At 61.0% G+C, this 230686-nt stretch carries 193 protein-coding genes and 1 pseudogene; 87 read left to right on the top strand and 107 right to left on the bottom strand.

Annotated elements, in window-relative coordinates; all coding sequences use genetic code 11:
• Nucleotides 1–181: 181 nt before the first annotated feature.
• The 11 genes from J5M72_RS15250 to J5M72_RS15195 all read right to left on the bottom strand — a co-directional run bounded on the left by J5M72_RS15250 (nucleotide 182) and on the right by J5M72_RS15195 (nucleotide 14934).
• Nucleotides 182–574, bottom strand: coding sequence for an Imm50 family immunity protein (locus tag J5M72_RS15250; RefSeq protein ID WP_102686526.1), 393 nt, complete (start codon nucleotides 572–574; stop codon nucleotides 182–184).
• A complete protein-coding gene (locus J5M72_RS28955; protein ID WP_243433339.1) occupies nucleotides 571–1167 on the bottom strand; it encodes an HNH/endonuclease VII fold putative polymorphic toxin in 597 nt (198 codons plus the stop codon). Before J5M72_RS28955 ends, J5M72_RS15250 begins: the two co-directional genes overlap by 4 nt.
• Entirely contained in the window at nucleotides 1124–1528 is a 405-nt protein-coding gene (locus J5M72_RS15240) for a hypothetical protein (protein ID WP_169429779.1), read from the bottom strand. The genes J5M72_RS28955 and J5M72_RS15240 overlap by 44 nt, the downstream gene beginning before the upstream one ends.
• 338 nt (nucleotides 1529–1866) lie before the next feature.
• Nucleotides 1867–2487, bottom strand: coding sequence for a hypothetical protein (locus tag J5M72_RS15230; RefSeq protein WP_169429780.1), 621 nt, complete (start codon nucleotides 2485–2487; stop codon nucleotides 1867–1869).
• The gene (locus J5M72_RS15225) at nucleotides 2484–7304 is read right to left on the bottom strand and encodes an RHS repeat-associated core domain-containing protein (RefSeq protein WP_243433338.1); all 4821 of its coding nucleotides are present in this window, start codon (nucleotides 7302–7304) and stop codon (nucleotides 2484–2486) included. Before J5M72_RS15225 ends, J5M72_RS15230 begins: the two co-directional genes overlap by 4 nt.
• On the bottom strand, nucleotides 7301–8044 hold the full coding sequence (locus tag J5M72_RS15220) for a DUF4123 domain-containing protein (RefSeq protein ID WP_169432619.1): 744 nt from the start codon (nucleotides 8042–8044) through the stop codon (nucleotides 7301–7303). Before J5M72_RS15220 ends, J5M72_RS15225 begins: the two co-directional genes overlap by 4 nt.
• Nucleotides 8034–10076 (bottom strand): type VI secretion system tip protein TssI/VgrG, encoded by a 2043-nt coding sequence (gene tssI, locus J5M72_RS15215; protein WP_207866208.1) that lies wholly within the window; start codon nucleotides 10074–10076, stop codon nucleotides 8034–8036. Before tssI ends, J5M72_RS15220 begins: the two co-directional genes overlap by 11 nt.
• A 130-nt stretch (nucleotides 10077–10206) precedes the next feature.
• A complete protein-coding gene (locus tag J5M72_RS15210) occupies nucleotides 10207–10722 on the bottom strand; it encodes an Hcp family type VI secretion system effector (protein WP_003226246.1) in 516 nt (171 codons plus the stop codon).
• Nucleotides 10723–11042: 320 nt separating this feature from the next.
• Nucleotides 11043–12413 (bottom strand): VOC family protein, encoded by a 1371-nt coding sequence (locus tag J5M72_RS15205; protein ID WP_207866206.1) that lies wholly within the window; start codon nucleotides 12411–12413, stop codon nucleotides 11043–11045.
• Between the two features lie 111 nt (nucleotides 12414–12524).
• Entirely contained in the window at nucleotides 12525–13463 is a 939-nt protein-coding gene (locus tag J5M72_RS15200; protein ID WP_207866204.1) for an alpha/beta fold hydrolase, read from the bottom strand.
• 16 nt (nucleotides 13464–13479) lie between these two features.
• Nucleotides 13480–14934, bottom strand: a complete 1455-nt coding sequence (locus tag J5M72_RS15195; protein WP_207866202.1) for an NAD(P)/FAD-dependent oxidoreductase — start codon at nucleotides 14932–14934, stop codon at nucleotides 13480–13482.
• A gap of 190 nt (nucleotides 14935–15124) precedes the next feature.
• Here J5M72_RS15195 and J5M72_RS15190 point away from each other — a divergent pair, with 190 nt between their 5' ends.
• Nucleotides 15125–16198 carry a diguanylate cyclase gene (locus J5M72_RS15190; protein ID WP_169429785.1) on the top strand — a complete coding sequence of 358 codons (1074 nt, stop codon included), beginning with the start codon at nucleotides 15125–15127 and terminating at the stop codon, nucleotides 16196–16198.
• A gap of 84 nt (nucleotides 16199–16282) precedes the next feature.
• Nucleotides 16283–17518 (top strand): M20/M25/M40 family metallo-hydrolase, encoded by a 1236-nt coding sequence (locus tag J5M72_RS15185; RefSeq protein WP_169429786.1) that lies wholly within the window; start codon nucleotides 16283–16285, stop codon nucleotides 17516–17518.
• Nucleotides 17519–17606: 88 nt separating this feature from the next.
• Here J5M72_RS15185 and J5M72_RS15180 read toward each other — a convergent pair whose 3' ends face one another.
• From J5M72_RS15180 to J5M72_RS15145, 8 genes are all read right to left on the bottom strand, one after another.
• Nucleotides 17607–18476 (bottom strand): oxaloacetate decarboxylase, encoded by an 870-nt coding sequence (locus tag J5M72_RS15180; RefSeq protein ID WP_007956238.1) that lies wholly within the window; start codon nucleotides 18474–18476, stop codon nucleotides 17607–17609.
• Nucleotides 18477–18636: 160 nt separating this feature from the next.
• Nucleotides 18637–19671 carry an arginine N-succinyltransferase gene (gene astA / locus J5M72_RS15175; protein ID WP_169429787.1) on the bottom strand — a complete coding sequence of 345 codons (1035 nt, stop codon included), beginning with the start codon at nucleotides 19669–19671 and terminating at the stop codon, nucleotides 18637–18639.
• A 55-nt stretch (nucleotides 19672–19726) separates the two neighbouring features.
• Nucleotides 19727–20743 carry an arginine N-succinyltransferase gene (locus J5M72_RS15170; RefSeq protein ID WP_207866200.1) on the bottom strand — a complete coding sequence of 339 codons (1017 nt, stop codon included), beginning with the start codon at nucleotides 20741–20743 and terminating at the stop codon, nucleotides 19727–19729.
• 118 nt (nucleotides 20744–20861) lie between these two features.
• On the bottom strand, nucleotides 20862–22211 hold the full coding sequence (locus J5M72_RS15165) for an APC family permease (RefSeq protein ID WP_207866198.1): 1350 nt from the start codon (nucleotides 22209–22211) through the stop codon (nucleotides 20862–20864).
• A gap of 87 nt (nucleotides 22212–22298) precedes the next feature.
• Entirely contained in the window at nucleotides 22299–23051 is a 753-nt protein-coding gene (locus tag J5M72_RS15160) for an N-formylglutamate amidohydrolase (protein ID WP_207866196.1), read from the bottom strand.
• Nucleotides 23035–24366, bottom strand: coding sequence for a glutamine synthetase family protein (locus J5M72_RS15155; RefSeq protein ID WP_207866194.1), 1332 nt, complete (start codon nucleotides 24364–24366; stop codon nucleotides 23035–23037). The genes J5M72_RS15160 and J5M72_RS15155 overlap by 17 nt, the downstream gene beginning before the upstream one ends.
• A complete protein-coding gene (locus J5M72_RS15150; RefSeq protein ID WP_207866193.1) occupies nucleotides 24363–25007 on the bottom strand; it encodes an isochorismatase family cysteine hydrolase in 645 nt (214 codons plus the stop codon). Before J5M72_RS15150 ends, J5M72_RS15155 begins: the two co-directional genes overlap by 4 nt.
• A 2-nt stretch (nucleotides 25008–25009) precedes the next feature.
• Nucleotides 25010–25864, bottom strand: a complete 855-nt coding sequence (locus tag J5M72_RS15145) for a MurR/RpiR family transcriptional regulator (RefSeq protein ID WP_207866191.1) — start codon at nucleotides 25862–25864, stop codon at nucleotides 25010–25012.
• A gap of 317 nt (nucleotides 25865–26181) precedes the next feature.
• Here J5M72_RS15145 and J5M72_RS15140 point away from each other — a divergent pair, with 317 nt between their 5' ends.
• Nucleotides 26182–26754, top strand: coding sequence for a histidine phosphatase family protein (locus tag J5M72_RS15140; RefSeq protein WP_207866189.1), 573 nt, complete (start codon nucleotides 26182–26184; stop codon nucleotides 26752–26754).
• Nucleotides 26751–27506, top strand: a complete 756-nt coding sequence (gene cobF, locus J5M72_RS15135; protein ID WP_207866187.1) for a precorrin-6A synthase (deacetylating) — start codon at nucleotides 26751–26753, stop codon at nucleotides 27504–27506. The genes J5M72_RS15140 and cobF overlap by 4 nt, the downstream gene beginning before the upstream one ends.
• Here the strand turns inward: cobF and ftrA are convergent.
• Nucleotides 27475–28464: a transcriptional regulator FtrA gene (gene ftrA / locus J5M72_RS15130; protein WP_207866185.1), complete on the bottom strand. Its 990-nt coding sequence runs from the start codon at nucleotides 28462–28464 to the stop codon at nucleotides 27475–27477. The two genes, cobF and ftrA, sit on opposite strands and share 32 nt — an antisense overlap.
• A 102-nt stretch (nucleotides 28465–28566) precedes the next feature.
• Here ftrA and J5M72_RS15125 point away from each other — a divergent pair, with 102 nt between their 5' ends.
• The 4 genes from J5M72_RS15125 (at nucleotide 28567) to J5M72_RS15110 (ending at nucleotide 32056) form a co-directional block, all read left to right on the top strand.
• Nucleotides 28567–29001, top strand: coding sequence for a rhodanese-like domain-containing protein (locus J5M72_RS15125; protein WP_207866182.1), 435 nt, complete (start codon nucleotides 28567–28569; stop codon nucleotides 28999–29001).
• A gap of 253 nt (nucleotides 29002–29254) precedes the next feature.
• Nucleotides 29255–30034, top strand: coding sequence for an ABC transporter substrate-binding protein (locus J5M72_RS15120; protein WP_039767817.1), 780 nt, complete (start codon nucleotides 29255–29257; stop codon nucleotides 30032–30034).
• Nucleotides 30035–30160: 126 nt separating this feature from the next.
• A complete protein-coding gene (locus tag J5M72_RS15115) occupies nucleotides 30161–31273 on the top strand; it encodes a succinylglutamate desuccinylase/aspartoacylase family protein (RefSeq protein WP_207866180.1) in 1113 nt (370 codons plus the stop codon).
• 66 nt (nucleotides 31274–31339) lie between these two features.
• Complete coding sequence (locus tag J5M72_RS15110) at nucleotides 31340–32056, top strand: dienelactone hydrolase family protein (protein WP_207866178.1); 717 nt, start codon at nucleotides 31340–31342, stop codon at nucleotides 32054–32056.
• Nucleotides 32057–32059: 3 nt separating this feature from the next.
• On the opposite strand, the gene J5M72_RS15105 is transcribed toward J5M72_RS15110, so the two are convergent.
• Together J5M72_RS15105 and J5M72_RS15100 are read right to left on the bottom strand one after the other, a co-directional pair.
• Nucleotides 32060–32626, bottom strand: coding sequence for a hypothetical protein (locus J5M72_RS15105; RefSeq protein ID WP_207866176.1), 567 nt, complete (start codon nucleotides 32624–32626; stop codon nucleotides 32060–32062).
• Between the two features lie 86 nt (nucleotides 32627–32712).
• On the bottom strand, nucleotides 32713–33486 hold the full coding sequence (locus tag J5M72_RS15100; RefSeq protein WP_207866174.1) for a hypothetical protein: 774 nt from the start codon (nucleotides 33484–33486) through the stop codon (nucleotides 32713–32715).
• A gap of 147 nt (nucleotides 33487–33633) precedes the next feature.
• Here J5M72_RS15100 and J5M72_RS15095 point away from each other — a divergent pair, with 147 nt between their 5' ends.
• A complete protein-coding gene (locus tag J5M72_RS15095; protein ID WP_169429802.1) occupies nucleotides 33634–34173 on the top strand; it encodes a chalcone isomerase family protein in 540 nt (179 codons plus the stop codon).
• 76 nt (nucleotides 34174–34249) lie between these two features.
• Nucleotides 34250–35569 carry an Nramp family divalent metal transporter gene (locus J5M72_RS15090; protein ID WP_207866172.1) on the top strand — a complete coding sequence of 440 codons (1320 nt, stop codon included), beginning with the start codon at nucleotides 34250–34252 and terminating at the stop codon, nucleotides 35567–35569.
• On the opposite strand, the gene J5M72_RS15085 is transcribed toward J5M72_RS15090, so the two are convergent.
• Nucleotides 35566–36459 (bottom strand): LysR family transcriptional regulator, encoded by an 894-nt coding sequence (locus J5M72_RS15085; RefSeq protein WP_207866216.1) that lies wholly within the window; start codon nucleotides 36457–36459, stop codon nucleotides 35566–35568. The genes J5M72_RS15090 and J5M72_RS15085 overlap by 4 nt on opposite strands.
• Nucleotides 36460–36477: 18 nt before the next feature.
• Here J5M72_RS15085 and J5M72_RS15080 point away from each other — a divergent pair, with 18 nt between their 5' ends.
• Nucleotides 36478–37176, top strand: coding sequence for an NADPH-dependent F420 reductase (locus J5M72_RS15080; RefSeq protein ID WP_207866169.1), 699 nt, complete (start codon nucleotides 36478–36480; stop codon nucleotides 37174–37176).
• 105 nt (nucleotides 37177–37281) lie between these two features.
• On the opposite strand, the gene J5M72_RS15075 is transcribed toward J5M72_RS15080, so the two are convergent.
• From J5M72_RS15075 to J5M72_RS15065, 3 genes are read right to left on the bottom strand one after another with little or no spacing between them, the layout of a single operon-like run.
• Entirely contained in the window at nucleotides 37282–38463 is a 1182-nt protein-coding gene (locus tag J5M72_RS15075) for an acetyl-CoA C-acetyltransferase (protein WP_169429805.1), read from the bottom strand.
• An 11-nt stretch (nucleotides 38464–38474) separates the two neighbouring features.
• Nucleotides 38475–39140: a CoA transferase subunit B gene (locus J5M72_RS15070; RefSeq protein ID WP_207866167.1), complete on the bottom strand. Its 666-nt coding sequence runs from the start codon at nucleotides 39138–39140 to the stop codon at nucleotides 38475–38477.
• A gap of 24 nt (nucleotides 39141–39164) precedes the next feature.
• The gene (locus tag J5M72_RS15065) at nucleotides 39165–39863 is read right to left on the bottom strand and encodes a CoA transferase subunit A (RefSeq protein WP_085698663.1); all 699 of its coding nucleotides are present in this window, start codon (nucleotides 39861–39863) and stop codon (nucleotides 39165–39167) included.
• A 169-nt stretch (nucleotides 39864–40032) separates the two neighbouring features.
• Here J5M72_RS15065 and J5M72_RS15060 point away from each other — a divergent pair, with 169 nt between their 5' ends.
• Nucleotides 40033–40911: a LysR family transcriptional regulator gene (locus J5M72_RS15060; protein ID WP_169429808.1), complete on the top strand. Its 879-nt coding sequence runs from the start codon at nucleotides 40033–40035 to the stop codon at nucleotides 40909–40911.
• Nucleotides 40912–40924: 13 nt separating this feature from the next.
• Here the strand turns inward: J5M72_RS15060 and J5M72_RS15055 are convergent, their stop codons facing one another.
• Both J5M72_RS15055 and J5M72_RS15050 read right to left on the bottom strand, forming a co-directional pair.
• A complete protein-coding gene (locus tag J5M72_RS15055; RefSeq protein ID WP_169429809.1) occupies nucleotides 40925–41764 on the bottom strand; it encodes an NAD-dependent protein deacetylase in 840 nt (279 codons plus the stop codon).
• An 81-nt stretch (nucleotides 41765–41845) separates the two neighbouring features.
• A complete protein-coding gene (locus J5M72_RS15050) occupies nucleotides 41846–42892 on the bottom strand; it encodes a class I SAM-dependent methyltransferase (protein WP_169429810.1) in 1047 nt (348 codons plus the stop codon).
• 448 nt (nucleotides 42893–43340) lie between these two features.
• Between J5M72_RS15050 and J5M72_RS15045 the strand changes: the two genes are divergently transcribed.
• From J5M72_RS15045 to J5M72_RS15035, 3 genes are all read left to right on the top strand, one after another.
• A complete protein-coding gene (locus J5M72_RS15045; protein ID WP_207866165.1) occupies nucleotides 43341–43874 on the top strand; it encodes a hypothetical protein in 534 nt (177 codons plus the stop codon).
• Nucleotides 43875–44233: 359 nt separating this feature from the next.
• Nucleotides 44234–45073 carry a DUF692 domain-containing protein gene (locus J5M72_RS15040; RefSeq protein WP_207866163.1) on the top strand — a complete coding sequence of 280 codons (840 nt, stop codon included), beginning with the start codon at nucleotides 44234–44236 and terminating at the stop codon, nucleotides 45071–45073.
• On the top strand, nucleotides 45066–45815 hold the full coding sequence (locus tag J5M72_RS15035; RefSeq protein WP_207866161.1) for a putative DNA-binding domain-containing protein: 750 nt from the start codon (nucleotides 45066–45068) through the stop codon (nucleotides 45813–45815). Before J5M72_RS15040 ends, J5M72_RS15035 begins: the two co-directional genes overlap by 8 nt.
• 65 nt (nucleotides 45816–45880) lie before the next feature.
• On the opposite strand, the gene J5M72_RS15030 is transcribed toward J5M72_RS15035, so the two are convergent.
• Together J5M72_RS15030 and J5M72_RS15025 are read right to left on the bottom strand one after the other, a co-directional pair.
• Complete coding sequence (locus tag J5M72_RS15030) at nucleotides 45881–47188, bottom strand: HAMP domain-containing sensor histidine kinase (protein WP_207866159.1); 1308 nt, start codon at nucleotides 47186–47188, stop codon at nucleotides 45881–45883.
• The gene (locus J5M72_RS15025; RefSeq protein ID WP_085708690.1) at nucleotides 47185–47925 is read right to left on the bottom strand and encodes a response regulator; all 741 of its coding nucleotides are present in this window, start codon (nucleotides 47923–47925) and stop codon (nucleotides 47185–47187) included. The genes J5M72_RS15030 and J5M72_RS15025 overlap by 4 nt, the downstream gene beginning before the upstream one ends.
• Before the next feature lie 307 nt (nucleotides 47926–48232).
• Here J5M72_RS15025 and J5M72_RS15020 point away from each other — a divergent pair, with 307 nt between their 5' ends.
• From J5M72_RS15020 to J5M72_RS15010, 3 genes are all read left to right on the top strand, one after another.
• Complete coding sequence (locus J5M72_RS15020; protein WP_169429814.1) at nucleotides 48233–48493, top strand: DUF2790 domain-containing protein; 261 nt, start codon at nucleotides 48233–48235, stop codon at nucleotides 48491–48493.
• A gap of 28 nt (nucleotides 48494–48521) precedes the next feature.
• Nucleotides 48522–48818 (top strand): hypothetical protein, encoded by a 297-nt coding sequence (locus tag J5M72_RS15015; RefSeq protein WP_169429815.1) that lies wholly within the window; start codon nucleotides 48522–48524, stop codon nucleotides 48816–48818.
• 77 nt (nucleotides 48819–48895) lie between these two features.
• Nucleotides 48896–50110 carry a cytochrome c biogenesis protein DipZ gene (locus J5M72_RS15010; protein WP_207866157.1) on the top strand — a complete coding sequence of 405 codons (1215 nt, stop codon included), beginning with the start codon at nucleotides 48896–48898 and terminating at the stop codon, nucleotides 50108–50110.
• A gap of 18 nt (nucleotides 50111–50128) precedes the next feature.
• On the opposite strand, the gene J5M72_RS15005 is transcribed toward J5M72_RS15010, so the two are convergent.
• Complete coding sequence (locus tag J5M72_RS15005) at nucleotides 50129–50590, bottom strand: GNAT family N-acetyltransferase (protein ID WP_207866155.1); 462 nt, start codon at nucleotides 50588–50590, stop codon at nucleotides 50129–50131.
• Nucleotides 50591–50820: 230 nt separating this feature from the next.
• Here J5M72_RS15005 and J5M72_RS15000 point away from each other — a divergent pair, with 230 nt between their 5' ends.
• Together J5M72_RS15000 and J5M72_RS14995 are read left to right on the top strand one after the other, a co-directional pair.
• Nucleotides 50821–51093 (top strand): DUF4242 domain-containing protein, encoded by a 273-nt coding sequence (locus J5M72_RS15000; protein WP_169429818.1) that lies wholly within the window; start codon nucleotides 50821–50823, stop codon nucleotides 51091–51093.
• 33 nt (nucleotides 51094–51126) lie between these two features.
• Entirely contained in the window at nucleotides 51127–51939 is an 813-nt protein-coding gene (locus J5M72_RS14995) for a class I SAM-dependent methyltransferase (protein ID WP_207866153.1), read from the top strand.
• A 52-nt stretch (nucleotides 51940–51991) separates the two neighbouring features.
• On the opposite strand, the gene pcsA is transcribed toward J5M72_RS14995, so the two are convergent.
• On the bottom strand, nucleotides 51992–52714 hold the full coding sequence (gene pcsA, locus J5M72_RS14990) for a phosphatidylcholine synthase (RefSeq protein ID WP_169429820.1): 723 nt from the start codon (nucleotides 52712–52714) through the stop codon (nucleotides 51992–51994).
• Nucleotides 52715–52971: 257 nt separating this feature from the next.
• Here pcsA and J5M72_RS14985 point away from each other — a divergent pair, with 257 nt between their 5' ends.
• From J5M72_RS14985 to ligD, 4 genes are all read left to right on the top strand, one after another.
• Entirely contained in the window at nucleotides 52972–53694 is a 723-nt protein-coding gene (locus J5M72_RS14985; protein WP_207866151.1) for a tellurite resistance TerB family protein, read from the top strand.
• A 167-nt stretch (nucleotides 53695–53861) separates the two neighbouring features.
• A complete protein-coding gene (locus J5M72_RS14980) occupies nucleotides 53862–55238 on the top strand; it encodes an iron-containing redox enzyme family protein (protein WP_207866149.1) in 1377 nt (458 codons plus the stop codon).
• A gap of 11 nt (nucleotides 55239–55249) precedes the next feature.
• Complete coding sequence (locus J5M72_RS14975) at nucleotides 55250–56203, top strand: class I SAM-dependent methyltransferase (RefSeq protein ID WP_207866147.1); 954 nt, start codon at nucleotides 55250–55252, stop codon at nucleotides 56201–56203.
• A gap of 17 nt (nucleotides 56204–56220) precedes the next feature.
• Nucleotides 56221–58785, top strand: coding sequence for a DNA ligase D (gene ligD / locus J5M72_RS14970; RefSeq protein ID WP_207866145.1), 2565 nt, complete (start codon nucleotides 56221–56223; stop codon nucleotides 58783–58785).
• Here ligD and J5M72_RS14965 read toward each other — a convergent pair whose 3' ends face one another.
• A complete protein-coding gene (locus J5M72_RS14965; RefSeq protein WP_207866143.1) occupies nucleotides 58786–59187 on the bottom strand; it encodes a hypothetical protein in 402 nt (133 codons plus the stop codon). It abuts the gene before it with no gap.
• 114 nt (nucleotides 59188–59301) lie between these two features.
• Nucleotides 59302–59616 carry a DUF2388 domain-containing protein gene (locus J5M72_RS14960; protein WP_207866141.1) on the bottom strand — a complete coding sequence of 105 codons (315 nt, stop codon included), beginning with the start codon at nucleotides 59614–59616 and terminating at the stop codon, nucleotides 59302–59304.
• A gap of 247 nt (nucleotides 59617–59863) precedes the next feature.
• Here J5M72_RS14960 and J5M72_RS14955 point away from each other — a divergent pair, with 247 nt between their 5' ends.
• Both J5M72_RS14955 and mqo read left to right on the top strand, forming a co-directional pair.
• Nucleotides 59864–61477 carry a methyl-accepting chemotaxis protein gene (locus tag J5M72_RS14955; RefSeq protein ID WP_207866139.1) on the top strand — a complete coding sequence of 538 codons (1614 nt, stop codon included), beginning with the start codon at nucleotides 59864–59866 and terminating at the stop codon, nucleotides 61475–61477.
• A 471-nt stretch (nucleotides 61478–61948) separates the two neighbouring features.
• The gene (mqo, locus tag J5M72_RS14950; protein WP_169429828.1) at nucleotides 61949–63598 is read left to right on the top strand and encodes a malate dehydrogenase (quinone); all 1650 of its coding nucleotides are present in this window, start codon (nucleotides 61949–61951) and stop codon (nucleotides 63596–63598) included.
• 66 nt (nucleotides 63599–63664) lie between these two features.
• On the opposite strand, the gene J5M72_RS14945 is transcribed toward mqo, so the two are convergent.
• From J5M72_RS14945 to J5M72_RS14935, 3 genes are all read right to left on the bottom strand, one after another.
• A complete protein-coding gene (locus J5M72_RS14945) occupies nucleotides 63665–64093 on the bottom strand; it encodes a nuclear transport factor 2 family protein (protein ID WP_207866137.1) in 429 nt (142 codons plus the stop codon).
• Nucleotides 64094–64615: 522 nt separating this feature from the next.
• Nucleotides 64616–65482, bottom strand: a complete 867-nt coding sequence (locus J5M72_RS14940; RefSeq protein WP_207866135.1) for a CAP domain-containing protein — start codon at nucleotides 65480–65482, stop codon at nucleotides 64616–64618.
• A gap of 139 nt (nucleotides 65483–65621) precedes the next feature.
• The gene (locus J5M72_RS14935; RefSeq protein WP_207866132.1) at nucleotides 65622–66392 is read right to left on the bottom strand and encodes an alpha/beta fold hydrolase; all 771 of its coding nucleotides are present in this window, start codon (nucleotides 66390–66392) and stop codon (nucleotides 65622–65624) included.
• A gap of 112 nt (nucleotides 66393–66504) precedes the next feature.
• Between J5M72_RS14935 and J5M72_RS14930 the strand changes: the two genes are divergently transcribed.
• On the top strand, nucleotides 66505–67449 hold the full coding sequence (locus J5M72_RS14930) for an aldo/keto reductase (protein WP_207866130.1): 945 nt from the start codon (nucleotides 66505–66507) through the stop codon (nucleotides 67447–67449).
• A gap of 56 nt (nucleotides 67450–67505) precedes the next feature.
• Here the strand turns inward: J5M72_RS14930 and paoC are convergent, their stop codons facing one another.
• Genes paoC through paoA form a run of 3 tightly spaced genes read right to left on the bottom strand, consistent with a single transcriptional unit; the run spans nucleotide 67506 to nucleotide 71295 of the window.
• Complete coding sequence (paoC, locus tag J5M72_RS14925; RefSeq protein WP_207866128.1) at nucleotides 67506–69704, bottom strand: aldehyde oxidoreductase molybdenum-binding subunit PaoC; 2199 nt, start codon at nucleotides 69702–69704, stop codon at nucleotides 67506–67508.
• Nucleotides 69701–70657 (bottom strand): xanthine dehydrogenase family protein subunit M, encoded by a 957-nt coding sequence (locus tag J5M72_RS14920; RefSeq protein ID WP_207866126.1) that lies wholly within the window; start codon nucleotides 70655–70657, stop codon nucleotides 69701–69703. Before J5M72_RS14920 ends, paoC begins: the two co-directional genes overlap by 4 nt.
• On the bottom strand, nucleotides 70654–71295 hold the full coding sequence (paoA, locus tag J5M72_RS14915) for an aldehyde dehydrogenase iron-sulfur subunit PaoA (protein WP_169429835.1): 642 nt from the start codon (nucleotides 71293–71295) through the stop codon (nucleotides 70654–70656). The genes J5M72_RS14920 and paoA overlap by 4 nt, the downstream gene beginning before the upstream one ends.
• A gap of 302 nt (nucleotides 71296–71597) precedes the next feature.
• Between paoA and J5M72_RS14910 the strand changes: the two genes are divergently transcribed.
• Nucleotides 71598–71807: a hypothetical protein gene (locus J5M72_RS14910; RefSeq protein WP_169429836.1), complete on the top strand. Its 210-nt coding sequence runs from the start codon at nucleotides 71598–71600 to the stop codon at nucleotides 71805–71807.
• Nucleotides 71808–71849: 42 nt separating this feature from the next.
• Here the strand turns inward: J5M72_RS14910 and J5M72_RS14905 are convergent, their stop codons facing one another.
• Entirely contained in the window at nucleotides 71850–72122 is a 273-nt protein-coding gene (locus J5M72_RS14905) for a hypothetical protein (protein WP_207866124.1), read from the bottom strand.
• A gap of 230 nt (nucleotides 72123–72352) precedes the next feature.
• Between J5M72_RS14905 and J5M72_RS14900 the strand changes: the two genes are divergently transcribed.
• Both J5M72_RS14900 and J5M72_RS14895 read left to right on the top strand, forming a co-directional pair.
• On the top strand, nucleotides 72353–73432 hold the full coding sequence (locus J5M72_RS14900) for a hypothetical protein (RefSeq protein WP_207866122.1): 1080 nt from the start codon (nucleotides 72353–72355) through the stop codon (nucleotides 73430–73432).
• A 2-nt stretch (nucleotides 73433–73434) separates the two neighbouring features.
• On the top strand, nucleotides 73435–73788 hold the full coding sequence (locus J5M72_RS14895) for a DUF1428 domain-containing protein (RefSeq protein WP_207866120.1): 354 nt from the start codon (nucleotides 73435–73437) through the stop codon (nucleotides 73786–73788).
• Between the two features lie 15 nt (nucleotides 73789–73803).
• On the opposite strand, the gene J5M72_RS14890 is transcribed toward J5M72_RS14895, so the two are convergent.
• Nucleotides 73804–73998, bottom strand: a complete 195-nt coding sequence (locus tag J5M72_RS14890) for a hypothetical protein (RefSeq protein ID WP_007957125.1) — start codon at nucleotides 73996–73998, stop codon at nucleotides 73804–73806.
• A 107-nt stretch (nucleotides 73999–74105) separates the two neighbouring features.
• Between J5M72_RS14890 and thpR the strand changes: the two genes are divergently transcribed.
• Entirely contained in the window at nucleotides 74106–74645 is a 540-nt protein-coding gene (gene thpR / locus J5M72_RS14885) for an RNA 2',3'-cyclic phosphodiesterase (RefSeq protein ID WP_207866118.1), read from the top strand.
• 123 nt (nucleotides 74646–74768) lie between these two features.
• On the opposite strand, the gene J5M72_RS14880 is transcribed toward thpR, so the two are convergent.
• From J5M72_RS14880 to J5M72_RS14860, 5 genes are all read right to left on the bottom strand, one after another.
• The gene (locus J5M72_RS14880; RefSeq protein ID WP_207866115.1) at nucleotides 74769–75866 is read right to left on the bottom strand and encodes a polyamine ABC transporter substrate-binding protein; all 1098 of its coding nucleotides are present in this window, start codon (nucleotides 75864–75866) and stop codon (nucleotides 74769–74771) included.
• A 69-nt stretch (nucleotides 75867–75935) separates the two neighbouring features.
• Complete coding sequence (locus J5M72_RS14875) at nucleotides 75936–76814, bottom strand: ABC transporter permease subunit (protein WP_207866113.1); 879 nt, start codon at nucleotides 76812–76814, stop codon at nucleotides 75936–75938.
• Nucleotides 76811–77725: an ABC transporter permease subunit gene (locus J5M72_RS14870; RefSeq protein WP_085686385.1), complete on the bottom strand. Its 915-nt coding sequence runs from the start codon at nucleotides 77723–77725 to the stop codon at nucleotides 76811–76813. Before J5M72_RS14870 ends, J5M72_RS14875 begins: the two co-directional genes overlap by 4 nt.
• Complete coding sequence (potA, locus tag J5M72_RS14865; protein ID WP_207866111.1) at nucleotides 77722–78864, bottom strand: polyamine ABC transporter ATP-binding protein; 1143 nt, start codon at nucleotides 78862–78864, stop codon at nucleotides 77722–77724. The genes J5M72_RS14870 and potA overlap by 4 nt, the downstream gene beginning before the upstream one ends.
• 371 nt (nucleotides 78865–79235) lie before the next feature.
• On the bottom strand, nucleotides 79236–79997 hold the full coding sequence (locus tag J5M72_RS14860; protein WP_207866106.1) for a gamma-glutamyl-gamma-aminobutyrate hydrolase family protein: 762 nt from the start codon (nucleotides 79995–79997) through the stop codon (nucleotides 79236–79238).
• A 282-nt stretch (nucleotides 79998–80279) separates the two neighbouring features.
• On the opposite strand from J5M72_RS14860, the gene J5M72_RS14855 reads away from it, so the two are divergent.
• From J5M72_RS14855 to J5M72_RS14840, 4 genes are all read left to right on the top strand, one after another.
• Nucleotides 80280–81656: a glutamine synthetase family protein gene (locus J5M72_RS14855; protein ID WP_169429845.1), complete on the top strand. Its 1377-nt coding sequence runs from the start codon at nucleotides 80280–80282 to the stop codon at nucleotides 81654–81656.
• Nucleotides 81657–81922: 266 nt separating this feature from the next.
• Nucleotides 81923–83413 (top strand): aldehyde dehydrogenase, encoded by a 1491-nt coding sequence (locus J5M72_RS14850; protein WP_207866105.1) that lies wholly within the window; start codon nucleotides 81923–81925, stop codon nucleotides 83411–83413.
• A gap of 53 nt (nucleotides 83414–83466) precedes the next feature.
• Complete coding sequence (locus J5M72_RS14845) at nucleotides 83467–84750, top strand: FAD-binding oxidoreductase (RefSeq protein WP_085613024.1); 1284 nt, start codon at nucleotides 83467–83469, stop codon at nucleotides 84748–84750.
• A 347-nt stretch (nucleotides 84751–85097) separates the two neighbouring features.
• On the top strand, nucleotides 85098–85646 hold the full coding sequence (locus J5M72_RS14840; RefSeq protein WP_011333561.1) for a cupin domain-containing protein: 549 nt from the start codon (nucleotides 85098–85100) through the stop codon (nucleotides 85644–85646).
• Between the two features lie 156 nt (nucleotides 85647–85802).
• Here J5M72_RS14840 and J5M72_RS14835 read toward each other — a convergent pair whose 3' ends face one another.
• Both J5M72_RS14835 and J5M72_RS28950 read right to left on the bottom strand, forming a co-directional pair.
• Nucleotides 85803–86708: a hypothetical protein gene (locus J5M72_RS14835; RefSeq protein WP_207866103.1), complete on the bottom strand. Its 906-nt coding sequence runs from the start codon at nucleotides 86706–86708 to the stop codon at nucleotides 85803–85805.
• Between the two features lie 495 nt (nucleotides 86709–87203).
• Complete coding sequence (locus tag J5M72_RS28950) at nucleotides 87204–87476, bottom strand: fructose-bisphosphate aldolase (RefSeq protein WP_243433335.1); 273 nt, start codon at nucleotides 87474–87476, stop codon at nucleotides 87204–87206.
• Between the two features lie 600 nt (nucleotides 87477–88076).
• Here J5M72_RS28950 and J5M72_RS14825 point away from each other — a divergent pair.
• The 5 genes from J5M72_RS14825 (at nucleotide 88077) to J5M72_RS14805 (ending at nucleotide 91060) form a co-directional block, all read left to right on the top strand.
• Nucleotides 88077–88496 (top strand): hypothetical protein, encoded by a 420-nt coding sequence (locus J5M72_RS14825; RefSeq protein ID WP_207866099.1) that lies wholly within the window; start codon nucleotides 88077–88079, stop codon nucleotides 88494–88496.
• Nucleotides 88497–88558: 62 nt separating this feature from the next.
• On the top strand, nucleotides 88559–88972 hold the full coding sequence (locus J5M72_RS14820) for a hypothetical protein (protein WP_207866097.1): 414 nt from the start codon (nucleotides 88559–88561) through the stop codon (nucleotides 88970–88972).
• A 201-nt stretch (nucleotides 88973–89173) separates the two neighbouring features.
• Nucleotides 89174–89563: a hypothetical protein gene (locus J5M72_RS14815; protein WP_207866096.1), complete on the top strand. Its 390-nt coding sequence runs from the start codon at nucleotides 89174–89176 to the stop codon at nucleotides 89561–89563.
• Nucleotides 89564–89578: 15 nt separating this feature from the next.
• A complete protein-coding gene (locus tag J5M72_RS14810; RefSeq protein ID WP_169429854.1) occupies nucleotides 89579–90001 on the top strand; it encodes an HD domain-containing protein in 423 nt (140 codons plus the stop codon).
• A gap of 39 nt (nucleotides 90002–90040) precedes the next feature.
• Nucleotides 90041–91060, top strand: a complete 1020-nt coding sequence (locus tag J5M72_RS14805) for an AbrB family transcriptional regulator (RefSeq protein WP_207866094.1) — start codon at nucleotides 90041–90043, stop codon at nucleotides 91058–91060.
• 30 nt (nucleotides 91061–91090) lie between these two features.
• Here the strand turns inward: J5M72_RS14805 and J5M72_RS14800 are convergent, their stop codons facing one another.
• Nucleotides 91091–91690: a hypothetical protein gene (locus tag J5M72_RS14800; RefSeq protein WP_243433334.1), complete on the bottom strand. Its 600-nt coding sequence runs from the start codon at nucleotides 91688–91690 to the stop codon at nucleotides 91091–91093.
• 158 nt (nucleotides 91691–91848) lie between these two features.
• On the opposite strand from J5M72_RS14800, the gene J5M72_RS14795 reads away from it, so the two are divergent.
• Entirely contained in the window at nucleotides 91849–92289 is a 441-nt protein-coding gene (locus J5M72_RS14795) for a YMGG-like glycine zipper-containing protein (RefSeq protein WP_207866092.1), read from the top strand.
• Here the strand turns inward: J5M72_RS14795 and J5M72_RS14790 are convergent.
• From J5M72_RS14790 to J5M72_RS14780, 3 genes are read right to left on the bottom strand one after another with little or no spacing between them, the layout of a single operon-like run.
• On the bottom strand, nucleotides 92274–93299 hold the full coding sequence (locus J5M72_RS14790; RefSeq protein ID WP_207866090.1) for a DUF2955 domain-containing protein: 1026 nt from the start codon (nucleotides 93297–93299) through the stop codon (nucleotides 92274–92276). The genes J5M72_RS14795 and J5M72_RS14790 overlap by 16 nt on opposite strands.
• Nucleotides 93289–94386, bottom strand: coding sequence for an HlyD family secretion protein (locus J5M72_RS14785; RefSeq protein WP_169429857.1), 1098 nt, complete (start codon nucleotides 94384–94386; stop codon nucleotides 93289–93291). The genes J5M72_RS14790 and J5M72_RS14785 overlap by 11 nt, the downstream gene beginning before the upstream one ends.
• Nucleotides 94379–95932 (bottom strand): TolC family protein, encoded by a 1554-nt coding sequence (locus tag J5M72_RS14780; RefSeq protein WP_207866088.1) that lies wholly within the window; start codon nucleotides 95930–95932, stop codon nucleotides 94379–94381. The genes J5M72_RS14785 and J5M72_RS14780 overlap by 8 nt, the downstream gene beginning before the upstream one ends.
• Nucleotides 95933–96063: 131 nt before the next feature.
• Here J5M72_RS14780 and J5M72_RS14775 point away from each other — a divergent pair, with 131 nt between their 5' ends.
• Complete coding sequence (locus J5M72_RS14775) at nucleotides 96064–96579, top strand: transporter suffix domain-containing protein (RefSeq protein WP_207866086.1); 516 nt, start codon at nucleotides 96064–96066, stop codon at nucleotides 96577–96579.
• Between the two features lie 41 nt (nucleotides 96580–96620).
• Here J5M72_RS14775 and J5M72_RS14770 read toward each other — a convergent pair whose 3' ends face one another.
• Nucleotides 96621–97397, bottom strand: coding sequence for an NAD(P)H-dependent oxidoreductase (locus J5M72_RS14770; RefSeq protein WP_169429860.1), 777 nt, complete (start codon nucleotides 97395–97397; stop codon nucleotides 96621–96623).
• 84 nt (nucleotides 97398–97481) lie between these two features.
• Between J5M72_RS14770 and J5M72_RS14765 the strand changes: the two genes are divergently transcribed.
• The 3 genes from J5M72_RS14765 to J5M72_RS14755 are packed head-to-tail and all read left to right on the top strand — an operon-like array spanning nucleotide 97482 to nucleotide 99405.
• Complete coding sequence (locus J5M72_RS14765; RefSeq protein ID WP_207866084.1) at nucleotides 97482–98375, top strand: LysR family transcriptional regulator; 894 nt, start codon at nucleotides 97482–97484, stop codon at nucleotides 98373–98375.
• Nucleotides 98376–98394: 19 nt separating this feature from the next.
• The gene (locus J5M72_RS14760) at nucleotides 98395–98577 is read left to right on the top strand and encodes a hypothetical protein (protein WP_207866082.1); all 183 of its coding nucleotides are present in this window, start codon (nucleotides 98395–98397) and stop codon (nucleotides 98575–98577) included.
• Between the two features lie 42 nt (nucleotides 98578–98619).
• Nucleotides 98620–99405: a DeoR/GlpR family DNA-binding transcription regulator gene (locus tag J5M72_RS14755; protein WP_169429863.1), complete on the top strand. Its 786-nt coding sequence runs from the start codon at nucleotides 98620–98622 to the stop codon at nucleotides 99403–99405.
• 162 nt (nucleotides 99406–99567) lie between these two features.
• On the opposite strand, the gene J5M72_RS14750 is transcribed toward J5M72_RS14755, so the two are convergent.
• The 8 genes from J5M72_RS14750 to J5M72_RS14715 form a co-directional block, all read right to left on the bottom strand.
• Nucleotides 99568–100851 (bottom strand): FAD-binding oxidoreductase, encoded by a 1284-nt coding sequence (locus tag J5M72_RS14750; RefSeq protein WP_207866080.1) that lies wholly within the window; start codon nucleotides 100849–100851, stop codon nucleotides 99568–99570.
• A gap of 144 nt (nucleotides 100852–100995) precedes the next feature.
• Nucleotides 100996–102360: a glutamine synthetase family protein gene (locus J5M72_RS14745; protein WP_207866078.1), complete on the bottom strand. Its 1365-nt coding sequence runs from the start codon at nucleotides 102358–102360 to the stop codon at nucleotides 100996–100998.
• Between the two features lie 422 nt (nucleotides 102361–102782).
• A complete protein-coding gene (chrA, locus tag J5M72_RS14740; protein ID WP_207866076.1) occupies nucleotides 102783–104129 on the bottom strand; it encodes a chromate efflux transporter in 1347 nt (448 codons plus the stop codon).
• Between the two features lie 284 nt (nucleotides 104130–104413).
• Nucleotides 104414–104875 carry a molybdopterin synthase catalytic subunit MoaE gene (gene moaE, locus J5M72_RS14735; RefSeq protein WP_207866074.1) on the bottom strand — a complete coding sequence of 154 codons (462 nt, stop codon included), beginning with the start codon at nucleotides 104873–104875 and terminating at the stop codon, nucleotides 104414–104416.
• Between the two features lie 3 nt (nucleotides 104876–104878).
• Nucleotides 104879–105130, bottom strand: a complete 252-nt coding sequence (locus tag J5M72_RS14730) for a MoaD/ThiS family protein (protein ID WP_207866072.1) — start codon at nucleotides 105128–105130, stop codon at nucleotides 104879–104881.
• Nucleotides 105127–105612, bottom strand: a complete 486-nt coding sequence (gene moaC, locus J5M72_RS14725; protein ID WP_169429869.1) for a cyclic pyranopterin monophosphate synthase MoaC — start codon at nucleotides 105610–105612, stop codon at nucleotides 105127–105129. The genes J5M72_RS14730 and moaC overlap by 4 nt, the downstream gene beginning before the upstream one ends.
• Nucleotides 105609–106451: a formate dehydrogenase accessory sulfurtransferase FdhD gene (gene fdhD, locus J5M72_RS14720; protein WP_207866070.1), complete on the bottom strand. Its 843-nt coding sequence runs from the start codon at nucleotides 106449–106451 to the stop codon at nucleotides 105609–105611. The genes moaC and fdhD overlap by 4 nt, the downstream gene beginning before the upstream one ends.
• A gap of 161 nt (nucleotides 106452–106612) precedes the next feature.
• On the bottom strand, nucleotides 106613–107512 hold the full coding sequence (locus J5M72_RS14715) for a LysR family transcriptional regulator (protein WP_169429871.1): 900 nt from the start codon (nucleotides 107510–107512) through the stop codon (nucleotides 106613–106615).
• A 298-nt stretch (nucleotides 107513–107810) separates the two neighbouring features.
• Here J5M72_RS14715 and moaB point away from each other — a divergent pair, with 298 nt between their 5' ends.
• Nucleotides 107811–108350 carry a molybdenum cofactor biosynthesis protein B gene (gene moaB, locus J5M72_RS14710; RefSeq protein WP_169429872.1) on the top strand — a complete coding sequence of 180 codons (540 nt, stop codon included), beginning with the start codon at nucleotides 107811–107813 and terminating at the stop codon, nucleotides 108348–108350.
• Nucleotides 108347–109552, top strand: a complete 1206-nt coding sequence (glp, locus tag J5M72_RS14705; protein WP_169429873.1) for a gephyrin-like molybdotransferase Glp — start codon at nucleotides 108347–108349, stop codon at nucleotides 109550–109552. Before moaB ends, glp begins: the two co-directional genes overlap by 4 nt.
• 57 nt (nucleotides 109553–109609) lie before the next feature.
• On the opposite strand, the gene J5M72_RS14700 is transcribed toward glp, so the two are convergent.
• Nucleotides 109610–110098 (bottom strand): GFA family protein, encoded by a 489-nt coding sequence (locus J5M72_RS14700; protein WP_207866068.1) that lies wholly within the window; start codon nucleotides 110096–110098, stop codon nucleotides 109610–109612.
• Nucleotides 110099–110305: 207 nt separating this feature from the next.
• Here J5M72_RS14700 and J5M72_RS14695 point away from each other — a divergent pair, with 207 nt between their 5' ends.
• The 3 genes from J5M72_RS14695 to J5M72_RS14685 all read left to right on the top strand — a co-directional run bounded on the left by J5M72_RS14695 (nucleotide 110306) and on the right by J5M72_RS14685 (nucleotide 113505).
• Entirely contained in the window at nucleotides 110306–111190 is an 885-nt protein-coding gene (locus tag J5M72_RS14695; protein WP_169429875.1) for a LysR substrate-binding domain-containing protein, read from the top strand.
• Nucleotides 111191–111289: 99 nt separating this feature from the next.
• Nucleotides 111290–112405 carry an agmatine deiminase gene (gene aguA, locus J5M72_RS14690; RefSeq protein ID WP_207866066.1) on the top strand — a complete coding sequence of 372 codons (1116 nt, stop codon included), beginning with the start codon at nucleotides 111290–111292 and terminating at the stop codon, nucleotides 112403–112405.
• A gap of 2 nt (nucleotides 112406–112407) precedes the next feature.
• Nucleotides 112408–113505 carry an extracellular solute-binding protein gene (locus J5M72_RS14685; protein ID WP_207866064.1) on the top strand — a complete coding sequence of 366 codons (1098 nt, stop codon included), beginning with the start codon at nucleotides 112408–112410 and terminating at the stop codon, nucleotides 113503–113505.
• Between the two features lie 220 nt (nucleotides 113506–113725).
• On the opposite strand, the gene J5M72_RS14680 is transcribed toward J5M72_RS14685, so the two are convergent.
• On the bottom strand, nucleotides 113726–114352 hold the full coding sequence (locus J5M72_RS14680; protein ID WP_207866212.1) for a DNA-3-methyladenine glycosylase: 627 nt from the start codon (nucleotides 114350–114352) through the stop codon (nucleotides 113726–113728).
• A 66-nt stretch (nucleotides 114353–114418) separates the two neighbouring features.
• Nucleotides 114419–115501, bottom strand: coding sequence for a methylated-DNA--[protein]-cysteine S-methyltransferase (locus tag J5M72_RS14675; RefSeq protein ID WP_207866062.1), 1083 nt, complete (start codon nucleotides 115499–115501; stop codon nucleotides 114419–114421).
• A gap of 109 nt (nucleotides 115502–115610) precedes the next feature.
• Between J5M72_RS14675 and J5M72_RS14670 the strand changes: the two genes are divergently transcribed.
• Nucleotides 115611–116024 carry a VOC family protein gene (locus J5M72_RS14670; RefSeq protein WP_207866060.1) on the top strand — a complete coding sequence of 138 codons (414 nt, stop codon included), beginning with the start codon at nucleotides 115611–115613 and terminating at the stop codon, nucleotides 116022–116024.
• On the opposite strand, the gene J5M72_RS14665 is transcribed toward J5M72_RS14670, so the two are convergent.
• Nucleotides 116021–116641 (bottom strand): LysE family translocator, encoded by a 621-nt coding sequence (locus J5M72_RS14665; protein WP_207866058.1) that lies wholly within the window; start codon nucleotides 116639–116641, stop codon nucleotides 116021–116023. The two genes, J5M72_RS14670 and J5M72_RS14665, sit on opposite strands and share 4 nt — an antisense overlap.
• 272 nt (nucleotides 116642–116913) lie before the next feature.
• Between J5M72_RS14665 and J5M72_RS14660 the strand changes: the two genes are divergently transcribed.
• Nucleotides 116914–117519, top strand: coding sequence for a biliverdin-producing heme oxygenase (locus J5M72_RS14660; protein ID WP_207866056.1), 606 nt, complete (start codon nucleotides 116914–116916; stop codon nucleotides 117517–117519).
• Nucleotides 117516–119753 carry an ATP-binding protein gene (locus J5M72_RS14655; RefSeq protein WP_207866054.1) on the top strand — a complete coding sequence of 746 codons (2238 nt, stop codon included), beginning with the start codon at nucleotides 117516–117518 and terminating at the stop codon, nucleotides 119751–119753. The genes J5M72_RS14660 and J5M72_RS14655 overlap by 4 nt, the downstream gene beginning before the upstream one ends.
• On the opposite strand, the gene J5M72_RS14650 is transcribed toward J5M72_RS14655, so the two are convergent.
• On the bottom strand, nucleotides 119731–120516 hold the full coding sequence (locus J5M72_RS14650) for a type 1 glutamine amidotransferase domain-containing protein (protein ID WP_207866052.1): 786 nt from the start codon (nucleotides 120514–120516) through the stop codon (nucleotides 119731–119733). The two genes, J5M72_RS14655 and J5M72_RS14650, sit on opposite strands and share 23 nt — an antisense overlap.
• Nucleotides 120517–120660: 144 nt before the next feature.
• Here J5M72_RS14650 and J5M72_RS14645 point away from each other — a divergent pair, with 144 nt between their 5' ends.
• A complete protein-coding gene (locus J5M72_RS14645; protein WP_169429885.1) occupies nucleotides 120661–121248 on the top strand; it encodes a LysE family translocator in 588 nt (195 codons plus the stop codon).
• A gap of 56 nt (nucleotides 121249–121304) precedes the next feature.
• On the opposite strand, the gene J5M72_RS14640 is transcribed toward J5M72_RS14645, so the two are convergent.
• From J5M72_RS14640 to J5M72_RS14625, 4 genes are all read right to left on the bottom strand, one after another.
• Nucleotides 121305–124970, bottom strand: coding sequence for a hypothetical protein (locus J5M72_RS14640; RefSeq protein ID WP_207866050.1), 3666 nt, complete (start codon nucleotides 124968–124970; stop codon nucleotides 121305–121307).
• Between the two features lie 561 nt (nucleotides 124971–125531).
• Nucleotides 125532–126365: an AraC family transcriptional regulator gene (locus J5M72_RS14635; RefSeq protein ID WP_207866048.1), complete on the bottom strand. Its 834-nt coding sequence runs from the start codon at nucleotides 126363–126365 to the stop codon at nucleotides 125532–125534.
• A gap of 64 nt (nucleotides 126366–126429) precedes the next feature.
• Nucleotides 126430–126852: a hypothetical protein gene (locus J5M72_RS14630; RefSeq protein WP_207866046.1), complete on the bottom strand. Its 423-nt coding sequence runs from the start codon at nucleotides 126850–126852 to the stop codon at nucleotides 126430–126432.
• A 117-nt stretch (nucleotides 126853–126969) separates the two neighbouring features.
• Nucleotides 126970–127473: a VOC family protein gene (locus J5M72_RS14625; protein WP_169429889.1), complete on the bottom strand. Its 504-nt coding sequence runs from the start codon at nucleotides 127471–127473 to the stop codon at nucleotides 126970–126972.
• A gap of 263 nt (nucleotides 127474–127736) precedes the next feature.
• On the opposite strand from J5M72_RS14625, the gene J5M72_RS14620 reads away from it, so the two are divergent.
• Nucleotides 127737–127985 (top strand): transmembrane sensor/regulator PpyR, encoded by a 249-nt coding sequence (locus tag J5M72_RS14620; protein ID WP_207866044.1) that lies wholly within the window; start codon nucleotides 127737–127739, stop codon nucleotides 127983–127985.
• Nucleotide 127986: 1 nt separating this feature from the next.
• Nucleotides 127987–129141, top strand: a complete 1155-nt coding sequence (locus J5M72_RS14615) for an NnrS family protein (protein WP_207866042.1) — start codon at nucleotides 127987–127989, stop codon at nucleotides 129139–129141.
• A 4-nt stretch (nucleotides 129142–129145) separates the two neighbouring features.
• On the opposite strand, the gene J5M72_RS14610 is transcribed toward J5M72_RS14615, so the two are convergent.
• The 3 genes from J5M72_RS14610 to J5M72_RS14600 all read right to left on the bottom strand — a co-directional run bounded on the left by J5M72_RS14610 (nucleotide 129146) and on the right by J5M72_RS14600 (nucleotide 132090).
• A complete protein-coding gene (locus J5M72_RS14610) occupies nucleotides 129146–129817 on the bottom strand; it encodes a class I SAM-dependent methyltransferase (protein ID WP_207866040.1) in 672 nt (223 codons plus the stop codon).
• A 37-nt stretch (nucleotides 129818–129854) separates the two neighbouring features.
• Entirely contained in the window at nucleotides 129855–131003 is a 1149-nt protein-coding gene (locus tag J5M72_RS14605; protein ID WP_207866038.1) for a GGDEF domain-containing protein, read from the bottom strand.
• A gap of 256 nt (nucleotides 131004–131259) precedes the next feature.
• Nucleotides 131260–132090 carry an alpha/beta hydrolase gene (locus tag J5M72_RS14600; RefSeq protein WP_085708611.1) on the bottom strand — a complete coding sequence of 277 codons (831 nt, stop codon included), beginning with the start codon at nucleotides 132088–132090 and terminating at the stop codon, nucleotides 131260–131262.
• 240 nt (nucleotides 132091–132330) lie between these two features.
• Between J5M72_RS14600 and J5M72_RS14595 the strand changes: the two genes are divergently transcribed.
• The 4 genes and pseudogenes from J5M72_RS14595 to J5M72_RS28945 all read left to right on the top strand — a co-directional run.
• Nucleotides 132331–132786, top strand: a complete 456-nt coding sequence (locus J5M72_RS14595; RefSeq protein WP_007956954.1) for a (2Fe-2S)-binding protein — start codon at nucleotides 132331–132333, stop codon at nucleotides 132784–132786.
• 17 nt (nucleotides 132787–132803) lie between these two features.
• On the top strand, nucleotides 132804–134966 hold the full coding sequence (locus J5M72_RS14590) for a xanthine dehydrogenase family protein molybdopterin-binding subunit (RefSeq protein ID WP_207866036.1): 2163 nt from the start codon (nucleotides 132804–132806) through the stop codon (nucleotides 134964–134966).
• 1 nt (nucleotide 134967) lies between these two features.
• Nucleotides 134968–135546, top strand: a complete 579-nt coding sequence (locus J5M72_RS14585; RefSeq protein ID WP_207866034.1) for a hypothetical protein — start codon at nucleotides 134968–134970, stop codon at nucleotides 135544–135546.
• A 59-nt stretch (nucleotides 135547–135605) separates the two neighbouring features.
• Nucleotides 135606–135775 (top strand): annotated as a pseudogene (locus J5M72_RS28945) (GGDEF domain-containing protein); the annotation flags it as partial.
• Nucleotides 135776–135781: 6 nt separating this feature from the next.
• Here J5M72_RS28945 and J5M72_RS14580 read toward each other — a convergent pair.
• Complete coding sequence (locus J5M72_RS14580; RefSeq protein ID WP_207866032.1) at nucleotides 135782–136207, bottom strand: VOC family protein; 426 nt, start codon at nucleotides 136205–136207, stop codon at nucleotides 135782–135784.
• Between the two features lie 113 nt (nucleotides 136208–136320).
• Between J5M72_RS14580 and J5M72_RS14575 the strand changes: the two genes are divergently transcribed.
• Nucleotides 136321–137184: a LysR family transcriptional regulator gene (locus J5M72_RS14575; protein ID WP_207866030.1), complete on the top strand. Its 864-nt coding sequence runs from the start codon at nucleotides 136321–136323 to the stop codon at nucleotides 137182–137184.
• 43 nt (nucleotides 137185–137227) lie between these two features.
• Here J5M72_RS14575 and fabI read toward each other — a convergent pair whose 3' ends face one another.
• From fabI to gloB, 8 genes are all read right to left on the bottom strand, one after another.
• Nucleotides 137228–138022: an enoyl-ACP reductase FabI gene (fabI, locus tag J5M72_RS14570; protein ID WP_003202751.1), complete on the bottom strand. Its 795-nt coding sequence runs from the start codon at nucleotides 138020–138022 to the stop codon at nucleotides 137228–137230.
• Nucleotides 138023–138041: 19 nt separating this feature from the next.
• The gene (locus tag J5M72_RS14565; protein WP_169429898.1) at nucleotides 138042–139652 is read right to left on the bottom strand and encodes an ABC transporter ATP-binding protein; all 1611 of its coding nucleotides are present in this window, start codon (nucleotides 139650–139652) and stop codon (nucleotides 138042–138044) included.
• Between the two features lies 1 nt (nucleotide 139653).
• Nucleotides 139654–140673: an ABC transporter permease gene (locus J5M72_RS14560; protein WP_085698849.1), complete on the bottom strand. Its 1020-nt coding sequence runs from the start codon at nucleotides 140671–140673 to the stop codon at nucleotides 139654–139656.
• A 1-nt stretch (nucleotide 140674) separates the two neighbouring features.
• Complete coding sequence (locus J5M72_RS14555; RefSeq protein WP_007956943.1) at nucleotides 140675–141748, bottom strand: microcin C ABC transporter permease YejB; 1074 nt, start codon at nucleotides 141746–141748, stop codon at nucleotides 140675–140677.
• A 4-nt stretch (nucleotides 141749–141752) separates the two neighbouring features.
• The gene (locus tag J5M72_RS14550) at nucleotides 141753–143594 is read right to left on the bottom strand and encodes an extracellular solute-binding protein (RefSeq protein WP_207866028.1); all 1842 of its coding nucleotides are present in this window, start codon (nucleotides 143592–143594) and stop codon (nucleotides 141753–141755) included.
• Complete coding sequence (locus J5M72_RS14545) at nucleotides 143591–145423, bottom strand: extracellular solute-binding protein (RefSeq protein WP_207866026.1); 1833 nt, start codon at nucleotides 145421–145423, stop codon at nucleotides 143591–143593. Before J5M72_RS14545 ends, J5M72_RS14550 begins: the two co-directional genes overlap by 4 nt.
• Before the next feature lie 165 nt (nucleotides 145424–145588).
• A complete protein-coding gene (locus J5M72_RS14540) occupies nucleotides 145589–147067 on the bottom strand; it encodes a transglycosylase SLT domain-containing protein (protein WP_207866024.1) in 1479 nt (492 codons plus the stop codon).
• A gap of 99 nt (nucleotides 147068–147166) precedes the next feature.
• Nucleotides 147167–147934 carry a hydroxyacylglutathione hydrolase gene (gene gloB / locus J5M72_RS14535; protein WP_207866022.1) on the bottom strand — a complete coding sequence of 256 codons (768 nt, stop codon included), beginning with the start codon at nucleotides 147932–147934 and terminating at the stop codon, nucleotides 147167–147169.
• Nucleotides 147935–147999: 65 nt separating this feature from the next.
• On the opposite strand from gloB, the gene J5M72_RS14530 reads away from it, so the two are divergent.
• The 5 genes from J5M72_RS14530 to J5M72_RS14510 all read left to right on the top strand — a co-directional run bounded on the left by J5M72_RS14530 (nucleotide 148000) and on the right by J5M72_RS14510 (nucleotide 153189).
• Nucleotides 148000–148758 carry a methyltransferase domain-containing protein gene (locus J5M72_RS14530; RefSeq protein ID WP_085708596.1) on the top strand — a complete coding sequence of 253 codons (759 nt, stop codon included), beginning with the start codon at nucleotides 148000–148002 and terminating at the stop codon, nucleotides 148756–148758.
• A gap of 90 nt (nucleotides 148759–148848) precedes the next feature.
• Complete coding sequence (rnhA, locus tag J5M72_RS14525) at nucleotides 148849–149310, top strand: ribonuclease HI (protein ID WP_003224162.1); 462 nt, start codon at nucleotides 148849–148851, stop codon at nucleotides 149308–149310.
• A gap of 82 nt (nucleotides 149311–149392) precedes the next feature.
• The gene (gene dnaQ, locus J5M72_RS14520) at nucleotides 149393–150151 is read left to right on the top strand and encodes a DNA polymerase III subunit epsilon (RefSeq protein ID WP_169429903.1); all 759 of its coding nucleotides are present in this window, start codon (nucleotides 149393–149395) and stop codon (nucleotides 150149–150151) included.
• Between the two features lie 153 nt (nucleotides 150152–150304).
• A complete protein-coding gene (locus J5M72_RS14515) occupies nucleotides 150305–152560 on the top strand; it encodes an Orn/Lys/Arg decarboxylase N-terminal domain-containing protein (protein ID WP_207866020.1) in 2256 nt (751 codons plus the stop codon).
• Between the two features lie 14 nt (nucleotides 152561–152574).
• Nucleotides 152575–153189 (top strand): GNAT family N-acetyltransferase, encoded by a 615-nt coding sequence (locus J5M72_RS14510; RefSeq protein ID WP_207866019.1) that lies wholly within the window; start codon nucleotides 152575–152577, stop codon nucleotides 153187–153189.
• Here the strand turns inward: J5M72_RS14510 and J5M72_RS14505 are convergent.
• Nucleotides 153155–154048, bottom strand: coding sequence for a LysR family transcriptional regulator (locus J5M72_RS14505; protein WP_207866017.1), 894 nt, complete (start codon nucleotides 154046–154048; stop codon nucleotides 153155–153157). The genes J5M72_RS14510 and J5M72_RS14505 overlap by 35 nt on opposite strands.
• 85 nt (nucleotides 154049–154133) lie before the next feature.
• On the bottom strand, nucleotides 154134–154370 hold the full coding sequence (locus tag J5M72_RS14500; protein ID WP_169429907.1) for a hypothetical protein: 237 nt from the start codon (nucleotides 154368–154370) through the stop codon (nucleotides 154134–154136).
• Between the two features lie 186 nt (nucleotides 154371–154556).
• Here J5M72_RS14500 and J5M72_RS14495 point away from each other — a divergent pair, with 186 nt between their 5' ends.
• Both J5M72_RS14495 and J5M72_RS14490 read left to right on the top strand, forming a co-directional pair.
• Nucleotides 154557–155114 carry an NADPH-dependent FMN reductase gene (locus tag J5M72_RS14495; RefSeq protein WP_114882292.1) on the top strand — a complete coding sequence of 186 codons (558 nt, stop codon included), beginning with the start codon at nucleotides 154557–154559 and terminating at the stop codon, nucleotides 155112–155114.
• Nucleotides 155115–155213: 99 nt separating this feature from the next.
• On the top strand, nucleotides 155214–156497 hold the full coding sequence (locus J5M72_RS14490; protein ID WP_207866015.1) for an arsenic transporter: 1284 nt from the start codon (nucleotides 155214–155216) through the stop codon (nucleotides 156495–156497).
• Here the strand turns inward: J5M72_RS14490 and J5M72_RS14485 are convergent.
• Nucleotides 156494–157444 carry a DUF1853 family protein gene (locus tag J5M72_RS14485; protein ID WP_207866013.1) on the bottom strand — a complete coding sequence of 317 codons (951 nt, stop codon included), beginning with the start codon at nucleotides 157442–157444 and terminating at the stop codon, nucleotides 156494–156496. The two genes, J5M72_RS14490 and J5M72_RS14485, sit on opposite strands and share 4 nt — an antisense overlap.
• A 114-nt stretch (nucleotides 157445–157558) precedes the next feature.
• Here J5M72_RS14485 and J5M72_RS14480 point away from each other — a divergent pair, with 114 nt between their 5' ends.
• From J5M72_RS14480 to pepN, 6 genes are read left to right on the top strand one after another with little or no spacing between them, the layout of a single operon-like run.
• On the top strand, nucleotides 157559–158449 hold the full coding sequence (locus J5M72_RS14480) for an NAD(+) kinase (RefSeq protein ID WP_011333623.1): 891 nt from the start codon (nucleotides 157559–157561) through the stop codon (nucleotides 158447–158449).
• The gene (locus tag J5M72_RS14475) at nucleotides 158446–159420 is read left to right on the top strand and encodes a metallophosphoesterase (protein ID WP_169432621.1); all 975 of its coding nucleotides are present in this window, start codon (nucleotides 158446–158448) and stop codon (nucleotides 159418–159420) included. Before J5M72_RS14480 ends, J5M72_RS14475 begins: the two co-directional genes overlap by 4 nt.
• Nucleotides 159417–160286 carry a rhomboid family intramembrane serine protease gene (locus J5M72_RS14470; protein ID WP_169429910.1) on the top strand — a complete coding sequence of 290 codons (870 nt, stop codon included), beginning with the start codon at nucleotides 159417–159419 and terminating at the stop codon, nucleotides 160284–160286. Before J5M72_RS14475 ends, J5M72_RS14470 begins: the two co-directional genes overlap by 4 nt.
• Before the next feature lie 29 nt (nucleotides 160287–160315).
• A complete protein-coding gene (locus J5M72_RS14465; protein WP_085686493.1) occupies nucleotides 160316–160576 on the top strand; it encodes a DUF1315 family protein in 261 nt (86 codons plus the stop codon).
• On the top strand, nucleotides 160573–161403 hold the full coding sequence (locus tag J5M72_RS14460) for a DUF2797 domain-containing protein (protein WP_207866011.1): 831 nt from the start codon (nucleotides 160573–160575) through the stop codon (nucleotides 161401–161403). Before J5M72_RS14465 ends, J5M72_RS14460 begins: the two co-directional genes overlap by 4 nt.
• A gap of 10 nt (nucleotides 161404–161413) precedes the next feature.
• Nucleotides 161414–164071, top strand: coding sequence for an aminopeptidase N (gene pepN, locus J5M72_RS14455; protein WP_207866009.1), 2658 nt, complete (start codon nucleotides 161414–161416; stop codon nucleotides 164069–164071).
• 69 nt (nucleotides 164072–164140) lie between these two features.
• Here pepN and katG read toward each other — a convergent pair whose 3' ends face one another.
• Complete coding sequence (gene katG / locus J5M72_RS14450; RefSeq protein WP_207866007.1) at nucleotides 164141–166408, bottom strand: catalase/peroxidase HPI; 2268 nt, start codon at nucleotides 166406–166408, stop codon at nucleotides 164141–164143.
• A gap of 360 nt (nucleotides 166409–166768) precedes the next feature.
• Between katG and J5M72_RS14445 the strand changes: the two genes are divergently transcribed.
• On the top strand, nucleotides 166769–168799 hold the full coding sequence (locus tag J5M72_RS14445) for a TonB-dependent receptor (protein ID WP_207866005.1): 2031 nt from the start codon (nucleotides 166769–166771) through the stop codon (nucleotides 168797–168799).
• Nucleotides 168800–168856: 57 nt separating this feature from the next.
• Here the strand turns inward: J5M72_RS14445 and J5M72_RS14440 are convergent, their stop codons facing one another.
• Nucleotides 168857–171067 carry an LTA synthase family protein gene (locus J5M72_RS14440; protein ID WP_207866003.1) on the bottom strand — a complete coding sequence of 737 codons (2211 nt, stop codon included), beginning with the start codon at nucleotides 171065–171067 and terminating at the stop codon, nucleotides 168857–168859.
• 485 nt (nucleotides 171068–171552) lie between these two features.
• On the opposite strand from J5M72_RS14440, the gene J5M72_RS14435 reads away from it, so the two are divergent.
• The gene (locus J5M72_RS14435; RefSeq protein WP_169429916.1) at nucleotides 171553–172104 is read left to right on the top strand and encodes a hypothetical protein; all 552 of its coding nucleotides are present in this window, start codon (nucleotides 171553–171555) and stop codon (nucleotides 172102–172104) included.
• 115 nt (nucleotides 172105–172219) lie between these two features.
• Here J5M72_RS14435 and J5M72_RS14430 read toward each other — a convergent pair whose 3' ends face one another.
• The 5 genes from J5M72_RS14430 to J5M72_RS14410 all read right to left on the bottom strand — a co-directional run bounded on the left by J5M72_RS14430 (nucleotide 172220) and on the right by J5M72_RS14410 (nucleotide 176229).
• Nucleotides 172220–172699 carry a copper chaperone PCu(A)C gene (locus tag J5M72_RS14430; protein ID WP_169429917.1) on the bottom strand — a complete coding sequence of 160 codons (480 nt, stop codon included), beginning with the start codon at nucleotides 172697–172699 and terminating at the stop codon, nucleotides 172220–172222.
• Nucleotides 172699–173304, bottom strand: a complete 606-nt coding sequence (locus tag J5M72_RS14425; RefSeq protein ID WP_169429918.1) for an SCO family protein — start codon at nucleotides 173302–173304, stop codon at nucleotides 172699–172701. Before J5M72_RS14425 ends, J5M72_RS14430 begins: the two co-directional genes overlap by 1 nt.
• A gap of 182 nt (nucleotides 173305–173486) precedes the next feature.
• Nucleotides 173487–173807: a hypothetical protein gene (locus J5M72_RS14420; RefSeq protein ID WP_207866001.1), complete on the bottom strand. Its 321-nt coding sequence runs from the start codon at nucleotides 173805–173807 to the stop codon at nucleotides 173487–173489.
• A gap of 150 nt (nucleotides 173808–173957) precedes the next feature.
• On the bottom strand, nucleotides 173958–175373 hold the full coding sequence (locus tag J5M72_RS14415) for an efflux transporter outer membrane subunit (RefSeq protein WP_207866000.1): 1416 nt from the start codon (nucleotides 175371–175373) through the stop codon (nucleotides 173958–173960).
• 61 nt (nucleotides 175374–175434) lie between these two features.
• Complete coding sequence (locus J5M72_RS14410) at nucleotides 175435–176229, bottom strand: helix-turn-helix transcriptional regulator (RefSeq protein WP_207865998.1); 795 nt, start codon at nucleotides 176227–176229, stop codon at nucleotides 175435–175437.
• Nucleotides 176230–176720: 491 nt separating this feature from the next.
• Between J5M72_RS14410 and J5M72_RS14405 the strand changes: the two genes are divergently transcribed.
• From J5M72_RS14405 to J5M72_RS14385, 5 genes are all read left to right on the top strand, one after another.
• Nucleotides 176721–183131 (top strand): non-ribosomal peptide synthetase, encoded by a 6411-nt coding sequence (locus tag J5M72_RS14405; protein ID WP_207865996.1) that lies wholly within the window; start codon nucleotides 176721–176723, stop codon nucleotides 183129–183131.
• Nucleotides 183132–183316: 185 nt separating this feature from the next.
• Nucleotides 183317–196315, top strand: coding sequence for a non-ribosomal peptide synthetase (locus J5M72_RS14400; RefSeq protein ID WP_207865994.1), 12999 nt, complete (start codon nucleotides 183317–183319; stop codon nucleotides 196313–196315).
• Entirely contained in the window at nucleotides 196312–204612 is an 8301-nt protein-coding gene (locus J5M72_RS14395; RefSeq protein WP_207865992.1) for a non-ribosomal peptide synthetase, read from the top strand. The genes J5M72_RS14400 and J5M72_RS14395 overlap by 4 nt, the downstream gene beginning before the upstream one ends.
• Before the next feature lie 66 nt (nucleotides 204613–204678).
• Nucleotides 204679–205827 carry a macrolide transporter subunit MacA gene (macA, locus tag J5M72_RS14390; RefSeq protein WP_207865990.1) on the top strand — a complete coding sequence of 383 codons (1149 nt, stop codon included), beginning with the start codon at nucleotides 204679–204681 and terminating at the stop codon, nucleotides 205825–205827.
• A 2-nt stretch (nucleotides 205828–205829) separates the two neighbouring features.
• Nucleotides 205830–207785 (top strand): MacB family efflux pump subunit, encoded by a 1956-nt coding sequence (locus J5M72_RS14385; RefSeq protein ID WP_169429925.1) that lies wholly within the window; start codon nucleotides 205830–205832, stop codon nucleotides 207783–207785.
• Nucleotides 207786–207848: 63 nt separating this feature from the next.
• Here J5M72_RS14385 and J5M72_RS14380 read toward each other — a convergent pair whose 3' ends face one another.
• The 10 genes from J5M72_RS14380 to J5M72_RS14335 all read right to left on the bottom strand — a co-directional run bounded on the left by J5M72_RS14380 (nucleotide 207849) and on the right by J5M72_RS14335 (nucleotide 220013).
• Nucleotides 207849–208622, bottom strand: coding sequence for a LuxR C-terminal-related transcriptional regulator (locus J5M72_RS14380; protein WP_207865988.1), 774 nt, complete (start codon nucleotides 208620–208622; stop codon nucleotides 207849–207851).
• A 913-nt stretch (nucleotides 208623–209535) separates the two neighbouring features.
• Nucleotides 209536–210768 carry a glycolate oxidase subunit GlcF gene (glcF, locus tag J5M72_RS14375; RefSeq protein WP_207865986.1) on the bottom strand — a complete coding sequence of 411 codons (1233 nt, stop codon included), beginning with the start codon at nucleotides 210766–210768 and terminating at the stop codon, nucleotides 209536–209538.
• 3 nt (nucleotides 210769–210771) lie between these two features.
• Nucleotides 210772–211836: a glycolate oxidase subunit GlcE gene (gene glcE / locus J5M72_RS14370; protein WP_207865984.1), complete on the bottom strand. Its 1065-nt coding sequence runs from the start codon at nucleotides 211834–211836 to the stop codon at nucleotides 210772–210774.
• Nucleotides 211836–213335 carry a glycolate oxidase subunit GlcD gene (gene glcD, locus J5M72_RS14365; protein ID WP_207865982.1) on the bottom strand — a complete coding sequence of 500 codons (1500 nt, stop codon included), beginning with the start codon at nucleotides 213333–213335 and terminating at the stop codon, nucleotides 211836–211838. Before glcD ends, glcE begins: the two co-directional genes overlap by 1 nt.
• A gap of 38 nt (nucleotides 213336–213373) precedes the next feature.
• Entirely contained in the window at nucleotides 213374–214213 is an 840-nt protein-coding gene (yghU, locus tag J5M72_RS14360) for a glutathione-dependent disulfide-bond oxidoreductase (protein ID WP_207865980.1), read from the bottom strand.
• Nucleotides 214214–214341: 128 nt separating this feature from the next.
• Entirely contained in the window at nucleotides 214342–215841 is a 1500-nt protein-coding gene (gene proP / locus J5M72_RS14355; protein ID WP_207865978.1) for a glycine betaine/L-proline transporter ProP, read from the bottom strand.
• Nucleotides 215842–216021: 180 nt separating this feature from the next.
• Nucleotides 216022–217404: an LLM class flavin-dependent oxidoreductase gene (locus tag J5M72_RS14350; RefSeq protein ID WP_207865976.1), complete on the bottom strand. Its 1383-nt coding sequence runs from the start codon at nucleotides 217402–217404 to the stop codon at nucleotides 216022–216024.
• 35 nt (nucleotides 217405–217439) lie between these two features.
• Nucleotides 217440–218285, bottom strand: a complete 846-nt coding sequence (locus J5M72_RS14345) for an amino acid ABC transporter permease (protein ID WP_169429933.1) — start codon at nucleotides 218283–218285, stop codon at nucleotides 217440–217442.
• Entirely contained in the window at nucleotides 218282–219103 is an 822-nt protein-coding gene (locus J5M72_RS14340) for an ABC transporter substrate-binding protein (protein WP_169429934.1), read from the bottom strand. Before J5M72_RS14340 ends, J5M72_RS14345 begins: the two co-directional genes overlap by 4 nt.
• A 109-nt stretch (nucleotides 219104–219212) precedes the next feature.
• Nucleotides 219213–220013, bottom strand: a complete 801-nt coding sequence (locus J5M72_RS14335; protein WP_169429935.1) for an AraC family transcriptional regulator — start codon at nucleotides 220011–220013, stop codon at nucleotides 219213–219215.
• Nucleotides 220014–220109: 96 nt separating this feature from the next.
• Between J5M72_RS14335 and J5M72_RS14330 the strand changes: the two genes are divergently transcribed.
• The 3 genes from J5M72_RS14330 to J5M72_RS14320 all read left to right on the top strand — a co-directional run bounded on the left by J5M72_RS14330 (nucleotide 220110) and on the right by J5M72_RS14320 (nucleotide 224444).
• Nucleotides 220110–221066, top strand: coding sequence for a threonine dehydratase (locus tag J5M72_RS14330; RefSeq protein WP_207865974.1), 957 nt, complete (start codon nucleotides 220110–220112; stop codon nucleotides 221064–221066).
• Nucleotides 221067–221169: 103 nt separating this feature from the next.
• Nucleotides 221170–222714 (top strand): class I SAM-dependent methyltransferase, encoded by a 1545-nt coding sequence (locus J5M72_RS14325; RefSeq protein WP_207865973.1) that lies wholly within the window; start codon nucleotides 221170–221172, stop codon nucleotides 222712–222714.
• 194 nt (nucleotides 222715–222908) lie between these two features.
• Nucleotides 222909–224444 carry a GGDEF domain-containing protein gene (locus J5M72_RS14320; RefSeq protein ID WP_207865971.1) on the top strand — a complete coding sequence of 512 codons (1536 nt, stop codon included), beginning with the start codon at nucleotides 222909–222911 and terminating at the stop codon, nucleotides 224442–224444.
• 48 nt (nucleotides 224445–224492) lie between these two features.
• On the opposite strand, the gene J5M72_RS14315 is transcribed toward J5M72_RS14320, so the two are convergent.
• Both J5M72_RS14315 and J5M72_RS14310 read right to left on the bottom strand, forming a co-directional pair.
• Entirely contained in the window at nucleotides 224493–225614 is a 1122-nt protein-coding gene (locus J5M72_RS14315; protein ID WP_169429939.1) for an alkene reductase, read from the bottom strand.
• A gap of 106 nt (nucleotides 225615–225720) precedes the next feature.
• Entirely contained in the window at nucleotides 225721–226398 is a 678-nt protein-coding gene (locus tag J5M72_RS14310; RefSeq protein ID WP_169429940.1) for a type 1 glutamine amidotransferase domain-containing protein, read from the bottom strand.
• A gap of 211 nt (nucleotides 226399–226609) precedes the next feature.
• Here J5M72_RS14310 and J5M72_RS14305 point away from each other — a divergent pair, with 211 nt between their 5' ends.
• Nucleotides 226610–227194, top strand: coding sequence for a TetR/AcrR family transcriptional regulator (locus J5M72_RS14305; RefSeq protein ID WP_207865969.1), 585 nt, complete (start codon nucleotides 226610–226612; stop codon nucleotides 227192–227194).
• Nucleotides 227195–227317: 123 nt separating this feature from the next.
• On the opposite strand, the gene J5M72_RS14300 is transcribed toward J5M72_RS14305, so the two are convergent.
• Entirely contained in the window at nucleotides 227318–228256 is a 939-nt protein-coding gene (locus J5M72_RS14300) for an AraC family transcriptional regulator (RefSeq protein ID WP_207865967.1), read from the bottom strand.
• Nucleotides 228257–228277: 21 nt separating this feature from the next.
• Entirely contained in the window at nucleotides 228278–229111 is an 834-nt protein-coding gene (locus J5M72_RS14295; protein ID WP_207865965.1) for an oxidoreductase, read from the bottom strand.
• A 188-nt stretch (nucleotides 229112–229299) separates the two neighbouring features.
• Between J5M72_RS14295 and J5M72_RS14290 the strand changes: the two genes are divergently transcribed.
• Both J5M72_RS14290 and J5M72_RS14285 read left to right on the top strand, forming a co-directional pair.
• Nucleotides 229300–229743 (top strand): TspO/MBR family protein, encoded by a 444-nt coding sequence (locus J5M72_RS14290; RefSeq protein ID WP_207865964.1) that lies wholly within the window; start codon nucleotides 229300–229302, stop codon nucleotides 229741–229743.
• 10 nt (nucleotides 229744–229753) lie between these two features.
• Nucleotides 229754–230686: alpha/beta hydrolase (locus J5M72_RS14285; protein ID WP_207865961.1), on the top strand; the 933-nt coding region annotated here is incomplete at its 3' end.

The raw sequence follows: 230686 nt of genomic DNA, 5'->3' as shown, positions 1-230686 counted from the left end.
CCCCTTCTTGTCCCCTTCTTTGGTCCCCCTTTGGTCCAAATCCCACCATGTTTTTCTAAGGATTGTCTTCTGGAAGCTCATTTTTGTTCTTCAAGTTAACTGGGAAGGGCGCGGATTCATTTTTCAAAGAAAATAAGTCTGCCCCCGTTTTGATATTTATTCGTCCCCTTTGGTTTTTTGGTTATTCTGGGGCGTTCAAGTAAGCGGATGGGCCGCAAAGTAGCGGATGTTTAGTAGTGAATTCAATTAATGAATTTTCACTGGATGCAATTACTCTGAATTTTTGTTCGTTGGATGTGATTTTGATTGTCATTTTTTCATGGGTGGGAATGTTTTTTATTAAAAGGTCTTCGATGTTGCTGCAATTTAAACCTATGCGGCAGGTGTTAAATCCAGACTGCTTCCATTTGGCTGGCGGTGCATCTGGGTAATCTGGAATATCAAACTCCATTATTATAACTGGTCTACTGTTGTCAATATTTATGGAGAACAGTTCTATCTCCCCGATTGGGATGGGTGAGGTGAATACCTTGTTAAAAAAATTGCTTCCGTCTAATTCGTTCCAGGAATTCATTTTTTTTCCTTGAAATAATAGTGATCTCTTGCACCAGGAACCTTGCCTGTTCTCGTATTTTCAATTGGCCTGAGATTGAAGTGTGCTGTTTGGTCACCTTTATTTCCCGGCTCATTATACTGATGCCCTGCTGAGTGATCTTGGATGACTACTTTGGAGCCATCAGCACGTGTGAATTGATATTCTCTAGTAAGAACTGGTTTCCCATCACTGTTTAAGATGCTCTCTCCAGACTTGTCCGTCATTAATGAAAAGGGGACTGAAAAGGGGACAGATTTATTTTCTGAAAAGGGGACAGATTTATTTTCTTTAGCGAAAAATAAATCTGTCCCCTTTAGTTCTTTAGTTTTGTCCCCTTTAGTTTTGCCTTTAGTTTTGAGAAAGATTTTTATTTTGCCTGTTGGTTTTGAAATGTTGTGAAAATCATGCGGGGTGAAAATGAGACGGAGTGGAAAGGGAATAGATTTATTTTTTTCAATGGTAATAAATCTGCTCCCTTTATTTTGTATCCGCTTTAATTTGTTTGGATTATGTTTTTTGGGAGGTGCGTTATTTGTTAGGTTTTTTGCTGGTGTGTACGCAGTCGTGGTCATCCATGTATGTCAAGGTTTTAAAATTTTTTCCTATTATCCAGAATGGGAAGCCAGTCGTTTCGAATAGTAACGCTTTGAGATCAGTAGAAGACTCTAGTTTCCAAGCGTGAGTTTTGTCGTCGTGAACTATTAGAGTGGGATACTCAAGGTCGTCAATTGTGTCAACTTTTTTCCAGAATTCAGGATCATGCTTTTTTTCGGTGTGTATCAAAAAATATGGATCCAGATTCTTGGAGGGAGAGGAGAAGAATGCGATCGTTAAATCTCTGATTAGGTTGGCAAGTTCAATTTCGTTTAGTTTTTTATTTGCTATGTTCTGCTCTTCTAAGACAGAGTCGATTTCTTTTTCTAGGTAGTTCATTGCGGGTCTCCAATTCTCGCGCGTGATACAGGCACTGATTCTAATAAGATATGTCCTCTAACTGCGCCACCAGTACCGCGTTTCCCCGGTGTTTGGTATCCAACATGGGGGTCTGCAGGGCCGTCAGTGGAAGTGCGTTGAAAGGGGACAGATTTATTTTCATCAGCAAAAAATAAATCTGTCCCCTTTGACTCTTTGACTTTCATACTGATAGCTGTTCAACCCACCAGCAAGCTTGATCGGATCCGGAGTCAGAAAACGCCCAGTCCCCTTTGGCTTGTCCCCTTTGGCTTCTTAAACAAAAAATGAATCTGCTCCCCGTTGTGATCGCGTGGTAATTATTTATTGTAAATTCGATAGCCAGCGTCAAAGTTGCTAATTGTATGAGTGTTGCTATATGTGGGGTCGAATAGGCCTGTGAGAGGTGGTTGAGTAGGTTTTTCTCTTGAATTTAGTTTTTCTAAAGATTTTTGAAGCTCGGGGTAGCTTTCTATGTAGGTGTGGTCTGATGAGTTAAATTCAAGTGTTATAGTGCTGGGTGAAATGAATGCGAAGTTAATTAAAAGCTCCGGGTTCGAAAAGAGTCTTCCGCTGATGTCGTAGATCTTGTCTCCGGTGTTCAATTTTTGGCCGTAGCGTTCGTGGGTCAAATATCCGTGGTCTTGGTTTAATAGTCGTAATAATTTTTCGTAGCCTTTTATTGACTCAAAGGAAATACTGGCTCGTCTTATTACAAGGAAGCCGTCTTCGGTCATGTTCTCCAAAAAGTTTGAGCTCTGCCTGTTGATCGAGGCGATGACGGGCTTGTCGATTAAGTTAAGTACGAAGTTTGATAGATTAAGGTGAAATTTTTCCCGAGGGTTTTCGATGGGGGGGATGCTGATATAGCTTATGATCCCGCCTGCGTTATCGGAGTCGATCGCGCCAAAGCACTCTGTGATATCAATTGAAAAAATCATTTTGCTCTCTCGATAATGAACCGATCAAGTGATTTGGACCCGATCTGCTCGCCTTCAATGGTCTTGAACCCCGTTGGGTCAACTTTTGTTTGTGAAACGATTTTAAGCCCAAGCTCTTCAATTCTTTTGAGTGATTTTTTTATATATTTGTTGGCGTAAGCACTGCCGGTGATGGTTATCTGTCCATTTTCAGATAGCACTCTTAGGATCTCCGGATTTAAAGGGTCAAAGCCATAGGGGTTATCCATGTTGATGTAGCTCTGCGAACCAGATTTTATGCCTGACAAATCTGTCGCATTACCTGCATGTACTCCGGGCGTTTTGGGATCAATGTCAATGTTGTAATAACCTTCAATTGGATTTGAACCCGCACCAATATTAAGAGACCCATCAGCATTCGCTGGTTTGTCTAAGTATCTACCTAGATTATCTGGACACTGTTGGAGCCCCAGAGGATCAACCCAGCCAGTAGGATTTGTTACGTACTGGTAGTTATTCAACCCACCCGCAAGCTTAATCGGATCCGGAGTCAGAAAACGTCCAGTACCCGGATTGTAGTAGCGATGACGGTTGTAGTGTAGGCCCGTCTCGGCATCAAAATACTGACCTTGGAACCGCAAAGGGTTGTCGATTTCGCTGACATCCAGCGCAGCGAGGTTGCCGTATGCACGGTACTTCGCGGACCACATGATCTCGCCACTGTAGTCGGTGAGTTCCTGCGGTGTGCCCAGATGATCGAGTTGATAGTAGAACGGCGTCGCCTTAAGCGGGCCTTCGCCGTCGAGCATCGCCAGCGGGCGGAAGCTGCCGGGTTCGTAGATATAGGTGCGATAACGGGTTTCACCGCTTTCGGCGATCAGGCGTTCGCCTTGCCACAAGAATTCGGTGGTCTGGCCATCGACAGTTTTCTCGATGCGACGACCGAAGGCGTCGTACTTATAGGATGCAGTGCTACCGCCCGGCAGGCTGACACCGACCAGACGATGCTGGCAGTCGTAGCGGTATTCGGTGACGAGCTTCTGTCCGGTGCCGCGACGTTCGCGGATCAGGTTGCCATAGGCGTCGTAGTCGTAGTGGCGGTCGCCTTGCATCAGCAGACGGTTGCCTTTGACGTTGGCGAAGTTGGCTGTGCCTTCGTTGTTCTGGCCGAGCAGGTTGCCGGCCGGATCGTGGGCGAAGGTTTCAGGTGTCGCGCCACGTACGCTGGTCAAGCGGTCCAGCGGGTCGTAGTGGAAGCTGCGGTTGCCTTTTCGGCTGTCGTCGATGCCGGCGAGGTTGCCGTTTGCGTCGTAGTTATAGCGACGCTGGAACAGGTTTTTCTCGCGTTGGCTGACGCTGTGCGCTTGCAGGCGACCTTGTTCGTCGTACTGGTACTGGCTGAGCAGCAGGCCTTGCTGGCGCTGCTGCTCGCGACCGGCATTGAATTGGTGGCTGGTCAGGCGTGAGCCGTTGAGGTCGATGCTGCTCAGACGTCCGCCTGACAAATGGCGGTAGTCGAGTGTGCTGCCGTCGGGGAGGCGGCAGTGACTCAGTTGCCCGACGCTGTCGTATTCGTTACGTGTGGTGCCCCAGCCCTGATGCTCGGTGATCAGGCGATCCTGCACGTCATATTCGTAGGCAAGCGGCCAGTGACCGTCGTCGACATTCACCAGACGGCCCAGAGCGTCGTAGCTGTAGTGAATCTCTTCGCCATCGGCGAGGGTTTTCACCAGCAGTCGACCGGCAGCATCGCGCTGATATTCGGTGACCAATTCGCTGCCGTCGTCGCCGAATTCGGTTTTCTTCAGCAACTGGCCGTTGAGGTCGTATTCGTACGCGGTACGGCGGCCGTCGAAACCGGTTTCCTGCTGGATCAGGCCGTTGGCGTAGTAGTCGAGCTTGTAATGCTCGCCGCGTTCGTTTTCGATTTCAGTGAGCAGTAGGCCCGCGTTGTCGTAGCGATAGCGCAACTGGCTGCCGTCGGGATTGATGCGGCGGCTGACCAGATGCAGGTTGTCGGCGTATTCGTAGCGGGTGATGCGGCCGAGCTCATCGCGTTCGGCGGTGACGCGTCCGTAGGGATTGTAGGTGAAAGCCCGGGTGGCACCGCCGGGGAGGGTGATCTGGGTCAGGCGATCGACGGCGTCCCATTGGTAATGGGTAATGGCGCCGAATTCGTCCTGCCGGGTGATCTGGCGTCCGAGTGCGTCATAGCGATACTTGCGCTGACCACCGTCCGGAAGGCGCTCCTCCAGTAATTGGCCGAGGTTGTTCCAGCCCAGTTGATGGCGGCTGCCATCAGGATGGTGAATTTCCAGCAAGCGGCCCTGGCGGTCGTAGCTGTAGCGGGTTTCGTTGCCCTGTGGGTCTATTTGCTGGATGATGTCGCCTTGTTGATTGCGGTCGTACTGCCAACGGGCCTTGCCACGTTTGACTTCAATCAGTTGACCATCGAAATAGTTGTAGTGGGTCGGTTCTTCTTCCGGCGGGATGACAGCCATCAATCGTCCGGCATCGCTGTATTGATACTCGGTGATGGCCCCCATTGGATCTTTTACAGCAACAAGACGCCCCTCAGCGTCATAGGCGTTTTGCGTTTCAGCACCATCGGCAGCGGTTTCACTGATCAGACGTGCATTTTCGTCATGCACGTAAACCTGTTCACTGCCATCGGCGTTGTGAACCGTTACCGTGCCCTTGTCATCCCACTCGTAGCGAGCTTCCAGTTGGGAGTAGTTGGCCCAATGACGTACGCAGCGGGAGAGCTTGCCTTCACGTTCCCATTCCCAGAAGAAACTGGCGCCACCGGCCAGTTGCCGCTCAAGAATGACGTGCTGATCGTTATAGCGGTAATGCTCGGTTTCGCCTGCAGCGTTGGAGGCCGAGACCAATTGATTGCGAGCGTTGTAGCGATAGGTGACGAGGGTCTGAATGGTCAGCCACGGATCCTGGCGCTCACCACGCTCGTCATACTCGGAACGCTGTTGTTGCTGATCCACGGCAACGATATGGCGATCGTCGTAGCGCAACAGCAACGCGCGGCCAGCACCGTTATCGATGCGCTGGATCCGCCCCACCAGGTCATAGCTGATATGCACCTGATTTCCGTACGAGTCACTGACCGTCGTCAGGCGGTCTGCGCGGAAATGATAAAAGCGTGGTTTTGCCCCTGCTTGGGTGAGGATCAGTTCACCAGGCGCGCTGCCCAGATAAATCGCCGCCTGAGCCAGACTGTTGGTGATGGCTGGCCGTTGTTCGGTCGGCATCGGGAAGCGGGTCTGACGGTTTTCGTTATCAGTCCACAACACGCCTTCATCGTTGATTTGCAGGCGATGGGACAGGGAGTGGCTCCAGCCATGGCCGAGACGCCCGTCGATTTCGACCGCGCTGCTGCGGTAGAGACGTGTCCATTCAACGGGTAGCAGCCCACCCAATATGCCGTCTGTGAGTGTCAGCAATTCCTCGCCGGTCACCATCGATACCGGTTCACCGTTAGTGCAGGTCTTATCGGCGCACTGAGCAGGTTGATCCGCCGGGTTTTTGGACTGGTCGGGCGCGTTGTCTACTTTTTCCTGTTGTTGGGCGCGGGTACTGTTTTCCCTCTTGCCGCGTGCATGAATCTGCGCATCCGTCTCTACAGCACCTCCGGAAACGGGTGGTTTTTTCTTGGGTGGTGTGGCGGTCTCTGCGGGTTTTGGAGGCGCAATTTCTACGCTTGCCTTTCGCGCCTGATTCAGTGGCGAATTGCCGTTGAGCATTAACGGTTTCGCCGTATCGGCGTGCGCCGTCGCATTCTTCTTGCTGATCTTCATCAGCATCGACGTGAAGTCTTCAATCAGTGTCATGACCTTGCCGCTGTTCCTTGCAGCATTAAGGCCCTTGGTGCCAATACGGACGGCCAAACCGATCCCGCCCGTCAAAACAATACCGATCAGGATGTTCAGCAGTACTTCCGTAGTCAGTTCTGCCAGCACTTCAGTGCAGGTCTGCGGAGGCAGCATCTTGACCCACGCGACGATCGCCGCGACGTAGATCCACATGAGTGGTTCGTCACTGGCGATCAGCAGTGCTGTTTGGATGGCTTCTTTCGAAGCGTTATAGATCTTCTTTATCTGTTCTTCGGTGAAGAACTTTTTGAGCTTCTCGTAGTTTTCCCGAGGGTGCGCAACCAGGTCGTAGAGGCTCTTGATGTCCCCCCACAGCCCCATGATTGCCTTGAGGAATCCCTTCCAGGCCGATTCCAGCTGTTGTAATGCCCGTCCACCCATGGATGCATTGGTATGTGCTTGCCAGAGTGGCAGAAAATCGGTGGTCCACTCTGTTTGCAGCCAGCCGCTCAGGTCCCCGATTACGCCTTGATAGGAGTTGAACAGGCTATCGATCTGAGCCTTGGTGGGATTCGGGAAAAAAGTGATTTCATATTGCTGATGCGGTTTGAGGCCTGTGACCTCCAGAATGCCGCTTGGGCCGATTTTGACGTTGATCGCTTGACCGACTTCGTTCTTGCCATAGAGCTTGCCATCCTCCACCGGCACCAGTCGCACCGGCGTATTGCCGATAGGGACAAAACGCGCTGATTCAAAACTGTGAACCAGCTTCAGTTTGCCGTTGGCAGGGCAGTTGGCATAAAGGGTATTTTCCTTTTTGCTGTCCTTGTCCGCTGTACCGACTTCGTCACCGACCTTGAACTGCTGCTCAGCGTCCAGAATGCCGCCGTACCAGGCTTCGGCATGCTCGCGATAATCCTTCAGACACTTCTTGAAGTCGCTGATGATGGCCTGAGCGTCAGGTTGTTTTGCATTGAGATTGGCAACAATCTCACCCATCAAAATGCTCATACAGCCACCTCACTTTCCAGATGGGCCTTCAGCAGGCCGGTAAAATTTTCTTCCGTGAGTGGCGTGCGTTTTACGAAGCGCGCCACTTTCTTTTGCAGGTTCGATTCCGGAAACGAGAAGTACAGGTCGGCATGCTCTTCCTGCAGCCACTGCATCATGTTGCCGATCACGGTTGACGGATTTTCGGCCATCAAGCTGTCCAGCAGGTCTTTCGGCACCTCCCACCACGGCCAATCCCTCACCTTCGGCACCACCCTCGGCCCGACTTCCAGGCTCCGTCCATTAATCAGATACCGCTCAAACACCGGCAGCACTTCCCCAGCCGTCTCACCCAACCCTTCAAGAATCGGATGGATATGCCGCCCATCCCAGAACCGGAAAAACACCTCGGTCCCGTCCGGCATTTTCACTTGGGTCAGGCTGCGCAGGTGTTCGAAGACTTCGTTGGGTTCCGAGCGGGAGATCGCCAGCCAGCCCCAGTCGAGGGCGTCGGTTTCGGTGATCCAGGGCAGGAAGGCCGAGTTGGCCTTGAGTTCGGCGACGTAAGGCATCACCGGTTGCCAGGTGGAGTAGGGCGTCCCGCCCCAGACGGGAATGGCCTGCACGGACGGTTCACTCTGATACAAAGCCTTGAGCGCTTCGGCATCACTGGCGGCGCTGACGATCAAATACAGACGCTCATCTTTTTGCAGCGGCTGTTGTGCCAGCCAATCCTTGGGTGTCAGTCGATTAGATGGCACAAGCACCTGCCTTGCATTTTTCACACTCTTCACAAAACGGCGCATTACGCTTGAGGGTGTTGATTTGCGCCGGGGTCAGTACGGCGCCAGCCTTGTCGGCATCCGCCTGCTTCAGCACGCCCGGCATCAACGGCGCCGCCCCCGTGCCGCTTCCCGGCCCACCACCGGAGTTGATGTTGATTGCCGGCCCGCTCATGGTCACGCCGCCGCCATCGATCTTGATGAAGCTGCCACCGCCGACCAGCGTCAGTTCGGCCCCAGCCTCCAGCACCACTTTCATTCCGCTGCTCAGGTGAATTTCCTGGCCGGCGTCGATGAATTGCCCGGTGCCAATCTTGATGTGCTGGTTCACGCCCACGGTCAGGTGGTCGTTGGCCCGTGCTTCGACTTTGCGGTCTGCGTAAACGGTGTGGTGTTCTTCGGCCTTGAATTCCGTGTAGCTGTTCTTTTCCACGACGTCGTGGCGTTCGTTGCCGACGCGGATTTTCTGGTCGTGTTCGATGTTCTCGTCCCAGTCGCGCTGGGCGTGGAGGAAGATCTGTTCCTGACCTTTCTTGTCTTCGATGCGCAGTTCGTTGAAGCCACCGCCGCCCATGGAACTCAGGGTTTTGAAGGTGGTGCGGGTCTTGTTCGCCGGCAGGGCGTACGGGACGGTGTTTTCCTTGTGGTACAGGCAGCCGCTGATCAGCGGCTGGTCGGGGTCGCCTTCGAGGAAGGTGACCAGCACTTCCATGCCGATGCGCGGGATGGCGATGCCGCCGTACTGGGCGCCGGCCCAGGCAGAAGACACGCGCAGCCAGCAGCTGGTCTTGTCGTCCGCCTGACCTTCACGATCCCAGTGGAACTGGACTTTGACGCGACCGTATTCGTCGCAGTGGATTTCTTCACCTTTCGGGCCGGTGACCACGGCGCTCTGGCTGCCGAGGATGCGCGGTTTCGGGTGGCGCAGGGGTGGGCGGTTCGGCACGTCCCACGGGGTGGCCTGGAAGCGGTTGCGGTAGCCCTGATGGAAATCGTCTTTCAGCGCGGTGGTGTCACTGGTGACCGACTCTTCCAGCACTTGCGGCTGCTTGCCTTCGTGCAGGACTTCGGTGAGCAGCCACAGATCGTTCCACTTGGCCTTCGGGTGTTCTTTCAGCGCGAGGAAATGACCGCTGACCAGCAATGGCTGATCGCTCTTGCCTTCGGCGAGCTGGAAGTCGCTGCGATGGCGTTCGAGGGCGCGTTTGGCCAGGTGCTTGCCGCGTTCTCGGTCGACGAAACGGCCCGGGTAATCGTAGTCCTCGAGGTCGGGCAGGGCGTCGCCACGGTTTTCGCTTTCGAGGGTGATGCGCGGTTTTTCGAAGTCGTAATCGCGGCGGGTGGTGCGGCTGGTGCGGGTTTCCAGGCGCAGGTCGAAGCGCTTGATCACCGGGTCGCTGGCGACCATGCCGGAGTCCTGCTGATAGGCCACCGGCGCCAGTTTTTTAAACACCGTCTGGTCGTCGCCGAACACCAGCTTGTGGCCCGTGGCGCTGTGCTGGAAGTGGTAGTGAATGCCTTCTTCTTCGCACAGGCGCTGGATGAAATGCAGATCCGATTCGTCGTACTGCACGCAGTAGATGCGCTCGGGGTAGATCGAGCCGGTCTGGAAGGCGTAGGCGTTGCCCTGAATGCCGTGTTCTTCGAGGACCTTGCCGATGATTTTCGGCACGCTGAGGTTCTGGAAGATCCGCTGGTTGATTCGGTGCGCGAGGTACGCCAGTTGCGGGCGCAGGGTCACGGAGTAGCGTGTCAGGCGCTTGCCGGAATCGCCTTGCGCGGCGCGGTAGATCAGGCCGTGGATGCCGCTGCCGTCGGGCGACAGCTGCAGGAAGGCCGGTTTGTGCAGCAGGGTTTCGAGGTCCAGCGACGGCTGCTCACTGACCAGCTCCACCTCGAACACAAAAGGCTGGCTGATGGCTTCCCGGCCGGTCAGGGTAAACACCTGAAAGTCGGCGGAAAGACCTTCGATGGTCAGGGCAAAGTGGGTTTCATTGGCCGGCGCGAACATCCCTTGTTCCTCGTGCTGTACAGCGGCGTTCGTCGATGACCGCCAGGCGGATCAACGCACGCGAAATTCTGGAGGGCGTAAACAACATCGACCAGCAGAGCTGGCCGATGCTTGCAACGATCAGCCGTAATTAAACGACTGGAGCACGCCAGTCATCGGAACCCGAAGTACCGGATACTTCGTGGGTCCAGGTGATTTTGCGGTAGGTGAACTGCACTTCTTCCAGGTGGGTGAAGTGCGAGTTGCCTGGATCCTGGCAGTTGTGCATTTTGTTGTTGATGGCGACGATGATCGCGTCTTCCAGTTTGGTGGTGTAGTAGTGCTCTTGGGTACCTTGAGCCGAAGTGCGGTACCACTGGATAACGATTTCGCTCATGCGCTCGCCGGAGGTCAGAGCAGCTTGCAGCAGTGGCGAAGCCTTGTCGTAGACCTTGGTGATGATCACTGGCTTGTGAACGCGCTGACCGGTTGGCTGACCGGATTGCGGGTCACGCGGGATGATCACGTCGTGGCTGAACGCCTGAACCATGACCTGGTCTTCGTGACCTTCCTGGTAGGTGTTGCCAACGGAGTCGGCGGTGAAGGCGCCGGCAGTGATCAGGCCTTGTTTTTCGCCGGTAACCGACATGTACGCTGGTGTTGCCATGGGATGCTCTCCTTGCGGATAAAGTTAGGGTGCCCGGGAGGCGAAATCGCCCGGTGGGTGCCTGACTGTTATCAAGGAGCGTGCCAGCTTTTGCCACGTCCCCGGGAGCCGGGGACTTGACCGCTCTGGATCGCGGCTTTGAGCGTTTTTTGATCAGTTCGGTAGCTCGAAGTGCGCAAGAAGTTGCGCAGTACTGCGCAACTTCTTGCGCACTTGGCTGTAGGCCTTGATACACAAGGCCTACAGCGTTTCGAGAGGCCTTTTTATTACCAGCAACTGCGCAACTTCTTGCGCAGTATGGCCAAAGGCCGCATCGCCGCTTATCGAGTCAGCGCCGTGAGGCATTCTTCAATCGAACGACGCTGTGTTTCGGCATAGAGCCCCAACTCATCAATGGTCGAACGCCCCAAGGCCAACTCGAACGCCTGTCGATTGGAATGCTCGCTATAGTGCGTCTGCGCCGCATCCCCCAGGTTCGACTGAAAAATCCCTGCCGCACTGACCGGCAGGAAATCTTCGTACACCAGCGGTTCGGCTTTCACATAGCCGTCACGTAATAACCCTTGCAGCGTTACATCAGCGGGACGACTTCCTTTGCCTGTCAGGAAATAGCGGAAATACGCCAATTCCTGTTCGCGCATGCCATCGAGGCTGTCAGGGAATTCGCTGAAGTGTTGGGTCATCAGCGCGTTGTAGCGTGAGGCATTGGCTTCGTTGGGGAAGTCACCCAACTCATCTCGCGCAGCATTCAGCAGACGGTCGTATAACGCCCGGCCCTTGGGTGTCAGCGCCGCACCTCGTTGTTCGATCTCGCCGAAGCGAGCACTGTGGCTGCCTCGGGTTTCTGTCTGGTCAGTGAAGGCGATCGGCTCGTCCAGCGCCTTGAAACTGGTCTGACGCAACAGGATCGGGTGTTGCCGACGCGGCGGCCCTTCGATCACCGCTTTTGGCGTGATGCCATGCAGCGGCATCTGCGCCTGAACGATGTCGATGTCCAGCGTGCGCGGGGTCAGGTGGTTGATGTGCGGGCCCTTGAAGGCCACGACATCGGCGATCAGACGATGCTGAGCGCTGAGGGTCTGGTATTGCGCGGCGGTGACGGTGGCGCTGTGGTGCCAGCGAAAAGTCTCCAGCGCTTGCAGGACAAATTCCCCGGCTTCGGACTCAGTCAGTCCGCCAGCGGCTTCGGCCTGCTCGATCAGGCGCAACGCTGTCGGGGTGAAGATCGAACGCTGATCCAGCACTGATTGAGCGAAGGCTCGCAGTTCGGGGTCTTCAATCAATTCCAGTCGCAGCAACGAAGTGAACACCCGGAACGGGCTGACCTGCAGCGCATTTTCATGCACCGCACGGAACGCCGTGGAATGCACCGGCACGCCGGCGGGTGTCAGGTCGTAATAACCCACAGGCTGCATGCCCATCACGGCGAACAGGCGGGCGAGGGTGGCCAGTTCGGTGGCAGTGCCGACGCGGATTGCACCGTGGCGTTCCATGTCCAGCCGTTCGATTTCGCCGGTGCTGTGCAACTGACTGGCGATCTGCGGCTCGCGTGCCAGCACTTCGCGGTTGGTCTGCTCCACCAGTTCCATCAGTGCGCCATACAGCGGCACTTCTTCGCGGTACATATCGGACATCGCTTTGGAGAAGCGTTGGCGGATCAGGTCGGGGCTGACGAACGGCTGCACGGTCATGAAAAAAATTCCTGGCACGGTCACGTAAAGGATGGAGGAAAAGATCGCAGCCTTCGCCGACGCGGGCAAACGAAGAATCCTACGAACTTCATTCTGCCAACGACTGACCGTTTACCTGTCCGCGCGTGAGTTTTCTCCCAGGAACTCCCGATACAAACGTGCCGTGTTCGACGGCTGCTCGACCATCGGCATGTGCCCGACACCGTCCCACACATCCACCCGCAGATTGGCGATGCCCTTGCTCCACACCGGCACGCTGCTGACATCGATCAACCGATCCTTGCGACCCCAGAGCAACAGCGCCGGGCATTTGATGTCCGGCAGCTTTGGTTCCATCGGCGGGCTGGCGCGGAAGTCCCGGAAGATCTCTTCCAGTTCGTCCCGTTGCTGTTCATAGCGTTGGGCAATGGCATCGAGCACCAGTCCGGGTACCCAGGGCGGTGAGGCCATGGTCATCGCATAGAAGTGTCGGAATTCTTCCCGGGAATTGATCAGGAACGGATTGTGCCCACGAGCCAGGTGACGCTCCATGTCGCTGGCTTCTGGTGCGGTGACGCCGGCCGGGTCGATCAGCGCCACCGAAGCGATGCGATCCGGATAGGTCGCCGCCAGCCACGCGGCGATGTAACCGCCCATGGAGTTGCCGATAACGTGGACTTTCTCTACCCCGCAGACGTCGAGCAGCTGAATCATGCGTTTGGCCTGTACCGGAATGTCGTAGCCGCCACCGGCCTTGAAGCCGGTTTCGCCGTGACCGGCCAGATCCGGGATGATCACCCGATACTGGCTGACAAAGTGCCGGGCAAAACGCAGCCACAGGTTCTTTTCGGCGCTGTAGCCATGCAGCATCAGAATGCTGCTCGACGCTTCATAGGGCCCGCCTTGCCAGGTCGACACGGTCATTTCGGCGATGGGCACTTCGATCTTGTGCAACCGGTAAAGCCTGGCCTCCAGGGCCGCGCTCAGGTCGTAGAGCCAGTGACCGACCGCCGGGTAACTCAACCAGCTCCAGGCCACGAAAACTGCGAGGGCGACAAACAGCAAAAGCATCGTGGGTCTTCCTTGTTCAAGACAGAATGTGGTCGGCTGGTTTCAGCGCCCGGGTCAAGCGGTGGTAGCTGAAACTGAAGCCGGGAAACATCGCGATCACATGACCGCTCTTGCTTTGATACCAACTGTGGCAGCCGCCGGTTTTCCAGACCGTGCGCTCCATCTCCCGGTGAATCATCTGAGTGTAGGTACGTTCTGCTTCGGGGCGAACTTCGATGCTGCGCAGACCTTTGGCCTGCACGGTGCGGATACAGTCGAGGATGTAGTTCATCTGCGATTCGATGATGAACAATGCCGAGGTGTGACCGATGCCGGTGTTCGGCCCGGTGACGATAAACAGATTGGGAAAGTCCGGCAGGCTGGTGCCGAGGTAGGCGCGTGGATACTGCGCCCAGACATCGCGCAGTTTTACGCCGTTTTTTCCGCTGACCGGGTAGGAAATCACGCCGTCGGTGGCGTCGTAACCGGTCGACCAGACGATCAGATCGACGTCGATGTGCTGGCCATCCGTGGTGATAATGCCGGTTTCGTCGAGGGCGGCGATACCTTGTTCGCGGCTGTGCAATGTGACGTTGGGCCGGGTAAGCGCCGGATAATAGGTGCTGGAGACCAATACCCGTTTGCAGCCGATGGTGAAGTCCGGTGTGAGTTTTTTCCGCAACTCGGGGTCAGCCACCTGGCGTTTGAGAAACTTCAGGGCGTGTCGCTGCACCATGTGAATCGCCGGTTTCGAGTATTTGAAGGCGATGACCCGGGTTTCGAATTGCCAATAGATCATCCAGCGCAGCAGTTTGTAGGCCGGTTTCAGACCCAGCAACCAACGCTGGAACCGCCCGAATGTACGGTCGGCCCGGGGCAGCACCCAGTGCGCGGTGCGCTGAAATACGTGCAATTCGGCGACCTCGGATGCAATCGCGGGAATGACCTGAGCCGCACTGGCGCCACTGCCGACAATTGCCACGCGTTCAGCGTGATAGTCGTAACTGTGATCCCAATTGTTTGTATGAAAAGTCTTGCCCTTGAAGCGATCCTGACCGGGGAAGTGTGGGATAACCGGTTGGCTCAACGGCCCGGTGGCATTGATCAGGAACTGCGCATAAAAAATGCCTTTGGTGCCAGTGTGTACAGCCCAGCGTTTTTCGGTGTCATCCCACTCGACCCGCTCGACGTTGGCCTCCAGTTCCACCCGATCGCGCAGGCCGAAACGCTCGATGACGTGTTCGGTGTAGCGTTGCAGTTCGGCCTGTTCGGCGAACATCTGCGTCCAGGGGTAGGGCGCAAACGAAAGGGAATACAGGGGCGACGGCACATCCACCGCCGCGCCGGGGTAGGTGTTCTGGCACCAGGTGCCGCCGAAAAAGTCCCGCCGCTCCAGCAAGCGAAAATCGTCGATGCCGGCCTTGAGCAAATTGACCGCCGCGCACTGGCCGCCAAACCCGCTGCCGATGATCAGCACTTGATAGGTCTGCATGGGCCTCCTTCTTAGAGTCTTTTTTCCATTTTCTTCCTTTCATGTATAGCCAATTATTTGCTCGCCGTGTGGTGCTGATGACGGGGTATTCGGCCCGCTGGCCGGTGATGGCTATTTGACGTTGCCCTGATAGACTCCCAATACATCGGGTCTGCGGTCTGCGCAGTGCCGTCGAGTGGTCGAGGCCCCTATGGGAAGAACGGGAGGAAAGGGACTTTCACTGGCCAGGAGGCTCTATACATCGCGAATCCTCGGGCTGGTTCTGGGGCTTTTGTGCGTGAGCGTCGCGATGTATCCACTCGATCCGCCGGCCTGGGTCTGGGCGGTGATGCTGTTCAACGGACTGGTCTGGCCGCATCTGGCGTTTCAATGGGCCCGACGGGCGCGGGTGCCTTATCACGCCGAGCACCGCAATTTGCTGATCGACGCCTTTCTCGGTGGCTTCTGGGTCGCCGCCATGCACTTCAATCCCTTGCCCAGTGCCACGACCATTTCGATGATGGCGATGAACAACGTCGCCATCGGCGGCCTGCGCTTTCTGCTGGCCGGGGCGGCGGCGCAGTTGCTCGGGGTTGGCGTCGGGCTGGTGGTATTTGCCCCCGCGTTCATCCCGATGACCACGTCGGCACAGCTTTATGCCTGTCTGCCACTGTTGATGCTGTATCCGTTGGCGCTCGGCTGGATCTGCTTTCGCCAGGCCTACACCCTCGGCTTGCATAAACGTGAACTCCTGGCCCTGAGCCGCACCGACAGCCTCACCGGACTGCTCAACCACGGCGCCTGGAAGGATCAACTGGAAATCGAATTCCAGCGCTGCAAACGCCAGCAGACAGGCGCAGCGATTGCGCTGATCGACATCGACCACTTCAAGGCGATCAACGACACCTACGGCCATGTGGCCGGCGATATCGTCCTGCGGCAGTTGAGCAAAATGCTCAAGCAGAATCTGCGCATGGCGGATGTGGCGGGGCGTTATGGCGGCGACGAGTTTTGCGTGATCCTGCCGGACCTGCCGCTGTTCAATGCCGCGCAGGCGATGGAGGCGTTGCGTGAGCGTTTTTCCTTTCTGGTGTACGAACAGAACCCGGCGCTGAAAGTCAGCCTGAGCATTGGCCTGGCGGCGCTCGATCCGGCTCACGGCGATGCAATGCGCTGGCTCAATGACGCTGATGAGGCACTCTACGAAGCCAAGGCCAGCGGGCGCAACCGGGTGATCTGCTGCAACGATGACAAGCCGCGGCGCGAGGTATTCGATTCGGTTTGAACGGAATGGGTGTCGCATCCGGGATAGAGCCTTGGGGCGATGTCAGGTACGGTTCAGTACCCGACACGAAACAAGGATTGATTCATGACGTTCAATTTCCCTCGTTCCCTGCTGGCCGCCGGTCTCGGCCTGAGCCTCTCTTTCGCCACCGCTGGCGCGTTCGCTGAACCGCACAAGCAGGTGCTGGCCGACGCCGAGCAATACAAACCCGAAGCCCTGAAGCTGCTCGAGCGCCTGGTCAATATTGATTCCGGTTCCGGCTATGAGCCGGGGCTCAAGCAAGTCAGCGAAATCGCCATCGATGAGTTGAAAAAGCTCGGTGCCACCATCGAACTGGTGCCCAACACCCCGGAAAAAACCAACCACGTGCTCGCCACGCTCAAAGGCACCGGCAAGGCAAAAATCCTGCTGATGGCGCACATGGACACGGTGTTCAAGGAAGGCTCCGCTGCTGAGCGACCGTTCCACATCAAGGACGGCCGCGCCTACGGGCCGGGGGTGATGGACGACAAGGGCGGGATCGTCGCCGGCATCTATGCGCTGAAAATCCTGAAGAACCTCGACTTCAAGGACTACGCGCAAATCACTTTCCTGCTCGATGCCAGCGAAGAAACCGGCTCGGACGTTGCCACCGACCTGATCAAGAAAACCGCCAAGCTCCACGACGTCACCCTCAACCTCGAACCGGGCCGTCCGGCCGATGGTCTGGTGGTGTGGCGCAAGGGCAGCGCCACCGCGCTGGTCGAGGTCAAGGGCAAGGCTGCTCACGCCGGCGTCGCGCCGGAACTGGGGCGCAACGCGGCGATGGAGGCGGCGCACCAGATCCTGCAACTGGGCAAGCTCGGCGACGAAGCGAAGAAAACCACGATCAATTTCACTGTGCTCAAGGCTGGCGACCGCACCAACGTCATTCCGGATCAGGCCACAGCCAAGGCTGATGTACGGGCGGCGGTGCCGGAGGAGTTCGACCGGATCGAGAAGGATCTGGCGCGGGTGTCGCAGGACAAACTGATTCCTGACACCGAGGTGAAGACTTCATTGCAACGGGGCTTGCCGCCAATGCCGCAGACGGCGGAGTCGGATCGTTTGATGGCGATGGCTCAGGGGATCTACGGCGAAATTGGTCGCAAGTTGACCGAAGAAGGTAGCGGCGGGGCGGCGGATGCCAGTTTGTCGGCCGGGGTGGGGACGCCGACGCTGGACGGGTTCGGGATTGTCGGCGGCAACATTCATACGCCGGAGGAATACGCGGAGGTGGAGAGCGTGGCGCCGCGGATTTATCTCTTGTCGCGGATGATCATGGAGTTGGCGAAACGGTAATGGCAGGCAGCGGTTTCGCGGCGGGCGCCACGCGAGTGGACTCGTAATGGCGTCGGGCCGCTCTGCCTCTTTGTCGCGTGGTGCGAGGTTACTCTTTGACGCTCATGTATTCCTTGGCCCAGAGGATGTATTCCTCAGGCTGGGTGTAGGTGTGGGTCAGTTCGGTGGCGCTCAGGTCCGAGGCCTGGGTGAAGATCTGGCGTTGTTCGCGCAGGCTGTCGTAGGTCGCCTTGATCGCGGCGAAGTAGGCACCGTGGCCGTCGATGGTCACGCGCACACCCAGTTCAGCCAGGCGTTTGTCGTCGCGCAGCGCCGGGTTGCCGTAGGTCACCAGCATCAGCGGGACGGTCAGGTGTTCGGCGATCTGCTCAAGCTGGTCGAAGTCCTGAATACCGACCATGCAGATACCGTCGGCGCCGGCGGCCTGGTATTGCTTGGTGCGGCTGATGATTTCCTGGTTCGGCAGGATGCCGGCGTTGGTCCGGGCGATGATCGCCATTTCCGAATCAACCCGGGCTTCCAGCGCCGCACGGATCTTGCCGACGCCTTCGGCGACGGTGATCAGGTCGGTGGATTTGCGGCCGAACTGGGCCGGCAGCAAGGTGTCTTCGATGGTCAGCGCGGCGACGCCGGCGCGTTCCAGTTCGACGATGGTGCGCATCACGTTGAGTGCGTTGCCGTAGCCGTGGTCGGCGTCGGCGATCACCGGCAATTGGGCGACGCGGCCGATGCGAGTGGCCTGCTCGGCGAATTCGCTGAGGGTGATCAGCGCAAAGTCCGGAGCGCCCAGGACCTGCAACGAAGCGACCGAGCCGCCGAGAATCCCTACTTCAAATCCCAGGTCAGCGGCAATGCGGGCGGACATCGGATCGAACACCGAGGCGGTGTGATAGCAGGTGTCAGAAGCCAGCAGCTGACGGAAGTTACGGCGCAAATCTTGATGAGAAAGCCTGGTCATACGAGTTCCACCAATACAAAGGAATGGAAAGGCTTGAGCAAAGGTGTCAACGCCGAAGGTGAAAAGGCTATCACGCCAATGGGTCAAGGATCATGACGAATTAACGAGGAAGTTAACCAGGAAAAACCTGTTCAGGCTTTCTTGCAGCAGGCTGAGGCGCTCAGGCCGCCACCGCCTGCTGCTGTTGATTGGGCAACGGCACCGCCCGTACCGAGTTGCCCGGCTGCAATTGCAGGCGTTTGGCGGTGAGGCGGTCGATCACCAGGCTGCTGCCGACCCGGCGGCCCGGAGCGACGGTGATGCGGCAGTTTTCCAGGCGCCGGTTGTGGATCAGCCACAGCGGCGCCTGATCGTCCGGTGTGCCGATGCTCAGGCTCAGCTCCAGGCTGTCGCGCACGGTGCGGATATTGTGGATCGGCGCCTCGATGACCGGGCCGCCATCGAAGATATCGATGTAGCCCTTGTGGGCAAAACCTTCGGCCTGGAGGATCTTCAGTGCCGCTTCGGTGTTGGGGTGAGCCTGACCGATCACGGCCTGGGCCTGTTCGGTGAGCAGGCAGGTGTACAGCGGCTGACGCGGCATCAGTTCGGCAATGAACGATTTGTTGCCTAACCCTGACAAGTGGTCGGCGTGGCTGAAGTCCATCTGGAAGAAGTGTCGGCCCAGGCTGTCCCAGAACGGCGAACAGCCTTGTTCGTCAGCGCTGCCGCGCAGTTCGGCGATCATCTTCTCGCCGAACAGGTGCGGGAATTCGGCGACGAACAGCAGGCGCCCCAGCGACAGCAGACGTCCATTGCTGCCGTGGCGCTGGTCATGGCGCAGGAACAGCGAGCACAGTTCCGATTGGCCGGTCAGTTCATTATTCAGAAACAGGGTCGGAATCTGCCGCTGAATACCCAGATCCGGTGCCGAGCTGACGGTCAGCCCGACCCGGTAGTTGTACCAGGGTTCGCGCAGGCCGACGGCGCCGGCCAGGGCACTGACCCCGACCACGCGCTGGTCATCATCCTCGAGGACAAAAAGATAGTCGGCATCGGCCCGTTCGACCTGCTCGGCGAAGGCGCGTTGCGCCCAGCGTACCCGATGGGTCAGGCGATCTTCATTGGCCGGCAGGGTGGTGAAACCGGGCCCGGCCTGTTGCACCAGGGTCATCAACGCTGGCAGGTCGCTGACTTGGACCGGACGGACAATCATGCTGCAACTCCTTTTGCGCGCCTGCTCGGGCACTGTCGTTGGGTACGGGCGCAGTTCACAGGGCAATCACCCGCACCGTGCCGCCATGGCTGACGTTCAGTGCCGCACACAGCGACGGGGTGAGCGCCAGGGGCTGACCGGGCTGGTAATCCAGCTCGGCGACCATTGCCCGGTAGCCATGCAGTGCATCGTTACTCACCAGATAGCGACCGCGGGCGTCGATCAGTGGTTCCTCCCGGACCGTGGCGATCCGACTGCTGGCAATCGAACGGACGTTGGCGGTGCGGGCGTACAAGGTCGGACCGGCGTCGAACAGATCGATGTAGCTGTTGGTTTCAAAACCCTCGCGTTCGAGGATGTCGAAGGCTTCCTGGCCGTCGGGGTGGATGCGGCCGATGCAGTCCTGCGCCGCCTGCGGCAGCATGGGCACGTAGATCGGGTATTGCGGCATCAGTTCGGCGAGAAACGTGCGGCTCTGCAAGCCGCACAAGCGCTCGGCCTCGACGTAGGGCAGGTCGAAGAAATGTTTGCCCAGCGCGTCCCAGAAGGGCGAATGGCCGTTTTCGTCGCTGTAGCCGACGATTTCGGTGATCACCGCTTCGGCAAATCGCTGTGCATGGGCGGCGATGAACAGCAGGCGGGCCCGCGACAGCAATTCGGAAAACGGCGTGCGCACCAGTGCCGCGTCGATGTGGAAACCGCGCAGCAGCGTGTGGCCGCTCAGGTCGTGGCACAGCGACAGCGCCGGCACGCCGTGTTCGATGTTCAGCTCCCGCGAGGCACTGGTGAAGTGGCGGTTGCGCAGGCTGTAGAACGGTTCGTTGTAGCCGGCAGTGGCGAGAATCTCCGAACAGCCCACCAGACGACGCTTGTCCAGGTCTTCCAGTACGAAGAAATAATTCTCCGGGCCCTGGGCCGAGGCATGGCTGTCGAACGACGCGCAGGACGCGGCGATTTTCCCGCTCAGGTGTTCGCGGTCATCCGGCAGGGAGGTAACGCCCACCAGGCTGTCGCGAGCCAATTGTTGCAATTGAGGCAGGTCGGTTGGCTCGACTGGACGTAAGACCAGCATGGATGCACTCCTGTATCAAAAGGTTCGGCCCATTCGCCGAACCTGACTATCACTGTCGGTTTCCACGCGTTAAAGCGGCGGTCGCCTGATTTGTTGTCAGACGCCGCTTTTTTTCTTGTCAGCCATTGCTCGGGTCAGGCAGCGCGGTACTGGCGCCGAGCTTGTTCAGGAAGAACAGGTACACAAGACCCAATGCGATCCAGATCAGGCCGAGTTTTTGTGCATCGACGCCCATGTTGTACATGATGGCCGCGACGATGATGAAGCCGATCACCGGGCAGATCAGGTGACGGATCACCTGTCCGGACTTCTGCCGGCGCCAGTAGTAGTTGATCACGGTCAGGTGCAGCAGCATGAAGCCGCTCAGGGCACCGAAGTTGACCAGCGAAGTCAGGGTGTCCACCGAGTTGATGAACAGGTAGCAGATCACCAGCGACAGCACGGCCACCAGATAAATGCTCAGGTAGGGCGTGTTGTGTTTCGGGTGCACCTTGGCCAGCATTTTCGGCAGCTTGCCGTCGCGGGCCATGCCGAACAGCAGGCGTGAGACCGCCGCTTGCGAAGTGATCGCCACCGCCACGCCCCAGGCCAGGGCCGTGGCCACGCCGGTAAGGGTCGCCAACCAGCTGCCGGCGGCGATTTCGGCGATTTCATAGAACGCGGTGTCGGCGGACTTGAAGCCCATGCCCGCTGCCAGATCGGTGGCGATCCAGGTCTGTACGACGAAGATCGCGCCCATCACCACCAGGGTGATCAACGCCGCTTTGCCGACGCTACGGCCCGGATCGCCCTTGATCTCTTCGGCAAGGGTGGAGATCGCATCGAAGCCGAGGAACGACAGCACCGCAATCGACACCGCTTGCATCAGCAGGGCGAAGTTGAAGGTTTCCGGGTGATACAGCGGCGCCAGGGTCAGCTGGCCGTTGCCGCCACCGTTGTGCAGGGCGTTCCAGGCGTAGAACAGGAAAATCCCCAGCACCACGAGCTGCGCCAGCAGGAACAGGATGTTCATGCGGGCGGTGAAAGTAATGCCGCGCAGGTTGACGAAGGTCGCGCTGACCAGGAACGCCAGAATGAAGCCGACTTTCGGGATATCCGGGTACAAATGGTTGAGCGCCATTGCCGCGTAAACGTAAAGCAGCGGCGGAATCAGCAGGTAGTCCAGCAGCATCAGCCAGCCGGCGATGAAGCCGACGTGTTGATTCAGGCCCCGTTGCGCGTAGGAATAGACCGATCCGGCAATCGGAAAGGCCCGGGCCATGCTGCCGTAGCTCAGCGCGGTGAAGACCATCGCCACCATGCCGATGATGTACGCCAAAGGCACCATCCCCGGTGCCTCGGCGTTGACGTAGCCATACACGCCGAACGGGGCGATGGGGATCATGAAGATCATCCCGTACACCACCAGGTCGGTCAGTGTCAGGCTACGTTTCAACTCCTGTTTGTAGCCGAACTCTTCTATTTCCATGAAACGCAACTCCTTGTCAGCCAATCGGTCGTTTTAGTTGTTATGTCGGTCCGTCGTTTACAACGTCAGCAGTGGTTACAGCGACCTTTACAACAGTGGTGCCAGATAATCTGCCCAGCGGGAAACCGCTTCCGGGCTGCGCAGCAGGTCGTTGCGCACTTCAATCAAAACCGACTCCAGGCCTCGGGCATCACCGTGAACCGGGACGGTCATGTCGCCCAACGGATCAATCCTGTACGGCTGGTTGCCCGCGACTTTCAGCGGATGCTGGCCGAGACCGTCGAGCAGGCGCTGGGCGTATCCCTTGGCCTGACCGAACAGCACGCCGACTTCCAGCTCACGCGGCTGGCCGTAATAAACTGACGTGAAACTGTGAATCCCCACCACCCGCACCGGCCGGCCTTCTGCCAAACGTTCGTCGATCAGCTGTTGCAACCGGGTGTGAAACGGCTTGAACAGGCACTGGCGACGGTATTCGCGTGTGGCTTCGTCGAGCCCGCGATTGCCCGGCACCTGATAGATCTCGCTCTGCGCCGGAATGCTGTCCGGGGCGTGGCGGGGCCGGTTGAGGTCGATCAGCAGTCGCGAATAATTGGCGCTCAGCAGCGTGGCGCCGATTTTTTCCGACAGTTGTTCGGCCAGCTCCAGCGCACCGATGTCCCAGGCAATGTGTTCACGCGCAGCCTTTTCATCCAGACCCAGATTGTTCAGGGCGTCGGGGATGTGGCGGCTGGCGTGCTCGCACACCAGAATCAGTGGGTGCGTCGAATCTTCACGGATCAGGTTGTAGACCGGTCGGGTGTACAACCCAAGCTCGGCGGATTCAGTACAGGCGTGCATAGTGCTCACACAGGTCGGCGGGTGAGAGCTGTTCCGTCAGCGCCAGTTCCTCGGTTTTAAGGGCGAAATACGTGTCGAGCAACGGTGCCGGCAGCGCTGCCATCAGCGCTTCGCTGCGACGCAGGCAATCCAGTGCCTGAGCCAAAGAGGTGGGCAGGGCAACAATGCCCCGAGCCTCGCGTTGTTCGTCGTTGAGTGCATCGGGGATTTCATCGGTGATGGCGTTCAGCGCCAGGCGCTGCTCGATGCCCAAACGTCCGGCGATCAGCAGCGCAGCCATTGCCAGGTGCGGCGAGGCGGTGGCGTCCATGGCGCGGAATTCCAGGTTGTACTGCTTCGCCACGGGTTTGTTGCCCAGGCTTACGGTCGGGCAGATGCGCAGCGCCGCTTCGCGGTTCTGCTGGCCGAGACAGGCGTAGGACGCGCTCCAATGGTGCGGCTGCAGGCGCTCGTACGACACCGGCGTCGGCGCGGTGAACGCACACAGCGCCGGCAAGTAATGCAGCACGCCCGCCGCCCAGTGCTGGCCGAGGGTCGACAGGCCATTGCTGGTGCCGGCGTCGTACAACATCGGCTGGCCGGCCAGATCAAGCAGGCTGACGTGCAGGTGTACACCGTTGCACACCGCGTCGGCGGCGGTCTTTGCTGAGAAGCTCAGATCCAGGCCCATCTGCCGGGCGATTTCGCGGGTGATCTCGCGCACGTTTACCGCGCGATCTGCCGCTGCCACGCCGAGGGTCGGACGGCAGGTGATTTCGTATTGATGCTTGCCATATTCGGGCAGGAACATTTCCGGCTCGACGCCGCCGGCGCGCAGGGCGCTGAGCAGCCAGCCACCGAATTCCGCGCCCTGGCGCTGGGATTCGAGGGAGAAGGCCAGGTGTTCGGCAAACCCGGCGTGCAGGTTGAATTCGTGTTCGAACGCGGCGTTGACCTGCAACCCGAGTTGATCGCGATAGCGCTCGATTTCATCGCGCAGCAGCGTGCGCGGGCAGGCGCCCCACGGGCGCCCGTCGGTTTCGCGGATGTCGCCGTGGATGAAGTCCAGCGCCGGGGCGGCGGCGTCCGGGCCATTGCCGACGGTGACGCGGCTGGCCAGATCGGGAATCAGCCGCAGATCGCCATAAGCGCCCCACGGGTTGGTCGAGGCAATGATGTCCTGCGGCGTCAGCGCGCTGTTGGCCGGCACCCAGCCGCAGCCGGCGGCTTGATAGTGTTCCAGCTCATCGCTGGGAAACGAACGGCCCCGGGTAATGCCGATCAGGTCGGTGGTGACGATGGTGGTCATCGGCAGCGGCAACAGGCGTTCGCTCATGGCTGCATCTCCCGCAGACGACCGAGTACGGTGTCGGTATCGGTGATCCAGCAATAGCCCTTGATCGCGTTCAGGCAGGCATCGTGACGTGCTTCGGTGTAGGTCGCGCAGGCGTCCGCCACCAGTGTGACGAGGTAACCCCGGTCGGCGGCATCGCGCACGGCCATGTCCACGCATTGATCGGTGACGATGCCGGCAATGATCAGGTGACGGGTTTCCAGATTGCGCAGCACGTAGTCGATGTTGGTCGAGTTGAAGACCCCGGAAGAGGTCTTGGGCAGCACGATTTCGTTTTCTGCCGGGGTCAGTTCAGCGATGACCTGTGCCTGCGGACTGCCCTTGGGCAGGTGCATGTCCGACAGTTTGTGATCCAGCGAGCGGTCGCGGCCGTCGGCGGTCAGGCTTTCGATCAGGGTGTGCAGCACGTTCTGCCGTGCGTCACGAAAGGCGTTGAGCAGGCGCACCTGATTGGGCACCACTTGCGAGCGCGCGCGATTGAGGAAGTAGGCGGCGTCCGGGCCTTCCAGGTGCGGGTCGAACTGCGGCTCGAGCCAGGCACGCTGCATGTCCACCAGCAACAGCGCAGTGTGGTCGGTGACAAACGGCAGGTCCCGCGGCGAGCGGTGGGGAAGGCTGAACATCCTTATTTATCCTCCAGCAGGTGGGTGTCGAAGTCATTGCGCAGGGCATCGATGCCTTCCAGGCGATCGGCCAGGTCCGGGCTGCGCAGGGTCAGGCAAGCGATCAGCGCTTCAACCTGAGCCAGCGCCGGGACCATGGTGTCGAACGGTGAAGCCGACTCCACCGGAGCGCTGATGATCATGTCGGCCAGTTCCCGCAGCGGCGAAGCATAAATGTCGGTGAACAGCACCACGCGAGCGTTGTTGTTCTTGGCGGCGGAGGCCACGCGCAGGGCCTGGGTCTGGTAGCGGCGATAGTCAAACACCAGCACCACGTCCTGGCGTTGCAGGTCGAACAGACGGTCCGGCAGTTGCGCGTTGTCCTCCAGCGCAAAACAACCGGGGCGCAGCAGACGCAAATGATTGAGCAGGTAAGTGGCCATCAGGCTGCTGAAACGCCCGCCGAAGCAGTAGACCTGATGGCGCGTATCGAGCAGCCATTGCGCCAGGATCCGCACGTCTTCGGGTTGGGTCAGCGCCTGGGTTTCCGCCAGCAGACTGTGGCTGTGGGCCAGATAATGGCTCCAGGCATCGTCCTGGTTCAGGTTCGAACGCGGTTGCAACAGCGTGCGTGGCGAGCGCAGGCGATGATCCATGTCGCTCAGCAGAGCGTCCTGGAATTCGGCGTATCCGCCAAAGCCGAGTTTTTTTACCAGACGCACGATAGTCGGATCGCTGACGCCGGCGTGCTCGGCCAGTCGCGCCATGGGCCCGAGGCCGTTGCGCGGGTACTGATCGAGCAAGGCCCGGACGACTTTGCGCTCTGATGGCGTAAGGTCCAGGCCGGGATCGGTAATCAGGTCTCTTAGAGGGGGCATCCGGGCTCCTGCTGGATGAGGTGTTGGATTCGCTTCACAATCCGTTAAAACAGTATTTATGTAACTGACGTTACATGTCTAGTGAATTTTCTGCGCCTTCCGTGGAGCCCCAAAATGGGGCGAAATGCCCGTGTAGCAAGGGCTTCATGGTTTCCCTGTAGTGTGTAGTCCATTGCCTATTGTGGTGTCAGACATTTCCGTTTTCTTTTGACGGACCGTTTTACCAGGCTTGCCCGGAACCACCCGGTTTACGGCACAATTGCCGTCCTGTCGGCATTCCGCCGGTGGTTGTTTACCTTCTGACCGAGTGACTCAACGTGCAAGCCACCCGTTTGACCTTGATTTGTCACGCCAGAACCGTCTCACAAAAATTGGCGCGTTTTCCTACGAACGAGTCCGTTGAAGAAAGCGCTGTAGCGTCTGACTTGTGGGTCGCCCGGTTCGGGTTGCCGCGTCGTCTGATCTGCGGCCCTGAGCTGCGCACCTGCCAGACTGCTCAATGGTTCGGCGAGGATGCGCAGGTTGATGAAGCCTTGCGCGATTGCGACTGGGGGCGCTGGCAAGGGCAATCGATCAAGGACTTGCAGCGAAATGAGCCCGACGCGTTGCAAGCCTGGCTCGAAGATCCTGGCGCCGCGCCCCATGGCGGAGAATCGGTGGCACAACTCGGTGAACGGGTGGCCGCATGGCTGGCAGCGCTGCAAACCACGCCGGGGCACGTGGTGGCCGTGACGCATCCGTTCGTCATCCGGGCAGCGCTGACGCAGGTCTTGCAAAGCGAAGCCTTCCACAGCATCGATGTCGAGCCGCTGGCGCTGGTCGAGTTGAGTTTCTTCGGACGCTGGCGGCTTCGCTTGCCCGGCATTGATCTTGAAGGAGACCGCACATGAAGCGATTGCTGGTCATCGGCATTGGCGCCGGCAACCCCGACTACATCACGATGCAGGCGGTGAAGGCGCTTAATCGGGTGGACGTGTTTTTCCTCATGGACAAGGGCCAGAGCAAGGACAAGCTGATCGACCTGCGTCGAGAAATCTGCGAGCGCTACATCACTGATCGTACGTACCGCTTCGCCGAAGCTCACAGCCCGGAGCGCGAGCGCGGCGAGGTGGACTACAGCGCCAGCGTCGAAAATCTGAATCAAGCCAAGCAGCAAACCTTCGAACGCCTGATCAATGACGAATTGGCTGACGGGCAGTGTGGCGGTTTTCTGGTGTGGGGCGATCCGGCGTTGTACGACAGCACTATTCGTATCCTGCAGGCGATTCTCACCTCAGGTCGATGCGCGTTTGAGTTCGAGGTGATCCCCGGCATCACCAGCGTTCAGGCCCTGGCGGCGCAACACAAAGTGTCGCTTAACACCATCGGCCGCTCGATTGAAATCACCACCGGCCGGCGCCTGGCGGCGGGGCAGGTGAGTGATGCCGACAGTCTGGTGGTGATGCTCGATGCCGAAGATGCCTACCATCGAGTGGCGGATCAGGAGACCGAGATTTACTGGGGGGCCTACCTTGGCACACCGGATGAAATCCTCCTCAGCGGCAAGCTCAAGGATGTCGCCGATGAAATCGAGCGGGTGCGCAAGGCGGCGCGGGCCGAGCATGGTTGGATCATGGACACCTATCTGTTGCGCAAGCCTTGACCTTACGACCAAAGCGCTCGCGATACACCGACGGCGGGACCCCGACCACGCTGCGAAACGCCACACGAAAGCTTTCCACCGAACGATAGCCGCAGCGCAGGGCGATCTGCTCGGTGTTCTGCGGTGTGCTTTCCAGCAACTCCCGGGCCCGGGCCAAGCGTTCGTGTTGCAACCAGGTTTTGGGTGACTGGCCGCTGGCTTCGGTGAATTTGCGCAGGAAGGTGCGTTCGCTCATCGCCGCTTCGCTGGCCAGGTCGCGCACTTCCAGTGGCTCGTGCAGGCGCTCGCGGGCCCACTGCATCACGCGCGACAAGTCACTGCGCGGAGTCGGGCTGACTGGTGTCGGAATGAATTGCGCCTGACCGCCGGTGCGTTGCGGCGACATCACCAGTCGGCGCGCCACCGAGTTGGCCACCTGAGTGCCGAAGTCCCGCGTCACCAGGTGCAGGCAGGCGTCGATCCCGGCTGCGCTGCCGGCCGAAGTGATTAATTGGCCGGAATCGACGTAGAGCACGTCCGGGTCGACATCGATGGCCGGGAAGCGCTCGGCCAGCTCCGAGGTATAACGCCAGTGGGTGGTGGCGCCATGCCCGTCAAGCAGCCCGCTGGCCGCCAAAACAAAGACGCCCGAGCAGATCGAGAGCAACCGGGCGCCGCGCGAGTGCGCATCACGCAATGCTTCGAGCAATGCCTCGGGCACCGGCGCGCTGCGGTCGCGCCAGCCGGGAATGATGATGGTGCGCGCATCCGCCAACAATTCCAGACCACCATCGGCCAGCACCTGAATCCCGCCCATGGCGCGCATCGGGCCTTGATCCACCGCTGCGATGCAGTGCGCGTACCACGGAAAATCGAATTCCGGCCGGGCCAGGCCGAAGATCTCCACGGCGATGCCGAACTCGAAGGTACAGAGGCCGTCGTAGGCCAGAATCGCGACCAATCCAGGTGAATCAGGCATTTGGCGGAAATTTCCCGGTGAGTGTCTTGTGCGCCACTGTAGCGGCAAGCGGCGGCTCGATAAAGTCTGTTCATCCCTTCACCGATGCAGGAGCAACACAACATGCCCAGCCTGGTTCGCCAATTTCCCGCAGCCCCTTCGGCCATTGCCCTGATGCACTTCAGCAACCGTCTGACCTTCGAAACCGATTGTTCCGACGTCTTCAGCAGCCAGGAGGCGGGCGAGGTCGATTTCGTGCTGGTGGACGTGCGCGGACCTCTGGCCTTCGAGCGCGGCCATGTGCCGGGGGCGATCAACATTCCGGGGCGTCTGCTGACGGCCGAAGCGCTGGCGGACTACCCGACCTCCACACTGTTCGTAGTCTATTGCGCCGGGCCCCACTGCAACGGCGCCAACAAGGCGGCGGTGAAGCTGGCGGCGTTAGGCTATCCGGTCAAGGAGATGATCGGCGGGGTGACCGGCTGGCTGGATGAAGGCTTTCAGTTGAGTGTTACGACACCGCGCGTCGCCACTGCCCCGATCGCTTGCGATTGCTGATAACCGGAAAGTTGCCGCTTCGGCGGCACCTTTGTCCGCTTTGTCCTACAACCCTTGCACCGCTCCGGCGCACACTTTTCCCATGTGATGGCACTCGCCGATTTTCTGCAAGTATTTGTCGCTTAAACACAATTTGCCCCGTGCGCGCCGCCATAGACTGCCGGCCACTTCGGTTTCTTTGCGCTCCATAGCCCAAGGCCGAACCTGACAATCGAAAGCTGCCAATAAAAGCCTCCGCACACGGGAGTAATAAATGAAAAAGCTGGTTATGTTCGGTGCCCTGGCACTGTCGATGTTGTCCCTGACCGCCGTGGCCGAAGACGCCAAACCGATTCGGATCGGTATCGAAGCCGGTTACCCGCCATTCTCGATGAAAACCCCTGACGGCAAACTGGCCGGTTTCGACGTGGACATCGGCGATGCGCTGTGTGAGCAGATGAAAGTCAAATGCACCTGGGTCGAGCAAGAGTTTGACGGCCTGATCCCGGCGCTGAAAGTGAAGAAGATCGACGCGATCCTGTCCTCGATGACCATCACGGACGACCGCAAGAAAAACGTCGATTTCACCATCAAGTACTACCACACCCCGGCGCGCTTCGTGATGAAGGCCGGCTCCGGCGTGAAAGACCCGCTGGTTGAGCTCAAAGGCAAGAAAGTCGGCGTGCTGCGCGCCAGTACCCACGACCGCTACGCCACCGAAGTGCTGGTACCGGCCGGGATCGAACTGGTGCGTTACGGCTCGCAGCAGGAAGCCAACCTGGATATGGTGTCCGGTCGTATCGATGCGATGCTGGCCGACTCGGTCAACCTGAGCGACGGCTTCCTGAAAACCGACGCCGGCAAAGGCTTCGAATTCGTTGGCCCGACCTACGAAGACGCCAAATACTTCGGCGGTGGCGCCGGTATTGCAGTGCGTAAGGGCGATACCGAGCTGGCGGAGAAATTCAACGCCGCCATCAACGAAATCCGCGCCAACGGCAAGTACAAGCAAGTGCAGGACAAGTACTTCGACTTTGACGTGTACGGCCATTAATACGCCGTAGAAAAAAGTGGCCCCGTTGACGCGGTGGCCACTTTTTTTGGCCCGTGATTTATCCTGTCAGCACATTTCCAATGCAGTCACTAGGTAGCAGCGACTGCAGAATTTCTGGAGTTCCCCATGCAACGCATCGACCATGTTCTGCCCTGGAGCCATCTGGGCAGCGAACGCTCCCTCAGCGTCTTCCGTTACGGCGTCGGCCCACGCAAGGTTTATATCCAGGCCAGTCTGCACGCCGATGAGCTGCCGGGCATGCGCACTGCGTGGGAACTGAAAAAACGCCTGGCCGAGCTGGAGAGCAACGGCCAGTTGCAAGGCGTGATCGAACTGGTGCCGGTGGCCAACCCGATCGGTCTCGATCAACACCTGCAAGGCAGTCACATGGGCCGCTTCGAGCTGGGCAGCGGCAGGAACTTCAACCGCTCCTTTGTCGAACTCAGTGCGCCAGTGGCCGAGCGCATCGGGAATCTGCTGGGCAGCGATGCCGAAGCCAACATTGCGCTGATCCGCCAGACCATGGGCCAAGTGCTCGACGGATTGCCGGCCCCGGCCTCGCAACTGGAAGCGCTGCACCGTCTCTTGCTGCGCCACGCCTGCGAGGCCGACATCACCCTCGATCTGCACTGCGACTTCGATGCCGCAATTCATCTCTACGCCTTGCCGCAGCACTGGCCGCAGTGGCAATCCCTCGCCGCACGCCTGAAGGCTGGCGTGGCGCTGTTGTGTGAGGACTCTGGCGGCAGTTCTTTTGACGAATCCTGCTCCACGCCGTGGTTGCGCCTGGCGCGGATGTTCCCGGAGGCGGCGATTCCGCCGGCCAACCTCGCCACCACCCTGGAGCTGGGCAGCATGGGCGACACCCGCGTCGATCAGGCTCAGGCCAATTGCGAGGCGATCCTGGGCTTTTTGGCCGAACAGGGCTTCATCAGCGGCGAATGGCCGAAAGCGCCGGAGGAGTGCTGCGAAGGCATGCCGTTCGAAGGCACCGAATACCTGTTCGCCCCGCATCATGGCGTAGTGAGTTTCCTGCGTGATGCCGGTGAGTGGGTCGAGCGCGGTGATGCGCTGTTTGAAGTGGTCGATCCGTTGAACGACCGCGTGACCACCGTGCGCGCCGGCACCAGCGGCGTGTTGTTCGCCATAGATCGCGGTCGCTACACCCAGCCGGGGATCTGGCAGGCGAAGGTGGCGGGGCGCGAGCCGATTCGGGCGGGCAAGCTGATCAACGACTGACAGCCCATCTTCTGGATCGCAGTGTTAGGCTCTGTCGCGAACCCTGCACTGTGTGAAGGAAGGCTTATGTTGAAGGTGTTTGCTCTGCTGACTCTCCTGGCGTCCAGCGCCGTCCATGCTCAAACCTCGCTGCAAACCGATCTGCCACTCAACTACCTGGCCCAGGTGCACCCGGACGCCGAACCGCGTCCGCTGGTGGTTTTCCTGCATGGCTACGGCAGTAATGAAGCCGATCTGATCGGCATGAAATTTCAGCTGCCCAAGCAGTACAACTACCTGTCGGTGCAGGCGCCGATGGCGTTGGGGGAAGGGCGTTTCCAATGGTTTCGCAAGAAAGGCGACGGTGCCTACAACGGCGAGACTGATGATCTGAAGGCCAGCAGCCAGAAACTGCGGGCCTTTATCGCCGCTGCGGCGCAGAAATATCACGCCCAACCGGAGAAGGTGTACCTGATCGGTTTCAGCCAGGGCGCGATGATGACCTACGAGGTGGGGTTGAGGCAGCCGGCGGCGGTCGGAGGCATCGCCGCGTTGAGCGGGCGGGTGTTGCCGGTGCTCAAGAGCGAGCTGACATCAGCGCAACAACATCCGCCGCTGGAGATCTTCATCGGCCATGGCACGGCGGATGACCGGGTCCCCTACACGGGCGCCACTGCGGCCAAAGAGTTGCTCGAAAAGCTGGACTACACACCGGCATTCCATGCCTATCCCGGCGTCGGCCACAGCATCAGCGCGGCCGAGCTTCGGGATCTGAACGACTGGTTGCAGCGACTCAACCCCTGAGCATCACTTTTCCTTGAGGATGGTTTTCACCAGCGCCTCGTGACCGCTCTTGTCGCTGGCCCGGGAAATCACCTGGACCAGCGCCATGCGCGTGCCGGAACCGGCCAGCAACGTGGTGTTGAGGGTCTGGCCGCCGCCCTGGGTGGCGGTGCTGTCGACCTGACGCAGGCCCAGGCCATTGCTTTTCTGGGTCAGGCTCTTTTCGCTGAGCTTGTTGAAGTCTGGCAGGGCCTTGCGCTGAGCGTCGATGAAATCGGATACGGTGCCGTCGAGGAACGCACTGTCGTTGTCCTTGACGTTGTTGCCTTCGGGAATCTGGTTTTCGGCGGTGATGACCACCGTCTTGGTGGCATCGTTGGTGTACATCATGCCTTTGGCGCCGGTCGGACCGGCCGGCAGCGGGTCGCCGACGAAGCCCTTGGGCAGGACGAAACTGAATTTGCCGTCGAGCATCGAGACTTTCTCGGTGACAGCCTTCTCTTTGGCCTTGGCTGCCTGAGCATTGATGGCGCCGAAACCGGCCACCGCCGCCAGCAACAGGACGACGGCTTTCTTGCTAAGCAATGACATTCGAATCTCCGAGGGATGGTCGCGCTTGGGCGGCGATCATCCCACGGAGCACACCCGGCACTCCAGAGCGGTTTGTCCGGGCGAGGTCAGTTCGGCGACGGCGCAGGCGCCGGTTTGGCCAGCAACTGCCGGGTGACCCCGAGCATCGCCACCGAAACGGCCACCGCCACCACGAAGCCACCGAAACCAAGACCTGGAACTGTCAGCGCCAAGACCAGACAAAACGCCGAGAACGAATACATCCCTGTCGCCGTCGCCCGCAACAGCGCGGCAGTAAACGCCGGGCCACGGGTCTGCTGGGAAAACACCGCCATCACACTGCCGAGCACCGGGAACACCGCGAGCAATCCGCTCCAGCGCTCGCCCACCGTGCTGGCCAGCATCGTCACCACCAGCGTCAACGCCGCCCCGGCGATCATCCGCCACACCAGTTTGTCCGACTTCGGCGCTGGGCCGCTGACCACCGGTTGCACCTTGGGAAACAGGTACGGCGCAGCAAGAAGGGCAGTCGCAGCGGCGGCGACGGAGAAGGGCAACGACGCCGGAATCAGCGACAGGATCAGCGCCAGCACGGCCCAGACCGAAAGAGAAACCACCAGCGCCAACAGCCAGTTCGCCCGCTGCGCCACCTGCGCATAAGTGACGCAAAACGCGATCATCGCAAACATGGCCGACAGCGCCGCGACCGCCGATTGCGCGGCAAACGCCGGGCCTTGTTCGATGGCGAGGAAAAACAGAATCGGCCCGACCACCACCGGCAACCCCGACAGCCACCCGGCAACGCTGGGGCCCCAACGCTTGCCGGCGAGGGAAATCAGCAGCAGAAAACCGGGAATCAGCAGCAGTTTGAGGATCAGCACGCAGGTGTCTCCATCGGGTCAGAGGTGGCCACGTTAGCATTGTCGTGAATGGATTGCAGAAGATGCATGCAAAAAATGTATACAAAGTGTCGGGCGTGATCGCCGACTATGCTCTGACTATCAGGGTTTACCGGAGTCGATGCCGCAATGAGCAGAACACCGAAGGTGTTGCGTGGATGCTGCGGTATCGGCTTGTGGGCCTTGCTGCTGACGCCCACCTGGGCCAGTTGGCAGGACGCGGTGCCCGGCGCGCAGATCATCGGCACCGGCGATTTCAGCGTGTTCGGTTTCGACATTTATAACGCCCGGTTGTGGAGCGCCGCGCGTCCATTGGCTGACGGTCAGCCTTTTGCCCTGGAGTTGATCTACCGACGCAACGTGTCCCGCGATGATCTGGTCAAGGCCAGTGTTGATGAGATCAAGCGCCTGGCGGGTTCCTCCATCAGCCCGGCGCAATTGGCGGTGTGGCAGGTCCAGATGCAGCAATCGTTCGTCGACGTCCAGGCCGGCACGCGGATTACCGGGGTGTATCTGCCGGGGCAGGGCGCGCGGTTCTTTGTCGGTCAACAGTTGCAGCATGAAATCGATGATCCGCAGTTCGCCCGGGCGTTTTTCGACATCTGGCTCGACCCGCGCACACGCAGTCCCGAGTTGCGTCAGCAATTGCTCGGCACTGCCAAACCCTGAGCGCAGCACGTCTGCTCTTGGGCACGCCGACTGAAACGTCTAAGCTGCGCCTTTCGACTTGTTTCTGGATGTGTGCGTGAAATTCAGTTTGCCCAAAATCGCCACCGCGCCGTTCTGCCCGCCGGAAGTGGCCGGCAGTGTCCCGGTGGATCCGAATGCCTCGTTCTTCAAACGCGTGCTGCGTTTTGCCGGCCCCGGTTTGCTGGTGTCGATCGGCTACATGGACCCGGGCAACTGGGCCACCGCAATCGAGGCCGGTTCGCGCTTTGGTTACAGCCTGTTGTTCGTGGTGTTGCTGGCGAGCCTGGCGGGCATGGTCGTGCAATGCCTGTGTTCGCGGCTGGGCATCGCCACCGGGCGTGATCTGGCGCAGCTGTCCCGCGAGCGTTACAGCACTTCTACGGCACGGCTGCAATGGGTGCTGGCGGAAATCTCGATCATTGCCACTGACCTGGCAGAAGTGCTTGGTTGCGCACTGGCGTTTCACTTGTTGCTGGGTTGTTCGCTGACATTTGGCATCGCCCTGACCGCATTCGATACGTTACTGGTGTTGGCCCTGCAAAACCGCGGTTTCCGGCGGTTGGAAGCGATCATGCTGGTGCTGGTGGGCACCATCGGCGTGTGCTTCTTCGTTGAATTGTTGCTGATCAAACCGTACTGGCCAGACGTCGCTCAAGGTTTCAAGCCGTCACTGTCGGCGATCAGCGAGGCGGCGCCGCTGTACCTGGCCATCGGCATCCTCGGCGCCACGGTGATGCCGCACAACTTGTACCTGCACACCTCGATCGTACAAACGCGACTGATCGGTCAAGACCTCGCGAGCAAACAGGATGCAGTGAATCTGGCACGCATCGACACCATCGGCTCGCTGGCGCTGGCGTTGCTGGTCAACGCGGCGATCCTGATCCTTGCGGCGGCAGCCTTTCATCAGTCCGGGCACACCGACGTGGTGGACATCCAGGACGCCTATCACTTGCTCGATCCGCTGGTGGGCGGCGCGCTGGCCAGTGTGCTGTTCGGCGTGGCGCTGCTGGCGTCGGGGCAGAGTTCAACCTTCACCGGCACCATCGCCGGGCAAGTGATCATGGAGGGCTACCTGAACCTGCGGATTCCCTGCTGGCAACGACGCCTGATCACCCGTGGGCTGGCGCTGATTCCGGCGTTCATCGGCGTGTGGCTGATGGGCGACGGCGCGGTGGGCAAGTTGCTGGTGTTGAGTCAGGTGGTGCTGAGCCTGCAATTGCCGTTTGCGCTGTATCCGCTGATTCGCATGACCAACGACAAACAGCTGATGGGGCCGTTTGTGAATCGCTGGCCGACGCGGGTGCTGGCGTGGGGGTTGTTTGTAGTGATCAGCGGCGCCAATGCCTGGCTGATTCTGCAGTTGGCCGCCTAACGGCCGAAAGCATCCACCACAAAATCAATGAACACCCGAGTCTTGGCCGGCATCAAGGTGCGGCTCGGGTAGTACAGCGATATCGCCCCGGCATCGCACTGCCAGTCGGGCAACAGCCGCACCAGTTCACCGCGCTCGATCTGCGCGCTGACATCGGGCAACACCAGCATCGTCACCCCGAGGCCCAGCAGCGCAGCCTTGCGCATGGCCATTGGATCGTTCAGCACAATATTCGGATTGAGCAGGGCGCTGGCCTGTTCGCCAGCGTCGTTGTGCATCTGCCATTGGCGAATGCGCCCGGTGCGCAGGCCGCGCATGACGATGCCCTGGTGATCGGCGAGGTCTGTCGGATGTCGGGGCAGGGCGCGTCCGGCCAGATAGGCCGGTGAGGCCACTGCCAATATTTCAGCAGACGCCAGTCGCCGGGAAACCACCCCGGGCGTCAGCTCGAATCCGCCGCCAATCGCCACGTCGTAGCCCTCGGCGATCAAATCCACCTGGCGATTCTCGAAGTGCCACTCCGGGCGAATCAGCGGATAGCGCGCCAGAAAGTCCGGCAACAGCGGCAGCATGTGATCGATGCCGAACGTCGGTGGCAGGCTGATCTTGAGCACACCCGCCGGCTCCCCGCGCGCGGTCGCCACCGTCGCAATCGCGGCCTGCAAGGCATCGAGGTTGCCGCCGATACTCGCCAGAAAACCTTCGCCGGCCTCGGTCAGCGACAGCTTGCGGGTCGAGCGCTGGAACAGTCGCACGCCGAGGTTGCGTTCCAGAATCGCCACGTTACGGCTGACCGCCGCCGGGGTCAGTGCGAGTAGCCGTGCTGCGGCGGAGAAACTGCCGGTCTCGGCGCTGCGGACGAAGGATTCAAGATTGGCGAGGGTTTCCATGGTTTCGACCTGATAGCAATGCTTGAAGATCATTCAAGGCATTACCGGCTAATCAAGTGGGAATGGCAAGTGCAAGATTGGTTTCGAGTCTTACCCCACTTTCTGGAGAACACCATGAGCACTATCGGAATCATCGGCGCTGGCGCCATCGGTTCAGCGTTTGCCAAAGCCTTGTCGCGTCAGGGCATCCCGTTGGTCATCGCCAACAGTCGCGGGCCGGAGACCTTGGCCGAACTGGTGGCAGAACTCGGTCCGACCGCCCGCGCCGTTACCCGTGAAGAAGCCGCTGCCCAGGACATCGTGCTGGTCGCGGTGAACTGGTCGAAACTGCCGACAGCGCTGGCCGGGCTGCCGGACTTTGGCGGGCGGATCGTCATCGACGCCAACAACTCGATTGAAGCGCCGTCGTTCAAACCGGTGGATTTGCAGGGGCGGACGTCCAGCGAAGTGTTCGCTGAGTGGGTGCCGGGTGCGCGGGTGGTCAAGGCATTCAACCATTTGCTGGCGCGTTTGCTGGAGGCGGATCCGGCGTCGGAGGGTGGCAAGCGCGTGTTGTTCCTGTCCGGGGATGACGCTCAGGCCAAGGCTGAAGTGGGTGCGTTGATCGATCAGCTCGGCTTCTTCGGTATCGATCTGGGCGAGCTGAGCGTGGGTGCGCGACTGGTGCAGTTCCCCGGCGGACCATTGCCGGTGCTGAATCTGGTGAAGTTCGCCTGACGGCCGGGCAAAAAAATACCCGGTGCGACGTGAGTCGTACCGGGTTTGTTGCCAACGGGCCATGGATGTCGTGGATCCACTGCCCGCTGTTGAACCTCTTTGCGCTTACGCGCGTTCCAGCGCCAGGGCCACGCCCTGACCGCCGCCGATGCACAGGGTCGCCAGGCCCTTTTTCGCATCACGCTTGATCATTTCGTGCAGCAGGGTCACCAGCACACGGCAGCCCGATGCACCGATCGGGTGACCGAGGGCGATGGCGCCGCCGTTGACGTTGACCTTGTCCAGATCCCATTGCAGATCCTTGGCCACCGCCAGCGATTGCGCGGCGAAGGCTTCGTTGGCTTCGATCAGGTCGAGCTGGCCGATGCTCCAGCCCGCCTTGTCCAGGCAGCGGCGAGTGGCCGACACCGGGCCGATGCCCATGATCGCCGGGTCGACGCCGGCGTTGGCGTAGGCGGCGATTTTCGCCAGGACCGGCAGGCCCAGAGCCTTGGCTTTTTCGGCGCTCATCAGAATGACGGCCGCCGCGCCGTCGTTCAGCGACGAAGCGTTGCCGGCGGTGACGCTGCCGTCCTTTTTGAAGGCCGGGCGCAGTTTGGCCAGGGATTCGGCGGTGGTGTCGCCCCGTGGCTGCTCGTCGACCTTGAACGCCACCGGATCGCCCTTGCGCTGCGGGATCAGGATCGGGGTGATTTCATCGACAAAACGGCCGGCCTCGATGGCTGCGGCGGCTTTCCGTTGCGAGGCTGCAGCGAAGGCGTCTTGCTGCTCGCGGCTGATCTCGTATTTCTCGACCAGGTTCTCGGCGGTGATGCCCATGTGGTAGTCGTTGAACGCATCCCACAGGCCGTCGCTGATCATCGTGTCGACGATTTGTGCGTGACCCATGCGCAGACCGGTGCGCGCGCCCGGCATCACATAGTTGGCCAGGCTCATGTTTTCCTGGCCGCCGGCGATGATCACGTCCGCGTCGCCGCAACGGATCGCCTGGGCACCGAGGTGCAGGGCCTTGAGGCCCGAGCCGCAGACCTTGTTCAGGGTCATGGCCGGCACGGCGTGGGGCAGGCCGGCCTTGATCGCCGACTGGCGCGCCGGGTTCTGGCCGGCGCCGGCGGTCAGCACCTGGCCCATGATCACTTCATCGACCTGAGCACCGTCCAGACCGGTCTGCTCAAGCAACTGGCGGATGACCGCCGCGCCCAGATCCACGGCGGAGACGGTGGCCAGCGAACCCTGGAAACTGCCGATCGCGGTACGCGTGGCGGCAACAATGACGACGTCTTGCATTTTCGAATTCCTCACTCGGCAGCGAACTGCATTTCCGGTACGTGATCCGGGACGATCAGTTTACCAGCGGTTTTGGCGACGATTTCCTCGACGCTGACGCCAGGTGCGCGTTCCTTGAGGACAAAAGCGCCATTTTCGATTTCCAGGTACGCCAGGTCGGTCAGCACGCGCTTGATGCAACCGGCACCGGTCAGCGGCAGGCTGCACTGGCTCAGCAACTTGGACTCACCGTCCTTGGACGCGTGGGTCATGATGACGATGATGTTGTCGGCGCCGGCCACCAGGTCCATCGCACCGCCCATGCCCTTGACCAGTTTGCCGGGAATCATCCACGAGGCGATGTTGCCTTGTACGTCCACTTCGAAGGCGCCCAGCACGGTCAGGTCGACATGACCGCCACGGATCATCGCGAAGGACTCGGCGGAGTTGAAGATCGAAGCGCCGATGCGCGCAGTCACAGTCTGTTTGCCGGCGTTGATCATGTCGGCATCAATAGTCTCTTCAGTCGGGAAAGGCCCCATGCCGAGCAGGCCGTTTTCCGATTGCAGCATGACTTCCATGCCTTCGGGGATGTAGTTGGCGACCAGGGTCGGAATGCCGATACCGAGGTTCACGTAGTAGCCGTCCTGCATTTCGCGGGCGACGCGTTGAGCCATTTGTTCGCGGGTAAGTGCCATGTTCTTGTTCTCCGTCAGCCTGGATTATTTGCGGATGGTGCGTTGTTCGATGCGTTTTTCGAACGTGCCGCAAATGACCCGGTCGACGTAGATGCCGGGCGTGTGGATGTGTGCCGGATCCAGCTCGCCGGGTTCGACGATTTCTTCGACTTCGACCACGGTGATCTTGCCGGCGGTGGCGGCCAGCGGGTTGAAGTTCTGCGCGGTGTGGCGGTAGATGACGTTGCCGAAGTGGTCGGCTTTCCAGCCTTTGACGATGGCAAAGTCGCCGGTGATGGATTCTTCCATCAGGTACTTGCGACCGTGGAATTCACGCACTTCCTTGCCTTCGGCGACCGGGGTGCCGACGCCGGTGGCGGTGAAGAACGCCGGGATGCCGGCACCGCCTGCGCGCATTTTTTCGGCGAGGGTGCCTTGCGGGGTCAGGACGACTTCGATGTCGCCTTTGAGCAGTTGCTCTTCGAACAGTTTGTTTTCGCCGACGTAGGAGGCGACCACCTTGCGGATCTGGCGGTCGGTCAGCAGCACGCCGAGGCCGAAGCCATCAACGCCGCAGTTGTTGGAGACGACGGTGAGGTCGCGGGTGCCCTTGCGCTTGATCTCGGCGATCAGGTTTTCCGGGATGCCGCACAGGCCGAAGCCGCCGGCGATTACGGTCATGCCGTCTTCAAGACCTGCCATGGCTTCCTCGTAGGAATACACGCGCTTGTCGAAACCTGCCATATGCACCTCTTTTATTGTTTGTCGGGCGGCTGGCTAGCCGAATGACTGGAGTGTCGCGCTGAAGGATATATTTGTTAAGTTGATTTTTAAGGTTGATTGATTGATAAAGCTCATCAAATCACTGTTCTCCGTGCTGATCGTTCAGCTTAGTCCCTTGAGTGAATCGTTCATGACCATCAAGCAGATGCGCGCCTTTCTCGCCGTGGCCCAGAGCCTGAGCTTTGCCGTGGCCTGCGAGCGCCTGCACCTGTCGCAGTCGGCGCTGAGCCTGACCATCAAGGCGCTGGAAGAAGGGTTGGGCGGGCGCCTGTTCAGCCGAAATACGCGCAACGTGGCGCTGACCCCGGAAGGGGAATCGCTGCTGCCGCTGGCCCGGCGCCTGATCGCCGACTGGGACAACGCCGAAGACGAAATGCGCCAGCGCTTCAGCCTGCAACGGGGGCGGGTGACGCTGGCGGCGATGCCGTCGTTTGCCGGCAATCTGCTGCCGCCGATCCTCAAAACCTTCCGCGCGCGCTATCCGAACGTCAACGTCACGGTCAACGACGTGATCAACGAGCAAGTGCTGGAAATGGTCCGCGATCGTCAGGTCGAACTCGGCGTGGCGTTCGAGCCGATGCAAAACACTTCGCTGACCTTCACACCTCTATACAAGGATCGCTTTGTCGCGGTGGTGCCGCAGGATTCACCGCTCGCCCAGCGCACTGACATCGACTGGCAGACCTTGCTGCAGGAACCGTTCATCACCCTGCAACGACCGTCCACGGTACGGGTGATGCTGGAGGAACATTTGCAAGCCCGGGGCATGAAACTGCCGGTGGAGTTTGAAAGCCATCAACTGGCAACGGTCGGGCGGATGGTGGCTAGCGGGTTGGGCGTCAGTGCGGTGCCAGCCTTGTGTGCCGGGCAGATGCGCGAACTGGGCGCGCATTGCCTGACCTTGCACGAGCCGGTGGTGGAGCGGGCGATTGGCGTGCTGACGGATCCGGGGAATGAGTTGTCGGCGGCGGCGCAGGCGCTTTTTGACATTCTCAGGGTTGAACACTGACTTTGGGAGGCCGCTAAGTCAGGCGTTCTGCCAGTAGCGGCAGCAGCTGTTCGCACGACTCCTCAATCTTCAAATCCAGCAACTCGTCCGCCCGCGTTTTGCCGAGATTGATCGCAATCAACGGCTTGCCCCGATCCGCAATCACCCGGCACAGGCGAAACGCCGAATACGCCATCAACGACGAACCAACCACCAGCATCCCGGCTGCGTTCTCTGCCGCCGCCATGGCCCGCGCCGCCGTCGGTTGCGCGACGTTCTCACCAAAAAACACCACGTCCGGCTTCATCCGCTCACCTTCACAATGCGGACAATGCGGCACCTGGAAACGTGCCTCGAAAGCCGGATCAAGCAGGGTATCGCCGTCCGGCGCCTGCACAGCATCGACACCCGCCAGATATGGATTCTGCGTTTCCATCAGTTGCTGAATCGAATCCCGCTCGCTGCGCTGGCCGCAATCCAGGCACAGCACCCGATGCAGGCTGCCGTGCAGTTCGATGACATCGTGGCTGCCGGCCTGATCGTGCAAGGTATCGACATTCTGGGTGATCAATCCGCCGATCCGACCAAGGTTTTGCAGGCTGGCCAGCGCCTCGTGCGCGGCATTCGGTTGCGCCTGACGTACGCGTGGCCAACCGAGCATCGCCCGGGCCCAGTAGCGACGGCGCGACTCGGGTGCCGACAGAAATTCCTGATACATCATCGGCTGCCGGCCCCGCCGCACACCGTTGATGTCGCGGTAATCGGGGATGCCCGACGGCGTGCTGATACCGGCGCCGGTCAGCACCATGAAATCGCCGTCGGCCATGGCCTGTTGCAGGTAATCGAGGTGTTCGTGGAAGGGGCGGTCGAGCATGGTCAGCGCTCCGCAGGCTGTAAGTGCCTTGCAGGTTAGCACTGCCGGGCGCCTCTTTTCAGAGGCGCCCGCTGCCGACGTTTACTTGCGAGCCTCCAGGATCAGGTTGAACGGCGTCTGCGTCGCCCGCCGGAACTGCTTGAATCCGGCTTCACTGAACACTTTGCGCAAGCGCATCTCGCCGGCTTGCGCACCAAGACCCAGGCCCACTTCCTGAGACAGCGAGTTCGGCGTGCAAATGAACGTCGAGGCTGCATAGAACAAGCGCCCGACCGGGTTGATGTTGTCGTCCAGTGTGTCGTTGGCAAAGGGTTCGACCAACAGCACGGTGCCGTCGTCTTTCAGGCAATCGTAAGCATGCCGTGCGGCACCGACCGGGTCGCCCATGTCGTGCAGGCAGTCGAAATAGCAGATCAGGTCGTAGTCATCGCCGGGAAAGCTCTTCGCCGTTCCCTGGAAAAACCGCGCCCGGCTGCTCACTCCGCCTTCTTCGGCCCGCTGGGTGGCGACGCTCACCGAGGGCGCATGGTAGTCGAAACCGACGAAACGCGAGTTGGGATAGGCCTGGGCCATGATCACCGTGGAGGCGCCATGACCGCAGCCGACATCGGCGACCTTGGCGCCGTCTTCGAGTTTGGCCACCACGCCCTCCAGCGCCGGCAGCCATTCGGCGATCAAGTGCCCTTTGTAGCCGGGGCGGAAGAACCGTTCTGTGCCGGTGAACATGCACGGATGGTGATCGCCCCAAGGCAGGGCGCCATTGCCGCGCATGGCTTTGACCAGCTTGTCCTTGTCGTGGAAAAACGACGCCACCACGCCGAGCCCGCCGGCCACATAGACCGGCGAATCTTCCTTGGCCAGGGCCATGGCCTGTTCTTCCGGCAGACGGAACTTGCCGTCCAGGTGTTCCATGTAGCCTGAGGCGGCGTGGGCGCTGAGCCATTCGCGCACCAGGCGAGTGTTGCAGGCGGTTTTTTCGGCGAGGGTTTCCGGGGATATCGGCTGGCTGTCGGCCATGGCTTTATACAAACCAAGTTCTTCGCCGACGATGACATTGGCCAGCATCGCCGCGCCGCCCATGTCGTTGACCAGTTTGCCCATGAACTCGTTGAGTCTGGCCTCGTCCATGTCATGTGCTCCTGTCAAGGATCACAGTCCGGTGGTGATGGGGGTCGAGGCATTCACCACCGGGCGGTGGTCGTGGAAACGGGCAGGGCGACACTGCTGTCCTGCGTCCCCCTCGACTGGGTACTGATTGAGTCTAGTCGGTCTTCGTGCCGGCGAAAGCACGCTAGGCGCACTTCCTTACGCAACACGCAGATTTTGCCTACAACTTCGACGTGACGCGATCCCATATTCTGAATCGACTCGGTCGAGGCAAGGACTTTTGAGTGCTGAAGTCTTTGTTTATCTGTGAAGTCCGAAGCCACTTGCTTGCACAGGCTGATCAAATCCGCCGAGAAATCATCCCCGCTAAAAGCCATGAACTCTGTCGTCTTGCCGGGTTACTCACCGATGGTGCACGCGAGCCGAAGCGCAGAAATAAAATGATGCATTGGATGCCACGGAGAGCGAATTGACCGCCTACTTTCCACCGCTGTGCATAGGCGGATTGACGTACAACCTTTCTCATCTCGAACCCTTTACATTCAAGATTCAGAGTCAATTGGCGAAGCGTGATTTACGCGTGCATGTCACTTTTTCGAATCATTGTTTCAGCAAGGGATACGATCAAGACTTACATCCGGCTGAGGAGCCAATCCTGCTCGACCATGCCCAGCGACAGCGTACCTTTTGCATAATCCGCTACCGCCTTTCACTGTCACTGCCGCCAGTGATCAAGGGGTTGAATCATCCCCAGGCGAAAGTCAGTGAAACGGCGGCGATGCGAAACTGGGCGTACTCCATCATGATTGAGAACCCGAGCGGACCCTACCATGTCTTTTTTGAGTTACGCCGCGCTGCAGAAGGGAAGCCACAAGATCTCAACCTGGTCGTGGAAAGCGCCTACCACCAGACTGAAAAGCCGCCCAGGCTGTTCGGGAAAATGGGATTTATGCTGCTGTGCGGTAAGGTCTATCTTCGTCAACCGACCTCCACCAAGCGCTGACACCAGAAACGAAAAAAGGCGCCAAAGGCGCCTTTTTCGATTCGGTAAAGCAGATCCAGACACCACTTACGAACCGCCTTGCGCGATTACAGCTCTCGCTGCTGGGAAGCGCTCAATCTCATCTGGTCAGTCGCTTCGATGGGGGCAAAGCTAACGAAAACTGGCGCATACGTCAATGAATTCGTAACCCGTCGTTCACAAAGAAGTCAGCGGGTTCTGTATCCCATTGTGTACAGACCAGCCGCCGATACAAAACCCGCCACTTCCCGCGCATTACCCACACAGCCGCGATACACCCGCCGGTTTAACTGAGTCTGTCAGTCGCCATGCCCGGCGGCTCTTTTGCAGAGATCTTGCCCATGCAGATTCCCCACCTCACCTCGCAGGCCAGCGTCGGGCTCGGCCTGCGTCGCGGCTTGATGAAGGATCTTCAAGCCGCGCGCACCGGCGATTTCGACTTTCTCGAAGTCGCCCCGGAAAACTGGATCGGCGTCGGCGGTGCCCACGGTGCCGCGCTGCGTGAACTGGCCGAGCGTTATCCGTTGTCCTGCCACGGCCTGTCGTTGTCGCTCGGTGGATCGGCGCCGCTGGACGTCGATTTCCTTCGGGAAGTCCGGGTGTTTCTCGATCATTACAACGTGCCGCTGTACAGCGAGCACTTGAGCTATTGCAGCGACGACGGTCACCTCTATGACCTGCTGCCGCTGCCATTCACCGAAGAGGCGGTGCACCACGTTGCCGCGCGGATCCGTCAGGCCCAGGACATTCTCGGCCGGCGCCTGGCAGTGGAAAACGTTTCCTATTACGCCGCCCCCCGGCAGGACATGGACGAGGTGACCTTCACTAACGCCGTGCTGCGTGAGGCCGATTGCGACCTGCTGCTGGACGTCAACAACGTCTACGTCAACTCGATCAACCACGGGTTCGACCCGCAGACATTTCTGGTCGGGATCGAGTCGGGCCGGGTGGTCGGGATGCACGTGGCCGGGCATTTCGACGAGTCCGACACGCTGAAGATCGATACCCACGGCGCTTCGGTGAAGCCGGTGGTCTGGTCGCTGCTGGCAGATGCCTATGCACGCTTTGGCGCACAGCCGACCTTGCTCGAGCGCGACTTCAATTTTCCGGCCTTCTCGGAACTGGTGGCCGAGTTGCAGACCATTCGCCGCTTGCAGAATCAGGGAGGCCAACGTGGATAACCTTGAGCAGCAACAACTGGCGCTGACTCGCTACTTGCGCGATCCCGAGAACGAGACGCCCCCGGCCGACATGAATGCGGCCCGGGTCAACGTCTATCGCGATCTGGTGTTCAACAATGTCTCGCAACTGTTGGGCGGGACGTTTCCGGTGCTGATCCGGATCATCGGTCAGGAGCGCTGGCGCACATTGATTCGCGGCTTCCTGCGGGACTACCGGGCTCAGACGCCGAAATTCGGTGAGATCGCCGAGGCGTTTGTCGATTACCTCGCCTCGGAACCCGCAGCTTTGAGCATGGGCGAGTGGCCGGCATTTCTGGTGGAGCTGGCGCATTACGAATGGGTGGAAATGGTGTTGCAGCAGTCCGATGCCCAGCCGCTGCCGGCAAGTGATCCCGCGCTGCTGCTGGAGCGGCCACTGCAGGTTTCGGCGCTGGCGTGGCCATTGGCGTACACATGGCCGGTACAGATGCTCGGGCCGGATCATCAGCCGTCTGCGCCACCGGCCCAGCCAACGTTGTTGCTGGTGCGGCGCACAATGGATTTCAGTGTGAAGTTTTCCGAGCTGAGCCCGTTGGCGTGGCGGTTGTTGCAGCGAATTGGCGAGTTCCCTGCGCTGAACGGTCGTGAACAACTGGAAGGGTTGGCGATGGAAGCGGGGATGCCAGTAACAGCATCATTCATGGACAGTGGTCTGGCGTTGTTGCAGCAGATGCATGAGGACGGTGTGTTAGGCATTACCTGATTTCGCAAACACCGCAAATCCTGTGGGAGCGGGAAAGCCCGCTCCCACAGGGAATTATGTTTGACTCAGGAATGCATGGGCAGCTTCAGTTCAGCACACAACCCGCCACCGTCACGGTTGCTCAGATTCAGCGAACCCCCCAGCGCCATCGCCAGTTGCTGGGCAATCGCCAGGCCCAGTCCGGTACCGCCAGTGCTGCGGTTGCGCGAGTTTTCCACGCGGTAGAACGGTTCCATCACCTGCGCCAGTTCCTCTTCGGCGATGCCCGGTCCGCGATCCATGACTTTGATCGAGAGGCCGTTGCTTTGGCGTTCGACCAATAGTTCGGCAGCACCGGCAAATTTCAGCGCGTTGTCGGTCAGGTTGACCAACACCCGGCGCAAGGCATGAGGTCGGGTGTCGATGACCGCTTCGCTCTTGCCGCTCAACTGCACCTCCTTGCCCATGTCCTGATAATCGAACACCAGGCTGTCGAGGAACGAATCGAGGTTGGTGCGGCGGCTTTCCTCGGTCGCGCCGTGGATGCTGCGCGCGTAGGCCACGCCTTCACGCACCAGATGCTCCATCTCGCCGAGGTCGTTCCACAGCTTGTCCTTTTCCGTCGAATCGTCCATGAACTCCGCGCGCAGTTTCATCCGGGTGATCGGGGTTTGCAGGTCATGGGAAATCGCTGCCAGCAATTGCATGCGTTCTTTAAGGTACGCGGCGATCCGCGCCTGCATGGTGTTGAACGCACGGGCGGCGTAGACCACTTCGCTCGGACCCTTTTCGTCCAGATTGATCGGGTGAGCATTGGGGTCAAGGGTTTCCACCGCGTTGGCCAGACGGGTCAGGGGACGGATGGCGATGCGTACCGCCAGCCAGGTGCAGGCAATCATCAGCGCCAGTTGCCCCAGCAGCACCACCGGCAGCCACGGCGACAGCGGCACCATCGACGGGCGCACGTCGATGGTCACCGGGCTGCCGTCGCTCAGGCGCAGGTGGCCCTGAAAGTGCTTTTTCGGCCCCGGAATGTCGGTAAAGGTCAGCGGGTACTTCTCGCCAATGGCGTCGGTAATCGAGGTGACCGCGATCGGCACTTCGCCGGCGCCGATCGGTGTACCCGGTTCGCCCTCGCTGAGCAGGTAACCGTAGTTGTTCCGGGCCAGGCGTTCGAGCCATATCGGACGCTCTTCGGCCGGCAAGCGATCGAGGATCGCAATCGAGGTCGAAACGTCGGTTTCCAGGTTGCCGAGCATGGTGTTTTTCGCACTTTCGTAGCGCTCGTAATACTGCGCGCCGAACGACAGCGCCTGCGCCAGCAGCAAGCCGATCAGGAAAATCAGCGACAACCGTGAGGCCAGCGTGCGCGGCCAGTGCAGGGCGAACGTCATGCGGGCGCTCCGAGGATTTCGACCGGTAGCGAGAACACATAACCTTCACTGCGCACGGTCTTGATGTAGGCAGGTTCCCGGGCGTCGTCCAGCAGGCGCTGGCGCAAACGGCTGACCAACAGATCGATGGAACGATCGAACAGATCGGCGTCGCGGCCCTGGGTCAGGTTGAGCAGTTGATCGCGGCTCAACACTCGTTGCGGATGGTCGAGGAACACCCGCAGCAAACGGTATTCCGCGCCGCTGAGGGCGACCATGGTGCCGTCGGTGTCGAGCAGATGGCGGGCCGAAGTGTCGAGTTGCCAGCGCCCGAAGGCCAACAAGCGACCGCTTTCTGTGACCACCAGATTGGGTGGCAGCATCCGCGTGCGGCGCAGCACGGCATTGATTCGCGCCAGCAGCTCGCGTGCGGCGAAGGGTTTGGTCAGGTAATCGTCGGCACCCATTTCCAGGCCGATGATGCGGTCGGTTTCGTCGTTGCGGGCCGTCAGCATCAAGACTGGCGTGGCCTTGTGTTTGCCGGCGCGCAGTTCGCGGCACAGTAGCAGGCCGTCATCCCCCGGCATCATGATGTCGAGCACGATCAGGTCGACAGTGTTGGCTTCCAGAAAACTGCGCATCTGCCGGCCATCAGCGACCACCGTGGTGCGCAGGCCGTTCTTTTTCAGGTAGTTGCCAACCAGTTCGCGAATCTCGCGGTCGTCATCGACGATGAGAATGTGATCGACATGATCCATGGAGCCAAACCTCTATCAAGTGGGGGAATGTCTCGCAGTCTATAGAGCCCGCGCGGGCTCGCCTGCCTGCCTTTGTATTGCAGTGTATCCGGCGCAACGATGGATACATGTGGACGCAAAATCGCGATTTTTTCAGGGTTTTGTATCGCTGTGTATCCCCCTGCGGGCGAGATACGTAGCGATTTATACCGGCTGTTTTCCGACACAGACGGGATACCTCGCGAGCTTTAAATGAGCTCCATCGAGGCACACCGCAACGCCTCGGCTCAATCAACGACCTACCCATTGAAGCCTTGAGGAAATCGCCATGACCAACAAATCCGTAATCGCCGCCTGCCTGTTTGCCGCCCTGAACATCTGCACCCTGTCGGCCCGCGCCGAAGCGGTTGCCCCGCAAACCTACACCTACGGCACCCATCTGGACATCCAGAAAGTGCTCTCGATGAAAGAAGACCAATCGATGACCTGCGGCATCGTCGACGCCCGCATGACCTACCTCGATTCGGCCGGTCAGACCCGCGTTCTCGACTACAGCAAGTTCGCTGACGGCTGCGACAACCAGAACTGATCCGCCACCCATTTAAAGGAAGATTGCCATGAACAACGTATCGCGTTTCTTGACCGCCATTGCCTTCTCGTTTGCCGGTGTCGCGGCGCATGCCAACAGCGCCGTCGAACAGAATAGCTGCGCCGGCAGCACCTGCTTTCAACTGAGCCCGGTGGCCAAACAGGGCAGCGATGCCTTGATCGCCGCCGACGGCGCCAGCCGCACGCCGCAGGGGCAGATGGTCGCGGCCGACGGCTCCAGCCGCACGCCGCAAGGACAGATGGTGGCGGAAAACGGCGCCAGCCGCACACCGCAAAGCCAATGGCTGGACAGCCAGACCGCTTGAGCTACCCGGGTGCCTGTCGGTGAACGGCAGGCACCTGTTTGATCGGCAGACCGCCCACATTTCAAAAGGTGAACCCTATGTTCCTCATCGCTTTCCTGGGCGGTCTGTTGACTGTCCTCAGCCCCTGCATTCTGCCGGTGGTGCCGTTCCTGTTTGCCGGAGTCGACCGCAGCCGTTCCTCGATCCTGCTGACACTCGGCGGCATGGCCCTGACCTTCGCGGCGATTTCGAGCCTGGCGGTGGTCAGCAGCGAATGGGTGATCCAGGCCAACAACACCGGCCGACACATCGCGCTGATCGTGATGGTGCTGTTTGCGCTGTCGCTGATTTCAGCACGCATCGGTGACTGGCTGGCGCGGCCATTCGTGTTGCTGGGTAATCGCCTGGATCCGGACTCCCGCAAGAAGGCCGGTCCCATGGGCTCGATCATGATCGGCGTGGCCACCGGTCTGCTGTGGGCACCGTGTGCCGGTCCAATCCTCGGCGTGATCCTCACTGGCGCCATGTTGCAAGGTGCCAATGCCCAGACCAGCCTGTTGCTGCTGGCCTACGGCGCGGGCAGTGCGCTGTCGCTGGGAACGTTGATCTTTGCCGGTCGCGGCTTGGTCAACCGGTTGAAACCGTCGATTCCGTTCACTGGCTGGTTGCGTCGCGGGGCGGGCGTTGCGGTGTTGGCGGCAGCCGCCGTGATCTCCACCGGCGCTGATAAAACCCTGCTGGCCGGCACGTCGTCCGAAGGCGTCGCCAGCGTCGAGAAAAACGTGTTGGAAAACGCGCCGAAAGTGATCGATTACTTCATCAGCAAAGTGCGGGCGGATTCGACGTCGGACGAGCAGGGCAAAGGCGCGATGCCGTCACTGGCCGGCGCAGTGCAATGGCTGAACTCCCCGGAGCTGAACGCCGAATCCCTGCGCGGCAAAGTGGTGCTGGTGGACTTCTGGACCTACGACTGCATCAATTGCCAGCACACGCTGCCGTACGTGAAAGAGTGGGAGAAGAAGTACGGCAAGGACGGCCTGGTGGTGATCGGTGTGCACACCCCGGAATACGGCTACGAGCGAATCATCGACAACGTCAAGGATCAGGTGAAGAAACTCGGTATCACCTACCCGGTGGCCATCGACAACAACTACGCGATCTGGCGCAACTTCGACAACCAGTACTGGCCGGCGCACTACCTGATCGATGCCAAGGGGCAGGTGCGTTACACCCACTTTGGCGAGGGTCGCTATGAAGCTCAGGAGCAGATGATTCAGCAACTGCTCAAAGAGGCCAAGGCACCTGCAGCCTGAACCGCGAACGTCAATGGCTCACAGGTCGCGCACCATGAGCCATTGTTCGTTGTCCCAGGCCTGAAAACGCTCCAGCACTGTCCAGCCGCGTTTGGCGTAGTAGTCCTGTTTGTTTTGCGTATGCAGGTAGAAACGCGGCAGGCCTTGTTTCTTTGCTTGCTCGGCAATTCCTTCGATCAATTTTTCTGCCAGCCCCTGACCGCGAGATTCGGGACTGACCAGCACGCAGGCCAGCCAAGGCTCCAGATCCGGTCGTTGCGCAAGATCTGCACGAGCCAGTGCCGCGCCACCGAGCAAACGTTCGCCGTCCAGTGCGAGCAGGCAGCGCCAGTCGCCGTTTGTTTGCCCTTCGGCAAACTCCCGTTGCCACTCGGCCAACGGTTGATGGGCATATTCGTAGTGAAACTGGCGGTGGATCCACTCGGCGTAAGTGTCGCTGTGCTGCATGTGGTCGGCGAGCCATTCGAGGCGCAAGGACATGGTCGGATTCCGTTCGCGGTTCGGGTCTGCATCAGAGCCGATCCGACGACACCTTGGCAACCCCCATGAGAGTGTTTCGGGGCCTTTACAAAATCCCGCCATTCATCGGCGAAAGCCCGGTTTTAAAGGCTCTTTAGACGATTGGAGGGGACGCCGTACGGCCTCGGGGCGATAGTGGAAGAGCAGGGCTGTACCCGCCCTGTCACTGATAAAAAGAAAGCGAGGTTGCCATGCCGAAATTCGTGATTGAACGCGAGATTCCAGGGGCCGGAAAGCTGTCGGAGCAAGAACTCAAAGCCGTGTCGCAAACGTCCTGCCAGGCGTTGCGTGAACTCGGACCGCAGGTGCAGTGGCTGCAGAGTTATGTCACCGCCGACAAGGTGTATTGCGTGTACATCGCCCCCAACGAAGAGCTGGTGCGCGAGCATGCCAGGCTGGGCGGGTTTCCCGCCAACAGTGTGTCCCGGGTGATGAACATCATTGACCCGACGACCGCCGAGTAACGCCTGATTCAACCTGTCGTGGAGCACCCATCGATGAGCACCCCCATTGATCTCACTGCCCTGAAGGAACGCCAGAAAGTCGCCTGGGCCAGTGGCGACTATGCCGTGATCGGCACCACCTTGCAGATCGTCGGGGAAACCCTCGCCGAAGCCTGCGATTTACGCTGCGATGAAGAGGTGCTGGACGTTGCCGCCGGCAATGGCAATGCCACGCTGGCGGCGGCGCGCCGGGGCTGTCGGGTGCTGTCCACCGATTATGTCGCGGCGTTGCTGGAGCGCGGCCAGGACCGGGCGCGGGCCGAGCATCTGGACGTGACCTTCCAGGTCGCTGACGCCGAAGCGCTGCCGTTCGCCGATTCCAGTTTCGATGCGGTGCTGTCGACTTTCGGTGTGATGTTTGCCCCGGATCAGGCCAAGGCTGCGCAGGAACTGGCGCGGGTCTGTCGCCGTGGCGGGCGGATCGGCCTGGCCAACTGGACGCCGGAAGGCTTCGTCGGCCAGATGTTCAAGACCCTCGGTCGCTACCTGCCACCCCCGGCTGGCGCGCAACCACCGTCGAACTGGGGTTCGGAAGCCTGGCTGCATTCGCACTTCGATGAGCGCCAGTTCCTGATGCAAGTGACTCGTCGCCACTTCAATTTCCGTTATCGCTCGGCGGCACACTTCATCGACATCTTCCGCCACTGGTACGGGCCGGTGCACAAGGCATTCGCCGCATTGCCGCCGGAAAGCGGGCAGGCGCTGGAAGGGGATCTGACGCAGCTGATCGACGGGCTGAACCGGGCGGGGCCGGATTCGATGGTAGTGCCGAGCGAGTATCTGGAGGTGGTGATTACCAAACGCTAAGCGTCATGCAAGACAAGTGTGGGAGCGAGCAGGCTCGCTCCCACAAATTCTTCTATTTCAGGTGCGAAGCATCGAACCACTCCAGCGCCGTGCGCCAGATGCAGATGCCGAGGAAATAAGCCGACGCCAGCAACCACAAACCCATCACCAGCGGGTTGATGACCGGGTGGTTGAGCACCAGCGACAGGCTGCACAGCAGCCAGATCGCCGTTACCGCAATATTGATCGGCATGAACCGGCGCACACGGAACGGATGGAGGAATTTCATTCGGGTCACGGTCAGCAGCGCCAGAGCGATCACGGTCAGGAAGGTGATCCACGGCCCCGGGGCGATGATGTACAGGCACAGCGCAACCACGTTCCACGCGGCGGGGAAACCGACGAAGTAGTTGTCCTTGCTCTTCATGTTGACGTTGCAGAAGCAGAACAGCGACGACACCAGAATCAGCGACACGGTCAGCAGCAGGGTGTAGTCGGGCAGGGGAATGTAGCGATAGATGAACAGTGCCGGAATGAACACGTAGGTCAGGTAATCGATCACCAGATCGAGGATCGAGCCGTCGAAACTCGGCAGCACCGATTGCACGTTGACCTTGCGCGCCAGCGCCCCGTCGAGGCCGTCGACGATCAGCGCCACGCCCAGCCACATCAGGCAGTGGATTGGCTGGTTTTCCAGCAGGGCGAGGGTGGCGAGGAAGGCTGTGACCACGCCGGTCGCGGTGAAACCATGGGCGCCCCAGGCCTTGAGCCTGGCGATGTGAACGGTCGATATCACGGAGGCGGTCTCCAGAAAGTGAAGCAGGCCGGGAAACGTCTTGAGCAACAAGCGTGCGGCCAACCGGGTCGGGGTTGCAGCTATCGACCGGCCGGGCCGGGATAAGGTTCACCCATTCATGAATGTTAGCTGGCAACGGAATTTTTTCGACGCAGAAATCATTCGCCCTCCCAGTGTCAGCCAAACGGTGCTGGCACAACCGGTGCGCAGGTCTATCGTTGCCTGACGCGGTTACGCCTTTGCCTGAGGACGACGTCATGAACACCAGTGATTTGCTCGAACAATTGCTGCGAGGCCAGGCCTCGGCGGGACAACAACAAAGCGGCGCTGGGTCCGGTGATGGTCTGGGCGGACTCGGCGGCTTGCTGGGTGGTCTGCTCGGTGGCGGCGGTGCGACTGCCGGCGGACTGGGCGGGCTGTTGGGCGGTTTGCTTGGGGGCACAGGATTGGGGGGTGGAGCACTTGGCGGTGGGACGCAACGTCGTTCCGGCGGCACTAACTACGCGGCCCTGGCCTCGCTGGGCATGATGGCGTTCCAGGCGTATCAAGCCTGGCAACGCAGTCAGGCGTCAGCCGCGCCGCAACAGACACCGCAGACGGCGGACCTGCTGGCCGGCCCGCAGGTCGAGGAGCACAGCCACGCGGTATTGCGCGCATTGATCGCGGCGGCCAAGGCCGACGGGCGGATCGACGCGTCGGAGAAACAGCTGATCAGCAGCGAAATCGGCCGCCACACCGATGACCCGGACCTGCAGCAATGGCTGGACGCCGAAGTCGCCAAACCCCTCGATGCCCGCGAAGTCGCGCAGGCGGCGAACAACGATCCGGCCGTGGCCGCCGAAATGTATATCGCCAGTGTGATGCTGGTGGACGACCAGCAGGATGCCGAACGCAATTACCTGGATGAGCTGGCGGCGGCCTTGCAGATCGATCCAGAGTTGCAGGTGCATCTGGAGCAGCAGGCCAAAGGTACGGCCTGAAACCCACCGCTCACAGCCTTCGGCAACTTCTGTTCAGGAAATAAAGTTGCCGGGGGCTCCGTCCGTCCGGGCAAATTTCACGTCGATTGAATTTTTGCAGCGCGCTGCCTCTCTGCTGCTTTAGAGGCGCGTGAACCAGCGTCCTGCCAATTGACCGGGAATCTGCCATGACTGTCCTGACATGTTTGCTTTCAACACCTGCCCACGCGCAATCGATCCATCCCCCTGGAGGCTTGCGCAGCCTGTATGAAGCATTGCTCTCGGGGGACCCCCCCCGTGCCCTGGCGCGTCCGTTTCTCGAAGAGCAACTGCTGCAGGCTGCGCAATTGCCAGAGGTGTTGCCGCCGGATCCTTCGGTATGGCACGACTGGGTGGCCGAGCATTGTGCCGAAGTCGGCCGGCAATACGCCGATTATCTGCAACATCGCAAGGACGGTGGTTCACGGCAGTTTTTCAGTGGCAAGGCCCATGCGCTGTATTTCCTGCAAGCGGTAGCCCCGACCAAACGGGTGGACGGTGCCTGGCTTTACGGTCTGTTGCAGCACTGGCGCGATCCACGCTTCTGCGGCCTGGTCTGCACTTATCTGGAAGAGCTTGGTGAAGGCAACCCTGCGCAAAACCACGTGGTGATCTACAGCAAACTACTGGCCGAGCATGGTCTGGAACACGCAGATGCCTTGCCCGACGAGCGTTATCTGCAAGGTGCGTTGCAGCTCGCACTGGGTGCCTGCGGCGATGACTTTCTGCCGGAAGTCATTGGTTACAATCTTGGCTATGAACAACTGCCCTTGCACCTGTTGATCAGCAGTTATGAGTTGAGCGAGCTGGGCATCGATCCGTATTACTTCACCCTGCATGTGACCATCGATAACGCCAGCACCGGCCATGCGTACAAAGCCGTGCAGGCTGCACTGGATCTGATGCCGCTGGAGGCTGATCGCGCCGATTTCCTGCGCCGGGTTTCGCGGGGCTACCGGCTCAACGATTTGGGGCAGGGCAGTCGCGCCATCATCGAGGGTTTCGACTTGACGCGTGAGTTGCTGGCCATGCTCGAACGCAAGCGCGTCTTCGGCCAGGACATGCATTCGGACTATTGCCGGTTCGAAGGCAAGACCGTCAATCAATGGCTGGCCGCGCCAGAGCAACTGTCAGGATTTCTCCAGGCGCTGCAAGACAAAGGCTGGATAAAGCGTCATCAAGACCCTCAGGCCAGCCGCTTCTGGCAATTGATCGAGGGCGATGGCGCGTCGATGTTCGGCGTGTTCAATGACTACGAAAAACAGCTGCTGCATGACTGGATTGCCGGTGACCGGGCGCCTGCGACCGGACCGGTTCCGGCGCGACGTCGGAGTCGAGCGGCACCGGCAGTCACGGTGTCCGCGCAGGATCCCGATGTCCGGCAATTGAACGCGGCACTGCACGGGCTGGATGGTCACGGACAGATGGCGGCGCTGATCCCTTGGCTGGCGCCGGCCCGTCATGCTCATCCGGCCGGTTTGCTCGCGACCCGCCGTTTCATCGAACTCAAATCCGGCCTGGACTGAGGGAGTCGCCCATGAATCAGGAAGCGTTGCTGTCCGCCGACGATCTTGCGCTGTTGCAACTGGGCCGGCGCTTGCAGGCGGACGGCTATCGATTCGTCACACCGACGCCGCTGACCCATCAGCGGGTCAATCAGCGCGACGAAGGGCAGGCGGTCGACTGTCTGCGCGATGTTTTCGGCTGGTCGCGTTCCTTCGAACCCGGATTGCTTTCGGCCGATGAGGAGCGGCAATGGCAGGAGGCGCTAATCCTGGAGGCCTGCGATGGGCGTCTGAAGAGTCGGGTGCGCTGGTCGAGTCTGGACGATTTGCTGTTCGTACATTCGGGGTTTCCCACCGAGGCGGCCGATTCGGTGTTCTTCGGCCCGGATACCTACCGCTTCGCCCAATTGATTCACAGCCATTTGCAACAGAGCTTTGCCCCGATCCAGCGCGCCGTGGACATCGGTTGCGGCGCCGGTGTCGGTGCGATTCTGATCGCCCGCGCCCGTCGCCAGGCACAGGTGCTGGCACTCGACATCAATCCCGCGGCGTTGCGCCTGACCACGATCAACGCAGCGCTGGCAGAAGTGGCCAACGTCGAAGTGCTGGCCAGTGACGTGTTGCAAGGCGTGGAGGGCGAGTTCGACCTGATTGTTGCCAATCCGCCCTACATGGCGGATCCGGCGGGGCGCGCTTACCGCCACGGAGGGGGAACGCTGGGAGCCGGGTTGTCGTTGCGCATTGTCGAGCAGGCGCTCAATCGCCTGACGCCCGGAGGCTCGCTGTTGCTCTACACCGGTGTGGCGATGGTCGATGGCCGTGATCCGTTTATTGACACCGTGGTGCCGCGGCTGGATGCAACGAGGTTCGACTGGACTTACCGTGAACTCGATCCCGATGTCTTCGGCGAGGAGTTGCTGAATGTCGGCTATCAACGGGCCGAGCGGATCGCCGTGGTGGCGCTGACCGTGACCCGAACTGGATGAAACAAGGCAGGTGCGCCATGAACAGGAACCTCGACGACTACAACCGCATGCGCGACTTCTCGGCGACCTCGGAACCGGCAGCGGTCAAGCGTCGGGGCAAAAAGACTGGCGCCGGTCACGCGTTGCAGTTCTGCATCCAGAAGCACGACGCTTCGCACCTGCATTACGACTTTCGCCTGGAGTTGGACGGTGCGCTCAAAAGCTGGGCAGTGCCCAAAGGCCCGTCACTGGATCCCAAGGTCAAGCGCCTGGCGGTGCATGTCGAGGACCACCCTCTGGATTACGCGACATTCGAAGGCACCATCCCGCAGGGGCATTACGGTGCCGGGGACGTGATCGTCTGGGATCGTGGCGTGTGGATCCCGCTGGAGGATCCGCAGGAGGCCTATGCCAAGGGCAAACTCAAGTTCGAGCTGCAGGGCGAGAAGCTTGGCGGCGTGTGGAATCTGGTGCGCACCCACATGCCGGGCAAAAAGGAGCAGTGGTTCCTGATCAAGCATCAGGACAGCGCCGCCCGGCCGCAAAGCGATTACGACGTGCTGGTCGCCGAGCCGGATAGCGTGCTCAGCGAGCGCACCCTTGTCGATAAACCGAGGCTCGACGCCAGGCAAGTCAAACCGCTGAAACAGCCAGCGCGCAAACCTGACTCGGCCAAGCTTGTCGGCGCGCACAAGGCGCGAATCCCCGCCCGGTTGAAACCGCAGCTGGCCACGCTGGTGGACAGCGCTCCGGCAGGGGACTGGAGTTACGAAATCAAATTCGACGGCTACCGGGTCATGGCGCGCATCGATCATCAAACGGTGCAGCTGTTTACCCGTAACGGCCATGACTGGACGCACAAACTGCCGGAGCAGGCTCAGGCACTGGCGGCGCTGGGGCTGGAGTCGGCGTGGCTTGACGGTGAAGTAGTGGTCGCCAACGAAAACGGCATTCCGGATTTTCAAGCGCTGCAGAACGCCTTCGACACCCGCCGCAGCAGCGACATCCTTTATTACCTGTTCGATGTGCCTTACCTCAATGGTGTCGACCTGCGCGAAGTTCCGCTGGAAGAACGGCGGGCAGCGCTGGCCACGGTATTGAAGGCTCACGAACATCCGTTGCTGCGTTTTTCCGAAGCGTTCGACGAAACGCCGCAGGCGTTGCTCAACAGCGCCTGCCAGATGCAGATGGAAGGCTTGATCGGCAAACGTCGCGGCTCGCCCTACGTGTCGCGGCGCAGCAGCGACTGGATCAAGCTCAAGTGTAAACATCGCCAGGAATTCGTGATTGTCGGCTACACCGATCCGAAGGGATCGCGCAGTGCCTTTGGTGCACTGCTACTCGGTCTGCATGATCGCGACAGCGGCGAGTTACGTTATGCCGGCAAGGTCGGCACTGGCTTTAACGAGGCCACCTTGAAAACCGTGCTTGCCCGGCTCAAGCCGTTGCGCACGAAAAAGACTGCGCTGACCAACCCGCCCAGTGGATTCGAGGCCAAGGGGGTGCACTGGCTCAAGCCGCACCTGCTGGCGGAGGTGGCGTTTGCCGAAATGACCCGGGAGGGTTCGGTTCGCCATGCCGTGTTCCATGGTCTGCGCGATGACAAACCGGCGCTGGAGATTACGCAGGAGCGAGCGAAACCGATGAAAACTTCAGCCGCGAAACCCCCTGTGAAAAAGCCGGCACCTGCCGCCAAGGCACCCTCTCAGACAGGGATGGTCAGCGGCAAGGTCAGAATCACTCACCCGGACCGCGTGATCGACGCCAGCAGCGGCACCACCAAGATGCAACTGGCCGAGTACTATGCCAGCGTCGCCGAGTGGATCCTGCCTCAACTCAAGGATCGGCCCGTGGCGCTGGTGCGGGCACCGGAAGGCATTGCCGGCGAACTGTTCTTCCAGAAAAACGCCGAAAACCTGGCGATTCCCGGCATCCGCTTGCTGGACAAGCACGTCACCGGACAACCGGTGATGCTGATCAACAACGTCGAAGCGCTGATCGGTGCGGTGCAGATGAGCACCGTCGAACTGCACACCTGGAACGCCACCACGGTGGATCTGGAAAAGCCTGACCGCTTTGTTCTCGATCTGGACCCGGATCCGGCACTGCCGTGGAAAAGCATGGTTGAAGCCACCGCCCTGACTCTGACCGTGCTGGATGAACTGGGCCTCAAGGCTTTCCTGAAGACCAGTGGAGGCAAGGGTATTCACCTGGTGGTGCCGCTGACGCGCAAGCATGGCTGGGACGAGGTGAAGGATTTCAGCCATGCCATCGTCAATCATATGGCTCGGCTGTTGCCGGAGCGGTTTTCAGCGGTGTCGGGGCCGAAGAACCGTGTGGGGCGGATTTTCATCGATTACCTGCGCAACGGCCTGGGCGCCACGACCATTTGTGCCTACGCCGCCCGCACCCGGGAAGGGCTGCCGGTATCGGTGCCGCTGTTCCGTGAGGAAGTCGGCGAGATCAAAGGCGCTGACCGGTGGAATGTGCACAACGTTCATGAGCGCCTGGCGGACGTCGGCGATGAGCCCTGGGCGAACATGAAGAAAACCCGACAGAGCATTACCGCCGAGATGCGCAAACGGGTCGGCCTGAAAAAGTGATCAGGCGTCGCGCAGCAAGTCGTGGGCGTTGAGCAGTTCGAAGGCGATTTCCGGGTGTCTTTCCAGCCCCCGGCGAATGGCGGCCGGGATCGCTTGGCGAGTCTTGCGACACAGGCCCGGCAGTTCAGCGATTTCGATGGCGATACCGCGCATGGTCCGCACTTCGTTGAAACCCGGAGCGATGTCCATGCGAATGCCCAACTGTTCGAACATCCGCTGTCGCAGGCGTTCGAGGTCAGCCAGGCTTTGCAGGTTTTCCAGGCGTTCGAGCAGGCGCTTTTCTTCCTGCCGCGTGAGCAAAAGTATGCGCAGATCCGCGCCGGGCATTTCCAGCAACGGATCGCGCCCGCAAATGCAGGCGCCGGGCGGGCAGGGGGAGCGGATCGGGGCGGCAATCGTCATGGCCTCCATCATAGAGGCCGTTCGACGGTTTTGCCCATGGTCGCCCGGCTGCCGTCCATCGGCAGAACGCAGAGGTGGCAAATCCGTCAGCCACCGTCGTCGAGCGCGTGGCTGTTACTGCGACAGACCTTCGTAGTGGACCAGGATCGCATTGGCCAGCTCTTCATCGCTGGCGTTCAAGCCCGGGTTTTCCTGACGAACCTGTTGCAGCGCCGATTCCAGATACGCGCCACGGATGGCACCGCCGCTGGCGACGAATGCGGACAGGTCGTCACGGGCCGGAATCACCATTTTGTGATCCTTGAAGGTGGAATACAGCGACGCGGAAACACCGGCCGAGGTGGCGACATCCCCTGCATCCACACGGGCGAAGGCTGAGCCAAAAGGCAGGCAGAGCATGAGAGACGAAACAAGTAATAAACGACGCATGACGGTGTTCCTCCAGCAGCGTAAAGCGAAAAGGAAGTACCACATAATGTGAGAGGTGCGGCGTGACCGGTAGTTCCGTGCAAGATGGCGGGTGGTCGCCGCACAAAGTGAGACCTGGTGCACAGTCTTCGAGGGCGCGGGGCGGGTGCTGACACACATTGCGACGCTCTGGCGCGGCAGCCGGGTGGAAATGAGCTTAACTGAAACGCTGAAAGGCTCATTTCAGGGCGCTCCGGGAGGATCCACCGTGTCGATCAAACTGCGTTTGGTGCTGCTGATTGCGACCAGCCTGCTGACAGCGCTGATCGTGAGCCTGGTCAGTTATGTCGGCAACCAGCGGATGGCGTCGGCAGTCAGTGACAACGCCGTCAGCATGAGTGCGCTGCGCAATCACATGGAAGCCGACATGATGCATGACGCCCTGCGCGCCGACGTCTATTCGGCCATGCTGGTGGGGCTGGGCAAGAGTAACGGCACGGCGGACGAGGTGCGCCGTTCCGTAGAGGAGCATGCCGCGCATTTTCGCGATGTCCTCGGCGAGAACCTCAAACTGCCCCTGGACGCCACGATCCGGGCTGCGCTGGAGCAGATCAAGCCAAGCCTCGACACTTACATCAACGCGGGCGAGCGGATTGTCGGGCTGGCGCTGGACAACCCCGACACGGCGCAGCACGAACTCGGTACGTTCAGCGCCGCGTTCAGCCAGCTTGAAGAACAGATGGCGTCCTTGAGCGAACTGATCGAAACCAGTACCCGGCAGACCAGCCAGGGCACCGAGGCGGCGATCCGCAACGCCAACATCGCCCTCGGCATTGTGCTGATCGCCAGCCTGTTGCTGCTGCTGGTTCAGGGACGCTGGGTGATCCTCAGCATCACCGGTCCGCTGAAAACCGCCAGCCGCATCGCCGAGAGCATTGCTCATGGCAACCTCAGCGAGCCGATCGCCGAGCCGTCCGGCAAGGACGAAGCCAGCGCGCTGATCCGCACGCTGGCCACCATGCAGCGGGATCTGCGAGAAATGATCGACGTGGTGCGACGCAATGCCCACGGCGTCAGTGGCATGAGCGAGCAACTGAGCCACGGCTGCCATCGGGTGGCGGACAGCAGCCAGCAACAAAGCACCGCCGCCGGCACCATGGCCGCTGCCGCGAGCCAGATGACCGCCAGCATCGAAGAAATCACCCGCCACGCCGAACGGGCCCTGAGCATGGCCAGTCAGGCCGAATCACTGGCCAAGAACGGCGGGCAGGTGATCCATCAAGTGGTCAGCGACATGGACGACATCGCCCGCTCCGCCCAGCAGTCGGCGCAGGTGATCCGCACCCTGGATCATGAGTCCGAAGGCATCTTCAACATCATTCAGGTGATCAAGAGCATCGCCGACCAGACCAACCTGCTGGCGCTCAATGCGGCCATTGAAGCGGCCCGGGCGGGTGAGCAGGGCAGAGGTTTTGCTGTGGTCGCCGATGAAGTGCGCAGCCTGGCTGCCCGCACCAGCGCCTCGACCCAGGAAATCGCTGCGATGGTCGCCCGCATCCAGAACAGCACCCGTGAGGCGGTCAGCAGCATGGAGGCGGGTGTGGCTCAAGTCGACAAGGGGATGGCCGTCACCGCCGACGTCGAACGGGCCATCCGCGAAATCCTCGACGCCACCCTCAACACCACGCAACTGGTCAACGACATCACCCGCACCATCGGCGAACAGAGCCAGGCCAGCAACGAAATCGCCCATCAGGTGGAGATGATCGCCGGCATGTCGGAAGGCAACAGCAAGGTGATCGGCGAGACAGCGAATACGACGGACGAGTTGTCGACTCTGGCGGGGCGGCTGGCGCAGTCGGTGGATCGATTCCGGTTGTGACCCGGGCGCCGTCAACCTCATTTGTAACCAGTGCAAGGCCGCAGGCGGGTGGGGAACGGACGGTCAAATGGCTGAATGGCTTCAGCCAGAGGCATTGTCGGGGTCATGTTCGGTGGCCATCAGCCGATAAGTCATCAGGCGGATAAAGACCATCAAGTCGGGAACAGACGCGCGGGTTTGCCCTGACGTGATATTCTTCGCGCCACTTGGTTTGACCTAATTCAGTCTGGCGCGCTTTTCGGCGGGCCGACCGAACCCCTGTCGCTCAAGTAGCTGAAGCCAATAATGATAAGAAGTCAGTTCAGAAGGGACATATAACTGAGGTCGACGCAGCCTGTCGGCCTTGTGTGCCCACCCGTCAAAATTGAAGTGTGCCGGAACCTGCGACGCTGGCCTGAGTGTCGCGAAAAGAGGGGGAACGCATACGTACAACAGCGGCGGGCGGAAGGCGTTTTATCATAGGTGCAACGGATGTTTAAAAAAGTGAACACAGCCCTGCTGGGTCTGGCTTTGGCGATGGGGATGACATCCGCCAATGCTGACGAAGCAAAGAAAGTCGACGTCCTGCTGATCGGCGGCGGCATCATGAGCACCACCCTCGGTGTGTGGATCAATGAGCTGGAGCCAAGCTGGTCGATGGAAATGGTCGAGCGCCTCGACGGCGTCGCCCTGGAAAGCTCCAACGGCTGGAACAACGCCGGTACCGGTCACTCGGCGCTGGCCGAGCTGAACTACACCCCGGAAGACGATAAAGGCAACGTAACGATCCCGAAAGCCGTCGAGATCAACGAAGCGTTCCAGGTCTCCCGTCAGTTCTGGGCCTGGCAGGTTCAGCAAGGCGTTCTGAAGAACCCTCGCTCGTTCATCAACACCACTCCGCACATGAGCTTCGTGTGGGGCGATGACAACATCAAGTTCCTGAAAAAGCGCTACGAAGCCCTGCAGGCGAGCCCGCTGTTCGCCGGCATGCAGTACTCCGAAGACCCGGCCGTGATCAAGAAGTGGGTTCCGCTGATGATGGAAGGGCGTGACCCGAACCAGAAAATCGCGGCCACCTGGAGCCCGCTGGGCACCGACATGAACTTCGGCGAAATCACCCGCCAGTTCGCCAGTTACCTGCAGACCAAGCCTAACTTCGATCTGAAACTGTCGAGCGAAGTACAGGACATCACCAAGAACGCCGATGGCACCTGGCGCGTCAGCTACAAGAACCTGAAAGACGGCACCAAGACTGAAACCGACGCCAAGTTCGTGTTCATCGGCGCCGGTGGCGGTGCCCTGCACCTGCTGCAGAAGTCCGGTATCGAAGAAGCCAAGGAATACGCTGGCTTCCCGGTAGGCGGCTCGTTCCTGGTGACCGATAACCCGGCCATCGCCGAGCAGCACCTGGCCAAGGCCTACGGTAAGGCTTCGGTTGGCGCACCTCCGATGTCCGTTCCGCACCTGGACACCCGCGTCCTGGACGGCAAGCGCGTCATCCTGTTTGGCCCGTTCGCAACCTTCAGCACCAAGTTCCTGAAGGAAGGTTCGTACCTGGACCTGCTGACCAGCACCACCACCCACAACATCTGGCCTATGACCAGGGTCGGCATCAAGGAATACCCGCTGGTCGAGTACCTGGCCGGTCAACTGATGCTGTCGGATGAAGACCGTCTGAACGCGCTGAAGGAATACTTCCCGAACGCGAAAGCCGAAGACTGGCGCCTGTGGCAAGCCGGCCAGCGCGTGCAGATCATCAAGCGTGATGAAGCCGCTGGCGGCGTGCTGAAACTGGGCACCGAGATCGTTGCTTCGAAAGACGGCTCCATCGCCGGTCTGCTGGGCGCATCGCCAGGCGCATCGACCGCTGCACCGATCATGCTGAGCGTGCTGCAGAAAGTCTTCAAGGACAAGGTCGCTACCCCTGAGTGGCAGGCCAAGCTGCACCAGATCGTTCCAAGCTACGGCACCCAGCTGAACAACGATCCGGCCAAAGTGGCCGAAGAGTGGGCTTACACCGCCAAGATCCTGCAACTGCCAACGCCTCCGGCGATTGGCCAGGCTGCACCTGCAGCGGCACCTGCTTCGGCTGAAAAGCCACAGGCTCCGAAAGAAAGTGCTGCACGTGACATGGCTCTGTAATTAGACGCCTGACACACAAAGCCCACTGAACCGGTGACGGTCAGTGGGCTTTTTTGTGCCCGGACTTCAGGCTTTGGCGTTTGCCAGATAAGCCCCCAGGCGCCGGCCCATTTCCTCCCCCAGCGCCTGCAACCCGCTCAACGGCCGCACCATCACTTCGAACTCGACGATCTTCCCCCGTTCATCGAAGCGGATCATGTCGATACCCTTGAGCTCCTTCGACCCAACCTTTGCGCTGAACTCCAGCACCACGTTCAAGCCATCCGCCGTCGCCAGTTCACGGTGGTATTTGAAGTCTTCGAATACGTTGAACACAGTGTTGAGGATCATCGAGACCACCGGTGCGCCGGGGTAAGGCGTGTGGGCCATCGGCGAGCGAAACACGGCTTGTGGATCGAGCAGGTCGGGCAGGGCTTTCAGGTTGCCGGTACGGATCATGTCATGCCAGCGGTTCAGGGATTCGGCGGCGTTGGGGTGCAGGTTCAGCTCGGACATGGTTTCACTCCTGTATTTTTGTTGTTCTTTGCGTGGCGCCCATGACTCTAGATCAAAGCGGCGCAATGGAAACCCTCTGTATCGATCTGAATGTCGACACATGAGTGCGCCAGATCCATCTGATCCGCTTTTTCCTGTTGAATCTGCATCTGTAACCGTCTCAGCCAAGCGCCCAGAATAGCCCTGCGGTTCGGCCACATGGCACGCGCTTCATTCCGAAGCGCCCGGTGCGCCGGACATTCAGTATTCAGGAGGCCTTCATGGCTAAGATGGCGTTTTTCCTCGGCGGCTTTCTCGTGTTGACCATCATGATCGGCGTCCTGGCCACGATTTCACCGGTCTGAGCCGTCCCTCGCCAGTCGGTTTCCGCAGGCCCGGACGGGTGTCGGCACAGGATCCGGACTAAACCGGGGTATCCCTTCACTGGGGTACCCATCGTGGCGCCCAAGTCATGGACTCTGCGCACGATCAGGGTGGGTGCCGATGGCGGCGAGCGGGCGATGCGTCGACCGAAGTGAGGTGTCAAGGCGCGCCGAACAACATCGTCCAGTACACACCGTTGTCACTGCGGGCATCACTGGCAAAACCGGCGCCGACCTGGGTGAACATCGGGTTCATCAGGTTGGCGCAGTGTCCGGGGCTGGCGAGCCAGCCGGCCATCGCACTGCCCGGTGAGCTTTGCCCGGCGGCGATGTTCTCGCCGATCTGCCGCCCACGGTAACCGGCGGATCGGGCACGATCCGCCGGCATGTCGCCGTCCGGGTCCTGGTGAGCGAAGTAGTTGCCGTAGGCCATGGCCTTGCTGTGGCCCTGAGCCGCGGCGCCGAGGGACGGGTTCCAGCTCAGAGGCCGGGCAGCGGCGAAACGCTGGCGTCCGCACAGGCGCGGCCGGGCGCGGGCAGCGTTGACTTGCGCCAGCAGGGCCTTGCCGACGCTGCGGTTGTCACCCATGCGACTGTCGATCAGCGGACGGGCCAGCACCACTTGCCATTCGCTGCGGGCGTGGCTGATGCCGATGTCGGCATACTGCGCATCCAGCAGCGCGCTGCAATGTTCGTCCTGCAACTGATCGAACGCCTCTTCGGCATCCTCGGCCCCGACAATGCGGATGCTGCGCACGGCCACTGCCGCATAACCGGAAGACTTCAACTGCTCGCGCAACCCGCCGCCGTAGCCATAGCCGATGGGCAACGCAATGTTCTGCTTGAGCGCCAGCGGCGCCAAGCGTTGTGCCGCACGCCGGTCACAGCGTTGCGGATGGGCGCGCAGGTCATTGATGGCGGCCGCCAGTTGTCGTTCCGCGCCGGCATGGGCGGTGGGGGCTAGCAGAGGGGAGAGGAGCAACAGGCACAGCGATACGAAGCGAGACGAACGAGCGGCGTGGCGCATGGGACGCAAGACTCTGAAAAATACAGCGCTGACAGGGAGTTAACCGCGAATGCGGCGCGCGTAGGACTGGCCTTTCTGCACTTGGTTCACGGGACGCCCAGGGCTTTGTCGGGACGCCGACGAACTGCGCAAGGGGCACTCAACGGTTCAGCACATCCTTCATCCATTGCAGGTATTGCGGGCGCTCGGAAATTGAATTGTGCGTCGCCTCCGTCACCACTTTCAGGGTCGCCACACCATCCGGGAAATTGCGCAGCAGGCGTTCGCTACTGGCCCGTGGCACCACCTCATCATCGCTCGCCGCCAGCAGCAGGGTCGGCGCACGGATATGTTCGGCGTACTTGCCCGATTCGTAACGCTCCTTGAGCAGCCATTTCACCGGCACCCACGGGTAATGCCGGACGGCGAGTTCCTGGAGGCTGTTGAAGGGCGTGACCAGAATCAGCCGCGTTACCGGCCGCTGACTGGCCAGCCGCACCGCGACGCCGGAACCGAGGCTGCGCCCGATCAGCGCAATCTGCGGATGCCTGGCAAACACCTGATCGAAAAGCCCCACAGCATCCCGGGCAATCGCTTCTTCGGACGGCGAACCGTCACTGCCACCAAAACCGCGATAGTGCAGCAGGTAGATCGCGTGGTCGGGAAACGCCTCGGAAAACGCCGGCAGATTGCGCGAGACGTCCTCGGCATTGCCACCGAAATAGATCAACGCCCGTGCTCCGGAATGCTCGCGGACACTGACGCGAATGTTCGCGTCGGGCATTGTCAGGGTCATCCGCGATTCCGCCGAATCCATTGAACCTGACGGCGGAAAATAGATCAGCGAGCGCTGGAACACGAACAGTGCTGCACACAGGATCAGGTACAGGGCCAGCAGCAAAGCGACGAGTGACATCAGGATTCTGGACATTCGACTAACTTTAACGGGACGTGAGGGGTCGCCCATGCAGTGTAGTTGAGCCTTCCCCGGTGACCGCCGCCGCACACAAGGTGCAACAGATCCGCGCAACAGAGGTGCGAGCATGAGCCACACTCAGGGTTGTTCCCGTCGCCGCCTGCTCAAACTGGCAGCCGGGGTCACCGCGCTATTCACTGTTGACCGGGCGTTGGCTGCCGCCACGTCGTCGAGTGCCCCCGGAGGCCAGACCATGCAGACCCGCGCCATTCCTTCCAGCTCCGAGCTGCTGCCCCTGGTAGGGCTGGGCACTTATCGCGGCTTCGACGTCGCGCCCGGCGAACCGGCCTATAAACAATTACCGGCGGTGCTCGACGAGTTGTTCAGAAAGGGCGGCACGCTGATTGACAGCTCACCGATGTATGGCCGCGCCGAAGAAACCACCGGCGAGCTGTTGTCGATTCACGAACCCCGTTCACCGGCGTTTCTGGCAACCAAGGTGTGGACCCGGGGACGCGAGGAGGGCATCGCGCAGATGGAGAACTCCTTGCGCCTGCTGCGCACCGATCGCATCGACCTGATGCAGATCCACAACCTGCTGGACTGGCAAACTCATCTGCCGACGCTGCGCGAATGGAAGGAACAGGGCCGCATCCGTTACATCGGCATCACCCATTATACGCCCTCGGCCTACGAGGAAGTGGAAGCGGTGTTGAAGGCCGAGCCGCTCGACTTCCTGCAGATCAACTACGCCCTCGATGACCGTGGCGTGGAAAAACGCATCCTGCCGTTGTGCCGCGAGCGCGGGGTGGCAGTGATCTGCAACCGGCCGTTTGGCGGCGGCGGGCTGCTGGCCCGGCTCAAGGGCAAGCCCCTGCCTGGCTGGGTATCGGACGTGCAGGTCAACAGCTGGCCGCAACTGGCGCTGAAGTTTTTGCTCTCGAACACGGCGGTGACTTGTGTCATCCCGGGCACCGGCAACCCGCGTTACATGGCCGACAATGCCGGCGCCGGGTTCGGGTCGATGCTGACCGATGCGCAGCGGCAGCAGCTGATTGCTCTGGTGGGGTAATTCCCATCGCAGAAGTGAATAGCGCACCAGCACCCCATGCCAGTGCGCGAGTGACTTCAGATCATCGGCGGCAGCGAATCGAGAATCTTGTCCAGGGTAATCGGATACTCCCGTACCCGCGCCCCGGTGGCGTTGTAGATCGCATTCGCCACCGCCGCGCTGACCCCGCAGATGCCCAGTTCGCCCACACCTTTGGCCTTCATCGGCGAAGAGATCGGGTCGGTTTCATCGAGGAAGATCACCTCCTGATGCGGGATGTCCGCATGCACCGGCACTTCGTAGCCGGCCAGGTCGTGATTGACGAAAAAACCCAGGCGCTTGTCCACCGACAGCTCCTCCATCAGCGCCGCCCCGACGCCCATGGTCATCGCGCCGATCACCTGGCTGCGGGCGGATTTCGGGTTGAGAATCCGCCCGGCAGCACAGACCGCGAGCATCCGCCGTACACGCACTTCGCCGGTAGCGGCATCGACCGCGACTTCGACGAAATGCGCACCGAACGTCGATTGCTGATACTGCTTGGCGAGGTCGGCGAATTCGATGCTGTCCTCGGCTTCGATCGCACCGTTTTGCGCGGCATCGCGTAACGGCACGTGTTTGTTGCCGAGCTGCACCTGGCCATCGGCGAACACCGCGTCTGCCTCGGTCATGCCCAGTTTCGTCGTCACCGCTTCGCGCAGCTTCATGCACGCGGCGTAGACCCCGGCGGTCGAGCAATTGGCGCCGAACTGGCCGCCGGAGCCGGACGACACCGGAAAACTCGAATCCCCCAGATGCACCACCACATCATCCAGGCCCACACCCATCATCTCGGCGGCGGTCTGGGCGATGATGGTGTAGCTGCCCGTGCCGATATCGGTCATGTCGGTTTCCACGGTGATCTTGCCGTCACGCTCCAGCCGAACTCTTGCGCCGGATTTCACCAGCAGGTTATTGCGAATCGCCGCGGCCACGCCCATGCCGATCAGCCAGCGACCTTCGCGACGTGTGCCGGGCGTTGCATTGCGTTTGTCCCAGCCGAAGTGTTCGGCGCCGGTCTGCAGGCATTCGATCAGGCGTCGTTGGGAGAACGGTCGCTCGGTTTTTACCGGATCGACCTGGGTGTCGTTGAGGATGCGGAACTGGATCGGATCGAGTTTGAGTTTTTCCGCCATCTCGTCCATGGCGATCTCCAGCACCATCAGCCCCGGGGTTTCTCCGGGGGCACGCATGGCGTTGCCTTCCGGCAGATCCAACGGTGCCAGGCGCATGCTCACCAGACGATTTTCCCCGGCGTAGAGCAACTGACTCGGCTGCGCGGCGACTTCGACCTTGCCCTCGGCCAGGTTGCCCGACCAGCCTTCGTGGGCGATGGCGGTGAGTTTGCCGTTCGCCGCGGCGCCCAGGCGGATGCGCTGGATGGTGGCGGGGCGGTGGGTGGTGTTGTTGGCGATTTGCGGGCGGGCGAGGGCAACTTTCACCGGGCGGTTGGCCAGTCGTGCGCCGAGTGCGGCGAGGATCGAGTCGGCGCGGATGAACAGCTTGCCGCCGAATCCACCGCCAATGTAGGGCGAGATCAATCGCACCTTGTCCTTGGGCAGGCCGAGGGTGGTGGCGATGTCACCGACGCTCCAGGCGATCATCTGGTTCGAGGTCCACAGGGTCAGTTGATCGCCTTGCCATGCAGCGAGGGTCGCGTGGGGTTCCATCATCGCGTGGGACTGGTCCGGGGTGCTGTAGGTCTGGTCGAACTGCACCGGGGCGGCGGCAAAAGCGGTGGCGAAATCGCCGTGTCTGACGTCCGGCAATTCTTCCTTCGGCTCCACACCCTGATCCCGCACAGTGGCCAGATCGAACTGGCCTTTGTCTGTCGCGTACTCGACATGCACAAGCTGCGCGGCAGCGCGGGCCTGTTCGAAGGTTTCGGCGACCACCAGTGCCACCGCCTGGTGATAGTGCTGCACCTCGGGGCCGGCCAGCAGGTGCGCGGCGTTGTATTTGCCCTTGCCGAGTTTGCCGGCATTGGCAGAGGTAACGATGGCCAGAACCCCGGGGGCAGCCTGGGCCTTGTCCAGATCCATGCGCGTGATACGACCCTTGGCGATGGCTGCACCGACCATGACGCCGTAAGCCTGATTTTTTGCCGCTTCGTGTTGTTCGTAAGCGTAGGGCGCCTGACCGCTGGTTTTCAGCGGGCCTTCGATGCGGTCGGTGGGTTTGCCGATGACTTTCAATTGGTCAATCGGATTGGCGGCGGCGGGCGTGTCGAATTTCATGCTTCGTTCCTCGCTTGGGCCAGCACCGAGGCGAGCGTGCGCTCCACCAGCGTCAGCTTGAACCGGTTGTCATGGGTGGGTGTGGCGCCGTCGAGCAGGCGCGCACTGACGGCTTTCGCGCCTTGGGGCAGCAGCGCTTCTGCGGCCTCGACACGCCAGGGTTTCGGGGCGATGCCGCCGACGGCGATGCGGCCGCTGCCGTCCTTTTGCAGAATCAACCCGACAGAGACCAGCGCGAAGGCATAGGACGAACGGTCCCGCACCTTGTGATAGACATGGGTGCCGCCAACCGGGGCGGGCAGGGTAACGCCGGTGATCAATTCGCCGGCCGTGAGTGCGGTTTCGATATGCGGGGTATCGCCGGGCAAAGCGTGGAAATCGGCCATGGCGATGCGTCGGGTGCTGCCGTCGGGTTTGAGGGTTTCGATCTGCGCATCCAGCGCACGCAGGGCAACTGCCATGTCGCTCGGGTGCGTGGCGATGCAGGCGTCGCTGACGCCGATGATCCCCAGTTGCCGGGTGACCCCGCCAATCGCCGCGCAGCCACTGCCGGGATTGCGTTTATTGCAGGCCTGATTGGTGTCGTAGAAGTACGGGCAGCGGGTGCGTTGCAGCAGGTTGCCAGCGGTGGTTGCCATGTTGCGCAACTGCCCCGAGGCCCCGGCCAGCAAGGCCCGGGAGAGCAGGGCGTAGTCTTTGCGCACGCGCGAGTCGGCGGCCAGATCGGTGTTGCGCACCAGTGCGCCGATGCGCAAACCGCCCTCGGGAGTGGCTTCGATCCCGTCGAGTCCCAGGTGGTTGACGTCGATCAGGTGCTGCGGCGTTTCGATGTCGAGTTTCATCAAGTCCAGCAGGTTGGTGCCGCCGGCGATGAACCGCGCGCCTTGCGTTTGCGCCGCTTGTGCTGCGGCTGAGGCGGGGGAGTCGGCGCGACTGTAATTGAACGCTCTCATGCCGATACCTCCGCGACTTCGCTGATGGCTTCGATGATGTTGGAGTAGGCGCCGCAACGGCAGAGGTTGCCGCTCATGCGTTCCTGCAACTCGCTGGCGATCAGTTGCGGCGGCTCGGTCAGGCTGGGGCTGGCGTGGCTGGGGATGCCGTCGCGGATTTCCTTGAGCACCGCCACCGCCGAGCAGATCTGCCCCGGTGTGCAATAACCGCACTGATAACCGTCATGCTTGATGAACGCGGCTTGCATCGGATGCAACCGGTCCGGCATGCCGAGGCCTTCGATGGTGGTGACCTTGGCGCCGTCCTGCATGACGGCCAGGGTCAGGCACGAGTTGATCCGCCGGCCATCGACAATCACCGTGCAGGCGCCACACTGGCCGTGGTCGCAGCCTTTTTTGCTGCCGGTCAGGTGCAGGTGTTCGCGCAAGGCGTCGAGCAGCGTGGTGCGGGTATCGATATCAAGGGTCTGCGGCTTGCCGTTGACCTCAAGCGTCACTTTGGTCATGGCCGGTTGCTCCAGATTGGCCGCGTAGGCCTTGAGGCTGATGAAGGGCGGTAGCGCAAACGCGGTTGCGGTCACGGCGCCGAGAATCAGGAACCGGCGTCGGGACATCTCCGATGGCGGATGGTCGTTCATGGCTGGGCTTCCTCTGATCAGGTCGGCGGATTGCAAATAACCCGCACATGCACGCCGGCGTGGTCGCCAGTCTTGGTCTGTTCTTGGAGTGACCGCAGGGGAGAGGAAAAGGTTTTGTCGGATTTTTACCCTGGCACCAGACCTCCCTCACAGAGGCAGACGGGGCGATCAACGGTCATGGGCTGTCAGTGAATCATCGGTGTTTTACCCGGTCGAAGCTGCGGCTGCGCGCACCGCACCTTGAAGGTGAGGGCAGCGCTGACCGTTCCGTCGTCAAGACCTTGGTTTTAGGGAAATCCTGAATGATGCGTGCAACAACCCTGCTGCTGACTGTTTCTGCCGCCGTTTTGCTGGGCGGCTGCGTGGCGGACTTTGATGATGACTACCGCCATGGCCGGCATTACGATCGCGATCATGGCCGTTATTACGACCACGATCGACGCTGGGATGATCGCGACTATGACCGGCGCGACGGGCGTCGCCATCATCGCGATGACAACGACGACCAGTAATGAGCAAAAAAGGGGCGTTCCTGACCGGAACGCCCCTTGGCATTAAAAATGAGCGTTCGCCCGGACGCTGGATCGCGCAGGCACGTTAGCCTCGATGTCCAGCAAATGGGTGGCGAGTATGTCGCTCAGAAAACGGAACTGATCGTTGAGGCCCACCACTTCATTGCTGAAGTGATTGCTTGCGGCGGGCATCAGCAGATCTTCGAAATCTTCGTTGAACACCAGCGCTTGTGTCTTCAGTGACACCGGGTGCTGGTCGTAATAGTTGTTGCCGAAGACCGGGAAGCTCACGGCGAGGGTGACGGTATGACTCATGATGTGAACTCCTCGTGGTGTGTGTCTCGGATGGGTGAATCCTGCGCCGGACGCGTCTGCTGCGGAAGGCAATCGTCGTAATGGTGATCATCGACGTCAGTGATGGTTGGAACAAAAACTGAAATCCCGCGCCCGGATCGAGGATCGATACAACCGGACAAACGGCTGAAACCCGCACCTATACTCAAGTCGTTACCTCCAGATCTGACCCATCAAAGGACACCGCCACCGTGAACCTGCGTGCGCTGATCGTCGCGGCACTGATGTTGCTGGCCGGTTGCGCGACTTCGGCGCGGGGCCCGGCGAGCGCGCCGCCGGTGGTGGTTTCACCGGCCACCTGGCAGCAGATCGACCGGGATATCGTTGTGGCTTCCCGGCAGTCCACCGAACAGGTCAAGGCGTTCGCCCGCGGTTCGATGGAACATTGGCGCATTCGGGTCTACGAGCAAACTGAAGAAAAATTCATCCCGTGGTTCAGCAGCTACTGGACCCAGGAATGGCTGTCGATGAAGGTCAGTTGGTACACCATCAGCGCCGGTGGCGAGCAGGATGCTTCGTCCAAACGCTTGGCAGCGTATTTGCTGGAGCAATATCAGGAGCGGGTGCTGGCGCCGGTGGCTCTGGAGATCGATCCGGACGCGATCCTCGGCCAGGCCACCGCGTTCTACGCGCAACTGATGGCGCAGCAGATGCCGGTCATCGCCCAGCGTTACGGCGTACCCCTCGCGCAGCTCAACGGGCACTTGCAGAAAATCCCCGCCATCGCCCTCGGCCCGCCGCCGGCCCGCGATGCCTCGCTCTACCAGGTTGTCAGCACCGAACCGTTGAATACCTTGCCGGCCTATGCCGCGCTGATCGACAAGATCCACACCGAAGGCGGGGCCAAGGGCATCGCCTCGACCGATGCCGGCATGGCCCCGGTGGCCAAGCGTGCCAGCCAGCGCATGGAGGCAGAGATGGCGCCCCGGGGCGCTGCCAGTGCGGTGGCAGCGGCGGCCGGCAAACTCGTTGGCGGACTGATCTCGGCGGGGGTGGCAGGCATCCGCGCCATCCTCCAGGCCAACGACCGGCCCGACAGCGAAGCGCTGATCCGCAGCAGCCTGGGCAACACCTTCGACAAGGCCTGGCTGAAACTGGTGCAGAACCCGACCACCGGTGTGATGGCCGGCACGCTGCACATGGCGGCGCAGGTCGAGGGCAGTCTGGGCGGGCGGGATGAACCGTCGGTCGGGTTGGGCGTCGACCGTGTCGAATGGCGGCCGCCTGAGTCGACTACTCAGCAGAACGAACCCACCCTGCAAGGAGAATGATCATGGCTTACATCGATGTGTTCGTGGCGCCCGTGCCGAATGCCAACCGCGAGCAATACAAACAACACTGTGAAATCGCCGCCAGGCTGTTCAAGGAATACGGCGCTCTGGAAGTGATTCAGGGCTGGGGCGATGACGTGCCGGACGGCAAGGTCACCTCATTCCCGATGGCGGTAAAACTCAAGGAAGGCGAAACCGTATCGGCGGGATGGCTGGTCTGGCCGGACAAGGCCACCCGCGACACCGGCATGGCGAAAATGATGGAAGACCCGCGCATGCAGCCGGACGTCAATCCGATGCCGTTCGATGGGCAGCGGATGATCTTTGGTGGCTTCAAAGACATTCTCGAGCCTTGATGCCGCGCCGCCGGATCACTCCGCTGACGGGGTGATCCGGCAGCCTTTGCGGTTGCGGATCTGCTCGTCCGTCGGCCGCTCGCGGACGAATTCGAAACGTGGTTCTCCCTCGCTGTAATGCACCAGCCAGCCCCATTCCAGTTCGCTCTCATCCTGCCCGGGATTCGGCGGACGGGCCCACCAGGGTTCTTTGCTGAGGATCTCGCGCATGACGTCCTCCGGTTGATGGCAATCGTTGAACTATAAACCCCTTGCCGAGAGTCGCCAGAAACGGGCGTGTAGAATCCAGGGATCTCGACGAACGAAGGAGCGTGGCCATGACGGACGAAACACGCGGGGATCAACCGTTCAAGCGGCTGTTCTTCGCCCTCGACTGCCCACCGGCACAACGCAAGGCGATTGCCCAGTGGCGCAGCGAACTGGGTTTGCGTACCGGCAAACCGGTACCGGCGGACAACTTTCACCTGACACTGCTGTTTCTCGGCGCGGTGCCGTTGGCGCAGATCGGCGAAGTCTGCGAAGCCGCGGCGAAAGTGCGCACGCCGGGGGAGGCGCTGAAGATTTCGCTGGATCGGTTGCAGGTCTGGCGGCGCGCCGGGGTCTTGTCGCTGGCGCCAGAGCAGGCACCGCAGGGATTGTTGCGGTTGGTGTATGCGCTGGAGCAGGCGATGTTGCCGTTCGGGTTTGAAGAGGCGACCCGTGAGTATCGCCCGCATCTGACGCTGGCCCGGGACTATCGGGCGCCGGAACCGGAGTCCGCTACGCCGCCGGAGTTCTTCCTGCGGGCCGAGCGTTTTGCATTGTTCGAATCCCACAAGGGCCGCTACCGCTCGCTGGCCGACTGGCCACTGATCTGACCCACAAAAAAAGGCGCCCGAGGGCGCCTGAATTCACCTGAACCGAGGAAAGCCAGGTGAGGCCGTTCAGAGCGAGGGTGCAGCGGTGGTAAGGCGCTGCGTGAACGGGAAATCGATGTGTGGTTATTTGCCGAGTTTTACGCGGGTCCAGCCCCGGGTCATGATCCGTTGCGTGGCGATCGGTTGATCCGGCACCGCATACAGCGTGGCCATCACTTCCTGCGACGGGTACGAGCCCGGGTCGTTGCGGATCGCTTCGTCCACCAGCGGCGTCGCCGCTGCGTTGGCGTTGCTGTAGCCGTTGCTGTTGGTGATCTCGGCGATGATGTCCGGACGCATCAGGAAGTCCATGAACAGGTAGGCGTTCTCGACGTTCGCTGCATCGCGCGGGATGGCGACCATGTCGTAGAAGCTGCCGGCACCTTCCTTGGGAATGCTGTAGTCGATCACTACGTTGTTGCCCGATTCCACCGCGCGGGCCTTGGCCTGCAACACGTCACCGGAGTAACCGACTGCCACGCAGATGTTGCCGTTGGCCAGGTCGGAGATGTACTTGGACGAATGGAAATACGCCACCGACGGCCGGATCTTCATGAACAGTGCCTCGGCTTCCTTGATGTGCGCGGTGTCCTTGTCGTTCACCGGATAGCCCAGATAGTGCAGGGCAGCGGGGATCATTTCGGTCGGCGAGTCGAGAAAGCTGATGCCGCAAGCCTTGAGCTTCTCGGCGTTCTCCGGTTTGAACAGCAGGTCCCAGGAATTGGTCGGCGCGTTCTTGCCGAGCACTTCCTTGACCTTGGCCGGGTTGAAACCGATGCCGATCGAGCCCCACATGTACGGGAACGCATGGGCGTTGTCCGGATCACTGGCGGAGGCGTTTTTCAGCAGCACCGGGTTGAGGTTTTTCCAGTTTGGCAGCTTCGATTTGTCCAGGGTCTGATAGACCCCGGCCTTGATCTGCTTGGCCAGGAAACTGTTGGACGGTACCACGATGTCGTAGCCGGATTTACCCGCGAGCAGACGCGCTTCGAGGGTTTCATTGCTGTCGAACACGTCGTAGGTCACGCGGATGCCGGTCTCGTCCTCGAACTTCTTGACGGTGTCCGGGGCGATGTAGTCCGACCAGTTGTAAACGCGCAGCACCTTGTCGTTGGCCTGGGCGCCCGTGGCGATTGCGCCCAATAAGGACAGTGTCAGCAGAGTCCTGCCAAACATTTTCATCGGTGAAACTCCATTCTTTTTATTCAAAAGCTTTTAAGCCAAAGCGCAAAGCCGTAAAACGCGACGGCCTCAGGCCGTCGCTGTCACTCGTTGAGGTTGCTGCCATGATTCGTTGGCGGTCTGATCCATCGCTTCCTGAATCGCACGCTTGCGGTTGGCTTCTGCCTTGCGACCGAAGTACCAGACCAGGAAGGTCACCAGCGACACCGCCAACAGAATCAGGCTGGCCACAGCGTTGATCTCGGGCTTCACACCCAGACGCACCGCCGAGAAGACTTCCATCGGCAGGGTGGTGGAACCCGGCCCCGAGACGAAGCTCGCCAGCACCAGGTCATCCAGCGACAGGGCGAACGACATCATGCCGCCCGCCGCCAGCGACGGCGCGATCATCGGGATGGTGATCAGGAAAAACACCTTGAACGGTTTCGCGCCCAGATCCATCGCCGCTTCTTCGATCGACAGGTCCAGCTCGCGCAAGCGGGCGGAGACTACCACCGCCACATAAGCGGCACAAAACGTGGTGTGGGCAATCCAGATGGTGACGATGCCTCGCTCCTGCGGCCAGCCGATCAGTTGCGCCATCGCCACGAACAGCAGCAACAGCGACAGACCGGTGATCACCTCAGGCATGACCAGCGGCGCGGTCACCAGACCACCGAACAGCGTACGACCCTTGAAGCGGGTCACGCGGGTCAGCACGAACGCGGCGAGGGTGCCCAGCGCCACGGCGGCGATCGCGGTGTAGCAGGCGATTTCCAGCGAGCGCACCACCGAGCCTATCAGTTGGGTGTTGTCGAGCAGGCCGACGTACCACTTCACCGACCAGCCGCCCCAGACCGTCACCAGTTTCGAGGCGTTGAACGAGTAGATCACCAGGATCAGCATCGGCAGATAGATGAACATCAGGCCGAAGATCAGCATGAACTTTGCAAAACCGAAGCGTTTCATCCCCGTGCCTCCATCTCTTTGGCCTGGCTGCGGTTGAACAGCAGAATCGGCACAATCAGGATCAACAGCATCACTACCGCCAGGGCAGACGCCACCGGCCAGTCGCGGTTATTGAAGAACTCTTGCCACAGCACGCGCCCGATCATCAGGGTCTCCGGGCCGCCCAGCAGTTCCGGAATCACGAACTCGCCCACCACCGGAATGAACACCAGCATGCAGCCGGCGATGATCCCGTTCTTGGCCAGCGGCACGGTGATTTTCCAGAAGTTGTTGAAGTTGCTCGAACCCAGATCCTGCGCGGCTTCCAGCAGGCTGCCGTCGTGCTTCACCAGGTTGGCGTAGAGCGGCAGCACCATGAACGGCAGGTAGGCGTAGACCACGCCGATATACACGGCCGTGTTGGTGTTGAGGATCTCGATCGGGTGATCGGTGAGCCCGGTCCACATCAGGAATGCGTTAAGCAGACCGTTGTTGCTGAGGATGCCCATCCACGCGTAAACACGGATCAGGATCGCGGTCCAGGTCGGCATCATGATCAACAGCAGCAGAACGTTTTGCGCTTCCTTGCTGGCCTTGGTGATCGCGTAAGCCATCGGGAAACCGATCACCAGGCACATCATCGTGCTCAGTGCCGCGACCTTCAGCGAGCCGAGGTAGGCCGACAGATACAGCTCGTCTTCGCCGAGCATGGTGTAGTTGCCGATGTTCAGCAGCAGCTGGAATTTCTGTTCGGCGTAGGTGTAGATCTCCGAGTACGGCGGGATCGACAGCGCGGCTTCCGAGAAGCTGATCTTCATCACCAGGAAGAACGGCAGCATGAAGAACAGGAACAGCCAGATGAACGGAATGCCGATGACGAACTTTCGCCCGCTGGGCACCAGGCGCAGGAATTGCTGATTGAAGGTTCTCATGAGCGCAGTACCACGCCGCTGTCGTCTTCCCACCAGACGTACACCTTGTCGTCCCAGGTCGGCCGCGCGCCACGGCGTTCGGCGTTGGCCATGAACGACTGGACGATCTTGCCGCTCGGCAACTCGACGTAGAACACCGAGTGGCCGCCGAGGTAGGCGATGTCATGCACCTTGCCTTCGGACCAGTTGTAGCGGCTCTCCGGCTTGAGGGTGCTGACCAGCATTTTTTCCGGGCGGATTGCGTAGGTGATCGACTTGTCCTGCACCGACGTGCTGACGCCATGACCGACGTAGATCTTTTGCTGCAAGTCCGGGCTGTGAATGATCGCGTGACCTTCAAGGTCCTCGACCACGGTGCCGTCGAAGGCGTTCACGTTGCCGATGAATTCGCAGACCATGCGGCTGACCGGTGCTTCATAGATGTCGACCGGGCTACCGATCTGGGCGATCCAGCCCAGGTGCATGATCGCGATGCGCTCGGCCATGGTCATGGCCTCTTCCTGGTCGTGGGTCACCATCACGCAGGTCACGCCGACGCGTTCGATGATTTCCACGAGTTCCAGCTGCATTTGCGAACGCAGCTTTTTATCCAGCGCGCCCATCGGTTCGTCGAGCAGCAACAGCTTCGGACGCTTGGCCAGCGAACGGGCGAGGGCCACGCGCTGACGCTGACCGCCGGACAGTTGATGCGGGCGGCGCTTGGCGTATTGGGTCATGTGGACGAGGCGCAGCATTTCTTCGACGCGGGCGTCGATTTCGCTGGCCGGCAAACGGTCCTGCTTGAGGCCGAAGGCGATGTTCTGCGCAACAGTCATGTGCGGGAACAGCGCGTAGGACTGGAACATCATGTTGATCGGCCGCTCGTACGGCGGCATGTCGGTGATGTCGACACCGTCGAGCAGAATGCGTCCTTCAGTCGGCCGTTCGAAACCGGCGAGCATGCGCAGCAGGGTCGATTTGCCCGAGCCGGAGCCGCCGAGCAGGGCAAAGATTTCGCCCTGATGGATCTCCAGGGACACGTCGTCCACCGCCGTGGTTTCGTCGAACTTCTTGGTGACTCGATCGACCTTCACCAGAACCTTTTTCGGTTGCTGATGACCTTCAAGAGCCTTCCTGTAAGTGCTGGAGGCGTTTGCCATGTGAAACTCCCAACAGGTTTCAGTCGCCGGGCCAACGCGGCCTGGCTTAAGAGTGGATTGCAGACTTGCAAGAGCATTTCCTGTCGGATCGCATCCCCTGTGGGAGCGGGCTTGCTCGCGAATACGTCGTGTCAGTCGACATGGTTATTGCCTGACACTCCGCTTTCGCGAGCAAGCCCGCTCCCACAGAGTTTTGCGTTGATCCAATTGGCACTGCGCTTGCCGATCCGGCTTGGTCGGCGCCGCCGTCCTGGCTGCCTGGGTAGTACTTGTTGTTATTACGGTTTGTTGTTTTCACGGATGACGGGTGCGCACACGCGCAGCCGCCGACCCCGTGGGGGCAGTAAACAGTGATGAAATTCTGGGTTGTGTCAGCGCTGGTTGCGTCGCGCCGCACGCTGGCGGCAAGCCTCGCCGAATGCCTGGAAGATCCGCAGGTAGTTCGGGTTGTCCAGCACCTGCCATTCCGGGTGCCATTGCACGCCGAGGGCGAAGGTCGGGCTGTGCTCCACCGAGACCGCCTCGATCAGGCCGTCCGGTGCCACGGCTTCGGCGCGCAGGCCGGGAGCGAGGCGGTCGATGCCCTGACTGTGAATCGAGTTGACCTGGAATTCACCCGGCAGCTCCAGCGCTTCGAACACGCCACCGGCCAGCACCGTCACGGCATGGGCCGGGGCGTACTGCACGGCGACATCCGGGCTGTCGGCTTCGCGGTGATCGAGCATGCCCGGCAGCTCATGCACCTTCTGGTGCAGGCTGCCGCCGAACGCCACGTTCATTTCCTGGAAACCGCGGCAGATGCCGAGTACCGGAACGCCCGCCGCAATGGCCGCACGCAATAGAGGAAGGGTGGTGGCATCCCGCGCCGGATCGTGATCCGTGCCGGGAGCGCTGTCCGGGCCCTGATAGTGGAAGGGTTCCACGTTGGACGGCGAGCCGGTCAGCAACAGACCGTCGAGCTGACCCAGCAGGTCTTCGATTTCAGTCAGTTGGCCAAGGGAAGGAATGACGACGGGCAACCCCAGCGCCGCAACGCTGACAGCGCGAACGTACTTGTCGCCGCTGATGTGATAGGGGTGCAGGCCAATCTGTTTGACGCACGCAGTAACGCCGATCAATGGCTTGAATGCCATTTTTATTCACCTCGAAGTTTGACACTTGAACGAGCTTTTCCGGAGCTTAGCCTCGTTGATTTTAATTAACAACTCCCATGTAAAAAATTCTAAACGCCGTTCATCAAATCTTCATGAATTGCGGGCCTCTGGCGCCTGCATTGGCACGAGAGTGTTAAAAAAAGCCCGAAAAATAAACGCTGAGCGGCCCTGTGTTCGCTATTGACTTCACTTTGCCGTTCGGGTTGACTGGCTCGGCGAAACAGCAGTGAACATAATAATTAACAGCTAAATAGGTGCATCATGTCGGTCCCTCTGCGTGCCGTTCAACTCAACGAAGCAAACGCATTCCTTAAGAAACATCCTGAGGTTTTGTACGTCGACCTTCTGATTGCAGACATGAACGGTGTGGTGCGCGGCAAGCGCATCGAGCGCACCAGTCTTCACAAGGTTTACGAGAAAGGCATCAACCTGCCGGCCTCGCTTTTCGCCCTCGACATCAATGGCTCCACGGTGGAAAGCACCGGTCTGGGCCTGGACATCGGCGACGCCGACCGTATCTGCTACCCAATCCCCGGCACCCTGAGCATCGAGCCCTGGCAGAAGCGTCCGACCGCCCAATTGCTGATGACCATGCACGAACTGGAAGGCGAGCCGTTCTTCGCCGACCCGCGTGAAGTGCTGGCCAACGTGGTGCGCAAATTCGACGACCTGGGCCTGACCATCTGCGCCGCGTTCGAACTCGAGTTCTACCTGATCGACCAGGACAACGTGAACGGCCGTCCGCAATCGCCGCGTTCGCCAGTCTCCGGCAAGCGTCCAGTGTCGACCCAGGTTTACCTGATCGACGATCTCGACGAGTACGTCGACTGCCTGCAGGACATCCTCGAAGGCGCGAAAGAGCAGGGCATTCCGGCCGACGCCATCGTCAAGGAAAGCGCCCCGGCGCAGTTCGAAGTCAACCTGCACCACGTGTCCGACCCGATCAAGGCGTGCGACTACGCCGTCCTGCTCAAGCGTCTGGTGAAGAACATCGCCTACGACCACGAGATGGACACCACCTTCATGGCCAAGCCGTATCCGGGCCAGGCGGGCAACGGTCTGCATGTGCACATTTCGATTCTGGATAAAGAAGGCAACAACATCTTCGCCAGCGAGGATCCCGAGCAGAACGCCGCGCTACGCCACGCGATCGGCGGTGTGCTGGAGACCCTGCCTGCGCAAATGGCTTTCCTGTGCCCGAACGTCAACTCGTACCGCCGCTTCGGTGCACAGTTCTACGTGCCGAACTCGCCGAGCTGGGGCATCGACAACCGCACCGTGGCGGTACGCGTACCGACCGGTTCGGCAGACGCCGTGCGCATCGAGCACCGTGTTGCCGGTGCCGACGCCAACCCGTACCTGCTGATGGCTTCCGTTCTGGCCGGTATTCACCACGGCCTGACCAACCAGATCGAACCGGGCGCCCCGGTCGAAGGCAACAGCTACGAGCAGAACGAACAGAGCCTGCCGAACAACCTGCGCGACGCCCTGCGTGAGCTGGACGACAGCGAAGTCATGGCCCGCTATATCGACCCGATGTACATCGACGTGTTCGTCGCGTGCAAGGAAAGCGAGCTGGCCGAGTTCGAGAACTCGATCTCTGACCTTGAGTACAACTGGTATCTGCATACGGTGTGATTCCGAAAAGCCCCTCGCCCTAACCCTCCCGATACGTCGGACCGCCCGGAGGGAGAGGGGACTGACCGAGTTGTCTTGAGATATTCAGCGACCTGACCGATCCAGTCGATTATGGATTCGGTAGAGATTTTTCAGGTCGGCGGAGCTCTCCAGCATCCCCCGGTCGGTCCCCTCTCCCCTCGGGAGAGGGCTAGGGTGAGGGCAGCCATCTCAAGCCAGGCACATAACCCAGACACCCCCAAATTCCCCCGCGTCGAGCCACCACCATGACAACGACCCGCAACGACTGGGAACAACGCTTCCAGTCCCTGACCCTCGAATCCCGTGCCTTCATCAACGGCGAATACCGCCCGGCGATCAGCGGCGAAACCTTCGAATGCCTGAGCCCCGTCGACGGCCGTTTCCTGGCCTCCGTCGCCAGCACCGATGAAGCCGACGCCAACCTCGCCGTTGAAGCCGCGCGCCAATCCTTCAACGCCGGCGTGTGGGCCAACAAGGCCCCGGCCGAGCGAAAGCGCATCCTGATCCGCTTCGCCGATCTGATCCTGCAACACCAGGAAGAACTGGCGCTGCTCGAAACCCTCGACATGGGTAAACCGATCAGCGACTCGATGAGCATCGACATCCCGGCGACCGCCAACGCGATCCGCTGGAGCGCCGAGGCCATCGACAAGATCTACGACGAAGTCGCCGCCACCCCGCACGACCAACTCGGTCTGGTCACCCGCGAGCCTTCCGGCGTGGTCGCGGCCATCGTGCCGTGGAATTTCCCGCTGATCATGGCCAGCTGGAAATTCGCCCCGGCGCTGGCGGCGGGTAACTCGTTCATCCTCAAGCCTTCGGAAAAATCGCCGCTGACCGCGATCCGCATCGCGCAACTGGCGCTGGACGCCGGCATTCCGAAAGGCGTGTTCAACGTCCTGCCAGGCTTCGGCCACACCGTCGGCAAGGCGCTGGCGCTGCACATGGACGTCGACGTGCTGGCCTTCACCGGCTCCACCGCGATTGCCAAGCAACTGATGATTTATGCAGGCCAAAGCAACATGAAACGCGTCTGGCTCGAAGCTGGGGGCAAGAGCCCGAACGTGGTGTTTGCCGACGCACCGGACTTGCGCGCGGCAGCACAAGCGGCGGCCGGCGCCATTGCGTTCAACCAGGGCGAAGTCTGCACCGCCGGCTCGCGCCTGCTGGTGGAGCGTTCGATCCGCGAGCAATTCATCCCGCTGCTGGTGGAAGCGCTGCAAGCGTGGAAACCGGGGCACGCCCTGGATCCTGCCACCACCGTCGGCGCCGTGGTCGATCAGCGTCAACTGGACAACGTGTTGCGCTACATCAGCATCGGCCAAGAGCAGGGCGCCGAGCTGATCGCCGGCGGCCGGCGCGCCCTCGAAGAAACCGGCGGCACCTACATCGAGCCGACGATTTTCGACGGTGTGACCAACGCGATGACCATCGCCAAGGAAGAAATCTTCGGCCCGGTGCTGTCGCTGATCACCTTCGACACCGTCGAGGAAGCGCTGCACATCGCCAACGACAGCATCTTCGGCCTCGCCGCCGGGGTCTGGACCAGCAACCTGAGCAAGGCCCACACCTTCGCCCGTGGCCTGCGCGCCGGCAGCGTGTGGGTCAACCAGTACGACGGCGGCGACATGACCGCGCCGTTCGGTGGCTTCAAGCAGTCGGGCAACGGTCGCGACAAATCGCTGCACGCGTTCGACAAGTACACCGAGCTGAAAGCGACCTGGATCAAGCTCTAATTCTATTTACAACGGTGGGCGCCGGTTTTTCCGGCGTCCCTCGGAGAACAATAATGAAACAACAACACGTCAACAGTTATTACGCCGCGACCCGCAACGAAGTCATCGACTTCCCGACGCTTGAAGAGTCGGTGGAGTGCGATGTCTGCATCATCGGCGCCGGCTACACCGGCCTGTCCTCGGCGCTGTTCCTGAGCGAAGCCGGCTACAAGGTGACGGTGCTGGAAGCGGCGAAAGTCGGCTACGGCGCCAGCGGTCGCAACGGCGGTCAACTGGTCAACTCCTACAGCCGCGACGTCGATGTGATCGAAGAACGCTACGGCGACAAAACCGCCGAAATCCTCGGCAGCATGATCTTCGAAGGCGCCGACATCATCCGTTCGCGCATCAAGGAATACGACATCAAATGCGACTACCGCCCGGGCGGCATTTTCGCAGCGATGAACAACAAACAGCTCAAGGGCCTGGCCGAGCAAAAACGTAGCTGGGAGCGTTACGGCAATAAAAACCTGAAGATGCTCGACGCTGCGGACATCCGCCGCGAAGTCGGCTCGGACGCCTACGTCGGCGGCCTGCTGGACATGCAGGGCGGCCACATCCACCCGCTGAACCTGGCCCTCGGTGAAGCCGCGGCCATCGTGCGTCTGGGCGGCAAGATCTACGAGCAATCCGCTGCGGTGGAAATCAAATACGGCGAGCCCAACGTCGTGCGCACCGCCAAAGGCCAGGTCCGCGCCAAGTACCTGCTGATCGCCGGCAACGCCTACCTGCCGCAAGGCCTCGACAACCGCGTGACGGCCAAGAGCATGCCGTGCGGCTCGCAGATCTGCGTCACCGAACCGCTGACCGAGAAGCAGGCGCGCAGCCTGATCACCAACAACTATTGCGTTGAGGACTGCAACTACCTGCTCGACTACTACCGCCTCACCGCCGACAACCGTCTGCTCTACGGCGGCGGCGTGGTCTATGGCGCCCGTGAACCGGACGACATCGAAACCTTGATCCGTCCGAAGATCCTCAAGACCTTCCCGCAGCTCAAGGACGTGAAAATCGACTACCGCTGGACCGGCAACTTCCTGCTGACCATGTCGCGCATGCCGCAATTCGGCCGCATCGAGAAAAACGCCTACTACATGCAGGGCTACAGCGGCCACGGCGTCACCTGCTCGCACCTGGCCGGCAAACTGATCTCGGAAATGATCCGCGGCGACGCCGAACGCTTCGACGCTTTCGCCTCCCTGCCGCACATGCCGATGATTGGCGGCCGTACCTTCTCCGCGCCACTGACCGCCCTCGGCGCCGTGTACTACTCGCTGCGCGACCGTTTCGGCATCTGATTTACCTCCCCGGCGGTGGCCCCGCACAGGCGCCGCCGGTTTTTTTCTGACACCCCAAGCTCAAACTGTGGGAGCGGGCTTGCTCGCGAAGAGGCCATATCAGCCAACACTCATGTCGCCTGACACACCACTTTCGCGAGCAAGCCCGCTCCCACAGTTGCCGTATTGCCAAGGCAAGAAGGACTTTTCACCCACCGTCCATCGAACCTGCTGAGCAACACCGACAAACGTGATTTAATAGCCGCCTTTCACGGTTCCGGGACACGGGAGCAACGTGATCCGCGCGACCTGCGCGGCACCCGCCACCCACCCCCATTACCCTTAAGTCGTTCTCACATAAGGCTGTCATGGATACGGGTTCTCGACTCAAACTAGTACGCGAAAGCTACAAACTCTCCCAGCGCGAGCTGGCCCGGCGTAGCGGCGTGACCAATGCCACCATCTCCCTGATCGAACAGAATCGTGTCAGTCCTTCCGTCAGCTCACTGAAAAAGCTGCTCGAAGGCATCCCGATGTCCCTGGCCGACTTCTTCACCTTCGACCAGCCCCCCCGCGAACACCAATACGTCTTCCGCGCCAACGAACAACCCGACCTCGGCCGCCACGGCCTGCGCCTGCTCCTGATCGGCGCCTCGGTCCCAAGCCGCCAGATGCGCTTGCTGCGCGAGCAATACGCACCGGGCGCGAGTTCCGGGGAAGAGCCGATCGTTCACGCGGAAGGTGAAGAGTGTGGGTTGGTGACCCGCGGCACGGTCGAGTTGACGGTGGATGGGCAGGTGAGCGTGTTGAGTGCAGGGGATGGGTATTACTTCCCGACGACGCTGCCGCACAAGTTCCGGAATATCGGGGCGGATGAGGCGGAGATTATTAGTGCGAATACGCCGGCGAATTTCTAGGGAGTCTACCCTTTAGACCATATGTGAATCTTTAGCTAAGAAGATACGGCGATTCAAATATAGTCAAGGGTAGGATTGAAAATTTGGTGTGATTGACTAAGTTGGGTGTGCACTAGTGTGTTGCTTAAGCTTTGATTGAGATTTTTCTGTCTATGCCTATCTAAGGATTCGATGAACTTCGGCAAGTAGAACGTCTAAATCCGCTTTGAAGTCAACCTGGTTGGCAGCGGGTAGTGATTCTTTTTTTCGTATGTGTAGGTGTAAGGTCGCGTCACTTATGTTTCTGGAGCTGTCTTGAAGGTTTTTCATGGAGCTTTTGAAAGATTTCGGACCTGGAAAATTATTTGATAATTCGCTAAAGTTTTTACATTCAAATACTGGCGGGATGTGGTCTAACACACTGCGAAGTAGCATGGCGGTTGCAAAAAAAGCTTTGTTGGAGAAACATATATTCAGCTCTTCACACAGGCGTACAAGCTTGCATGTGTCGAATGTTGCCTGGAGCGAGCGTAAGTCTTCAATTCGTTGTAAGTCGACATAATAAATTTCGTCGCCTAAAGTACTCACTTTAGCTTTTTGTAAATTTTTCTCCTTCCGTACTTTATGCAAAAGCTCTATTTTGTTGTCAACGTATCTATCATTTGAGGCAGCATATTTTAATGCGACTAAATCCATATCTTTGGATGTGATTGAGTCAAGTTGGTTGCCTTGTGGTGATATGTCGTTTAGGAACTCTAAATAAATATAAGATAACTCAATCCAGTGTTCTACTGCTTGTATGTATTTTAAGTCGCTATCTAATGCGTCCATTCCTTTTATATTTAAGCGGTATTTTTCTTCTAGTACATCGAGTCGCATCCAGGCGTTGCTTATTTCATTTTTTTGATATATCAATCTGATGCGTCGATCGATTTTTGTGAGTTCTGTTGGTAGTTTTCCTAACGAAGAATTATTTATTGTGCCGACGCTAGCTGTTAAGTTTAATTTGCTAAGTTGTGTGCTTAGCATTTCAATCGATGGCTCTATTTTTTTCAGATCTAAAAGTATTTTGGCTGGAGTCATTTTTTGTCGAGGTGATTGTTGTGAACAGAAAATAGAAAAGGCGAAACGGAAAAGGAATGGAAAAGGTGACAGATTTATTTCATGAGTCTGTCACCTTTAAGTTTATTTTTTCTTTGGCTTGCCCGCGTCGCTACGTTTGTCGCGGATTTGACCATCGTTGTTCCTGGAGCGAGGTTGCTCACCACCGCCAGGCTTTGGAACGTTCACATTGGGATTAATAGGTCGTCTGTCTGTCATTTTTTCTTCCTTAATTTTTCGAAGAATCGTTAGAAAAATCACAGCCTTGAGTCACTAAATACTCGGCACTTGTTGCTTGCCGAACTGCTGATGGCCAATGGCTGGCGTTGAAGCTATCAAATTGACATCTCGAATTCCACAGCCGGTTCTGAAAAAGGGAAGGTGGTTTCTGAGCGGTATGGGGAATTCGCTTTGAGCAAACTCGCAAAAGAGGCGTGATTTTTGTAGCTAAAACGTAGGGAGTCCTAACTAAAGAACTCAAAACTCCCGCTTTTCTATCACCCGAAACACATCGCTCACATCCTGAACCAAGATTCTGGCGATGGTGGTGACTGTGTTGATGTCTTGTTCGGCGTGGTCGGGGAGGTGGGCGCAGGCCATGAGGTCGAGGTATTTGAGCACTGCATTCAAGCGTTCGCTGGCGCAAGCATGTAGGTCGCGCAGAGGAGCGTCGGCATCAATGAACAGGACGGGTTGCTCGGTGGCGGGGTGGGACATGTTGGCGTTGCGGAGCGGTTTATCCGTTGGCATAAGTAAAGCTTCCTCGTATCCGTGAGAAGAGCTACTGCCATTCGCTGCGAGTCGAAGGGTGGTAGCCGTGTGCGGGTTCGCAGACCGAGGATACGAGGAACCCGGCAGACCCGAAGATCTCCCACACACAGCCACCATTGCGCGGTTGTCGGACGCGATTGCGGCCGCCACCATTTTGGGGCGTCAGGTTACTACACGTATCATCAGGGCTGCGAAACCCTATCGCCAAATTCGTTCGGCGACAGACCCACTCTAGGCACCGTTTCCCATCGTCGCAAACAGCCTGTAAGACGTGAAATCACCACGTGTGGCCAGCGAGTTTGCTCTCGGTCAGCGGCGCAACCGGCGTAAATCAAGGGCTGCGGGGTGTCAGGGGAAAATGACTCGCCGGGTTTAGAACCGCTTCGCAGCCCCGTAAGAACAAGCTCCCTCACCACGAGCAGTCATTTCCTACGCGGTTTTCAGATCCAAAAATCCGGCACCCATCCCCACCCCGGAACTTTCTTCAAAAACGATGTCAATTTGATGGCGTGTCGCGACGCTCATTTGAACGGATCAACCAGTACCAGGCTGTTTCCTGGCAAGCCAAGGAAGTGTGAGATGAAACTGTTTCTTGCGATGTTGTTGATGTTCAGCGGTTACGCGTTCGCCGGTTGCGGCAGCATCAGTGATCCTGATCAGCGGGCGTATTGCGAGGGTACGAACGGCGGTACTTGTGGGCGGATCAGCAATATGGATCTGCGTGCGTCCTGCGAATCGCAGAGGAGCGGCGGCAGCTGCGGCACCATTAACGATATGGACTTGCGCGCTTATTGCGAAGCCAGAGCCCGGGGTGGCAGTTGCGGGACGATCAACAACATGGATATGCGCGCGGCATGCGATGCGGAGACGCACGGCGGCACTTGCGGAACTATCAATGACATGGACCAACGCGCACTGTGCGAGGCCAGGAAGGGCGGGAGCTGCGGAAGCATCAACAACATGGATCTGCGCAACCAGTGCGAAGCCATGAAGCGATGATTTGTGTGTGACTCGAATCACCCAGGCCAGGCTGTTTCCCGGCAAGCTCAAGGAAGTGTGAGATGAAACTGATTCTTGCGATGTTGTTGATGTTCAGCGGTTACACGTTTGCCAGTTGTTCCAGCATCAGTGACAGCGATCAACGCAACTATTGCCAGGCCACGCAGGAAGGTAGTACCTGCTCCTCGATTCGGGATAGCGATTTGCGTGCGTCCTGCGAAGCGGAGAAGGGCAGTACTTGTTCGAGCATTCACGACAGCGACCAGCGCGCTTACTGTGAGGCGAAAAAGGGCAGCACGTGTTCGAGCATTCATGATTCGGATTTACGCGCAACGTGTGAGGCTGAGAAAGGCAGTACCTGTTCCAGCATCCATGACAGCGATCAGCGTGCATTTTGTGAGGCGAAGAAGGGCAGCACTTGTTCGAGCATCCATGATTCGGACCTGCGCAATCAGTGCGAAGCTATGAAACGCTGATCCATCGGCCTCATTCCAAACGCAAAAAGGGACACTCAACGGTGTCCCTTTTTTACGGGCGACTGAAACGCAATTCCCGGACTACCCAGTCAAACTTTTCACTTGCCACGCACCGGCTCATCGCCAAAGGTTCCCCCCATCCACCCCACGTCGTAGACTGCGAAACAAGTTGTAACGCCTCTCCCACGGACGGAACCGCGCATGATTCAAATCGGCAGCCGCAACAACGCCCCCACCGCGCAGCACAAAACCCAAGACATTTACATCTTCAGTATCGACCTGTCCCGACCGGCGACGCCGTTCTGCTTCGAGCAATCGATTGGCGGCGGACATGTCGAGCAGGGCGGTGCACGGTGGTTGGCGTTGGATGAGCTGGATGGCTGGCCCGGCGAATGGCGGGAGCATTTGAAGAAGTCCGGTTGTGCCTGGGTGGCCGAATTGATGGACGCGCATTCGGGGGAGAGTCAGGCTGATCTGGTCTCGCTGATCCTCCAGCGCTATGCCGAGCCGGCACAGCCAACCGGGCGTTTGCAGGCGATTGGGCGCTGGTTCAAGCGCCACTTCTATATTGGCGGCCGGTACGGCGTCTGACCCGAGGAAATACCCATGACTCAGACTCTAGAACGCGCCATCGCGATTGCCGCCACAGCCCACGCGGGGCAGGTGGACAAGGGTGGTGCGCCGTACATTTTGCATCCGCTGAAGGTCATGTTGCGCATGAGCAGCCTGGAAGAACGCATCGTCGCGGTGCTGCATGATGTGGTCGAGGACTGCGGCATCAGCCTGGAGGATTTGCGCAAGGAAGGTTTCAGCGAAGCCGTTTTGTCCGCCATCGAATCGGTGACCAAAGTGCCCGGCGAATCCTATGAGGACTTCGTCGAGCGGGCGGCGCAGAACCCGATCGGGCGGGTGGTGAAACTGGCGGATCTGGAGGAAAACAGCGACCTGTCGCGGATTGCCTTGCCGAGTTGGGAGGATCTCGAGCGGATCGAAAAATACCGGCGGGCGATTGGACGGCTGCGCGCCTGACTTAACTGAAAAGCACCTTGAATAGCCAGGAAGGCGACCATGAAATCCATTCTGTGTTTGTTGATTGCTGCCGGGTTCGGCGCACTGTTGCAGTTCGAAGGCGTGCCCCACGGTTTACTGCTGGGCTCGATTCTTGTCACCGCACTTGTCGTGACTAAATTTGGCATCGCACCGGCGACGCCTTATGGTCTGGGCTACATCCAGGTCACGCTGGGTATCGCTACCGGGCTGATGTTCGAAGCGTGGGACAGCGCGACCGTCTCGACGATGTTGCCGAGCCTCGGCGTGTTGCTGCTGTGCCTGGCAGTGCAAGTGGCGCTGGCCGCATGGTGGCTGGCGCGCGGGGCAGGGTGGAATCGCACGGATGCCTTGCTGGCGGTGTATCCGGGCGCGCTGGCGGCGGTGTTCGATTTGCTGGAATCGCATCAGGCGTCGAGCAAGGTCATCATCGTGCACTTGATGCGGCTGCTGCTGATCACGGTGTTGGTGAGTTTGCTGATTCCCGGAACGGCGCCGGTTGCCGTGACCGAAGTTGATCCCCTGTCCACGGGCATGGCGTTGACCGTGCTGTCGGTGATCGGTTTGAGCGTGGTGGTCGGGCGTTTGCTGCTCGCCGTTGGCGTGCCGGCGCCGTTCATGTTGACGGCAATCATCGTCACCGCCGTGTTTGTGAAATCAGGGTGGCTGCAGGGCTTTCACATGCCGGACTGGAGTTTGAATCTGGCGGCGCTGATTCTCGGTGTGCGGATCGGCTCCCGTTTTCAGGGATTGGGCCTCGCGGAACTGGGACGTTATGGCCGCACGGCGCTGGTGTCGGTCGGTTTGATGATTCTGGTCGCGGCGGTTTTTGCATTGGCGGCGGCACGGTTGCTGGGCAGCGATGCGTTGTCGCTTTGGCTGGCGTACATGCCGGGGGCGATTGAAACCATCGCGATTGTGGCGTTCGCCGGCGGGTTGAATGTGGTGTTTATCCTGACTCACCATCTGGCGCGGATGGTGGTGCTGCACTTTGCGCCGGCGTTGCTGGTGCAGGTTCGGCGGGTGCGGGAAGACGTCTGACCGGAGATGTGAATGGCTTTCCTTCTGGGTTCAACATTCGTCGGCATACATCAGCGTCAACTGCTCGATCCACTCGGTAGAGGCTTGGAATCTTGCAACGTACGCTTGTTTCTCTGCGTCCCCGAGTTGGATGAAATACGGAAGAAAGTAGTTGTCGTTATAGAAACCCTGCTTGCCCTGCATATTGCCGCCCCACCACGAGGCGGGGTAATCGTCGAAGGCAATCCAGGGCGGAGGCACGCAAAAGGTCTGATTTCCAAGGCTACTCAGAAACTCGACGCTGTTGGTCAAGATACGAATGGTCAGCGCGTTGAACTCGGTGGTGGAGGGGAAGTAAATCAACAGCTCCTGCTTCGTGACATCTTCGTACTCAAAAGCGGTCAGGTCTTTGAATCTGCGCTCGTCGATCTTTTGGAAATGTGATTCCACCAGTCGCTCAAACTTGCAAAGGTCATCGGCGACCATCAGAAGGGAGACGTAATAAGCATTGATCCCGGACGCTGCTACAGATGCCACCGTCGATAGTTTCGGCAGGCTGGCGCTTGGTAACGGTGAGGCGAATCGGGTCTTGAGCGCTTGCTCGCTGTAACCGGCAAAAAGCTTTCGTCTTGCGGGTTTCGCGAAAGCCATGATTCGGCTGAGTAGATTCATCGGGATGGGGGACACAAAGAGATTGGCGTGTCGGGATGGTACCCAACAAGCGGGGTGTGAACCATTGATGCGTTCGCCCGGAGTTGTGAACCCCGTGAACTACACTCCCAGATTACCCCGCCGCGTCGGAGGTCATCATGTTCCGCTTCTTACTCTTCATCGCAGCGTGCCTGTGCGCCACACAGGCCAGCGCTGAATCTGTCGTCCCGCTCAAGGGCCAGACTTCCCAGCAAACCCAGATCGACATCAACGACTGCCACTCCATCGCGTCCACCTCAACCACGTCGACACCCCAGGCTGGCGGTCGGTTGAAAGGCGCTGCAGTAGGTGCGGCGGCCGGCGCCACAGCCGCTGAAGTGCGTGGCCGTCAGCACGACGAGTTTTACGAAGCCGTGGACGATGATCGCAAGCAGGATTACCGCCAGAACCGCGCCAAAGAGACGGCTGCCGCCGGTGCGGTAGTCGGCGGTGCGCGGCAGCGGCAGGATCGGCGCGAGCAGCGGCGGACCGATGCTTCGGCCAGTTCAAGCGCCTACACCGGTTGTTTGCAAGGGCGGGGTTATCAGGTCACGCCCTGACGGGTGTCCCGGTGCGCGACAAGCAAATGCATCATCACACCACTGTAAAGCGTCACCAGAATGAACAACCCCATGCGCACCGCAAACGCGGTGTAGACGTCCTTGCCCGCCGCGCTGTCTTCAACGGATTGGCCAAGCAGGATGATCATGGTGATCAGGGTGTTGAGCCAGAACCCCGGGGTCAGTTGCGTCGGGTGCAACCGATAGAGTTTGCGCGCCAGAAACAGCCCGAACAGCAGCATCCACAGAAAGAACATCCACAGGTGCACGAACAGGCTCAACGCGCACCAGAACAGCACCGCCAGCAGCCCGCCGAGCAAGGTCGAGCCGAGCAGTTCGCGCCCGGCGTGGTGGGTGCGAGTGGTGGTGCTCTGCTGGCCGAGGCTGACGGCTTTGAGGATGATCGGCAGGTAGCTGGCCGGGTCGATCAGCACCAGCAAGAAGGTCGGCAGCACGATCAATGTTGCGCGCATCGCTACGCGAGGCACGTCTTCGGCGGGCAGGGCGGGAGCAGGTGGTGGCGCGGGGCTGTTGGCCGGTTCCGGGAACAGGACGTGGCTCAGCCCAACGATGACGACGGCCAGCAACAGGCCTTTGACCAGCGCGCCGATCACCGCCATGGCCAGCTCGAATGAGGCGAAGCCGGCGGCGGAGATCATGGTCATGCCGATCACCAGGAATGTCATGATCAGCACGTTGCCGCCGCGCAAACCGTAGGTGAATACTCGAAACAGACCGACACCGATCAGCAGCACGCCGCACACCGGGTAATAACGCAGCAACGGCACCAGCAACAGGCCGAGACTGGTGGTGAGCGCGGCAACGAACGTCAGCACCAGCGCGGTTTTGGCGGGCAATGGCCGGGGCATGCTCGCCAGCAGCAACACCGCGAGCACCGGCGACAAAAACGACAGCGGCAAGGCGAGGCCGTAACTCGCAGCGGTGCACAACGCCGTGCCGCAAGCCAGACGCAGGGCCCGTTGCGCCGGAACGCTGCGCTCAGTAGGCATACGATAGCCAGCTCATCGACCAGACAAACATCCGCCCGAGTGGATTGAGCAGATTGCCCTCGCTGGGAAATGCCATGACTTCCGCCTGGCCGCCAGCGCGAATCGAACGGCTTTCGAACAGACGCTTTTTCGCCTCTTCGCTGAACTCGATGATCACCGGAAAGCGCTGCGCCGGGCGCAGCCAGTCGCGGCTGTTCTGGATCGTCGGCAGGGTGCCGGGCGGCGGCGTCTGGCCGACGCTGACGCCATAACCGACGCTGCGCACCCGGCCGTCGAGCACTTCGCCGGGCAGGGCGTCGAGGATGATCGATACTGGCGTGCCGGGCTTGATCCGGCCGAGGTTGTTCTCGGTGAGGTCGGCGCTGACCCACACGTCTTGGATCGTGATCAGCGTCATCACCGGACTGCCGGCAGCGGCGAACTGGCCGACGTCGGTGCGCAGGTCGGTGATCAGTCCCGCCGAGCGCGCGCCGATGCGGGTGTTGGCCAGATCCAGTTCAGCCTTGGCCAGCGTGGCGGCGGCGCTGAGCAGTTTGGCGTTGGTGTCGGTGTTGCCGCCTTCCTGCTCCTGGGCGCGCAGCACTTCGGCCCGGGCGGCGGCAACCTGGCTGACCGCCGCTTCGTGGTTGGCCCGTGACACTTCCAAAAGCCGAACCGAAACCGTACCCGGATCCTCCTTGTACAAACCCTCCAGCCGTCGATTGTCCTGGCGCGTTTTAAGTTCATTGGCCTGCGCCGCTCGCAACGATGCCTGGGCCGACGCGATGCCGGCGGTGCTGGCGCCGACCGTGCGCCGGGTGTTTTCCAGATCGGCGCGGGCCCGGTCGACGGCGATTTGCAGCGGTTGTGGATCAAGCTCGAAGAGGATGTCGCCAGCCTGCACGTCCTGATTGTTGCGCACGTTGACCTTGATCACCCGGCCCGCGACTTCCGCCGCCACCGGGATCACAAATGCGCCGACCCGCGCCTGCTGCGTGTAGGGCGTAAAACGGTCGGCCAGCAGATACCAGACCAGACTCAGCACAATCACCAGCAGCACCCAGCGGATGCCTTTTTTCGCCGGATCCGGCGGCGCTTCATCACTCATGGCGGTCTACCTGCGAGGGAATCGGATAGGTCGGTTGGGGCGGCGGTGCGCTCAGCAGATCGCCCCAGTCGGTGCGTTGCTGCATTTGCTGCCGGGTCGCTGAATCAATCTGCGGCCCGGCGCTTTGCCAGCCGCCACCGACGGCGCGGTACAGGGCGATCAGGTTGCTCACGGCGTTGCTGCGGCTGACCAGATAGTTGTCCTGTAGCTCCAGCAACGCCCGCTGGGCATCGAGCACCCGCTGAAAGTCCGAATAGCCTTCACGATATTGGGTGTTGGCCAGCACCAACGAACGCCGCGCCGCACCTTCGGCCTCGCCGAGAATGCGTTCGCGTTCCAGCGCTTTGGTCAGGCCGCTGGCGGCATCGTCGGCCTCGCGGGCGGCCTGGCGGACTTTGTCGCGATAGGCTTCGATCAGTTGCTGCAAGCGCGCATCCTGCACGCGGATGTTGTTGTGGATGCGGCCGTAGTCGAACAGGTTCCAGCGCAGGCTCGGGCCGCCGATCAGGTCGAGACTGCGCGGCGTGGCGCCGAGGGTGTCGCTGGACCAGACGATGCTGCCGAGCAAGGTCAGCGACGGATACAGATCGGTCTCGGCCACGCCAACCAGCGCCGATTGCGCGGCAACGTTCAGTTCCGCTGCGCGCACATCGGGGCGGCGCAGCAGCAGGTTCGCCGGAACGTCCTGCAACACGGCGCGATCCACCAGCGGAATCAGCCCCGGTTGCTCCGCCAGAAACGCCGCGCCACCGGGCGGCTGGCCGACCAGCACCGCCAGCGCATTGCGGGTACGCAGCAATTGATCTTCGAACGCCGGAATGCTGCTCAGGGTGCCCAGGTATTGAGTTCTGGCCTGTTGCAGGTCGAGTTCGGCGGTCTGGCCGCTGCGAAAGAGTTTTTCGGTGATCTCGAAGTTACGCTTTTGCTGGGCGGCGTTTTCCCGGGCGACTCGCAGCCGGGCTTCGGTGGTGCGCAGGGCAAAGTAGGTGTCGGCCACTTGTGCGCGCAGCAGCACGAGGGCGTCTTCATAGTTGGCCTGGGCGGCGAAGTAGCTGGCGTCGGCGGACTCGATGGCGCGGCTGAAGCGACCCCAGAAATCCAGCTCCCAGCCGACATCGAACGCGGCGCTGTGCTGCCAGAAGTGCAAGTCCTGCGGGTTGTTGCCGCCGGACTGGTGGCGGTCGATGTACAGGCTGTCGGCGCTGGCCTGTTGCAGTTGCGGATAGCGACCGCTGTCGGCGATACCCAGTTGTGCCCGGGCTTCGAGCACCCGCAGGCCGGCGATTTTCAGGCTGCTGTTGCGGGCTTCGGCGTCGCTGATCAAACGGTCGAGTACCGGATCGGCAAACACCTGCCACCACTGGCGCAGATCCGGCAACGTGCCGCGTTCGCTGGCCTGTTCCAGCGCCGGGCTTTGCCACTGCTTGCTCCAGGCCTCGGCCGGCGGCTGGAAATCCGGGCCCAGCCGCAGGCAGCCGCCAAGGCTCAGGGCACCGAGCAGCAGCAGGTGGCCGGGACGGATCAGCAGGGCTGGCGTTGCAGGCATACCGGGAGGCCCCAGCGGGAAATGTCACTGGAGCATAGACCGCAGATTGCCGGTTGATCGAAGCAATCAGCTGCTACGCTTTTTCAGGCGAACGCCACCGAACCCTGCTCCGGACAAAAAGGTTGGAAGCCATGGACACTGCTCAAGAACCGCTTGCCCCCACCAGCGCCAACTGGCGTTTCAAGGTCGGCGTGGCAATCATCTGCCTGATGCTCGGTTCGTGGCTGATGGTGCCGATTGCCGCCGCCCTCGACGTGCCGGGCTCGAAAGTCGCGGCGCTGACCGGGGTGTTGTTCATCAGCAATAAAGTGCTGTTGCTGCTGGTGATCGCGGTGATGGGCAAGGCCGGGTTCGCCGAACTCAAGCGCACGATCGGCCACTATATTTCCGGCGTGATTCCGACCCCGGTGGCCGAAGTCAGCCCGATGCGCCACAAGATCGGCGTGGTGATGTTCTGCCTGCCGCTGCTGTCGTCCTTCCTGGAACCGTATTTCGACAATTTCTTCCCGGGTGTGCGGCCCAACCTCTGGCAGATGCAGGCGCTGGGCGACTTGATGTTCGTCGGCAGCTTTTTCGTGCTGGGCGGCAATTTCTGGGACAAGGTGCATGCGCTGTTCGTGCGCAAGGCGCGGGTGGTGGTGGAGTAAAAAAAACAGGGGCCAAGCCCCTGTTTTTTTGAGGTGGGAGGTTATTTGAGGTGGGCGGCGAAGCCTTCGCTGCCCGGCGCAATATCATCCTTCAAGGTCAACGCCGGAATCTCGTAATCGCCGGCATTCTGCCGCCGAAATCCGATCGGCCGCGTACTCCACAACTCATCCAGCCGCGCACCCAGCTCCTTGCACGTTTGGGTAAACCGCGCCTCATCCATTTTTCCGGTGCGATAGACCACGAACGGCGGCAGCACCTCGAAGCCCGGGTAATACAGAATCCCGTGATGAATCGGGAACAGCAGATCATCGATCGGGCCGTTGATTCCGCGCGGGCTGTAGTGCGATTCCCAACCACCGGCGGTCACCATCAGCATCGCCCGTTTGCCTTTCAAGGTGCCTTCGCCGTAGCGGTCGCCCCAACGAGAATCCGAATGCTCGCCGACACCGTAAGCAAATCCGTAGGCGTACACGCGCTCGACCCAGCCCTTGAGAATCGCCGGCATGGAAAACCACCACAGCGGAAACTGCAGGATCAGGGTGTCGGCCCACAGCAGTTTGGCCTGCTCGGCGGTGATGTCGGTGGCTTGCCGTCCTTGTTCGAAGGCGAGTTTCGAATCGAGGGACGCGTCGAACGGGCGAGTGCTGTCGCGACCCGGGCTGTCATCGGCGTCGAGGCTGGCTTTCCAGTTCATGGCGTAGAGATCGGAAACCTGCACGGTATGGCCGGCGGCTTCCAGGCGCTGGACGGTGAAGTCCTTGAGCGCGCCGTTGAGCGATTGCGGTTCGGGGTGGGCGTAGACCAGTAGCACATTCATGGTGAGGCTCCGTTGCTGAGTGACAGCAGGATCGGCGCCCGGCAGGTATATTGGAAATGAATGTCTGATATGTCTGGTATAGCCATGAATAATTTGAGACGGCTGGATGTCAACCTGCTGCTGACCCTTGATGTGCTGTTGTCCGAGCACAACGTCACCCGCGCCGCGCAGAGGCTGCACCTGTCGCAGCCTTCGGTGAGCGTGCATCTGGCCCGGTTACGGGAGATTTTTGGCGATCCACTGTTGCTGCCGGGACCCCGTGGCATGCGCCCGACGGCGCGGGCCGATGAATTGCGCGAACCGTTGCGCGAGGCGCTGGAAGCGTTGGAGCGGGCGGTGGCGCCGGCCAGTCCGTTCGACCCGGCGCAGGCGACCCACACCTGGAAAGTCGCGGCCTCGGACTATGGCGAATCGACCATTCTGCTGCCGGCCCTCGGCGGGCTGCGCACCCAGGCGCCGGGCACGCGACTGGCGGTGCTGGACCTGTCGCCCCGGCAACTGGTCAAGCAGGCGGAGCAGGGCGTGATCGACCTGGCGCTGCACACCAGCGAGGATGCGCCGCTGGAACTGCACCGGCGTGCGCTGTTCACCGAACGTTATGTACTGGCCGGTCGCGCCGGGCACCCGAAACTGCAACGCAAGCCGACCCGCGCGCAGTTCTGCGAGCTGGAGCATGTGCTGGTGTCGCCGGAAGGCGGAGGTTTTTTCGGGGTGACGGACAAGGCGCTGGCGGAGGTGGGGCTTACGCGAAACGTGGTGCTGTCGGTGCCGCACTTTCTGTTGCTGATGTCGGTGCTGGCCAGCACCGATCTGGTGGCAATGCTGCCGTCACGGCTGGCGCGCGGCAATGCCGCGCTGCAAGTGGTCGAGCCACCGCTGGAAGTGCCGGGCTACGAAATGGCCATGCTCTGGGCCGAGCGTTCGCATCGCGACCCGGCGCACATATGGTTTCGCGAGCATCTGGCGGCGTCGGTCTGATCAGGCGTGCCCAAGCGCAATGGCAAACGACACGACGACCATGCAGGCAAAAGCGAAATTGAGGTTCATGGGGTTTCATCCTGGTCCTTTTGAAAGTGGGGCCATTCTGCCGGGCTCGGATCAAAAGAAAAAATTCGTCTTCGTGATTCCAATGATCGAAGCCATTGATACCAGCGTTGTGTTTGCCGGTTTGCCTGGCTAAGCTCGCACAAACCTGCAATTAAAAGCACAAACAGGCAAAACCATGCACGATCATTCCGCTTCCGAGCTTCCTTCCCTGCGTCGGCAGAAGATCCTTCTGATCCTCGAACGTGACGGCAAGGTCATGGCTTCCGAGTTGAGCCAGCATTTTGCGGTGTCCGAAGACACCATCCGCCGCGATCTCGCCGAGCTGGACAACGCCGGGCTGGTGCAGCGGGTGCACGGCGGCGCGCTGCCGAGGCCCAAGGACACCGGCAAGGACTACTTCACCCGGCTGGACGAGATCGACGAGGTGAAGATTCGCCTGGCGCAGTTGGCGGCGCAGCAGGTGCGGAACGGGCAGACGGTGATGTTCGACTCCGGTTCCACCTCGTTGCAGGTGGCGCGCTCCTTGCCCAGGGACATCAGCCTCACGGCGGTGACGGCGTCGCCGATGACGGCGATTGCGTTGTCCGAATATCCGGGCATCAAGGTGATTCTGGCGGGTGGGCAATTGAATCCGAAAACCATGTCGGCTGGCGGTCATGAGGCGCTGCGGCTGCTGTCGGGGATCAAGGCGGATCTGGCGATCACCGGGGTCTGCGCGATTCATCCGGAGGTGGGCATCACCTCGTTGCACTTCGATGAAGTGCCGGTCAAACAGGCATTGCTCGATTGTGCGACGCGGGTAATTGCCGTCACCACGGCGGACAAGCTCGGGGCGGTGGAACCGTTTGTGGTGGCGCCGTGCGAGCGCTTGCACACGCTCATCACCGAACGGCATGTGGCGTCGGGGAATATTGAGGACTATCGGCGGTTGGGGATTGAGGTTGAGCAACTGCAGGATTGAGTTTTGTGGTGAATTTAAAGGCCCCATCGCGAGCAAGCTCGCTCCCACAGTGTCCGAGGCGTACTCAAAACTCAGGTATGCCCCAAACTTTGTGGGAGCGGGCTTGCCCGCGAAGAGGCCAGTCGATCCAATGCATAAACTGGCACGCGGTCGAGGAATCAATCAGCGCAGTTTTTCGAGCATCTGGTAGTACCACATGCCGGCCGCCAGCATCGGATTCCCCAGCAGATCGCCCATTGGCACGCGAATGTGCGAGCACGCGGCAAACGTGTCGAACTGCTGCATCTGCCCGGTGATCGCCCGGCTCATGATTTCGCCCATGATGTGGGTCGTGGCGATGCCGTGGCCGGAGTAGCCCTGGCAATACCAGACGTTGTCCGAGAGCTTGCCCAGTTGCGGGATGCGGTTGATGACGATGCCCATCGCGCAGCTCCACTGGTAATCGATCTTCACCCCTTTGAGCGCCGGGAAGGTCTGTTCGATGCACGGCCGCAGTTCGCCGGCGATGTCCCGTGAATCCTTGCCGCTATAGTTGGCGCCGCCACCGAACAGCAGGCGGCCGTCAGCCGTGAGCCGGTAGTAGTCGAGGACGAAGCGGCAGTCGTAAACGGCAAGGTCTTCAGGGTTGATCTGCTTGGCCAGATCCCCCAGCGGTTCGGTGGTGACGATACCGCCCATGGCCGGGAAAATCTTGCCCTTGAGCTGGCCCGGCTCGAGCTTGTGGTAGACGTCGCCGGCCAGCAGCACCTGATTGGCGTCGACCTGTCCGTGGGCGGTGCGCACGCCGGGGCTGTCACCATGAATGATCTCCAGCACTTCGCTGTTTTCGAAGATCAGCGCGCCGAGGCTTTCCGCCGCTCGCGCTTCACCGATACACAGGTTGAGCGGGTGCAGGTGCATGTTGCGGGTGTTCTTGATCGCGCCGTGATAGAGGTCGCTTTGCAGCAGGTCGCGCACCTGGCTGCGGTCGAGCAGGCTGACGTCATCACCCATGCCGCGACGCACGGCTTCGTCATAGTCGCTGCGCAAACCGGCCATGTGGCTCGGCTTGTACGCCGCGTGCAAATGGCCGTGCTTGAGGTCGCAATCGATCGCGTATTTCTCGACCCGTTGCTGGATGATTTCGTGGCCGCGCCAGCGCAGGTGCCAGATGAAATCATCGACCTCATCGCCCAGGGTGTTGCGCATCTGTTTGCGCATCGCGCCGTCGCCGGACAGGCTGCCGGTGACCTGCCCGCCATTGCGCCCGGTGGCGCCCCAGCCGATCTTGTGGCTTTCGACGATGGCGACTTTCAGGCCTTTTTCGGCCAGTTCCACGGCGGTGGCGACGCCGGTGAAACCGCCGCCGATGATCACCACATCGACCTTGTGCCGGCCTTGCAGGGGCGGATAGTCGGTGTCGCGGTTGAGGGTTGCGGTGTAGTAGGAATTGCTGCGTTGAGTCATTTCACTGTCCAGATTCGGGAGTCGGTGCACGGACCCTGTGGGAGCGGGCTTGCTCGCGAAAGCGATGTGTCAGTCACCTGAAGTTGTTGGATGTGACGACGCCTTCGCGGGCAAGCCCGCTCCCACAGGGGAAGTTGTGAAAGATCAGGCCTCTGTGAGGTACCAGCGCCAGTCCTGCTCACCCACTTCGGCCATGAACTGCCGGTATTCCGCACGTTTCACTGCCAGATACACCCCGAGGAATTCCTGCCCCAGCGCATCCCGCGCCCACACCGAATTCTCCAGCGCCGTAAGCGAGGTCAGCCAATCGGTCGGCAGCAATTCTTTCGCCTGCGCGTAACCGTTGCCTTCCACCGGTTCACCCGGATTGATGTCTTCTTTTATCCCGCGATGAATGCCCGCCAGGATCGCCGCCGCTGCCAGATACGGGTTGGCATCGGCGCCGCAGATGCGGTGTTCGATGTGCCGGGTGTTGGCCGGGCCGCCGGGCACGCGCAGGCTGACGGTGCGGTTGTCGACGCCCCAGGTCGGTGCCAGCGGTGCGTAGCTGTTGGCCTGGAAACGGCGGTAGGAGTTGGCGTTCGGGCAGAACAGCAGCAGCGAATCGAGCAGGGAGGCGAGCATCCCGCCAATCGCCGTGCGCAGCAGCGGGGTGCCGGCCGGATCTTCGGAGGCAAACAGGTTAAGCCCCTCGGCATCGGCGAGGCTGACGTGCATGTGCATGCCGGTGCCGGCCAGGTGATCGAACGGCTTGGCCATGAACGTCGCCTGCATCCCGTGCTTGTGTGCTACGGCTTTGACCAGCCGTTTGTAACGCACGGCTTGGTCCATCGCCTCCAGCGCATCGCCGTGTTCGAGGGTGATTTCCACCTGGCCCGGCGCGTATTCCGAGATCGCCGTGCGCGCCGGAATGCCGTGCAGTTTGCAGGCGCTGTAGAGGTCGGCGAGGAACGGTTCGATCTGTTCCAGCTCACGCAAACCGTAGACCTGCGTGTGCCTCGGTCGGCCGCCGTCGGCATCCAGCGCCGGTTGCGGGCGGCCGTTGTGATCGCGTTTGGCGTCGAGCAGATAGAACTCCAGCTCGCAGGCCATCACCGGGTGGTAACCCTCGGCTTTCAAACGGTCGATGACCTTGATCAACAAGTGACGCGGGTCGGCAATGCTTGCCGGCATGCCTTGTTCCGGGTGCATGCTGACCTGCACCGCAGCGGTCGGAATCTGCCGCCACGGCAGGCGCACCAGACTGCCTTCCAGCGGGTAGGCGCGGCAGTCGATGTCGCCGACGTCCCACACCAGCCCCGAGTTTTCCACGTCTTCGCCCTGCACGGTCAGGCCGAGGATGGTGCTCGGCAGCGGGCGACCGCTTTCGTACACGGCGAGCAGTTCTTCGCGGTGCAGCAGCTTGCCGCGGGGCACGCCGTTGGCATCGAGGATGAACAGCTCGATCATGTCGATGTCGGGGTTCTGCTCGAGAAAGCTACGGGCGTCTTCAATGGCTGCGAATTTCATAATCAATCACTCACGATGGCGCCGCACAGGCGCGCAGATTCGGCCTGGACGCAGCTCGGCAAAAGGCGCGGGCGTCCTGGCAGGGATATCGAAAAAGAGAAGGAGCTGTCGCGATTTTTATCGGCGCGATCAGACGGGCAGGCAGATATCCGGCGGGCGTGCGGAGTGACGCAGCTTGGAACGGCTCAGGGCCATGGGGAGATTGACGATGCGATTCATGCGCGGCCCCTGTGAAGGAGGGCGCACAGTGCAGAGACGTTCAACGATTCTGATTGTTGGAGTGACGTGCTCATGACGCGTGTTTCCGTTGGCGGAAAACGTCGGCGGCGGGAGCGTCCCGCCATGCCGGTGTGGCGGGATAGTAAGGGGGAAGTCCGGGATAAGTAAACGCCTGATTCCGATGCCCGCGGCAAGCCACCGGTTCAGCGCAACAGATGAAACCCCAGCCCGACGAGGGCGCAAACGATCAACACCTCGATCACCCCGCGCTTGAAGATAAACAGCCCGAGGGTGGCGGCGAGGGCGAGCAACAGCGCAAAAAAGTCAGGCTGTCCGGCAAAACCGTTGGGCCAGAACACATGCCAGGCGAAGAAGCACGCCAGATTCAGGATCACCCCGACCACAGCTGCGGTAATCGCCGTTAGCGGTGCGGTGAACTTCAGTTCGTTGTGCGTCGACTCCACCAGCGGCCCGCCGGCGAGGATGAACAGAAACGAGGGCAGAAAGGTGAACCAGGTCACCAGTGTCGCTGCCAGCGCACCAGCGGCAAACGCGTGCTCCGGGCCGAACGTCGGTTGCACATAAGCCCCGACGAATCCGACGAATGCCACGACCATGATCAGCGGCCCCGGCGTGGTTTCGCCCAGAGCCAGTCCATCGATCATCTGCGTCGGCGTCAGCCAGCCGTAATGCCCGACCGCGCCTTGGTACACGTAGGGCAGCACGGCATAAGCGCCACCGAACGTGAGCAACGCTGCTTTGGTGAAGAACCAGCCCATCTGGGTGAAGGTGCCGCCCCAGCCGAACAGAGCCGTCAGCAACGCCATTGGCAGACACCACAACAACCCACCAACCAGCACCAGACGCAGCAGCCTCGGCAGGCTGAACCGTGCATGTTCATCTGGCGGTGTGTCGTCATCGATCAGTGCCGGGCCGAAGGACTTTTCGCTGCCGCGATGGCCGCCATTGTTGAACCGATGAGGCGCCCAGCGTCCGCCGAAATAACCGATCAGTGCCGCGCCGAGCACGATCAGCGGAAACGGCACGTTGAAGGCGAAGATCGCCACGAACGCCGCCCCGGCAATCGCCCACAGCCAGCCATTTTTCAAGGCCCGGGAGCCGATGCGATGGGCTGCGTGCAGCACAATCGCGGTCACCGCCGGTTTGATCCCGTAAAACACCCCGGCCACCGCCGGCACGTCGCCAAACGCGATGTACACCCACGACAGGGCAATCAGGACCAACAGCGACGGCAGCACAAACAGCGCCCCGGCCAGCACGCCGCCACGGGTGCGGTGCAGCAGCCAGCCGATGTAGGTCGCCAGTTGCTGGGCCTCGGGGCCGGGCAGCAACATGCAGTAATTGAGCGCGTGCAGAAAGCGCCGCTCGGAAATCCAGCGCCGGCGCTCCACCAGTTCCTGATGCATGATCGCGATCTGCCCGGCGGGGCCGCCGAAGCCGATGCAGCCGAGTTTCAGCCAGAAGGGCCAGGCCTTGCGCAGGCTGACAGGCTCGGGCCGGGGCAAATCCTCAGGGGGCGTTGTGCTCAAACGAGGCTCCAGGGTTGGTTTTGTCGGAGATGCTATCTAATCAGGCTTTTGTGAATTTGTGGCGTCCGCCTTGCCCTCACCCCAGCCCTCTCCCGGAGGGAGAGGGGGCCGACCGCATTGTCTTGCGTGATACATCGACCTGAAGAATCGAGTCGATTATGGATTTAGCACACTGCTGTTATTTGGATTCAACGCTATACGTTCAGGTCGGCGTATTTTTCAAGCATCCCCCAATCGGTTCCCTCTCCCTCTGGGAGAGGGCTAGGGTGAGGGCCTTTCGATCGTCAGGCATGCGCCAGACTCCAGCGAAACGCCGCATGCTGATCACTCTTCCGCGCTTCGACCCAATGCGAACCCTCTGGCGTGGTCTCACGCTTCCAGAACGGCGCACGGGTCTTGAGCACATCCATGATGAACGCACAGGCCTCGAACGCCGCATGTCGATGCTTGCTGCTGACGCCAACAAACACGATCGGCTCGCTCACCGACAGCGCGCCAACCCGATGCACGATCTCCACCGCCAGCAGCGGCCAGCGTTCGCGGGCCTGTTCGGCGATCTGTTCCAGAGCCTTCTCGGTCATGCCCGGATAGTGCTCCAGAAACAGCTCGGTCACCGACTGCCCGACGTTCAGATCCCGCACGTAGCCAATGAAATTCACCACCGCGCCTACCCGTGGATTGCGCGCATGCAGGTCGGCAATCAACTGACCGGCATCGAAGCCTTTACGCTGGACTCGAACACTCATGCCTCAACCCCCCGTGACCGGCGGAAAAAACGCAATCTCGTCGAAATCCTCGATCGCCTTATCCGGCTGGCACAGCTCCTGATTCACCGCGCACATCAGGTTGCCGGCGCCGAGCACTTCACGCCAGACATCGCCGCGCTGCATCAGCATCTGCCGCACGTCTTCGACGCTGGCGAGGGTGTCGCTGGCCGGAATCTTTTCACCGCCCAGATTGAGCCGGTCACGGTAGCTGGCAAAGTAGTTGATCAGAATCATTGCGGGTTCTCCCATTGAAAGTGGCCAGAGCGGCCGCCCTGTTTGCTCAGCACGCGGATGTCGCCGATGACCATTGCCCGGTCCACCGCTTTGCACATGTCGTAGATGGTTAGCGCGGCGACGCTGGCGGCGGTCAAGGCTTCGAGTTCGACGCCGGTCTGGCCGGTGAGGCGGCAGGTGCTGGTGATCTGCACGCGGTCCGGCTCGCAGGCCTTGAGCTCGACGTGGATCGAACTGAGCAACAGCGCATGACACAGCGGAATCAACTCGTGGGTGCGCTTGGCCGCTTGAATCCCGGCGATCCGCGCCACGGCGAACACATCGCCCTTGGGGTGGCCGTTGGACTGGATCATTTGCAGGGTTTCCGGGCGCATCTGCACCCAGGCTTGCGCGGTGGCTTCGCGTCGGGTCGCGGCTTTGTCGCTGACGTCGACCATGTTGGCGCGACCCTGATCGTCGAGGTGGGTGAGGGTGTCGATCATGCGCTGGGCTCCTGGATCGGGCTGTAGATTCGCGGGGCGTTGCGGTGCGGGACGTGGATCAGGTTCAAGCGGTGCTTGAGCGCCCAGCGCACGGTCAGCGCAGTAGGGGCGGACAGGCTGACCAGGGTGCCGAGGCGGGCGCGCACGGCTTTGTGGATCAGTTCGAGGCTGCAACGGCTGGTGACCACGACGAAGCCCTGACGCGCATCGAGGCCTTCGAACTGAAGGGCGCCAATCAGCTTGTCGAGGGCGTTGTGGCGGCCGATGTCTTCGCGGCACAGCAGCGCTTCGCCGTCTGCGTCGAAGTACAACGCCGCGTGCAGGGCGCCGCTGCTGCGGGCCAGTTGCTGGGCCTGTTCGATGCGCTGGCGGATACCGTCGAAATGCGCGGCCGGTGGCAGCGGTGTCGGGGTCAGGATTTCCAGTTGCGGCAACGCCTGCTCAAGGGCTTCCACGCCGCAGAGGCCGCAACCGCTGGTGCCCGCCATCTGCCGCCGATGATCTTTCAGAGCCCAGAACGCACGACTGGAAATCTGCACGTCGGCCTGGCAGGCCTGGTCGAAATGGGTCAGGCGGATGTCATGGATATCGTCGAGGCTGTCGACAATGGCGTTGCTCAGGCTGAAGCCGCGAATGAAGTCTTCGATGTTGCCTGGCGAGATCATCATCACGGCCTGATTCAAGCCGTTGTAGCTGATGGCCAAGGCGATTTCCGCCGCGAGGGCTGCGTGGGACACCGGCGCGTCGTCGAGGTATTCGCGGTAGGCCACTTGCGCCGGTTGTGGCGCGGGGGCGTTGGCGTCGCCCGGCTCGATGAGTTGTTCAACTTGGCACAGCATCTTGAAAGTCCCCGAAGCGCTGAAGTGGGTTCAGGCTACGGGGCAGGGAAAAGTGCGTCCAATCGCTTGTTCCGATGCAGTGATTGGATTGGTCGATCACTGCGGGTGAACCTGAAGACGTTGCACCGAAGTGCAACTTTTCAGGGTTGCTTGAGGGGGTGTTAAACGGCAGGCATCTCGATCCCGAACATCTTGCGCGCCTCGGCAAAACACTTCTCGGCAATCGCCGAGCGCGGTTCGGTCTTGCGCATCACCAGCCCCAGCGGCGCGAGCACGCTGGCATCCGGCAGGTTGATGAAAGCCAGGTGTTCGATCGGCTCTTCCAGACCGCTGTCCAGCGGCATGATCGAGCAGCAGAAGCCCTGGTGAATCGCCTGCAGCAGCTGGTAGGTCGAATCGCTTTCCATGATCGGCTGCGGATTGAGGCCGCGACTGCGGAAACTCAAATCGATGGATTTGCGGTAGTGCATGCCGGTGGTGATCATCCCCAGCGGCAGTTCGGCGGCGTCTTCCCAGCTCATCTCCGGGCCTTCGAAATGGAAGTGGCGGGTGTCGTAGAGCAGGCCGACGCGGGTTTCGCCGATCTCGAAGAAATCGAAATAATTCGGGTTGACGTGGTCCAGATAACACACGCCCAGGTCGAGCTGATTGTTGCCCAGACCTTCGATGATCTCGTCCGAACTCAGTGACGACAGGCTGTATTTCAGCTCCGGATAGATCGCGGACAAACCCTGAATGTAATTGACCGGATTGAAGTTGCTCAGCGGCACCAGCCCCAGGCGCAGGCTGCCGACCAGTTGCCCCCGGCAGGCAGCCGCTTCGGCGAACAACCCGTCGTGGGCCGCCAGCAGCGTGCGGGCCCAGGCCAGTACGCGCTCGCCGGCCTGGGTGAAACCTTCGAAGCGCTGGCCGCGATTGACCAGCACCAGATCCAGCTCGTCTTCCAGATTGCGCAGGCGCATCGACAGGGTCGGCTGGGTGATGTGGCAGCGCGCGGCGGCCTGGCCAAAGTGACGGGTTTCGTCCAGCGCGATCAGGAACTTGAGTTGTTTGATGTCCACGATGGCACCTGCTCGATTGAGAATTTTGATTGAGTATTGACGCAGATGCGTACGGCGCACGGAAAGCGCAGGGGGTGACGATCCCACTGATCGCGTTTTACGTCCAATCGGAAGCGTTTAAGAGGCTATCGAGGGTTTCGATGACGGCCGGTTCCATTGGCGCGGACGGGAGTCGAAGTTCTTGGAAAAACGACCGATAGAGCGGGTCGATAGTGCGGTTGGTTAGAGTGATTAGACAGTCTTGATAAGTGGCACTTAGGCTCTGGTCCAATTGAATTGGCGAATGCCGGAGAGTGCTATGAGTGTTAAAGCGGATGCCTTGTTTGTTCCCTTGAATATTGCCGTGTTGACGGTCAGCGATACCCGCGATTACGCCAGCGATACCTCCGGCCAGTTGCTGGTCAGCCGCTTGCTGGAGGCGGGCCACACCTTGAGTGAACGCAACCTGCTCAAGGACGACCTGTACAGGATCCGTGCCCAGGTCGCGCAGTGGATCGCCGACGACGGCATTCAAGTGGTGCTGATCACCGGCGGCACCGGCTTCACCGGGCGTGACAGCACCCCGGAAGCGGTGGCTTGCCTGCTGGACAAGCAGATCGACGGCTTTGGCGAGCTGTTCCGTGCCATCTCGATTCTCGACATCGGCACCTCCACCGTACAAAGCCGCGCGCTGGCGGGCCTGTCCAACGGCACGCTGGTGTGCTGCCTGCCGGGTTCCACCGGCGCGTGCCGCACGGCGTGGGAAGGCATCCTTGCCGAGCAACTGGATAACCGTCACCGCCCGTGCAACTTCGTCCCGCACCTCAAACCGGTGCAAGCCTGCGGGCCACGGGGATGAGTACGCTCGGACTGATGCCGGTCGAGGAAGCGCTCGACCAACTGTTGACGATGGCCAACGAACAACGTCTGCCGGACAGCGAACGGGTGCCGCTCAATGAGGCGCGCGGTCGTGTGCTGGCCAGCGATCTGGTCGCCACCCTCGACCTGCCTCCATGGCCAAACAGTGCCATGGACGGCTACGCACTCAATCTTTCGGACCTGCATCGCCAGCCGTTGAGGGTGTCGCAGCGGGTCTACGCCGGGCTGGCGCCGGACGCCTTGCTGCCCGGCACCTGCGCCCGGATTTTCACTGGTGCGCCGTTGCCCCACGGCGCCAATTGCGTGGAGATGCAGGAAAACGTCGAGGTGCTGGAGGACGGTCGCGTACGGTTTCTGCAACCGCTGAAAGCCGGCCAGAACATCCGCGCCCAAGGGCAGGAGAACCGCGTCGGCGACACCTTGCTGCGCGCCGGCAAACGCCTCGGCCCGTTCGAACTGGCGGTGGCTGCGGGGCAGGGTATGACCCATTTGCCGGTGGTGCGTCGTCCGCGGGTGGCGTTGCTGTCGACCGGTGATGAGCTGGTGGAACCGGGGCAGCCGCTGCGTCCCGGCAGCATCTACAACAGCAACCGCACCTTGCTCGACCACTGGTTGCGCGAACTGGGTTGCGAGGTGATCGACGCCGGGATTCTTCCCGATCGCCCGGCACAGACCCGGCTCAAACTCGAGCAACTGCAAGTGGCGGCCGATCTGATTCTGACCACCGGCGGCGTGTCTGCCGGTGACGCCGATTGCCTCGGCCAGGTACTGCGCGACAACGGCAAACCGCTGCTGTGGAAACTCGCGATCAAACCCGGCAAACCGCTGACGGTCGGCCATTTCGGTACAGTGCCGGTGATCGGTCTGCCGGGCAATCCGACCTCGGCGCTGGTGACGTTCGGCCTGCTGGCGCGCCCGTACCTGCTGCGCATTCAAGGCGTGGAAGAGGTAATGCCGTTGAGGTTCACGGTCAACGCCGGGTTCGACTGGCCGAAACCCGGCAGCCGTCGCGAATACCTGCGGGTGCGCCTGGAGGGCGGGCAGGCGGCGCTGTATCCGAACCAGAGTTCCGGGGTTCTGCTCGGCGCGACCTGGGCCGACGGATTGGTGGAAATCCCCGAGAACAGCACCTTGCAGATGGGGGATCCGCTGCGTTTCATTCCGTTCAGCGAGTTGTTCTGAGCGCGATTAAAAGGTGCAGACCGCTTGCCGGGAAACTGTCGAAGACTGTGAAGGCGGCTATCGGGTCAATCCCAGCCGCTCGTGCCATTGGGCGATGGACTCTTCGGGGTAGACCTCGAATTGCTGATCCTTCGCGCTCGCCTGCACTTCGACCCATGGCGCTTTCGAACCGAGCATCAAATGAGTGTGTTCCGGCGGCACCGGCAACGGCGTGTCGATGGCCGAGGCGAACGGGTGGATCAGCTCCGGCCATTCCGGGCTGAACAGCCACAGGCCGCTGCCGCACTGCGAGCAGAAGTGCCGCTCGGCGGTGCTGCGGTGGGCGCGGGCATCGCCTTCGTCTTTCATCTTCGCGTGGTAGATCGTGATGTTCTTGCGACCGCGCACCTTGAGGCTGGCCGCGTCGCCGCCAAGATTGATCGCATAGCCGCCTCCGCCCTGGGTCTTGCGGCAGATCGAGCAATAGCAGCGTTGATAAGGGTAGGGGTGGGCGCTGTGGAGAGTGAATGAAACCGCGCCGCAGTGGCAGGAACCTTCGAGGTGCATGGTGGCCTCCGATGTTTTTGTCGATGCGGTTCAGCCTAGAAGAGATGTCGCGGCTGTGCCGCCGCTATCGCGAGCAAGCTCGCTCCCACAGTTGGAACTCATTTCAAGTGTGGGAGCGGGCTTGCTCGCGATGAACGAAAACGCGGTGCAACTGGACGCCTACGAAAAGCCCGGTCAGCATGTCCGCAAAAAAAGGGGCCCCAACCCATGCGCCGACTACCTTCCCTGGCCGCCCTGCGAACCTTTGAATGCGCTGCCCGTCACGCGCATTTCGGTCGGGCCGCCGCCGAGCTGTGCGTCACCGACAGCGCCGTCAGCCATCAGATCCGCCAGCTCGAAGAGCAACTGGGCGTGTCGCTGTTCATCCGCGAAGGCCGGCAGATTCGCCCGACCATCGCCGCCGGGCGCTTGATGCAAAGCCTGCAACAGGCCTTCGAGCTGATCGGTGATGCCTGCGACGAGTTGCGCGATCCATCCTCGCTCGCCGTGTTGCGGCTGGCGGTCACGGCGGAGCTGGCGCAGAAGTGGTTGATGAACCGTCTCACCGATTTCTATGCGCGTTATCCGCACATCACCTTGCATCTCTACGAACAACCGATCGACGCCACGGCGCCCGGCGAAGACATCGACCTGGCGATCACCTACGGCACCGGCCCGGTGGACAGCAGCGCGTATTTCGTTCGCCCATTGCCGGCGTTGCAGTTCTTCCCGGTGTGCAGCCCCGGCCTGTTCAATCAGGGCACTCTGAAAAATCCCAAGGATCTGGCCCGACATTGTCTGCTGCACGACGATCAGGACGGCAAGACCTGGACCGCCTGGCTGACCGGCCATGCCGGCGACCTGCGCCCGGAGCGTCAGTTGTATTTCGCCCACGCCGGACTGGCGTTGGAAGCGGCAGCACAAGGGCAGGGCGTGGCGATGGGCGACAACCTCACGGCGCAGGAAGACTTGCAGAACGGGCGACTGGTGCGGCCGTTCACCTCCAGCATGACCGCGTTGGGCCAATACGCGCTGGTCTGCGAGCGGGTGCGTCTGGAGCGTCCGGCGGTGGCGCAGATGCTGGAGTGGTTCAACGATCAACTGGCGGATTGATGAGTTGAATTCAACTGTTCCGAAATAATCATCGTTGGCGGGTCGACCGCCCGCGACCGTAGCCTGAGGTCATTCCCATCCCGATGACGAGGTTTGACCATGGCACGTTTGCTCGACACCACCCCGAAACAGGACGGCTTCCGTCTGCCCGGCGAATTCGAAGCGAAGTCCGGTTGCTGGCTCGGCTGGCCTGAGCGTACCGATGTCTGGCGCAACGGCGCCAAGCCTGCGCAGAAAGTCTGGGTGCAGATCGTCACCGCGATCTCCCGCAGCGAACCGGTGACGGTCTGCGCCTCCGCTGCCCAGTTCGCCACCGCCCGCCGGCAGTTGCCGCCGCAAGTGCGCGTGGTCGAGATGAGCTGCAACGACACCTGGTTCCGCGACAGCGGCCCGTGCTTTGTGGTCAACGATCAGAGCGGTGAAGTGCGTGGCGTCGACTTTGAATTCAACGCCTACGGCGGCCTCGATGGCGGGCTCTACTACCCATGGGACAAGGACGACCAGATCGCCAGCAAGATCCTCGAAATCGAACGCTTCGACCGTTATCGCGCGCCGTTGATTGCCGAACTCGGCGGCATCCAGAGCGACGGCCAGGGCAGCATCCTCACCACCGAGCAATGCCTGCTCAACCGCAATCGCAACCAGCACCTGGGCAAGGACGAGGTGACCCGCCGGCTGACCGATTACCTCGGCGCCGAGCAAGTGATCTGGCTGCCACGCGGTTGCAAGTTCGACGAAACCGACGGCCATGTCGACGACCTCGCGTGCTTCGTCCGGCCCGGCGAAGTGGTGCTGCAATGGACCGACAACCGCGACGATCCACAGTGGGAAATCTATCAGGAGGCTTACGACATCCTGCGCAGCACCCGCGACAGCCGTGGCCGCGAGCTGATCGTGCACAAACTGCCGCAACCGGATGTGCTGGAGTGGACCGCCGAAGAAGCCGAAGGACTCGATCAGCAGGACAGCACCCACACACGCCAGGCCGGCACCAAAATCTGTGCGTCGTACATCAACTACTACGCCGGCAACAGTTCGATCGTGGTGCCGCTGTTCGGTGATCGCAACGATCAGGTGGCGCTGGCGACCCTCGCCGAACTGTTCCCGCAGCACAGGATCGTCGGCATCGAAAACTCCCGGGAAATCCTGCTCGGTGGCGGCAACGTCGCATGCATCACCATGCCGCAATACGCCGGCCAGAAAAAAGGAGCCTGACCATGGGCCTGCACAATCTGAGTAAAGCGTTATTGCTGGTGCTTGCACCCCTGTGTGTGCAGGCTGCCGAAACGACGAAACCGGTGGTCAATCTGTACATCTGGGGCGAGTACCTGGCCCCGGATACCCTGAAGAATTTCGAGGCGAAAACCGGGATTCAGGTGGTCGCCGATCACTTCGACTCGCTGGAGACCGTCGAGACCAAACTGCTCACCGGCCGCAGCGGCTACGACCTGGTGCTGACCGCCGGCCAGCACCTGTCGCGGGCTATCGAGAGCGGCGCGATCCAGACGCTGAACAAACAACAGCTCCCGCACTTTGCCGGGGTCGGAGACGAATTCCGTCAGCATATGGCGGTGTTCGATCCGGGCAACCGCTACGCCGGGATCTACGCCTGGGGCACCACCGGTGTCGGCTATCAGGAAGAGGCCGTGCAGCAGCGTCTGCCGGACGCGCCGAGGGACAGTTGGGCGATGCTGTTCGATCCGCAAGTGGTGTCGAAATTCGCCGATTGCGGGGTGAGCCTGCTCAACGATCCGAACGAAGTGTTCGCGGCGGTCATGAAGTACATGGGCCTGGACATCAACCGTCAGAGTCTTGATGACCTGAAACTCGCCGAGCAGCAACTGGCGAAGATCCGCCCGTACATCCGCTACTTCGATAACGACCTGAACATCAGCGACCTGGCCAATGGCAACACTTGCGTGGCGATGTCGTGGAACGGCAACGTCGCCATTGCGGCCGGTCAGGCTGAAGCGGCGAACAAACCGTTCAAGTTGAATTACCGGATTCCGAAAGAGGGCACGCTGATCTGGTTTGATGCGATGGTCATTCCCAAGGATGCACCGCACCCCGAGGCCGGGCTGGCATTGATGGATTACCTGATGACACCTGAAGTGATCGCGCCGATCACCGACACCATTCACTACGCCAACGCGATCACGGCGGCGGACGGGTTGATTGATCCGGCGATTCGCAATGATCCGGGGACTTACCCGCCTGAGGCGGTGAGGGCTTCGCTGTACAGCAAGAACGACAATGGCAAGGCGTTCAACCGGGCTTTGATTCGGGCGTTCAGCAAGTTGAAATCGGGTCTGTAGCTCCCCCTCACCCCAGCCCTCTCCCGGAGGGAGAGGGAGCCGACCGAGGTGTCTTACGCTATACATCGACCTGAAACACCGAGTCGACTATGGATTCGCCAAAGTCTTGGCAACTATGGGTTCGCAAACGTCTTGGCGCCTATGGATTCACAGTTGCTATTTCAGGTCGGCGTACTTCTAAAGCATCCCCGAATCGGTTCCCTCTCCCCCCGGGAGAGGGCTAGGGTGAGGGCGCTTTTGGCACCCGCCACAAATACCAGGCCGCCACCGTCCGAAACGGCTTCCAATCCAATCCGATCTCAATCATCCGCTTGCGCGTCGGCTGCACCTCAAACCCCTTCAAGCGCCGATATCCCTCGCGAACCCCAAAGTCATCGGCCGGCAGAATATCCGGCCGCTCCAGGCTATAGATCAGCAACATTTCGACGGTCCACCGGCCAACCCCGCGCAAACTGACCAAGCGTTCAATCAGCGCTTCATCCTCCATCGCCAGCGCAGTCGAGTAATCCGGCACCACGCCGTCCAGAGTCGCTTGGGCAATCCCCTGAATCGTCGCAATCTTGCCCGCCGAAAACCCGCAACCGCGCAGTCGATCAAAATCCGTGGCAAGGATCTGTTCGGGACGCGGAAACGTCTGCCCGGGAAACAACCCCACCAACCGCCCGACGATCGCATCGCCCGCCTTGGCATGCAGTTGTTGATAGGCAATCGCCCGCACCAGCGATTCATAGGGATCACGCGTCGGATGCGGCTGATGCAGGCAGGGGCCGATGGCCGCAATGTGGCGCTGCCAGTCGGCGTCGAGGCTGGCCAGAAATTCGCTGGCCGGTTGATAGGGATCGGGTATCGGCAACTTCAGTGATCCGTTGATTTCGCCATGGTTGAAAGCCTTGAGGGCGCGAGTGTTGATTTGTCAGAAAGCCAGCGGTTGCGTCAGTTGCACGGCAGCGCTTTCCAGCCTGAGCAAAAACGCCTTGCGCGGTTGTCCTCCACCATAGCCGGTCAGCGAGCCGTCCGCACCGATCACCCGATGGCACGGCACCACGATCGACAGCCGATTGTGCCCGTTGGCCAGCCCCACGGCGCGACTGGCGCCGGGTCTGCCAAGACGTGCGGCGATGCTGCCGTAAGTGCTGGTGTGGCCGTAGGGGATTTGCCGCAGTTCGGCCCAGACTTGCCGGGCAAACTCGCTGCCGGGCAGGTGCAGAGGCACGCTGAACTCGCTCAGCTTGCCGGCGAAATACAGCGCCAGTTCGTTTTCGATCTGCTGCAAATGCGCGTTGTGCCCCGGTGCGACTGCATAGCCGTAGCGGTTCTGCAGTTCTTCGACTTCCCGGGTCAGCGCCGGGCGGTCGAGAAACTCCAGCAACACCAGTCCGCGTTGCTCGGCCATGGCGATCATCGGCCCCAGCGGCGTTGTCAGCCGGGTGAACAGCAGCGGTTCGCTGGTCGCTGCGCGTCCTGGTGTGATGTGGAATGACTTCTGGAATGCATCGCGAAAACCGCTGAGAGATTCATAGCCGGAATCGAACGCCGCGTGGTCGATGGACGTGCCTTGTTTGATCCCGCCCAGCGCCACGCCGAGCCGACGGGTGCGCAGCCATGCATGAAAAGTCATGCCGAAATGCTGCTTGAACCAGCGTCGCAGCTTCAGTGGTTCGATGCCTTCGGCGAGCAATTGCGCATCGCTCCAGCGCAGCTCCGGCTCGGCGTCCACGGCCTTGAGCAGTCGTTGCACCCAGTCCGGGGCGATGGCTGCGGCGTCCAGCGGTTTGCAGCGCAAACAGGCGCGATACCCGGCGGACAGGCATTCGTCAGCGTGGGCAAAGAACTCGACGTTCTGCGGTTTCGGCTTGCGCGCCGTGCAGCTTGGGCGGCAGAAGATCCCGGTGGTTTTCACAGCCGTGAAGAACACGCCTTCGTAGGCAGTGTCGCGTTCGAGCATGGCGCGAACCATTTCGGCGTGGGGCGGCAGGACAGCGGTCTGTATGTTCATGGGCCGAGGATAAAACCAGTTATTCGATGGCTCCACCGAAAAATCGACAGTGAATTTTCGGGCCGCTGCACTACAGTGATCGGGTCGCTACAACTCGGGAAATAAAGGTATGCCACCGTTCACGATTCACCACATCGATCACATCGTGCTGCGCGTCGCCGATCTGCAACGCAGCATTGATTTCTACGACCGGGTCTTCGGCGCCGAAGTGGTCAAGCGCAACGAAAAGTTCGGTCTGGTGCACCTGCGCGCCGGTACGTCGATGATCGATCTGGTCGACCTCGACGGCGAAATTGGCCGCAAGGGCGGCGCCGCGGCCGGCAGCGAACGGCGCAATGTCGATCATTTCTGCCTGCGCATCGAGCCTTTCGATGAAGAGGCTTTGATCAGTCATTTGCAATCCTGCGGCCTGACCGTCGACAAGGCCGCCACTCGCTTTGGCGCCGAGGGCAACGGCCTGTCGCTGTATTGCTTGGACCCGGACGGCAATCAGGTCGAACTCAAAGGCCCGTCCGAAGCCTAGGCCCGTTTGGCCATCAGCAACACCGAAGCCGCCGCTGACAGCAGCCCCGCGCAGCAACGGTTGAAAATCCGTTTGCCGCGCGGCTCGGCGAACCAGCGGCGCATGTGCAGGCCCATGTAGGCGTAGGCGCTGATGGCGATCCATTCCAGCAACAGGAAAAGCACCCCCAGCAGCATGAACTGCGGGGTGATGGCGCGGTTCGGGTCGACGAATTGCGGCAGGAATGCGGTGAAGATCAGGATTGCCTTGGGGTTGCCTGCAGCCACCAGAAACTCCTGACGCGCCAGGGCCAGAAGTCCGTTCGCCGGCGCTGCAACGGCATCTTCGGCGGCAGGGTTGGCCCGCCACAGCTGCCACGCCAGATACAACAGATACCCCGCGCCGACAATCTTGATCCCATAAAACAGCAACTCGGACGTTTGCAGCACCACCGCCAGCCCCGCCGCCGCGAGGGCGATCATCCCGGCGAACGCCAGCAGCCGGCCGACCCCGGCTACGCAGGCGCGACGATAGCCATAACGGGTGGCGTTGCTGACCGACAGCAGGTTGTTCGGGCCGGGCGCCATGTTCAAGGCAAAACAGGCGGGCAGAAACAGGGAAAGAGTGGCGAGATCCATGGCGCGGGCTCCGGTGGCGGGACGGCTATTTTTATCATGCTGGCGGCAGGCCGGAACCGTACAGTCAGGCTGCGGAGTCACGGTACAGCGATTTTCGGGCGTAATCCGTTCGAACTTTCCGCCGCCCTGTCAACTCTGAAACCGTCACAGGGTGATGAATCCGCCAGAAAAAACCATCTGCCGGGTCAGAAAGGACAATTGCCGTGTAAGATTTCGCGCCAAGCTTTTCCATCACCCATGGCCCCAGGCGGCCCACAGTACGAGCGACCTACATGCAAGCAAAGGCCCGCGAGGTTCATGTACCACCGGTGTTGCAGGATCTGCGCGCCGGCACCGCCGAACTGCACATTGCACTGGAAAAACGCCTTCCTTTCTTCTCCGACACCCTTGATCTGCAGGCTTTCGAGCGACTGATACGCGCCTATTACGGCTTCTATCAGCCACTGGAAAACGCATTGCAGGACAGCGGCGCGATCCCCGCCGATTTCGATCTGGTTTCGCGCCTCAAGACCCCGACCCTGCAACGCGATCTGCAAGCGCTGGGCGCAAATGGCGGGGACTTTTCGCTCTGCTGCCAGTTGCCCGCCATCGACTCCGCTGCTGCGTGTCTAGGCGTTTTATACGTTCTGGAAGGCGCGACCCTCGGCGGGCAGATCCTGCGCCGGGAAATCGCCGCGCGACTGGGCCTGGGCGCGGACAACGGCGCAGCATTTCTGGACATTTACGGCGCTGCCACCGGCCGGCGCTGGCGCGATTTCATCGAATACCTGGGCAGCCGCCCGATGCACGCCGACGAGCGCGAAATCGTCGTGACGGCCGCCCACACCACATTCAGCTGTTTCGAGCGCTGGCTCGAAAGCCAGGAGGTTCTGGTATGACCCCGCAAGACAAAGAAGCCTTTGAAGAGTTGCTGGCCAACTGCGCCGACGAGCCGATCCGCTTTCCCGGCGCGATCCAGCCCCACGGTTTGCTGCTGACCTTGAGCGAGCCGGACCTTTCGATCATCCAGATCAGTGCCAACGTCGAAACGTTGCTCGCCCGTCCGGCGCAAGAGCTGATCGGCCAGCCACTGCAAAGCCTGATCGGAGACGCCCACGCTGCACAGGTTCGCGAGGCCTTGCAACAGCCGGCCTTGTCCGACGCGCCACCGCTGCACTTTCGTCTCAACGGCACCGCGTTCGAAGGCTTGCTGCACCGGCATCAGGATGTGTTGATTCTGGAGCTGGAGATCCACGTCGAGAACTTCCAGCCCCGCAACGTCGCCGGCACCGAAACCCACTTGGGGCGGATGCTCGCGCGCCTGCAGAAGGCCAAGAGCCTGCAGGCGCTGTACGACATCAGCGTCAAGGAAATCCAGGCCATGACCGGTTACGACCGGGTGCTGATCTATCGCTTCGAAGAGGAGGGCCACGGTCAGGTCATCGCCGAAGCGTCCGATCCGTCGATGGAAGTCTTCAACGGTTTGTTTTTCCCGGCTTCCGACATTCCCGAGCAGGCCCGCGAGCTGTACCGCACCAACTGGCTGCGGATCATCCCGAATGCCGATTACCAGCCGGTGCCACTGGTGCCCAAGCTGCGCCCGGACACCCAGACCCCGCTGGACCTGAGCTTCGCGACGTTGCGCAGCGTGTCGCCGATCCACTGCCAGTACATGAAGAACATGGGCGTGCTGTCCTCGATGAGCATTTCCCTGCTCAAGGGCGACCGGCTCTGGGGTCTGATCAGTTGCGGCAACCGTCAGCCGCTGCACGTGCCGCACGAGTTGCGCACCGCATGCCAGACCATCGGCCAGGTGCTGTCGCTGCAGATCAGCGCGATGGAAGCGCTGGAAGTCAGCCGCCAACGCGAGGAAAAGGTCGAGGCGCTGGCGTTGCTCAATCAGGCAATGATCGATTCGCCACAGAACGTCTTCGATGGCCTGGCCAATCAGCCGCAGGTCCTGATGGCGCTGGCCAATGCCGGCGGCATCGCGATCATCGAAGACAAGCAATTGCACCGTTACGGCAATTGCCCGGAGCCGGAAGAGATTCGCGCTTTGCACAAATGGTTGCAGGAGCGCGGCGAGCCGGTATTTGCCAGTCATCATCTGGCCAGCGTCTATCCGCCGGCCGCGCACTGTCAGCAAGTTGCCAGCGGCGTGCTCGCCATGAGCCTGCCAAAACCCGTGGACAACGGCGTGCTGTGGTTCCGCCCCGAAGTCAAAGAGAACATCAACTGGAGTGGCGACCCGCGCAAGCCGCTGGATCTGGAAAACTCCGACGCCGGCCTGCGCCTGCGGCCGCGTACTTCGTTCGAAATCTGGAAGGTCGAAATGGCCGGAATCTCCACCAAGTGGAGCCACGGCGACCTGTTCGCCGCCAACGATTTGCGTCGTTCGGCCCTGGAAAACGACCTGGCCCGTCAGGTGCGCCGCGAGCAGGAAGCAGTGCGTGCCCGCGATGAACTGGTGGCCGTGGTGTCCCACGACCTGCGCAACCCGATGACCGTTATTTCGATGCTGTGCGGCATGATGCAAAAGGCTTTCAGCTCCGACGGCCCGCACACTTCGCGGCGCATCTCCACTGCCATCGACACCATGCAGCAAGCCGCCGGACGCATGAACACGCTGCTGGAGGATTTGCTCGATACTTCGAAAATCGACGCCGGGCGCTACACCATCTCGCCGCAGAAACTCGATGTCGCGCAGATGTTCGAAGAGGCGCAGTCACTGCTCGCGCCGCTGGCGCTGGACAAGGACATCAGCATCTCGTTCGAGGCCGATCCAGATCTGAGTATTCATGCCGACCCCGAACGGCTGTTCCAGGTGCTGTCGAATCTGGTGGGCAATGCGATCAAGTTCACCCCGCGCCTGGGCACGGTCGACGTGTATGCCAAGTCGGTAGGTGATGAGATCGTCTTCACGGTACGCGACAGCGGCGAAGGCATTCCCAAGGATCACTTGCCGCACGTGTTCGACCGTTACTGGACGGTGAAGGAGGGTAATCCGACCGGCACCGGGCTGGGGCTGTACATCACGCAGGGCATCGTCGAGGCCCATGGCGGGCAGATCGTGGCCGAGAGCGAGCCGGGGCAGGGCAGCGAATTCCGCTTCACCGTGCCACGTCTGGACTGAGTACCGGTTCGCGTCGGATGGCCTGCAGCAGGGTCACCCATTCGCCGGCGAATCGATGGCAGTCGCCGGGCCAGCGGGCCGTGAGCAGGTTGCCGTCGCGCACCACAAAACCGATTTGCGAGTTCTCTGCCTTGTCGCGTTTGGCAATGAATGGCCCGCGTATGAAATCGGCCTTGCTGGCCAGTGCGGTTTTCACTTCTGCCTCGACTGTCTGTCTGTAGGTGCGGTAATAGCGCCCCAGCCATGCGGCGGTCATCAGCCACGCCGGCAGCTCCATGGTTGCCGCCAGCAATGCTGTGACCTTGCGCCCGAACAACACCGAACGCCCGGTGTCGGGATCAAGCGTGCGGGCCAGCAACAGCACGCCATGACACACCGCCGCCACGGGTTTTTCGGCCTTGAAAAATTGCAGGGCGATCTGCTGGGCCTGCTTGGACTCCAGCAATGTGCGCATGCCTTTGGCATGACCGCCGGGAATCAGCAAACCGTCAAATCGGTTCGTGTCGACATCGGCATACGCCAGCGGCTGCTTGAACGCATCGGACTCGATCATTTGCTTGTAGCTGTCCAGATCGGCCTTGCGTGTCATCAGCATCGAACTCAGCAGGCCGAAACCGATGTTCACCAACCGTGGATCGGCGTGGGCGGGCAAGCCTTGCGGGGTGGCAAAACGTACGTCGATGCCCGCGTCGCGCATTGCCTGCCACGGCACGCTGCTTTCGGTAGGGTCGTAATCGGCGCAGGGCAGCAGAATCAGAATCATGGAGGGCGACTTCCTGGTCGAGAGTGGTCACTGAGGTAGAGCGTAGTGGGTCTGCAGGCGCGAGGGTAATTTCGTTCAATACCCAAGGGCAGGGCGCTGGTTACCGTGAGCGCCTTGTTCCTCTCGATTTGAAGCAGGTGTGCGATGAGTCTGATTGTGTCGATGGCGGCGTTTGCCCTGGCCGCGTCCATTACCCCGGGGCCGGTGAATATCGTGGCGTTGAGCTCCGGCGCGCAGTTCGGCTTTCGCGCCAGTCAGCGGCACGTGGCCGGAGCGACGCTGGGGTTTGTGCTGTTGCTGGTGTTGATGGGGCTGGGGCTGCACGAAGTGCTGACGCTGTGGCCGTCGCTGACCCGTGTGGTGCAACTGGCCGGGGTGGCGTTTCTGCTGTTCATGGCCTGGAAACTGGCCACCGATAACGGTCAGCTGAATACGGGAGAGTCGGGCAGGGCGCCGTCGATGCTCTACGGCGCAGTGATGCAGTGGCTCAACCCCAAGGCCTGGCTGGCCTGTGTGGCGGGCATGGGCGCGTTTGTCGCCGATGGCGAGGCGCGGCTGGTCTGGCAGTTTGCGGCGGTGTATCTGGTGATCTGTTATCTGTCGGTGGGGTGCTGGGTGTATGTCGGGACGTTCTTGCGTGGGTACCTGGGCAACCCGACAGGGATGCGGTTGTTCAACCGGGTAATGGCGGCATTGCTGGTGATGAGTGCTGTGTATCTGTTGCTGCCCTGACCCGTACCTCGGCGAACGGGGTACGGGCGCGTTGGAATCCATTCAATCGAGCGTCATCAGAATATGCCGTTAAGCTCCCGGAATACATGAGGCGGCATCGGCGTGAATCTGTTATTGCGCAGTTGGCTGATCGAGTACAACGCACTGGCGGTGCGACCGTTGCCATCCCCAAAGCCCTGGAAACCGACGACTGCCGCGAGCAGGTGTTTGTCAAAGTGCTGATGGTTTACGTCCAGATGCTTCAAATGCTGCTCCAGCAAGGCGAAGCCGGTCGGGCTGCTTCCATATTTGGTCGGGGCCCCCGCATCGCGCACTCGGCCAACGGCATCCGGTACAAGTTTGCGATGGATTTCCCTGATCACATTCGGATCGGTCAAGGAGGCCTTGTTGCTGGTGTATTCGCGCAGCACGCCAAGAATATTGTCGAAGTCATTGCCGCTGGAGGTCGAGCCGTTCAACATCCACGCGGTCGCTCTTTGTGATGGATCGGTATAGCCCAGGCGATTGAAGAGGGCTTCCGGCATCACGTCGCTGTAGGGCGCCCTGCCCAGATCCAGTTTCAGTATGTCCTGCTGATAGCCCTGCATGTACCGGGCTTTTTTGCTTTCAAGCTCATAAAGGACAGCCAGTGTTTCGGTGTAACTTTGTGCCGTGCCGTGTACGTTGTTGAGCGGGACCGGATGGCCCTTTATGAATGCTTGTGTCAGTTCATCCAGTGCCTGTCGCCCGATCAGAGACTCCAGATTGCCTGCCTGTTTTGATTGAAACGCTGTTTCCTTGACCGCGTTATTCACCAGATGCCGCCATTCTGTTTCGGCCACATTCCCGGGTAATTTGAAGTGTTTGTCGCTCAAGTGCGAGACAACCTGTTGGACGGTCTCCAGAGTGTCGTTTTTCAGCAGTGCCCGCCCGTGGGACAGTGTGTCCAAGGACATCCGCACTTGGGCAGCCGAGCCTGTGTGATCGATGGCCTTGATCAGGTCGTAGGTGTTGGCACCCGTCAGATAGCGCAGATGCTGATGGGTCTTGCGCAGGGCCGTGGCGGTGTGACCGCCGAGTTTCGAAATGCCTCGGCCGATCAGTTTTCCGCCGCCCTTGATCAAATCGGGGAGCCCGCTCAAAGGGTTGAACAGACTCAATGTCGTGCTCGCAAGCACTCGGGATCCGGCAAGCAGTCGGGTGGTCAGGGACGAGGCTTTGCTGGCGCTCAGTGCGACCCCCGCGGGCAAGGCTGCAAAGGTCATCAGCAGTACTGCGGCGTCCACGATGCAGTCGAGAATGGCCGGGCCTTGCTTTTTGGGGTCCCCCGAGGAAAGTCCCTCAACACAACTCTTGAATGGAATGATCATGTTGAGAATGACTTGGAAAATGGCATCGGTCTTTTCAATCGCTCGTTCCCGGTCACTTTGATGCAGGCCCAGCCGATGTATTTCGCTTTGTGTTAAATGTGGGTTTTTTTCGGCCACGAGCCTGCCCAGGGCCTCTTTGCGTGGCGAACGCAGGAGTGTCGTCGGAGCGTCCGCATCCGCATCTCCGGTGGGCGTGCGCAACTGACCGATCTTGCGCAGGTACAGCCGGGATTGGATGCCATTTCTCGGTGCCACATTCTGCAGATAGGCCTGGAGGTCAACGGGGACTTTTTCCAGTTTCTTCTTATTGGCGAATTGTGTGTCGAGATTGAAGTAGTCGCCTGATACGAGAGGTGCCAGGAACGCCTCGAGTTCAGGATTTTCACGACATTCCATCCGCATGGGAAACAACTCAAAGCACGCAATTTTGTTTTGCAGGTACTGGGCACAGAGAATGACGCCGTAACGCCCGGTTTCTCCGGGCAACTCTGCTGCGGGAATGGTGACCCCCGGACGAGCGGACGGAGACTCTGGTCGATAGTCTATTTTCTGCACGCTGTATATACCGATGGCTCCATATTCGATCTCGGGTACAAGTCGGGAAGAAAGTTGCGAAAGTGCAAACTCGATATTGCTCGCCAGTGCGCCGGTGATGTTGTCGAAGTAGGTCTGGACGGCAGGGTCGTAAAGTTCGGAAACAGGGAACAGATATTCCAGATCGAGAAATGACTCATAGATACTCTGACCTCTGACACGATCCCAGTCACGTGTGTGGAGTTCATCGCCCATATACAGATCAAGTACGGAAACCCTGCGTCCGCCACCGCCGCCACTGCCCCGGTGCTTGACCAACTGCTCATCCGGATCGCAGTCGGGAAACCGGGCTTTCAATTCGTTCAGCGCCAGTTGTTTGCGGTCAGGGAGAGGGCTGCTCAGGGCCTTGATGGCACTCAGCATCTTGTCCGTGTAGCGGGCATATTCATCGCAGGCATGCGTGATGGCCGCTTCGTTTACGGTATTGTCGCTGTCGCGGGCGATGACCCCGTTCATCAGTGCCCAGGTCACCACCGGATCGACCGAGAAGGGAGCCTGCATCGCTGCCAGTTGCGGCATCGCCTTGACGGACTGGCCAAACCCCATCAAATGTTGATAGGTCATGTCGCGTGTGCAGCCCGGAATCAGCGACTCGACCAGATGGAGCGTCTGACAGCCAACCACCCAGGCCGGTGTTCCCAGGCGCATCTCGCTCGGCCAGTGCGCAAACTGATATTCGGGAGCCATGCCGCCCAGAACCCATTGTGCGACCAGTGGGGCAAGCTGCCTATTCAATTGCAGCGCTTCGATCAGGTGCTTTTCCAGTCGCGTTCGCACCTGGGCTGGATGCAGGTGCAGAAACTCCTTGGCATAAAGATCGAAGCCGGCGAAGTGGGTGGATGCGATATCCAGTTCCGGATCCAGGTCCAGCAGCATGGCGGCAATCAGCAATTGCTCGATGAGCGCCGTCGGTGGAGGTGTTCCCGAGTCGGGAAACCAGCCCAGTGCATTGATGTACTCTCGAGCCTCGGCAGAAGCCCAGACGGCAATGTCCGTCAGTCGCTGCAAACGGTAGTTCTGGCTGGTTTTCAGGTTGTCCGACGAAGTGTTTTCCAGCAACAGGTGGTTGCCGAAGTCCGCGACCAGGGACATTTCCCCGCCCGTGTAGCGTTCGGTGACTTGCCCGATGATGGCACGGCTATTTTCATCGAGCCTGTAAGGGGAGTCGGCAGGAGCGTCCAGCACTTGCCAGTAATTTGCATGTCGGGGGGCGTCAGGCAGTCGGGAGAAACGCAACAGATCGAGCAGTAAACGAGTTTCTTCTTCGCCGGCGGGAATGTGCAGCTGTTGGAAGCGCAACCATTGGTCAATGAGCAGGGTTCCCCCCGTCGTTATCCAGCCTCCACACAGGCTGGCGATACGGGCCAGCGCGGCCAGATCTTCGCTGAAACCCGCCAGGCCGGTGACGTCCGCGGTAATGTCCCGAGGCGACACATAGGGTGTAGCAGGCTCGTTTGCGTTGCCGACGAGATTTGGAAAGGAAAAATAAAGACGGCCTGTTTCGTCTACCAGAAAGATGGCGTGTGCGGGAATCGAGCGCCGTTCGCGAATCTCGGAAAAACCGGCGCGCCGAAGCAGAATCGACAAGGAAACACTGGCGCTTCGATGGGCCCTGGAAAACAGAGAACCTTCCACCATGGGGGCCTGGATACGATCCCAATCCCAGGCAAGTTGCTCTACAGCGTATGGACTTTCAATAAAGTGAGTGAGAGTGTCGATAATGCTCTGCTTTTGTTGTTCATCTAAATCGGCGTCAAGTTTTGAAATGTCTGTTTGCATTGAATAAGTTCGGCTTTGTAAGTGTTAATGGGCAGGTGCCGAGATTAAGCGAATGATCAAAAAAGTGTTGTTGAAGTTGTGTGTGGAAGTGTTTTTTTTTTTTGAATGAGGGGGGTGTGAGGATTGAAGTAAATCTATTCTGGATGTCGTAAATATGCTGATGGTTGGTGATGTTTGGGTGGGGGCTGGATTCTCTTGTTTCATATTGTTTGAAACATGATTGATGTTACGCAACGGTATTCGAGAGGAGATCGCTCACCGGTTGTTAGCGGCAAGATGCTCTATGCCGTGATGAATCGTACAGGCACAACGCGTTTAGACTTCAAGTCAGCCTGCTCTTCATTTCGTGTTGGAGCACACTCGGGCGTTTCGTTAATTACCGCTAAATTTATCTTTCGGACGTACGACTCTAAGGAGGAGCTTCTTGAGATGCGGCTGTTCGATGAGTCCCATGCAGGTCCCCATGATTTGTTCTTTTCGGGGCGAGATGTCACAAGGCTGAAGTCGAACTGATCAAGTCAGGTGATGTGGCCGCAAGTTTGATACCCGATACCTTCAGATTCAACCCCGATACTGCCCCGGCGTCACCGCCAGATGCTGCTTGAACGCCCGCTGAAAATGGGCCTGATCGGCAAACCCCGCCTCCAGCGCCACATCCGCAATCAACTGCCCGCGCCTCAGTCGCTCGCGGGCAAACTGAATGCGCTGGTTGACCAAAAACGCATGGGGCGTCATGCCGAAGTGTTGTTTGAAGGCGCGGATCAGGTAGGACGGTGACAGCTCGGCAGCGGCGCAGATGTCGTCGAGGCTGAGCAAGTCGGTGCAGTGTTGGCGGATGAAGTCGGCGGCGCGTTCGAGTTTGAAGTTTGGTTCGCGCAACGGTTGTTCGATGGGGTTCAGGCGCAGTTGCAGATCGGTGAAAAATTCCACCGCTGCGCTATGTTTGCGCAGCACGTCTTGCTGATCGTCGACCAATACCGCGTACAACGCATTCAAGTCGCGAAACAGGCGAGCGTCATTCAAATGGGTATCGGAAAACCGCCGAAACTCAAGTTCTACACTGAAACCCAACTGATGCTGCAAGTCCGTCAGCCACGGCTTTTCCACATACAGCATAAGATACGACCACGGCTGATCATCGATCGGGTTGCACGCGTGTACGTCCCCCGGATTCATCAGCACCACGGTGCCGGCTGCCACTTCGAACGTTGATTGCTCATGCACATAGGTGCTACGCCCGGCGGTGATTGCGCCGATGGAAAAATGCGCGTGTGAATGTCGGGAATAACAGACCTCGCGCCCATCGGCGATGGCCCGGGCCTCGATGAAGGGCAGGGCGTCGTCGCGCCAGAAGCGCGGGGCTTGTTCAGGGTTTTTGGCGGCAGTGTGTTTCATTGTTGAGGTTCCCGGCAGTCGGGCTTGAGTTTAGCGAGTGCTGACTGCCGTTAGCCAGTCAGCGCTATTTCGTGAATCGCAGCTCATCGATGAACACACTATCACCGGGGACTTCGATCTGAACCTTTGTAAACGGACGTTGGAGGGTGTATCCGAATGACTTCTCGCCAGCACCATGCGCAGGTTCATTGAACTCGACAATCTTTGAACCATCCTGCGCAAAAAAACGCACAGTCATTCCTTTTGCGGCGTTTGAAAACCAAAAGCTCAAGCTGATTTGGAGCTCGTCCAGGTCAATGTCCACGATACCTGTGCGAATGATCAAGGCTTGTCCGTTAACATGCGTACCGCCTGCTTTCTTAATGGACATCGGGACTGTAGATGCCGGCAGAAGGTGAAAGCGTACCCCGTTGCTGGTGAAAGTCTGTCCGGGAGCAAAATCCTGTGAGGTCTGATCTTCGAAATCCACTGTAATGAGGTTGTTCATGACGGTATACCTTCAAATGGAGGAATAACCAGTGTCAAACAACGACAGAACAATGACACCTGTCAGATCTGACAGGTGACAACGATTCCCGATGCACGGTTGACTGAATCCGCAGGCTCAACTCTGGCCGGCAAAGGCTCGCTCCAGTTCGGCGATGTCGAGTTTTTTCATCCCGAACATGGCCTGCATCGCCCGTTGGGCCTTGGTCTGGTCGGGGTCGGTCATCATGTGCATGAACGCCACCGGCACGATCTGCCACGACACGCCGAACTTGTCCTTGAGCCAGCCGCATTGCTGCGCTTCCACCGGCCCGCCGGCCGACAGGTTGCCCCAGAAATGGTCAATCTCTTCCTGGTTCTGGCAATTGACCTGAAACGAAATCGCCTCATTGAACTTGAACATTGGCCCGCCATTGAGCCCGGTGAAGGTCTGGCCGTCGAGTTCGAAGCTGACGGTCATTACCGAGCCTTCCGGGCGACCGTGGAATTCCTGGCCAACCTTGCTGTAATGGGTGAGGGCGGTGATTTTCGAGTGATCGAAGATCGAGCAGTAAAACTTCGCCGCCGCTTCGGCCTGATCGTCGAACCACAGGCACGGAGTCAGCTTTTGAAAGCGTTGCATGGCAGTCATCCTCGGCAGGTTGGATACGCTGGATTAATAGCGTAGTCAGTCTGTGATCAGCAGGCGGTGCCGTGGATCGAGTGGTTGGCTGTTGTGAGGATCGAGTGTAGTCGTATTGACTTTGATGGGTGTCAAAAAGACTCTTTTATATTTATGTCAAATTGACTCGTATTGTCGCAACTGGCTGATATTGCTGGGCTAAAAATCTGGCACGCAAGTTGAATTGCCTTACGTACAAACTGATCCGCTCAGGAGTACGAAACATGTTCACTCTCTTCGAGAGTCCGCTGAACGTTCTGTATCTGTCGAGCAAAGTGCTCGTCGCCGGCCTGGTCATGTTGCTGGCCGGGATCTACGGCGCTTATTTGTATCAGGGCCACATGCCCATTTCGTTGCTGGTAGCGATGCACGCAATGACCATTGTCGGTCCGACGCTGATCAAGATCGGCTATGTGATGCGCCTGCTTTCACAATACCGGTTGGGCCAGTCCCCGGCAGGGGCGGTGGCCTGAGATGCGCAGACTCGCAACCGGACCTGTGTTCAGCCTGGGCTTTCGGCCGCTGTTTCTGGCCGGCGCCGGATTTGCGGCTCTGGCGATTCTGATTTGGGGCTTGTGGCTTTACGGCCACTGGTTCGACCTGCAACCGGCGGGCGGCATGCTCGCTTGGCATCGGCATGAAATGCCGTTCGGTTTCGCGGTGGCGATCGTTGCCGGGTTTCTGCTGACGGCGGTGCCCAACTGGACCGGGATTCCAGGCGTGCGCGGCGGGGCGCTGATTGCGTTGGTTTCGGTCTGGCTGCTCGGACGTATGGCGTGGTGGTTGCCGTTGCCCGTTGCATTGATCCTCGCGCTGCAATGGGCATTTCTGCCCCTGCTGGCGGTGGCGCTGGCACGGGATCTGATCGCTGCGGGCAAACGCGACAATTACCCGATCGTGCTGGTACTCGGGTTGATGGCGGGTTGTCAGGCGCTGACTCTGATCGGCATCTTCAGGGACGACGCTGGTTTGCAGCGTCAAGGCGTACTGGGTGCTTTGTGGCTGATGGCGGCGCTGATGACCGTGATCGGCGGGCGGGTGATTCCGTTCTTCATCCAGCGTGGCTTGAACCGTCCACTGGCACCGAGCGCCCATCCGTTACCCACACGGCTGCTGTTGATCGGCAGTCTGCTGACGGCGATCACGTTTGCGGCGGGTCTTGACGATTCGCCCCGGCCGTGGCTGGCAGCGCTGTTCGTGCTCACCGGCAGTTTGCAGATACTGCGGCTGATCCGCTGGCATGATCGCGGGATGTGGCGGGTGCCGCTGCTCTGGTCGCTGTACCTGGCTTACAGCTGGATGGCGCTGGCGATCTGGGCCATGGCGGCGTGGCATCTGGGGCTGCTCGGCCAGCAAAGCCTGGCAACCCATGCGCTGGCGGTTGGCGGCGTGGGCGGGTTGATTCTGGCGATGATTGCTCGGGTCAGCCTCGGTCACACCGGGCGGCTGTTGCAGCCACCGAAGGCCGTGGTGCTGGGGTTTGCATCGGTGTTGATCGCGGCGGGCTGCCGGGTGTTGCTGGTGCCGTTTTCCAGTCTTGGGCTGGGGTTGTCCGTGGTGCTCTGGTGCGCGGGGTTCGCGCTGTTTTTGCGGCATTACACCGGGATCCTGCTCAAACCGAGGCTGTAGTTTTTTATCCGCGACGCTCTGCAATCATCAACAACGACTGCGGCACGGGACTTTGCGGATGTTGCGGCTCCCGCAGGCTGGTCAACTGAAACCCGGCCATGTCCAGCGCATTCAGCCAGCTGGACAAGGTGCGGAAATACCATGGCATCGGCTGCCACTGCCCCTTGAAGCCGTCGAAGGTTTCCTCGCGCCAGCCATCCTGATAATCACCTGCGGCCATCGACCACGGGTGCAGCGTCTGGATGACCAGCGCACCGCCGGGCACGAGCAGGGCATTCAGGGCGGCGAGCAGCGGGATGATGTTCTGATGCAGCAGGGAGAAGTTCGCGCAGATCAGGTCGTAGTCATGGCCGATGTCGACCTTCGCCTCCGCCAGATCTTCATAGCTGGCGACGTGCACAGGAGACGATCCCGCCGCTTGTGCCGCCTCGACCAGCGTGGCATCGCCGTCCACTCCGACCACTTCGATCCCGCGCTCTGCCAGCGCCCGCAACAGCCAGCCTTCGCCGCACCCCAGATCGAGCACACGTTCAGGTTGGCGCCCCATCAACGCCAGCAGAATCGCCTGATCGGTGACTTGCCGGCGGCTCTCGATGGCGCCGCTGCGGATGGCTTCGGTCCAGGCCCGGGCATTGTGGTGCCAGCTCTGGAGGAGGGTGGATTCAGGCGAGGACATGGCGAACTCCGAGGATGCGGGTGCAGGCAAGGATAGGTCAGGTGCAGTCGACCAGACGAATCCGGTTGCGTCCGCCGCGCTTGGATTCGTAGAGCGCGCTGTCGCCCTGTTCGATCAATGCCGCGAGGCTGGTCGGTGGCTGATCGAACACCTTGGCGCCAATGCTCAAGGTAACGGCTTCAGGGGTGATGTAGGCCTGCGAAGTCAGCGCCTGAAACTGCTCACGCAGCTCACTGCCCAGCACCATGATCTGTTCGTGGGAAGCATCGCCCAGCAACATGACGAATTCATCACCGCCCAGCCTTGCCGCCAGCGCACCCTGAGGCAACTGCGAGCGGATCATTTCGCTGAGCGAGATCAGCAGGCGGTCACCGGCGGTGTGGCCATACAAGTCGTTGATCAGTTTGAAGTTGTCGATGTCGATCAGCAGCAGGGCGCCGGGGCGGGCGCTGGAGACTTCCCCGAGCAGGCGCGGCGCGCTGACTTCGAGGGCGCGGCGGTTGTACAGCGCGGTCAGCGGATCCCGGGCGGCCAGTTCGGCGATCTGTTTCTCCCGGCGGTAGCGCTCGGTGCCGGTCATCGACAGCGCAATCAGCATGATTGCCATCGCGCCTTCGACCAGAGAGATCTGAATGATCTCGCCGCGCAGCGACGCCAGATCGATCAGCGTGCCCGGAATCACCGCGATGATCGCCTTGGTGAAATAGAACACGCCGTGGATCAACAGCACATAACGCAGTTGCACGGCGCCGATGCTCAGCGACTTGCCATGCGGGCGCAGCAACAGACTGGCTCGCAGCATCAACGCGGCTACCAGCAGCGAGTTGGCCACCAGCATGATCTTCGGCCACGAGGGATCTTCCGGTAACAGCAGCAACGCCAGCCACACGAGGAACATCAAGTACCAGGCTCGCGATAGCGACCGCTGGGTAAACCGCGCGACGCCCAGCAGGAACAGCCAGTGCGCAACGACCAGCAAGCCGTTGGCGAACCAGATGCCAATCAATGGATAACCGTTGGCGCGCAGCAGGGCCAGGCTCGAACCGACGGTGATGGTGGCGAAACCGGCGCTCCAGAACAGCAACGAGGATTCGCGGATGCTGCGCCATTCGACCGCCAGGTAAAGGGCGGCCGCCGCTGCCAGTGCGGTGGAAATGGTCAACATCGTAAGGGGGTCGAGCGCCATGAAGGGAGTGGTCTGTCTGAATGGTGGTAATGGGCCACGATTGTAAGCGTTCCCCCATGGCGCTGCTATTTCACTCACCGGATATTCCATTTTGCGGGAGGTGTGCCATGGATCGACTGACTGGCGGTTGCTTGTGCGGCGCGTCGTGGCTGCCGGCCTTTCCATTGGCCAGACATTACGTGCGTGAACGCGAGGGAACGTCACGAACCGAAGAATAGCCGGGGTCAGGCCTGGTGCCTGAGCCCGGCCAATAGGGTCAGCCGCGAATGAAGGCCAGCAGATCCGCGTTGATCGTTGGCGCCTCGGTGGTCGGCATGCCGTGGGGGAAGCCCGGATAAATCTTCAGCGTGCTGTTTTTCAGCAGTTTGGCCGAGAGCACACCGGAGTCTTCATACGGCACGATCTGGTCGTCATCGCCGTGCATCACCAGCACCGGAATCGAAATGCCTTTCAGGTCTTCGGTGAAGTCGGTCTGCGAGAACGCGACGATGCCGTCATAGTGAGCCTTGGCGCCGCCCATCATGCCCTGACGCCACCAGTTGAGCACGACGGGTTCCGAAGGCTTGGCGCCCGGCCGGTTGTAGCCATAGAACGGACCGGCCGGCACATCGTGATAGAACTGCGCACGATTGGCTGCCAATTGCGCCTGAAGATCGTCGAACACCGACTTTGGCAGACCACCCGGATTGCTCTCGGTTTTTACCATCAGCGGCGGCACGGCGCTGATGATTGCGGCTTTCGACACCCGATCCTCGCCATGCCGGGCGATGTAATGAATCACTTCGCCGCCACCGGTGGAGTGGCCGACATGCACGGCTTTCTGGGTCCCCAGATGATTGACCACTGCCGCCACATCGTCGGCGTAGTGATCCATGTCGTGGCCGTCCCAGACCTGGCTCGAACGCCCGTGACCCCGTCGGTCGTGGGCCACCACGCGAAAGCCTTGTGCAAGGAAGAACAGCATCTGCGCATCCCAGTCGTCCGAGCTCAGTGGCCAGCCGTGATGGAAGTGGATTACCGGGGCGTCTTTCGGGCCCCAGTCCTTGTAGAAGATTTCGACGCCGTCTTTCGTTGTGACATAGCCCATGTTCGCGACTCCTGGAAAATGTGAAAAGGCACGTCTTGCGGTGATAGCCGGAATCAACTGTAGGAGTAAAGTCGGCACTTTGGTCGATGAATTCCCGAACGGAGCGGCATGACCGGTGGTCGCGGCGGCTGGTCGTCGGGGCAAAATGCGCTTAGCTGAAAGGGATAAGCCGAGGCGTGCACGGCATCGAATGCTGTCGCAACGCCCCTTCAGAACACCGTGAGTCTGAGGAAATCCCCGATGCTGACCTTGAACATCAATGGCAAGGATCAGGAGCTCGATGTCCCCGCGGACATGCCGTTGCTCTGGGTTCTGCGCGATGTCGCGCACCTGACCGGCACCAAATTCGGCTGCGGCATGGCCCAGTGCGGTGCCTGCACCGTGCATGTCGATGGCGCGCCGCTGCGATCCTGCATCACGCCGGCCACGGCTGTCGCCCATGGGCAGAAAATCCTGACCATCGAAGGCCTGTCGAGCGACGGTTCGCACCCGGTGCAACAGGCCTGGGCGGAGCTGGACGTGGTGCAGTGCGGCTACTGCCAGTCCGGGCAGATCATGTCCGCCGCCGCATTGCTGGCGAAAATCCCCAAACCCACCGACAGCGACATCGATCAGGCGCTCTCCGGCAACATCTGCCGCTGCGGCACCTATCCAAGAATCCGCGCGGCGGTCAAACGTGCTGCCGACATCGGTTAAGCGAGGGGAGGTAAGTGATGAACAGTCCTGTATCCCGTCGCGGATTTCTCAAGGGCAGCGCCGTACTTGGCGGTGGTCTCGTCGTGGCGTTCGTGCTGCCCGGTGGCAACCGCTTTGCCACGGCGGCGGAAAATGAAGGCAAAGTGTTTGCGCCGAACGCGTTCCTGCGCATTGCGCCGGACAACAGCGTCACCGTGCTGCTCGGCCATTCGGAAATGGGCCAGGGCATCTGGACCGGGCTGACCATGCTGATTGCCGAGGAACTGGACGCCGACTGGTCGAAGATCCGTGTCGAGCACTCGCCGGCCTCGGCTGCCGACTACGGCATGCCGGCGTTTGGCGGGATGCAGATCACCGGGGGGTCGACCTCGACCTGGATGGAGTTCGACCGTTACCGGCTTGCGGGCGCTACGGCACGGCAGATGTTGATCGAAGCGGCTGCCAAGCGTTTCAACGTGGCACCCTCGACGATCCGCACTGAGTCCGGCGTGGTGATTGCCGGCGACAATCGCGCCACTTATGGCGAACTGGCGGACGCCGCCGGACAGCTGCCGGTGCCGGATCCGAAGTCGATCACCTTCAAGGAAGCGAAGGACTGGAAAGTCATCGGCAAACCCACCAAGCGCCTCGACACCCCGGAGAAAATCACCGGCCGCGCCAAGTTCGGCATGGACGTGCAATTCGACGGATTGATGACCGCCATGGTCGCCCGGGCGCCGGTGTTCGGCGCCAGCGTCAAATCCTTCGAAGGCGCCCAGGCGCTGGCCGTTCCCGGTGTGCACAAAGTGGTGCAGGTGCCCACTGGCGTGGCGGTGATTGCCGATCATTACTGGGCGGCGAAGCTCGGTCGTGATGCATTGAAAGTCGATTGGGATCTGGGGCCGCACGCCGATCTGAGCAGCGAAAAGCTGCTGGAGAGTTTTCGCAAACTCGCGGCCACACCGGGCATTGCCGCCAGTAAGGCCGGGGATGCCAAAGGCAGCTTTGGTAAAGCGGCGAAGAAAATCGATGTCGAGTACAGCGTGCCGTACCTGGCTCATGCGCCGATGGAGCCGCTGAACTGCACGGTGAAAATCAGCGCCGAAAAATGCGAGATCTGGACCGGCACCCAGTTTCAGACGCTGGACCAAATGATCGCCGGCAAGATCACCGGGCTGAAACCGGAGCAGGTGGAAATCCACACCGAATTCCTCGGCGGTGGTTTCGGCCGGCGGGCCAACCCGACTTCGGACTTTGTCGCCGAAGCGGTGCAAGTCGCGAAGGCTGCCGCGATGCCGGTGAAAACCGTGTGGTCGCGGGAGGATGACATTCGCGGCGGGTATTACCGTTCGATGTTTCTGCATCAGGCGCGGATCGGTCTCGGTGCCGATGGTTTGCCGCTGGCCTGGCAGCATGCGCTGGTGGGCCAGTCGATCATGGCCGGCACCATGCTGGAAAAAACCATGGTCAAGAACGGCGTCGATCAAACCTCGGTCGAGGGCGTGGCGGACAGTCCATACATCCAGGGGCTGGCGGACCATCAGGTCGATCTGCATTCGCCGGCCACCGGGATCAACGTGCTGTGGCTGCGCTCGGTGGGTCATAGCCACACCGCGTTTGTCATGGAATCGCTGATCGATGAAATGGCCACAGCGGCGGGCAAGGATCCGGTGGAGTACCGACGAACGCTGCTCAAGGAGCATGCCCGGCATCTCGGCGTGCTGAACCTGGCGGTGGAGAAGGCCAACTGGAAAGCCCCGCTGCCGGACGGACACGCATTGGGTGTGGCGGTGCACGAATCGTTCGGCAGCTACGTGGCGCAAGTCGCCGAGGTATCCCAGGACAATCTGAAGATCCGCGTGCACCGCGTGGTCTGCGCGGTGGATTGCGGGATTGCGGTCAACCCGCAGAGCATCGCGGCGCAGATGGAGTCGTGCATCACCTTCGGCCTGAGCATGGCGCTGCACAGCAAGCTGACGCTCAAGGACGGTCAGGTCGTGCAGTCCAACTATCACGACTATCAAGTGTTGCGGCTCAACGAAATGCCGGTGGTCGAGGTGCACATCGTGCCGAGCACCGACAAACCAGGCGGCATCGGCGAGGCCGGTGTGCCGCCCACGGCGCCGGCGGTGGCCAACGCGCTGTTCGCCCTGACCGGGCAGCGCCTGCGGGAACTGCCGCTGCAACTGTCGGGGGTGTGAGATGAAACGACATCTGTTGTTGGGCACGGTGATGCTGATCGGGCTGGGCGGCTATGCGTCGGATCTGTTTGCCGACGATCAGGAAGCCTTGAAGGCCTTCGGCACGGTGCAGAAAGTGTTCCAGAGCCCGCGTTGCCAGAACTGCCACATTCCCGGCGATTCGCCGTTGCAGTTCGACGCTGGCACGCCCCACGCGATGAACGTGGTGCGCGGCATGGACGGCAAGGGCGCCGCCGGTTTGCCTTGCGCCACCTGCCACGCCGAAAGCAATCCACCGGCCAGTTACGGCCCCCACGCGCCACCCGGCGCGCCGCACTGGAGCCTGCCGCCAGCCGCCCACAAAATGGCCTGGATCGGCCTGCCGCCGGATCGTTTGTGCGCCATGATCAAGGACCGCGCCAGCAACGGCGACCGCGACTTCGCCGCGCTGATCAAGCACGTCAGCGAGGACAAGCTGGTGCTCTGGGGCTGGAGTCCCGGGGCAGGGCGGCAACCGGTGCCGGTGCCGCACGACATCTTCGTAACCCAGTTCAAGCTTTGGGCCGATGCAGGCGGGCCGTGTCCGGTGGTCGGCGGATGAGGTTGAGTCATCGCTGATTCGGGCTACGTTCAACGGCATCGACGGCAAAGGCGTGTGTGATGCTGGTACCCGGCAAACCCGCCAATGAAGCTGTTTGCATTCAAGCGCTGCATGACCTGAAGCTGCTCGACACCGCACCGCAAGAGCGCTTCGACCGGTTGACGCGACTGACCAAGCGCCGATCGCGCTGGTCACGCTGGTGGACAAGGATCGGCAGTGGTTCAAGTCCCCGCTGCTATTTGGCAAACAACTGCCCGATATCCTTGAATGCCTTGAACTCCAGCGCATTGCCGCACGGGTCAAACAGAAACATCGTCGCCTGTTCGCCCACCAGCCCCTGAAAACGGATCCCCGGCTCGATCACGAATCGAGTGCCCAGTGACTTCAAACGCTCGGCCAGGGCCTGCCATTCCGCCATCCCCAGCACCACGCCGAAATGCGGCACCGGTACGTCGTGCCCGTCAACGGCGTTGGTGTGTGCCGCTTCCTGCGAGGCATTCTTCGGCGCAAGGTGAATCACCAGTTGGTGGCCGAAGAAATTGAAGTCGACCCAGTGATCGCTGGAGCGACCTTCCTCGAGTCCGAACACTTCACGGTAGAAATGCCGGGCGGCGGCGAGGTCGTACACGGGAATGGCCAGGTGGAAAGGGCTGAGTGACATAGGCGCGATCTCTATCAACGGTTGGGGTGGACTGAGTCTAGCGCTGTGCTTTTCGATTGAAAGACGATAGTTTTTGCGCCGAGCTCAAATTATTTCGATCAATCGAGGCGCCTATGCTGCGTGAACTGAAAACCTTACTGGCAGTGGCGCGCCATGGCACGTTTGCCGCCGCCGGTCTGCATATCGGCCTCACGCAATCGGCGGTCAGCGCGCAGATCCGCAATCTGGAGCAGGCCTTGGGCGTGCGTCTGTTCGACCGCACCGGGCGGCAGGCGATTCTCAATCCGGCCGGGCAGCGCGCGGTGCCGATGGCGCAGGAAATGCTCGCGATTTTCAACCGCATGGCGATCAGCGAGGATGTCGGAGAGTTTCGCGGCGAGCTGAGAATCGGCGCCGTGGCGACCGCGCAAACCGGGCTGTTGCCTCAGGCGTTATTGCGTTTGCGGCAATTGGCGCCGGGCGTGGAGCCGAAACTGGTACCCGGTGTGTCGCTGAACCTGCTGAGCCAAGTGGATGCCGGGGAAGTTGATCTGGCGATCATGATCAAACCACCATTCGAATTGCCCAAGGAGCTGTCGGCACAGGTGATCCGCCGCGAACCGTTCGTGCTGATCGTGCCGACAACGGTCGAAGGCGATGATCCGCTGCCACTGCTGGCCGAGCATCCTCACGTGCGTTATGACCGCAACTCGTTTGGTGGACGGCTGGTGACGCAGTTTCTGCGCGAGCAGCGGATTGACGCCCACGTAGCGCTTGAGCTGGATGAGCTGGAAGCGATCGTGAAGATGGTCGAGTGCGGGCTCGGGGTTTCGTTGCTGCCCAGGGCCGGGCTGTGGCTGGAGCATCCGCTGAGGGTGAGGGTGATCGAACTGGGAGAACTGACGTTCTATCGGGAGATGGTGGTTTTGCAGCGCTACAGCCAGCGCAGTCAGCCAATTCAACGGTTGTTCGCACGTTGCCTGGAATCGCAGGCATGAAAAAGCCCGCCATTAGGCGGGCTTTTTATCGGCAGCGCGAAGATTACTCTTCGATGTTGCCCATGGCGGTGGTGTTGAAGCCGCCGTCCACGTACATGATTTCACCGCTGATGCCCGACGCCAGGTCGGAGCACAGGAAGGCGCCGGCGTTGCCGACTTCTTCGATGGTGACGTTGCGACGCAGCGGAGTTTGCGCTTCGTTGGCGGCCAGCATCTTGCGGAAGTTCTTGATGCCGGAAGCGGCCAGGGTGCGGATCGGGCCAGCCGATACGCAGTTGACGCGGGTGCCGTCCGGGCCCAGGGAGCCGGCCAGGTAACGTACGCCGGCTTCCAGCGAAGCCTTGGCCATGCCCATCACGTTGTAGTTCGGCATGGTGCGCTCGGCGCCCAGGTAGGACAGGGTCAGCAGGCTGCCATTGCGGCCTTTCATCATTTCGCGACCGGCCTTGGCCAGAGCCACGAAGCTGTAGGCGCTGATGTCGTGAGCGATGCGGAAGCCTTCACGGGTGGTGGCTTCGGTGAAGTCGCCGTCCAGTTGGTCGCCCGGGGCGAAGCCGACGGAGTGCACGATGCAGTCCAGGCCGTCCCACTTCTTGCTCAGTTCTTCGAAGACCTTGGCGATTTCTTCATCGCTGGCCACGTCGCACGGGAAGCACAGCTCAGGGCTCGAACCCCAGCCCTGTGCGAACTCTTCAACGCGACCTTTCAGTTTGTCGTTCTGATAAGTGAAGGCAAGCTCAGCGCCCTCGCGATGCATGGCGGCAGCGATGCCGGATGCGATGGACAGCTTGCTGGCGACACCGACGATCAGTACGCGCTTACCGGCGAGAAAACCCATGTGTTGCTCCTCTTTCAGGTTATTGCGCAGTGGCTGGTGCCAGGAAAGCGGCCTCCAGCAACTGCTGTGTATACGGATGTTGGGGGGCGGCAAAGATACTTTGCGCGTCTCCCTGTTCGACCACTTGGCCATGCTTGACCACCATCAACTGGTGGCTCAGCGCTTTCACAACAGCCAGATCATGGCTGATGAACAAATACGTCAGGTTGTACTTGGCTTGCAGTGAACGCAACAGCTCCACCACTTGCCGCTGCACCGTCCGGTCGAGGGCCGAAGTCGGCTCGTCCAGCAGGATCAGCGCCGGTTTGAGCACCAAGGCCCGGGCAATGGCGATACGCTGCCGCTGCCCACCGGAAAATTCGTGGGGGTAGCGGTGCCGGGTTTCCGGATCCAGACCTACCTCCTTCAATGCCGCAATAATTGCCGCTTCCTGCTCGGCGGCGGTGCCCATCCTGTGAATCCGCAGGCCTTCGCCAACGATGTCGCTCACGCACATTCGCGGGCTCAGGCTGCCAAACGGGTCCTGGAACACCACCTGCATCTCCCGACGCAACGGGCGAACCTCGTTCTGCGTCAGGCAGTCTAGCTGCTTGCCTTCAAAACGGATCGCGCCTTTGCTGCCGATGAGCCGCAAAATCGCCAGGCCCAGGGTGGATTTGCCGGAACCGCTTTCCCCCACGATCCCCAGGGTCTGACCCTGAGGCAGGCTGAAATTGATGCCGTCCACTGCCTTGACGTGATCCACCGTGCGCTTGAGCAAGCCTTTTTTGATCGGGAACCAGACTTTCAAGTCCTCGACCTCAAGCAGCGGCGCCCCGATTTTATTGCTCGCCGGGCCTCCGCTGGGCTCCGCCGCCAGCAGCTCCCGAGTGTACGGATGCTGCGGAGAACGGAACAGCTCTGCGCACGATGCCTGTTCGACGATGCAACCGCGCTGCATGACACATACACGATGCGCAATTCTTCGCACCAGGTTCAAATCGTGACTGATCAGTAGCAGCGCCATGCCCAATCGAGCCTGCAATTCCTTGAGCAGGTCGAGGATTTTCAGCTGAACGGTCACGTCCAGCGCGGTGGTCGGTTCGTCGGCGATCAACAGTTCCGGCTCGTTGGCCAGGGCCATGGCGATCATCACCCGCTGGCGCTGGCCGCCGGACAACTCGTGGGGCAGGGCCTTGAGCCGTTTGTGCGGCTCGGGGATGCCGACCATTTCCAGCAGCTCCAGAGTGCGCCTGGTCGCGACCTTGCCAGTCAGGCCCTTGTGGATGCCGAGCACTTCGTTGATCTGTTTTTCGATCGAGTGCAGCGGGTTGAGCGAGGTCATCGGCTCCTGGAAGATCATCGCGATCCGGTTGCCGCGGATGTGACGGATGGTCTTTTCGCTCAGTTCCAGCAAGTTCTGCCCGGAATAGCTGATGCTGCCGGCAGGGTGGCGAGCCAGCGGGTAGGGCAGCAGGCGCAGGATCGAATGCGCCGTCACTGACTTGCCCGAACCGGACTCGCCCACCAGCGCCAGAGTCTCGCCACGCTTGATGTCGAAACTGACGCCCTCGACCACCCGGTGCGAGCGCTCGCCCGTTCCGAATTCGACGGCGAGGTCGCGCACTTCGATCAGATTGTCCTGATTCATTTCACTTCCTCGGGTCGAAGGCATCGCGAGCGGACTCGCCGATAAACACCAGCAAGCTCAACATCAGCGCCAATACCGCAAACGCGCTCATGCCCAGCCACGGCGCCTGCAGGTTGGACTTCCCCTGGGCTACCAGTTCACCCAGCGACGGACTGCCGGCCGGCAAGCCAAAGCCGAGGAAATCCAGGGCGGTGAGGGTGCCGATGGCGCCGGTCAGGATGAACGGCATGAAGGTCATGGTCGAAACCATGGCGTTGGGCAGGATGTGGCGGAACATGATCGCACCGTTCTGCATGCCCAGTGCTCTGGCTGCGCGCACGTATTCGAGGTTGCGCCCGCGCAGGAACTCGGCGCGCACCACGTCCACCAGGCTCATCCACGAGAACAGCAGCATGATCCCCAGCAGCCACCAGAAATTCGGCTGGACGAAGCTGGCGAGAATGATCAGCAGGTACAGCACCGGCAAACCCGACCAGATCTCCAGGAAGCGCTGGCCGGCCAGATCCACCCAGCCGCCATAGAAGCCCTGCAGCGCACCGGCGATCACGCCGATGATCGAACTGAGCACGGTCAGGGTCAGGGCGAACAGCACGGAGATACGGAAACCGTAGATCACCCGCGCCAGCACATCGCGGCCCTGATCGTCGGTGCCCAGCAGGTTGTCCGCCGAGGGCGGGGCAGGGGCCGGGACTTTCAGGTCGTAGTTGATGCTCTGGTAGCTGAACGGGATCGGCGCCCACAGCACCCACGCATCCTTGGCCTTGAGCAGTTCGCGGATGTACGGGCTCTTGTAGTTGGCTTCCAGCGGGAATTCGCCGCCGAAGGTGGTTTCCGGGTAGCGCTTGATCGCCGGGAAGTACCAGTTGTTGTCGTAGTGCACCACCAGCGGCTTGTCGTTGGCGATCAGTTCAGCGCCCAGGCTCAGGCCGAACAGGATCAGAAACAGCCACAGTGACCACCAGCCACGCTTGTTGGCCTTGAACAGTTCGAAGCGTCGACGGTTTAGCGGGGACAGGTTCATCTCAATGCTCCCGGCTGGCGAAGTCGATGCGCGGATCGACCAGGGTGTAGGTGAGGTCGCCGATCAGTTTCACCACCAGCCCCAGCAGGGTGAAGATGAACAGGGTGCCGAACACCACCGGGTAATCGCGGTTGATCGCCGCTTCGAAACTCATCAGGCCGAGGCCGTCGAGGGAGAAGATCACTTCCACCAGCAGGGAACCTGTGAAGAAGATGCCGATGAACGCCGAGGGGAAACCTGCGATCACCAGCAGCATCGCGTTGCGGAACACATGGCCGTAGAGCACGCGGTGGCGGGTCAGGCCCTTGGCCTTGGCGGTGACCACGTACTGCTTGTTGATTTCGTCGAGGAAGCTGTTTTTGGTCAGCAGGGTCATGGTCGCGAAGTTGCCGATCACCAGCGCCGTCACCGGCAGCGCCAGGTGCCAGAAGTAGTCGAGGACCTTCCCGCCCAGGCTCAGCTCATCGAAGTTGTTCGAGGTCAGGCCGCGTAAAGGAAACCAGTCCAGATAACTGCCGCCGGCAAACACCACGATCAGCAGAATCGCAAACAGGAACGCCGGAATCGCATAACCGACGATGATCGCCGAACTGGTCCATACGTCGAAATGACTGCCGTGCCGCGTGGCCTTGGCGATCCCCAGCGGGATGGACACCAGGTACATGATCAGCGTGCTCCACAGCCCGAGGGAGATCGACACCGGCATCTTTTCCTTGATCAGGTCGATGACCTTGGCGTCGCGGAAGAAACTGTCGCCGAAATCCAGTCGCGCGTAGTTCTTGACCATGATCCACAGACGCTCCGGGGCCGACTTGTCGAACCCGTACATCTTCTCGATTTCCTTGATCAGCGCCGGGTCCAGGCCCTGCGCACCGCGATAGGAGGAGCCGGCCACCGACACTTCGGCGCCGCCACCGGCGATGCGGCTGGTGGCACCTTCAAAGCCTTCGAGCTTGGCGATCATCTGCTCCACCGGGCCGCCGGGCGCGGCCTGGATGATCACGAAGTTGATCAGCAGAATGCCGAACAGGGTCGGGATGATCAGCAACAGTCGTCGAAAAATGTACGCCAGCATCTGATTACTCCGTGCCCACAGGGTCGGCTTGCAGTTGGGTTTGCACTTCTACCGCAGGTTTTGTATCGGGTTTGACCCACCAGGTGTTAATGCCGATGTCGTACTTGGGGGAGACTTTCGGATGGCCGATGTGGTTCCAGTACGCCACGCGCCAGCTCTTGATGTGCCAGTTGGGGATCACGTAGTAACCCCATTGCAGCACGCGGTCGAGAGCCCGGGCGTGGGCCACCAGGCTTTTGCGCGAGTCGGCGTTGATCAGGCTTTCGACCAGGTGATCGACGATCGGGTCTTTCAGGCCCATGGAGTTGCGGCTGCTGGGCTTGTCGGCGGCGGCGCTCATCCAGAACTCCCGTTGTTCGTTACCCGGTGAGTTGGACTGCGGGAAACTGCCGACGATCATGTCGAAATCCCGCGAACGCACGCGGTTGATGTACTGCGAGACGTCGACGCGGCGGATCACCAGATCGATGCCCAGGTCGGCGAGGTTGCGCTTGAACGGCAGCAGCACCCGCTCGAATTCGGTCTGGGCCAGCAGGAACTCGATGACCACCGGTTTGCCGGTGGTGTCGACCATTTTGTCGTCGACGATCTTCCAGCCGGCCTCTTGCAGCAATTGATAGGCTTCGCGTTGCTGCAGGCGGATCATGCCGCTGGCGTCGGTCTTCGGATTTTCGAAGGCTTCGCTGAACACCTGCGCCGGGAGCTGGCGGCGGAACGGGTCGAGGATCGCCAGCTGATCGGCGTCCGGCAGGCCGGTGGCGGCCATTTCCGAGTTCTCGAAATAACTGCGGGTGCGCACATAGGCGCCGTTGAACAATTGCTTGTTGGTCCATTCGAAGTCGAGCAACAGACCCAGTGCCTGACGCACGCGAACGTCCTGGAACACCGGCCGGCGCAGGTTGAAGACGAAGCCCTGCATGCCCGTCGGGTTGCCGTTGGGGATCAGCTCCTTGACCAGTCGGCCCTCGGTGACGGCCGGGATGTTGTAGGCGTTGGCCCAGTTCTTCGCGGTCATTTCCAGCCAGTAGTCGAACTGGCCGGCCTTCAGGGCTTCCAGGGCGACGGTGTTGTCGCGGAAGTAGTCGGTGGTCATCACGTCGAAATTGTAGAAGCCGCGATTGACCGGCAGGTCCTTGCCCCAGTAATCCTTGACCCGCTCGTATCGTACCGAGCGTCCGGCCTTCACTTCGGCGACCTTGTAAGGGCCGCTGCCCAGCGGGATTTCCAGATTGCCCTTGTTGAAATCGCGACTGGCCCACCAGTGTTTCGGCAGCACCGGCAACTGGCCGAGGATCAGCGGCAGCTCGCGGTTGTTGTTGTGCTTGAACTTGAACAGCACCGTCAGCGGGTCCTCGGCGACGGCTGCTTCGACGTCGCTGTAGTAACCGCGAAACATCGGCGAGCCCTCTTTCGTCAGGGTCTCGAAACTGAACACGACGTCTTCGGCGCGCACCGGGTGGCCGTCATGGAAGCGCGCTTCGGGACGCAGGTAGAAGCGCACCCAGCTGTTGTCCGGGGCCTTTTCGATCTTGCCGGCGATCAGGCCGTATTCGGTGAACGGCTCGTCGAGGCTGTGCCGGGTCAGGGTGTCGTAGATCTGCCCGACGTCATCTGCCGGCACGCCCTTGCTGATGAACGGGTTCAGGCTGTCGAAACCGCCGAAGCCGGCCTGACGGAAGATCCCGCCCTTGGGAGCATTGGGGTCGACGTAATCGAAATGCTTGAAATCGGCAGGGTATTTCGGTGGCTCGTTGTACAGGGTCACGGCGTGTTGCGGGGCGGCACAGGCCAGCCCGGCGAACAACAGGCTGCAAGCCTGCACGAGCAGGGTGCGAACGGCGTTCATTGACCTTTCTCCGAAGATTTCAGCCACCACGCGCTCAGGCCCAGGGTGTAGGGCGGCGTGCTGACGAAGGCGAACCGGTTGCGGTACGCCAGACGGTGATAATTGAGGTACCAGTTGGGAATGCTGTAGTGCTGCCAGAGCAGCACGCGGTCCAGGGCCTTGCCGGCGGCGACCTGTTCATCGCGGGTGCGGGCGGCGAGCAGTTGCTCCAGCAGATGATCGACCACCGGGTTGGCGATGCCTGCGTAATTCTTGCTGCCCTTGACCCCGACCTGGCTGGAATGGAAGTACTGCCACTGTTCCAGTCCCGGGCTGAGGGTCTGGTTGAGGGTCATCAGGATCATGTCGAAATCGAATTGATCCAGACGTTGTTTGTATTGGGCGCGATCCACCGTGCGCAGGCGCGCGTCGATGCCGATGCTCTTGAGGTTCTCGATGTACGGCTGGAGGATGCGCTCAAGGTTCGGATTGACCAGCAGCAGTTCAAGACTCAGCGGTTGGCCGGTGGCGTTCTGCAGACGCTGGCCGTTGAGCTTCCAGCCGGCCTCGGCCAGCAGCACCAGCGCCTTGCGCATGGTTTCCCGGGGAATGCCGCGCCCGTCGGTCTGCGGCAGCGTGAACGGCTCGGTGAACAGCCGGGCCGGCAGTTGCTCCTTGTAGGGCTTGAGCATCAGCCATTCGTGGCCGACCGGCAGACCGCTGGCGCTGAATTCGCTGTTCGGGTAATAGCTGGTGGTGCGCTGGTAAGCATCGCTGAACAGCGCGCGGTTGGTCCACTCGAAGTCGAACATCAGACCCAGCGCTTCGCGGGTCTTGACGTCCGAGAAGGTGGCTCGTCGGGTGTTCATGAACAGGCCCTGGCTCTGGGTCGGAATCTGGTGCGGGATCTGCGCCTTGATCACGTCGCCACGGCGTACGGCGGGGAAGTTGTAGCCGTTGGCCCAGTTCTTCGCCTGATGCTCGATATAGATGTCGAACTCGCCGGCCTTGAACGCTTCGAAGGCGACGTCGCTGTCGCGATAGAACTCGACTTCCATGCGATCGAAATTGTACTTGCCGCGATTGACCGGCAAGTCCTTGCCCCAATAATCCTTGACCCGTTCGAAAATCAGCTGCCGCCCCGGCGTCACCGAGGTAATGCGGTACGGCCCGCTGCCCAATGGCGGTTCGAAGGTGGTGGCCTTGAAGTCGCGGTCTTTCCAGTAGTGCTGAGGCAGCACCGGCAACTCCCCGAGGCGCAGGATCAGCAACGGATTGCCCGAGCGCTTCATGATGAAGCGAATGCGTTGCGGGTTGAGAATGTCGACCCGCGACACTTCCTGAAGCGCCGTGCGGTACAGCGGGTGGCCTTCCTTGAGCAGCGTTCGATAGGAGAACGCCACGTCATAGGCGGTGATCGGCGTGCCATCGTGGAAGCGTGCTTCCGGGCGCAGGTTGAACACGACCCAGCTGCGGTCTTCGCTGTACTCCACCGACCGGGCGATCAGGCCATAGCTGGAGGCCGGCTCGTCACCGGACGGCGAGTACTGGCCGGTGCCGACCATCAGCGGCTCGTTCAGCTCGTTGATGCCGTACTGCAGGAAATTCGGAGTGGTGACCGGGCTGGTGCCCTTGAACGTGTAGGGATTGAGCGTATCGAAGGTGCCAAACGCCATCACCCGCAAAGTACCGCCCTTGGGCGCTTGCGGGTTGACCCAGGCGAAGTGGGTAAATCTGGCCGGGTACTTGAGCGTGCCGAACTGCGCATAACCGTGGCTTTCGGTGATTGTCGCGCTAGCGGGGGAGCTCAAGGCCAGGCTGATCAGGAGCAGGAGGAGGGGACGCTTCAAGTCAGATCCGATCCAGGCGGCTTGGGCTTTGTGGGCCGTACAGTAACAGCTTGTATGGACAGGAAAAAGACAGAGACTTAATGCGCGGTTAATTGTGGGAGTCGACTGCGCCGAAGACAAAAAATGACAGGCGAAAAAAAGCCCCTGAAATTCAGGGGCTCTTTGTCAGTGCGGCTGGTAGACCGTGAGCATCTGCCCAGGCTTGAGCGCTTTGCCGGCGCCCGGATTCCAGCGCTTGAGATGTTGCATCTCGACGTTGAAGCGCTTGGCGACCACATACAGCGTGTCGCCACGTTTGACCTTGTACTGGGTCTGCTGCTTGCCGTCGTCCCTGTCCTTGGTCTTGCTGCTGGTCTTGCTGTTGGCAGCGATGACCGTATTGATGCGCCCGCCACTGTTGCGCGCCGGCGTGCGCTTGGTGGTGTCCTGCATCACCAGGGTCTGGCCGACCTTGAGGTTCTTGCCGGTCAGCTTGTTCCAGCGTTGCAGGTCCTTGACCTCGACCTTGTTGGCCTTGGCAATGGAGCCGAGGTTGTCGCCACGCTTTACCCGATAGGCGCGCTTGGCCTGTGCGATCTCGCTCGGATCGGCGCCCTCGAACACCGGTTTCAGCGAACGCGGGCTGATCAGCTCTTCAGGACGCATGGTCTGCAGGCTGGTGGTCAGCAATTGCGCCTTGGACGTCGGCACCAGCAAATGCTGCGGGCCGTCGACGGTGGTGCGCTGCTTGAACGCCGGGTTGAGCTGGAACAGCTCGTCCTCGTCGATGTTGGCTACCGCGGCGACCTTGGACAGGTCCATGCGCTGGTTGATTTCGACGACCTGGAAGTAAGGCTCGTTGGCGATCGGGTTGAGGTTGACCCCGTAGGCTTCCGGCGCCAGCACCACTTGCGACAGGGCCAGCAGTTTCGGCACGTAGGCCTGGGTTTCCGCCGGCAGCGGCAGGTTCCAGTAGTCGGTTGGCAAACCCAGGCGTTCGTTGCGTTCGATGGCGCGGCTGACCGTGCCTTCACCGGCGTTGTAGGCGGCGAGAGCCAACAGCCAGTCACCGTTGAACATGTCGTGCAGGCGGGTCAGGTAATCCATCGCAGCGGTGGTCGAGGCGGTGATGTCGCGACGGCCGTCGTAGAAACGGGTCTGGCGCAGGTTGTAGTAGCGCCCGGTGGACGGGATGAACTGCCAGAGGCCTACCGCATCGGCGCGGGAGTAGGCCATCGGGTTGTAGGCGCTCTCGATGACCGGCAGCAGCGCCAGTTCCAGCGGCATGTTGCGTTCTTCGAGGCGTTCGACGATGTAGTGAATGTATAGGCTGCCGCGTTCGCCGGCGTTTTCGAGGAAGGAAGGATTACTGGCAAACCACAGGCGCTGTTGCTCGATGCGCGGGTTCACGCCCAGACCTTCCTGCAGCTGAAAACCGTTGCGCATGCGTTCCCAGATGTCCTGGGGCACCTGAGGGCTGGGCTTTTCGGACAACCAGATCGGCTTCTGCTTGGCTCGCGCAGCAATGTTCGGCGTATGGGTCGCTTCAGTCTGCGGAGCATGGCTGGAGCAGCCCGCCAGCGTGGCGGACACAGCCACCGCGATGGCTTGCGCCAGGCGGGTCAATGCGTCTGAATTGACGGACTTACGTATGGATGACGACATTGGCTGGAAGTAAGTTCCGGGCAAAAATGTCGGGCGATTCTAGAAAGCGCACCCCTTGCGGTCAACCACTCACGGTTTTTGTACCCAGTGGTGAGCGGCTTAGAACTTATCTTTCCAAGCCCGCAGAGCCGCAAAAACCTCACTCGGCGCCCGGTTTTGAGCGCCGTTCCGTTCGTCCACTTTTTGTGTAACTAATGTTTCACCGGTACGCAGAAACGGGTTTGTGAGCTTTTCCAGTGCGATGGTCGAGGGCAGGGTCATGACCCCGTTCTGCCGTTGCCGGGTGACTTTTTCCAGACGGGTGACAATGTCCGGGTTGCCCGGCTCCACGGCGGCGGCGAATTTCAGGTTGCTCAGGGTGTATTCGTGAGTGCAGTAGACCAGAGTGTCTTCCGGCAGCGCCGCCAGACGACCAAGGGAATGATGCATCTGCTCCGGTGTGCCTTCGAACAGCCGGCCGCAACCGGCGGCGAACAGAGTGTCGCCGCAGAACAGCAGGCCGTGATGGTAATAGGCGATGTGCCCCAGGGTGTGGCCGGGGACGGCGTAGACCTCGAAGTCCCAGCCGAGCACACGCACCTTGTCGTTGTCCTTGAGCGCGATGTCCCGCCCCGGGATGCTTTCGCTGGCCGGACCGTAGACGGTGGCTCCAGTGGCTTTCTTGAGCGCCTCGACGCCACCGACATGGTCGTGGTGATGGTGGGTGATCAGAATGTCGCTCAGCACCCAGCCCGGATGCGCGTCGAGCCACGCCTGTACGGGGGCGGCATCTCCCGGATCGACCACCGCGCAACGTTGGGTGGCATGATCCTGTAACAACCAGATGTAGTTGTCGGTGAAGGCGGGCAGGGCACTGATCTGTATCATCTTCGGATTCGCCAAGCGGGTAACATTGGCGCATCTTAGAGGTTCCTGGCGTGTTGGAGAATGCAATGATCGATAAAGCGTTCGCTCAGGCCGATCCTGACTGGCTGGCCCTGATCGGGGCGGCCCGTGAATGGCTGTCCGGCCCCCTCGGGCAATTTCTGCTGGACGAAGAGCGGCGCATGCTCGAAGACGAGCTCGGCCGGTTCTTCGGCGGCTATCTGGTGCATTACGGTCCGTCCGCCGAAACGCCGCCGTCGGCGCCACAGGTGCAGCGCAACGTACGCCTCGGTGCGCCGTTGCCCGGCGTCGAGATCGTCTGCGAAGAGCAGGCCTGGCCGTTGAGCGAGCACGCCGCCGACGTGGTGGTGTTGCAGCACGGTCTGGATTTCTGCCTGTCGCCCCATGGCTTGCTGCGTGAGGCGGCCAGCAGCGTGCGCCCCGGCGGACACCTGCTGATCGTCGGGATCAATCCCTGGAGCACCTGGGGCTTGCGCCATGTGTTCGCTCACGACGCGTTGCACCAGGCCCGCTGCATCTCGCCGTCGCGGGTCGCCGACTGGCTCAACCTGCTGGGCTTCGCGCTGGAGAAACGCCGCTTCGGGTGCTATCGTCCGCCGCTCGCGTCACCCAAGTGGCAGGCCCGTCTGGCCGGCTGGGAACGCAAGGCCGGCGACTGGCAACTGGCGGGCGGCGGTTTCTATCTGTTGGTCGCGCGCAAGATCGTGGTCGGCCTGCGTCCGGTGCGCCAGGAGCGCCGCGAGCCGATGGGCAAGCTGATTCCGCTGCCGATGGCCAAGGTCAATCGTCGCCGTATCGAACCGTAAACCTTCTTTTATTGTGGCCGGGTTTGTCCCGGCCCTGGCCGTCGTCGATCCTTGATCGGCGAGGCCACGCATTTTTCTGGATAGATTGGCATGAGCGAAAGCGTCGATAGCGTAGAACTGTTCACTGATGGCGCCTGCAAAGGCAATCCCGGCCCGGGCGGCTGGGGAGCCTTGCTGGTGTGCAAGGGCGTCGAAAAGGAACTGTGGGGCGGCGAGGCCAACACCACCAACAATCGCATGGAACTGCTCGGCGCGATCCGTGGCCTGGAAGCCCTCAAGCGTCCATGCGAAGTGCTGCTGGTAACCGACTCGCAATACGTGATGAAAGGCATCAACGAGTGGATGGCCAACTGGAAGAAGCGCGGCTGGAAAACCGCTGCCAAGGAGCCAGTCAAAAACGCCGATCTGTGGAAAGAGCTCGACGAGCAGGTCAACCGCCACAAGGTCACCTGGAAATGGGTGCGCGGCCACATCGGCCACCACGGCAACGAGCGTGCCGACCAGTTGGCCAACCGCGGGGTGGATGAGGTTCGCGGTTACAAGCAGAGCTGAGTCCTTACCACTGAAACCCTCCCGGCGAGCGTGTTAACATCGCCGCTTTTGCACGATTGACCCCGTTGAGAGCTGAACACTGATGGCCACCAGATCCGTTGTACTCGATACCGAAACCACCGGCATGCCGGTGACCGATGGTCACCGGATCATTGAAATCGGTTGCGTCGAACTGATCGGTCGGCGTCTGACGGGGCGGCACTTTCACGTCTACCTGCAGCCGGATCGCGAAAGTGACGAAGGCGCGATCGGCGTCCACGGTATTACCAACGAATTTCTCGTCGGCAAGCCGCGCTTCGCCGAAGTGGCCGACGAATTCTTCGAGTTCATCAACGGCGCGCAACTGATCATCCATAACGCGGCGTTCGACGTTGGCTTCATCAACAACGAATTCGCCCTGATGGGCCAGCAGGATCGCGCGGACATCACGCAGCACTGCACGATCCTCGATACCCTGATGATGGCCCGGGAACGTCACCCGGGTCAGCGCAACAGCCTCGATGCCTTGTGCAAACGCTACGGCGTCGACAACTCCGGCCGTGAGCTTCACGGCGCATTGCTCGACTCGGAGATTCTCGCCGACGTCTACCTGACCATGACCGGTGGCCAGACCAGCCTGTCGCTGGCCGGCAATGCTTCCGACGGCAATGGCACGGGCGAGGGCGCGGACAACTCCGCCACCGAAATCCGCCGTCTGCCGGCGGATCGCCAGCCGGGGCGGATCATTCGCGCTACCGAAGCCGAGCTGGCTGAACACCAGGCGCGCCTGGAAATCATCGCCAAGTCGGCCGGCGCCCCGGCGCTGTGGACACAGTTGCTGGAAGCCGAAGCTCAGGCGTAAGGCACAAAAGGATCGTCCGGACACCAAAGCCGTGTCCGGACGATCCTTTTTTTGTCAGTACTGACAACTGGCCACCCTCGCCACATCGGCTCCGACCCTCTACCCTGAGGACATTGGCAGATCACTCTCCGCCGCCTCAGGACACTGAGCCCCATGTACAAAGATCTGAAGTTCCCGGTGTTGATCGTCCACCGCGACATCAAGGCCGACACGGTTGCCGGCGAACGCATTCGCGGCATTGCCCGTGAACTTGAGCAGGAAGGTTTCAGCATCGTTTCGGCCACGGACTACACCGAGGGCCGGCTGGTGGCGTCGACCCACCATGGTCTGGCGTGCATGTTGATCGCCGCCGAAGATGCCAGCACCCATTCCCATTTGTTACAGAACATGGCCGAACTGATCGGCCTGGCTCGTGTGCGGGCGCCGGATCTGCCAATCTTCGCCCTCGGCGAGCAGGTCACCCTGGAAAACGCCCCGGCCGATGCCATGGCCGAATTGAATCAGTTGCGCGGCATCCTTTATCTGTTCGAAGACACCGTACCGTTTCTGGCCCGGCAGGTTGCACGGGCGGCGCGTAAATATCTGGACGGGCTGCTGCCGCCGTTCTTCAAGGCGCTGGTGCAGCACACCGCAGATTCCAACTATTCCTGGCACACCCCGGGTCATGGCGGCGGGGTGGCGTATCACAAGAGCCCGGTGGGGCAGGCGTTTCATCAGTTCTTCGGGGAAAATACTCTACGTTCGGATTTGTCGGTGTCGGTGCCGGAGCTGGGTTCGCTGCTCGATCACACCGGGCCGCTGGCTGAAGCGGAAGCGCGTGCGGCGCGCAATTTCGGCGCCGATCACACCTTTTTCGTGATCAATGGCACCTCGACCGCCAACAAAATCGTCTGGCACTCGATGGTCGGGCGCGATGATCTGGTGCTGGTGGATCGCAACTGCCACAAGTCGGTGTTGCACGCGATCATCATGACTGGCGCGATTCCTCTCTATCTGTGCCCTGAACGCAACGAGCTGGGCATTATCGGGCCGATTCCGCTGAGCGAGTTCAGCCGCGAATCGATCCAGGCCAAGATCGACGCGAGCCCGCTAACCAAGGGCCGGGAGCCGAAAGTCAAACTGGCCGTGGTGACCAACTCCACTTACGACGGCCTCTGCTACAACGCCGAACTGATCAAGCAGAGCCTGGGCAACAGCGTCGAAGTCTTGCACTTCGACGAAGCCTGGTACGCCTACGCGGCGTTTCACGAATTCTTTGCCGGACGCTACGGCATGGCCACCTCGCGCAGCGCCGACAGCCCGCTGGTGTTCACCACCCATTCCACTCACAAACTGCTGGCGGCGTTCAGCCAGGCTTCAATGATTCATGTGCAGGACGGCGGCGCGCGTCAGCTGGATCGCGACCGGTTCAACGAAGCGTTCATGATGCATATCTCGACATCGCCGCAGTACAGCATCATCGCTTCGCTGGACGTGGCCTCGGCCATGATGGAAGGCCCGGCCGGGCGTTCGCTGTTGCAGGAAACCTTCGATGAAGCCCTGAGCTTTCGCCGGGCACTGGCCAATCTGCGGCAACACATCGATGCCAATGACTGGTGGTTTTCGATCTGGCAGCCGCCGGGTGTCGAGGGCATCGACCGGGTGCAGACCGAAGACTGGCTGCTGAAGCCCGAGGCGGACTGGCATGGTTTCGGCGAGGTCAGCGACGACTACGTACTGCTCGATCCAATCAAGGTCACCCTGGTGATGCCAGGCCTGACCGCCGGCGGCGCGCTGAGCGACAAGGGCATTCCGGCGGCGGTGGTCAGCCGTTTCCTCTGGGAGCGCGGGCTGGTGGTGGAGAAAACCGGGCTGTATTCGTTCCTGGTGCTGTTCTCCATGGGTATCACCAAGGGCAAGTGGAGCACGCTGCTGACCGAACTGCTGGAGTTCAAGCGCAACTACGACGCCAACGTCAGCCTCGATGCCTGCCTGAAGTGTGTCGCCCAGGAAGATCCTGTGCGGTATCGCGGCATGGGCCTGCGCGATCTCTGCGATCAACTCCACGCCTGCTACCGCAGCAATGCCACCGCCAGACACCTCAGACGCATGTACACCGTGCTGCCGGAAATCGCCATGAAACCGGCTCAAGCCTATGATCAACTGGTGCGCGGCGAAGTCGAGGCGGTGCCGATCGATGAGCTGGAGGGGCGTGTCGCGGCGGTGATGCTGGTGCCTTATCCGCCGGGGATTCCGTTGATCATGCCCGGCGAACGCTTCACAGAATCCACCCGGTCGATCATCGATTACCTGAAGTTTGCCCGCACGTTCGATGCGAGTTTTCCGGGTTTCGTGATCGATGTGCACGGACTGCAACACGAAGACGAGGGCAATGGACGGCATTACACCGTCGATTGCGTCAAGGAATGAGGGCGTTTCCCAGTATGCAACCGGTCATGAATCCAAAATACCCAGGGCTGTCGGTGCGCGTTGCCGACGACGGCTTTGCCGCCTATATCTGGGGCAGCGATTTCAGCTTCGAGGTCGCCGCCTATGGCGCGGCCGAAATCGGCAAGCCCGTCGCGCAGTGGGGCGTGACGCCCATCGTGCCGTATCGCAAGTGCTACGGCATCGATCCCGAAGAATTCAGCAGTTTTCGCGATGCGCCCGACAGTGCGATCTTCATGGCCTGGCTGGAAGATCAGCCGGTGGGGCATCTGGTGATCAGTACCAACTGGAACGGTTTCGCCCATATCGATGAGCTGGCGGTGCATGCGCCGGCACGGCGCCATGGTGTTGCCAAGGCGTTGCTGGAGGTGGCGCAGTTCTGGAGCCGCAAGAAAAAACTGCCGGGGATCATGCTCGAGACCCAGAACAACAACCTCGGCGCCTGTCGCTTGTATGAGCGCTGCGGTTATGTGATCGGTGGCATCGACCATCTGCGTTATCGCGGTATTGACCCCAATACCGCCGAGGTGGCGTTGTTCTGGTATCGACTGTTCGATAATCCGCTGGAAAGCCCGATCAGCTCGCCAGCATCGCCGCGGCTTGTTCCGTGACGATACTCAGCAATGTCTGGACTGCCGATGTCGGCGGCGCGTGCTTGAAGGTCAGCGCATAAAGGCTGATCGGCACCGCCGGTGACAACGGGCAAGTGTCTATCCCACTGGCCCGGGCACCCAGTGCGGTGAACGGGTCGACGATGGCCAGGCCTTCACCGGCCTCGACCATGCTGCGCATCATCTGATGGGTCTGCACCCGGGTGTGGATGCTCGGTGCCGGGCGCAGTGCCTGAAGTTTGTGTTCCAGCGCCGGGCTCAGCGGGTCCTGACCTTCGAGGCCGACCATCGCCTGACCTGCCAGATCCTGCAGCGAAATGTACTTCTGCTTCGGTTGCAGCCAGCCGTGGGGCGCGAGCAATTGCAGCTTGCCTTGCGCCAGCGGCTGGCAATGGATATCCGGATGTTCGGGATCGTGCAGGCTCAGACCCAGATCGCTTTCGCGCAGCAACAGACTGCGAACGATGTGGCGGGTAGGCTCACTGAGCAGCGTGCAGGGTACGTCCGGCAGGCGTCGGCGCAGTGCAGCGAGACTTTGCGGCAACAACTGCTGTGCCAGCGGCGGGGTGCCGATGATTCGAAGGGGTGGGGCGAGGTATTGCTTGAGACTGCTGGCCAGCCGTTGCACCGGTTCCAGCGCGTCATAAATGTGGGCGATTTCAACTTGCAACGCTCGGGCTTCGGCTGTGGCTTGAAGCCGTCCGCGCACACTGGCGAACAGCATGAACCCCAACTGACTCTCGGCTTCGCGCAGTCGCTCCTCGACATCGCCCGCCGGCAATTGCAGCCATTCGGCGGCGGTGCCCACGTGACCCGTCTGTAAAAGCGCCTGTATCACCTCGATATGACGTAAACGCATGCGTGAAGTCCATGTCCGGCCGTTGGGGTCAGTGGCTGAATCCTACCCCAACTCGGCGCGGATGACTTCTGCTCATAACAATCGGTTATGAAGCGACCGATGGCTCGGGTTCGCGGATCAGGGTGATGCCCGACTGAACCAGCAGAAACTCGTTGTCGTCGATCTTGTTGACGCGGTCGCCAATCGCCAGTTTGTAGGTTGTAACGGGCTCCATGCCGGTGAAACCGTCTGCCGACGGGGTGGATTCCTGGAACTCATGCACGGAATAAACGCGGCCTTCCGCATCTCTTGCATGGAACTGACCGACGAGTACTGCTGCCATCTGCTTAGAACCTCTGGAGATAAAACGCTTGATTTGCGGCTTGGTAGACCGTCATCGAGCTTGGTAAGTTTTCCTACAGGAAAAAAATAATCCGGATGCGGGAAATATCCCTTGTCGTCTGGTGGAATCGTCGCCGGATCATCTATAACTACAGGCTCCTCCCCACGGACAGTCGAGAGTCTTCCCATGAGCAATGTCTATAACGTCGCGGTAGTGGTTGGCAGCCTGCGTAAAGCTTCGATCAATCGCAAGGTCGCGCTGGCGCTGGCGGAACTGGCACCGGCCAACCTCAAGCTGAACATTGTGGAAATTGGCGATCTGCCACTCTATAACGAAGACATTGACGGCGATTCACCGCCGGCAGCCTACAGCACTTTTCGGCAAAAAGTGGCGTCATCCGACGCGGTGCTGTTTGTCACCCCGGAGTACAACCGCTCTGTGCCGGCACCCTTGAAAAATGCGATTGACGTTGGCTCGCGGCCTTATGGCAAGAGTGTCTGGGGCGGCAAACCGGGCGCAGTGATCAGTGTTTCGCCGGGTGCCATCGGCGGTTTTGGCGCCAACCAGCATTTGCGTCAGTCATTCGTTTTCCTCAATGTGCCTTGCATGCAACAACCTGAGGCTTATCTGGGTGGCGCCGGTACGGCGTTCGATGAGTCGGGCAAGCTGAACGAGTCGGTCAAGCCGTTTCTGCAGAGCTTCATCAATGCCTATGGCGAGTGGGTAGCGCAGCACAAGAAGTGATCCACTGATTTTTCTGACAACATAACGAACCTGTGGGAGCTGGCTCCCACAGGTTTTTTTGTGGTCTGATTCTTTCCCTTTTATTGAAGGCTGTCGCGAATGCTTGCTGCTTCATTGATTTTCCTGCTGACCATTACCCTGGTGATCTGGCAACCCAAGGGCCTCGGGGTCGGCTGGAGTGCGACCTTCGGAGCGATTCTGGCGCTGATTTTCGGCGTGGTGCACCTTAGCGATATTCCGCTGGTGTGGCAGATCATCTGGAACGCCACCGGCACTTTCGTGGCGCTTATCATCATCAGTCTGTTGCTCGACGAGGCGGGGTTCTTTGCCTGGGCCGCATTGCACGTGGCGCGATGGGGGCGGGGCAGCGGTCGCAAGCTGTTTGCCTACATGGTGTTGCTCGGCGCACTGGTGTCGGCGTTGTTCGCCAATGACGGCGCGGCGCTGATCCTCACGCCCATCGTGATTTCCATGCTGCTTGCGCTGCGCTTTTCTCCGGCGGCAACCCTGGCGTTTGTCATGGGCGCGGGGTTCATTGCCGACACCGCGAGCCTGCCGCTGGTGGTGTCGAACCTGGTCAACATCGTCTCGGCAGACTTCTTTCACATCGGTTTCAATCGCTATGCGGCGGTGATGGTGCCGGTCAACTTTGTCAGTGTCGCCGCCACGCTGGCGGTGTTGTTGTGGTTTTTCCGACGCGACATTCCGACAGCCTACGACCCTGAACAGCTGGAGCACCCGGAGACGGCGATCCACGACAAGGCCACGTTCTACGCCGGTTGGGCGGTGTTGGTGATCCTGCTGGTGGGTTGTTTTGCCCTGGAACCGCTGGGGATTCCGATCAGCGCCATTTCGACGGTGTGCGCGGCGTTGTTGCTGGGTATCGCCGCTCGGGGGCACAAGATCTCCACGCGCAAAGTGATGAAAGAAGCGCCGTGGCAGATCGTGATTTTCTCCCTGGGCATGTATCTGGTGGTTTACGGTCTGCGCAATGCCGGGCTGACGGATCATCTGGCCGGTTGGCTGGATGTCTTTGCCGGGTATGGCGTGTGGGGCGCGGCCATGGGCACCGGCGTGCTGACGGCATTGTTGTCGTCGATCATGAACAATCTGCCCACGGTGCTGATCGGTCTGCTGTCGATCGATGCCAGTCAGGCGACCGGTGTCGTGAAAGAAGCGATGATCTACGCCAACGTGATCGGCAGTGACCTGGGGCCGAAGATCACCCCGATCGGCAGTCTGGCGACTCTGCTCTGGCTGCATGTGCTGGCACGCAAGGATATCCGGATCGGCTGGGGGTATTACTTCAAGGTCGGGATTGTGCTGACGGTGCCGGTGTTGTTGGTCACGCTGGCCGCGCTGGCGCTGCGGCTGAGCGTCTAACTCTGTCCGGGCACGTTCGGCCACAGATCCGAAACCAGAAACAGCCGCTCGGCCTCTTCCCAGTCGCCCCGGGCATTTTCGGTCAGGCGCACCATCAACTGCGCCGGGGCCAGCGGTTCAAGTTCATCGAACCAGGTACGCAACTGCTGGTGGCTCCAGGCCTGATCAGCCGGGTAATGCGCCGGCGCCAGCCACGCGTGGCGGGGCAGGGGTTGCCAGCGCCCGGCCGGGCGCTGGGCGACAAACGCCGACCAGTCCTTTTGATGCAGCCAGCTGCCGCGCAGATGCTGCGGATGGGCACCGCTCGGCGGTTCGGACTGCCCGGGCCATGGATACAGCAGATAACCGCCCAGCCACAACTGCGCACTGAACGACTCGATATCCAGCGCCGCGAGGGCCTCGCGGCTTTCCGGGCGGGCGGAAATCGGTAGCTGGTGCTCGCTCAGGTGGGCCAGTTTGCGGTCCAGTCGATCATGGCAGCCTGGGCCGAGCCACTGCGCCGGATCGCGGCCGTCACCGTTCTGCGGGCCGAGGTAGAGCTTGATCGCCAGTTCCAGGTGATGCACGCCGTCACGGTCGCGCAGCAGCATGTCCAGTTCACCCAGGGTGTGGCCTTCGCGGCGGATCGGCAGGTTGGCGGCGATCAGTTCGATGCCCGGTGCGTGTTCCACCGCAAACTGCCACAACCGCTCGTAATACAGGCCCAGGCGCCGGGTGCGGGCCTGGGACAGCCATTGCAGCAGATCATAGCTGTCACGATCGAGCCGATGCAGCCAGTGCGCCAGTCGCTCAGGGTCATGCACCCAGTCGCTGCCGGCCAGTGGATGACGTTGCGGCCACGGCGTGGCGTCGAGCATCGGCGGGGCGAGGATCACCCACGCCAGATCGCGCACTTCAGGATGGCGCAATTGGTGGGGCAACTGGAGCAAATCGGGAAATAGGATCATCTTGCGAGCATAGCCTTAAACACAGGCGCACTCTTGGGCTGAAAGGGTTTTGTCTATCCGGCGCTTTCGCCCATAATCGTCGTTTTCGCCGTCGCAGCCCCCCGCAGGAGTCCCATGGAGCAATTTCGTAATATCGGCATCATCGGTCGCCTGGGCAGTTCCCAGGTGCTGGATACCGTCCGCCGACTGAAACGCTTTCTGCTCGATCGTCACCTGCATGTGATCCTCGAAGACACCATCGCCGAAGTCCTGCCCGGCCACGGCCTGCAAACCTCGTCGCGCAAGATGCTCGGCGAAGTCTGCGACATGGTCATCGTCGTCGGCGGTGACGGCAGCCTGCTTGGTGCGGCAAGAGCGCTGGCCAAGCACAACATTCCGGTGCTCGGGATCAACCGTGGCAGCCTCGGCTTTCTCACCGACATCCGCCCCGACGAGCTGGAAATCAAGGTCGCCGAAGTACTCGACGGCCACTATCTGGTGGAAAACCGGTTCCTGCTGCAGGCCGAAGTCCGCCGCCACGCCGAGGCCATCGGCCAGGGCGATGCGCTGAACGACGTGGTGCTGCACCCGGGCAAATCGACGCGGATGATCGAGTTCGAGCTGTACATCGACGGCCAGTTCGTCTGCAGCCAGAAGGCCGACGGCCTGATCGTCGCCACGCCGACCGGTTCTACCGCGTACGCATTGTCGGCCGGTGGCCCGATCATGCATCCCAAGCTCGACGCTATTGTGATTGTGCCGATGTACCCCCATACCTTGTCGGGCAGGCCAATTGTGGTCGATGGCAACAGTGAGCTGAAAATCGTCGTGTCCAAAGATATGCAGATTTACCCGCAAGTCTCCTGCGACGGGCAGAACCACTTCACCTGCGCGCCGGGTGACACCATCACCGTCAGCAAGAAAGCGCAGAAGCTGCGGCTGATCCATCCGCTCGACCACAACTACTACGAAGTCTGCCGGACCAAGCTCGGCTGGGGCAGCAAGTTGGGTGGTGGAGGCGACTGATGCTCGATCCCGCGCGCAGTTATGACTTGATCGGTGACGTGCACGGATGCGCCCTGACCCTGGAACACCTGCTGGACCGACTCGGCTACCACAAGCAGGGCGGGGTCTGGCGGCATCCTTCGCGCATGGCCGTGTTTGTCGGCGACATCATCGACCGTGGCCCGCGGATTCGCGAGGCGCTGCACATCGTCCACGACATGGTCGAGGCCGGTCAGGCGTTGTGCATCATGGGCAACCACGAATTCAACGCGCTGGGCTGGAGCACACCGGCTCCGCCCGGCAGTGGCAAGCAGTTCGTGCGCGAGCACACGCCACGCCATGCCCGTTTGCTGCACGAAACCCTGACCCAGTTCGAAGACCATCCCGGTGACTGGCACGACTTCCAGCAATGGTTCTACCAACTGCCGCTGTTCGTTGATGCCGGACGTTTTCGAGTCGTGCATGCCTGCTGGGATGCCGGCCTGATCGAGCCGTTGCGCGCGCTGTTCCCCGATGGCTGCATCGACGAGCACTTCCTTCAGGCTTCCGCCGTGCCGGGCAGTTTTGCCTGCACGGTGTTCGATCGCCTGCTGCGCGGCACCGACATGCGCCTGCCGGATGGCCTGACCATGACCAGCGGCGACGGTCTGGTGCGTTCGTTCTTCCGCACCAAATTCTGGGAAGACGATCCGCAGACCTACGGTGACATCGTGTTCCAGCCCGACGCCTTGCCGGAGCCGGTGGCGCAGAAGCCGCTGACCTCCAGCGAAAAGAATTCCCTGTTGCGCTACGGCGTCGATGAGCCGTTGCTGTTCGTCGGTCACTACTGGCGCAGCGGCAAACCGGCGCCGATTCGCCCGAACCTCGCGTGCCTGGATTACAGCGCCGTGCTCTACGGCAAACTGGTGGCTTATCGTCTGGATCAGGAAACCCGCCTGGATCCGCATAAATTTGTCTGGGTCGATGTCGAGCGGCCGGAGGTGCTGCGATGAGCGCGGTAGCGGTATTGCGTCTGCCATTGGCGGCGGACCTGAGTGGTTTCGTCAAACTGCTGCAACGCATGCAGGTGCCGCATCGCGTCAGCGAAGAGTCGGGCGAGCAGGTGCTGTGGGTACCGTCGGAAATCAGCGAAGACGTGCGCTCTCTGTACGAACGCTTCCCGGCGGGTGACCCGGATCAGCAACTGGATGTTCCGGTGGCGCCGACCTTCAAGCGGCCGAGCTTCGCCGAGCAACTGAAACACGCCAGGGCCACCGGGTTCATTCTGCTGCTGAGCCTGATCGTCGGCGGGTTGACGTTCCTTGGCGATAACCTCGACACCATGCGTTGGCTGACCTTCCTCGATTTCCGGGTGGTAGGCGACTACATCCACTTCACACCGCTGGCCGACAGCCTGGCGGCAGGGCAGTGGTGGCGCCTGTTCACGCCGATGCTGATCCACTTCGGCATCCTGCACCTGGCCATGAACGGCATGTGGTACTGGGAACTGGGGCGGCGCATCGAGTCGCGCCAGGGCAGTATCAACCTGATCGGCCTGACGCTGCTGTTCAGCCTCGTTTCCAACTATGCGCAGTTTGCCTGGAGCGGTCCCAGCCTGTTTGGCGGCCTGTCCGGCGTGCTTTACGGGCTGCTCGGCCACTGCTGGATCTTCCAGTTGCTGGCACCGAACCCGGCCTATCGTCTGCCCCGCGGCGTGCTGGTGATGATGCTGGTGTGGTTGCTGGTGTGCATGTCCGGGCTGATCTCGATGATCGGTTTCGGCCAGATCGCCAACGCCGCCCACGTCGGCGGGTTACTCATCGGATGCTTCACCGGTTTGTTGGGCGGTTTGTACAACCGCCGTAAACTGGCCGCCTGAATTTTTGAATAAAGAGCACGGAGACCCTGATGTCCTCTTTTAACGATTTGATCAAGAACATCACCCCGGACATCTACCAGAGCCTGAAACTGGCCGTAGAGATCGGCAAATGGTCCGACGGTGGCAAGCTCACCGCCGAACAGCGCGAGCTGTCGCTACAGGCAATGATCGCCTGGGAAATCCAGAACCTGCCTGAAGAAGAGCGCACCGGTTACATGGGCCCGCAGGAATGTGCATCGAAGTCGATCGAAGTGCCGAACATCCTGTTCAAGTCGGACGCCCTCCATTGATCGAGATTGGCCGCGGTGCAATCAGCAAAATGTCGGCGCGCCTGGACGGGCCGAACGTGCAATATGCGTTTCGTCTGGATGACGTCGAGGTGCCGGTCAACCCGTTGATCGGCACGACGGTGCGTCTGGAATACCTGGGGGCGATTCACTGCACCCATTGTGGACGCAAGACCAAGACCAGTTTCAGTCAGGGCTACTGCTACCCGTGCATGACCAGGCTGGCTCAGTGCGACGTGTGCATCATGAGTCCGGAGCGCTGCCATTTCGAGGCCGGCACCTGCCGGGAGCCGGAGTGGGGCGAGAAGTTCTGCATGACCGACCACGTCGTCTACCTGGCCAACTCGTCGGGAATCAAGGTCGGCATCACCCGCGCCACCCAGTTGCCGACCCGCTGGCTCGACCAGGGCGCGAGCCAGGCGCTGCCGATCATGCGTGTCGCCACGCGGCAGCAGTCGGGCTTCGTCGAAGACCTGTTCCGCAGTCAGGTGGCGGACAAGACCAACTGGCGCGCCTTGCTCAAGGGCGACGCGGCGGCGGTGGATCTGGCGCAGGTGCGCGATCAACTGTTCGCCAGTTGCGCCGAAGGCCTGCAAGGCTTGCAGGAACGTTTTGGTCTGCAGGCGATTCAGCCGGTGACCGACGTCGAGCCGCTGGAAATCCGTTACCCGGTCGAGCAGTACCCGGCCAAGATTGTCAGTTTCAACCTGGACAAGAACCCGATTGCCGAAGGCACGCTGCTGGGGATCAAGGGCCAGTACCTGATCTTCGACACCGGCGTGATCAACATTCGCAAGTACACGGCCTATCAGCTCGCCGTGCATCAATAAGGACTTCAGCATGCGCACCGAACAACCGAAGATGATTTACCTGAAGGACTATCAGGCGCCCGAGTACCTGATCGACGAAACACACCTGACCTTCGAGTTGTTCGAGGACCACAGTCTGGTCCACGCGCAACTGGTGATGCGCCGCAACCCGGCCCGTGGCCCGGGCCTGCCGCCGCTGGTGCTCGATGGCCAGCAGTTGGAACTGCTCTCGGTGACCCTGGCCGACCAGGAGCTGAGCGCCGCTGACTACCAACTGACGGAGAATCACCTGACCCTGCAACCGGCCAGCGAAACCTTCACGGTCGACACCAGCGTCAGGATCCACCCGGAAACCAACACCGCACTGGAAGGCCTGTACAAGTCCGGCACGATGTTCTGCACCCAGTGCGAGGCCGAAGGTTTCCGCAAGATCACCTATTACCTCGACCGCCCGGACGTGATGAGCAAGTTCACCACCACTGTGGTGGCCGAGCAGCACAGCTATCCGGTGTTGCTGTCCAACGGCAACCCGATCGCCAGCGGTCCCGGCGAAGACGGTCGGCACTGGGCGACCTGGGAAGACCCGTTCATGAAACCGGCGTACCTGTTCGCACTGGTGGCCGGTGACTTGTGGTGCGTTGAAGACAGCTTCACCACCATGACCAACCGCAACGTGGCGCTGCGCATTTACGTCGAGCCGGAAAACATCGACAAGTGCCAGCACGCCATGAACAGCCTGAAGAAGTCGATGCGCTGGGACGAAGAGGTCTACGGTCGCGAGTACGATCTGGACATTTTCATGATCGTCGCCGTGAACGACTTCAACATGGGCGCGATGGAGAACAAGGGCCTCAACATCTTCAACTCCAGCGCCGTACTGGCCCGCGCCGAAACCGCCACCGACGCCGCGCACCAGCGGGTCGAGGCGATCGTCGCCCACGAATACTTCCACAACTGGTCGGGCAACCGCGTGACCTGCCGCGACTGGTTCCAGCTGTCGCTGAAAGAAGGCTTCACGGTGTTCCGCGACGCCGGTTTCTCCTCCGACATGAACTCGGCCACGGTCAAGCGCATTCAAGATGTGGCCTATCTGCGTACCCACCAGTTCGCCGAAGATGCAGGCCCGATGGCCCACGCCGTGCGCCCGGACAGCTTCATCGAGATTTCCAACTTCTACACCCTGACCGTGTACGAAAAGGGTTCGGAAGTGGTTGGCATGATCCACACCCTGCTGGGCGCCGAAGGCTTCCGCAAGGGCAGCGACCTGTACTTTGAACGTCATGACGGCCAGGCCGTGACCTGCGATGACTTCATCAAGGCCATGGAAGATGCCAACGGCGTCGACCTGACCCAGTTCAAGCGCTGGTACAGCCAGGCGGGCACACCGCGTCTGGCGGTGAGCGAGTCTTACGACGCCGCTGCGAAAACCTACAGCCTGACCTTCCGCCAGAGCTGCCCGGAAACCCCGGACAAGGTTGAAAAACTGCCGTTCGTGATCCCGGTGGAACTGGGCCTGCTCGACAGCCAGGGCAACGAGATTGCCCTGCGTCTGGCCGGCGAAGCCTCCGCCCAATGCACCACTCGAGTGATCTCGGTGACCGAAGCGGAACAGACCTTCACCTTCGTCGACATCGCCGAACAACCTTTGCCTTCGTTGCTGCGTGGTTTCTCGGCGCCGGTGAAACTGAGCTTCCCGTACAACCGCGATCAGTTGATGTTCCTGATGCAGCACGACACCGACGGTTTCAACCGCTGGGATGCCGGCCAGCAACTGTCGGTGCAGGTGCTGCAAGAACTGATCGGCCAGCAGCAGAAGGGCGAAAGCCTGGTGCTCGACCCACGTCTGATTTCGGCCCTGCGCACCGTGCTGTCGGACGAGTCGCTGGATCAGGCGATGGTCGCGGAAATGCTCTCGCTGCCAAGCGAAGCCTACCTGACCGAAATCAGCGAAATCGCCGACGTGGACGCGATCCACACCGCCCGCGAGTTCGCCCGTCAGCAACTGGCGGACAACCTGTTCGAAGCGCTGTGGCTGCGTTATCAGGCCAACCGCGAGCTGTCGAAGCAAACCCCGTACGTGGCCGAGGCCGAGCACTTCGCCCGTCGCGCGTTGCAGAACATCGCGCTGTCGTACCTGATGCTCAGCGGCAAGCCGCAAGTGCTGGCGGCAACCCTGGAACAGTTCGACAGCTGCGACAACATGACCGAGCGCCTGACCGCGCTGGCGGTGCTGGTCAACTCGCCGTTCGACGACGAGAAAGCCAAAGCCCTGGCCAGTTTCGCCGAGCACTTCAAGGACAATCCGCTGGTCATGGATCAGTGGTTCAGCGTGCAGGCCGGCAGCATCTTGCCGGGCGGTCTGGCGCGGGTCAAAGCGCTGATGCAGCACCCGGCGTTCAACATCAAGAATCCGAACAAGGTGCGTGCGCTGGTCGGAGCGTTCGCCGGGCAGAACCTGATCAACTTCCATGCGGCGGATGGTTCGGGCTATCGCTTCCTCGCGGATCTGGTGATCGAGCTGAACGGCTTCAACCCGCAGATCGCTTCGCGCCAACTGGCGCCGCTGACCCGCTGGCGCAAGTATGACAGCGCTCGTCAGGCGCTGATGAAGGCGGAGCTGGAGCGGATTCTCGCGTCCGGTCAGCTGTCCAGTGATGTGTATGAAGTGGTCAGCAAAAGCCTGGCCTGACGCTGTTTCAGGGCAATAAAAAAACGCCGCTCAATGAGCGGCGTTTTTTGTGGCTGGATGAAAAAACCCTTATTGGCGCAAATCAAACCGATCCAGATCCATCACCTTCGCCCAGGCCGCAACGAAGTCTGCGACGAACTTTTCTTTCGCATCGGAACTGGCATACACCTCGGCCAGCGCCCGCAGCACCGAGTTGGAACCGAACACCAGATCGACCCGGGTCGCCGTCCATTTCACGCTGCCGGTTTTACGATCCCGGCCTTCGAACTCGGTTTTCGATGTCGGTTTCCATTCCACGCCCATGTCCAGCAGATTGCGGAAGAAGTCGTTGGTCAGGGTGCCGGGCTTGTCGGTGAATACCCCGTGTCTGGTTTTGCCGACGTTGGTGTCCAGCACGCGCAGGCCGCCGATCAGTACGGTCATTTCCGGGGCGGAAAGGGTCAGCAGTTGCGCCTTGTCGATCAGCAACGCCTCGGCCGGCACGCGGTAGGTGTTGGCGGCGTAATTGCGGAAGCCGTCGGTGTGCGGTTCGAGGAAGCCAAACGACTCGACGTCGGTTTGCTCCTGAGTTGCATCCGTGCGCCCCGGATTGAACGGCACGGTCACCGTGTGCCCGGCGTTTTTCGCCGCTTGCTCGACCCCGGCGTTACCGGCCAGCACGATCAGGTCCGCCAGCGAGACTTGCTTGCCCGATGCCCCGGCATTGAACTCGTTCTGAATGCCTTCCAGAATCTTCAACACTTTGTCCAGTTGCTCCGGCTGGTTGGCCTGCCAGAACTTCTGCGGTGCCAGACGCAGACGCCCGCCATTGGCGCCGCCACGTTTGTCCGAACCCCGGAAGGTCGACGCGGCTGCCCACGCGGTAGAGACCAGTTCCGAAATGGACAGCCCGGACGCAAGCACTTTGCCTTTCAACGCCCTGATATCGCTGTCGTCCACCAGTGGATGCGTGGCCTTGGGAATCGGGTCTTGCCACAGCAGTTCTTCTTGTGGCATTTCCGGGCCGAGATAGCGTGACAGCGGGCCCATGTCGCGGTGGATCAGCTTGTACCAGGCGCGGGCGAAGGCGTCGGCCAGTTGATCGGGATTGGCCAGGAAGCGCCGCGAAATCTTCTCGTAGGCCGGGTCGAAACGCAGGGCCAGGTCGGAGGTGAGCATGGTCGGGTCGATGCGTTTGTTCGGGTCGTGGGCATGGGGAATGGTGCCGGCACCGGCGCCGTTTTTCGGTTTCCACTGATGGGCACCGGCCGGGCTCTTGGTCAGTTCCCACTCGAAGCCGAACAGGTTTTCCAGGTAGTTGTTGCTCCACTTCGTCGGGGTGGTGGTCCAGGTTACTTCCAGGCCGCTGGTGATGGTGTCGGCGCCCTTGCCGGTGCCGAAGCTGTTTTTCCAGCCCAGACCTTGCTCTTCGAGGCCGGCGGCTTCCGGTTCCGGGCCGACGTTATCGGCCGGGCCGGCACCGTGGGTTTTGCCGAAGGCGTGGCCGCCGGCGATCAGGGCGACGGTTTCTTCGTCGTTCATGGCCATGCGGCCGAAGGTTTCGCGGATGTCCTTGGCCGAGGCCACCGGGTCGGGATTGCCTTCCGGGCCTTCCGGGTTCACGTAGATCAGGCCCATCTGCACGGCGGCCAGCGGATTTTCCAGGTTGCGTTCGCCCTGATTGGTGCGGCTCTGTTCATGGCCGTGCTCGGCAGGTTCGGCCACCAGCGTGCCGTCGCCTGGTTCCTGCATGGCTTCGGGGTGTTTGCCGTAACGGGTGTCGCCGCCCAGCCAGGTGTTTTCCGAACCCCAGTAAACGTCTTCGTCCGGTTCCCACACATCAGGACGACCGCCGGAAAAACCAAAGGTCTTGAAGCCCATGGATTCCAGCGCGACGTTGCCGGTGAGGACGATCAGGTCGGCCCAGGAAATGTTGCGACCGTATTTCTGTTTGATCGGCCACAGCAGGCGGCGGGCCTTGTCGAGGCTGACGTTGTCCGGCCAGCTGTTGAGCGGGGCAAAGCGTTGCTGGCCGGAACCGGCGCCGCCACGGCCGTCAGCGGTGCGATAGGTGCCGGCGCTGTGCCAGGCCATGCGGATGAAGAGCGGGCCGTAGTGGCCGAAGTCCGCTGGCCACCACTCCTGAGAGTCGGTCATCAGCGCCGTCAGATCGCGTTTGAGGGCCTGGAAATCCAGGCTTTTGAAAGCCTTGGCGTAGTCGAAGTCCGGGCCCATCGGATCGGAGGCGGGCGAGTGCTGACTCAGGATTTTCAGGTTCAGTTGATTCGGCCACCAATCGCGGTTTGTCGTGCCACCGCCGGCGGCGTGATTGAACGGGCATTTCGATTCATTTGCCATGTTCGGGTCCTTATCAGGTCTTCTGCGGCCGGCTCGTGCCGACTTCGGAGTAGTAAGGCTAGACCCGACTCGGGATGTCGGCTAATAGGCCGACTATTGGTGGCCGATAGGCAAAGTCTTTTACCGCCCTCTGCGGTGGATTTTTCTGGAAATGCACAGACCGTTCGTTCGCGAGTGGCAGGGTTGAGCGCTGAAAGTCCCGCGCTTGAGCGGTTGTCGTAAACATCGTGGCAAGAATCGTGATGGCCATTGGAAATGTTATTGTATAACATAAAAATGATTTCATCTGATCGATGTCACTGACATGTCCGCGTGGCAGTGGCGTCGGTCCCGTCCTTTCTGCCTTACGGAATTCTAGAAATGTCTGCCCGTTTTCCCTCCTTCCAGCCCAGCCTGCTGGCCTCCGCGCTGCTGATCGCATCCCCCGCGTTCGCTGCCGACCCCCTCGAACTGCAACCCCAAGTCATCACTGCCAATCCACTGGGCAGCCAGACCCTCGCGTCGCCCTCGACCGTGCTGAGCGGTGACGACCTGACGCTGCAGCAGAAAGGCAGTCTGGGCGAAACCCTGAACAAGCAGCCGGGGGTGTCATCGTCTTATTTCGGCCCGGGCGCGAGTCGTCCGATCATTCGCGGGCAGGACGGCGATCGCATTCGCATCCTGCGCAACGGCGTCGGCGCGCTTGACGCCTCGTCGCTGTCCTACGATCACGCGGTGCCGCTGGATCCGGTCAACGTCGAACGCATCGAGATCGTCCGTGGCCCGGCTGCGTTGCTTTATGGCGGCAGCGCCATCGGCGGGGTGGTCAACACCTTCGACAACCGGATTCCGACCGAAGCCATCGACGGCATTCACGGCGCCGGCGAACTGCGCTATGGCGGCGCCGACACCACTCGCAGCAGCGCGGGCAAACTGGAGGCCGGTAACGGTCAGTTTGCCTTGCACCTGGACGCCAGCGCCCGCGAGTTCAATGACCTGAAGATTCCCGGCTACGCCAAAACCGGCCGCGAACGGGCGAACGACGATGGCGATTCGAAGAAACATCGGCTGGCCAACAGCGACGGTCGTCAGGACGGCGGCGCGGTCGGCGGGTCGTACACCTGGGATGACGGTTATGCGGGGCTGTCGTACAGCAACTATGACTCCAACTACGGCTCGCCGGCCGAAGACGACGTGCGGATTCGCATGCAGCAGGAGCACTACGCGTTCGCCTCGGAAATCCGCAACCTCGACGGCCCGTTCAGTTCGGTCAAGTTCGACGCCGGGTACACCGATTATCAGCACCGCGAGATCGAGGGTGGCGAGGTCGGTACCACGTTCAAGAACAAGGGCTACGAAGCCCGGGTCGAGGCCCGACACCAGCCGTTGGGACCGTTCAACGGTGTGGTTGGCGCACAGGTCAGCCGTAATGAATTCTCCGCACTGGGCGAAGAAGCCTTCGTGCCGCACACAGATACCAATGCCGGCGCACTGTTCGTTCTGGAAGAGCTGCAAGCCACGGATCGTTTGCTGTTCACCCTCGGCGGTCGCCTGGAGCACACCACGGTCGACCCGGATGCCAAAGGCAACGAGCGTTTCGCCAATGCTGACTGCTCCAGCAGTTTCACCGCCGGCAGCCTGTCGTCCGGCGCGGTGTACACGCTGACGCCGATCTGGTCGGTCGCCGCCACGCTGGGCTATACCGAACGGGCACCGACGTTCTACGAGCTGTATGCCAACGGCGCCCACGTCGCGACCGGCACTTATGAAGTCGGGGATGCGGGTCTTTCGAAGGAAAAAGCCGTCTCCAGCGATCTGGCATTGCGTTTCGACAATGGCACGCACAAGGGCAGCGTCGGCGTGTTCTACAGCCACTTCTCCAATTACATCGGTCTGCTCGGCACCGGACGCACCCTCAATGATGAAGGCGAAGAAGACGCCGCCGGCATTCCCGAATATGCCTACTCCGGTGTCCGTGCGCGCTTCAGCGGCATCGAAGCCCAGGACCGCTGGAAACTCGGCGAGAGCGCCTATGGCAAGTTCGCGCTGGAATTGTCGGGCGATTACACCCGGGCCAAGAACCTCGACAACGGTCAGGATCTGCCGCGCATCGCGCCGTTGCGCCTGAACACCGGGCTGCTGTGGGAGCTGGATCGCTGGCAGGCGCGGATCGATGTGGAGCACGCCAGTTCCCAGCATCGGGTGCCGGACAATGAAAGCAGCACCGATGGCTACACCACGCTGGGTGCCAATGTGGGGTATCACTTTGACGTCGGCCAGAGCAAATGGCTGGCCTTCGTCAATGCCGAGAACCTGACCAACCAGACCGTGCGCTATGCCAGCTCGATTCTGCGCGACATTGCGCCGGCAGAAGGGCGAAGCATTCAGGTCGGTTTGCGCACCACGTTCTGATCGTTCCCCGCGATCTTGCGCCAGCGTCCCGCGAATCGCGCGACGCTGGCGCCGACATCAGCTCGATTGAGCGGTGTCGTCCTCGGGGATTTCTTCCAGCAGATCCTGTTGCCCCGGCAATTCGGTGATCACGCTGAAATCCGTGACCTCCACCGCACCCAGTCCGTAGCCCAGCAAATGGAACGAGAAGGCTTTGCGCGGTTGCGGGTTGTCGAAGCTGAAATCCATCTCCAATGGCTGATCCGCCGTGGCGACCATTTCCGATGGCAGGCCCAGTTGCACGTCCTGTTCGAATTCCTTGGCCTTGAGCTGGATGTACGCCGTCTGTTGCGGATCCATCGAACGCACGGTCAGGCGCACGCGGGTGTGGGAGCCCTTGGGCATTTCCAGGTACTGCGCGCCGATCAGGTTGTCGGCCCAGTCATCCTTGATCTGCGCTTGCAGCGGGATGACGTTGTCGCTGCCGAACTGATAGCGCTGATTGAGCGGGGTGCGCAACAGCGACAGGTCCAGCGCATCGGCGCGGGCTGCAATCTGCCGCGCATTCTGGCCGCTGGCATTGCCCTTGAATGTGGCGCTTTCGGCGATGAAGCCTTCGCTGGCATAAGCGCGGCAACGTCGCGGCATGTCGCATTCGGTGAGGACGCCGTGGCCGTCGTGGTAGCGCAGTTTGCCGTTGGTGAACGACATGATTTCGCGACCGGTGTCGTAGTCGCGAAACAGCGAGCGGCCGCTGAGTGCAGCAGGTACCGGCAGGTCAAAGTAGTCGAGGATTGATGCACTCAAGTCGACATGCCCGTAGACCCCGGCGTTCAGGTGCGGCAACCGGGCCTGTTCCGGCGCAAGCGTCAGGTTGAAACCCCAGGACGACGCCAGTCGCACGCCATCGATGCCATGGGATTCGTCCGACGTGATCACCACCAGCGTGTCTTTCAGCACGCCCTGATGTTCGAGGCCGCTGAGGAACTGGTCCAGGGCATCGTCCAGATAACCGACGGCGGCCTGCTTGGGCGTGTCGTAACGTTGCAGGTATTCATCCGGCGCGGAGTAGGGCTGATGGGTGCCGACGGTCAGCAGGGTCAGCATCCACGGTTTTTTCTGTTTGTTCAGTTGGCCGACGTAACTCAGCGCGCCTTCGAAGAAGGCCTTGTCGTCCTTGCCCCAAGGGAATTCCAGGTAGTTGGCGTTGGTGAACCACTCAAGGCCATGCGTCACATCGAAGCCGATGTGCGGCATGATCTTGTCTTTGGCCATGAAGCGCAGGCCGGCGCCTTGCAGGTAGTGGGTGCTGAAGCCGTGCTGGCGCAACTGGGCCGGCAGGCAGGCCTGATTGCGTTCGTTCTGGGTCAGCATTTCCACGCCTTTGGGCGTGCCGTTGTTCAACTTGTCGTAATCGCCGCAGAGCATGGCGTACAGGCCGCGAATGGTCTGGTGCGTGTGCAGCACGTAGTCGGGCGTGTTCATGCCGCGCTCGGCCCAGCGGCTGAGCCTGGGCATCAGGTCTTCCTGATAATGGCTGCCGATGGCTTCGCGATTGGCGCGGATATAAGCACCGGGAATGCCTTCGACCGCAACGATCAGCACGTTGCGCGCCTGACCTTTTGCTGCCAGCAACGCGTGGCCATTCAAGTCGAGGTCGGTGAGCCCGGCCATCGATGGCGCCGGAGCTTCGCTGCCACCTTCCAGCCATTCCTCGGCCTGCATCTGCGCGTCGGCCACTTGCGTGGCGAGCAATTGGTGGGGCAGGTTGTACAGACGCCATGGGTCGGCATCGCTCGGCGAAAGGTTCTGTGCGCCCCAATGGGCGGCGAACAGCAACACCGGTGCCGCCCACACAGCGCGGGGAAGGGCCGGAGCCGGTGCTTGACGGTTCGCCCATTGTGCGCTCAGCCACAGTATCAAACCCAGCAACAGCGCGCCGGCCACCGCCGGATGGGCGAAACCGCCGCCGGTGGAGTTTTCCACGAATTGCGGGTCGATCAGGTAATGCAGATCCTGAGGGTTGGGCAAGCGTCCGACTGCGCTGACCAGTTCCGCCGTCGCCAGCGCCAGCAAGCCCCAGAACACCAGCACCGGCAGTCCCAGCCACCACGGCCGGCGATGCAACAGAACCACCAGCAGGCTGCCGATGGCCAGGTCCGACAGATAGCCGAACAGGCTCGACCAGCCGAGTGCCGCACGCAGGCACACCGGCACGATCAGTACCAGAAAAATCAAAGAGAGAAGACGGGCGTCGGGGTGCCGAAACCGTTGAAAAAGAGCGCTCACAAAAAAGACCTTCCAGCCATCAAACCGTCATAAAAGTGTGCGCGATGATACCAAGGGTGGGCTGTCTGATCGCCCTTTTAAACACATGGCTGATCTGCTCCGGTATGCACGAAATAGGGCTTGAAACCCTGACCGGCGTTCGTGTCAGCCCGATAGCGGCGAATGGACGGGGGTGATCGCGACGGCAAATTTATTGTTTCAGGCTGTTTAAGGTCTGCAACCCCAGGCCCACGCCGGCTGCGTTTCTGGACAGGGAAATAGCCACTCAGTAGCATTCGAAACCGACGGCTTTTCCCTTTGCACGTCGTCCAGCGTGGAACTCTCAAGGAGCAGGCATGCAAGCGTTCACATGGAGAAACCGAGCAGGCGTTATGTGCGTGAAGCGACCCGGGGCAAGGTCACACCGTTGCTGGCGAGATGCCTTTGAAAAACGGGCGCTTGCAGCGCCTGGATTATCCGGAATATCGATTCACCAAGGGACAGGCATGAAAGATTACATTTACGGCAGCGTCCAGATCGAATTCTGGAGTTGGGAAGGGGTGGTCGTACGCGCTGACCGGCTCAGTGAGCCCCGCGGACGGGTCGAAGGGATCATCTGGGTCCGCGCGGATAATGGTGATGAATATCCGGTCGACGTTTCATCGTTGACCTTTCAAGTGCATCCGGATGATGAGGTCTACATCCTCTGTGGCCAGAACAAAGTGACGGGCGCCTCAACCAATGTATTTCTGTACAACGCGCGCAACGACTTTGGTCACTTGCTCGGTGGACCAGAAGAACTCTACAAGGCTCTGGTCGAAACCAAGCGTTTCAATCTGGAACTCTGGAGTTCAGTGTTACTCGGTTTCGTGGCGGGCTGGTATATCGATGGCTGGGGGCTGTTGGCGGCGCCAGCACTTTATGTGTTCCTGCGTATAGGCAAAGTCGTACGAAAGAAACGCTGGAGTGCAGGGTTTGCAAGGCATGTCGAGAGGATGATCACTCAGCAATACCAGCGAGACGTCGTTCTTGATGCGCTGGCTCGAAATATCGAATAACCGCTGTTGAGCGGCAAGATCGGTTGGCGTTGAAGCTACGGGTGCGAGCACATGCTCAAAAAAAGGGGCGGCCTGATCATCGATAGGGCCGCCCCTTTTTTACCGCTCAGTCAGATCAATGCATCTTGCTGTGATCGTGGCCTTCCATGTTGGTCAGCGAGCGCACCGGCGCCTGGACTTCGATGGCTTGTTTCTCGCCCTTGGCGTTTTCCACGGTCAGAGTCAGCGGCACGTTGTCGCCTTCCTTCAATTGACCCTTCAGGCCCATCAGCATCACGTGGTAGCCATTCGGATCGAACTTCACAGCCTTGCCGGCCGGCAGGTCGACCGAGTTGACCGGGCCCATGCTCATCACGTCGTTCTTCATGGTCATTTCGTGAATCTGCACGTCTTTGGCCACCGGCGACGCAACGTTGAGCAGCTTGCTGTCGCTGTCGGCCGTAACGGTCATGAACGCTCCGCTGGCCGACTGGCTTGGAACGGTTGCACGGACCCAGGCATCATCGACCGTGGTCTGCGCCGAAACCTGGAAAGCCAGGCCCAGCAGGGACAGGCCCAGTGCGGCACGTTTGATGTTGTTCAGAAAAGGGTTCATCAGCAGACCTCCATGACGGTAAGCAAGTCTTCCGTACACTCTTGTGCAGAAAGCGATTGGGACAGACCCACGCGCAGGTTGCCGCGGGTGTCGTAGACATAACTGGTGGCCGTGTGCGACAGGGTGTAGGTGTCGCCGGCAGGGACTTTTTCGTAGAAGACGTCGAATTCCTTGGCGGTTGCCTTGGTTTCCTCAAGGGTCCCGTACAGGGCGACGAAGCTTGGGTCGAAGGTCTTGACGTAGGTGTCGAGGATTTGCGGCGTGTCGCGTTCCGGGTCGAGGGTGATGAACACCACTTGCAAGATGTCGCCGTCCTTGCCCATCAGCTTCTTGATTTTTGCCGCGCGGGCCAGCGTCGTCGGGCAGACGGCCGGGCACTGGGTGAAACCGAAGAAGATCATCGGCATCAGGCCGCGAAAGCTCGACAGCGTCACGGTGTTGCCTTCGGTGTCCTTGAGCTTGAAGGTGCGTCCCAGGATCTTGTCACTCAGATCCTTGCCGTACTTGTACGACAGTTGGCCGCGGGTGTCGCAGCCGGCGAGCAGGCCCAGACCGAGCACGCCCATTCCCGCAAGCACCTTGCGGCGAGTCAACAAAGCCGTCATCTAATACCGCCCTTTGCAGCCCGCCGGTCGACAAGACAGGCGGGGGGTTAACCGTAAAAGCGGCGCATGATACCAAAATGAACCGGTAGGTCGGTTTTTGATCACCGATGGATGTCAGATCTGCCGACAAAAGGTGTAAGAAAACATGACGCAGGGTGAGGGGTGCCATCTCTCTAGTTGTATCAAGGGACGATTTTCATATCGTCAGCGATAACAACCCCACTGGGCGATGACCGGAACAGGCAATTGACGACAGCGCCCAGGTTGTTCATCAGAAACCACAGGGGAAGTGTGCATTCCATCGTCGGAGTACCCAGGAAATTCGTCATGTGCAGATCTACTGAGGTGTTGGTTCCGGTAAAGATAAGCTGTTCTATGTTTGCGCCAGCCAGGGTTTGAATCCTCGCGCCGGGGGGGCTGACCTTTGCCAGGGAAAGGGTCTTGGTCGCGGGGTCGAAACCCTCGATGTCATAGGGCAAGAACTGAGTGAATTTATCCGCCATGGAATGTGCTCCCTTCGTTGATCTCGGCAACTTCCGAGTAAAGGGAGCATATGAGTCCACCCTGTTTATCTTCTACTGTCACTTCTGACAGTTATTCAGACCGATATGGAATAGTGGGCAACGCTATTTATTGACATCGTATATATAAAGTTACTGAAGATTTGATGCCTCATCAGCACTCCAGCCTCCGCCCAGCGCGGTGTAAAGGTTCACCTGTGCGACCAGTTGCGCCAACCGGTCAGTGATCAGGCCCTGCCGGGAGCTGAACAGCGATCGTTGGGCATCGAGGAAGGTCAGGTTGCTGTCGACCCCGGTCTGATAGCGGTGCTGCGCCAGGTTGTAGTAGTCCTGGGTGGCCTGTACCAGATCGCGCTGGGCCTGAAGCTGTTGCTGATAGGTCTCCCGAGCGGCGAGGCCGTCGGAGACTTCCTGGAATGCTGTCTGAATGGTCTTTTCGTATTCGGCGACGGTGATCTCCTTCTGCAACTTCGCATAATCGAGGCTGGCGCGCAGGCTGCCGGCGTTGAAGATCGGCAGGTTGATCTGCGGCTGGAATGTCCAGGCACCGGAGCCGCCCTTGAACAGTCCCGACAGGTCCCGACTCGATGTGCCGGCATTGGCAGTCAGGCTGACACTGGGGAAAAACGCCGCCCGGGCTGCGCCGATATTGGCGTTGGCAGCTTTCAGCTTGTATTCGGCCTGGAGAATGTCCGGCCGGCGCTGCAGTAGATCCGACGGCAACCCGGCCGGTACTTGCGCCACCAGATCACTGTCCAGCGCAAGCGCCGGGAGCGTTTCGGGAACCGGCGCACCTACCAGCAGTGTCAGGCTGTTCAAGTCTTGGGCGACCTGGCGTTGATAGCGGGCGAGGCTGGCACGGGTGCTGTCGACGCTGGTCTGCGCCTGGATCTGATCCAGCGCCGATGATTTGCCGGCCTCCCGGTTGCGGGTGGTCAGGTGCAGGCTTTTCTCGTCGGCGGCCAGGGTTTCCTGGGCCAGGGCCAGCAACTCCTGGTCAGCGCGCCAGGTCAGGTAGGCGTTGGCGACGTTGGTCACCAGGCTCAGTTGCGCACTGCGCCGAGCCTCTTCGGTGGACAGCCAGGTCAACAGCGCCTGTTCGCCGAGACTGCGAACCCGGCCGAAGAAGTCCAGCTCGTAGGCACTGATGCCGAGGTTTACGGAGTAGGTCGAGGTGATCGCCCCTTTGGTCCTGGTCACGCTGGCCGGCACCCGTTGGCGCAGCTCATTGGCATTGGCTGAAACCGCCGGCAGCAGATCGGCACGTTGGATGCGGTATTGCGCCTGGAATGCTTCGACGTTCAGTGCCGCAACGCGCAGGTCACGGTTGTTGACCAGTGCGCTTTCAATCAATTGCTGCAACGCAGGGTCATTGAACAGCCCACGCCAGTCCTCGACAGCGGTCGCGGTCTCGGTTGACGCAGGGTAAGCGGGGCCTTTTGGGTACTGCGCCGCGCTGGGTGACGCCGGACGCTGGTCATCGGGAATCAGCGAGCAGCCGCCCATCAGCAACGCCATGGACAGCATGGAGATCGGCAACCTGGACATCAAACAGCCTCGTTCACAAACAGGAGTGGGCGCGAACGCCGGTAATTGAGAAAACGCCGGATCAGGCCCCGGCCATCCATTTCGCCAGACCGTGACGCCCACTGACCCCGAGTTTGGCCGCGGCGCGTTTGAGGTAAGTCTCGATCGAGCTGTTCTTGACGCTCAAACGTTCGGCCATCTGCGGCACGGTGCCGCCGGTCAGCAGGCCCAGGCAGACTTCCTTCTCACGCACTGACAAGGTGATGTCGCCCAACGCCAGGCGCTCGTCGAACACCTGTTGCAACGGTGTCTGCTCCTGATCGGCCTGGAGTGGGCGCGGTTGTCGGGCGAGGATTTGCCGACGGATCTGCGCGTGACGCTCGATCAACGGCAGCAGGGTGTCGGACAGGCTTTTGAGAAACGACAGCTCCGGCAGGGAAAACACCCGGTGCGTGTGAGGGCGACAGAACGAGATGACACAGCGACGGTTAGAGGTGCGTGACACCAGGTTGCACTGGTGGACGCTGTGGTGCGGGTGTCGTTGCTGCAGCGAGGCTTTGAGTTGAATCAGCAGCGAGTCATTCATCTCGATCATCTTCTCTAACAGCGGATGATCGTCCTGACATTGCAGCGGGTCCGGGGGAGGGAAGGTATCCGGCAAACCGGCGCTGCCCAGGGCCTTGATCTCGACAACGCTGGCCTGGCGCTCGTCGAGTGTCCATTCGCTGAGATCCACCCGGTTGACCGGCACCAGGGTGTCGACCAACTGAAACATGTTGGAGGCGAATCGTTCATTCCCCGTACTGGCGATCAACTCGCCCAGTTGCCAGTAGAAATGCGGGTTTTCCTTGTTGCGAAGACTGCCGGTCAGATTCATATCCTTGTCATCCCTGATTTAAAGCCATTGCCCAATCATCTGCCGTGCATACACCTGTGAAGCCGCCAATCCATTATTTCTCCTTGAAATCGATCTGCAGCCGGATTTAAGCCTATACATTTGTCCTACGTCTGTAGGGGAAAACGGGGACACAAAGTGCCACTAACTCCGGATTAATGGCGCCACGTTTCTGTCAGTCGGAAGGTTACAGGCATGTAGGACGTATCTGTACGGTCCAGTGAGAACCCCGAAAAACGGGTTCAGAGCGTCAAGTCCCACGATTGCGAAGTCGTAGTCAGCGCAAGTTGATGGCGATTGTCCTACAGGATTTTCAGCCATTTCGTTCCGATTTTTTGGAGGGATGGCCGGCGGGTCGGGCCCAGTCAGCCCGCAGGGCAGCATCAGGAGGGGGGAGTTGTCCGGGTTTCACGTGTCATGCGGGTTTCGGGGCCGATGCTTGAATACGCGCCAAATCACATGAGACGGATCTTATGAACCAATTTGCTGCCGATGCGGCGGACGGTCTGTCCGCGATTTCCGAAACCTTCCCGCTGACGGCTGCCCAGCGTGATATCTGGCTCGATCAAGTGCGTCAGGGGAATTCGCCGGTGTACAACATCGGTGGTTACGTCGAACTGACCGGTGCCCTTGATCCTGCGTTGATGCAAGCGTCCCTTGAAGGCCTCGTGGCCCGGCATGACGCCCTGCGCACCAGTCTGCTGTTGGGGGCCGGTGAGCACGGTCTGCCGTTGCAGCGTTTTGCGCCATCGATGCCGGTGCCGATGCCGTTCCATGACTTCAGTGCTCATCCCGAGCCCGAGGTTGCGGCGCGCCAGTTGACTCAGGCGCGCATCGAACAGCCGTTCACGCTGGACGGCGGGCCGTTGTTCCGTTTCTGCCTCATCCGTCTCGAAGATCGCTGCCATTGGTTTTCGCTCCAGGCCCACCACCTGATTGTCGATGGCTGGGGCTTTGGCGAAATGCTCAAGTCCCTCGGCGAGATCTACAACGCCTTGGCGCTCGGGCAACTGCCGCCGGATTCGGCGCCGTCCTATGTCGACTTCATTCATGACGACGCACGGTATTACGAGTCCGCCCGCTATGCGCGTGACCGTGCGTACTGGCTGGACAAATACCGGCATCTTCCCGAACCGCTGTTGTTGCCGCGCTATCAGGAACGCTTTGCCGGCGCGACGGCACCGACACGGATTTTCTCGCAGGTCTTTCCGGCACGCCTTCACGAACGCATGAAACAGGTGGCCCTCGAGTACGGGGCTTCGGCGTTGCACTTCCTGCTGGCGGCGATGCATGTGTATTTCAGCCGCATTGGCCAGCGTGATGAATGGGTGGTGGGCTTGCCGTTGCTCAATCGTTCCGGGGCCCGTTTCAAGTCGACTCTGGGGCTGTTCACTCAGGTCAGCGCCGTGCGCATGGGGTTCGGGCGCGAGCTGGCGTTCAGTGCACTGGTCAAGGCCGTTCGTGATGAGCTGAAACAGGATTTCCGCCATCAGCGTTTTCCCCTGAGTGAGATGAACCGCGCGCTGGGTCTGCTGCGCGAGGATCGTTCACAGCTGTTCGAAGTGACCGTCTCCTACGAGCGGGACGCCCATGAATACCGGTACGCAGAGGCCCGGGGACGGGTGGTCAAAGTGTCAAACCACGAAGAAGGCACGCCGCTGTCCGTGCACCTGTTGAGCAGCCGTGGCGATGACGAGGACAGTTTGTACATGGTGTACAACGAGGCCTACTTTGACGCGGATGAAATCGCGGCGCTGTGCGAGCGATTGCTGTGGGTGCTGGAGCAGGGGCTTGAAGACACCTCGCTGGCGGTGGGCGATTTCAGTCTGAACCTGCCGGCCGAGTCGACGTTGCTGCAAGAGTGGAATGACACGCGCGCGGATTACCCCAACGAGCTGACTATCCATCAGCGCATCGAAGCGCAAGCGGCGGCGCGCCCAGATGCGGTGGCAGCAGAATTCCAGGGACAACGGCTGACCTATGCCGAGCTGAACCGACAGGCCAACGCCCTGGCCCATCACTTGACCGGCCTCGGTGTGCAGCCCGATGACCGCGTGGCGCTGGTCGCCCGCCGAGGGCTGGACACGTTGGTCGCGTTGCTGGCGATCCTCAAGTCCGGCGCCGGTTACGTGCCGGTCGATCCGGCGCATCCTGCGCAACGGCTGAGCTATTTGTTGAGCGACAGCGCGCCGGTCGTGGTCCTGACCCAGAGCCATCTGCGTGAACGTCTGCCGGTGCTGAATGTGCCGGTGATCGACATCGACTCGCGCACTTGGCCGGTCAACGATCTCAACCCCGACGTCTCATGCCTGACCACCGCGGATCTGGCCTACGTGATCTACACCTCCGGTTCCACCGGCCAGCCCAAAGGCGTGATGGTCGAACATCGGACCCTGTCGAATCTGGTGGACTGGCATTGCACGGCTTTCGACCTGGGCGCGGGTCGCCACACCTCGAGCCTGGCCGGCTTCGGCTTCGACGCCATGGCCTGGGAGGTCTGGCCCGCGCTGTGTGTCGGCGCGACCCTGCACCTGGCGCCGTCCCGCGACGGCAGCGAAGACATTGACGCGCTGCTCGACTGGTGGCGTGCGCAACCGCTGGACGTGAGTTTCCTGCCGACCCCGATTGCCGAGTACGCCTTCAGTCGCCACCTCGAACACCCGACCCTGCGCACACTGTTGATCGGCGGCGATCGTCTGCGTCAGTTCAACCGCGAGCAGACGTTCGCGGTGATCAACAACTATGGCCCGACCGAAGCCACAGTGGTCGCCACCTCGGGCCGAGTCGAACCGGGGAAGACGCTGCATATCGGCAAACCGGTGAGCAATGCCACGGCCTATCTGCTGGATGATCGACAGCGTCCGGTGCCGATTGGCGTTCCCGGTGAGTTGTACGTCGGTGGTGCCGGCGTAGCGCGGGGTTATTTCAACCGGCCGGAGCTGACCGCCGAACGCTTTCTCGACGATCCATTCAGCAATCAGCCCAACGCGCGGATGTACCGCACCGGCGACCTCGCACGCTGGCGCCCGGACGGCAACATCGAGTATCTGGGCCGCAACGACGATCAGGTGAAAATCCGTGGCGTGCGCATCGAACCCGGCGAGATCGAAGCGGCGTTGAACAGCCATGAATCGGTGCGCGATGCCGTGGTGCAGGTGCGCGACGGGCAGTTGCTGGCCTGGTTCACCGAACATCAAACGCTGGACATAATGCAGCTGCATGCCCATCTACAAACCCGTCTGCCGAGCGCAATGCTGCCTTCGGCCTACGTGCGCCTGGAGGTGTTGCCGCTGACGGCCAACGGCAAACTGGATCGCCAGGCGCTGCCGGCGCCGGGGCCGGAGGCGTTGATCCGCCGCGAGTACGAGGCCCCGCAAGGTGACGTCGAAATCCTCCTGGCGCAGATCTGGGCCGAGGTGCTGCAAGTCGAGCGAGTAGGGCGTCACGATCACTTCTTCGAACTGGGTGGGCATTCGTTGCTGGCGGTCAACCTGATCGAGCGCATGCGTCAGCTCGGCATGAGCAGCGATGTGCGCGTGCTGTTCGGCCAGCCGACCCTGGCGGCGCTGGCCGCGTCGGTGGGCAGTGGTCGCGAAGTCGAAGTGCCGGCCAATCGTATTCCGCCGGGTTGCACGCAGATCACCCCGGATCTGTTGCCGTTGGTGCAACTGGATCAGGCAACCCTCGACCGGATCATCGCCACGGTGCCGGGCGGGGCGGCCAACGTGCAGGACATTTATCCGCTGGCGCCGTTGCAGGAAGGCATCCTTTATCACCACATCACCGCCGCGCAGGGCGATCCGTACCTGCTGCAATCGCAACTGGCGTTCGACAGCGTCGAGCGGGTCGAGGCTTATGCGGCCGCGCTGCGTCAGGTCATGGCGCGACACGACATCCTGCGCACTGCGGTGGTCTGGGAGGGCTTGACCACCCCGGTGCAGGTGGTCTGGCGCGAAGCCGAACTGCCGGTGCAGGAAATCACCCTCGATCCGGCCGGGGGCGATGTCCTCGCGCAACTGCATGCGCGTTTCGATGCTCGTCGCTATCGCATCGACGTCAGTCAGGCGCCGCTGATCCGGCTGATGTATGCCCGCGACCCAGCCCTCGGGCGGATCGTGGCGATTCTGTTGTTCCATCATCTGGCGCTGGATCACATCGCCCTGGAAGTCTTGCGCCATGAAATGCGCGCCAACCTGCTGGGGCTCGATGAACCGCTGCCGCCAGCGGTGCCGTATCGCAATTACGTGGCCCAGACCCGACTCGGTGTCAGCGAGCAGGAGCATGAAGCGTTCTTCCGCGAAATGCTCGCCGACATCGACGAGCCGACCCTGCCGTTCGGTTTGCAGGATGTGCAGGGTGACGGGCGCGGGATCGACGAAGCCGTGCGCACGCTTGCACCTGAATTGGACCGGCGCGTGCGCCTTCAGGCGCGACAGGCTGGCGTCAGCGTGGCCAGCCTGATTCACCTGACCTGGGCGCAGGTGCTGGCGGCGACTTCCGGGCAGGAACATGTGGTGTTCGGCAGCGTTTTTATGGGCCGGATGCAAGGCGGCGAGGGTGCGGATCGGGCGCTCGGGGTGTTCATCAACACCTTGCCACTGCGGGTGGACATGGACCGGGGTGTGCGCGATGCCGTGCTGCTGACCCACGCCCGACTGACCGACCTGCTCGGGCACGAACATGCGTCACTGGCGCTGGCCCAGCGTTGCAGCGGCGTTGCGTCGCCGGCACCGCTGTTCAGTGCGTTGCTCAACTATCGACATACCGACCTTGAGGCCCAGGAATCGGCGTCGGACCCAGCCTGGCAAGGGATCCAGACCCTGGAGAACGAAGAGCGCACCAACTACCCGATGACCCTGAGCGTCGATGATCTGGGCAGCGCCTTGCAGATCACCACGCGAACCCTGACCAGCATCGGCGCCCAGCGCATCGGCGACTACGTACAAACCGCGTTGCAGGCGCTGGTCGATGCCCTTGAGCAAACCCCGCAACAGCTGCTGAATCGCTTGCCGATCCTGCCGGCGGCGGAGCTTGAACAACTGCTGGTCGAGTTCAATGCCAGTGAAGTCGATTGCCCGATCGATCAGCCGCTTCAGACCTTGTTCGAGCAGCAGGTGCAACGTCGACCTGACGCCATCGCCTTGCAGGCCGGTGAACAACAGCTGACGTATTGCCAGTTGAACGAACGGGCCAATCGTCTAGCCCATCATTTGCGTGAACAAGGTGTGCGACCGGATTCCCGGGTGGCGATCTGTGTTGAGCGCAGCCTGGATCTGATAATCGGTCTGCTCGGCATTCTCAAGGCGGGCGGCGCGTATGTGCCGCTGGATCCCGACTATCCGCTGGAGCGCCTGCATTACATGCTGCAGGACAGCGCCCCGGTGGCGGTGCTGGTCCATGACGCCACCTGCAATCTGTTGGGCGATCCGGGTGTGCCGGTCATTGATTTCGACCATTGCACCTGGCAGCACGCGTCTGCCGACAATCTGCAAGTACCGGGTTTGGGCGCTGCGAATCTGGCCTACATGATCTACACCTCGGGCTCCACCGGCACGCCGAAGGGCGTGATGATCGAGCATCGAAGCGCCTGCAACATGGTGCACTGGGGCTCGCAGATCAGCCCGCCGACCGAGCACGGCGCGCTGTTGCAGAAGGCGCCGTTCAGCTTCGACAGTTCGGTGTGGGAGATTTTCTGGCCGCTGTGTTCCGGCCTGCGGCTGGTGCTGGCGCGTCCCGACGGCAACCGCGATTCGGCCTATGTGACCCAAGTGATTCGCGAACGGCAGATCACCGTGGTCAAGTTCGTGCCGGCGCTGCTGCAACAGTTTATCGAGCAGGACGATGTCAGTCAGTGCACCAGCCTGACCGACGTGCTCAACGGTGGCGGTGAGCTGAGTGCCGCACTGGCCCGGCGCGTCCGCGAGCGCCTGCCATGGGTGCGTCTGCATAACGTCTACGGCCCGACCGAAACTACGGTCGACAGCACCGGCTGGTCGCTGGAACCGGATCAACCGGTGCCGGAAGCCGTGGTGCCGATCGGCAAGGCGCTGAGCAACACTCGGCTCTATGTGCTGGATGTCCACGATCAACCGGTGCCCTTCGGTGTCAGCGGTCACTTGCACATCGGCGGGGTCGGGGTCGCGCGGGGGTATCTGGGCTTGCCGGACATGCAGGCCGAGCGCTTCATCGACAGCCCGTTCGTGGCCGGTGATCGCCTGTACCGCACCGGCGATCTGGTGCGCTACCGGGCGGACGGCAACCTCGAATTCCTCGGCCGCAACGACTTCCAGATCAAGCTGCGCGGCTTGCGTCTGGAGCCGGGGGAAATCGAGGCGCGACTGATCGAGCATCCGGCGGTGCGTGAAGCGGTGGTGCTGGTGCGCGACGAACGACTGGTGGCGTATTTCACCGTACGCGAAGGCTTCGACGCGCCCCCCATCGAAACCTTGCGCGCCCACGTGCTGGAGCGTTTGCCGGAGTACATGGCGCCAGGCGCTTACGTGAAGCTCGAAGCATTGCCCCTGACCCCGAACGACAAGGTCGACCGCAAGGCCTTGCCGGCACCGGGGGCGGAGGCGGTGCTCAGTCGTCGCTACGAGGCGCCCGAGGGCGAAGTCGAAATCCGGCTGGCGCGGATCTGGGCCGAGGTGCTGCAACTGGAGCAGGTCGGGCGCAACGACCACTTCTTTGAACTCGGCGGGCATTCGTTGCTGGCGGTCAGTCTGGTGGCGCGCATGCGTCAGGCCGGGCTGCACGTTGATGCCCGCACGTTGTTCAGTCAGCCGACCTTGGCCGCGCTGGCGGCCCAGACTTCGGCGCAGGCCAAACAGGTTGAAATTCCGCAAACCACCATACCGACGCTCAACCGCAAACGCCGGCTCTGAGCCGACATCGGCGTCGATTCGCGGTTCCCGCGGATCGACGCTATGACTGGTCGGTCACGGGTCTTGTCCCCGCTTCCCATGTCAGCCACCCAGGCCCCGATGTTTTAGCTTTTCCAGGCTGCGCGCAGCCGTACGGACTCGCCGCTGCACGCTCCTTTTTTCTGAATTTACAGCAGGTTACCCCCATGCAATTTCGCGAGCTGATGGCCGTTATTTCCACCCATGCGATCCGCCTTCAACAGGACGATGAAGACCTGGTCATTCTGGGCGATGACGACGCACTGGACGATGCGTTGTGGGACAGCCTCGCCAAACACAAGGCGCAGTTGCTGGAACTGGTGGCGAGCCACGGCGGCGACTGGTCGAGCCCGGCGCTGCGCATCACCCCGGACATGCTGCCGCTGGTGCAACTGGATCAGCCGGCCATTGACCGTATCGTTGCCACGGTGCCGGGTGGCGTGGCGAATGTGCAGGACATTTATCCGCTGGCACCGTTGCAAGAGGGGCTGTTGTATCACCATCTCTCCGCACCCGAGGGTGATCCCTATGTGTCGCAGGCGCGGTTCACGTTCGACAGTCGCGAACGGCTGGAGGCATTCACCGAAGCGTTGCGTCGGGTGATCGAGCGCCATGACATTTTGCGCACCTCCATCCTCTGGGAGCATCTGGACGAACCTGTGCAGGTGGTCTGGCGTGAAGCCCCGCTGGTCTGTGAGGAAGTCGATCTGAATGTCCGCGAGGACATCCTCGCGCAATTGCTGGCACGCCACGACCCGCAATACTTTCGCCTCGACCTGCGACAGGCCCCGTTGTTGCGGCTGGTGTTCGCCGAGGATCCGGCCAACGACCGGGTGGTCGCGTTGTTGCTGTTCCATCACATGATCATGGATCACGTCGCGCTTGATGTGGTGCGCCGGGAAATTCAGGCCTATCTGTCCGGCCGCGACGCCGACGTCGCGAGGGCGGTGCCATTTCGCGATCATCTGGCGAGGGCACGCCTGGGGTCGGATGAGCAAGCACACCAGGCATTTTTCCGCGAGATGCTCGGCGACATCGACGAGCCGACACTGCCCGGTGGCTTGCACGATGTACAAGGTGACGGACAGGGCATCGAGGAAGTCTCGTGCATGCTCGACAGCGATCTGAGCCAGCGCCTGCGGACCCACGCGCGACAATCGGGGGTGAGCGTGGCGAGCCTCATGCACCTGGCCATGGCGCGGGTGCTGGGTCAGCTGTGCGGGCGCTCGGCGGTGGTGTTCGGCACCGTTCTGTTGGGACGGATGAACGCGGCTGACGGTGTCGAACAGGCCTTGGGGATGTTCATCAATACGCTGCCTTTGCGGGTGGATGTCGGCGCGTCGAGCGTTCATGACGGCGTGCTGGCGACGCACCGACGCCTGACCGCGCTGCTCGCCCATGAGCAGGCGTCCCTGGCACTGGCCCAGCGTTGCAGCGCCGTGGCGGTACCGACGCCGCTGTTCAGCGCCATGCTCAACTACCGCCACAGCAGCGTGGAGGAAGTCGCCGAGGTGATCGAGCTGTCACCGGGGGTGCAGGTACTGGGCGCCCGCGAGCGCACCAATTACCCGCTGACCGTCAACATCGATGACCTGGGTCAGGACCTGCGCATCACGGTACTGGCCGATGTGACGCTGAGTGCCTCACGCATCGCCGGTTACCTGCGCACGGCACTCGACAGTCTCGTCGATGCGTTGCAGCACAACCCACAAGCCGCATTGCACAGCTTGAACATACTGCCGCCCGCCGAGCGCGAGCACTGGCTGTATGGCGTCAACTCACCGAAGGCAACGTTTCCCGACACGCCTTTGATCCATCAGCAATTCGAAGCGCATGCGCACAATCGGCCCGAGGCGGTCGCGTTGCTGTTCGAGGGCCGTACTTACAGCTATGGAGCACTCAACCGACAGGCCAACCAGGTGGCCCATCGTTTGCTCGCCCTCGGCATTCGCCCGGATGACCGGGTAGCAATCTGCGTCGAGCGCGGCCCGCAAATGATCGTCGGCCTGCTCGGTGTGCTCAAGGCGGGTGCCGGTTACGTGCCGATCGATCCGGCTTATCCGCTGGAGCGCATCACCTTCACCCTGCAGGACAGTGCGCCGGTGGCGGTGCTGATGCAGGCCGCGACTCTGGATCGGATTGCCGGGCTCTCCGTGCCGCAGATCGACCTTGACGACCAAGGTTTGCAAAATGAACCGGAGTCCAATCCACAGATCCCGGACTTGAATCCGGCGCATCTGGCCTACGTGATCTACACCTCGGGTTCCACCGGGCTGCCCAAAGGGGTGATGGTCGAGCACCGCAACGTGGCACGTCTGTTTGGCGCGACCCACGACTGGTTCCGGTTCAGTGCGCAAGACGTCTGGGCGTTGTTCCACTCGTTTGCCTTTGACTTCTCGGTCTGGGAAATCTGGGGCGCGCTGGCTTACGGCGGTCAGTTGCTGGTGGTGCCGCAACACATCAGCCGCTCGCCGGACGAGTGTTACGCGTTGCTCTGCCGCACGGGTGTCACCGTACTCAACCAGACGCCAAGCGCGTTCCGCCAGTTGGTCGCCGCTCAGGGCCGCAGTCCGTTACAGCATTCGCTGCGCGAAGTGATTTTTGGCGGTGAGGCGCTCGATCCGGGATCGCTCAAACCCTGGTACGCGCGGATCGGCAACGCCGGCACCCGACTGGTGAATATGTACGGCATCACCGAAACCACGGTGCATGTGACCTATCGACCGCTGGTGGCGGCAGACGCGCAACTGACCGCCAGCAGCCCGATCGGCGTGCGCATTCCCGACCTGCAGCTGTACGTCCTCGATGCCCGGCGGGAACCGGTGCCGGCCGGGGTGACCGGTGAGTTGTACGTGGGCGGCGCCGGGGTTGCCCGAGGGTATCTGAATCGTGAGGCGTTGACTGCCGAGCGCTTCATCGCCGATCCGTTCAGCGGGCATGCCGAAGCGCGTTTGTACAGGACCGGCGATCTGGCACGCTGGACGGTGGACGGCGAACTTGAATACCTGGGACGCAACGATGACCAGGTGAAAATCCGTGGTTTCCGTATCGAACTTGGCGAGATCCAGGCACGTCTTGCCGCCTGCGACGGCGTGCGCGATGCGGTAGTGATAGCCCGCGAGGACAGCCCCGGCGACACGCGTCTGGTGGCCTACTGGCTGGCCGCCGAAGGTGTCGAACCGAGCGTTGCTCAACTGCGCGATCACCTGCTGGCCTCGCTGGCCGAGCATATGGTGCCGGGCGCGTTCGTGCGCCTTGATGCCTTCCCGCTGACGGCCAATGGCAAACTCGATCGCCGGGCGTTGCCGCAGCCTGACAACGAAGCCTTCGCCCGGCGGGCGTTTGAAGCACCGCTTGGCGAAATCGAAACCCGCATCGCCGTGATCTGGCAGACCTTGCTCGGGCTGGACCGGGTGGGCAGGCATGACAATTTCTTCGAGCTGGGCGGTCATTCGCTGCTGGCGGTGAAGCTGATCGAGCGCATGCGTCAGCAGGACATGCAGTGCGACGTCCGTGTGCTGTTCGGCCAGCCGAGCGTGGCGGCACTCGCGGCGACGCTCGGTAGGACCTCCACGTTCAGCGTCCCGGCCAATCGCATCGAACCCGGTTGCACCCGCATCACCCCGGACATGCTGCCGCTGGCCACGCTGGATCAAGCGGCCATCGACCGTATCGTTGAGACCGTCGAGGGCGGTATCGACAACGTGCAGGACATCTATGCCCTGGCACCGTTGCAGGCGGGCATCCTCTATCACCATCTGGCCATTGCCGACGGTGACCCGTACGTGTTGCAAGCGCAGTTCGCCTTCGACGGACTGGCGCAGATCAAGGCGTTCGTCCGCGCATTGAACAGCGTCATCACCCGGCACGACATCCTGCGTACCAGTGTGGTCAGGGAAAACCTCGACGAGCCAGTGCAAGTGGTGTGGCGTACGGCGCCGCTGGCACTGGAGCGGGTGGATGCCGATCCGCAGGACGGTGATGTGTTGCAGCAAATGCAGGCACACTTCGATCCGCGACACTATCGCCTGGACTTGCAGCGTGCGCCGTTGATGCGCTTCGCCTACACCGAAGACCCGTTGCAAAACCGCTGGGTCGCAATCCTGCTGTTGCACCACATCGTGCTCGATCACACCGCGCTTGAGGTGTTGGTAGCCGAGATGAGCGACGCCCTTGACGGGCAAGTCGACGCGCTGCCGCCCCCCGTGCAATACCGCAACTATGTCGCTCAGGCCCGTCTCGGTTCGAATACCGGGGCACATGAAGCGTTCTTTCGCGACATGCTCGGCGACATCGTTGAACCGACCCTGGCGTTCGGCCTGCGAGACGTACTCGGCGATGGCACAAACATCGTGGACAGCGAACTGGCACTGGATGAGCATCTTGCCGGGCGCCTGCGCCAACAGGCCCGCACGCTGGGCATCAGCGTTGCGAGTCTGGTGCATCAGGCCTGGGCCCAGGTCCTTGCCCAGATCTGCGGGCGCGAGGAGGTGGTATTCGGCACGGTGCTGCTGGGGCGCATGCAGGGTGGAGAGGGCGCCGACCGTTCCTTGGGTATGTTCATCAACACGCTGCCGCTGCGGGTCAATGTCGGGGCGACGGCGGTGGAGGCGGGTGTCAGGGCGACCCACGAGCGTCTGGCGCAACTGCTGGTGCATGAGCAGGCGCCGCTGATGCTGGCTCAACGTTGCAGTGGCGTGACGGGTTCAGAACCGCTGTTCAATACCTTGCTCAACTATCGCCACAGCGCGCAACAGACGGCTACGCCGGGATGGGAGGGCATCCGGATTCTCGATTCTCGTGAGCGCAGCAACTATCCGCTGGTGGTCAGCGTCGATGACCTTGGACAGGGTTTCCGGCTGTCTGTACAGGCAGTGCCCGAAGTGGATGGCGCGCGGGTCTGCGATTATCTGCAAACGGCGTTGGACAATTTGCTGAGCGCGCTGGAACAGGATCGCCATGCGCCATTGAATCAGGTGGCGATTCTGTCGGCGGCCGAACGCCAGCGCGTGCTGGTCGGTTTCAATATCACCGGTCGCGACTTTGCCCACGGTCATGTTGTGCACCAATTGTTTGAAGCGCGAGCGGCGATCCAACCCGACGCTGTAGCAATGGTGCAGGGCGGGCAACGTCTGAGCTACGACGGGTTGAACCGCCGCGCCAACCGCCTGGCCCATCACCTGATCGGTCTCGGCGTGCAACCGGACGATCGCGTCGCGCTCTGCGTGCAGCGGGGTCCGCAGATGCTGGTCGGGCTGCTGGCGATCCTCAAGGCTGGCGCCGGTTATGTACCGGTCGATCCGGCGCATCCGGCAGAACGGATCACTTATCTGTTGCAGGACAGCGATCCGGTGGCGGTACTGGCACAGACGGCCACTCGCGATCTGCTGGGCGCCGTGCCGGTGATCAATCTTGACAGTGACGCCTGGCAGCATCTGCCGGACAGCAATCCACAGTTGCCGGACCTGACCCCCGAGCATCTGGCCTACGTCATCTACACCTCGGGCTCCACCGGCCAGCCGAAAGGCGTGATGGTCGAACACGCGACCCTGGAAAACCTTGTGCACTGGCACGCCGAAGCCTTCGACCTGCACGCCGGCAGCCACACCGCCAGCGTTGCCGGGTTCGGCTTTGATGCGATGGCCTGGGAAGTCTGGCCGGCGTTGTGCGTCGGGGCGACGTTGCACCTGCCACCGGAATCGGTGAGCAATGAGCACCTGGACGAACTGCTCGACTGGTGGCGAGCGCAGCCGTTGCAGGTGAGTTTCCTGCCGACGCCGGTGGCCGAATACGCCTTCAGCCGCGAGCTGCAACACCCGACCCTGCGCACGTTGCTGATCGGTGGCGACAAGCTGCGTCAGTTCAACCGTGCGCAGACCTTCGCGGTGATCAACAACTACGGCCCGACCGAAGCCACGGTGGTCGCCACGTCCGGCCCGGTTGAAGTGGGTCAACCGCTGCACATCGGCCGGCCGATGGCCAACGCCCGCATCTATCTGCTGGATGACCAGCAACGCCCCGTGCCAGTAGGTGTGACGGGCGAGTTGTACGTCGCCGGCGCCGGTGTGGCGCGGGGCTACCTGAACCGTCCCGATCTGACCGCCGAGCGCTTCCTGAATGATCCGTTCAACGAAGGGCGCATGTACCGCACCGGCGACCTCGCACGCTGGTTAGCGGACGGCAATATCGAATACCTGGGCCGCAACGACGATCAGGTGAAACTGCGCGGTGTGCGGGTTGAACTGGGGGAAATCGAAGCAGCGCTGGCCAGCCATCCGGCAGTGCAGGACGCAGTAGCGCTGGTGCGCGACGGCCAGTTGCTGGTGTGGTTCACCGAGCGTGCACCGGCCGATATCGAAGCCCTGCGCAATCATCTGCAAACCCGATTGCCGCAAGCCCTGATCCCGGCCGCCTACGTGCGACTCGACGCCTTGCCGCTGACCGCCAACGGCAAACTCGACCGCAAGGCCTTGCCGGAACCGGATCAAAGCGCCTGGCTCAGCCGTGAATACGAAGCCCCGCAAGGCCCGGTGGAATCTGCGCTGGCGCAGATCTGGGCTGACGTCCTGAAGCTGGAAAAAGTCGGTCGCCACGACAACTTCTTCGAACTGGGCGGCCACTCGTTGCTGGCGGTCAGCCTAATCGAACGCCTGCGCCAGATCGGCCTCAACACCGACGTGCGCGTGCTGTTCAGCCAGCCAACGCTGGCTGCACTGGCCGCTGCGGTGGGCAGCGGTCGTGAAGTCGAAGTGCCGGCCAATCGCATTCCGGCCGGCTGCACCCACATCATCCCGGAGCTGCTGAGCCTGACCGAGCTGGATCAGGCCAGCATTGACCGGATCGTTGCCACCGTGCCCGGCGGCGCCGCCAACGTGCAGGACATTTATCCGCTGGCGCCGTTACAGGAAGGCATTCTTTACCACCACCTGAGTGCCGCCGAGGGCGATCCCTACTTATTACAGTCATGTCTGGCCTTTGCCAGCGTCGAGCGCTTGCACGCTTTTGCCAACGCCTTGCAAAAGGTGATTGCGCGCCACGACATCCTGCGCACCAGTCTGGTTTGGGAAGGATTGCCGAGCCCGCAGCAAGTGGTGTGGCGAGAGGCTGCGCTGATGGTGCAACCGGTGGCTCTTGATCCACTGGATGGCGATATCCTCGATCAGTTGCGCGCACGCTTCGATGCCCGGGATTTTCGCCTCGACCTCGGTCAGGCACCGCTGATCCGTCTGATGTATGCCGAGGACCCGCTGCATGGCCGGGTGGCAGGCGTTCTGTTGTTCCATCACGTCGTGCTGGATCACACGGCGCTGGAGGTGGTTCGCCGGGACATGCAGGTGTATCTGCCGGGGCAGATTGAGTCTTTGCCGCCCGCCGCGCCGTACCGCAACTACGTCCATCAGGCCCGCCAGGGCATCAGCGAGGAAGAACACGAAACCTTCTTTCGCGAAATGCTCGGTGATATTGACGAGCCGACCCTGCCATTCGGCTTGCAGGACGTACAGGGCGACGGCCGCAACATCGAGGAGCATTCGCTGGCGCTGCCAGTGGAATTGAATCGGCACCTGCGCCGCCAGGCGCGGCAATACGGGGTCAGCGTCGCGAGCCTGTTTCATCTCGCCTGGGCGCGGGTGCTGGCGGCGACTTCCGGACGCCGGGACGTGGTGTTCGGCACCGTGCTGCTGGGGCGCATGCAAGGCGGCGAGGGCGCGGATCGGGCTTTGGGGATGTTCATCAACACCTTGCCGCTGCGCGTGGAGGTTGACGGGCAGAGTGTGAGCGAAGCGGTTCGCACGGTTCATGAGCGGTTGGCGGCTTTACTGGGACATGAGCATGCGTCGCTGGCACTGGCTCAGCGTTGCAGCGCTGTGGCCGCCCCTTTGCCGTTGTTCAGCGCGGTACTCAACTATCGGCATGGCGGCCACGACGCTGCGCGAGTGCCTGTTGATCCGGTCTGGCAAGGCATCGAATTTCTGGCCCAGGACGGGCGCACGAATTATCCGCTGACCTTGAGCATCAACGACCGGGGTGATGGCTTCAATCTGTCGGTGCTGACCCCGGATCATGTGGGGGCGCAGCGTGTCTGCGAGCTGATGCACACCGCTCTCACGGAACTGGCGACAGCGTTGGCCGACAACCCCGGACAGGCCTTTGAACGTCTCAACGTGCTGTCAGCGGCGGCGCGCGCGCAGCTGCTTGGCGACTTCAACGCGAGCACGTCGGTTTACCCGTCAGCGCAAGGTGTTCATCGTCTGTTCGAAGCGCAGGTTGCGCGCACGCCGGAGGCCGTGGCGGTTCAGGCGGGCACGCAGCGCCTGACGTTCAGGCAATTGAACCAGCGCGCCAATCGCCTGGCCCATCATCTGCAGGGGCTGGGTGTCACCACCGAGACGCGAGTGGCGATCTGTCTCAAACGCAGCCCGGACATGCTGGTCGGCTTGCTGGCGATCCTCAAGGCCGGCGCCTCTTATGTACCGGTCGACCCGGCTTATCCACCCGAGCGCATCGCTTACATGCTGGCCGACAGTACGCCGAGGGTGGTACTGGTTCGCGACGCAGCACTGCCTGATCAGGCTGGCGTACCGGTGATTGATCTCGCCCATGAAACCTGGTCAGGCCTGTCGGTTGCTGATCCGCAGGTCGCCGATTTTACGCCGGACAACCTGGCCTACGTGATCTACACCTCGGGCTCCACCGGCCAGCCGAAAGGGGTGATGGTCGAACACGCGACCCTGGAAAACCTTGTGCACTGGCACGCCGAAGCCTTCGACCTGCACGCCGGCAGCCACACCGCCAGCGTGGCCGGCTTCGGTTTCGATGCGATGGCCTGGGAAGTCTGGCCGGCGCTGTGCGTCGGCGCGACGTTGCACCTGCCGCCGGAAACGTTGAGCAACGAGCACCTGGACGAACTGCTCGACTGGTGGCGAGCGCAGCCGTTGCAGGTGAGTTTCCTGCCGACGCCGGTGGCCGAATACGCCTTCAGCCGCGAGCTGCAACACCCGACCCTGCGTACCTTGCTGATCGGCGGCGACAAGCTGCGTCAGTTCAACCGTGCGCAGACCTTCGCGGTGATCAACAACTACGGCCCGACCGAAGCCACGGTGGTCGCCACGTCCGGCCCGGTTGAAGTCGGGCAACCGCTGCACATCGGCCGGCCGATGGCCAACGCCCGCATCTATCTGCTCGATGACCTGCAACGCCCCGTGCCGGTAGGTGTGACGGGTGAGTTGTACGTCGCTGGTGCGGGCGTGGCGCGGGGCTACCTGAACCGTCCTGAACTGACCGCCGAACGCTTCCTGAATGATCCGTTTAACGAAGGGCGCATGTACCGCACCGGCGACCTCGCACGCTGGCTGGCGGACGGCAATATCGAATACCTGGGCCGCAACGACGATCAGGTGAAACTGCGCGGTGTGCGGGTCGAACTGGGGGAAATCGAAGCGGCGCTGGCCAGCCATCCGACGGTGCAGGACGCCGTGGCGCTGGTTCGCGACGGGCAGTTGCTGGTGTGGTTCACCGAGCGTGCGCCGGCCGATATCGAAGCTCTGCGCAATCATCTGCAAACCCGATTGCCGCAAGCGCTGATCCCGGCGGCTTACGTGCGACTCGACGCCTTGCCGCTGACCGCTAACGGCAAACTCGACCGCAAGGCCTTGCGGGAACCGGATCAAAGCGCCTGGCTCCGCCGCGAATACGAAGCCCCGCAAGGCCCGGTGGAATCTGCGCTGGCGCAGATCTGGGCAGACGTCCTGAAGCTGGAAAAGGTCGGTCGCCACGACAACTTCTTCGAACTGGGCGGCCACTCGTTGCTGGCGGTCAGCCTGATCGAACGCCTGCGCCAGATCGGCCTCAACACTGACGTGCGCGTGCTGTTCAGCCAGCCAACCCTGGCCGCCCTGGCCGCGGCGGTGGGCAGCGGTCGTGAAGTCGAAGTGCCGGCCAATCGCATTCCGGCCGGCTGCACCCACATCACTCCGGAGTTGCTGAGCCTGACCGAACTGGATCAGCCAAGCATCGACCGGATCGTTGCCACGGTGCCGGGTGGCACTGCCAACGTGCAGGATATTTATCCGCTGGCGCCGTTGCAGGAAGGCATCCTCTATCACCACTTGAGCGCGGAGCAGGGTGACCCGTACCTGCTGCAATCGCGGCTGGCCTTCGACAGTCTCGAGCGGCTAGACAGCTTTGTTGCGGCGCTGCGCCAGGTCATTGCGCGTCACGACATCCTGCGTACGGCGGTGGTCTGGCAGAAACTGGCCGAACCGATGCAAGTGGTGTGGCGTCACGCAGACCTGCCGGTGCAGGCGATCGTGCTCGATCCGGCGGATGGCGACATCCTCGAGCAGTTGCACGAGCATTTCGATGCCCGGCACTACTGCCTCGACATCAGCCAGGCGCCATTGTTGCGTCTGGTGTATGCCCGTGATCCGGCTCACGACCGGGTAGTCGCGATGTTGTTGTTCCACCATCTCGTGCTCGATCACACCGCGCTGGACGTGGTACAGCACGAAATGCTCGCCTGCCTGCAAGGGCATGAAGCTTCGCTGAAGGCGGCCGTGCCTTACCGCAACTACGTGGCGCAGGCGCGGCTGGGTGTCAGCGAGCAGGAGCACGAAGCGTTCTTTCGGGAAATGCTCGGCGACATCGACGAGCCGACCCTGCCGTTCGGCTTGCAGGATGTACAAGGCGACGGTCGCGATATCGAGGAAACGCAACAGGCCCTGACCGCTGCCACCGGCCAGCGTCTGCGCAGTCTCGCGCGGCAACTGGGCATCAGCGTGGCCAGCCTGTTCCACCTCGCGTGGGCGCAGGTGCTGGCGGCGACGTCCGGACAGGAGCGGGTGGTGTTCGGCACGGTGCTGATGGGCCGGATGCAGGGCGGCGACGGGGCCGACCGGGCGTTGGGAATGTTCATCAACACCTTGCCGCTGCGGGTCGATCTCGGAGATACGCCAGTGCGCGAAGGGGCTCGGGCGACGCATGCGCGGCTCAGTGCGCTGCTCGGCCATGAACACGCGTCACTGGCGCTGGCCCAGCGTTGCAGCGGCGTGGCCGCGCCGTCGCCGCTGTTCAGTTCGATGCTCAATTACCGGCACAGCGCCGACGAGGCGCAACAGCAAAGCGTGCGTCAGGCCTGGCACGGCATCGAGACTCTGAGCAGCGAAGAACGCACTAACTATCCATTGAGCATGGGCGTCGATGATCTGGGCAGCGGTTTTGTGCTCACCGCCATGACCCCGGCGGGCGTCGGCTCGCAACGGATCTGCGACTACATGCAGACCGCGCTGGAGACACTGGCGGATGCTCTGGAACAGGCACCGGATCAGCCGCTGAACCGCTTGCCGATCCTTGACGGCGCAGAACGTCAGCGGGTGCTTTACGACCTTAACGTCACCGGCACAGCCGACAATCTGGAGCAAACCGTTCACGGGCTGTTCGAGGCGCAAGTACAACGCACACCGCAAGCCGTTGCGTTGCAGGCCGGTGAGCAGCGGCTGACCTACACCGAGCTCAACGCACGGGCCAATCGTCTGGCCCATCACCTGCGCGAACTGGGCGTGGGGCCGGATTCGCGGGTGGCAATCTGTGTCGAGTGCGGGCTGGAACTGATCGTCGGTCTGCTCGGCATCCTCAAGGCGGGCGGTGCCTATGTGCCGCTGGACCCGGCGTATCCGAAGGAGCGTCTGGATTACATGCTCAAGGACAGCGCCCCGGTGGCGGTGCTGGTGCATGGGGCGACTCGCGCCTTGCTCGACGAGAGCACCGCGCGGGTGATCGATCTGGATCAGGACCACTGGACATTCAACCCGGATGACAACCCGCAAGTGCCGAACCTGAGCGCCTCGAACCTGGCTTACGTGATCTACACCTCCGGTTCGACCGGTGCGCCGAAGGGCGTGATGGTCGAGCATCGTGGCGTAGGCAATCTGCTGCACTGGAGTTCGCAGCTGTGTCCCGTCGTGGCGGACGGCGCCCTGTTGCAGAAGACCCCGTTCAGTTTCGACGCCTCGGTATGGGAGCTGTTCTGGCCGCTGAGCGCTGGCCTGCGTCTGGTGCTGGCACGTCCTGACGGGCATCGCGAGCCGGCGTATCTGGCGCAGGTGATTCGCGAGCAGCGGATCAGCGTGATCCAGTTCGTGCCGGTGCTGTTGCAGCAGTTCCTCCAACAGAACGAGGTCAGCCAGTGCAGCAGCCTTACCGACGTATTCTGTGGCGGCGGCGACCTGACGCCGGCGCTGGCGCGTCTGGTACGTGAGCGTTTGCCGCAGGTGCGTCTGCACAACGTTTACGGCCCGACTGAAGCCACGGTCGACAGCACGGTGTGGACGCTGGAACCGTCGATGCCGGTACCGGGCAGCGCGTTGCCGATCGGACGGCCGATCAACAACACCCGTCTCTATGTACTCGATGCTGCCGAGCGGCCGGTGCCGATGGGCGTCATCGGTCAGTTGTTCATTGGCGGTGCCGGGGTTGCGCGGGGCTACCTGGGGTTGCCGCAGTTGATGGCCGAACGGTTTATCCCGAGCCCGTTCGTGGCCGGCGATCGGCTATACGCCACGGGCGACCGGGTGCGCTATCGCACCGATGGGCAGCTCGAATTCATCGGGCGCAACGACTTCCAGGTCAAGCTGCGTGGCCTGCGTCTGGAACCGGGTGAAATCGAGGCGCAACTGCTCAGCCATCCGGCGCTGCGCGAAGCCGTGGTGCTGGTGCGTGAGGAGCGTCTGGTGGCGTACTTCACCTGTAGCGCCGAGGCGGGGCAACCGGGGATCGAGGTGTTGCGCGAACACCTGCTCGCACGTTTGCCGGATTACATGGTGCCGTCGGCATTCGTCGCGCTAGACAGCCTGCCGCTGAGTCCCAACGGCAAGGTGGATCGCAAGGCATTGCCCGCACCGGATCAGGCTGCGGTCAGTCACCGCGAATACGAAGAGCCGGTCGGCGAGATGGAAATCCTCCTTGCGCGACTGTGGTGCGAATTGCTCAAAGTCGAACGCGTCGGGCGGCAAGACCATTTCTTTGAGCTGGGTGGGCATTCGTTGCTGGCAGTCAATCTGATCGGGCGTCTGCAACAGGAAGGTATCGAAGCCGATGTCCGGACGTTGTTCGAGCAACCGACTCTGGCTGGTTATGCAGCCATCACGGAAAGAATGGAGATCGTCCTGTGAACCTGAATGAACTGTTGGCGACACTGAAGACAAAAGACATCCAGTTGGCAATCACGGACGGACAATTACGGGTCAATGGCAACAAGCAGGCCCTGAGTGAACCGGCCTTGCTGGCCGCGTTGCGCGAGCACAAGCCGGCATTGATCGAGCTGATCGAGGCGGGCGATTACTCGGCCGCACGGGAGGGACAGGTTGAAGTGCCGGTCAATGGCATTTCACCGGGCACCACACGGATCACCCCGGCGATGCTGACGCTGGTCGAGCTGAGCCAGGACACCCTCGATCAAATTGTCGCGCAGATCCCTGGCGGCGGCGCCAATGTCCAGGACATCTATCCGCTGACGCCGTTGCAGGAGGGCATCCTCTACCACCACGCGAGCGCTGCACAGGGTGACCCGTATGTGATGCAGGCGAAATTCGCGTTCAGCGGACTCGCGCGGTTCGAGGCATTCGTCCAGGCGTTGCAGACCGTCATCCAGCGCCACGACATTCTGCGCACCGCCATCGTCTGGGAAGGACTGGACACGCCGGTGCAAGTGGTCCTGCGAAATGTCGGGTTGCCTTTGGAGGCAATGCAGCTCGATGCGGCTGAAGGCGATGTCCTGGAACAGTTGCATGCGCGATTTGACGCCCGGCACTTTCGCCTCGACGTGACTCGCGCGCCGCTATTGCGCCTGGCCCATGCCTGGGATGCAGAGGCCGGGCGTATCGTCGCCATATTGCTGTTTCACCACATGGCGATGGATCACTCGGCGCTCGCTGTCGTCAGCGAGGAAATGCAGGCTTGCCTGTCAGGGCAGAGCGCCAGACTGGGACCGCCCGTACCGTTTCGCAATTATGTCGCCCAGGCGCGACTAGGCATCAGCGAGTCGGAGCACGAGGCATTTTTCCGCGAGATGCTCGGTGACATCGACGAGCCGACGTTACCGTTCGGTCTGCAAGGCGTGCATGGCGATGGTAGCGACATCGAAGAGTGTGGTGTGCCACTTGACCCTTTGCTGGGGCAGCGTCTGCGAGCCAGTGCCCGGTCGCTCGGCGTGAGTGTCGCGAGTCTGTTCCATCTCGGCTGGGGGCAGGTCCTCAATGCACTCACCGGAAAGTCGGCTGTTGTGTTCGGTACCGTGTTGATGGGTCGGATGCAAGGGGCGGAGGCGACCGACCGCGCGCTGGGCATTTTCATCAACACCTTGCCGCTGCGGGTCGAGGTCAGCGCGCTGGCAGCGAGTGACTCGGTGAAGGCCACCCATGCGCGTCTGACCCGTCTGATGCGTCATGAGCACGCCCCGCTGGTGCTGGCCCAGCGCTGCAGCGGGGTGGTCGGGTCATCGCCGCTATTCAATTCGCTGCTCAACTACCGGCACAGCACCTCGAGCGCCAATGCCAGTGCCGAAGCGCTCTCGGCCTGGGAGGGGATCAGCGTCCTGCATGCGCAAGAACGCACCAATTACCCGCTGACCTTGAGCATCGATGACTTTGGCGATCATTTCAGCCTGACGCTGCTGGCCACCCGTGAAGTCGAGGCACAGCGGATCTGCGGCTATATGTTGTGTGCCATGGAAAACCTGTTGCAGACGCTGGAGCAAGCGGCGGATACGCCGTTGAGCCAACTGTCGGTGTTGCCCGCTCTGGAGCGCGAACAGCTGTTGACGGGGTTCAACGCCAGCAATGTCGAATACGTTCGCGGACAGACGATTCATCAACGCTTCGAGGCGCAGGTCGTCGCGCGACCGCAAGCGTTGGCGGCGGTGCACCTGGACAAGCAACTGACGTTCGACGAACTGAATCGCCAGGCCAACCTTCTGGCGCATCGCTTGATCGATCTGGGCGTGCGACCGGATGACCGGGTAGCCATCGTCGCCCGTCGAGGACTGGATACCCTGGCCGGAATGCTCGCAGTACTCAAGGCCGGCGCCGGGTATGTACCGATCGACCCCGCGCATCCGGCCGAACGCTTGAATTATCTGCTGGGTGACTGCGCACCGGTGGTGATCCTGACCTCACGTGACCTGCTCGCACGGCTGCCGACGCAGGAGCGGCCGGTGCTCGATCTCGACCCTTGCACCTGGCGCCCAGGCAATGACACCAATCCGCTGGTGCCGGGACTGTCCGAAGCGAACCTGGCTTATGTGATCTACACCTCGGGCTCCACCGGTTTGCCCAAGGGCGTAATGGTCGAGCATCAGACACTGGCCAATCTGGTCGATTGGCACAGCAACGCCTTTGACCTGTGCGCCGGTCGGCATACGTCGAGTCTGGCCGGGTTCGGCTTCGACGCGATGGCCTGGGAAGTCTGGCCATCGCTGTCCGTCGGCGCGACCCTGCACCTGGCGCCCGCTCAGGATGGCGGCGAAGACGTCGACGGGCTGCTGGCCTGGTGGTGCGCGCAACCGCTGGATGTGAGTTTCCTGCCGACGCCCGTCGCCGAATACGCCTTCAGTCGGCATCTCGAGCACCCGACATTGCGCACCTTGCTGATCGGCGGCGACCGCTTGCGTCAGTTTTCGCGCAATCAGCATTTCGATGTGATCAACAACTATGGCCCGACCGAAGCCACCGTCGTTGCCACGTCCGGACGGATCGAGGCGGGGGAGGTGCTGCACATCGGTAAACCGGTGAGCAATACCTCGGTGTATCTGCTCGACGACCAACAGCGCCCGGTGCCGATCGGTGTGTCCGGCGAGCTGTATATCGGTGGCAGAGGCGTAGCGCGCGGCTATTTGAACCGTGCGCAACTGACCGCTGAACGCTTCCTGCCGGACCCGTTCAGTCAACGCCCGAATGCGCGTATGTATCGCACCGGCGACCTTGCCCGCTGGCGCCGGGACGGGACGATCGAATACCTGGGGCGCAACGATGACCAAGTGAAAATCCGCGGCATGCGCATCGAACTGGGGGAAATCGAAAGCCGTCTGCAGCAGCTCCCCGGCATTCAGGAAGTGGTGCTGCTGGCCCGTGAAGACGAGCCCGGACAACCACGGCTGGTGGCCTATTTCACCGAGCAGGCCCAGGTGCAGCCACTGGCTGTGGCGCAACTGCGCGAGCATCTGCTGGGCCAGTTGCCCGAGTACATGGTGCCGGTCGCGTTCGTCAGACTCGACAGCCTGCCGCTGACCGCCAATGGCAAACTGGATCGCAAGGCCTTGCCGTTGCCGGAGCGCACGGCGCTGCTCACACGCGAGTACGAGGCGCCGCAAGGCGAATTGGAATGCACGCTGGCGCAGATCTGGGCCGAGGTTCTGCAGGTCGAGCGGATAGGGCGTCAGGATCATTTCTTTGAGTTGGGCGGCCATTCGTTGCTGGCCATGCGCATGGTTGCGCAAGTGCGCCAGCGGCTGGGCGTGGAGCTTGCGCTCGGCGAGTTGTTCGCCAATGCCGACCTGGCGTCGGTGGCGCAGTCGCTTGCCCGGGCCGGACGCTCGACGCAGCCGCCGATCCTGCCGGTACCACGGGAAGGCGTATTGCCGCTGTCGTTTTCCCAGCAGCGATTCTGGTTTCTGGCACAGATGGAAGGTGCCAACACGGCTTACAACATTCCGATCGGCCTGCGTCTGCGCGGTGTGCTCGACGCCGATGCGCTACAGCGGGCGCTGGCGCGGATTGTCGCCCGGCACGAAAGCCTGCGCAGCCGCTTCGCCCCCTGCAATGGCGACGCCCAGGTGCTGATTACCCCGCCCGACAGCGGCGTGCTGCTGCGTGTCGAGGACTTGCGCCAGCACCCGCAGGCCGACAAAGCCTTGCAGGCGCTGATTCAGGGGGAAGCTTCAGGCCCGTTCGACCTGCAGGACGATCCGTTGATTCGCGGGCGACTGGTGCGTCTGGCCGACGATCACCATGTGCTGCTGATCACCTTGCATCACATCATCTCCGACGGTTGGTCGATGGAGGTGCTGACCCGCGAGCTGATGGCGTTGTATCAGGCTTTCAGTCAGGGGTTGGCGGACCCTTTGCCGCCGCTGACATTGCAATACACCGACTATGCCGTCTGGCAGCGACGCTGGCTGAGCGGGGAAGTATTGCAGCGCCAGAGCGACTACTGGCAACGCACGCTGGCCGATGCGCCAGCCTTGCTGACGTTGCCTGCCGACCGACCCCGGCCGCCGCAACAGGATTACGCCGGCAGCAGCGTCGAAGTGTGCCTGGACGAGCGCTTGAGCGCCGGGCTCAAAGCCTTGAGCCAGCGCCACGGCGTGACGCTGTACATGACGATGCTGAGCGCGTGGGCGATGCTGCTCAGTCGTTTGTCCGGGCAATCGGACGTCGTGGTCGGCTCACCGGTGGCCAACCGTTTGCGGGCCGAAATCGAGGGACTGATCGGGTTGTTCGTCAATACCCTGGCGTTACGCATCGATACCTCCGGTGAGCTGAGCGTCGAAGCGTTGCTGGCGCGGGTCAAGGCGCTGACCTTGCAGGCCCAGGACCATCAGGACCTGCCCTTCGAGCACGTGGTGGAAATCGCCCGACCGGCCCGCAGCCTGGCCCACAGTCCGCTGTTCCAGACCATGTTCAACTGGCGCAACAGCGACGGGCCGGTATTGGCGCTGGGGGATCTGACCCTGGAAGCGGTGGCCGAGCCGAGTCACTTCGCCAAGTTCGACCTGACCCTGACCCTGGGTGAATCGCCCAACGGGATAAATGGCTGGATGGAGTACGCCACAGCGCTCTTCGATGAGGCAACGGCGCGGCGCTATATCGGTTACTTCCAGCGTTTGTTGCAGGCCATGGTCAACAACGACCAGGCAGTGCTGGAACACGTGCAGATAATCGAGGATCAGGAACGCACGCAGTTGCTCGACGAACTCAACGCCACCGCGCGGGATTGTCCGCAAGTGCTGACCGTGCAGCGGGTGTTCGAGATGCAGGCCGCCGAGCATCCGCAAGCCGTCGCTGCGGTGCATGGGACGCAGGTGTTGAGTTACGCAGAATTGAACCACAGCGCCAATTGCCTGGCTCATCATCTCATCGCTCAAGGTGTGCGGCCCGGTGATCATGTGGCGATTCTGTTGCCACGCTCTCTGGAGCTGCTGGTCGCACAGTTGGCGATCATCAAGTGTGCGGCGGCCTATGTGCCGCTGGACATCAACGCACCCGCCGAGCGTCAGGCATTCATGGTGCAGGATTGTCAGGCGGTCGCACTGTTGACCGGCAGCGATCAGACCATCGATTACCCGGTCCGGCGAATGGATCTGGATACCCTGGCGCTTGCCGGGAGTCCTTCGCACAACCCGGATCTGCCTCAGTCCTCGGAGGCGTTGGCGTACATCATGTACACCTCGGGCTCCACGGGCACCCCGAAGGGGGTCATGGTGCCGCATCGCGGCATTACACGCCTTGTGATCGATTGCGGCTATGCCGATTTCAACCCGAGTGACCGGGTGGCATTCGCGTCGAACCCGGCGTTCGACGCGAGCACCATGGACATCTGGGGCGCCTTGCTCAACGGTGGACAGGTGGCCGTGATCGATCATGGGATCTTGCTCGACCCGCAGGCATTCGGTCGGGAACTGGAGCGCTGCGGGGCGACGATCCTCTTCGTCACCACCGCGTTGTTCAATCAGTACGTGCAATTGATTCCCGAGGCGCTCAAAGGGCTGCGCATCCTGCTGTGCGGTGGCGAGCGTGGTGATCCGGCGGCGTTTCGAAAGCTGCTCGCCGAAGCGCCGGACCTGCGCCTGGTGCATTGTTATGGCCCGACCGAAACCACGACGTACGCCACCACCTTCGAAGTGCGTGAGGTGGCGCCGGATGCCGACAGCGTTTCGATTGGCGGCCCCATCGGCAATACCCGCGTATATGTGCTGGATGACCGGCAACAACCGGTGCCGTTCGGCGTCACCGGCGAGTTGTACATCGGCGGTCAGGGGGTTGCACTGGGCTATTTGAACCGGCCTCAACTCAGTGCCGAGAAATTCCTCCGGGATCCGTTCAGCGACAATCCGCAAGCCTTGATGTATCGCACGGGCGACCTGGTGCGCTGGCAGGCGCCGGGGCGACTGGAATGTATCGGCCGCAATGATGACCAGGTGAAGATCCGCGGCTTTCGCATTGAGCTCGGGGAAATCGAAAACCGCCTGTTGAGCTGTCCGGGCGTCAAGGAAGCGGTGGTCCTGGCCCGACGCGACGAACAGGAGCCAACGCGGCTGGTGGCCTATTACACGGCGCACGATCCTGCATTGCAGGGCGCTACTCTGCGCGCACTGCTGCAAGCAAGGTTACCGGAGTACATGGTACCGACCGCCTGGGTGGCGCTGGAGAGCCTGCCGCTGAACAATAACGGCAAGGTCGATCGCAAAGCGTTGCCGGCGCCGACACACCAAGCGCTGCTCATTCGTGACTACGAAGCGCCGACCAATCCTCTTGAGGCGTCTCTGGCCGGGCTCTGGGCGCAAGTGTTGCAAGTCGGACGGGTAGGACGCCATGACAACTTCTTCGAACTGGGCGGGCATTCGCTGCTGGCGGTGCGGCTCGTCGATCTGATGCAAAAGGCCGACATGCCGGTTTCGTTGGCCGAGCTGTTCCAGCATCCAACTGTCGAGGCTGCTGCCACGCTGTTGTGCCAGCGCAATGACGCTGTGCGGCGTCATGACGGCGTGATCGTGGTGCGTGCAAGCGACCGGGGCACGCCGTTGTTCCTGGTGCATGAGTTCAGTGGTCAGGACCTGTATTTCCCGGCGCTGGGCATGCACATCGGCGGCGAGTTTCCGATTTACGGCTTGCCGGGTATCGATCCCGGTAGCGCGCAACTGCGCACCATGGAGTGCCTGGCAGCCCGGCTGGTCGAGGTGATCCGCGCCAGACAACCCCACGGCCCCTATCGGCTTGCCGGTTGGTCGTTCGGTGGTGTGCTGGCTTATGAAATCGCGTCGCAACTGCTCGGGTTGGACGAGGCAGTGGCGTTCGTCGGGCTGATCGACACCTACGTGCCGCGCCTGGCCGATCCGAACAAGGCGCAGTGGAACGATGCACATGTGCACAAGCGCCAATTGCTTTTGCATTGCACGGCGCATTGGGCCGGGCGTGATCCCCAGGGGCAGCAAGCACTGGCGCGTCTGGCCGTGTTGCAGACCGAACTTGAGCAGTGGGCGTTCGCCGATTTGTTCAACCATTGTCACGAACAACAGCTGCTCAGACCCGAGCTGGCAGCTGTCGCGTCGGCGGATGCCTGGCATTACCTCGACCGGGAGGTGGCCCACGGACATGCGTTGGCCCATTACCGGATCAACCCGGTCGGTCTGCCGTTGCATCTGCTGCGTGCCAGGGAGCGTTCGGCGCCAATGTCACGACTCAGCCCCACGTGCGGTTGGGCTGAAGAACTGCCAGGTGTGGAGCTGAACTGCATTGATGTTCCGGGCGATCACCAGAGCATGATGAAAGCACCGCACGTTCAGGCGCTGGGGCAGGCCCTGACTAAGGCGCTGGAAACGGCAGCTGCGCCAGCGCCAACGGCTTATCAGCCGATCCTGACGATTCAGACCGGTCACACCGGGCATGCACCGATTTTCTGCGTGCCGGGGGCCGGGGACAGTGTCACCGGGTTCATCCACCTGACCGAGGCGCTGGGGCCGGAGTGGCCGATTCATGGGCTGCAACCCCGGGGCCTCGACGGCGCGACCGTGCCACACAGCAGGGTCGAAAGCGCCGCCACGTTCTACCTGCGGGCGCTTGAGCAGTTGTACCCGCAGGGACCGGTGCATCTGATCGGGCATTCGTTTGGTGGCTGGGTGGCTTACGCCATGGCGGCGCAGTTGCAGGCGGCGGGGCGCGAAGTGGCGTCCCTGACCCTGATCGACAGCGAATCACCTGGCGGCAACAGTGTGGTGGGCAAGCCATATACCACGACGGCGGCGATGTTGCGGCTGATCGAGTCGCTGCAGTTGTCCAGCGGCAAGTCTCTGGGCATCGATGCGCTGGCCTTCGCCGAGGCTGACGACAGCACGCAAATGCGCCTGCTGCATGACGGGATGGTGCGCGCGGGTGTGCTGTCCGAACGTGCGTCAGTCGATGCGATGCAGGGGCCGGTACGCACCTTCGCCACGGCGCTGCGTACGGTCTATCGACCGGCGCTGGCCTACACCGGGCCGGTGCGTCTGGCGCTGGTGGACGACCCGACCCTGGACGCCTCGGGCAACCGGCGCGAACAGACGGCGATGCTTGAAGGCTGGCAGCGTGAGGCCAGGGATCTGGCGGTGTGGTACGGCCCGGGCAACCATTTCACGATCCTCAAGGCGCCCAACGTCTTCAGTCTTGCGGCGTGGTGGCATGACGGGCTGACGGTGGCGGCGGGTCAAGTGTTGTCCTGATTGAAGCTTTTATCCTGGAACCCGGCCGCTGGCCGGGCTCAACCCTGAACGGAATTGTGGTCATTTATGGAACAGTCGAAGTTGCGCAAAGTCGGTCTGGGAATCGCCTTGACGCTGGTGGCCGGGTTGGTGTTTTACACGGTGCAGGCGCCGGCCGAGGCACCGCAATACCTGACCGCTACGGTCGAACGCGCTGACATTGAAAACGCAGTGCTGGCCACCGGTCTGCTGGAGGGGATCAAGCAGGTGGACGTCGGTGCCCAGGTTTCGGGGCAATTGAAGTCGCTGAAGGTCAAGGTCGGCGACAAGGTCAAGAAGGGCCAGTGGCTGGCGGAAATCGACCCGCTGGTGCTGCAGAACACCCTGCGTCAGGCACAGGTCGATGAGGAAAATCTACAAGCCCAGCGCCGGGCGACCCAGGCTCAGTTACGGCAGACCAAGGCGCTCTATGAGCGTTATCAGAACCTGCAGGAGGACGCCTCGATTTCGCGGCAGGATTTCGAGACCGCGCAATCGAATTACGAGGTGCAGCAGGCCAATCTGTTGTCGCTGGATGCGCAGATCAAAAGCGCGCATATCCAGATCGACACCGCCAAGGTCAATCTGGCCTACACGCGGATCGTCGCGCCCATCGACGGCGACGTGGTGGGCATCGTGACTCAGGAAGGCCAGACCGTGATTGCCAACCAACTGGCGCCGATCCTGCTGAAACTCGCGGACCTGGACACCATGACCGTCAAGGCTCAGGTGTCGGAGGCGGATGTCATTCACATCGCGCCGGGGCAGGAGGTGTACTTCACCATTCTGGGCGAGGACAAGCGTTATTACGGCAAGCTGCGCGGCACCGAGCCTGCGCCGCAGAACTTCCTGGAAACCCCGCCTGCAGGCACGCCGAAGCAGAATACGGCGGTGTTCTACAACGCGTTGTTCGAGGTGCCGAATCCCGACCACCGTTTGCGGATCTCCATGACAGCTCAGGTGCGGGTGGTACTCGACACCGCCAAATCGGTGCTGACGATTCCGGTGGCGGCACTGGGGCCGCGCAACAACGATGGCAGTTTCCCGGTGCGAGTTCTGGATACGAAGGGGCAAGCGCAATCGCGCAATGTGCAGACCGGGATCAACAACAACGTCAAGGTACAAGTCAACGAAGGCCTCGCCGAAGGTGACCGCGTGGTGATCGGTGATCCGGTGTCGAAAGTGGCAGGGACATGAGCATGAGCGAACCTCTGCTGCAACTGACCGGCATCACCCGCAGTTTCACCGCTGGCGACCGCGAGTTTCTGGCGCTGAAAAACATCGACCTGACGATCAACGCCGGGGAAATGGTCGCCATCATCGGGGCCTCCGGTTCGGGTAAGTCGACCCTGATGAACATCCTCGGCTGCCTCGATTACGCCACGGGTGGCAGCTACAAAATCAACGGCCGGGAAACCCGGGATCTGGACAATCAGGCGCTGGCCGAACTGCGCCGCGACTACTTCGGTTTCATCTTTCAGCGCTACCACCTGCTGCCGCATTTGAGCGCGATGCACAACGTCGAGATGCCCGCGATCTACGCCGGTACGCCGGAACCACAACGGCATGCCCGGGCTCGGGAACTGTTAGCGCGTCTGGGGCTGGAAGGGCACCTGACCCATCGTCCGAGTCAACTCTCGGGTGGTCAGCAGCAGCGTGTGAGTATCGCCCGGGCCTTGATGAACGGTGGGGAGGTGATCCTTGCCGATGAGCCGACAGGCGCCCTCGACACCACCAGCGGCAAGGAGGTGATGCGCATTCTGCTGGAGCTGCACGCGGCCGGGCACACGGTGATTCTGGTGACTCACGACCCCAAGGTTGCCGCCAATGCCGAGCGCATCATTGAAGTCAGCGACGGCGAAATCCTCAGCGACCGCCGCAACGAGCGCGACAGCACGGCATTGAGCAACGAGGACGCGGTGCCCAAGTCGACGGCGGCGCGGCGTCTGGTGGCCAGCCTCGGGTTGTTCAAGGAGGCGTTCAACATGGCCTGGGTCGCGCTGATCTCCCATCGGATGCGTACCTTGCTGACCATGCTCGGGATCGTCATCGGCATCACCTCGGTGGTATCGATTTCGGCCATCGGTGAGGGGGCCAAGCGCTACGTTCTGAAAGATATTCAGGCCATCGGCAGCAACACCATCGATATCTATTCCGGCACCAGTTTCGGTGACAGTCGCTCGGCGGCCATCGAAACCCTGGTGCCGGCCGACGTCGCGGCGCTCAATCAGTTGTACTACGTCGACAGCGCGACGCCGGTGGTCGGGCGCAATCTGCTGCTGCGCTACCGCAATATCGACCTCGATGCGCAGGTCAACGGCGTCAGCGATCTGTATTTCCAGGTACGCGGAATCAAGATGGAGGCGGGTATCGCGTTCAGCGAAAGCGATGCCCGGCGCCAGGCGCAGGTGGCGGTGATCGATCACAACACCCGCCATCGGTTGTTCGGTGAGGGAGTCGATCCGCTGGGGCAGGTGATCCTGATCGGCAACCTGCCGTGCACCGTGATCGGTGTCGCGGCAGAGAACAAAAACATCTTCTCGTCGAGCAAGTCGCTCAATGTCTGGGTGCCCTATGAAACCGCAGCCGGACGGCTGTTGGGCCAGCGTTACCTGGACAGCATCAGCGTGCGGATCAAGGACGGTCAGCCGAGCAAGATCGTGGAAGACAACGTCAACAAACTGATGCTGCAGCGCCACGGCACCAAGGATTTCTTCACCAATAACCTCGACAGTGTGATGCAGACCGTGCAGAAAACCAGCCGCTCACTGGCGCTGTTGCTGTCGCTGATTGCGGTGATTTCCCTGGTGGTCGGCGGTATCGGGGTGATGAACATCATGCTGGTGTCGGTCACCGAACGTACCCGCGAGATCGGTATCCGCATGGCGGTCGGGGCGCGGCAGTCGGACATTCGTCAGCAATTTCTGGTGGAGGCGGTGATGGTCTGTCTGCTGGGTGGGGCGATTGGAATTTCGTTGAGTTACGCCATCGGCCACTTGTTTTCGCTATTCATCAAGGAGTGGGAGATGGTGTTCTCGCTGAGCTCGGTGCTGACGGCGGTGTTCTGCTCGACCCTGATCGGCATCGTGTTCGGCTTCGTGCCGGCGCGCAATGCGTCGCGGCTCGATCCGATCGAGGCATTGGCCCGGGATTGACGCCGGCATGAGAAAACCGCCGTCCTTTACAGGAGGGCGGTTTCGTTTCAGGTGTGTGAATGGTCAGGCTGCGTTCGACGGACCGCAGGCTGCCGGGCAGTCTTTCGGCGAATACATCCAGCGCATCAGCGAGTGACGTCCGCTGATGCCCAGTTTGATGGCTGCGCGTTTGAGATAGCTCTCCACGGTATTGACCTTCAGTTGCAACTGTTCGGCCAGTTCCGGTGCCGTGCGCCCGGCGAGCAGGCCGACACAGACTTCCATCTCACGGTTCGACAGGCTCAGCCCCAGTTGCTCCACACGCTCGCAAAAGCGCAGGCGCAGGGTTTCCAGGCCCAGCAGGGTGGAATCCGACTGCTCCCGGGTTTGTCCCTGGACGTCAATGTTTGCCGGTTGCAGGGCGTTGATGTGTTTCTCGACCATCGGCAGCAGGACTGGAGAAATATCCTGCAACAAACTGCGCTCATGGGCAGAAAAGCGTTTTGACGGACCGCAACGGTAGACAGAGATCACATAGCGGTAACCGTCCTTGCGCCGGGTCAGGTGCAATTGCGAAGCGTCGGTGACCGTCGAGGGTTCGGGAGTGGGCAAATCATTGGCATTCGGCTGCGTGCTCAACTCGGAATACACCGTTTCAGCCGGCAAGGGCGCTTCCTTGATGCATTCGGGTTCGACGCGCGGTTGCGAGCGTCCCACCGGTTCCACGCGCATCTGCCGGATGTGCGTGGCGTCCACCGCCAATTGGGTCAGGATCAGGTCATGCAGCATCCGTGGGAAATGTCGGCTGCCAGTGCTGGCAATGACCTTGCCAATGTGAGGAAACAGCTGTGAGTTCATGTCGTTCATCCATGAGTTGCAGTGTGGTACTCGTATTCCTGGCCCACCGGAAAGAAGCTCCGTGCCCGGCGACAGCGCATCAGGAAATTGGATCCTATCCTAGTACAACGTTTCAGCGACGGTTTAATGAAGGGGCTATTAGCTCATAACTGACGGTGAGGGGGATGTCGGGATGACAGATGTCAGGGAAATGCCTTACAGCTGAACAGGGCCAATTTTATAAAAAATCCTACAAGTGACAGTGTCATGGCGCAAAAAAGCCCGTTTCAGCCGAAGCCAAAACGGGCTTTTTCCCGCTTCGACAACCGTTACTTCAGGTTGTCAAAATGGTCTCGCAGGAACTCGTAAAAGCGAAACGCTTGAAACGATCTCCATACGAGGCTCAGCGTACGCAGCAAAAGCTTCATACGTTTTGGCCTCCAGCTCGGGGGCCAATCCTCCAGCGCACTTACCGGATCATGTGTGCCTTTGGACATGCACGTCAATGTTGTCCATGAGGCGGCCGGTTGTGATCCCTCCGAGCCATCATTCCGGCACGGGTGCAAAACCGTGTCGAAGGGCATGAAACCGTTATGGTTCCAGCCAAACCTCATGGACGCACTGGCGAGTGAACGTCGGCATATTAACCTGTCTTGTGGCGTGATTCTGAGGGGCCTGGATAAAGACTCGATGAGTTTTGTAATTCGTTGTTTCTGTCAGTCTTTTTTCAGCCTCGTCAGGGCTGACCTTGTCATTGCGTGACGTCGTTCAACACACAAAATAACGTTGCAACGAATACCAAAGATTAATAGTATTCCCGCACGTCAATGTTGTCCGTGAGACACAAAGCCCCAGCCGCAAACTGAGGCTTGTCGAAAAACCGCCCCGCAAAGGCGGTTTTTTTTCGCCCATCGTTCGACCACCGCCAGCAAACCTAGGCCTCGCTCAACACGGGCAACCTGGCATCCACCAGCTCGATCCAGTGCCTGACCGGCGTTCGCCCCGCGCCGTCGAGGTGGGCCTGGCAGCCGATATTGGCGGTGGCGATGATCTCCGGATGACCGCTTTCCAGTGCATTGAGCTTTTGGTCGCGCAGTTGCCGGGCCAGCGCGGGTTGGGTTATCGAATAAGTGCCCGCCGAGCCGCAGCACAGGTGGGCGTCCGGCACGGTCGTGAGGTTGAAGCCCAATCGGGTCAGCACCGACTCAACTGCGCCGCCGAGTTTCTGTGCGTGTTGCAAGGTACAGGGGCAGTGGAACGCCAAGCGCTGGTCGGCATGAATACCAAGGGACTCGAGCGGTTCCTCACGCAGCACTTCCACCAGATCTTTCGCCAGTGCACTTACGGCTTTCGCCTTCTCGGCATAGGCCGGATCGGCGCACAGCAGGTGCCCGTAATCCTTGATGAACGCGCCGCAACCGCTGGCGGTCTGCACGATCGCTTCGGCGCCTTGTTCGATGGCCGGCCACCAGGCGTCGATGTTCTGGCGGGCGCGGTCAAGTCCCGTGCCCTGGGCGTCGAGGTGATAGTCCACGGCGCCGCAACAGCCGGCATTTCGCGCCGGAGTAATGCTGATCCCCAGTCGATCCAGCACTCGTGCTGCCGCCGCGTTTGTGTTGGGTGACAAACCCGGTTGCACGCAGCCTTCGAGCATCAGCACCTGACGGGCATGCCGCGTTACCGGGCGGGGCGCGATTGCAGAGGGGCGGCGCGGCAATTTGGCTTGCAGGGTATCAGGCAGCAGCACACGGAAGATCTGGCCGGCGCTGACCAATCCTTTGAACACTCCGGGATTCGACGCCACGCCACGCAAACCTCCACGCAACAAGCGTTGACCGATGGGACGCGGCACGGCGGCATCAACCACGGCGCGGCCAATGTCGAGCAGATTGTGATAGTCCACACCCGAGGGGCAGGTGGTTTCGCAATTGCGGCAGGACAGGCAACGATCCAGATGCAGTTGGGTCTTGCGGGTGACTTCGTTGCCTTCCAGCACCTGTTTGATCAGATAGATGCGGCCCCGTGGGCCGTCCAGTTCATCGCCGAGCAACTGATAGGTCGGGCAGGTCGCGTTGCAGAAGCCACAGTGCACGCAGGTGCGCAGGATGCTTTCGGCTTCTTCGGCCCGGGGCAGTCGTCGGGCCTTTTCGCTGAGAGTGGTTTGCATGGCTCAAAGCTCCGCGTACAGGCGACCGGGGTTGAAAATGCCCTGAGGGTCGAGTTGTTGCTTGAGGCGACGGTGATAGTGCAGGAGGGCGGGTGGCAGCGGGTGGAAGGGCGCGTCGATCAAACCATGGCTGTAGCAGGTTGCATGCCCGCCAACAGCCGAAACCACCTGGCGAATCAGTGCCGCTTGCGCCCCTGACTTGAGCCAACGCTGGGCGCCGCCCCAGTCGAGCATTTGCAGGCCGGCCAAGGCCAGCGGCGGCGTGTTGTTCGGCACCGACAGGCGCCACAGAGGCTGGTCTTCGTCGAAAAAGCCCAGACGCTGTTCATTCAGGTCGGTCCAGAACGATCCATCGAGCAGTTCGCCACCGAGGCGATCACGGGCCGCCGCCACCGAGCCTTCACCACCCTCCAGACGCAAGTGCAGGCGCTGGCCATCGTGGCAGGCGGCGCTGATCGGCAGCGGTTGTTGCCCCCACTCGGCCATACGCTGCAAGGCCCGTTCACTGTCCATTTCCAGGCTGATGCTCAGGCACTCGCGTGGTTTGGGCAGAACCTTGAGCGAGACTTCGGTGATCACCCCCAGCGAACCATAACTGCCAACCATCAGCCGCGACAGGTCATAACCGGCGACGTTTTTCATGACCTCACCGCCAAAACGCAAGTGCTTGCCATGGCCGGTGATGATCCGTGTACCCAGCACGAAATCCCGAACCGACCCCGACCACGGACGGCGCGGCCCCGACAGCCCGCTGGCGATCATCCCGCCCACCGTCGCCTCATCGGCGAAGGCCGGTGGTTCGCACGGCAACATCTGTTGTGAAGCGTCCAGCACCGCCAGCAGTTCGGCCAGTGGAGTACCGCAACGTGCGGTGATCACCAGTTCCGTCGGGTCGTAGCTGACGATGCCGCGATGAGTGCGGGTGTCGAGGATTTCTCCGGCGACGATGCGGCCCAGAAATGCCTTGCTGTTGGCGCCCTGAATCCGCAGAGGCGTGGCGTCTTGCAACGCCTGATTCACCTGATCGAGCAGCGCGGCGCTGTCATCGACATCCTTTTCTCGGACCATCAGAAACGCTCCAGCTCGGGGAAAGGCAGTTGCCCGGCATGAACATGCATGGCGCCGAATTCGGCGCAGCGGTGCAGGGTCGGAATGTTTTTGCCCGGATTGAGCAGCCCGCCGGGGTCGAACGCGGCTTTGACGGCGTGGAACAGGGTCAGCTCATCGTTGTTGAACTGCGCGCACATCTGATTGATTTTCTCCCGCCCCACACCGTGCTCGCCGGTGATGCTGCCGCCGACTTTCACGCACAATTCGAGGATTTTCCCTCCCAGCGTTTCGGCGCGTTCCAGCTCGCCGGGCTGATTGGCGTCGAACAGAATCAACGGGTGCATATTGCCGTCGCCGGCATGGAACACGTTGGCCACCCTCAGGCCGTATTCGGCGGATAGCTGCGCGATGGCTTGCAGCACGCCAGGCAGTTCGCGGCGCGGGATGGTGCCGTCCATGCAGTAATAATCCGGGGACAAGCGGCCCACGGCCGGGAAGGCATTTTTGCGTCCGGCCCAGAAGCGCACGCGCTCAGCCTCGTCCTTGGCCTGACGCACTTGTGTTGCGCCAGCATTCTCCAGCACCTGGCGCACGCGAATGCAGTCATCGTGGACGTCGGCTTCGACGCCATCGAGTTCGCACAGCAGGATCGCTTCGGCGTCCACCGGGTAGCCGGCGTGGATGAAGGCCTCGGCGGCGCGGATCGCCAGGTTGTCCATCATTTCCAGGCCACCGGGAATGATCCCGGCGGCGATGATGTCAGCCACGGCCCGGCCGGCGTTCTCCACGGAATCGAACGCGGCCAACAGGACTTTGGCGGTCTGTGGTTTGGGTAGCAACTTGACCGTGACTTCGGTGATCACACCCAGCAGGCCTTCGGAGCCGGTGAACAGCGCCAGCAAGTCGAAACCGGGGGAATCGAGCGCATCGGCGCCGAGCGTGAGGTGTTCGCCCTCGACGGTCAGGATCTCGACCTTGAGCAGGTTGTGCACGGTCAGACCGTACTTGAGGCAATGCACGCCACCCGCATTTTCCGCCACGTTGCCGCCGATGGAGCAGGCAATCTGCGAGGACGGATCCGGCGCGTAATACAGGCCGAACGGGGAGGCCGCCTGGGAAATCGCCAGATTGCGCACCCCGGGCTGAACCCGTGCGGTGCGGGCGCCCGGATCGATGTGCAGGATATTGTTGAAGCGGGCCATCACCAGCAGCACACCTTTCTCCAGAGGCAACGCACCGCCGGACAACCCGGTGCCGGCACCCCGGGCCACCACCGGCACGTTTCTCTCATGACAGATTCGCAAAACGCCCTGCACCTCATCGAGATGCCGGGGCAGCACAACCAGTAACGGCGTGGTGCGGTAGGCCGACAAACCGTCGCATTCGTACGGCTTGAGATCCTCGCGCTGATGCAGGATTTCCAGTGCGGGCCACCGGTTTTGCAGCGCCTGCAACAGCACAGCCTTGTCGACGTCCGGCAGGGCGCCGTCGATCTGTTCGTCGTAGAGAATGTTCATGCGGGCGCCCCCTGGTTTTTGTTATCGGGTGCGAGCGATCAGTCCAGATCAGCCGCCTCATGCCGTTCCGGCACCTGGCTCGCTTCATCACCCCAGGTGCGGTTGACGCGCTGCCCACGAATGACCGCCGGCCGTTTGGCGATGTCCTCGGCCCAGCGCTGTACATGGGTGTATTCGTGAGCCGAGAGAAATTCGGCCGCGCCGTACACGTTGTTGCGCACCAGTTGTCCATACCACGGCCAGACCGCAATGTCGGCGATGGTGTAATGGTCGCCGGCAAGGTAAGGGCTCTCGGCCAGGCGTCGATCGAGCACATCCAGCTGACGTTTGGCTTCCATGGTGAAGCGGTCGATCGGGTATTGGAGTTTCTCCGGCGCATAGGCATAAAAATGCCCGAAACCGCCACCCAGATACGGAGCGGAGCCCATCTGCCAGAACAGCCAGTTCAGGGTTTCGGTACGACCGGCGAGGTCGGTGGGCAGGAAGGCGCCGAATTTCTCGGCGAGGTAAAGCAGGATCGAGCCTGACTCGAACACCCGGATCGCCGGCTCGACACTTCGATCGAGCAGTGCAGGGATCTTGGAGTTCGGGTTGATCTCGACAAAGCCGCTGGAGAACTGATCGCCTTCACCGATGCGAATCAGCCAGGCGTCGTATTCGGCCTCAGTGTGCCCGAGCGCCAGCAACTCTTCGAGCAGGATGGTGACCTTGACGCCATTGGGCGTGGCCAGCGAATACAGTTGCAACGGATGCTTGCCGACGGGCAGGGTCTTGTCATGGGTCGGCCCGGCGATCGGGCGGTTGATGTTGGCGAACTGGCCGCCGGACGGAGCGCTGTGTTTCCAGACCTTGGGTGGTACGTAAGGCGCCTTGCTCATGAAACGGACCTCGTCGTCAGGTTGCTCAATGGATGTGAGCCGGTAGTAAGCTACCGGTTCCTGCCGAACAGAACACCACAGAAGGGCGTTTGAATTCCACCCTGTTGTCACATCAACTCTTCATATCGTTATTCGATCCGCGGATGCTGCTGCACCAGGTGTTCGCGCTTGGCTTCCAGTTCGGCGATTTCGGCGTCGATGTCTTCGATCTTCTGTTCGATGTTGTCGTGATGTTCTTGCAGCAGCTCCTTGGCTTCCTCGATATCGGAGGCTGCAGGGGCTGCGCCGCGTAGCGGTTTGTTGGCGGTTTCTTTCATGGTCACACCGGTGATCAGCCCGACGACGGCAGTCACCATCAGGTAATAGGCCGGCATGTACAGATTCTGGGTACTCTCCACCAGCCAGGCCACGACGGTCGGCGTCACACCGGCGATCAGCACCGAGACGTTGAACGCACTGGCCAGCGCGCTGTAGCGGATGTGAGTCGGAAACATCGCCGGCAGCGTAGAGGCCATGACGCCAATGAAAAAGTTGAGCACCACGGCCAATATCAGCAGGCCGGAAAAGATCAGGCCGATCTTGCCGCTGTTGATCAGCATGAACGCTGGAATGGCGAGGATGAACAGACCGATGCTGCCGAAGATGATGAAGGGGCGACGGCCGATCTTGTCGCTGATGAAACCGATGGCAGGTTGCACGAACAGCATGCCGACCATGATTGCGATGATGATCAGCACCCCGCGATTTTCGCTGTAATGCAGGTTGTGCGAGAGGTAGCTCGGCATGTAGGTCAACAGCATGTAATAGGTGACGTTGGTGGCGGCCACCACACCGATGCAGGTCATCAGGCTGCGCCAGTGTTTGGTCGCGACTTCCTTGAACGACACTTTCGGGCCGCCGGCCAGACCTTCGCGGTCACCTTGTTCAAGCTTCTCGACATGCTGCTGAAACGCCGGCGTCTCTTCGAGCGCATGGCGCAGGTAAAGACCGATCATGCCCAACGGCAGGGCGAGGAAGAAGGGCAGGCGCCAGCCCCATTCCTGGAATTTTTCTTCACCGATGATCGCGGAAATCAGTACCACCACGCCGGCGCCGAGGACGAAACCGGCGATGGAACCGAAGTCCAGCCAACTGCCAAGGAAGCCGCGTTTGCGATCCGGCGCGTATTCGGCGACGAAGATCGAAGCGCCGGTGTACTCGCCTCCGACCGAAAAGCCCTGAGCCATTTTCGCCAGCAGCAGGAGTATCGGCGCCCAGATGCCGATCGAGGCATAGGACGGAATCAGCCCGATGGCAAAGGTGCTGAGCGACATGATCACGATGGTCGCTGCGAGGACTTTCTGTCGTCCGTACTTGTCCCCCAGCGCACCGAAGAACAGCCCGCCCAGCGGCCGGATCAGGAACGGTACCGAGAATGTCGCCAGTGCCGCGATCATCTGCACGCCGGGATCGGCGCCGGGGAAGAAAACCTTGCCCAGCACATAGGCAACGAAGCCGTAGACGCCGAAGTCGAACCACTCCATCGCGTTGCCCAGCGCCGCAGCCGTGATGGCCTTGCGCATCTTGGCGTCGTCGACAATGGTGATGTCTTTCAGTCCGATCGGGCTGACGCTTTCCTTTGATTCCATGGGATTCACTCTGCATCTGATCTGTCTTTGTGCAAACCGAATGGCCCTAAGAGGCGAGGGCCAGAGCGGTTCACCTTGGTCGATGCCATCTCTTTGATGGCACGGCTTCTTCCAGATCAGATACAAGTGGACACGAAAAAATTCACCACTGATTTCGTTTTTTACCGATGGCGAAAGTGGTTACAGCGCTCGGTCGAAACGAAACGATGCCCCATAGGCCGAGGCCGGCAAGTGACTCGAGCCATCGTCGCGCAGCCTTGAACGAAACGTTCCGCGCTGAGGTTCGGTGCGATACAAACCGCGCTTCTGCAACTCGGGAATGATCAGTTCGACGAAGTCTTCAAGGCTCCCAGGGCTGATCAGCGGATTGAGCATATAGCCGCTGGTGCCGGAAATCCGCGCGTGTTCTTCGATGCGATCAGCGACCTGTTGCGGTGTGCCGACCAGAATCAGGTCAGTGCCGCGAGTGACGCTGGCAAAGCGCTGTTTGACGTCGCCCGCGGTCAGCGGCTTGCCGCTGCCATCGGGGCGCATCACGTAAGAGGTCAGGCCTTCGGTGTGTGTCGAGAGCGCATCGCCGTCGGCGTAGCGGCTGATATCGATGCCGGTGTCACCGGCGTAGCTGACCAGTTGTGCCTGCAAGTGATAGTTGCTTTGCAACTCGTCGTATTTGCGCTGGGCCTCGATTTCGGTTTTGGCGGTGACGATGCGCAACACCGTCAGTGACTTCACATCTTCACGCTGACGGCCGCGTGCCTGGGCCTTGGCCCAGATATCTTCCAGGCCCTGACGGATTTCCTGAGGGTTGGATTTGGCAATGAAGATCAGCTCGGCATGCTTGGCCGCAAACTCGCGACCGCGCCCCGACCAGCCCGCCTGGATCAGCAACGGCGTGCGTTGTGGCGAGGGAGAGGTCAAATGCGGGCCGGCCACCCGATAATGCGTGCCTTCGTGATTGATCGGGCGCACCCGGTCGCCTCTGGCATAGAGCTGGCGGGCCTTGTCGGCGACCACGGCGTCGTCGGCCCAACTGCCTTCCCAGAGCTTGTAGGCCACATCGAGAAACTCTTCGGCGCGCTCGTAGCGATCATCGTGTCTGATCATTTTTTCCAGCCCGAAATTGCGCGCTGCACTCGACAGGTAAGACGTGACGATATTCCAGCCGACCCGGCCATTGGTCAGGTGATCCAGCGTGCTGAAGCGCCGGGCATGGGTAAACGGATGTTCATAGCTGGTGGTCACGGTGACGCCAAACGCGAGGTTTTCCGTCACGGCAGCCAGCGCCGGAATGATCATCAGCGGATCGTTGGCCGGCGCTTCCACGGCCCATTTCATGGCCGCATCGACATTGCCGCCGAACACATCGTAGAAGCCCAGCACATCACCAAAGAACAGCATGTCCAGGTGAGCCTGATCGGCAATCCGGGCCAGGTTCGACCAATAGCCCAGCGAGTTGATCGCCAGTCGTTCGTCAGCCGGGTGCGTCCAGAGGCTCGGCGCACCGCCGCACCCGACACTGGCTTGTTCATAGAGCGCAAACAGCAGAGGTTTAGGATCGGACATCTTGGTTCCTGCAAGAAATCATTGAACGGAGTAGCTCATCGCTGATGCTTGAAGCCTCTGCCGTAATGGCGTTCGAGGCGATGCTGGATCAGTTCGAGACCGATGGACAACAGCCAATAGATGACCGCTGCGGTGGTGAGCATTTCGATGTAGCGGTAGGACGAGCGCCCGTACGACTGCGCCAGGAACATCACTTCCCAAACGCCCATGACCGAGATCAACGATGAATCCTTGAGCATCGAAATGAACTGGCTGGTGGTCGGTGGAATGATCGTGCGCATGGCTTGCGGCAGAATGATGTGCACGAATGTCGCTGCCGGTCTCAGACCCAGCGCAGCTGCCGCTTCACGCTGCCCCGGTGCAACCGCGAGGATGCCGGCGCGAAAGATTTCGCTGAGATACGCACCGTAGTTGAGCGAGAGGGCAATGATCCCGGCACTGATGGCGCCCGGCACGATCCCCAGTTGCGGCAGGCCCAGGTAGATCAACAGGATCTGAATCAGCAGCGGCGTACCGCGAAAGAACGAGGCGTAGAAACTCGCGATACCGAACGCCACAGCGCTGCGCGACAGGCGCGCAAGCGCCGTGACGAAACCCAGCAGCAACGAAAACCAGATCGAGCACAAGCACAGGAAAATCGTCAGCGCGGCGCCCTGCAAAAAGCCGTTCGGCCCCAGATGCAGGCCGACGAGGTTCGGCCACTTTTCCAGAATGATCGAAAACTTCAGATCGAAGCGCATGAAAAACAGCACGCACAAGCCGAACAGCACCGCCCACGTCAGATACAGGCGAGTGCGAAAGCCGAACAGCTGACGTATCAGTTGTGGCTGTTTTTCCGGGGTGACAGTGGTTTTGGCCGGATGAGGATTGAGAGCTGTCATTGGCTGATATCGGAACCGATCCACTTCCTGGATATTTTGCTCAACGTGCCGTCAGTCTTGAGTTGCGCGATGACCTCGGTGACTTTCGCATTCCATTGCTGATCGCCTTTTTCGACCGCTACCACGTTCGGCTCGGCATACAGTGGATCTCCGGCAATCTTGAAGCGCGGGTCCTGGGCGATGCGTTCACGGGCGGTGATGAGGTTGGTGACCATGGCATCCAGGCGCACGCCGGTGCCCAGTGCCAGATCCTGGAAGGCGACGGTTTCGTTGTCATACGGCGCGATCTGGACACTGTCGAACGGATAGCTCAAGGGCTTGTCCTCGGCGCCTTCGATGACCAGATTCTTGTTCAGGTAGGCCTCATAAGTCGACGCACTGATCACGCCGACTTTTTTGCCGGACAAGTCCTTGCCCGTGACGATGTCCTTGTCCTTTGCATTGACCACGATCACTGCCGGTGACTGGTAATACTCCACGGGGAAGTCGAACACTTCAGCCCGCGCCTTGCTCGGTGTCATCGAGCACACGCAGATGTCGTAGCGACCGTTCCAGTGCCCGGCGGCAATCACGTCCCAGGACGGGGTTTCGAGTTTCAGCTTGACCCCGAGACGTTCGGCGACAGCCTTGGCGACATCCACATCGAAGCCGTCGAGTTGGTTCTGGTCATTGAGAAAAGAGAAGGGCGGGTAGCTTTCCATCAGGACGCCGGTCAGCTCACCCTTTTGCGTGACGCGATCAAGAATGGGCCCCGCGAAAGCGACAGAACAACTGGCGACCAGCGCCAGGCCGAGGGTCAAAAGTGCCGGGGTCTTCACGTGCGGTGCTCCAGTCAGAAAAAATCTGAATAGATTAAAACGCACTATAAAAATAGTTTGTACTTCGTTTTTAGAATATGGATCTTGCTTGAGGCTATATCGATGTCCGCTATCTGCGCAATTGCGCCGGACTCACGCCCAGTCGCTGCTTGAACGCGCTGGTCATGTGCGCCTGGGAATTGAAACCGCAGGCGAGGGCGATTTCCGACAGGCTGGCGCGGGAGTCGCGCATCAATGCACGGGCCCGGGCCAGGCGTCGATCAATCAGATAGCTATGGGGACTTTTGCCAGTGGCCTGCTTGAAGGCGCGCATGAAATAGCCTTCGGACAGTTCAAGCATTTGCGCCATGGTGTGAATGCCGAGCGGACCGTCGAGGCCGGCGTCGATGAACTCGTCGAGCAGGCGCATTCGGCTGCCGGTCATCGAGCCTTGGGGCGACGGCGTGTCTTTGCCTTCGGTGCGCTCGGCCAAGGCGAGCGCCCAGGTTTCCCAGTCATCGTCCACTGAGGCTTTCAAAAAGGCGCGGCGCATTCGTGAGGCGAGGTGAATGGCCTGCGGGTCGATGCGATTGTTGAACACCTGCTCGCCCGACAGCGTGGTGCCGTCGGTGCGGATGACCCGCAGGTATTCACCGCCCATGGGTGACTCGGACATCACATCACAGTCGACGGGGACGAACGCCAGACTATTGGGCATGGCATCAAAGGGGCGCACCCGGTCGCTGCCGATGGCGTGCACGCCGCGTTGGCTGTCGAAGGCAAAACCGATTGCCGACTGTGCCGCCACATAGCGGGTTGCGTAGGCGGCGCCGGGCAGCAATTCGATCGCCCACGGGCCAGCCTCGATACGACGGACCGGTTCCGGGGCGACGGGTGATGGTGGGCGGTTGCGAGGGCTCATGAACGCCATAGTAGTGAAGAGCCGACGCAAAAGTCAGGTCAGTTTTTTGAAAGCCGACTGGCAGGGCACGTGCCTAGACTGGAGCAAAGCCCAAGGAGACGTTCCATGCACACCCTCACTCGCGAAGACATCGAACAGGCTGCCCGCCAGGTTTACCAGGTGATGCCGGCCACCGCCCAGTATCGCTGGCCGCTGCTGACCGAACGGCTGGGCTGCACGGTGTGGGTCAAGCACGAAAACCACACACCCACCGGCGCGTTCAAGGTGCGCGGCGGCATTACCTTCATGCACTGGCTGCGCCGCGAACACCCGAACGTCAAGGGTATCGTCTCGGCCACGCGCGGCAATCACGGGCAGAGCCTGGCACTGGCGGCCAGTGCCGTCGGATTGAGGGCGTTGATCGTGGTGCCGAAGGGCAATTCGCTGGAGAAGAACAACGCCATGCGCGGATTCGGTGGCGAGGTGGTCGAGTTCGGGCGCGATTTCGATGAGGCCCGTGAGGAAGCGGCGCGCCTGGCGCTGGAACATGGGCTCTACCTGGTACCGCCCTTCCACACCGAGCTGGTCAAAGGGGTAGCGACCTATGCGCTGGAACTGCTCAACGCGGCGCCGGATCTGCACACCCTCTACGTGCCGATCGGTTGCGGCTCGGGCATTTGTGGCGTGATCGCCGCTCGTGATGCACTGGGTCTGGATACCCAGGTCGTGGGGGTGGTCTCCACGGAAGCGGCAGCTGCCAAGTTGTCTTTCGAGGCGAAAACGATCTGCGAGACCGCCTCCGCCAATACCTTTGCCGACGGGCTGGCCGTGCGCAAGCCGATTGCCGAGGCGTTCGAAGTCTACGGCGCCGGCGCAACAAGGATCGTCGCGGTCAGCGAGGACGAAATCGCTGAAGCCATGCGCGTGTATTACACCGACACCCACAACCTCGCAGAAGGCGCCGGCGCCGCGGCACTGGCGGCGTTGATGCAGGAGCGGGACAGGATGCGGGGCAAAAGGGTGGGGGTGATTTTGTCCGGGGGCAACATCGACCGGGCGGTGTATGCACGAGTGATCGGCTGATAGACGCAGCCTGGCTGCGGGGTGTCGCTTTTCCGCTTGTGATTGGTCCTGGCTACCCCTTATAAGATCGACTTTTACTTTCGATATAAAAAGGGTGTCACGCATGAGCAATGCCTGGAACGAAGGTTATTTCACGGACGAAGGCTACACCTACGGCTATAGCCGCGAGATCAATCCGGTTTTCCAGCGCTATTGTTTGTTGCTGCGGGGTTTTGCCACGCTGGAGAATACCGACGGTTATCACTGCGAACTGGGTTTCGGTCAGGGTGTGTCGATCAACATTCACGCGGCGGGCAATCCGGGGAGCTACGTCGGCACCGATTTCCATCCGGGCCAGGCGGTCCATGCCATCGGGCTTGCGAATGACTGGGGCAGCGATGCGCGGCTGTATGACGACAGTTTCGAGCAACTGTTGGCCCGCCATGACCTGCCGCAGTTCGACAGCATCAGCCTGCATGGCATCTGGACCTGGGTCAGCCGTGACAATCACAAGCTGATCGTCGAGTTTGTCCGTCGTCACCTCAAGCCGGGCGGTCATGTGTACATCAGCTACAACTGCTTCCCGGGCTGGTCGCCGCTGGCGCCACTGCGTCAGTTGTTCAGTCTGCATGACCGTTTTGCTTCGCAAGCCTCGGCCCGGCCGGACCAGCGTATCGACGCCGCGCTGCAGTTCTCCGAAGCCTTGCTGGCCGCCAACCCCAACTACGCCAATTCGGCACCGAATCTGGATGCCAAGCTCCAGAGCATCAAGGGTCAGAATCGCCAGTACGTCGCCCATGAATACTTCAACCGCGACTGGAATTGCATGTACTTCACTGACGTGGTCGATGCCCTGGCTCCTGCCAAACTCGACTACGCCACGACGGCTGTGCCGCTGGACTCGGTAGACCTGCTTAACCTGAGCGCCGAAGGCATGGAATTTCTGGAAGGCATCGAGCATCCGGTCATGCGTGAGCAGGCGCGTGATTACTTCGTCAATCAGAACTTCCGCCGGGACCTTTACGTGCGCGGCGCCAACCGGTTGTCCGCCTTCGAACACCGCGAGCGCATGCTCAGTACCCGTTTCGTACTGTTGCAAACGGCAGACAGCGTCGCGGTCAGCGTCACCGGTCCGGCGGGCTCGGCCACGTTGCAGGCCGAGATTTACGGTCCGGTGCTGGACGCGCTCGCGGACGATGCCTATGTGCCGAAAACCCTGCGCCATTTGCTGGAGGCCTCGCCGTCGTTGAGTTATGGCGATGTGGAGCAGGCTCTTAACGTGTTGATCGGGATGGGCGCCGTGGCACCGTGCCAGAGCGAAGCGGCCGAGCAACAGGTGCAGGCACGCTGCACCACCCTTAATCTGCAACTGTGCAGACGCTCGCTGTTCGACCACAAGATTCAGGTGCTGGCCAGCCCGGTCACCGGCGGTGGCGTGACGGTCAGCCGTTTCCAGCAGTTGTTCCTGATTTCGATCAAGCAAGGCAAGACCCGTCCGGCCGACTGGGCACTGCTGGCGTGGGGCATCATCGGCGGTCAGGGAGAGGGCTTGCTCAAGGACGGCAAGGCGCTGACCACCGCTGAAGAAAACATTGCCGAACTGACCGAACAGGCCGAGGCGTTTGCCGAGCGTTCGCTGATCGTTCTCAAGGCGTTGAAAATCGTCTAGCGGCAAAAAAGTCTGGTTGGGTCCGGTTCATCGAGCCGGCCGATCAGCGAACAGTTCATCGAGGGCCTGACACGCCGTTGCTGCGCCTTCGATGGACTGCTTGTATCCTGCGCGGCCCTGTACATATGGTCGCTGTTGTTGCCGCGGTCCGACAATGGCCGTGACGGAAAACGGACTTTCCAAAAGGTAATGATGTGAAGCGTGATACCCACCTCGTGATGCTGTTGCTGTTTATCATCGGTTGCTCTCTGGCGTCGCTGACCATCTGGAAGGTGCTGGGCTCTCGGGAGCGGGCCCTGGACGAGGTGAACGTCCACGGGTTGAACCTGACTCAGGCGCTGGCAACCTATGCCGAAGGCATCGTTCGGCAAAGCTCGCTGCTCTTGCTCGGGCTCGTCGAGCGTCTGGAAACCGAGGGCAGCGGCCCTGCGCAGATCGAACGATTGAATGCGCTGGTCAACCGTCAGCTGCCGCTGATGCCGCAGCTCAGTGGCATCACCATCTACGATAATCGCGGCCGCTGGCTGATGTCCTCCAACCGACCGATTCCGGCCGGGGCCAACAGCCGTGACCGGGACTATTTCATTCATCACCGTGACGATCCCTCTCGCGAGCCCTTCATCGGCCCGCCCATCCGTAGCCGCTCGAATCAGGAGTGGGTGATTACCGTCAGCCGCCGCTTCAATGACGCGAGCGGAGAATTCGCCGGTGTGGTAGCGGTCACCCTGGGGGTCGAAAACTTTCTGCGACTGTTCGGCAAGCTCGACGTGGGGCAGGAAGGCGCCATCGGTCTGTCCTATACCGACGGAACGCTGCTGGTGCGCTATCCCTTCCGCGAACAGGACATGGGGCGCAATTTCTCCAAGTCGCCCATTTATGCGAAGTACCTGGTGGACCAATCGGTGGGCACCGCGTCCTACACTTCCAGCCTCGACGGGGTGGAGCGGCTCTACGCGTTTCGCAAGAGTGAGAAGCTGCCGCTGATCACCACGGTCGCGCTCGGCAAGCGCGAAGCATTGGCGGCGTGGCGACTGGAGGCGCTTCTGTCGATGGTGGTGGTCGCGTCGTTGCTGGGGCTCACTGGCGTGATCGGCTGGTTTCTCATTCTCGATATACGTCGGCGTACCCAAGTGGAAGGGGAGTTGCGGCTCACTCAACAGCAGTTGCTCGGTTCAAACCGGCAGCTGGAATTGCTGGCGATGAAGGATGCGCTGACCGGCCTGGCCAATCGCCGCTGTTTCGATGAAACATTGGCCATGGAAGCGCGCCGGGCTCAACGGGACGGGGCCTCGCTGGCCTTGCTGATGATCGATATCGACTACTTCAAGTTGTTCAACGATTCCCAGGGGCATGTTGCCGGCGACGCCTGCCTGCACCAGGTGGGGAAAGTACTTGAGGCATGTGTGCGGCGACCGTCGGATCTGGTGGCACGTTATGGCGGAGAAGAGTTGGCGATCATCCTGCCCGACACCGATGGCGAGGGAGCGACGGTCGTGGCGCAACTGATTCTGGAGCGACTGACGCAAGCGCACATTGCTCATCCGGCGAGCCCGTTCGGTCGGGTGACGGTCAGTATCGGCGTCACCGCGGCGACCGGTCCGCAACTGGGCGTGGCGCAAGCTCTGATCGAGATGGCAGATCAGGCGCTGTACCAGGCGAAGAGCACAGGGCGGAACCGGATGGCAAGGATAGTTCCCGGCGACAGCGCCCGTTCACCACAGCCAGTTTGAGCGGTGCTGAACGGGCGGGTGTTGCGTCTTACCGGTCGTGGCCAATCATCACGCGTACTCGGGGTAGTCCACATACCCTTCGGCATTGCCACCGTAGACCGTGGCCGGATTCAGTGAATTCAGCGGCCAGTCATTGGCGATGCGCGCCGGCAGGTCCGGGTTGGCCATGAACGGGCGACCAAAAGCCACGAAATCCGCCAGCCCGGAATCGAGCAACTGCGCACCGGATTCTGCGGTGTAGCGCCCGGCGTAAATGATCGCGCCGCTGAAGGTGTCGCGCACTGCCTGGCGGAACGTGAGTGGCATCGCCGGCGCATCGTCCCAGTCGGCTTCGGCGATGGACAGATAGGCAATGCCCACGTCCTGCAGCACCTTGATCGCTTCGATGTAAGTGGTGTGCGGATCTTCCTCGACCATGCCCAGGTAGGTGCGTGCTTCATCGGTGGTGGTGAACAGCGGGGCGAAACGCACACCGACTTTTTCTCGGCCGATGCACTCGGCAACCCCGGCCACCACTTCACGCAAAAAGCGCAGGCGATTGTGCAGCGAGCCGCCGTACTGGTCGGTGCGCAGATTACTGTGAGCCGAGATGAACTGGTTCACCAGATAGCCGTTGGCGCAGTGCAGTTCGATCCCGTCAAAACCTGCCTCCATGGCATTGCGCGCGGCCTGGATGTACAGCTGGACCAGTTCCTGAACTTCATCGGTGGTCAGTGCGCGAGGGGCGGACGGTGGCACCAGGGCGCCGGCGCCGGGTGCGGTTTCGATGAACACGCTGACCCGGTCAGTGGCCACCGCAGAGGCTGAAACCGGTGCGGCACCGTCGGGTTGCAGGGCTGTATGGGACACGCGCCCCACATGCCAGAGCTGGGCGAAGATCACGCCCTCTCTGGCATGGACGGCCTCGGTGACCTTGCGCCATCCGGCGATCTGCTCAGGGGTATGAATGCCCGGCGTCCAGGCGTAACCCTGGCCTCGCGGCTCGATCTGCGTACCTTCCGTCACCAGCAGACCGGCGCCCGCGCGTTGCTGGTAATACTCGGCCATCAACGCGTTGGCGATGTTGCCCGGTTGGGTGCTGCGCTGGCGGGTCAGGGGCGGCAGCACGATGCGGTTTTTCAGGGTGTGACGACCCAAAGTGCCGGGTTTGAAGAAACTGCTGTGATTCATGGATGTACCTTGATTGGGATTTATTAGACCAGTCGACTAGTTGTCGGGCCAAAAAAAGACGCCGTGCAAAACGCGCACGGCGTCCGGATTGATGACGGCTGAAAAGTCAGCCGAGCAGCTTCAACAGTTTTTCGGCGACAGCGGCGGAGCTGGCTGGGTTTTGACCGGTGACCAGTTTTCCGTCAGTCACTACGTGCACCTGCCAGTCGGCGACTTTGGAATAACGGGCGCCGAGGCGCTGGAACTCGTTTTCGACCAGGAACGGCACCACATCCGTCAGACCGACCGCTGCTTCTTCGGAATTGGTGAAACCGGTGACGTCACGGTCCTTGACCAAGGGCTTGCCCTCGGCGCCGAGCACATGCCGCAGCACACCCGGGGCGTGGCAGACGAAACCATGAGGTTTGTTGCTGCGGGCGAAGGCCTCGATCAGGGCGATGGAATGCTTGTCTTCGGCCAGATCCCAGAGCGGGCCGTGGCCACCTGGATAAAACACCGCATCGAAATCTTCGGCGCTGACATCGGCCAGGCGCCCGGTGTTCGCCAGCGCGTGTTGCGCCGCCGGATCCTTGCGGAATCGATCGGTTTCGGCGGTCTGGGCGTCGGGTTCGTCGCTTTTCGGATCAAGCGGTGGCTGGCCGCCGGCGGGCGAGACCAGCGTGATATCGGCGCCGGCGTCCTTGAAGGCGTAGTAGGGGGCGGCGAACTCTTCGAGCCAGAAGCCGGTTTTCTTGCCGGTGTTGCCGAGTTGATCGTGGGAAGTCAGAACCATCAAGATTTTCATAGAGCACCTTGGGTGGGACGGGTGTCGTGGCTGTGCGAGGGATTCGCACACGATCGACACCGGGGAAAAGGTTTGTCGGGGCGCAGCATAGTTTCCAATTAGACCAGTCGTCTAGTAATTTTTTATCCGCATGTTTTTCATGGACCGGTGTGGCAAACTCCCGTTCCTTCGAGTTAAACGACTGGTCTATTGCCTGGTAATCTGCGCCCCGATGAAACCGACCTACGATGACACCCGCCAACACCTGCTCGACACCGGCCACCGGATGATGGCCGAGAAGGGCTTCACCAGTGTCGGCCTGAACGAGATCCTGCAAACCGCCGGTGTGCCCAAGGGCTCGTTCTATCACTACTTCAAATCCAAAGAGCTGTACGGACAGGCGTTGCTCGAGGATTACTTCGTCTGTTACCTGGCCGACATGGAGCGACGCCTGACACTGCCCGGCCTGAGTGCCCGCGAGCGACTGATGGATTACTGGCAGGGCTGGCAGGATCGCTGCACGCTGGAAGGGCACGGTGACGAGTGTCTGGTGGTGAAGCTCAGTGCCGAGGTGGCCGATCTGTCCGAGGCCATGCGCCTGACCTTGCGTGATGGCGCCGAGCGCGTGGTGGCGCGCATCACCGTTTGCATCGAACAGGGCCAGGCCGATCAAAGCCTGCCCGACGGCGATGCCCGGCAACTGGCGGAAACCCTGTATCAGCTTTGGCTGGGGGCGAGCTTGCTGAACAAACTGCAACGTACCGGGCAGTCGCTGGACACGGCGATGACGACCACCCGGCGATTGCTGGGCGTCTGAACGTTTTGCGTCGTGCCCCTTGCCGTGTCGAGCCGGTTGACCCATTTGCGGTTGCGAGCTGGAATCTGGAACGCTTGCGAAAGTATGCCGGCGCAAGGCTGGCGAGCGTGAAAAGCCTGCCAGCTAATGCGATGAAACATACTCCGAGGGCGTAGTCGGCGCAGGCAAGGCGTACGTCGCCTTCATCCACTCAATCTCCGCTTGCGGCGTTCTGCCAAAGAAGCGTTTGAACTCGCGACTGAATTGCGAGGCGCTTTCATAACCCACGTTGAACGCCGCTGCCGAAGCGGTCATGGCGTTGCGCAGCATCAACAGCCGCGCCTGATGCAGACGTGTCGACTTCAGATATTGCATCGGAGAGGTATCCGTCACGCTGCGAAAGTGCAGGTGAAAGTTCGGTACGCTCATCCGCGCTTCGTGCGCAAGTTGCTCCACGTCCAGGCGCTCCTGGTAGCTGCTGTGGATCTTGCGGATCGCCCGAGTCACCTTGCCGAAATGACCCTGTCGATTGAGCGCGGCACGCATCGAGCCGCCTTGCTCGCCGGTCAGAATGCGGTAGTAGATTTCCCGCATCAGCGATGGCCCCAGTATCTGCGCGTCCCTCGGAATACTCATCGCTTCGAGAAAACGCAACGTCGAAGCGCGGAGCTTGTCGTCCATCGGTGAGGCGTACATGCCTTTGGGCTGCGCGTCGCTGGGGCCGTGAAGGTCATCCACTTGCTGCATCAACTCGCTGGCCAACTGGAAGTCGAGGTGCATGTAGATCGCGAGCATCGGCTCGGCCTCCGTGGCATCGGTTTCCATGGTGAAGGGGATGGGCACGGACACCACCAGATAATGCTGAGCGTCATAGACGTAGACGTCATCGCCCCGATAACCGCGTTTCTGGCCCTGACAGAGAATCACGATGCCCGGGTCGTACAACACCGGTGTGCGGGTCAGTGGCCGGTTCGAACGCAGGAAACGCACGCCTTCAAGTGCACTGAGGTTATAACCCTCGACTGGTGCGAGGGTTTTCATGAGCTGCACCATGCGCGAGGTGTCTGCGTCGGCCTGCTTCATTGCGTTCTCTCTATTGGCCGCTCAGTGGTCGGTGGAGCGGGTCAAGGCTTCCCACTGATCGATCTCGTCGCTTGCGTGTTTGAGCTTTTCACGCACCAGGCGCAACGCGTCACTGCCCAGGAGCACGTGTGTCGGTGGGGTCGGACTGGCAATGATCTGCAACATCGCCTGGGCCGCTTTTTGCGGATCGCCGAGTTGCTTGCCGCTCTTTTCTTCACGCGCCTTGCGCACCGGATCGAAACTGGCGTCGTAGTCGGCAATGCTGCGCGGCGTGCGCTGCATCGAGCGACCGGCCCAGTCGGTTCGAAATGAACCCGGTGCGACGGCAGTCACGAAGATATTGAAGGGCTCCAGTTCTTTGCTCAGCGTATCGGAGATGCCTTCAAGCGCAAACTTGCTGCCGCAGTAGTAAGCGATTCCCGGCATTGTGATCGTGCCGCCCATGGACGTGATATTCAAAATATGGCCCGCCCGCCGCTTGCGAAAGAAGGGCAGGAACGCCTTGATCACGGCAACGGCGCCGAACACGTTCACGTCGAACTGGCGGCGCATGTCTTCCAGCGGCGCCTCTTCGAAGAGGCCTTCGTGACCGTAACCGGCATTGTTGATCAACACATCGACCGGGCCATGCGTCGCTTCAACCTGCGCGATGACTTCATCGATCCGGTCGAAGTCCGTGACATCCAGCATCACCCCGTAAGCGTTATCCACGGAGAGTGATTGAAAGGCGTGCAAGTCGGCTTCCTTGCGCACGGTGCCAATGACGCGGTGGCCGGCCGCGAGTGCTTCCTTGGCCAGCGCATGGCCGAAGCCGCTGCTGACGCCGGTAATGAAAAGGGTCTTGGTGGTGGTCATGACAGGCTCCGGTGAATGGGTTTCAGCCCATGGTATCCATCGAACAAGCGCCCACCTATGTCGGTTAGTCTTTGAGCATTGCCTATTCCTATCAGCGATGCGAGATAACGGCCGATGAACTTTTTACGTGGCTCCGGGCATCCAAGCAGGAACAGACCCAATGCGCTGATATCAGCCAAGGACAGACGATGACCTTTCTAATTTTCCTGTTGGCCTGCGGTGCGGCAGCGAGCACCGGGATGATTTTCCAACCGGGCCCATGGTACGAATCGCTGGTCAAACCACGCTTCACACCGCCCAACTGGGTGTTTCCCGTTGCCTGGACAACGATCTACCTGTTGCTCGCGTGGGTCGGCTATCGTCTGACCCTGACGCCCGGCAGCGAAACGGTACTCGCTTTGTGGGCAGCGCAAATTGCATTGAACACCCTGTGGACGCCGGTGTTCTTCGGCGCGCATCGACTCTTCGCCGGCATGCTGATCATCACGCTGCTGTGGCTGGTGGTCGCCGCGATGGTGGTGTTGGCCTTGCGCCTGGACGTGATTACCGGATTGATCCTGTTCCCTTATCTGGCATGGCTGTGTGTCGCGGCGGCGTTGAATTTTTCCATTCTGCGCAACAACCGCGAATAAAAAGGACGAAATGAAGACATCAATGGACTGGCCCGCAGACGAAAACGAGCTGGCGCAATTGCGCGCATTCAACAGGAAGCTCGCCCGTCTGCCGCGCTTTCGCATCCGCAATCGCATCACGCCGCGAGTGATTCAGTTGCTGTTGCGCCTCAGCCAATTGGGCGGCGCAAGAAAGTTGCTCAAGCACGGGCTCGAGGCCGAACGCAAAGTGGTGGGCGTCGACGGCGCATCAGTGCCGGTGCGGATCATTCGGCCAAAGACAAAGGCCAAAGGCGTAGTGCTGGATTTTCATGGCGGCGGCTGGGTCATCGGCAACGCGCAGATGAACGACCCCCTCAACATCGCCATGGTGAAAGCCTGCGACGTGGCCGTGGTCTCCGTCGATTATCGGCTTGTGGTCTCGACGCCGATCGAAGGCGTCATGCAGGACTGCCTCACGGCGGCACGCTGGCTGCTGAGCGATGACTGCCGCGAGTTTGCGAACCTGCCCGTCATCGTCGTGGGCGAGTCGGCCGGCGGCCACCTCGCCGCCGCGACCCTGCTGCAACTCAAACAATGGCCGGACTTGCTCAAACGGGTGAGCGGGGCGCTGCTGTACTACGGCGTCTACGACCTGACCGGAACCCCCAGCGTACGCAACGCCGGGCCCGAGACCTTGCTGCTGGATGGGCCAGGGATGGTCGAGGCGCTGCAAATGCTCACGCCGGGATTGAGCGATGAAGAACGCCGGCAGGCGCCGTTGTCTCCGTTGTACGGCGACTTCACCGGATTTCCGCCGGCGCTGATGTTTGCCGCGGAGCTGGATCCGCTCAGGGATGACACGTTTGAGTTGGCTGAGCGTTGGGGTAGGGCGGCTGAGGTTGAAGTGCATTTGTTGCCGGAAACGGCGCATGGGGTGATTCATTTTCCGTTGGGGTTGGCGGGGAGGGTGCTTGGGTATAGT

Origin of the sequence: Pseudomonas sp. 58(2021) (genome assembly GCF_017491585.1) — a bacterium.
GTDB classification, from domain to species: domain Bacteria; phylum Pseudomonadota; class Gammaproteobacteria; order Pseudomonadales; family Pseudomonadaceae; genus Aquipseudomonas; species Aquipseudomonas fluorescens_BT.
Note: the sequence above shows the minus strand (reverse complement) of the source record. Positions and strands in the feature narration are given on the sequence as shown.

Coding starts and splice junctions, on each gene's coding strand:
- J5M72_RS15250 (WP_102686526.1), bottom strand. CDS start 574: ATGAATTCCTGGAACGAATTAGACGGAAGCAATTTTTTTAACAAGGTA.
- J5M72_RS28955 (WP_243433339.1), bottom strand. CDS start 1,167: ATGACCACGACTGCGTACACACCAGCAAAAAACCTAACAAATAACGCA.
- J5M72_RS15240 (WP_169429779.1), bottom strand. CDS start 1,528: ATGAACTACCTAGAAAAAGAAATCGACTCTGTCTTAGAAGAGCAGAAC.
- J5M72_RS15230 (WP_169429780.1), bottom strand. CDS start 2,487: ATGATTTTTTCAATTGATATCACAGAGTGCTTTGGCGCGATCGACTCC.
- J5M72_RS15225 (WP_243433338.1), bottom strand. CDS start 7,304: ATGAGCATTTTGATGGGTGAGATTGTTGCCAATCTCAATGCAAAACAA.
- tssI (WP_207866208.1), bottom strand. CDS start 10,076: ATGTTCGCGCCGGCCAATGAAACCCACTTTGCCCTGACCATCGAAGGT.
- J5M72_RS15210 (WP_003226246.1), bottom strand. CDS start 10,722: ATGGCAACACCAGCGTACATGTCGGTTACCGGCGAAAAACAAGGCCTG.
- J5M72_RS15205 (WP_207866206.1), bottom strand. CDS start 12,413: ATGACCGTGCAGCCGTTCGTCAGCCCCGACCTGATCCGCCAACGCTTC.
- J5M72_RS15200 (WP_207866204.1), bottom strand. CDS start 13,463: ATGCTTTTGCTGTTTGTCGCCCTCGCAGTTTTCGTGGCCTGGAGCTGG.
- J5M72_RS15195 (WP_207866202.1), bottom strand. CDS start 14,934: ATGCAGACCTATCAAGTGCTGATCATCGGCAGCGGGTTTGGCGGCCAG.
- J5M72_RS15190 (WP_169429785.1), top strand. CDS start 15,125: ATGGGAAGAACGGGAGGAAAGGGACTTTCACTGGCCAGGAGGCTCTAT.
- J5M72_RS15185 (WP_169429786.1), top strand. CDS start 16,283: ATGACGTTCAATTTCCCTCGTTCCCTGCTGGCCGCCGGTCTCGGCCTG.
- J5M72_RS15180 (WP_007956238.1), bottom strand. CDS start 18,476: ATGACCAGGCTTTCTCATCAAGATTTGCGCCGTAACTTCCGTCAGCTG.
- astA (WP_169429787.1), bottom strand. CDS start 19,671: ATGATTGTCCGTCCGGTCCAAGTCAGCGACCTGCCAGCGTTGATGACC.
- J5M72_RS15170 (WP_207866200.1), bottom strand. CDS start 20,743: ATGCTGGTCTTACGTCCAGTCGAGCCAACCGACCTGCCTCAATTGCAA.
- J5M72_RS15165 (WP_207866198.1), bottom strand. CDS start 22,211: ATGGAAATAGAAGAGTTCGGCTACAAACAGGAGTTGAAACGTAGCCTG.
- J5M72_RS15160 (WP_207866196.1), bottom strand. CDS start 23,051: ATGCACGCCTGTACTGAATCCGCCGAGCTTGGGTTGTACACCCGACCG.
- J5M72_RS15155 (WP_207866194.1), bottom strand. CDS start 24,366: ATGAGCGAACGCCTGTTGCCGCTGCCGATGACCACCATCGTCACCACC.
- J5M72_RS15150 (WP_207866193.1), bottom strand. CDS start 25,007: ATGTTCAGCCTTCCCCACCGCTCGCCGCGGGACCTGCCGTTTGTCACC.
- J5M72_RS15145 (WP_207866191.1), bottom strand. CDS start 25,864: ATGCCCCCTCTAAGAGACCTGATTACCGATCCCGGCCTGGACCTTACG.
- cobF (WP_207866187.1), top strand. CDS start 26,751: ATGAAGCGATTGCTGGTCATCGGCATTGGCGCCGGCAACCCCGACTAC.
- ftrA (WP_207866185.1), bottom strand. CDS start 28,464: ATGCCTGATTCACCTGGATTGGTCGCGATTCTGGCCTACGACGGCCTC.
- J5M72_RS15125 (WP_207866182.1), top strand. CDS start 28,567: ATGCCCAGCCTGGTTCGCCAATTTCCCGCAGCCCCTTCGGCCATTGCC.
- J5M72_RS15120 (WP_039767817.1), top strand. CDS start 29,255: ATGAAAAAGCTGGTTATGTTCGGTGCCCTGGCACTGTCGATGTTGTCC.
- J5M72_RS15115 (WP_207866180.1), top strand. CDS start 30,161: ATGCAACGCATCGACCATGTTCTGCCCTGGAGCCATCTGGGCAGCGAA.
- J5M72_RS15110 (WP_207866178.1), top strand. CDS start 31,340: ATGTTGAAGGTGTTTGCTCTGCTGACTCTCCTGGCGTCCAGCGCCGTC.
- J5M72_RS15105 (WP_207866176.1), bottom strand. CDS start 32,626: ATGTCATTGCTTAGCAAGAAAGCCGTCGTCCTGTTGCTGGCGGCGGTG.
- J5M72_RS15095 (WP_169429802.1), top strand. CDS start 33,634: ATGAGCAGAACACCGAAGGTGTTGCGTGGATGCTGCGGTATCGGCTTG.
- J5M72_RS15085 (WP_207866216.1), bottom strand. CDS start 36,459: ATGGAAACCCTCGCCAATCTTGAATCCTTCGTCCGCAGCGCCGAGACC.
- J5M72_RS15080 (WP_207866169.1), top strand. CDS start 36,478: ATGCTTGAAGATCATTCAAGGCATTACCGGCTAATCAAGTGGGAATGG.
- J5M72_RS15075 (WP_169429805.1), bottom strand. CDS start 38,463: ATGCAAGACGTCGTCATTGTTGCCGCCACGCGTACCGCGATCGGCAGT.
- J5M72_RS15070 (WP_207866167.1), bottom strand. CDS start 39,140: ATGGCACTTACCCGCGAACAAATGGCTCAACGCGTCGCCCGCGAAATG.
- J5M72_RS15065 (WP_085698663.1), bottom strand. CDS start 39,863: ATGGCAGGTTTCGACAAGCGCGTGTATTCCTACGAGGAAGCCATGGCA.
- J5M72_RS15060 (WP_169429808.1), top strand. CDS start 40,033: ATGACCATCAAGCAGATGCGCGCCTTTCTCGCCGTGGCCCAGAGCCTG.
- J5M72_RS15055 (WP_169429809.1), bottom strand. CDS start 41,764: ATGCTCGACCGCCCCTTCCACGAACACCTCGATTACCTGCAACAGGCC.
- J5M72_RS15050 (WP_169429810.1), bottom strand. CDS start 42,892: ATGGACGAGGCCAGACTCAACGAGTTCATGGGCAAACTGGTCAACGAC.
- J5M72_RS15040 (WP_207866163.1), top strand. CDS start 44,234: ATGCAGATTCCCCACCTCACCTCGCAGGCCAGCGTCGGGCTCGGCCTG.
- J5M72_RS15030 (WP_207866159.1), bottom strand. CDS start 47,188: ATGACGTTCGCCCTGCACTGGCCGCGCACGCTGGCCTCACGGTTGTCG.
- J5M72_RS15025 (WP_085708690.1), bottom strand. CDS start 47,925: ATGGATCATGTCGATCACATTCTCATCGTCGATGACGACCGCGAGATT.
- J5M72_RS15020 (WP_169429814.1), top strand. CDS start 48,233: ATGACCAACAAATCCGTAATCGCCGCCTGCCTGTTTGCCGCCCTGAAC.
- J5M72_RS15015 (WP_169429815.1), top strand. CDS start 48,522: ATGAACAACGTATCGCGTTTCTTGACCGCCATTGCCTTCTCGTTTGCC.
- J5M72_RS15010 (WP_207866157.1), top strand. CDS start 48,896: ATGTTCCTCATCGCTTTCCTGGGCGGTCTGTTGACTGTCCTCAGCCCC.
- J5M72_RS15005 (WP_207866155.1), bottom strand. CDS start 50,590: ATGTCCTTGCGCCTCGAATGGCTCGCCGACCACATGCAGCACAGCGAC.
- J5M72_RS15000 (WP_169429818.1), top strand. CDS start 50,821: ATGCCGAAATTCGTGATTGAACGCGAGATTCCAGGGGCCGGAAAGCTG.
- J5M72_RS14995 (WP_207866153.1), top strand. CDS start 51,127: ATGAGCACCCCCATTGATCTCACTGCCCTGAAGGAACGCCAGAAAGTC.
- J5M72_RS14985 (WP_207866151.1), top strand. CDS start 52,972: ATGAACACCAGTGATTTGCTCGAACAATTGCTGCGAGGCCAGGCCTCG.
- J5M72_RS14980 (WP_207866149.1), top strand. CDS start 53,862: ATGACTGTCCTGACATGTTTGCTTTCAACACCTGCCCACGCGCAATCG.
- J5M72_RS14975 (WP_207866147.1), top strand. CDS start 55,250: ATGAATCAGGAAGCGTTGCTGTCCGCCGACGATCTTGCGCTGTTGCAA.
- ligD (WP_207866145.1), top strand. CDS start 56,221: ATGAACAGGAACCTCGACGACTACAACCGCATGCGCGACTTCTCGGCG.
- J5M72_RS14965 (WP_207866143.1), bottom strand. CDS start 59,187: ATGACGATTGCCGCCCCGATCCGCTCCCCCTGCCCGCCCGGCGCCTGC.
- J5M72_RS14960 (WP_207866141.1), bottom strand. CDS start 59,616: ATGCGTCGTTTATTACTTGTTTCGTCTCTCATGCTCTGCCTGCCTTTT.
- mqo (WP_169429828.1), top strand. CDS start 61,949: ATGTTTAAAAAAGTGAACACAGCCCTGCTGGGTCTGGCTTTGGCGATG.
- J5M72_RS14945 (WP_207866137.1), bottom strand. CDS start 64,093: ATGTCCGAGCTGAACCTGCACCCCAACGCCGCCGAATCCCTGAACCGC.
- J5M72_RS14940 (WP_207866135.1), bottom strand. CDS start 65,482: ATGCGCCACGCCGCTCGTTCGTCTCGCTTCGTATCGCTGTGCCTGTTG.
- J5M72_RS14935 (WP_207866132.1), bottom strand. CDS start 66,392: ATGTCCAGAATCCTGATGTCACTCGTCGCTTTGCTGCTGGCCCTGTAC.
- J5M72_RS14930 (WP_207866130.1), top strand. CDS start 66,505: ATGAGCCACACTCAGGGTTGTTCCCGTCGCCGCCTGCTCAAACTGGCA.
- paoC (WP_207866128.1), bottom strand. CDS start 69,704: ATGAAATTCGACACGCCCGCCGCCGCCAATCCGATTGACCAATTGAAA.
- J5M72_RS14920 (WP_207866126.1), bottom strand. CDS start 70,657: ATGAGAGCGTTCAATTACAGTCGCGCCGACTCCCCCGCCTCAGCCGCA.
- paoA (WP_169429835.1), bottom strand. CDS start 71,295: ATGAACGACCATCCGCCATCGGAGATGTCCCGACGCCGGTTCCTGATT.
- J5M72_RS14910 (WP_169429836.1), top strand. CDS start 71,598: ATGATGCGTGCAACAACCCTGCTGCTGACTGTTTCTGCCGCCGTTTTG.
- J5M72_RS14905 (WP_207866124.1), bottom strand. CDS start 72,122: ATGAGTCATACCGTCACCCTCGCCGTGAGCTTCCCGGTCTTCGGCAAC.
- J5M72_RS14895 (WP_207866120.1), top strand. CDS start 73,435: ATGGCTTACATCGATGTGTTCGTGGCGCCCGTGCCGAATGCCAACCGC.
- J5M72_RS14890 (WP_007957125.1), bottom strand. CDS start 73,998: ATGCGCGAGATCCTCAGCAAAGAACCCTGGTGGGCCCGTCCGCCGAAT.
- thpR (WP_207866118.1), top strand. CDS start 74,106: ATGACGGACGAAACACGCGGGGATCAACCGTTCAAGCGGCTGTTCTTC.
- J5M72_RS14880 (WP_207866115.1), bottom strand. CDS start 75,866: ATGAAAATGTTTGGCAGGACTCTGCTGACACTGTCCTTATTGGGCGCA.
- J5M72_RS14875 (WP_207866113.1), bottom strand. CDS start 76,814: ATGAAACGCTTCGGTTTTGCAAAGTTCATGCTGATCTTCGGCCTGATG.
- J5M72_RS14870 (WP_085686385.1), bottom strand. CDS start 77,725: ATGAGAACCTTCAATCAGCAATTCCTGCGCCTGGTGCCCAGCGGGCGA.
- potA (WP_207866111.1), bottom strand. CDS start 78,864: ATGGCAAACGCCTCCAGCACTTACAGGAAGGCTCTTGAAGGTCATCAG.
- J5M72_RS14860 (WP_207866106.1), bottom strand. CDS start 79,997: ATGGCATTCAAGCCATTGATCGGCGTTACTGCGTGCGTCAAACAGATT.
- J5M72_RS14855 (WP_169429845.1), top strand. CDS start 80,280: ATGTCGGTCCCTCTGCGTGCCGTTCAACTCAACGAAGCAAACGCATTC.
- J5M72_RS14850 (WP_207866105.1), top strand. CDS start 81,923: ATGACAACGACCCGCAACGACTGGGAACAACGCTTCCAGTCCCTGACC.
- J5M72_RS14845 (WP_085613024.1), top strand. CDS start 83,467: ATGAAACAACAACACGTCAACAGTTATTACGCCGCGACCCGCAACGAA.
- J5M72_RS14840 (WP_011333561.1), top strand. CDS start 85,098: ATGGATACGGGTTCTCGACTCAAACTAGTACGCGAAAGCTACAAACTC.
- J5M72_RS14835 (WP_207866103.1), bottom strand. CDS start 86,708: ATGACTCCAGCCAAAATACTTTTAGATCTGAAAAAAATAGAGCCATCG.
- J5M72_RS28950 (WP_243433335.1), bottom strand. CDS start 87,476: ATGCCAACGGATAAACCGCTCCGCAACGCCAACATGTCCCACCCCGCC.
- J5M72_RS14825 (WP_207866099.1), top strand. CDS start 88,077: ATGAAACTGTTTCTTGCGATGTTGTTGATGTTCAGCGGTTACGCGTTC.
- J5M72_RS14820 (WP_207866097.1), top strand. CDS start 88,559: ATGAAACTGATTCTTGCGATGTTGTTGATGTTCAGCGGTTACACGTTT.
- J5M72_RS14815 (WP_207866096.1), top strand. CDS start 89,174: ATGATTCAAATCGGCAGCCGCAACAACGCCCCCACCGCGCAGCACAAA.
- J5M72_RS14810 (WP_169429854.1), top strand. CDS start 89,579: ATGACTCAGACTCTAGAACGCGCCATCGCGATTGCCGCCACAGCCCAC.
- J5M72_RS14805 (WP_207866094.1), top strand. CDS start 90,041: ATGAAATCCATTCTGTGTTTGTTGATTGCTGCCGGGTTCGGCGCACTG.
- J5M72_RS14800 (WP_243433334.1), bottom strand. CDS start 91,690: ATGGCTTTCGCGAAACCCGCAAGACGAAAGCTTTTTGCCGGTTACAGC.
- J5M72_RS14795 (WP_207866092.1), top strand. CDS start 91,849: ATGTTCCGCTTCTTACTCTTCATCGCAGCGTGCCTGTGCGCCACACAG.
- J5M72_RS14790 (WP_207866090.1), bottom strand. CDS start 93,299: ATGCCTACTGAGCGCAGCGTTCCGGCGCAACGGGCCCTGCGTCTGGCT.
- J5M72_RS14785 (WP_169429857.1), bottom strand. CDS start 94,386: ATGAGTGATGAAGCGCCGCCGGATCCGGCGAAAAAAGGCATCCGCTGG.
- J5M72_RS14780 (WP_207866088.1), bottom strand. CDS start 95,932: ATGCCTGCAACGCCAGCCCTGCTGATCCGTCCCGGCCACCTGCTGCTG.
- J5M72_RS14775 (WP_207866086.1), top strand. CDS start 96,064: ATGGACACTGCTCAAGAACCGCTTGCCCCCACCAGCGCCAACTGGCGT.
- J5M72_RS14770 (WP_169429860.1), bottom strand. CDS start 97,397: ATGAATGTGCTACTGGTCTACGCCCACCCCGAACCGCAATCGCTCAAC.
- J5M72_RS14765 (WP_207866084.1), top strand. CDS start 97,482: ATGAATAATTTGAGACGGCTGGATGTCAACCTGCTGCTGACCCTTGAT.
- J5M72_RS14760 (WP_207866082.1), top strand. CDS start 98,395: ATGGCAAACGACACGACGACCATGCAGGCAAAAGCGAAATTGAGGTTC.
- J5M72_RS14755 (WP_169429863.1), top strand. CDS start 98,620: ATGCACGATCATTCCGCTTCCGAGCTTCCTTCCCTGCGTCGGCAGAAG.
- J5M72_RS14750 (WP_207866080.1), bottom strand. CDS start 100,851: ATGACTCAACGCAGCAATTCCTACTACACCGCAACCCTCAACCGCGAC.
- J5M72_RS14745 (WP_207866078.1), bottom strand. CDS start 102,360: ATGAAATTCGCAGCCATTGAAGACGCCCGTAGCTTTCTCGAGCAGAAC.
- moaE (WP_207866074.1), bottom strand. CDS start 104,875: ATGAGTGTTCGAGTCCAGCGTAAAGGCTTCGATGCCGGTCAGTTGATT.
- J5M72_RS14730 (WP_207866072.1), bottom strand. CDS start 105,130: ATGATTCTGATCAACTACTTTGCCAGCTACCGTGACCGGCTCAATCTG.
- moaC (WP_169429869.1), bottom strand. CDS start 105,612: ATGATCGACACCCTCACCCACCTCGACGATCAGGGTCGCGCCAACATG.
- fdhD (WP_207866070.1), bottom strand. CDS start 106,451: ATGCTGTGCCAAGTTGAACAACTCATCGAGCCGGGCGACGCCAACGCC.
- moaB (WP_169429872.1), top strand. CDS start 107,811: ATGAGTGTTAAAGCGGATGCCTTGTTTGTTCCCTTGAATATTGCCGTG.
- glp (WP_169429873.1), top strand. CDS start 108,347: ATGAGTACGCTCGGACTGATGCCGGTCGAGGAAGCGCTCGACCAACTG.
- J5M72_RS14700 (WP_207866068.1), bottom strand. CDS start 110,098: ATGCACCTCGAAGGTTCCTGCCACTGCGGCGCGGTTTCATTCACTCTC.
- J5M72_RS14695 (WP_169429875.1), top strand. CDS start 110,306: ATGCGCCGACTACCTTCCCTGGCCGCCCTGCGAACCTTTGAATGCGCT.
- aguA (WP_207866066.1), top strand. CDS start 111,290: ATGGCACGTTTGCTCGACACCACCCCGAAACAGGACGGCTTCCGTCTG.
- J5M72_RS14685 (WP_207866064.1), top strand. CDS start 112,408: ATGGGCCTGCACAATCTGAGTAAAGCGTTATTGCTGGTGCTTGCACCC.
- J5M72_RS14675 (WP_207866062.1), bottom strand. CDS start 115,501: ATGAACATACAGACCGCTGTCCTGCCGCCCCACGCCGAAATGGTTCGC.
- J5M72_RS14670 (WP_207866060.1), top strand. CDS start 115,611: ATGCCACCGTTCACGATTCACCACATCGATCACATCGTGCTGCGCGTC.
- J5M72_RS14665 (WP_207866058.1), bottom strand. CDS start 116,641: ATGGATCTCGCCACTCTTTCCCTGTTTCTGCCCGCCTGTTTTGCCTTG.
- J5M72_RS14660 (WP_207866056.1), top strand. CDS start 116,914: ATGCAAGCAAAGGCCCGCGAGGTTCATGTACCACCGGTGTTGCAGGAT.
- J5M72_RS14655 (WP_207866054.1), top strand. CDS start 117,516: ATGACCCCGCAAGACAAAGAAGCCTTTGAAGAGTTGCTGGCCAACTGC.
- J5M72_RS14650 (WP_207866052.1), bottom strand. CDS start 120,516: ATGATTCTGATTCTGCTGCCCTGCGCCGATTACGACCCTACCGAAAGC.
- J5M72_RS14645 (WP_169429885.1), top strand. CDS start 120,661: ATGAGTCTGATTGTGTCGATGGCGGCGTTTGCCCTGGCCGCGTCCATT.
- J5M72_RS14640 (WP_207866050.1), bottom strand. CDS start 124,970: ATGCAAACAGACATTTCAAAACTTGACGCCGATTTAGATGAACAACAA.
- J5M72_RS14635 (WP_207866048.1), bottom strand. CDS start 126,365: ATGAAACACACTGCCGCCAAAAACCCTGAACAAGCCCCGCGCTTCTGG.
- J5M72_RS14630 (WP_207866046.1), bottom strand. CDS start 126,852: ATGAACAACCTCATTACAGTGGATTTCGAAGATCAGACCTCACAGGAT.
- J5M72_RS14625 (WP_169429889.1), bottom strand. CDS start 127,473: ATGCAACGCTTTCAAAAGCTGACTCCGTGCCTGTGGTTCGACGATCAG.
- J5M72_RS14620 (WP_207866044.1), top strand. CDS start 127,737: ATGTTCACTCTCTTCGAGAGTCCGCTGAACGTTCTGTATCTGTCGAGC.
- J5M72_RS14615 (WP_207866042.1), top strand. CDS start 127,987: ATGCGCAGACTCGCAACCGGACCTGTGTTCAGCCTGGGCTTTCGGCCG.
- J5M72_RS14610 (WP_207866040.1), bottom strand. CDS start 129,817: ATGTCCTCGCCTGAATCCACCCTCCTCCAGAGCTGGCACCACAATGCC.
- J5M72_RS14605 (WP_207866038.1), bottom strand. CDS start 131,003: ATGGCGCTCGACCCCCTTACGATGTTGACCATTTCCACCGCACTGGCA.
- J5M72_RS14600 (WP_085708611.1), bottom strand. CDS start 132,090: ATGGGCTATGTCACAACGAAAGACGGCGTCGAAATCTTCTACAAGGAC.
- J5M72_RS14595 (WP_007956954.1), top strand. CDS start 132,331: ATGCTGACCTTGAACATCAATGGCAAGGATCAGGAGCTCGATGTCCCC.
- J5M72_RS14590 (WP_207866036.1), top strand. CDS start 132,804: ATGAACAGTCCTGTATCCCGTCGCGGATTTCTCAAGGGCAGCGCCGTA.
- J5M72_RS14585 (WP_207866034.1), top strand. CDS start 134,968: ATGAAACGACATCTGTTGTTGGGCACGGTGATGCTGATCGGGCTGGGC.
- J5M72_RS14580 (WP_207866032.1), bottom strand. CDS start 136,207: ATGTCACTCAGCCCTTTCCACCTGGCCATTCCCGTGTACGACCTCGCC.
- J5M72_RS14575 (WP_207866030.1), top strand. CDS start 136,321: ATGCTGCGTGAACTGAAAACCTTACTGGCAGTGGCGCGCCATGGCACG.
- fabI (WP_003202751.1), bottom strand. CDS start 138,022: ATGGGTTTTCTCGCCGGTAAGCGCGTACTGATCGTCGGTGTCGCCAGC.
- J5M72_RS14565 (WP_169429898.1), bottom strand. CDS start 139,652: ATGAATCAGGACAATCTGATCGAAGTGCGCGACCTCGCCGTCGAATTC.
- J5M72_RS14560 (WP_085698849.1), bottom strand. CDS start 140,673: ATGAACCTGTCCCCGCTAAACCGTCGACGCTTCGAACTGTTCAAGGCC.
- J5M72_RS14555 (WP_007956943.1), bottom strand. CDS start 141,748: ATGCTGGCGTACATTTTTCGACGACTGTTGCTGATCATCCCGACCCTG.
- J5M72_RS14550 (WP_207866028.1), bottom strand. CDS start 143,594: ATGAACGCCGTTCGCACCCTGCTCGTGCAGGCTTGCAGCCTGTTGTTC.
- J5M72_RS14540 (WP_207866024.1), bottom strand. CDS start 147,067: ATGTCGTCATCCATACGTAAGTCCGTCAATTCAGACGCATTGACCCGC.
- gloB (WP_207866022.1), bottom strand. CDS start 147,934: ATGATACAGATCAGTGCCCTGCCCGCCTTCACCGACAACTACATCTGG.
- J5M72_RS14530 (WP_085708596.1), top strand. CDS start 148,000: ATGATCGATAAAGCGTTCGCTCAGGCCGATCCTGACTGGCTGGCCCTG.
- rnhA (WP_003224162.1), top strand. CDS start 148,849: ATGAGCGAAAGCGTCGATAGCGTAGAACTGTTCACTGATGGCGCCTGC.
- dnaQ (WP_169429903.1), top strand. CDS start 149,393: ATGGCCACCAGATCCGTTGTACTCGATACCGAAACCACCGGCATGCCG.
- J5M72_RS14515 (WP_207866020.1), top strand. CDS start 150,305: ATGTACAAAGATCTGAAGTTCCCGGTGTTGATCGTCCACCGCGACATC.
- J5M72_RS14510 (WP_207866019.1), top strand. CDS start 152,575: ATGCAACCGGTCATGAATCCAAAATACCCAGGGCTGTCGGTGCGCGTT.
- J5M72_RS14505 (WP_207866017.1), bottom strand. CDS start 154,048: ATGCGTTTACGTCATATCGAGGTGATACAGGCGCTTTTACAGACGGGT.
- J5M72_RS14500 (WP_169429907.1), bottom strand. CDS start 154,370: ATGGCAGCAGTACTCGTCGGTCAGTTCCATGCAAGAGATGCGGAAGGC.
- J5M72_RS14495 (WP_114882292.1), top strand. CDS start 154,557: ATGAGCAATGTCTATAACGTCGCGGTAGTGGTTGGCAGCCTGCGTAAA.
- J5M72_RS14490 (WP_207866015.1), top strand. CDS start 155,214: ATGCTTGCTGCTTCATTGATTTTCCTGCTGACCATTACCCTGGTGATC.
- J5M72_RS14485 (WP_207866013.1), bottom strand. CDS start 157,444: ATGATCCTATTTCCCGATTTGCTCCAGTTGCCCCACCAATTGCGCCAT.
- J5M72_RS14480 (WP_011333623.1), top strand. CDS start 157,559: ATGGAGCAATTTCGTAATATCGGCATCATCGGTCGCCTGGGCAGTTCC.
- J5M72_RS14470 (WP_169429910.1), top strand. CDS start 159,417: ATGAGCGCGGTAGCGGTATTGCGTCTGCCATTGGCGGCGGACCTGAGT.
- J5M72_RS14465 (WP_085686493.1), top strand. CDS start 160,316: ATGTCCTCTTTTAACGATTTGATCAAGAACATCACCCCGGACATCTAC.
- pepN (WP_207866009.1), top strand. CDS start 161,414: ATGCGCACCGAACAACCGAAGATGATTTACCTGAAGGACTATCAGGCG.
- katG (WP_207866007.1), bottom strand. CDS start 166,408: ATGGCAAATGAATCGAAATGCCCGTTCAATCACGCCGCCGGCGGTGGC.
- J5M72_RS14445 (WP_207866005.1), top strand. CDS start 166,769: ATGTCTGCCCGTTTTCCCTCCTTCCAGCCCAGCCTGCTGGCCTCCGCG.
- J5M72_RS14435 (WP_169429916.1), top strand. CDS start 171,553: ATGAAAGATTACATTTACGGCAGCGTCCAGATCGAATTCTGGAGTTGG.
- J5M72_RS14430 (WP_169429917.1), bottom strand. CDS start 172,699: ATGAACCCTTTTCTGAACAACATCAAACGTGCCGCACTGGGCCTGTCC.
- J5M72_RS14425 (WP_169429918.1), bottom strand. CDS start 173,304: ATGACGGCTTTGTTGACTCGCCGCAAGGTGCTTGCGGGAATGGGCGTG.
- J5M72_RS14420 (WP_207866001.1), bottom strand. CDS start 173,807: ATGGCGGATAAATTCACTCAGTTCTTGCCCTATGACATCGAGGGTTTC.
- J5M72_RS14415 (WP_207866000.1), bottom strand. CDS start 175,373: ATGTCCAGGTTGCCGATCTCCATGCTGTCCATGGCGTTGCTGATGGGC.
- J5M72_RS14410 (WP_207865998.1), bottom strand. CDS start 176,229: ATGAATCTGACCGGCAGTCTTCGCAACAAGGAAAACCCGCATTTCTAC.
- J5M72_RS14405 (WP_207865996.1), top strand. CDS start 176,721: ATGAACCAATTTGCTGCCGATGCGGCGGACGGTCTGTCCGCGATTTCC.
- J5M72_RS14400 (WP_207865994.1), top strand. CDS start 183,317: ATGCAATTTCGCGAGCTGATGGCCGTTATTTCCACCCATGCGATCCGC.
- macA (WP_207865990.1), top strand. CDS start 204,679: ATGGAACAGTCGAAGTTGCGCAAAGTCGGTCTGGGAATCGCCTTGACG.
- J5M72_RS14385 (WP_169429925.1), top strand. CDS start 205,830: ATGAGCGAACCTCTGCTGCAACTGACCGGCATCACCCGCAGTTTCACC.
- J5M72_RS14380 (WP_207865988.1), bottom strand. CDS start 208,622: ATGAACTCACAGCTGTTTCCTCACATTGGCAAGGTCATTGCCAGCACT.
- glcF (WP_207865986.1), bottom strand. CDS start 210,768: ATGCAAACCACTCTCAGCGAAAAGGCCCGACGACTGCCCCGGGCCGAA.
- glcE (WP_207865984.1), bottom strand. CDS start 211,836: ATGGTCCGAGAAAAGGATGTCGATGACAGCGCCGCGCTGCTCGATCAG.
- glcD (WP_207865982.1), bottom strand. CDS start 213,335: ATGAACATTCTCTACGACGAACAGATCGACGGCGCCCTGCCGGACGTC.
- yghU (WP_207865980.1), bottom strand. CDS start 214,213: ATGAGCAAGGCGCCTTACGTACCACCCAAGGTCTGGAAACACAGCGCT.
- proP (WP_207865978.1), bottom strand. CDS start 215,841: ATGGAATCAAAGGAAAGCGTCAGCCCGATCGGACTGAAAGACATCACC.
- J5M72_RS14350 (WP_207865976.1), bottom strand. CDS start 217,404: ATGTCCGATCCTAAACCTCTGCTGTTTGCGCTCTATGAACAAGCCAGT.
- J5M72_RS14345 (WP_169429933.1), bottom strand. CDS start 218,285: ATGACAGCTCTCAATCCTCATCCGGCCAAAACCACTGTCACCCCGGAA.
- J5M72_RS14335 (WP_169429935.1), bottom strand. CDS start 220,013: ATGGCGTTCATGAGCCCTCGCAACCGCCCACCATCACCCGTCGCCCCG.
- J5M72_RS14330 (WP_207865974.1), top strand. CDS start 220,110: ATGCACACCCTCACTCGCGAAGACATCGAACAGGCTGCCCGCCAGGTT.
- J5M72_RS14325 (WP_207865973.1), top strand. CDS start 221,170: ATGAGCAATGCCTGGAACGAAGGTTATTTCACGGACGAAGGCTACACC.
- J5M72_RS14315 (WP_169429939.1), bottom strand. CDS start 225,614: ATGAATCACAGCAGTTTCTTCAAACCCGGCACTTTGGGTCGTCACACC.
- J5M72_RS14310 (WP_169429940.1), bottom strand. CDS start 226,398: ATGAAAATCTTGATGGTTCTGACTTCCCACGATCAACTCGGCAACACC.
- J5M72_RS14305 (WP_207865969.1), top strand. CDS start 226,610: ATGAAACCGACCTACGATGACACCCGCCAACACCTGCTCGACACCGGC.
- J5M72_RS14300 (WP_207865967.1), bottom strand. CDS start 228,256: ATGAAGCAGGCCGACGCAGACACCTCGCGCATGGTGCAGCTCATGAAA.
- J5M72_RS14295 (WP_207865965.1), bottom strand. CDS start 229,111: ATGACCACCACCAAGACCCTTTTCATTACCGGCGTCAGCAGCGGCTTC.
- J5M72_RS14290 (WP_207865964.1), top strand. CDS start 229,300: ATGACCTTTCTAATTTTCCTGTTGGCCTGCGGTGCGGCAGCGAGCACC.